Annotated in this window: 207 protein-coding genes, 1 tRNA gene, 1 other RNA gene and 1 pseudogene (1 of these 210 cut by a window edge); 129 read left to right on the top strand and 81 right to left on the bottom strand. The window is 66.6% G+C overall.

Annotation, left to right across the window (positions count from 1 at the left end; all coding sequences use genetic code 11):
* The first annotated feature begins 132 nt into the window (after positions 1–132).
* Entirely contained in the window at positions 133–1,872 is a 1,740-nt protein-coding gene (gene ptsP, locus BLU17_RS01705; protein ID WP_091994177.1) for a phosphoenolpyruvate--protein phosphotransferase, read from the top strand.
* Positions 1,873–1,950: 78 nt separating this feature from the next.
* Here the strand turns inward: ptsP (BLU17_RS01705) and BLU17_RS01700 are convergent, their stop codons facing one another.
* The 3 genes from BLU17_RS01700 to gpmA form a co-directional block, all read right to left on the bottom strand.
* Entirely contained in the window at positions 1,951–2,712 is a 762-nt protein-coding gene (locus BLU17_RS01700; protein ID WP_091993559.1) for a HesA/MoeB/ThiF family protein, read from the bottom strand.
* 183 nt (positions 2,713–2,895) lie between these two features.
* Positions 2,896–4,470, bottom strand: a complete 1,575-nt coding sequence (locus BLU17_RS01695; protein ID WP_091993556.1) for a S41 family peptidase — start codon at positions 4,468–4,470, stop codon at positions 2,896–2,898.
* A 411-nt stretch (positions 4,471–4,881) separates the two neighbouring features.
* Positions 4,882–5,631: a 2,3-diphosphoglycerate-dependent phosphoglycerate mutase gene (gene gpmA / locus BLU17_RS01690; protein ID WP_091993553.1), complete on the bottom strand. Its 750-nt coding sequence runs from the start codon at positions 5,629–5,631 to the stop codon at positions 4,882–4,884.
* Positions 5,632–5,834: 203 nt separating this feature from the next.
* Here gpmA and BLU17_RS01685 point away from each other — a divergent pair, with 203 nt between their 5' ends.
* The 5 genes from BLU17_RS01685 to BLU17_RS01665 all read left to right on the top strand — a co-directional run bounded on the left by BLU17_RS01685 (position 5,835) and on the right by BLU17_RS01665 (position 8,889).
* Positions 5,835–6,260, top strand: coding sequence for a rhodanese-like domain-containing protein (locus tag BLU17_RS01685; RefSeq protein WP_091993550.1), 426 nt, complete (start codon positions 5,835–5,837; stop codon positions 6,258–6,260).
* Complete coding sequence (gene grxC, locus BLU17_RS01680; protein ID WP_042270085.1) at positions 6,257–6,517, top strand: glutaredoxin 3; 261 nt, start codon at positions 6,257–6,259, stop codon at positions 6,515–6,517. Before BLU17_RS01685 ends, grxC begins: the two co-directional genes overlap by 4 nt.
* Positions 6,518–6,773: 256 nt before the next feature.
* The gene (gene secB / locus BLU17_RS01675) at positions 6,774–7,238 is read left to right on the top strand and encodes a protein-export chaperone SecB (protein WP_091993548.1); all 465 of its coding nucleotides are present in this window, start codon (positions 6,774–6,776) and stop codon (positions 7,236–7,238) included.
* A gap of 57 nt (positions 7,239–7,295) precedes the next feature.
* Positions 7,296–8,294, top strand: coding sequence for an NAD(P)H-dependent glycerol-3-phosphate dehydrogenase (locus tag BLU17_RS01670; RefSeq protein ID WP_091993545.1), 999 nt, complete (start codon positions 7,296–7,298; stop codon positions 8,292–8,294).
* A 61-nt stretch (positions 8,295–8,355) separates the two neighbouring features.
* The gene (locus tag BLU17_RS01665) at positions 8,356–8,889 is read left to right on the top strand and encodes an O-acetyl-ADP-ribose deacetylase (RefSeq protein WP_091993542.1); all 534 of its coding nucleotides are present in this window, start codon (positions 8,356–8,358) and stop codon (positions 8,887–8,889) included.
* A 4-nt stretch (positions 8,890–8,893) separates the two neighbouring features.
* On the opposite strand, the gene trmL is transcribed toward BLU17_RS01665, so the two are convergent.
* The gene (gene trmL / locus BLU17_RS01660; RefSeq protein WP_091993540.1) at positions 8,894–9,364 is read right to left on the bottom strand and encodes a tRNA (uridine(34)/cytosine(34)/5-carboxymethylaminomethyluridine(34)-2'-O)-methyltransferase TrmL; all 471 of its coding nucleotides are present in this window, start codon (positions 9,362–9,364) and stop codon (positions 8,894–8,896) included.
* Between the two features lie 40 nt (positions 9,365–9,404).
* Positions 9,405–10,151 carry a ComF family protein gene (locus BLU17_RS01655; protein WP_245746695.1) on the bottom strand — a complete coding sequence of 249 codons (747 nt, stop codon included), beginning with the start codon at positions 10,149–10,151 and terminating at the stop codon, positions 9,405–9,407.
* A gap of 182 nt (positions 10,152–10,333) precedes the next feature.
* On the opposite strand from BLU17_RS01655, the gene BLU17_RS01650 reads away from it, so the two are divergent.
* The 8 genes from BLU17_RS01650 to BLU17_RS01615 all read left to right on the top strand — a co-directional run bounded on the left by BLU17_RS01650 (position 10,334) and on the right by BLU17_RS01615 (position 17,666).
* Positions 10,334–11,317 carry a methyltransferase domain-containing protein gene (locus BLU17_RS01650; RefSeq protein ID WP_091993538.1) on the top strand — a complete coding sequence of 328 codons (984 nt, stop codon included), beginning with the start codon at positions 10,334–10,336 and terminating at the stop codon, positions 11,315–11,317.
* Positions 11,318–11,584: 267 nt separating this feature from the next.
* The gene (locus BLU17_RS01645; protein WP_091993535.1) at positions 11,585–12,061 is read left to right on the top strand and encodes a DUF2244 domain-containing protein; all 477 of its coding nucleotides are present in this window, start codon (positions 11,585–11,587) and stop codon (positions 12,059–12,061) included.
* An 87-nt stretch (positions 12,062–12,148) separates the two neighbouring features.
* Entirely contained in the window at positions 12,149–13,777 is a 1,629-nt protein-coding gene (coxB, locus tag BLU17_RS01640) for a cytochrome c oxidase subunit II (RefSeq protein WP_091993532.1), read from the top strand.
* Between the two features lie 125 nt (positions 13,778–13,902).
* Positions 13,903–15,516, top strand: a complete 1,614-nt coding sequence (ctaD, locus tag BLU17_RS01635) for a cytochrome c oxidase subunit I (protein WP_091993528.1) — start codon at positions 13,903–13,905, stop codon at positions 15,514–15,516.
* 156 nt (positions 15,517–15,672) lie between these two features.
* Positions 15,673–15,813: a cytochrome oxidase small assembly protein gene (locus BLU17_RS01630; RefSeq protein WP_091994173.1), complete on the top strand. Its 141-nt coding sequence runs from the start codon at positions 15,673–15,675 to the stop codon at positions 15,811–15,813.
* 39 nt (positions 15,814–15,852) lie between these two features.
* Entirely contained in the window at positions 15,853–16,431 is a 579-nt protein-coding gene (locus BLU17_RS01625) for a cytochrome c oxidase assembly protein (protein ID WP_091993526.1), read from the top strand.
* A 52-nt stretch (positions 16,432–16,483) separates the two neighbouring features.
* Positions 16,484–16,705 carry a DUF2970 domain-containing protein gene (locus BLU17_RS01620; protein ID WP_091993523.1) on the top strand — a complete coding sequence of 74 codons (222 nt, stop codon included), beginning with the start codon at positions 16,484–16,486 and terminating at the stop codon, positions 16,703–16,705.
* A gap of 103 nt (positions 16,706–16,808) precedes the next feature.
* Positions 16,809–17,666 (top strand): cytochrome c oxidase subunit 3, encoded by an 858-nt coding sequence (locus BLU17_RS01615; protein ID WP_091993520.1) that lies wholly within the window; start codon positions 16,809–16,811, stop codon positions 17,664–17,666.
* A gap of 124 nt (positions 17,667–17,790) precedes the next feature.
* Here BLU17_RS01615 and BLU17_RS01610 read toward each other — a convergent pair whose 3' ends face one another.
* Positions 17,791–18,000, bottom strand: a complete 210-nt coding sequence (locus BLU17_RS01610; RefSeq protein ID WP_091994171.1) for a twin transmembrane helix small protein — start codon at positions 17,998–18,000, stop codon at positions 17,791–17,793.
* 105 nt (positions 18,001–18,105) lie between these two features.
* Between BLU17_RS01610 and BLU17_RS01605 the strand changes: the two genes are divergently transcribed.
* From BLU17_RS01605 to nagE, 11 genes are all read left to right on the top strand, one after another.
* A complete protein-coding gene (locus BLU17_RS01605; RefSeq protein ID WP_091993517.1) occupies positions 18,106–18,876 on the top strand; it encodes an SURF1 family protein in 771 nt (256 codons plus the stop codon).
* 104 nt (positions 18,877–18,980) lie between these two features.
* Positions 18,981–19,634, top strand: a complete 654-nt coding sequence (locus tag BLU17_RS01600; protein ID WP_091993514.1) for an SCO family protein — start codon at positions 18,981–18,983, stop codon at positions 19,632–19,634.
* Between the two features lie 38 nt (positions 19,635–19,672).
* A complete protein-coding gene (locus tag BLU17_RS01595) occupies positions 19,673–20,782 on the top strand; it encodes a COX15/CtaA family protein (protein ID WP_091993511.1) in 1,110 nt (369 codons plus the stop codon).
* A gap of 9 nt (positions 20,783–20,791) precedes the next feature.
* Entirely contained in the window at positions 20,792–21,697 is a 906-nt protein-coding gene (gene cyoE, locus BLU17_RS01590; protein ID WP_091993510.1) for a heme o synthase, read from the top strand.
* Positions 21,698–21,701: 4 nt separating this feature from the next.
* A complete protein-coding gene (locus BLU17_RS01585; protein WP_091993508.1) occupies positions 21,702–22,343 on the top strand; it encodes an SCO family protein in 642 nt (213 codons plus the stop codon).
* Between the two features lie 175 nt (positions 22,344–22,518).
* A complete protein-coding gene (locus BLU17_RS01580; protein WP_091993506.1) occupies positions 22,519–23,331 on the top strand; it encodes a MetQ/NlpA family ABC transporter substrate-binding protein in 813 nt (270 codons plus the stop codon).
* Positions 23,332–23,776: 445 nt separating this feature from the next.
* Positions 23,777–24,511: a GntR family transcriptional regulator gene (locus BLU17_RS01575; RefSeq protein ID WP_091993504.1), complete on the top strand. Its 735-nt coding sequence runs from the start codon at positions 23,777–23,779 to the stop codon at positions 24,509–24,511.
* Between the two features lie 95 nt (positions 24,512–24,606).
* The gene (nagA, locus tag BLU17_RS01570) at positions 24,607–25,710 is read left to right on the top strand and encodes an N-acetylglucosamine-6-phosphate deacetylase (protein ID WP_091993501.1); all 1,104 of its coding nucleotides are present in this window, start codon (positions 24,607–24,609) and stop codon (positions 25,708–25,710) included.
* The gene (locus tag BLU17_RS01565) at positions 25,703–26,710 is read left to right on the top strand and encodes an SIS domain-containing protein (protein ID WP_091993499.1); all 1,008 of its coding nucleotides are present in this window, start codon (positions 25,703–25,705) and stop codon (positions 26,708–26,710) included. Before nagA ends, BLU17_RS01565 begins: the two co-directional genes overlap by 8 nt.
* 39 nt (positions 26,711–26,749) lie before the next feature.
* Positions 26,750–29,332, top strand: coding sequence for a phosphoenolpyruvate--protein phosphotransferase (gene ptsP, locus BLU17_RS01560; RefSeq protein ID WP_245746681.1), 2,583 nt, complete (start codon positions 26,750–26,752; stop codon positions 29,330–29,332).
* A gap of 117 nt (positions 29,333–29,449) precedes the next feature.
* Positions 29,450–31,210, top strand: coding sequence for an N-acetylglucosamine-specific PTS transporter subunit IIBC (nagE, locus tag BLU17_RS01555; RefSeq protein ID WP_091993493.1), 1,761 nt, complete (start codon positions 29,450–29,452; stop codon positions 31,208–31,210).
* Positions 31,211–31,423: 213 nt separating this feature from the next.
* Here nagE and rpoH read toward each other — a convergent pair whose 3' ends face one another.
* Positions 31,424–32,359: an RNA polymerase sigma factor RpoH gene (rpoH, locus tag BLU17_RS01550; protein ID WP_091993491.1), complete on the bottom strand. Its 936-nt coding sequence runs from the start codon at positions 32,357–32,359 to the stop codon at positions 31,424–31,426.
* 533 nt (positions 32,360–32,892) lie between these two features.
* On the opposite strand from rpoH, the gene BLU17_RS01545 reads away from it, so the two are divergent.
* Positions 32,893–33,276 carry a nuclear transport factor 2 family protein gene (locus BLU17_RS01545; protein WP_028201838.1) on the top strand — a complete coding sequence of 128 codons (384 nt, stop codon included), beginning with the start codon at positions 32,893–32,895 and terminating at the stop codon, positions 33,274–33,276.
* A gap of 169 nt (positions 33,277–33,445) precedes the next feature.
* Here BLU17_RS01545 and leuA read toward each other — a convergent pair whose 3' ends face one another.
* On the bottom strand, positions 33,446–35,092 hold the full coding sequence (gene leuA / locus BLU17_RS01540) for a 2-isopropylmalate synthase (protein ID WP_091993488.1): 1,647 nt from the start codon (positions 35,090–35,092) through the stop codon (positions 33,446–33,448).
* Between the two features lie 610 nt (positions 35,093–35,702).
* Positions 35,703–36,668, bottom strand: a complete 966-nt coding sequence (ybiB, locus tag BLU17_RS01530) for a DNA-binding protein YbiB (RefSeq protein ID WP_091993482.1) — start codon at positions 36,666–36,668, stop codon at positions 35,703–35,705.
* 277 nt (positions 36,669–36,945) lie between these two features.
* Here ybiB and BLU17_RS01525 point away from each other — a divergent pair, with 277 nt between their 5' ends.
* Entirely contained in the window at positions 36,946–37,644 is a 699-nt protein-coding gene (locus BLU17_RS01525; protein WP_091993480.1) for a fumarylacetoacetate hydrolase family protein, read from the top strand.
* Between the two features lie 36 nt (positions 37,645–37,680).
* A complete protein-coding gene (maiA, locus tag BLU17_RS01520; protein WP_091993478.1) occupies positions 37,681–38,328 on the top strand; it encodes a maleylacetoacetate isomerase in 648 nt (215 codons plus the stop codon).
* A gap of 88 nt (positions 38,329–38,416) precedes the next feature.
* On the opposite strand, the gene ftsY is transcribed toward maiA, so the two are convergent.
* The gene (gene ftsY / locus BLU17_RS01515; RefSeq protein WP_091993475.1) at positions 38,417–39,538 is read right to left on the bottom strand and encodes a signal recognition particle-docking protein FtsY; all 1,122 of its coding nucleotides are present in this window, start codon (positions 39,536–39,538) and stop codon (positions 38,417–38,419) included.
* A 277-nt stretch (positions 39,539–39,815) separates the two neighbouring features.
* Here ftsY and rsmD point away from each other — a divergent pair, with 277 nt between their 5' ends.
* The 3 genes from rsmD (at position 39,816) to BLU17_RS01500 (ending at position 41,415) form a co-directional block, all read left to right on the top strand.
* Positions 39,816–40,463, top strand: a complete 648-nt coding sequence (rsmD, locus tag BLU17_RS01510) for a 16S rRNA (guanine(966)-N(2))-methyltransferase RsmD (RefSeq protein ID WP_091993472.1) — start codon at positions 39,816–39,818, stop codon at positions 40,461–40,463.
* Between the two features lie 107 nt (positions 40,464–40,570).
* Complete coding sequence (gene coaD / locus BLU17_RS01505) at positions 40,571–41,074, top strand: pantetheine-phosphate adenylyltransferase (RefSeq protein ID WP_091993469.1); 504 nt, start codon at positions 40,571–40,573, stop codon at positions 41,072–41,074.
* Positions 41,075–41,154: 80 nt separating this feature from the next.
* Complete coding sequence (locus tag BLU17_RS01500; protein ID WP_091993466.1) at positions 41,155–41,415, top strand: YfhL family 4Fe-4S dicluster ferredoxin; 261 nt, start codon at positions 41,155–41,157, stop codon at positions 41,413–41,415.
* Between the two features lie 75 nt (positions 41,416–41,490).
* Here BLU17_RS01500 and hisC read toward each other — a convergent pair whose 3' ends face one another.
* The 8 genes from hisC to BLU17_RS01460 form a co-directional block, all read right to left on the bottom strand.
* On the bottom strand, positions 41,491–42,570 hold the full coding sequence (gene hisC, locus BLU17_RS01495; RefSeq protein ID WP_091993463.1) for a histidinol-phosphate transaminase: 1,080 nt from the start codon (positions 42,568–42,570) through the stop codon (positions 41,491–41,493).
* Between the two features lie 57 nt (positions 42,571–42,627).
* Positions 42,628–43,230 (bottom strand): aminoacyl-tRNA hydrolase, encoded by a 603-nt coding sequence (gene pth / locus BLU17_RS01490; RefSeq protein WP_091993461.1) that lies wholly within the window; start codon positions 43,228–43,230, stop codon positions 42,628–42,630.
* A gap of 172 nt (positions 43,231–43,402) precedes the next feature.
* Positions 43,403–44,011 (bottom strand): 50S ribosomal protein L25/general stress protein Ctc, encoded by a 609-nt coding sequence (locus BLU17_RS01485; RefSeq protein ID WP_091993459.1) that lies wholly within the window; start codon positions 44,009–44,011, stop codon positions 43,403–43,405.
* Positions 44,012–44,180: 169 nt separating this feature from the next.
* A complete protein-coding gene (locus tag BLU17_RS01480; RefSeq protein WP_091994169.1) occupies positions 44,181–45,137 on the bottom strand; it encodes a ribose-phosphate pyrophosphokinase in 957 nt (318 codons plus the stop codon).
* Positions 45,138–45,216: 79 nt separating this feature from the next.
* A tRNA-Gln gene (locus BLU17_RS01475) sits at positions 45,217–45,293 on the bottom strand.
* A 52-nt stretch (positions 45,294–45,345) separates the two neighbouring features.
* Positions 45,346–46,254, bottom strand: a complete 909-nt coding sequence (gene ispE, locus BLU17_RS01470) for a 4-(cytidine 5'-diphospho)-2-C-methyl-D-erythritol kinase (RefSeq protein WP_091993456.1) — start codon at positions 46,252–46,254, stop codon at positions 45,346–45,348.
* Positions 46,255–46,341: 87 nt separating this feature from the next.
* A complete protein-coding gene (gene lolB, locus BLU17_RS01465; protein ID WP_091993454.1) occupies positions 46,342–47,004 on the bottom strand; it encodes a lipoprotein insertase outer membrane protein LolB in 663 nt (220 codons plus the stop codon).
* Positions 47,004–48,839 (bottom strand): tetratricopeptide repeat protein, encoded by a 1,836-nt coding sequence (locus tag BLU17_RS01460; RefSeq protein ID WP_091993452.1) that lies wholly within the window; start codon positions 48,837–48,839, stop codon positions 47,004–47,006. Before BLU17_RS01460 ends, lolB begins: the two co-directional genes overlap by 1 nt.
* Before the next feature lie 122 nt (positions 48,840–48,961).
* Here BLU17_RS01460 and mutM point away from each other — a divergent pair, with 122 nt between their 5' ends.
* Both mutM and mutY read left to right on the top strand, forming a co-directional pair.
* Positions 48,962–49,792, top strand: a complete 831-nt coding sequence (mutM, locus tag BLU17_RS01455) for a bifunctional DNA-formamidopyrimidine glycosylase/DNA-(apurinic or apyrimidinic site) lyase (protein WP_091993449.1) — start codon at positions 48,962–48,964, stop codon at positions 49,790–49,792.
* A gap of 15 nt (positions 49,793–49,807) precedes the next feature.
* Positions 49,808–50,941 carry an A/G-specific adenine glycosylase gene (gene mutY, locus BLU17_RS01450; protein ID WP_091993446.1) on the top strand — a complete coding sequence of 378 codons (1,134 nt, stop codon included), beginning with the start codon at positions 49,808–49,810 and terminating at the stop codon, positions 50,939–50,941.
* A gap of 19 nt (positions 50,942–50,960) precedes the next feature.
* Here mutY and BLU17_RS01445 read toward each other — a convergent pair whose 3' ends face one another.
* The 11 genes from BLU17_RS01445 to kdsD all read right to left on the bottom strand — a co-directional run bounded on the left by BLU17_RS01445 (position 50,961) and on the right by kdsD (position 60,540).
* Positions 50,961–51,596, bottom strand: a complete 636-nt coding sequence (locus BLU17_RS01445) for an LON peptidase substrate-binding domain-containing protein (RefSeq protein WP_091993444.1) — start codon at positions 51,594–51,596, stop codon at positions 50,961–50,963.
* Between the two features lie 42 nt (positions 51,597–51,638).
* Positions 51,639–52,532, bottom strand: a complete 894-nt coding sequence (rapZ, locus tag BLU17_RS01440; RefSeq protein WP_091993441.1) for an RNase adapter RapZ — start codon at positions 52,530–52,532, stop codon at positions 51,639–51,641.
* 124 nt (positions 52,533–52,656) lie between these two features.
* Positions 52,657–53,625: an HPr(Ser) kinase/phosphatase gene (gene hprK, locus BLU17_RS01435; RefSeq protein ID WP_028201859.1), complete on the bottom strand. Its 969-nt coding sequence runs from the start codon at positions 53,623–53,625 to the stop codon at positions 52,657–52,659.
* A gap of 160 nt (positions 53,626–53,785) precedes the next feature.
* Positions 53,786–54,241, bottom strand: a complete 456-nt coding sequence (ptsN, locus tag BLU17_RS01430; RefSeq protein WP_028201860.1) for a PTS IIA-like nitrogen regulatory protein PtsN — start codon at positions 54,239–54,241, stop codon at positions 53,786–53,788.
* Positions 54,242–54,576: 335 nt separating this feature from the next.
* Positions 54,577–54,942: a ribosome hibernation-promoting factor, HPF/YfiA family gene (gene hpf, locus BLU17_RS01425; protein ID WP_091993436.1), complete on the bottom strand. Its 366-nt coding sequence runs from the start codon at positions 54,940–54,942 to the stop codon at positions 54,577–54,579.
* A gap of 172 nt (positions 54,943–55,114) precedes the next feature.
* Positions 55,115–56,632, bottom strand: coding sequence for an RNA polymerase factor sigma-54 (locus BLU17_RS01420; protein WP_091993433.1), 1,518 nt, complete (start codon positions 56,630–56,632; stop codon positions 55,115–55,117).
* A gap of 265 nt (positions 56,633–56,897) precedes the next feature.
* The gene (gene lptB / locus BLU17_RS01415; RefSeq protein WP_091993430.1) at positions 56,898–57,689 is read right to left on the bottom strand and encodes an LPS export ABC transporter ATP-binding protein; all 792 of its coding nucleotides are present in this window, start codon (positions 57,687–57,689) and stop codon (positions 56,898–56,900) included.
* On the bottom strand, positions 57,686–58,372 hold the full coding sequence (gene lptA / locus BLU17_RS01410; protein WP_091993428.1) for a lipopolysaccharide transport periplasmic protein LptA: 687 nt from the start codon (positions 58,370–58,372) through the stop codon (positions 57,686–57,688). Before lptA ends, lptB begins: the two co-directional genes overlap by 4 nt.
* A 31-nt stretch (positions 58,373–58,403) precedes the next feature.
* Entirely contained in the window at positions 58,404–59,003 is a 600-nt protein-coding gene (gene lptC / locus BLU17_RS01405; protein ID WP_091993425.1) for an LPS export ABC transporter periplasmic protein LptC, read from the bottom strand.
* Positions 59,000–59,554, bottom strand: a complete 555-nt coding sequence (locus tag BLU17_RS01400; protein WP_091993422.1) for a KdsC family phosphatase — start codon at positions 59,552–59,554, stop codon at positions 59,000–59,002. Before BLU17_RS01400 ends, lptC begins: the two co-directional genes overlap by 4 nt.
* Positions 59,554–60,540 carry an arabinose 5-phosphate isomerase KdsD gene (kdsD, locus tag BLU17_RS01395; RefSeq protein ID WP_091993420.1) on the bottom strand — a complete coding sequence of 329 codons (987 nt, stop codon included), beginning with the start codon at positions 60,538–60,540 and terminating at the stop codon, positions 59,554–59,556. Before kdsD ends, BLU17_RS01400 begins: the two co-directional genes overlap by 1 nt.
* Before the next feature lie 206 nt (positions 60,541–60,746).
* Between kdsD and BLU17_RS01390 the strand changes: the two genes are divergently transcribed.
* The 14 genes and pseudogenes from BLU17_RS01390 to BLU17_RS01330 all read left to right on the top strand — a co-directional run bounded on the left by BLU17_RS01390 (position 60,747) and on the right by BLU17_RS01330 (position 78,170).
* Positions 60,747–62,762 (top strand): monovalent cation:proton antiporter family protein, encoded by a 2,016-nt coding sequence (locus BLU17_RS01390; protein ID WP_091993417.1) that lies wholly within the window; start codon positions 60,747–60,749, stop codon positions 62,760–62,762.
* A gap of 103 nt (positions 62,763–62,865) precedes the next feature.
* The gene (locus BLU17_RS01385; RefSeq protein ID WP_091993414.1) at positions 62,866–63,432 is read left to right on the top strand and encodes an adenine phosphoribosyltransferase; all 567 of its coding nucleotides are present in this window, start codon (positions 62,866–62,868) and stop codon (positions 63,430–63,432) included.
* A 39-nt stretch (positions 63,433–63,471) separates the two neighbouring features.
* Positions 63,472–64,086, top strand: coding sequence for a LysE family translocator (locus BLU17_RS01380; RefSeq protein WP_091993411.1), 615 nt, complete (start codon positions 63,472–63,474; stop codon positions 64,084–64,086).
* 18 nt (positions 64,087–64,104) lie between these two features.
* Positions 64,105–64,962: an NUDIX hydrolase gene (locus BLU17_RS01375; protein WP_091993408.1), complete on the top strand. Its 858-nt coding sequence runs from the start codon at positions 64,105–64,107 to the stop codon at positions 64,960–64,962.
* A gap of 76 nt (positions 64,963–65,038) precedes the next feature.
* Positions 65,039–65,908 carry a formyltetrahydrofolate deformylase gene (gene purU / locus BLU17_RS01370; RefSeq protein WP_091993406.1) on the top strand — a complete coding sequence of 290 codons (870 nt, stop codon included), beginning with the start codon at positions 65,039–65,041 and terminating at the stop codon, positions 65,906–65,908.
* 361 nt (positions 65,909–66,269) lie between these two features.
* Positions 66,270–66,532 (top strand): annotated as a pseudogene (locus BLU17_RS01365) (MFS transporter); the annotation flags it as partial.
* 18 nt (positions 66,533–66,550) lie between these two features.
* Positions 66,551–66,694 (top strand): hypothetical protein, encoded by a 144-nt coding sequence (locus tag BLU17_RS32990; protein ID WP_176928862.1) that lies wholly within the window; start codon positions 66,551–66,553, stop codon positions 66,692–66,694.
* A 66-nt stretch (positions 66,695–66,760) separates the two neighbouring features.
* A complete protein-coding gene (locus BLU17_RS01360; RefSeq protein WP_091993404.1) occupies positions 66,761–68,155 on the top strand; it encodes a NarK family nitrate/nitrite MFS transporter in 1,395 nt (464 codons plus the stop codon).
* Between the two features lie 230 nt (positions 68,156–68,385).
* Entirely contained in the window at positions 68,386–72,180 is a 3,795-nt protein-coding gene (locus BLU17_RS01355) for a nitrate reductase subunit alpha (protein WP_091993402.1), read from the top strand.
* Positions 72,177–73,730 carry a nitrate reductase subunit beta gene (gene narH, locus BLU17_RS01350; RefSeq protein WP_091993399.1) on the top strand — a complete coding sequence of 518 codons (1,554 nt, stop codon included), beginning with the start codon at positions 72,177–72,179 and terminating at the stop codon, positions 73,728–73,730. The genes BLU17_RS01355 and narH overlap by 4 nt, the downstream gene beginning before the upstream one ends.
* A 16-nt stretch (positions 73,731–73,746) precedes the next feature.
* Complete coding sequence (gene narJ / locus BLU17_RS01345; RefSeq protein ID WP_091993397.1) at positions 73,747–74,448, top strand: nitrate reductase molybdenum cofactor assembly chaperone; 702 nt, start codon at positions 73,747–73,749, stop codon at positions 74,446–74,448.
* Positions 74,445–75,128, top strand: coding sequence for a respiratory nitrate reductase subunit gamma (narI, locus tag BLU17_RS01340; protein WP_091993394.1), 684 nt, complete (start codon positions 74,445–74,447; stop codon positions 75,126–75,128). The genes narJ and narI overlap by 4 nt, the downstream gene beginning before the upstream one ends.
* 264 nt (positions 75,129–75,392) lie before the next feature.
* The gene (locus tag BLU17_RS01335; protein ID WP_091993391.1) at positions 75,393–77,429 is read left to right on the top strand and encodes a type IV pili methyl-accepting chemotaxis transducer N-terminal domain-containing protein; all 2,037 of its coding nucleotides are present in this window, start codon (positions 75,393–75,395) and stop codon (positions 77,427–77,429) included.
* A gap of 57 nt (positions 77,430–77,486) precedes the next feature.
* Positions 77,487–78,170, top strand: a complete 684-nt coding sequence (locus BLU17_RS01330; protein ID WP_091993389.1) for a response regulator — start codon at positions 77,487–77,489, stop codon at positions 78,168–78,170.
* Between the two features lie 31 nt (positions 78,171–78,201).
* Here the strand turns inward: BLU17_RS01330 and BLU17_RS01325 are convergent, their stop codons facing one another.
* Together BLU17_RS01325 and uvrA are read right to left on the bottom strand one after the other, a co-directional pair.
* The gene (locus tag BLU17_RS01325; protein ID WP_091993386.1) at positions 78,202–79,287 is read right to left on the bottom strand and encodes an AI-2E family transporter; all 1,086 of its coding nucleotides are present in this window, start codon (positions 79,285–79,287) and stop codon (positions 78,202–78,204) included.
* A 78-nt stretch (positions 79,288–79,365) separates the two neighbouring features.
* Positions 79,366–82,257, bottom strand: a complete 2,892-nt coding sequence (gene uvrA / locus BLU17_RS01320; protein WP_091993383.1) for an excinuclease ABC subunit UvrA — start codon at positions 82,255–82,257, stop codon at positions 79,366–79,368.
* 198 nt (positions 82,258–82,455) lie between these two features.
* On the opposite strand from uvrA, the gene BLU17_RS01315 reads away from it, so the two are divergent.
* From BLU17_RS01315 to BLU17_RS01290, 6 genes are all read left to right on the top strand, one after another.
* The gene (locus tag BLU17_RS01315; protein WP_342713793.1) at positions 82,456–83,649 is read left to right on the top strand and encodes an MFS transporter; all 1,194 of its coding nucleotides are present in this window, start codon (positions 82,456–82,458) and stop codon (positions 83,647–83,649) included.
* Between the two features lie 124 nt (positions 83,650–83,773).
* The gene (locus BLU17_RS01310; RefSeq protein WP_091993377.1) at positions 83,774–84,310 is read left to right on the top strand and encodes a single-stranded DNA-binding protein; all 537 of its coding nucleotides are present in this window, start codon (positions 83,774–83,776) and stop codon (positions 84,308–84,310) included.
* Positions 84,311–84,617: 307 nt separating this feature from the next.
* Positions 84,618–86,285, top strand: coding sequence for a hydroxylamine reductase (gene hcp, locus BLU17_RS01305; protein ID WP_091993374.1), 1,668 nt, complete (start codon positions 84,618–84,620; stop codon positions 86,283–86,285).
* A 17-nt stretch (positions 86,286–86,302) separates the two neighbouring features.
* Positions 86,303–87,325 carry a 2Fe-2S iron-sulfur cluster binding domain-containing protein gene (locus BLU17_RS01300; protein ID WP_091994167.1) on the top strand — a complete coding sequence of 341 codons (1,023 nt, stop codon included), beginning with the start codon at positions 86,303–86,305 and terminating at the stop codon, positions 87,323–87,325.
* A gap of 144 nt (positions 87,326–87,469) precedes the next feature.
* A complete protein-coding gene (locus tag BLU17_RS01295; protein ID WP_091994165.1) occupies positions 87,470–88,138 on the top strand; it encodes a helix-turn-helix transcriptional regulator in 669 nt (222 codons plus the stop codon).
* Entirely contained in the window at positions 88,135–89,106 is a 972-nt protein-coding gene (locus tag BLU17_RS01290) for a threo-3-hydroxy-L-aspartate ammonia-lyase (protein ID WP_091993371.1), read from the top strand. Before BLU17_RS01295 ends, BLU17_RS01290 begins: the two co-directional genes overlap by 4 nt.
* Positions 89,107–89,128: 22 nt before the next feature.
* On the opposite strand, the gene BLU17_RS01285 is transcribed toward BLU17_RS01290, so the two are convergent.
* A complete protein-coding gene (locus tag BLU17_RS01285) occupies positions 89,129–90,013 on the bottom strand; it encodes a LysR family transcriptional regulator (RefSeq protein ID WP_091993368.1) in 885 nt (294 codons plus the stop codon).
* A gap of 125 nt (positions 90,014–90,138) precedes the next feature.
* On the opposite strand from BLU17_RS01285, the gene BLU17_RS01280 reads away from it, so the two are divergent.
* From BLU17_RS01280 to BLU17_RS01255, 6 genes are all read left to right on the top strand, one after another.
* Positions 90,139–91,464, top strand: coding sequence for an MFS transporter (locus BLU17_RS01280; protein WP_091993365.1), 1,326 nt, complete (start codon positions 90,139–90,141; stop codon positions 91,462–91,464).
* 243 nt (positions 91,465–91,707) lie between these two features.
* Positions 91,708–92,349, top strand: a complete 642-nt coding sequence (locus tag BLU17_RS01275) for a response regulator (RefSeq protein ID WP_091993362.1) — start codon at positions 91,708–91,710, stop codon at positions 92,347–92,349.
* 47 nt (positions 92,350–92,396) lie between these two features.
* Positions 92,397–93,149, top strand: a complete 753-nt coding sequence (locus tag BLU17_RS01270) for a response regulator (protein WP_342713792.1) — start codon at positions 92,397–92,399, stop codon at positions 93,147–93,149.
* Positions 93,150–93,190: 41 nt separating this feature from the next.
* Positions 93,191–93,874: a response regulator gene (locus tag BLU17_RS01265; RefSeq protein WP_091993357.1), complete on the top strand. Its 684-nt coding sequence runs from the start codon at positions 93,191–93,193 to the stop codon at positions 93,872–93,874.
* A gap of 271 nt (positions 93,875–94,145) precedes the next feature.
* Positions 94,146–94,880: an aquaporin gene (locus BLU17_RS01260; RefSeq protein ID WP_091993355.1), complete on the top strand. Its 735-nt coding sequence runs from the start codon at positions 94,146–94,148 to the stop codon at positions 94,878–94,880.
* A 27-nt stretch (positions 94,881–94,907) separates the two neighbouring features.
* Positions 94,908–99,473 (top strand): ATP-binding protein, encoded by a 4,566-nt coding sequence (locus tag BLU17_RS01255; RefSeq protein WP_091993353.1) that lies wholly within the window; start codon positions 94,908–94,910, stop codon positions 99,471–99,473.
* A 156-nt stretch (positions 99,474–99,629) separates the two neighbouring features.
* Here the strand turns inward: BLU17_RS01255 and BLU17_RS01250 are convergent, their stop codons facing one another.
* Entirely contained in the window at positions 99,630–100,580 is a 951-nt protein-coding gene (locus tag BLU17_RS01250; protein WP_091993350.1) for a LysR family transcriptional regulator, read from the bottom strand.
* Positions 100,581–101,049: 469 nt separating this feature from the next.
* On the opposite strand from BLU17_RS01250, the gene BLU17_RS01245 reads away from it, so the two are divergent.
* The 3 genes from BLU17_RS01245 to BLU17_RS01235 all read left to right on the top strand — a co-directional run bounded on the left by BLU17_RS01245 (position 101,050) and on the right by BLU17_RS01235 (position 103,968).
* Positions 101,050–102,177 carry a porin gene (locus BLU17_RS01245; RefSeq protein WP_091993348.1) on the top strand — a complete coding sequence of 376 codons (1,128 nt, stop codon included), beginning with the start codon at positions 101,050–101,052 and terminating at the stop codon, positions 102,175–102,177.
* A 258-nt stretch (positions 102,178–102,435) separates the two neighbouring features.
* The gene (locus tag BLU17_RS01240) at positions 102,436–102,870 is read left to right on the top strand and encodes a CHRD domain-containing protein (protein WP_091993345.1); all 435 of its coding nucleotides are present in this window, start codon (positions 102,436–102,438) and stop codon (positions 102,868–102,870) included.
* 129 nt (positions 102,871–102,999) lie between these two features.
* Positions 103,000–103,968 carry an alpha/beta hydrolase gene (locus tag BLU17_RS01235; RefSeq protein ID WP_091993342.1) on the top strand — a complete coding sequence of 323 codons (969 nt, stop codon included), beginning with the start codon at positions 103,000–103,002 and terminating at the stop codon, positions 103,966–103,968.
* On the opposite strand, the gene BLU17_RS01230 is transcribed toward BLU17_RS01235, so the two are convergent.
* Entirely contained in the window at positions 103,938–104,783 is an 846-nt protein-coding gene (locus tag BLU17_RS01230) for an EcsC family protein (RefSeq protein ID WP_091993340.1), read from the bottom strand. The two genes, BLU17_RS01235 and BLU17_RS01230, sit on opposite strands and share 31 nt — an antisense overlap.
* Positions 104,784–104,880: 97 nt before the next feature.
* Between BLU17_RS01230 and BLU17_RS01225 the strand changes: the two genes are divergently transcribed.
* Positions 104,881–106,476, top strand: a complete 1,596-nt coding sequence (locus BLU17_RS01225; RefSeq protein WP_091993336.1) for an MDR family MFS transporter — start codon at positions 104,881–104,883, stop codon at positions 106,474–106,476.
* A gap of 54 nt (positions 106,477–106,530) precedes the next feature.
* Complete coding sequence (locus BLU17_RS01220; protein WP_091993333.1) at positions 106,531–107,004, top strand: MarR family winged helix-turn-helix transcriptional regulator; 474 nt, start codon at positions 106,531–106,533, stop codon at positions 107,002–107,004.
* A 60-nt stretch (positions 107,005–107,064) separates the two neighbouring features.
* Here BLU17_RS01220 and BLU17_RS01215 read toward each other — a convergent pair whose 3' ends face one another.
* Positions 107,065–108,345, bottom strand: a complete 1,281-nt coding sequence (locus BLU17_RS01215; RefSeq protein ID WP_091993331.1) for an amino acid deaminase — start codon at positions 108,343–108,345, stop codon at positions 107,065–107,067.
* Positions 108,346–108,471: 126 nt separating this feature from the next.
* Here BLU17_RS01215 and BLU17_RS01210 point away from each other — a divergent pair, with 126 nt between their 5' ends.
* From BLU17_RS01210 to pyrF, 14 genes are all read left to right on the top strand, one after another.
* Positions 108,472–109,392, top strand: a complete 921-nt coding sequence (locus BLU17_RS01210) for a MurR/RpiR family transcriptional regulator (RefSeq protein ID WP_091993329.1) — start codon at positions 108,472–108,474, stop codon at positions 109,390–109,392.
* 23 nt (positions 109,393–109,415) lie between these two features.
* A complete protein-coding gene (locus BLU17_RS01205; protein WP_091993327.1) occupies positions 109,416–110,897 on the top strand; it encodes an N-acyl-D-amino-acid deacylase family protein in 1,482 nt (493 codons plus the stop codon).
* Positions 110,898–111,078: 181 nt separating this feature from the next.
* Positions 111,079–111,468 carry a RidA family protein gene (locus BLU17_RS01200; RefSeq protein WP_028209375.1) on the top strand — a complete coding sequence of 130 codons (390 nt, stop codon included), beginning with the start codon at positions 111,079–111,081 and terminating at the stop codon, positions 111,466–111,468.
* Positions 111,469–111,942: 474 nt separating this feature from the next.
* Positions 111,943–112,878 (top strand): IclR family transcriptional regulator, encoded by a 936-nt coding sequence (locus tag BLU17_RS01195; protein ID WP_091993324.1) that lies wholly within the window; start codon positions 111,943–111,945, stop codon positions 112,876–112,878.
* Positions 112,875–113,897: a 2-dehydro-3-deoxygalactonokinase gene (locus tag BLU17_RS01190; RefSeq protein WP_091993322.1), complete on the top strand. Its 1,023-nt coding sequence runs from the start codon at positions 112,875–112,877 to the stop codon at positions 113,895–113,897. The genes BLU17_RS01195 and BLU17_RS01190 overlap by 4 nt, the downstream gene beginning before the upstream one ends.
* A gap of 62 nt (positions 113,898–113,959) precedes the next feature.
* Positions 113,960–114,637 (top strand): 2-dehydro-3-deoxy-6-phosphogalactonate aldolase, encoded by a 678-nt coding sequence (locus tag BLU17_RS01185; protein ID WP_091993319.1) that lies wholly within the window; start codon positions 113,960–113,962, stop codon positions 114,635–114,637.
* Positions 114,634–115,413, top strand: coding sequence for an SDR family oxidoreductase (locus tag BLU17_RS01180; RefSeq protein WP_091993316.1), 780 nt, complete (start codon positions 114,634–114,636; stop codon positions 115,411–115,413). Before BLU17_RS01185 ends, BLU17_RS01180 begins: the two co-directional genes overlap by 4 nt.
* 117 nt (positions 115,414–115,530) lie before the next feature.
* Positions 115,531–116,532, top strand: coding sequence for an arabinose ABC transporter substrate-binding protein (locus BLU17_RS01175; RefSeq protein ID WP_091993313.1), 1,002 nt, complete (start codon positions 115,531–115,533; stop codon positions 116,530–116,532).
* Between the two features lie 101 nt (positions 116,533–116,633).
* Entirely contained in the window at positions 116,634–118,145 is a 1,512-nt protein-coding gene (gene araG / locus BLU17_RS01170) for an L-arabinose ABC transporter ATP-binding protein AraG (protein WP_091994163.1), read from the top strand.
* Positions 118,146–118,168: 23 nt separating this feature from the next.
* Complete coding sequence (araH, locus tag BLU17_RS01165; protein ID WP_091993310.1) at positions 118,169–119,197, top strand: L-arabinose ABC transporter permease AraH; 1,029 nt, start codon at positions 118,169–118,171, stop codon at positions 119,195–119,197.
* 36 nt (positions 119,198–119,233) lie between these two features.
* Complete coding sequence (locus BLU17_RS01160) at positions 119,234–120,034, top strand: SDR family NAD(P)-dependent oxidoreductase (protein ID WP_091993307.1); 801 nt, start codon at positions 119,234–119,236, stop codon at positions 120,032–120,034.
* A complete protein-coding gene (locus BLU17_RS01155; protein WP_091993305.1) occupies positions 120,031–120,945 on the top strand; it encodes an SMP-30/gluconolactonase/LRE family protein in 915 nt (304 codons plus the stop codon). The genes BLU17_RS01160 and BLU17_RS01155 overlap by 4 nt, the downstream gene beginning before the upstream one ends.
* Positions 120,946–121,287: 342 nt before the next feature.
* Entirely contained in the window at positions 121,288–122,463 is a 1,176-nt protein-coding gene (locus BLU17_RS01150) for an aldose 1-epimerase (protein ID WP_091993302.1), read from the top strand.
* A gap of 201 nt (positions 122,464–122,664) precedes the next feature.
* Positions 122,665–123,480 carry an orotidine-5'-phosphate decarboxylase gene (gene pyrF / locus BLU17_RS01145; RefSeq protein WP_091993299.1) on the top strand — a complete coding sequence of 272 codons (816 nt, stop codon included), beginning with the start codon at positions 122,665–122,667 and terminating at the stop codon, positions 123,478–123,480.
* A gap of 61 nt (positions 123,481–123,541) precedes the next feature.
* Here pyrF and BLU17_RS01140 read toward each other — a convergent pair whose 3' ends face one another.
* The 4 genes from BLU17_RS01140 to thiL all read right to left on the bottom strand — a co-directional run bounded on the left by BLU17_RS01140 (position 123,542) and on the right by thiL (position 126,266).
* Positions 123,542–124,084, bottom strand: coding sequence for a cupin domain-containing protein (locus BLU17_RS01140; RefSeq protein WP_091993297.1), 543 nt, complete (start codon positions 124,082–124,084; stop codon positions 123,542–123,544).
* A gap of 65 nt (positions 124,085–124,149) precedes the next feature.
* Positions 124,150–124,650, bottom strand: a complete 501-nt coding sequence (locus BLU17_RS01135; protein WP_091993294.1) for a CinA family protein — start codon at positions 124,648–124,650, stop codon at positions 124,150–124,152.
* 43 nt (positions 124,651–124,693) lie between these two features.
* Positions 124,694–125,269, bottom strand: coding sequence for a phosphatidylglycerophosphatase A family protein (locus tag BLU17_RS01130; RefSeq protein ID WP_091993291.1), 576 nt, complete (start codon positions 125,267–125,269; stop codon positions 124,694–124,696).
* Positions 125,259–126,266 carry a thiamine-phosphate kinase gene (gene thiL, locus BLU17_RS01125; RefSeq protein ID WP_091994161.1) on the bottom strand — a complete coding sequence of 336 codons (1,008 nt, stop codon included), beginning with the start codon at positions 126,264–126,266 and terminating at the stop codon, positions 125,259–125,261. Before thiL ends, BLU17_RS01130 begins: the two co-directional genes overlap by 11 nt.
* Before the next feature lie 185 nt (positions 126,267–126,451).
* Between thiL and BLU17_RS01120 the strand changes: the two genes are divergently transcribed.
* The 3 genes from BLU17_RS01120 to BLU17_RS01110 all read left to right on the top strand — a co-directional run bounded on the left by BLU17_RS01120 (position 126,452) and on the right by BLU17_RS01110 (position 130,023).
* On the top strand, positions 126,452–128,746 hold the full coding sequence (locus tag BLU17_RS01120) for an NADP-dependent malic enzyme (protein ID WP_091993287.1): 2,295 nt from the start codon (positions 126,452–126,454) through the stop codon (positions 128,744–128,746).
* 316 nt (positions 128,747–129,062) lie between these two features.
* Positions 129,063–129,458, top strand: coding sequence for a ribonuclease (locus BLU17_RS01115; RefSeq protein ID WP_245746680.1), 396 nt, complete (start codon positions 129,063–129,065; stop codon positions 129,456–129,458).
* Positions 129,459–129,465: 7 nt separating this feature from the next.
* Positions 129,466–130,023, top strand: coding sequence for a barstar family protein (locus BLU17_RS01110; RefSeq protein ID WP_091993283.1), 558 nt, complete (start codon positions 129,466–129,468; stop codon positions 130,021–130,023).
* Positions 130,024–130,117: 94 nt separating this feature from the next.
* Here BLU17_RS01110 and BLU17_RS01105 read toward each other — a convergent pair whose 3' ends face one another.
* The 3 genes from BLU17_RS01105 to speE all read right to left on the bottom strand — a co-directional run bounded on the left by BLU17_RS01105 (position 130,118) and on the right by speE (position 132,258).
* The gene (locus BLU17_RS01105; protein ID WP_091993280.1) at positions 130,118–130,858 is read right to left on the bottom strand and encodes a 16S rRNA (uracil(1498)-N(3))-methyltransferase; all 741 of its coding nucleotides are present in this window, start codon (positions 130,856–130,858) and stop codon (positions 130,118–130,120) included.
* 19 nt (positions 130,859–130,877) lie between these two features.
* On the bottom strand, positions 130,878–131,291 hold the full coding sequence (locus tag BLU17_RS01100) for a VOC family protein (RefSeq protein ID WP_091993277.1): 414 nt from the start codon (positions 131,289–131,291) through the stop codon (positions 130,878–130,880).
* Between the two features lie 103 nt (positions 131,292–131,394).
* A complete protein-coding gene (gene speE / locus BLU17_RS01095; protein WP_091993275.1) occupies positions 131,395–132,258 on the bottom strand; it encodes a polyamine aminopropyltransferase in 864 nt (287 codons plus the stop codon).
* A gap of 353 nt (positions 132,259–132,611) precedes the next feature.
* Between speE and tkt the strand changes: the two genes are divergently transcribed.
* Together tkt and gap are read left to right on the top strand one after the other, a co-directional pair.
* Positions 132,612–134,654: a transketolase gene (tkt, locus tag BLU17_RS01090; RefSeq protein WP_091993272.1), complete on the top strand. Its 2,043-nt coding sequence runs from the start codon at positions 132,612–132,614 to the stop codon at positions 134,652–134,654.
* A 134-nt stretch (positions 134,655–134,788) separates the two neighbouring features.
* On the top strand, positions 134,789–135,799 hold the full coding sequence (gene gap, locus BLU17_RS01085; protein WP_091993270.1) for a type I glyceraldehyde-3-phosphate dehydrogenase: 1,011 nt from the start codon (positions 134,789–134,791) through the stop codon (positions 135,797–135,799).
* A gap of 55 nt (positions 135,800–135,854) precedes the next feature.
* Here the strand turns inward: gap and BLU17_RS01080 are convergent, their stop codons facing one another.
* A complete protein-coding gene (locus BLU17_RS01080; RefSeq protein ID WP_091993267.1) occupies positions 135,855–136,580 on the bottom strand; it encodes a FadR/GntR family transcriptional regulator in 726 nt (241 codons plus the stop codon).
* A 316-nt stretch (positions 136,581–136,896) separates the two neighbouring features.
* Here BLU17_RS01080 and BLU17_RS01075 point away from each other — a divergent pair, with 316 nt between their 5' ends.
* The 3 genes from BLU17_RS01075 (at position 136,897) to BLU17_RS01065 (ending at position 139,868) form a co-directional block, all read left to right on the top strand.
* The gene (locus BLU17_RS01075; RefSeq protein WP_091993264.1) at positions 136,897–138,240 is read left to right on the top strand and encodes a C4-dicarboxylate transporter DctA; all 1,344 of its coding nucleotides are present in this window, start codon (positions 136,897–136,899) and stop codon (positions 138,238–138,240) included.
* A gap of 79 nt (positions 138,241–138,319) precedes the next feature.
* Positions 138,320–139,339, top strand: a complete 1,020-nt coding sequence (alc, locus tag BLU17_RS01070; RefSeq protein WP_091993261.1) for an allantoicase — start codon at positions 138,320–138,322, stop codon at positions 139,337–139,339.
* 13 nt (positions 139,340–139,352) lie between these two features.
* Positions 139,353–139,868, top strand: a complete 516-nt coding sequence (locus tag BLU17_RS01065) for an ureidoglycolate lyase (RefSeq protein WP_091993259.1) — start codon at positions 139,353–139,355, stop codon at positions 139,866–139,868.
* A 107-nt stretch (positions 139,869–139,975) separates the two neighbouring features.
* Here BLU17_RS01065 and fur read toward each other — a convergent pair whose 3' ends face one another.
* Positions 139,976–140,404 (bottom strand): ferric iron uptake transcriptional regulator, encoded by a 429-nt coding sequence (gene fur / locus BLU17_RS01060; protein ID WP_091993256.1) that lies wholly within the window; start codon positions 140,402–140,404, stop codon positions 139,976–139,978.
* A 170-nt stretch (positions 140,405–140,574) separates the two neighbouring features.
* Here fur and BLU17_RS01055 point away from each other — a divergent pair, with 170 nt between their 5' ends.
* The 9 genes from BLU17_RS01055 (at position 140,575) to BLU17_RS01015 (ending at position 150,385) form a co-directional block, all read left to right on the top strand.
* Complete coding sequence (locus tag BLU17_RS01055; protein ID WP_245746679.1) at positions 140,575–141,462, top strand: outer membrane protein assembly factor BamE; 888 nt, start codon at positions 140,575–140,577, stop codon at positions 141,460–141,462.
* 237 nt (positions 141,463–141,699) lie between these two features.
* Positions 141,700–142,497, top strand: coding sequence for a 4-hydroxy-tetrahydrodipicolinate reductase (gene dapB / locus BLU17_RS01050; protein ID WP_091993252.1), 798 nt, complete (start codon positions 141,700–141,702; stop codon positions 142,495–142,497).
* Between the two features lie 70 nt (positions 142,498–142,567).
* Complete coding sequence (locus tag BLU17_RS01045; protein WP_091993250.1) at positions 142,568–143,308, top strand: MotA/TolQ/ExbB proton channel family protein; 741 nt, start codon at positions 142,568–142,570, stop codon at positions 143,306–143,308.
* Positions 143,309–143,320: 12 nt separating this feature from the next.
* Entirely contained in the window at positions 143,321–143,752 is a 432-nt protein-coding gene (locus BLU17_RS01040) for an ExbD/TolR family protein (protein WP_091993248.1), read from the top strand.
* A gap of 142 nt (positions 143,753–143,894) precedes the next feature.
* Positions 143,895–146,489 (top strand): leucine--tRNA ligase, encoded by a 2,595-nt coding sequence (leuS, locus tag BLU17_RS01035; RefSeq protein ID WP_091993246.1) that lies wholly within the window; start codon positions 143,895–143,897, stop codon positions 146,487–146,489.
* A gap of 97 nt (positions 146,490–146,586) precedes the next feature.
* Entirely contained in the window at positions 146,587–147,150 is a 564-nt protein-coding gene (locus BLU17_RS01030) for an LPS-assembly lipoprotein LptE (protein WP_091993244.1), read from the top strand.
* A gap of 43 nt (positions 147,151–147,193) precedes the next feature.
* Positions 147,194–148,384: a DNA polymerase III subunit delta gene (gene holA, locus BLU17_RS01025; RefSeq protein WP_091993241.1), complete on the top strand. Its 1,191-nt coding sequence runs from the start codon at positions 147,194–147,196 to the stop codon at positions 148,382–148,384.
* Positions 148,385–148,615: 231 nt separating this feature from the next.
* Complete coding sequence (locus BLU17_RS01020) at positions 148,616–149,887, top strand: glutamate-5-semialdehyde dehydrogenase (protein ID WP_091993238.1); 1,272 nt, start codon at positions 148,616–148,618, stop codon at positions 149,885–149,887.
* A gap of 75 nt (positions 149,888–149,962) precedes the next feature.
* Entirely contained in the window at positions 149,963–150,385 is a 423-nt protein-coding gene (locus BLU17_RS01015; protein WP_091993236.1) for a CopD family protein, read from the top strand.
* A 165-nt stretch (positions 150,386–150,550) separates the two neighbouring features.
* Here the strand turns inward: BLU17_RS01015 and BLU17_RS01010 are convergent, their stop codons facing one another.
* Positions 150,551–151,408, bottom strand: a complete 858-nt coding sequence (locus tag BLU17_RS01010; RefSeq protein ID WP_091993234.1) for a MurR/RpiR family transcriptional regulator — start codon at positions 151,406–151,408, stop codon at positions 150,551–150,553.
* 288 nt (positions 151,409–151,696) lie between these two features.
* Here BLU17_RS01010 and edd point away from each other — a divergent pair, with 288 nt between their 5' ends.
* From edd to BLU17_RS00990, 4 genes are all read left to right on the top strand, one after another.
* Entirely contained in the window at positions 151,697–153,607 is a 1,911-nt protein-coding gene (gene edd / locus BLU17_RS01005; protein ID WP_091993232.1) for a phosphogluconate dehydratase, read from the top strand.
* A gap of 23 nt (positions 153,608–153,630) precedes the next feature.
* A complete protein-coding gene (eda, locus tag BLU17_RS01000; protein WP_091993230.1) occupies positions 153,631–154,272 on the top strand; it encodes a bifunctional 4-hydroxy-2-oxoglutarate aldolase/2-dehydro-3-deoxy-phosphogluconate aldolase in 642 nt (213 codons plus the stop codon).
* Between the two features lie 273 nt (positions 154,273–154,545).
* On the top strand, positions 154,546–155,907 hold the full coding sequence (locus BLU17_RS00995; protein ID WP_091993227.1) for a GntP family permease: 1,362 nt from the start codon (positions 154,546–154,548) through the stop codon (positions 155,905–155,907).
* Positions 155,908–155,921: 14 nt separating this feature from the next.
* Positions 155,922–156,431: a gluconokinase gene (locus BLU17_RS00990; protein WP_091993224.1), complete on the top strand. Its 510-nt coding sequence runs from the start codon at positions 155,922–155,924 to the stop codon at positions 156,429–156,431.
* A 99-nt stretch (positions 156,432–156,530) separates the two neighbouring features.
* On the opposite strand, the gene purB is transcribed toward BLU17_RS00990, so the two are convergent.
* Positions 156,531–157,919 (bottom strand): adenylosuccinate lyase, encoded by a 1,389-nt coding sequence (gene purB / locus BLU17_RS00985; protein ID WP_176928881.1) that lies wholly within the window; start codon positions 157,917–157,919, stop codon positions 156,531–156,533.
* 357 nt (positions 157,920–158,276) lie between these two features.
* On the opposite strand from purB, the gene BLU17_RS00980 reads away from it, so the two are divergent.
* The 6 genes from BLU17_RS00980 (at position 158,277) to BLU17_RS00955 (ending at position 164,218) form a co-directional block, all read left to right on the top strand.
* On the top strand, positions 158,277–159,227 hold the full coding sequence (locus BLU17_RS00980) for a LysR family transcriptional regulator (protein ID WP_091993222.1): 951 nt from the start codon (positions 158,277–158,279) through the stop codon (positions 159,225–159,227).
* A gap of 322 nt (positions 159,228–159,549) precedes the next feature.
* Entirely contained in the window at positions 159,550–160,836 is a 1,287-nt protein-coding gene (locus BLU17_RS00975; RefSeq protein WP_091993220.1) for a Glu/Leu/Phe/Val family dehydrogenase, read from the top strand.
* A gap of 267 nt (positions 160,837–161,103) precedes the next feature.
* Positions 161,104–161,997: a glutamate/aspartate ABC transporter substrate-binding protein gene (locus tag BLU17_RS00970; protein WP_091993217.1), complete on the top strand. Its 894-nt coding sequence runs from the start codon at positions 161,104–161,106 to the stop codon at positions 161,995–161,997.
* Between the two features lie 81 nt (positions 161,998–162,078).
* A complete protein-coding gene (locus BLU17_RS00965) occupies positions 162,079–162,819 on the top strand; it encodes an amino acid ABC transporter permease (RefSeq protein ID WP_091993214.1) in 741 nt (246 codons plus the stop codon).
* Complete coding sequence (gltK, locus tag BLU17_RS00960) at positions 162,819–163,496, top strand: glutamate/aspartate ABC transporter permease GltK (RefSeq protein ID WP_091993211.1); 678 nt, start codon at positions 162,819–162,821, stop codon at positions 163,494–163,496. Before BLU17_RS00965 ends, gltK begins: the two co-directional genes overlap by 1 nt.
* On the top strand, positions 163,493–164,218 hold the full coding sequence (locus BLU17_RS00955; RefSeq protein WP_091993209.1) for an amino acid ABC transporter ATP-binding protein: 726 nt from the start codon (positions 163,493–163,495) through the stop codon (positions 164,216–164,218). Before gltK ends, BLU17_RS00955 begins: the two co-directional genes overlap by 4 nt.
* Before the next feature lie 117 nt (positions 164,219–164,335).
* On the opposite strand, the gene BLU17_RS00950 is transcribed toward BLU17_RS00955, so the two are convergent.
* A complete protein-coding gene (locus BLU17_RS00950; protein ID WP_091993206.1) occupies positions 164,336–165,247 on the bottom strand; it encodes a class II glutamine amidotransferase in 912 nt (303 codons plus the stop codon).
* A 311-nt stretch (positions 165,248–165,558) separates the two neighbouring features.
* Here BLU17_RS00950 and pyrC point away from each other — a divergent pair, with 311 nt between their 5' ends.
* The 3 genes from pyrC to rnpB all read left to right on the top strand — a co-directional run bounded on the left by pyrC (position 165,559) and on the right by rnpB (position 168,020).
* The gene (pyrC, locus tag BLU17_RS00945; RefSeq protein ID WP_425434054.1) at positions 165,559–166,623 is read left to right on the top strand and encodes a dihydroorotase; all 1,065 of its coding nucleotides are present in this window, start codon (positions 165,559–165,561) and stop codon (positions 166,621–166,623) included.
* 17 nt (positions 166,624–166,640) lie between these two features.
* Positions 166,641–167,543: a DUF3025 domain-containing protein gene (locus tag BLU17_RS00940; RefSeq protein WP_091993202.1), complete on the top strand. Its 903-nt coding sequence runs from the start codon at positions 166,641–166,643 to the stop codon at positions 167,541–167,543.
* A gap of 66 nt (positions 167,544–167,609) precedes the next feature.
* Positions 167,610–168,020, top strand: an RNA gene (gene rnpB, locus BLU17_RS00935) — RNase P RNA component class A.
* 72 nt (positions 168,021–168,092) lie between these two features.
* On the opposite strand, the gene BLU17_RS00930 is transcribed toward rnpB, so the two are convergent.
* Positions 168,093–168,515 (bottom strand): OsmC family protein, encoded by a 423-nt coding sequence (locus tag BLU17_RS00930; protein ID WP_091993199.1) that lies wholly within the window; start codon positions 168,513–168,515, stop codon positions 168,093–168,095.
* 621 nt (positions 168,516–169,136) lie between these two features.
* Between BLU17_RS00930 and rplM the strand changes: the two genes are divergently transcribed.
* From rplM to erpA, 3 genes are all read left to right on the top strand, one after another.
* Positions 169,137–169,565 carry a 50S ribosomal protein L13 gene (rplM, locus tag BLU17_RS00925; RefSeq protein ID WP_027795838.1) on the top strand — a complete coding sequence of 143 codons (429 nt, stop codon included), beginning with the start codon at positions 169,137–169,139 and terminating at the stop codon, positions 169,563–169,565.
* A gap of 11 nt (positions 169,566–169,576) precedes the next feature.
* Positions 169,577–169,969, top strand: a complete 393-nt coding sequence (gene rpsI / locus BLU17_RS00920) for a 30S ribosomal protein S9 (RefSeq protein ID WP_091993197.1) — start codon at positions 169,577–169,579, stop codon at positions 169,967–169,969.
* Positions 169,970–170,190: 221 nt separating this feature from the next.
* On the top strand, positions 170,191–170,556 hold the full coding sequence (gene erpA / locus BLU17_RS00915) for an iron-sulfur cluster insertion protein ErpA (protein ID WP_091993195.1): 366 nt from the start codon (positions 170,191–170,193) through the stop codon (positions 170,554–170,556).
* Between the two features lie 69 nt (positions 170,557–170,625).
* Here the strand turns inward: erpA and BLU17_RS00910 are convergent, their stop codons facing one another.
* Positions 170,626–171,780, bottom strand: coding sequence for an anhydro-N-acetylmuramic acid kinase (locus tag BLU17_RS00910; protein ID WP_281247777.1), 1,155 nt, complete (start codon positions 171,778–171,780; stop codon positions 170,626–170,628).
* A 237-nt stretch (positions 171,781–172,017) separates the two neighbouring features.
* Here BLU17_RS00910 and tyrS point away from each other — a divergent pair, with 237 nt between their 5' ends.
* From tyrS to BLU17_RS00890, 4 genes are all read left to right on the top strand, one after another.
* On the top strand, positions 172,018–173,271 hold the full coding sequence (tyrS, locus tag BLU17_RS00905; protein ID WP_091993193.1) for a tyrosine--tRNA ligase: 1,254 nt from the start codon (positions 172,018–172,020) through the stop codon (positions 173,269–173,271).
* Entirely contained in the window at positions 173,268–173,738 is a 471-nt protein-coding gene (gene dtd / locus BLU17_RS00900; RefSeq protein WP_091993191.1) for a D-aminoacyl-tRNA deacylase, read from the top strand. Before tyrS ends, dtd begins: the two co-directional genes overlap by 4 nt.
* 3 nt (positions 173,739–173,741) lie before the next feature.
* Positions 173,742–174,425, top strand: coding sequence for a histidine phosphatase family protein (locus tag BLU17_RS00895; RefSeq protein WP_091993189.1), 684 nt, complete (start codon positions 173,742–173,744; stop codon positions 174,423–174,425).
* 308 nt (positions 174,426–174,733) lie between these two features.
* The gene (locus BLU17_RS00890) at positions 174,734–175,879 is read left to right on the top strand and encodes a branched-chain amino acid ABC transporter substrate-binding protein (RefSeq protein ID WP_091993187.1); all 1,146 of its coding nucleotides are present in this window, start codon (positions 174,734–174,736) and stop codon (positions 175,877–175,879) included.
* A gap of 84 nt (positions 175,880–175,963) precedes the next feature.
* Here the strand turns inward: BLU17_RS00890 and BLU17_RS00885 are convergent, their stop codons facing one another.
* From BLU17_RS00885 to BLU17_RS00845, 9 genes are all read right to left on the bottom strand, one after another.
* Positions 175,964–176,908, bottom strand: coding sequence for an oxygenase MpaB family protein (locus tag BLU17_RS00885; protein WP_091993185.1), 945 nt, complete (start codon positions 176,906–176,908; stop codon positions 175,964–175,966).
* A gap of 38 nt (positions 176,909–176,946) precedes the next feature.
* Complete coding sequence (gene ruvB, locus BLU17_RS00880; protein WP_091993183.1) at positions 176,947–178,023, bottom strand: Holliday junction branch migration DNA helicase RuvB; 1,077 nt, start codon at positions 178,021–178,023, stop codon at positions 176,947–176,949.
* Positions 178,024–178,135: 112 nt separating this feature from the next.
* Complete coding sequence (gene ruvA / locus BLU17_RS00875) at positions 178,136–178,717, bottom strand: Holliday junction branch migration protein RuvA (protein ID WP_091993181.1); 582 nt, start codon at positions 178,715–178,717, stop codon at positions 178,136–178,138.
* 94 nt (positions 178,718–178,811) lie between these two features.
* Complete coding sequence (gene ruvC, locus BLU17_RS00870) at positions 178,812–179,354, bottom strand: crossover junction endodeoxyribonuclease RuvC (protein ID WP_091993178.1); 543 nt, start codon at positions 179,352–179,354, stop codon at positions 178,812–178,814.
* Between the two features lie 189 nt (positions 179,355–179,543).
* Positions 179,544–181,109 (bottom strand): bifunctional phosphoribosylaminoimidazolecarboxamide formyltransferase/IMP cyclohydrolase, encoded by a 1,566-nt coding sequence (gene purH, locus BLU17_RS00865; protein ID WP_091993176.1) that lies wholly within the window; start codon positions 181,107–181,109, stop codon positions 179,544–179,546.
* Positions 181,110–181,179: 70 nt separating this feature from the next.
* Positions 181,180–181,413, bottom strand: coding sequence for a Fis family transcriptional regulator (locus BLU17_RS00860; protein ID WP_028216158.1), 234 nt, complete (start codon positions 181,411–181,413; stop codon positions 181,180–181,182).
* Positions 181,410–182,483, bottom strand: coding sequence for a tRNA dihydrouridine synthase DusB (gene dusB, locus BLU17_RS00855; RefSeq protein ID WP_091993173.1), 1,074 nt, complete (start codon positions 182,481–182,483; stop codon positions 181,410–181,412). Before dusB ends, BLU17_RS00860 begins: the two co-directional genes overlap by 4 nt.
* A 210-nt stretch (positions 182,484–182,693) precedes the next feature.
* On the bottom strand, positions 182,694–183,971 hold the full coding sequence (locus BLU17_RS00850; RefSeq protein ID WP_091993171.1) for a UbiH/UbiF/VisC/COQ6 family ubiquinone biosynthesis hydroxylase: 1,278 nt from the start codon (positions 183,969–183,971) through the stop codon (positions 182,694–182,696).
* 37 nt (positions 183,972–184,008) lie between these two features.
* Positions 184,009–185,487 carry an aminopeptidase P N-terminal domain-containing protein gene (locus BLU17_RS00845; RefSeq protein ID WP_091993169.1) on the bottom strand — a complete coding sequence of 493 codons (1,479 nt, stop codon included), beginning with the start codon at positions 185,485–185,487 and terminating at the stop codon, positions 184,009–184,011.
* A 209-nt stretch (positions 185,488–185,696) separates the two neighbouring features.
* Here BLU17_RS00845 and BLU17_RS00840 point away from each other — a divergent pair, with 209 nt between their 5' ends.
* Positions 185,697–186,308, top strand: coding sequence for a glutathione S-transferase C-terminal domain-containing protein (locus BLU17_RS00840; protein ID WP_091993167.1), 612 nt, complete (start codon positions 185,697–185,699; stop codon positions 186,306–186,308).
* A 90-nt stretch (positions 186,309–186,398) separates the two neighbouring features.
* Here the strand turns inward: BLU17_RS00840 and BLU17_RS00835 are convergent, their stop codons facing one another.
* The 3 genes from BLU17_RS00835 to BLU17_RS00825 all read right to left on the bottom strand — a co-directional run bounded on the left by BLU17_RS00835 (position 186,399) and on the right by BLU17_RS00825 (position 189,958).
* Positions 186,399–188,006, bottom strand: coding sequence for an FMN-binding glutamate synthase family protein (locus BLU17_RS00835; RefSeq protein ID WP_091993165.1), 1,608 nt, complete (start codon positions 188,004–188,006; stop codon positions 186,399–186,401).
* A 227-nt stretch (positions 188,007–188,233) separates the two neighbouring features.
* Entirely contained in the window at positions 188,234–189,424 is a 1,191-nt protein-coding gene (gene mnmA, locus BLU17_RS00830; RefSeq protein ID WP_245746678.1) for a tRNA 2-thiouridine(34) synthase MnmA, read from the bottom strand.
* A 30-nt stretch (positions 189,425–189,454) separates the two neighbouring features.
* The gene (locus BLU17_RS00825) at positions 189,455–189,958 is read right to left on the bottom strand and encodes an NUDIX hydrolase (protein WP_091994154.1); all 504 of its coding nucleotides are present in this window, start codon (positions 189,956–189,958) and stop codon (positions 189,455–189,457) included.
* Positions 189,959–190,290: 332 nt separating this feature from the next.
* On the opposite strand from BLU17_RS00825, the gene BLU17_RS00820 reads away from it, so the two are divergent.
* Genes BLU17_RS00820 through BLU17_RS00810 form a run of 3 tightly spaced genes read left to right on the top strand, consistent with a single transcriptional unit; the run spans position 190,291 to position 193,244 of the window.
* Positions 190,291–191,442, top strand: a complete 1,152-nt coding sequence (locus BLU17_RS00820; protein WP_091993163.1) for a Re/Si-specific NAD(P)(+) transhydrogenase subunit alpha — start codon at positions 190,291–190,293, stop codon at positions 191,440–191,442.
* 17 nt (positions 191,443–191,459) lie between these two features.
* Positions 191,460–191,789 (top strand): NAD(P) transhydrogenase subunit alpha part 2, encoded by a 330-nt coding sequence (locus BLU17_RS00815; RefSeq protein ID WP_091993160.1) that lies wholly within the window; start codon positions 191,460–191,462, stop codon positions 191,787–191,789.
* Positions 191,790–193,244 (top strand): NAD(P)(+) transhydrogenase (Re/Si-specific) subunit beta, encoded by a 1,455-nt coding sequence (locus BLU17_RS00810; protein WP_091993157.1) that lies wholly within the window; start codon positions 191,790–191,792, stop codon positions 193,242–193,244. It abuts the gene before it with no gap.
* Between the two features lie 73 nt (positions 193,245–193,317).
* Here the strand turns inward: BLU17_RS00810 and BLU17_RS00805 are convergent, their stop codons facing one another.
* The 8 genes from BLU17_RS00805 to BLU17_RS00770 all read right to left on the bottom strand — a co-directional run bounded on the left by BLU17_RS00805 (position 193,318) and on the right by BLU17_RS00770 (position 202,288).
* Positions 193,318–194,004, bottom strand: a complete 687-nt coding sequence (locus BLU17_RS00805; protein WP_091993155.1) for a helix-turn-helix transcriptional regulator — start codon at positions 194,002–194,004, stop codon at positions 193,318–193,320.
* 66 nt (positions 194,005–194,070) lie between these two features.
* Positions 194,071–194,463, bottom strand: a complete 393-nt coding sequence (locus BLU17_RS00800) for a VOC family protein (RefSeq protein ID WP_425434053.1) — start codon at positions 194,461–194,463, stop codon at positions 194,071–194,073.
* 297 nt (positions 194,464–194,760) lie between these two features.
* On the bottom strand, positions 194,761–196,077 hold the full coding sequence (locus BLU17_RS00795; RefSeq protein ID WP_091993150.1) for a THUMP domain-containing class I SAM-dependent RNA methyltransferase: 1,317 nt from the start codon (positions 196,075–196,077) through the stop codon (positions 194,761–194,763).
* A gap of 105 nt (positions 196,078–196,182) precedes the next feature.
* Positions 196,183–198,321: a site-specific recombinase gene (locus BLU17_RS00790; protein WP_091993147.1), complete on the bottom strand. Its 2,139-nt coding sequence runs from the start codon at positions 198,319–198,321 to the stop codon at positions 196,183–196,185.
* A gap of 107 nt (positions 198,322–198,428) precedes the next feature.
* Positions 198,429–199,184, bottom strand: coding sequence for a PqiC family protein (locus BLU17_RS00785; RefSeq protein WP_091993144.1), 756 nt, complete (start codon positions 199,182–199,184; stop codon positions 198,429–198,431).
* Positions 199,181–200,794 carry a PqiB family protein gene (locus tag BLU17_RS00780; RefSeq protein WP_091993142.1) on the bottom strand — a complete coding sequence of 538 codons (1,614 nt, stop codon included), beginning with the start codon at positions 200,792–200,794 and terminating at the stop codon, positions 199,181–199,183. Before BLU17_RS00780 ends, BLU17_RS00785 begins: the two co-directional genes overlap by 4 nt.
* A complete protein-coding gene (locus BLU17_RS00775) occupies positions 200,787–201,455 on the bottom strand; it encodes a paraquat-inducible protein A (RefSeq protein WP_091993140.1) in 669 nt (222 codons plus the stop codon). The genes BLU17_RS00780 and BLU17_RS00775 overlap by 8 nt, the downstream gene beginning before the upstream one ends.
* The gene (locus BLU17_RS00770) at positions 201,452–202,288 is read right to left on the bottom strand and encodes a paraquat-inducible protein A (protein ID WP_091993138.1); all 837 of its coding nucleotides are present in this window, start codon (positions 202,286–202,288) and stop codon (positions 201,452–201,454) included. Before BLU17_RS00770 ends, BLU17_RS00775 begins: the two co-directional genes overlap by 4 nt.
* Positions 202,289–202,636: 348 nt before the next feature.
* On the opposite strand from BLU17_RS00770, the gene BLU17_RS00765 reads away from it, so the two are divergent.
* Positions 202,637–203,236 carry a YceI family protein gene (locus BLU17_RS00765; RefSeq protein WP_091993136.1) on the top strand — a complete coding sequence of 200 codons (600 nt, stop codon included), beginning with the start codon at positions 202,637–202,639 and terminating at the stop codon, positions 203,234–203,236.
* Between the two features lie 36 nt (positions 203,237–203,272).
* Entirely contained in the window at positions 203,273–203,842 is a 570-nt protein-coding gene (locus BLU17_RS00760; protein ID WP_091994151.1) for a YceI family protein, read from the top strand.
* 79 nt (positions 203,843–203,921) lie between these two features.
* Here the strand turns inward: BLU17_RS00760 and secF are convergent, their stop codons facing one another.
* The 5 genes from secF to queA form a co-directional block, all read right to left on the bottom strand.
* Positions 203,922–204,872: a protein translocase subunit SecF gene (gene secF / locus BLU17_RS00755; protein ID WP_091993134.1), complete on the bottom strand. Its 951-nt coding sequence runs from the start codon at positions 204,870–204,872 to the stop codon at positions 203,922–203,924.
* A gap of 15 nt (positions 204,873–204,887) precedes the next feature.
* Entirely contained in the window at positions 204,888–206,933 is a 2,046-nt protein-coding gene (gene secD / locus BLU17_RS00750) for a protein translocase subunit SecD (protein WP_091993133.1), read from the bottom strand.
* 171 nt (positions 206,934–207,104) lie between these two features.
* Positions 207,105–207,434: a preprotein translocase subunit YajC gene (gene yajC / locus BLU17_RS00745; RefSeq protein WP_091993130.1), complete on the bottom strand. Its 330-nt coding sequence runs from the start codon at positions 207,432–207,434 to the stop codon at positions 207,105–207,107.
* Positions 207,435–207,664: 230 nt separating this feature from the next.
* A complete protein-coding gene (gene tgt / locus BLU17_RS00740; protein WP_091993128.1) occupies positions 207,665–208,864 on the bottom strand; it encodes a tRNA guanosine(34) transglycosylase Tgt in 1,200 nt (399 codons plus the stop codon).
* Between the two features lie 79 nt (positions 208,865–208,943).
* Positions 208,944–210,005: a tRNA preQ1(34) S-adenosylmethionine ribosyltransferase-isomerase QueA gene (queA, locus tag BLU17_RS00735; protein WP_091993126.1), complete on the bottom strand. Its 1,062-nt coding sequence runs from the start codon at positions 210,003–210,005 to the stop codon at positions 208,944–208,946.
* A 237-nt stretch (positions 210,006–210,242) separates the two neighbouring features.
* On the opposite strand from queA, the gene recG reads away from it, so the two are divergent.
* The 6 genes from recG to ubiA all read left to right on the top strand — a co-directional run bounded on the left by recG (position 210,243) and on the right by ubiA (position 217,468).
* Entirely contained in the window at positions 210,243–212,543 is a 2,301-nt protein-coding gene (gene recG, locus BLU17_RS00730; RefSeq protein ID WP_091994149.1) for an ATP-dependent DNA helicase RecG, read from the top strand.
* A 147-nt stretch (positions 212,544–212,690) separates the two neighbouring features.
* On the top strand, positions 212,691–213,650 hold the full coding sequence (locus BLU17_RS00725) for a hydrogen peroxide-inducible genes activator (RefSeq protein WP_091993124.1): 960 nt from the start codon (positions 212,691–212,693) through the stop codon (positions 213,648–213,650).
* A 392-nt stretch (positions 213,651–214,042) separates the two neighbouring features.
* Positions 214,043–215,491, top strand: a complete 1,449-nt coding sequence (locus BLU17_RS00720) for a catalase (protein ID WP_091993122.1) — start codon at positions 214,043–214,045, stop codon at positions 215,489–215,491.
* An 87-nt stretch (positions 215,492–215,578) separates the two neighbouring features.
* Complete coding sequence (locus BLU17_RS32145; RefSeq protein WP_143189149.1) at positions 215,579–215,767, top strand: hypothetical protein; 189 nt, start codon at positions 215,579–215,581, stop codon at positions 215,765–215,767.
* Between the two features lie 158 nt (positions 215,768–215,925).
* Positions 215,926–216,414: a Dps family protein gene (locus BLU17_RS00715; RefSeq protein WP_091993121.1), complete on the top strand. Its 489-nt coding sequence runs from the start codon at positions 215,926–215,928 to the stop codon at positions 216,412–216,414.
* A 190-nt stretch (positions 216,415–216,604) separates the two neighbouring features.
* The gene (ubiA, locus tag BLU17_RS00710) at positions 216,605–217,468 is read left to right on the top strand and encodes a 4-hydroxybenzoate octaprenyltransferase (protein WP_091993119.1); all 864 of its coding nucleotides are present in this window, start codon (positions 216,605–216,607) and stop codon (positions 217,466–217,468) included.
* A gap of 124 nt (positions 217,469–217,592) precedes the next feature.
* On the opposite strand, the gene proC is transcribed toward ubiA, so the two are convergent.
* From proC to BLU17_RS00680, 6 genes are all read right to left on the bottom strand, one after another.
* Positions 217,593–218,408, bottom strand: coding sequence for a pyrroline-5-carboxylate reductase (gene proC, locus BLU17_RS00705; RefSeq protein WP_091993118.1), 816 nt, complete (start codon positions 218,406–218,408; stop codon positions 217,593–217,595).
* A gap of 22 nt (positions 218,409–218,430) precedes the next feature.
* On the bottom strand, positions 218,431–219,129 hold the full coding sequence (locus BLU17_RS00700) for a YggS family pyridoxal phosphate-dependent enzyme (RefSeq protein WP_091993116.1): 699 nt from the start codon (positions 219,127–219,129) through the stop codon (positions 218,431–218,433).
* A 174-nt stretch (positions 219,130–219,303) separates the two neighbouring features.
* A complete protein-coding gene (gene glcF / locus BLU17_RS00695; RefSeq protein ID WP_091993114.1) occupies positions 219,304–220,533 on the bottom strand; it encodes a glycolate oxidase subunit GlcF in 1,230 nt (409 codons plus the stop codon).
* Between the two features lie 18 nt (positions 220,534–220,551).
* On the bottom strand, positions 220,552–221,640 hold the full coding sequence (glcE, locus tag BLU17_RS00690) for a glycolate oxidase subunit GlcE (protein ID WP_091993112.1): 1,089 nt from the start codon (positions 221,638–221,640) through the stop codon (positions 220,552–220,554).
* A gap of 114 nt (positions 221,641–221,754) precedes the next feature.
* Entirely contained in the window at positions 221,755–223,245 is a 1,491-nt protein-coding gene (locus tag BLU17_RS00685) for an FAD-linked oxidase C-terminal domain-containing protein (protein ID WP_425434052.1), read from the bottom strand.
* Positions 223,246–223,373: 128 nt separating this feature from the next.
* On the bottom strand, positions 223,374–224,789 hold the full coding sequence (locus BLU17_RS00680; RefSeq protein ID WP_091993108.1) for an FAD-binding oxidoreductase: 1,416 nt from the start codon (positions 224,787–224,789) through the stop codon (positions 223,374–223,376).
* Between the two features lie 189 nt (positions 224,790–224,978).
* Between BLU17_RS00680 and BLU17_RS00675 the strand changes: the two genes are divergently transcribed.
* Complete coding sequence (locus BLU17_RS00675) at positions 224,979–225,563, top strand: cob(I)yrinic acid a,c-diamide adenosyltransferase (RefSeq protein ID WP_091993106.1); 585 nt, start codon at positions 224,979–224,981, stop codon at positions 225,561–225,563.
* A gap of 237 nt (positions 225,564–225,800) precedes the next feature.
* Positions 225,801–227,003, top strand: coding sequence for an NO-inducible flavohemoprotein (hmpA, locus tag BLU17_RS00670; RefSeq protein ID WP_091993104.1), 1,203 nt, complete (start codon positions 225,801–225,803; stop codon positions 227,001–227,003).
* Positions 227,004–227,089: 86 nt separating this feature from the next.
* Here the strand turns inward: hmpA and BLU17_RS00665 are convergent, their stop codons facing one another.
* Positions 227,090–227,156, bottom strand: the end of a protein-coding gene (locus BLU17_RS00665) for a GlxA family transcriptional regulator (RefSeq protein ID WP_091993102.1). Its footprint extends 938 nt past the window's final position; only the last 67 of its 1,005 coding nucleotides appear in the window; its start codon lies beyond the right edge, outside the window — the gene reads right to left on this strand; it ends in the stop codon at positions 227,090–227,092.

Genomic DNA, 227,156 nt, shown 5'->3' with positions numbered 1-227,156 from the left:
AAGGACGCAGTAAGCACCGGCAAGGCTCGTGTAGCCACATTCGGCCGCGGTGGAATCTATAATCATCGCCGGGGTCTGAGAGAGCGCATTGCAGCGGTTTGCCGCAGCATCAAATAACCAGAGGAGGTGCGCGTGCCGTTCACGCTGCATGGAATTCCCGTATCACGCGGTATAGCCATCGGGCGAGCGTATCTGATCGCGCCGGCGGCGCTCGACGTCGACCATTACCTCATCGAGCCCCCGCAGATCGAGGACGAAATCGTGCGCTTTCGCGCGGCGCTCGCTGCCGTCGAGCAGGAACTCGACGCGCTGCGCGCCGACCTCGCCGCCGACGCTCCCTCCGAAATGGGTGCGTTCATTGGCGTCCACCTCATGATCCTGAACGACGTGATGCTCGTGCAGGAGACCATCGACCTCATCCGTACGCGCCGCTTCAACGTGGAGTGGGCGCTTACCGAACAACTCGAGCGGCTCTCGCGCCACTTCGACGACGTAGAAGACGAGTACCTGCGCGAGCGCAAGGCCGACATCGAGCAAGTCGTCGAGCGCGTGCTGAAGGCGCTCGCGGGCACCATGCCCGCCACGCTGCACGGCGGCTGCAACGAGATGATCGTCGTCGCGCACGACATCGCGCCCGCCGACATGCTGCAGTTCAAGGGGCAAACGTTTCAGGGCTTCGTCACCGATCTGGGCGGGCGCACCTCGCACACGGCGATCGTCGCGCGCAGCCTCGGCATTCCCGCGGCCGTGGGCGTGCAGCAGGCGAGCGCGCTGATCCGCCAGGACGATCTCATCATCGTCGACGGCGACCATGGCGTCGTGATCGTCGATCCCGCGCCCATCGTGCTGGAGGAGTACACGTACCGGCAAAGCGAGATGGCGCTCGAGCGGCGCAAGCTGCAGCGCCTGAAGTTCTCGCCTACGCAAACGCTGTGCGGCGCGAAGATCCAGCTCTACGCGAACATCGAGCTGCCCGAAGATGCCCAGGCCGCGCTCGACTCCGGCGCGACGGGCGTGGGCCTCTTTCGCACCGAGTTCCTGTTCATGAACCACAAGGACCAGTTGCCGGAGGAGGAGGAGCAGTTCGCCGCCTATCGTCGCGCGGTCGAACTCATGAACGGGCTGCCCGTGACGATCCGCACGATCGACGTGGGTGCCGACAAGCCGCTCGACGCGATGGGCGGCGGCGATGGTTACGAGACGGCCGCCAACCCCGCGCTCGGCCTGCGCGCGATCCGCTGGAGCCTCTCCGAACCGCAGATGTTCCTCACGCAGTTGCGCGCGATCTTGCGGGCGTCGGCGTTCGGCTCGGTCAAGGTCCTGATCCCGATGCTCGCGCACGCGCAGCAGATCGACCAGACGCTCGACCTGATCCGCCAGGCGAAGCGCCAGCTCGACGACGCGGGTCTCGCCTACGATCCCAACATTCAGGTCGGCGCGATGATCGAGATTCCGGCAGCCGCGCTCGCGCTGCCGATGTTCCTCAAGCGCCTCGACTTCCTCTCGATCGGCACCAACGACCTGATCCAGTACACGCTCGCGATCGACCGCGCCGACAACGCCGTGGCCGATCTCTACGATCCGCTGCATCCGGCCGTGCTGCAACTGATCGCGCATACGCTGCGCGAGGCGAAGCGCGCGGGTGTGCCGGTGTCGGTGTGCGGGGAGATGGCGGGCGACCCGACGTTCACGCGTTTGCTGCTCGGCATGGGCCTCACCGAGTTTTCGATGCATCCGAGCCAGTTGCTCGTGGTGAAGCAGGAGATCCTGCGCTCGCAGTTGAAGATGCTGGAAAGGCCGGTGTCCGAAGTGTTGGCGGCTTACGAGCCGGAGGAACTGCAGGCGGCGCTCAAGCGCGTGACGCAGGCCTGAGTCTCCGCGCGGTACGCTCGCGCGCGGCGCGCGAATGCAAAGAAGCCCCGGCTTGTCCGGGGCTTTTTCCGGCAAGGCTCAGCCGCGCCGATGCCGCTCGCCGCACACCGGGCAATCCGGCTGACGCGCGACGCGCATGGTGTTCCACTCCATGCGCAGCGAGTCGAGCATCATGAGCCGCCCGACGAGCGGCGCTCCGATGCCGCCGATCACGCGCAGCGCCTCGGCCGCCTGCATCGCGCCGACGATGCCCACCGTAGGCGCGAACACCCCCATCGTCGAGCACGCCACTTCCTCGAACGGCTGGTCCTCGGGAAACACGCAGGCGTAGCAGGGCGAGGCGTCGTCGCGGAAGTCGAACGTGCTGATCTGCCCGTCGAAGCGAAGCGCCGCGCCCGAGACGAGCGGCACGCCGTGCGTGACGCACGCGCGGTTGATGGCGTGGCGCGTGGCGAAGTTATCGGTGCAGTCGAGCACGACGGTCGCGCCCGGCACGTGCGCGTCGAGCCAGGCGTCGTCGATGCGCGTTTGCAGCGCGTTCACCTTCACCTCGGGATTGAGCCGCGCGAGGGCGTCGCGGCCCGACTCGACCTTCGCGCGGCCCACCGATGCCGTCTCGTGCAGGATCTGCCGCTGGAGGTTGGTGAGGTCGACGGTGTCGTTGTCGACGAGCGTGAGCGTGCCCACGCCCGAGGCCGCGAGATACATCGCCGCCGGCGAACCGAGGCCGCCCGCGCCCACGACGATCGCGTGCGCGTCGAGGAAGCGCTGCTGTGCCTCGATGCCGATCTCGTCGACGAGGATATGGCGGGAGTAGCGGAGAAGCTGGTCGTCGTTCATCGCGGGGCGCTCGTTGCGTGGCGCTGCGATGGACCTCGAGAGCCCTGATTGATGGCTCTGAACGGGAAAACGCGCGCCGGGAAAATACCGTGTCGTTATTGTAACGACGCCAGCGACGGGAGGAGGGCGTCCTCGCGGGTCCGGCGCGCAAGACGCGCGCGGGCCGCGAGGCGGTACGGCGCGTTACTTCGCGGGAGCCGAGGCCGGCGCGGGGGCCGAACCGCCCGGCACCATGATGAGGGCGCCCGGCTTCACGGCGATCGGCGCCGAAGCCGAGGTGGGCGGCTTTTGCTGCGCGAGGCGGCGCTCCATCGGCGACTTCGATTCGGACACCGGCTTGCCCTGAAGCTTGTTGAGGGCCTGCTGGAGCATGAAATCGTCGGTCGAGCCGAACTCGACCGGCTTGCGGTCGCGATCCTTCTGGCGTTGCTCCGGCGTCTTCTTGTCGTTCTGCTCCTCGAGCTGGCGCAGCATGTCCATGCGCTCCTGCTCGCGCACGTCCTGCTCCTTCTTCTCGTCCGGGTCCTGCGTGTTGGCGAGGTGGTTCTGATAGTCGACCTCGCGTGTGACGAGTGCGTCGTCCGGATCGCCGTCGGCGTACTGGTCGACCGCGATGTCAGGACGGATGCCCTTGTTCTGGATCGAGCGGCCGCTCGGCGTGTAGTAGTACGCCGTGGTGAGACGCAGTGCGGTGTCGGCCGTCATCGGGCGCACCGTCTGCACCGAGCCCTTGCCGAACGTCGTCTTGCCGACGATGAGCGCGCGCTTCTGATCCTGCAGCGCGCCCGCCACGATTTCGGAGGCAGACGCCGAATAGGCGTTGGTCAGCACGACCATCGGCACGGTCTTGAACTCGGCCGCTTCGCCCTTGAGCGGGTCGCCGTCGAACGAGGGCAGACGGTAGTTCTCGAAGGTGTCGCGGTAGACCTGTTTCGAGTCGGGGATCTGGCCGTTCGTCGAGACCACCACCGAATCCGGCGGCAGGAACGCGCCCGCCACGCCCACGGCGCTTTGCAGCAGCCCGCCGCCGTTGTTGCGCAGGTCGAGGATGATGCCCTTGAGATTGGGCTCCTGGCGCGCGATGTCCTGGAGCTTGGCCGCGAGGTCAGGGACCGTGCGCTCCTGGAAGCTCGTGATGCGGATGTACGCGTAACCCGGCTGCAGGATTTTCGACTTCACGCTCTGCACCTTGATGATGGCGCGCGTGATGGTGAGCGGGAAGGTGCGGTCGTCGGTCTTGCGGAAGATCGTGAGCGTGACCTTGGTGCCCGGGTCGCCGCGCATCTGCTTGACGGCCTGGTCGAGCGTCATGCCGCGCACGGGCTTGTCGTTGATGCGCGTGATGAGGTCGCCCGGACGAATGCCGGCGCGGTACGCGGGCGTGTCTTCGATCGGCGAAATGACCTTGATCAGTCCGTCTTCCGACGAAATCTCGATGCCGAGACCCGCGAAGCGACCTTTGGTCTGCTCCTGGAGCTCCTGGTAGTCGGTCTTGTCGAGATACGACGAGTGCGGGTCGAGGCTCGACACCATGCCCTTGATGGCGGCGGTGAGCAGCTTCTTGTCGTCGACCGGCACGACGTACTCATGCTTGATCTGACCGAACACTTCGGCGAAGAGCCGCAGCTGGTCGAGCGGCAGCGGCTCGACGACCGTCTGCTGGGTTTGCTGCGCCGAGGCGGAAATCTGCAGGGTGGCAAATACGCCGGTCGCAAGGCCAGCGGCGATCAGGCCGATGTTTTTCAGGTTCTTTCGCATAGAGATTGTTGCGTGCGGTCGAAAAGGCGCGTGGCAGCGTCTAATGGAAAAGCGACGGACAAGTATAACTGCACACCTGCCGCGGCTGTGTATATGGCGCGAACGATGGGACTAAGACAGCGCGACCGGCGCCGGGTTCGCAAGACATGTGCCGCAAACCCGCGCCTGGCGCGGCGCTGGCGGGAAGCTGGCAGTTCTGCCAGTTGCGTCGCGCGGGAGGCGAACGCGCAGGAAGGGGAGTGTGCAACCGATTGCCGGGACCGCCGCGTGCCCTCGCCGGACCAGGGGATTCGGCGAGAGCGGATATCGCGCAATGGCGCCCGTGAGCCGTTCGGGCGCCGCCGGAGCGGCCAAACCGGAGTGCCCATCCGATGAATGGGCTGACTTCGCCGCCCGGTTGCGCGGGGAAGGTCAACCGGCCTTCTTGCCCTGGTTGGCAACGGCGGCCTGTGCCTTCGCGATGGCCTCGGCGTCGCCCAGATAGTAGTGCGTGATGGGCTTGAGGTTCTCGTCCAGCTCGTAGACGAGCGGCACGCCGTTCGGGATGTTCAGGCCGACGATGTCGTTGTCCGAAATGTTGTCGAGGTATTTCACGAGCGCGCGGATCGAATTGCCGTGCGCGGCGATCAAGACCTTCCTGCCTGCCTTGATGGCCGGTGCAATCGACTCGTTCCAGACCGGCAGCACGCGCGCGACCGTGTCCTTCAGGCACTCGGTGAGCGGCAACTCTTCGCGCGGCACCTTCGCGTAGCGCGGGTCGTTGTACGACGTGCGCGAGTCGGTCGGCTCGAGCGCGGGCGGCGGCGTGTCGTAGCTGCGGCGCCAGACGAGCACCTGGTCGTCACCGAACTTCGCGGCCGTTTCGGCCTTGTTCAGGCCCGAAAGCGCCCCGTAATGACGCTCGTTCAGGCGCCACGAGTGGACCACGGGCAGGTACATCTGGTCCATCTGGTCCTGCACGTGCCAGAGTGTGCGGATCGCGCGCTTGAGCACCGACGTGTAGGCGATGTCGAACGTGTAGCCGGACTCCTTGAGCAGCTGGCCTGCCTGCTGCGCTTCGCGGTTGCCCTGCTCGGTGAGGTCGACGTCCACCCAGCCGGTGAAGCGGTTTTCCTTGTTCCACGTCGATTCGCCGTGGCGGATGAGTACGAGTTTGTACATGAGGATGCCGGTCGGTAGTGAAGAAGCGGTAATCGGGGACGGGCGGCGCGGCGGCAGAGACGATGCGGCGGCCGGTCCCGCGGGCAGCGCGCCCGGGCTGGGGGCGGCAACCCTGCGACAAACGCTTATTTTATAATGCCCGGATTGCCCGAATCCGATTTCGCACGATTTCTTCGACTTTCCCTTTTTCCGGCGGACCCTCCGTGACGTTCTTCACCAACTACATCAATCTTGTACTCATCGCGATCGTCCTCATTTCAGGAGGGTTGCTCCTGTGGCCGTCGCTCAAGCGCGGCGGCCGCGGCGGCGTTTCCACCGCCGAGGCGACGCAGCTCATCAACCGCCGCAACGCGGTGGTGATCGACCTGCGTCCCGCGGGTGAATTCGCGAAGGGCCATCTGCCTTCGGCGCGCCAGATCGAGTTTGGCGAGCTGCAGGCGAAGATCGGCCAGCTCGTGAAGAACAAGAGCAACCCGGTGTTGCTGGTCTGCCAGACGGGCCAGCAGTCGCACAAGGCGCTGCGCCTCGTGAAGGAAGCCGGTTTTGCCGAAGTCCACGTGCTGGACGGCGGCGTGAACGCCTGGCAACAGGCCGGCATGCCGGTCGTGAAACAAGGAGGTTCCAAGTGAGCAAAGTGGTCATGTACAGCACCCAGGTGTGCCCGTATTGCCAGATGGCCGAACGTCTTTTAAAGTCGCGCGGCGTCGAGCACATCGAGAAGGTGCTGATCGACCGGGACCCGGCGCGGCGCGAAGAAATGATGACGCGCACCGGCCGGCGGACCGTGCCGCAGGTTTTCATCGGCGAGACGCACGTGGGCGGTTACGATGACCTCTCCGCGCTCGACCGTGCGGGCGGCCTGATGCCGCTGCTCGAAGCCGCCTGAGCGACCGGGCCGGTTTGCAGCCCGCAGCCGCACGACAGCCGTGCGGCCTCGGTTCGCCTCTGGCGGCCGGACCGGGTTGCCGGACCGGATTGCCAGGCGCGACGCGGCGGCGTGGCGCCGCAGGTTTCGGCCCGCGCAGGCCCGCAAGGCTTGCGCGGGCCTGTTGCCGTTCATTGCCGTAGTACGGTGCATTTTCGAGACTTCGCAATGTCGCGATAATGTGCCGTGATCCATTCAATCAGGGAAGCCATACACCATGTCTGACGAGAACAACCAGCCGTTCTTCAACATCCAGCGCATCTACCTCAAGGACATGTCGCTCGAGCAGCCGAATTCGCCGGCCATCTTCCTTGAGCAGGACATGCCTTCGGTCGAAGTGGAAGTCGACGTCAAGGCCGAGCGCCTCGCCGAATCGGTGTTCGAGATCCTCGTCACCGGCACCGTCACGGCCAAGGTCAAGGACAAGGTGGCGTTCCTGATCGAAGCCAAGCAAGCCGGCATCTTCGACATCCGCAACATTCCCGCCGAGCAGATCGACCCGCTCGTCGGCATTGCCTGCCCGACGATCCTGTTCCCGTATCTGCGCTCGAACATCGCCGACGCGATCACGCGCGCGGGCTTCCCGCCGATCCATCTGGCCGAGATCAACTTCCAGGCGCTCTACGAGCAACGCCTGCAGCAGCTCGCCCAGCAGGACGGCGCGAGCAACGCGACGCATTGATCGCGCGCCTCGTCGTAGATTGATCGTTTCCACGAACTACCGGTGCGGAGTATCGGAATGAACATCGCCGTTCTCGGCGCCGGAGCGTGGGGCACCGCGCTGGCGGGGCATCTCGCCCAGGCGCATCACACCGTGTTGTGGGCGCGCGATGGCGCGCTCGTCGACACCTTGCGCAAGACGCACGAAAATCCCCGCTACCTCGCGGGCATCGCGCTGCCCAGGACGCTCGAATACGAAACGGATCTCGCCGCCGCGCTCGGGCATGCTTCGGGCGAGGCGGATCTCGTCGTGCTCGCCACCCCCGTGGCGGGCCTGCGCGGCATGCTCCGCACGCTACGCGACATGGGCCGCGTGCCCGCGCACTTCGTCTGGCTCTGCAAGGGCTTCGAGGCGCAAACGCAGCTCATGCCGCATCAGGTGGTGCTCGCCGAGCTGCCCGGTCATGCAAGCAATGGCGTGCTTTCGGGGCCCAGCTTCGCGCGTGAAGTGGGCGAGGGCCTGCCCGTCGCGCTGACGGTGGCGAGCGCCTCGGCGGCTTGCCGCGAGCGTGCGCTCGCCGCATTCCATCACCGCGCCATGCGCATCTATACCGGCGACGACGTGGTCGGCGTCGAAGTGGGCGGCGCGGTCAAGAACGTGCTCGCGATCGCGACCGGCATCTCGGACGGACTCGGACTCGGCCTGAACGCACGCGCCGCGCTCATCACGCGCGGCCTTGCGGAGATGACGCGCCTTGGCGTCACGCTCGGCGGCCGCGCCGAAACCTTCACGGGCCTGACCGGCCTCGGCGACCTCATTCTCACGGCCACGGGCGACCTCTCGCGCAACCGCACCGTGGGCAAGCAGCTCGCGAGCGGCCGCACGCTCGACGACATTCTCGGCGCGCTCGGCCACGTCGCTGAAGGCGTGCGCTGCGCGCAGGCCGTGCTGGCGCTTGCGCGCGAACATGGCATCGAGATGCCGATCACCCAGGCGGTATGCGCCGTGCTGTTCGACGGCGTTGCGCCGCGCGACGCCGTGAGCGCGCTGCTCCGGCGCGACGCCAAGGCGGAGTAGGGCGGGTCCGCGCACCGGGCGGTTCCGCTGCGCCGTGCATGAAGCACGCAAGGAGGACCGTATGCTGATCGTCGGAAACTGCAGCATCGAGGCACAGGCCGTCGACATCACCAGGCTTAAGGTCGATGCGATCGTCAATGCCGCGAATTCTTCTCTGCTCGGCGGCGGCGGCGTGGACGGCGCGATTCATCGCGCCGCCGGGCCGGACCTGCTGCGCGAGTGCGAGACCCTTGACGGCTGCGCGACCGGCGACGCCAGAATCACCGGCGGCTATCGCCTTCCCGCGAAGCACGTGATCCATACCGTAGGTCCCGTGTGGCACGGCGGCGGCCATGGCGAGGCGCATCTGCTCGCGTCGTGCTACCGGCGCTCGCTCGACTGCGCGCACGAGGCGGGCGTGACGAGCATCGCATTTCCGGCGATCAGTTGCGGCGTCTACCGTTTTCCCGCCGACGATGCCGTGAAGATCGCGCTCGCAGCCGTGATCGGCGCGTTGCCGGAATGCCCCGCGCTCGAGCGAGTGATCTTCGCGTGCTTCGACGAAGCGATGCTCGCGCGCTACGAGCGCGAACTCGCGTCGCGAAGCACGCCGTAGCGGCTCACTCGCCGCCTTCGAACCCCGCCTGGCGCCACGCTTCGAACACCACCACGGCCACCGTATTCGAGAGATTCAGGCTGCGGTTGCCGGGCCGCATCGGCAGACGCACGCGCTGTGACGTCTCGAACTGGTCGAGCACGGCGTCGGGCAAGCCGCGGGTCTCCGCGCCGAACACGAACCAGTCGCCGGGCATGAACGCGTGCGCATGAAAGCGCCCCGAGCCGCGCGTCGTGAACGCGAACATGCGCGACGGGTCGGGCGCTTCGGTCGCGATGAAGGCATCCCAGTTGCCATGCACGTGCATTTGCGCGTACTCGTGATAATCGAGGCCCGCGCGGCGCATTTTCGCGTTGTCGAGCGGAAAGCCGAGCGGCTCGATCAGATGGAGCCGCGCGCCCGTATTCGCGCACAGGCGGATCACGTTGCCGGTGTTCGGCGGAATTTCGGGTTCGACGAGAACGACGTTGAACATGACGATGAAACTCTCGATGTCTTCAGGGGTGTGAGGGCGGTCAGTCCTTCGGCGTGCGCAGCGCGACGAAGTTGGTCACGCGCCGGGCGCCCGCGGTCTTGAGCGTGCGCGCGAGAGCGTCGAGCGTGGCGCCCGAGGTCATCACGTCGTCGACCACGCCCACATGCTGGCCGTCGAGCGGCCGCGCGAGCGCAAACGCGCGGCCGACGTTGCGGCGGCGCGCCTCGCGATCGAGCTTCGATTGCGGCGCCGTATGCACGATGCGTCGCACGAGCGTGGCGTCGGCCCGCGTGCCCAGTCTTCGCGCGAGCGGCCGCGCGATCTGCCACGCCTGGTTGTAGCCGCGCTCGACGAGACGTTCGCGCGAGAGCGGCACGGGAACCACGATGTCGGGCATGCCTTCGGTGTCGAGCGCGTCTTGCGCGGCCAAAGCGAGGCGCCGCGCGAATTCCTCGCCGAGCGCGAGGCGTGCGCGAAACTTCAGGTTGCGTGCGAGCAGGTCGAGCGGCGCGCGATAGTCGGCGAGCGCGAGGGTGGCGTCGAACGCGGGCGGCGCGTCGAAGCAGGCCTCGCAGCGATAGCGCGCGCGTCCCGCGGCGCGGCGCCTGTGCGCGAGCGGCATGGCGCAGACCGTGCAGCGCAGGCGCGGCTCATTCCAGTACGCGGCGTCGCAGCACACGCAGAGTGAGGCTCGCGACAAATTGCCGCATAATGGGCACAGATTGGGCAGGACGAAGTGAGCGAGCCGAGGCCATGCCGTCCGCGCTTGTCGACAGACGCGCACGATGCCCGCAAGACGGGTGCGGTGCGAATTGTGGTGCGAAGCGGGCGATGCGTCGCGCGACGCATCGCGCGACGCGCGTGGTGAAAGGCGCGGCGGCATTGAAGGACGGCCCCGGCAAGGGCTCGCGTGACTGAAAGGATAGGAGTGAGCGAGTATACTTCGCAGACTTCGCCAATACGACCGACATGTCCCCGTCTTCCGCAAGAACTGGCCGTCCGGGCTATGACACCCGGCACCTGCGGCGCATCTTCGATCGCCGTGCGGCGACTTTCGACGAGGTTGCCTTCCTGCCGCGTGAAATTGCGCAACGCATGCGCGAGCGCCTCGAGTACATCAAGGTGAGCCCCGCCGCCGTGCTCGACATCGGCTGCGGCCCTGGCGACGACCTGCCCGGCTTGCGCGAGCGTTTTCCCGAAGCGCCCGTGTTCGGCGCCGATCTCTCCCACGCCATGTTGCGCCGCGCGCGCGAGCACGACGCGCCCGACACGAGCTGGCGACGCTTTCTGCCGGCATCGATGGGACGCGCGCTCGGTTCGCGCGGCCCGCGTTTTGCACAGGCCGATTTTGCGGAACTGCCGTTCTCGCATGGCGCGTTCGATCTGCTGTGGTCCAATCTCGCGCTGCATTGGCATCCGCGCCCCGATCTCGTGTTCGGCGAGTGGCAACGCGTGCTCAAGGTCAATGGTCTGCTGATGTTCAGCACGCTCGGGCCCGATACGCTCAAGGAACTGCGCGGCGCCTTCGCCGAGGTCGAGGCCGCGCACGGCGTGCCGGCGGGCGCGCACGTCATCGACTTCGTCGACATGCACGATCTCGGCGACATGCTCGTCGAGAACGGCTTCGAGATTCCGGTGATGGACCAGGAAACGCTCACCGTCACCTACAAGACGCCGGAGAAGCTGCTCGCCGACGTGCGCCGCTGGGGCGCGTATCCGTTCGAGCGCGCCGACGGCGAGCCGGCGACTCACGGCGCGCGTCGCCGGCAGCGCGCGCTCGTGGCCGCGCTCGAGGCGCGCCGCTGCACGGACGGACCGCACGCGGGCACGATTCCGCTGACCTTCGAGATCATCTACGGACACGCATGGAAAGCCGTGCCGCGCACGACCGCCGAAGGCCATGGCATCGTGCGCATCGAGGACATCGGACGCGGTCCGGCAAGGAATCGGTAACGCGGTAAGGGGGCTTTCGTTATGCCTGAAATTAGCGCCCGAAAAGCCCCCCGGAAATTTGCGAAAAAATCGCTGGAAGGCCCATCTGGATTGGGTTTTCAGGTGATTGGGCGTTCCTTGTGGGGGCTGGGGATCGCGCCTATAATGCGTCAGTTTGCTGCACGGAAGGGTCCCCAAAATTCATTGTGGCAAGTCCAGATCTCCCCGTAGTTGTGCGAGGCGCGGTGCGGCGATAGTCTGGGGAGGTTGTCGTGGGGGAAGCAAACGATGCAGGCGCCTGAACTGCTGGCGAGTCCGGAGCCGGTCCTGCAGGACTGGACCATGAAGCGCAACTGCTCGGTTTCGCCCCGGCAATTCGTGTTCTTCTATGTTTCGCTGGCGCTGGTTTCCATCGCGATCGCCGTTCTGTTGTTGATCCACGGCGCCTGGCTGGTTTTGCCGTTTACCGGCATCGATCTGTTGGTCGTGGGCGGCGCTTTTGTCATTTACGCGCGCCATGCTGTCGATTACGAACGTATCAGGCTTTATCCGAACCGGCTGGTGATCGAGCAGATGAGCGCCAACGCGCTCACGCAGTTCGAATTCAATCCCCGCTGGGTCCGGGTCGAGCCGGGCGCGACCCCACGCGACCCGGTGCGTCTCGTGTCCCGCGGCCAGGCGGTCGCTGTCGGGTTGCATCTGCCGCAATATCGGCGTGCGCAGTTCGCGCGGGAACTGCGTACCTCGCTTGCGCGCGCGGGTTGATGCGGCGCGTGAGTTTGCCGGCTGGCGGCGTGAGCGTCCCAGGGGGCGCCCTGGTTGCAAAACCTTCCTGCGGGGTCGAGGGTTTGAATGGAAATTATGGGTAAGGAAGCTATGAAAACAATCAAGCGAGCCCTTCATGGGGTGCTGGCGTGCAGCGGATTCCTCGTCGCCGGCGCGGCACTCGCGGTCGGAGACAGCCCTGGCGGTCCCGCGGTCAACGAGGTCAATCTCCAGCCGCCCGTCACGCGCATCGCCGAAGAGCTCTACAGCCTCCATACGATGATGCTGATCCTGTGCACGGTGATTTTCATCGGCGTGTTCGGGGTCATGTTCTATTCGATCTTTGCCCACCGCAAGGCGAAAGGCCATCAGGCGTCCCACTTCCACGAGAGCACGACCGTCGAAATCATCTGGACGGTGGTGCCGTTCGTCATCGTCGTGCTGATGGCGCTGCCCGCAACGAAGGCCGTCGTCGCGATGAAGGACACGTCCAACGCCGATCTCACCGTGAAAGTCACCGGCTATCAGTGGAAATGGGGCTACGACTACGTGAAAGGGCCGGGCGAGGGCATCAGCTTTCTCTCCACGCTCAGCACGCCGCGCTCCGAGGTGAACAACCGCGTGCCGATCACCGACACCTACCTGCAGGAAGTCGACAACCCGCTCGTCGTGCCGGTCAACAAGAAGATCCGCGTCATCACCACGGCCAACGACGTCGTGCACTCGTGGTATGTGCCCGCGTTCGGCGTGAAGCAGGACGCGATTCCCGGCTTCGTGCGCGACACGTGGTTCAAGGCCGACAAGGTCGGCACCTACCGCGGCTTCTGCACGGAGCTGTGCGGCAAGGAGCACGCGTTCATGCCGGTCGTGGTCGAGGTGCTTTCCGACGACGACTATGCGAAGTGGGTGCAGACGCAAAAGGCGAAGATGGCCGCCGCCAGCGACGACCCGAACAAGACTTACACGCTGGCCGAACTGAAAGAGCGCGGCGAGAAGGTCTACATGTCGAACTGCGCCGTGTGCCATCAGCCCACGGGCAAGGGCGCGGGCGCGTTCCCGGCGCTCGACGGCAGCAAGATCGCCAATGGTCCGGTCGCCGAGCACGTGGGCATCGTCCTGCACGGCAAGAACGCCATGCCGTCGTGGGCGCCCACGCTCAACGACGTGGAAATCGCCTCGGTGATCACGTTCGAGCGCAACTCGTGGGGCAACCATACCGGCGACGTGCTGCAGCCGCGCCAGGTGGCCGACGCGCGCAACGGCAAGATGCCCGAGGGCGGCGACCATACCGCCGCGGCCGGCGCGGCCGCAGCAAGCGGTGCCGAACAAGCCGGCGCGGCGAGCGGCGCTCCGGCCGCCAGCGGCGCAGATGAAGCATCGGGCGCGGCGCAGAACACGGCGGCGCTGCCGGCGAACGTCTACTTCGAAGTGGGCAAGAGCACGCTGCCCGCCGACGCGAAGGACGCCATCCAGGCCGCCGCCGACTACGCGAAGGCGCATCCCGACGCGAAATTCACGCTCTCGGGCTTCACCGACGCGAGCGGCAAGGCCGACGCGAACGCCGATCTCGCCAGGCGCCGCGCGCAAGCGGTACGCGACGCGCTGAAGGCGGCGGGCATCGCCGGGGACCGCATCATTCTGAAGAAGCCGGAAACGATCACGGGCGGCGCGAACGCGAAGGAAGCGCGCCGGGTGGAGATCGGCGCGGCGGCCTGAACGGTCCGGCGCGAGCAGCAAGAGGCAAGCAGCTAGAGACGCAGGACGAGCGCTGCGCGAGCACATAACAAGCAGGCAAACGCTGCAGCAAGAGACGCAGGGCAATTCGCTTCAGGAGATTAGTCATGTCGAGCATCGGACACGATGTAGCTGGCGGGCACGGTCACGTGCACGGCGACCACGCGCACGCCACGCCCCACGGCTGGCGGCGCTGGTTGCTGGCGACGAACCATAAGGACATCGGAACGCTGTATCTGATTTTCTCGTTCGTGATGTTCCTTTCGGGCGGCGTCATGGCCCTCGCCATCCGCGCGGAGCTGTTCGAGCCGGGCATGCAGATCATGCGCCCCGAGTTCTTCAACCAGCTCACCACGATGCACGGACTCATCATGGTGTTCGGCGCGATCATGCCGGCCTTCGTCGGCTTCGCGAACTGGATGGTGCCGCTGCAGATCGGCGCCTCGGACATGGCGTTCGCGCGCATGAACAACTTCAGCTTCTGGCTGCTGCCCGCCGCCGCGTGCCTGCTGGTCGGCTCGTTCTTCGTGCCGGGCGGAGCGACCGCCGCGGGCTGGACGCTCTACGCGCCGCTCTCCACGCAGATGGGGCCGGGCATGGACTTCGCGATCTTCGCGGTGCACATCATGGGCGCGTCGTCGATCATGGGCGGCATCAACATCGTCGTGACCATCCTGAACCTGCGCGCGCCGGGCATGACGCTCATGAAGATGCCGATGTTCGTGTGGACGTGGCTCATCACCGCGTACCTGCTGATCGCCGTGATGCCGGTGCTCGCGGGCGCGATTACGATGCTGCTGTTCGACCGCCACTTCGGCACGAGCTTCTTCAACGCGGCGGGCGGCGGCGACCCTGTCATGTACCAGCACATCTTCTGGTTCTTCGGGCACCCCGAGGTCTACATCATGATCCTGCCGGCGTTCGGGATCGTCTCGCAGGTGATTCCGGCGTTCTCGCGCAAGCCGTTGTTCGGCTATAGCTCGATGGTGTACGCCACCGCGTCCATCGCGATCCTTTCGTTCATGGTCTGGGCGCACCACATGTTCGCGACCGGCATGCCGGTCACGGGCCAGTTGTTCTTCATGTACGCGACCATGCTGATCGCCGTGCCGACCGGCGTGAAGGTGTTCAACTGGGTCGCCACGATGTGGCGCGGCTCGCTCAGCTTCGAAACGCCGATGCTGTTCGCGGTGGGTTTCCTGATCGTGTTCACGTTCGGCGGCCTCTCGGGCCTCATGCTCGCGATGGCGCCGCTCGACATCCAGTACCACGGCACCTATTTCGTCGTCGCGCACTTCCATTACGTGCTGGTGGCCGGGTCATTGTTCGCCTTGTTCGCGGGGTGGTATTACTGGTCGCCAAAATGGACCGGCTGGATGTACAACGAAATGCGCGGCAAGATCCACTTCTGGTGCTCGCTCATCTTCTTCAACCTGGCATTCCTGCCGATGCACTTCGTCGGCCTGGCCGGCATGCCGCGTCGCTATGCCGACTATCCGGCCCAGTTCACCGACTGGAACCAGGTCATCACGATCGGCGCATTCGGCTTCGGGCTTTCTCAGGTGTACTTCCTGTTCGCAGTCGCGCTGCCCGCCTATCGCGGCGGCGGCGAACTCGAGAAGGCCGGCGACAAGCCGTGGGACGGCGCAACGGGCCTCGAGTGGACCGTGCCGAGCCCGGCGCCGTTCCACACGTTCGAGAACCCGCCGACGGTCGAGTAAGCCGTCGACACGACGCGCCCGGCTGCGCGCGCAAACGAAACACGCAGCGCGCCGGACGCGCACGAAGTTCGCGGTCTTCATCGACGCACGCACGAGAGGCGATTCACGATGCGCATCACGATGGAAGGAGAAGCCGCGGCCAGCCGCGCTGCAACCATGACCCGGGATCCGCAAAAAAGACGCACGCCCGCCGAAATCCGCGCGGGCAACCTGCGGCTCGGCCTCATTTTGCTGGCCGTAGTAGCCGTGTTTTTCGCGGCCGCCGTCGTCAAGCAGGTGTATTTCCCCGGCTCCTGACGCGAAGGCGTTTGCCGGAAGACCGTTCGAGGAAGTCCGATGTCCACGCAAGCTGGGAATGATCGCGCATTCAACCGGTCGATGCTCATCAAGCTCGTCGTCGTGGCGCTGCTGATGTTCGGCTTCGGCTTCGCGCTCGTGCCGATATACCGCGCGATCTGCCAGGTCACGGGTATCAACAACCTGGTGCAGCGCGACGCCACCGAGCGCGAGGCGCGCAATACGCAGGTGGACATGACGCGCACGGTATCGGTCGAGTTCGACGCGAACGCGCGCGGGCTGCTGGGCTTCAGGCCGGAGCAAACGAGCCTCGACGTGCATCCGGGCGAAGTCATGACAGTGATGTACGACATTTCGAACAACGAAGGACGCGCGATCGACGCGCAGGCCATTCCGAGCTATGCGCCGAAGCAGGCGACGGAATACTTCCGCAAGATCGAGTGCTTCTGCTTCACGCAGCAGGTATTGAAGGCGAACGAGACGAAGCGCATGCCGGTGGTGTTCGTGATCGATCCGAAGCTGCCGAAGGACGTGAAGACGATCACGCTTTCGTACACGTTCTTCGAGCTGAACAAGCCGGCCGTGCCGCCGCCGCCGAAGCAGTCGGCCGGGGCATGAGGGCCGTGCGGCCGGAGCGAAGCGCAGGGACGAAGCCAGGAGGCGACAGACAATGAACGACGAAGGCGGCGGGGACTCCGCGAACAGGAAGAAGGGCGGCGTCCTGCAACTGATGAAGGCGGTGGCATGGTCGTTCCTCGGCGTGCGCAAGCGCGCCGATCTCGAAGCCGATGCCGCGAACCTGCATCCCGCGCAGTTGATTGCCGCGGGGATCATCGGCGCGGTGCTGTTCATCGTCGTGCTGCTGTTGATCGTGCACGCGGTGGTGGGGTGATCTGGCGCGCGGCGTGCCGCGCGCGAAGCGAAGAACAGCGAGGACAGTCTCGAGCACAAGCACCCGGCGGCGTCCGGAGCAACTGGAAATTGGAGAAACAGGCATGAGCGGCCAAAACGATAGCCCGTACTACTTCATACCGCATCCGTCGCGGCATCCGATCAGCGCGTCCATTGGTCTTCTGGTCATGCTCGCGTCGCTCGCGTCGTGGATCAACGGCGAGTCGTGGGCGCCGATCGGCGTGGCCGCCGGTCTGCTGTGGCTGCTCTTCACGCTCTGGCACTGGTTCGGCGACGCCATCGCCGAGTCCGAAGGCGGCATGTACGGCAAGCGCGTCGACGTGTCGTACCGCTGGAGCATGAGCTGGTTCATCTTCTCGGAGGTGATGTTCTTCGGTGCATTTTTCGGCGCGCTCTTCTATGCGCGCGCGATCGCCATGCATCAGCTCGGCAGCCTCGACTACAAGCTGATCTGGCCGGACTTCTCGGCGGTGTGGCCGAACACCGGCCCCGCCGAACTCGTCTCGCACTTCCGCTCGATGACGCCGTGGCCCGTGCCGACCATCAACACGGCGCTGCTGCTCTCGTCGGGCGCGACGCTCACGGTTTCGCACCACGCGCTGCGCGACAACCATCGCACGAAGGCCATTGCGTGGCTCGCCGCGACGATCGTGCTCGGCGTGTGCTTTCTCTTCCTGCAGGCCTTCGAGTACATCCACGCATACAACGAACTGAATCTCACGCTCGCTTCGGGCGTTTATGGCTCGACGTTCTTCCTGCTCACCGGCTTCCACGGTTTCCACGTGTTCCTTGGCGGCACGATGCTCACGGTGGTGATGATCCGGCTCATTCGCGGCCACTTCACCGCCGACCATCACTTCGCGTTCGAAGGCGCCGCGTGGTACTGGCACTTCGTCGACGTGGTTTGGCTTGGCCTCTACGTCGTCGTGTACTGGCTATGACGCGGGGTGCGCCGCGCGCATGCCGCGGCGCATTCGTGGAGAATGAGAAGGCGCCGCCCGACTTCGTCGGCGCGGCGCCTCGTGTTTTCCGGAACGGAGTTTGCGCCCCTGCGCTCAGCCGTAGTCAGCGACCGTAAGGAATCCCGGTGGACTGGATCCATCCCATCCAGTGCGCGAAGAGAATGAAGAGAAAGAGCGAGATGGAAAGGCCGACGCGAGCGGCGAGCGACCAGACCATCCGCTTGGTGCGGCCCCGGTCGTGCATCATGAAGTAGAGCGCGGAGATCATGCTCGCGATGATCAGCGCGAACGCGACGGGGACGAGTATGTGCATGAAGTTCACGGAATTTGGCATGTCTGAAAACGCCTGTCTCATTATCGCACCGCGCTGCGCGGCGCGGGGTTCGATCATCGGTATCGTGCGCATCGGACGTGCCCCATGAAAATCCGGCTCGTTCCCGCACTGCTCATCCTGATCGTCATGGCGGTGACGATCCGGCTCGGTTTCTGGCAGCGCGACCGTGCGCATCAGAAGGAGGCGCTCCAGGCGCAGATCACGCAATACGAATCGTCCGCGCCGCAGCCGGTGGGCGGCGCGCCGCTCGCGCTGAAGGACGTCGAGTTCCATCGCGTGCGCGCGCGCGGCACTTTTCTGCCCGGGCGCGTGGTGTATCTCGACAACCGTCCCTATAACGACCAGCCGGGCTTTTACGTCGTGATGCCGCTTGAACTCGAAGGCGGCGGCTACGTGCTCGTGAATCGCGGATGGCTGCCCCGCAACATCGCCGACCGCGCCGCGATCGCGCCCTACGAAACGCCATCGGGGCCGGTCGAAGTGGAAGGCATCGCGCGCGCGGACGCCTCGCGCGCATTCGAACTCGGTGCCGGGGGCTCTGCAGCGCATCAGAAGATACGGCAGAATCTCGGCGTCGCTTCCTACGCGGCGGCAACCGGGTTGCCGCTGCAGCCGTTCGTGATCCAGCAAACCGGCTTCGTGCCGGCCTTCAAGGACGGGCTCGTGCGCGACTGGCCCGTGCCCGATACCGATGTCGAGCGCAACTACGGCTACATGCTCCAGTGGTGGGGCATGGCTCTCGCGGCCCTCGGGTTTGGCCTTTTCGCCGCTCGCAAGGCTGCGACAAAAGCGCGCACAGAAGGTGGGCCGCAGGAGCGGGCCGAACCCGGCAACGGCAGTACGAAGGATGCCTGACGATCCATCGGACGAATCAGTTTCATCCGGACATCATCCAGACATTGGCGCTGCGCACGCAGTACATGGACAACTGAAAGCGACAGATGTGAGGTTCCACGAGAGTGTCGACGCAATCCCCCCGTTCCGCCCAGGCCGCGCAGCCGGCCGCCACGCATGCCCCCCGCGTCCCGAAGGACTCGCGGCGGCGCGGCCGCTGGACGCTTCTCGTCATCGCGCTCATCTGCGCCGCGCCTATCGCGATTTCGTACTTCACGTACTACGTAATCAAGCCGAAGGGCGGCACGACGAGCTATGGCGCGCTGATCGAGCCGCAGCGGCCGGTTCCCGACGCGCTCATGGTGACGGGCGACGACGGTCATGACGTGCCGCTCGCTTCGCTCAAGGGGCGCTGGCTGATGGTCTCGGTCGATGGCGGCGCCTGCGACGAGGCCTGCGCGACGAAGCTCTACTTCATGCGTCAGGTGCGCGCGACGCAGGGCCCGGAGCGCGAGCGCATCGTCACGGTCTGGCTGCGCACCGACGGCGCGAGCGTGCCCGAAAAGGTGAAGGGCGCCTACGCGGATACGCGCATGCTGCGTGCCGATCCCGTCGCGGTGGCGGCATGGCTGCCCGCCACGGAAACGACGAAGGACACCGATCACATCTACATGGTCGATCCGAACGGCAATCTGATGATGCGATTCCCCGCGAATGCCGATCCGTCGAAAATCAAACAGGACGTCACTAAACTCCTCAAGTGGTCCAGCATCGGTTAAGGTGCGCTGCGCGAATCTGACAGAAAAGAGTAAGAGAGATGTTTATCCTGGAGCTGGGCCTGATCGGCCTGTGCATCGCGTTGCTGCCGCTCTCGTGGGTGTGGGTCAAGGCCGACGACGACAAGTTTCGCAAGCTCGTGTGGCTCACGACGTTCATGACGCTCGACCTCGTGATGTTCGGCGGCTTCACGCGTCTCACCGATTCGGGCCTCGGGTGCCCGGACTGGCCGGGCTGCTACGGCACGTCGTCGCCGTTCATCGCGCATGTACAGATTGCCGCAGCGCACCTCGCCATGCCGAGCGGACCCGTGAGCATGACGAAGGCGTGGATCGAGATGATTCATCGCTATTTCGCAATGGCTATCGGTGTTCTGATCATTGCGCAGATGGCGATTGCCTGGCGCGCGCGCGTCAAGCGTCTGCCGTTGCACGTCTCGCCGTGGTGGCCCACGGCGCTGCTCGGACTGATCGTCGTGCAGGGCGTGTTCGGCGCGTGGACGGTGACGATGAAGCTGCAGCCGATCATCGTGACCACGCACCTCTTGCTCGGCCTCACGCTGCTCGGTTCGCTGGCATGGCTTGCCACGCGCATGACGCCGCTGCCCGCGTTCGAACCCGACGCGGCGCGCTGGCGCGTGGCCGCGATCGCGGCGCTCGTGCTACTCGTCGCGCAGATCGCGCTGGGAGGCTGGGTGAGCACGAACTACGCGGTGCTCGCCTGCACCGACTTCCCGACCTGCAACGGAGCCTGGATTCCGCCGATGGATTTTCATCACGGCTTTCATCTCTGGCGCGCGCTCGGCATGGACGGCAACGGCGACGTTATTACGCAGGACGCGCTCGTCGCGATCCACTGGACGCATCGCACGTTCGCGTTCATTGTGATCGCTTATCTGGTATGGTTCGCCCTCAAGTTGCGGCGCTATGCATCGCTGCGACGCCCTGCAAACTGGGTTCTGATCGTGATCGCGATCCAGTTTTTGACGGGGCTTTCCAACATCGTGCTGCAGTGGCCGCTGCCTGTCGCCGTGGCGCACAACGGTGGCGCGGCGATCCTGCTGCTTTTGGTCGTCGTGCTAAACTTTCGAATTGCTTGTAGCCGCCCCGGCCGCGCCGTTCTCCCTGCGCGCGACACCGCTGCGGTGTGACCCCGCCCTATGGAAAGTACAACGCTCCCTCAATCGCCCGGTAGCCGGATTTCGCAATATCTCGCGCTTACCAAGCCGCGCGTCACGCAACTGGCCGTGTTCTGCGCGGTCATCGGCATGTTTCTCGCCGTACCGGGCATGGTGCCCTGGAAGCAGCTGATCGGCGGCACCGTCGGCATCTGGCTCACGGCTGGCGCGGCCTTTGCGATCAACTGTCTCGTCGAACAGAAGGTGGATGCGCGCATGCGTCGCACTGCCTGGCGTCCTTCGGCGCGCGGCGAGATCACGAGCACGCAGATCCTGATCTTCTCGGCGGCGATCGGCGGCATCGGCATGTGGGTGCTGTACACGTTCGCCAATCCGCTCACCATGTGGCTCACGGTCGCGACCTTCATCGGCTACGCGATCATCTACACGCTGCTGCTCAAGCCTGCTACGCCGCAGAACATCGTGATCGGCGGCGCTTCGGGGGCTATGCCGCCGGCGCTCGGCTGGGCCGCCGTCACCGGTCACGTGCCCGGCGACGCCTGGATTCTCGTGCTCATCATCTTCGTGTGGACGCCGCCGCACTTCTGGTCGCTCGCGCTGTACCGCCGCAAGGACTACGAAAACGCCGGCCTGCCGATGCTGCCCAACACGCACGGCGAAAAGTACACGCGGCTGCACATCCTGCTCTACACCGTGATCCTGTTCGCGGTCACGCTGATGCCGTACATCTCGGGCATGAGCGGTCTGCTCTATCTGGCTGCGGCCGTGCTGCTCGGCGCCGTGTTCCTCGCCTATGCGTGGAAGATCTATCTCGAGTACTCCGACGCGCTCGCACGCAAGACTTTCCGCTATTCGATCGTTTACCTCTCGTTGCTGTTCGTGGCGCTGCTCGTCGATCACTACGTTCATGCGCTCATCGGGGCGTAACGATATGGTCAGCTCCACGTTGGCGCGTGCGGCGCGTGCCACACTCGTTGCGTTTGCGTTTGCCGGCGCGCTTGGCGGGGCGCTGGTTCTGCAGGGCTGCGGCCAGCAGCCGCCGTCGTTCTCCAACCTCGACATCACCGGCAACACGCAGTTCGGCAAGGACTTCGCACTGCCCGACACGAGCGGCAAGACGCGTACGCTCGCCGACTTCAAGGGCAAGGTAGTCGTGCTGTTCTTCGGCTACACGCACTGCCCGGACGTTTGCCCGACCACCATGGCCGAGCTTTCGCAGGCGCTCGAGCAACTCGGGCCCGACGCCGCCAGGCGCGTGCAGGTGCTGTTCGTCACCGTCGATCCCGATCGCGACACCGCGCAGATTCTGGGCCAGTACGTGACCGCGTTCAATCCGACCTTCATCGGGCTGCGTCCCGCCAATGAAGCACAGCTCAAGCAGGTGGCGAAGGACTTCCGCGTGTACTACGCGAAGGTGCCCGGCAACTCGCCGAACAGCTACACGATGGACCACACTGCCGCGAGCTACGTGTTCGACACGACCGGCAAGCTGCGCCTCTTCGCGCGCGACGGGCAGGGCGTCACGCCCTGGCTGCACGATCTGAAGATTCTCCTCGGCTCGAACTCCGACTAAGGCGACACCTTGGCCTTTGCCGCTGCCTGGTATCCGGTGTTTCGCCGGCATACCAGTATGCGAATTCTTTATTTCGCGTGGCCGGTGCCATATGAGACGATTTATATCGTCCAGCAGACGCACACGATGCCGTTTGACCGGAGCCACAACAAAACCACGCAGGAACATTACCTCCATGCAGCGCAGAAATCTGATTAAAGCCCTCCTCGCCGGCGTTGCCGCCACCACGCTCGCAGCCAGCTTCGGCGTCCGCGCCGACGACCAGGTCATCAAGGTCGGTACCGTCTCCGGTCCGGACGCGCAGGTCTGGGCCGTGGTCCAGAAGGTCGCCAGGCGCGAAGGCCTGAACGTCAAGGTCATCGAATTCAACGATTACGTGCAACCGAACGCCGCGCTCGACGCCGGCGATCTCGACGCCAACAGCTTCCAGCACCAACCCTACCTCGACAGCCAGATCAAGCAGCGCGGCTACAAGATCCAGAGTGTGGGTCTCACGTACATCTCGCCGATCGGCGTGTACTCGAAGAAGCTCAAGTCGCTGAACGATCTGCCGCAAGGCGCCAAGGTCGCGGTGCCCAACGATCCCTCGAACGAAAACCGCGCGTTCCTGCTGCTGCAATCGAAGGGTGTGGTCAAGCTGCGCGCGGGCGCGGGCACGAACGGCAGCAACGCCACGCCGCTCGACGTCGCCGCGAACCCGAAGAAGATCAAGTTCGTCGAACTGGACGCCGCGCAACTGCCGCGCTCGCTCGCCGACGTCGACGCCGCCGTCGTCAATACGAACTATGCGCTCGCCGCCGGCCTGCAGCCGACCAGGGACGCGATCGCGCTGGAAGACATTCACAGCCCGTACGCGAACGTGATCGCCGTGCGCACCCAGGACAAGGACAAGCCGTGGGTGAAGAAGCTGGTTGCCGCTTATCAGTCGGAAGACGTGCGCCAGTTCATCAAGAACGAATTCAAGGGCTCGATGGTCCCGTCGTTCTAAACGACATTCGCGTGGCGGCCCGCGTCGGATCGACGCGGGCATCCCCCAACAGCAGGACCCGAACGCCGTGGCGAAAGCCACGGCGTTTTTTTATTGCCCGCGCGGCTTCCCGCCGAAGACGGGTTCCTGGTCCTATGGCGGTCTTACGCTGGTATGCGTCGAACGGTCATTGCAGGCCACATTGGTTCCATTGAGGAGCCCATGAGTCGCACTCAAGGGTAAATCCTGATGCTTGTTCGTCCTTGGCGGAAGGCTTGTAATTTCAAGTAAGCATTTGATTTATATATATATTTTTCGTCTTTGTCACGCCAAATCGGCGCCTGTTGACTGGTATTATTGTGGTTATATAATGGGCTTGCCTTTGAACCGGACCACTTCGCGCCGCCATGCGGCCCGTTCGCCAGTCCGGCCCTCCACGATCTGTCCAACCGCTGGCGCCAAGTCCATGGAAACCCGTTGGTCTGCCCTGATGCCCGATGCGCGCAACGTGACGCCGCTGTATCTGCAGCTTGCGCGCAACCTTGCCACGGCCATTCACTGCGGCGTGTGGTCGGCCGGGGAGGCGCTGCCCTCCGAGCGCACGCTTTCGGACGCCATCGGCGTGTCGCGCATCACGGCGCGCAAGGCGATCGAGCTGCTCGTCGAGCAGGGGCTGATCCGGCGCGCGCGCGGCGCGGGCAGCTTCATCACGCCGCGTGTGGAAGATCCGCTTTCGCGTCTCACCGGCTTCACGAAGAAGATGGAGCAGCGCGGCTTCACGCCCGACTCGGTGTGGCTCGAGCGCGAGGTTCGCCCCGCGCGCCGGGAGGAGATCGTGCAGCTCGGCCTCTCGCCCGGTGCGTCGGTCGCGAGCCTGCGCCGCCTGCGCCGCGCCGACGGCACCGTGATGGCGGTGGAGCACTCGGCGCTGCCAGTTTCGATCGTGCCGGATCCGGAAGCGCTCGACGGCTCGCTTTACGCGTATCTGGAGCAGCGCCGCGTACCCGTGGTGCGCGCCTTGCAACATTTTCGCGCGCTCAACGCGACGAGCGAGATCGCCGCGCTGATGGGCGTCGAGCCGCGCGTGGCGCTGCTCGTCATCACGCGCGTGGGTTTTTCCGCCGATCAGCGCGCCATCGAGCTCACCGACACCTATTGTCGCGACGGCTACTACGACTTCGTTGCGGAGTTGCGCCAGTGAGCGCCGCGCGCGGGAACGGAACGCCGCCGCAGTCTCTCTCATGCACGTCACCGAAAGGTCCCCCGCGCTTTGATGCGCCTAATCGGAAAAATCTCATGCTGAGCGGAAACATACTCACCCCTGAAGGCTGGATCCACGGCTCGCTGTCGTTCGAGAACGGGCGCATCACCGCGATCACGGGCGAGGCCACCGATCCGGCGAAGAACGACGCGCCCTACATCCTGCCGGGCTTCATCGATCTGCACGTGCACGGCGGCGGCGGCGCCGACGTCATGGAAGCCGGCGACGCGATCGAAACCATCGCGCGCACCCACGCGCGCTGCGGCACGACGAGCCTGCTCGCCACCACCATGACCGCTCCGCGCGACGAGCTGATGAGCGTGGTCGCGGGTCTCGGCGATGTGGCGCGCAACCGCACGCCGGGCGGCGCACGCGTGCTGGGCGTGCACCTCGAGGGCCCGTACATCAATCCGGGCAAGCTTGGCGCGCAGCCTGACGCGGCCGTCTCCGCGGCGCTCGACGAAGTGCTCAAGTACCTGTCGATCGCGCCGATTCGCGTGGTGACCGTGGCGCCCGAGATCGCCGGCCATATCGAGATCATCGGCGAGATGGCGGCGCGCGGCGTGCGCGTGCAGCTCGGCCACTCGCTCGCGACCTACGACGAGGCCGTGGCCGCGCTCAAACACGGCGCCCGTGGCTTCACGCACCTCTTCAACGCGATGTCGCCGCTGCATCATCGCAATCCGGGTCTCGTCGGCGCGGCGCTTGCGCATGCCGAGTACGCGGAGATCATCCCCGATCTGCTGCACGTGCATCCCGGCGCGATCCGCGCCGCGCTGCGCGCCATTCCGCGCCTTTACGTGGTGACCGACAGCACCTCGGCCACCGGCATGCCCGACGGCGAATATCGCCTCGGCAGCCAGCACGTGACGAAGTGCCTCGGCGGCGTGCGCCTTGCCGACGGCACGCTCGCGGGCAGCACCCTCACCATGGACCAGGCGCTGCGCAACCTCGTCTCGATCGGCCTGCCGATCGCCGACGTCTCCGCGCGCCTGTCGCGCTATGCCGCCGACTACCTCGGCATCGAAGACCGGGGGCGCCTCGCGCGCGGCGCATGGGCCGATGTCAACGTGTTCGACCGCGAACTGGCGCTCACCGCGACCTATGTCGAAGGAGAATCGATTGTCGAATATGCTTAAGGAAGCGCTGGCATCGGCCGGCGTCGTCGCCGCGCAGCTCGCGGACACCTCGCGCGTCGAGGCGCTCGCCCATGCGCTCGGGGCCGAGCCGCGCCATGTCGCGCTTACCGTCGCGCGCGGCAGCTCGGACCATGCGGCGAGCTACTTCGCCGCGCTCACCATGAGCCGCATCGGCGTGCCCGTGGCCTCGATCCCCATGTCGATCGCGACGCTTCAGCAGGCGCCCTTGCGCGTACGCGGCCAGTTTGCCCTTGCTTTCTCCCAATCAGGCAGGAGTCCTGATCTCGTCGCGACCATCAAGACGCTGCGGGCGGCGGGTGCGCTGACAGCCGCGATGGTCAACGTCGCGGGCTCGCCGCTCGCCGAGGCCGCCGGCCGCGAACTGCCGCTCCTCGCCGGCCCCGAGCTGAGCGTTGCGGCTACCAAGAGCTATATCGCGATGCTGGCGATGTCGGCGCAGCTCGTCGGCTTCTGGCAGCGCGACGCCGCGTTCCTCGACGCCGTGCGCGCGCTGCCCGACGCGCTCGGTCGCGCGGGCACGCTCGACTGGTCGAAAGCCGTCGACGAACTGCGCGACGTCAAACAGATGATCGTCATCGGCCGCGGTCCGGGCCTCGCCATCGCGCAGGAGGCGGCGCTCAAGCTCAAGGAGACCTCCGGTATTCAGGCCGAGGCGTTTTCGAGCGCCGAAGTCCGGCACGGCCCGATGGAGTTGATCGATCGCGACTACCCGCTGCTCGTGTTCGCGCCGCGCGGGCCGGAGCAGGCCGGCCTGATCGACTTCGCCCGCGACATGGAACGGCGTGGTGCGCGCGTGCTGCTCGCCGCGCCCGCCGACGTACCCGGCGCGGCGCTGCCGCTCGCAACGACCGCCGACGCGGCACTCGATCCCATCGCGGCCATTCTTTCGTTCTACGTGATGGCGGCCGGTCTTGCCGCCGCCCGCGGCCGCAATCCCGACGAGCCGCGTTACCTGAACAAAGTCACCGAAACCCACTAGATTGGAAAGCGAATGGAACGCATCGAGGAGTCTAGCCTGATGGATCCGTCAACTCGCACCGAGGGCCATATCGGCGAGGGGCGCATCGTCCTGGTCTCGCCGCTCACCGGGCCGGTCGTGCCGCTCGCGGCGGTGCCCGATCCCGTGTTCTCAGAAGGGCTGTTCGGCGACGGCATCGGGGTCGATCCGCTCGTCGGCCGGCTCGTCGCGCCGTGCGACGGCATGGTCATGCATCTCGCGCGCACCGGCCACGCGGTCACGCTGCAGACGGCCGAAGGCGCACAGGTGCTCGTGCATATCGGCATCGACACCGTCGAGCTGAACGGCAAAGGCTTCGCGCCGAAGGTCGCGCAGGGCGCGCACGTGCGCCGGGGCGACACGCTCATCGAGTTCGATCTCGACGTCGTGGCGTGCAGCGCGCCGAGCCTCGTCTCGGTTGTGGCGATCGCGAATTCGGACGCTTTCGAGGTGATCGAGCGCGCGGGCTCGGGTCACGTCGAGGCGGGCACGACGTCGCTGCTCGTGCTGCGCGCGCGCAACGGGGTGGAAATCGTCCGCGCCGACGACCTGGTCGCGAACGAAGTGCGCCGCAACATCACGCTCAGGCATGCGGGCGGTCTGCACGCACGGCCTGCGGCGCGGGCGCGCGAAGCCGTGCGCGGCATCGATGCGCGCGTCGAGGTGCGTTTCGGCGAACGCAAGTCGGCCATCGAGAGCGTCGTGGGTCTGCTCGGCCTTGGCGCGGGCGAGGGCGCGACCATCGAGCTCGTCGGCATCGGCAGCGAGGCGCAGCGCGCCGTCGACGTCGTAGCCAGCGAACTCCTGCGCGAAGCGCCCGGCGAGGGCGGCGAAGCGCCGGCACGGCAGCAGTCGCCCGCGCCCGTGGTGCAGGCTGCCGCGGCTGCGGTGGCGTCGTCCGCCGAGCCCGGCGTGCTGGCAGGCGTGTGCGCGGCACCGGGCGTCGCGGTCGGCAAGCTGGTGCGCTGGGACGAAGCCGAACTCGCGCCGCCCGAACTCGCGAGCGGCGCATCGGCGGCCGAAAGCCGCCTGCTCGACAAGGCCATCGCGGCCGTGGACGCCGAGCTGGACCAGAGCGTTCGCACGGCTTCCCGGCGCGGCGCGATCGGCGAGGCAGGCATTTTCACGATGCACCGCGTGCTGCTCGAAGACCCGACGCTCGTCGACGCCGCGCGCGACGCGATCAGCCTCGGCAAGAGTGCGGGTTACGCATGGCGCGAAGTGATCCGCGCGCAAATCGCGGTGCTCGGCAAGGTGGACGACCCGCTGCTCGCGGAGCGCGCCGCCGATCTGCGCGACCTCGAAAAGCGCGTGCTGCGCGCACTTGGGCTTTCGAACACGGCCGCGCGCGCGCTGCCCGAAGAAGCCGTGCTCGCCGCCGACGAATTCACGCCTTCCGATCTCGCCTCGCTCGACCGCGCACGCGTCATGGCGCTCGTGATGGCGCGCGGCGGCGCGACCTCGCACGCCGCGATCATCGCGCGCCAGGCTGGCATTCCGGCGATCGTCGCGCTCGGCGACGCGCTCCATGCGGTGCCCGAGGGCACCGAGGTCATCGTCGATGCAGGCGCGGGCCGTTTCGCCTACACGCCGAGCGCGCTCGACGTCGAACGCGCGCGTAGCGAGAAGCAGCGCCTCGCGGGCGTGCGCGAAGCGAACCGCCGCACCTCGCACGAGGCGGCGGCCACGCGCGATGGCCACGCCGTCGAAGTCGCGGCGAACATCGCGACGCTGGAAGATGCCGCCACCGCTGTCGAAAACGGCGCGGACGCCGTGGGGCTCCTGCGCACCGAACTGATGTTCATCCATCGTCAGGCCGCGCCGACGGTGGAAGAACATCGTCAGGGCTACCAGGCAATCGTGGACGCGCTCGCGGGCCGCACGGCGATCATTCGCACGCTCGACGTGGGCGCCGACAAGGAAGTCGACTATCTGACGCTGCCGCCCGAGCCGAATCCGGCGCTCGGTCTGCGCGGCATACGCCTCGCCCAGGTGCGGCCCGACCTGCTCGACGACCAGTTGCGCGGCCTCGTCGCCGTGAAGCCGGCGGACAAGGTGCGCATCCTGCTGCCGATGGTCACCGACGTGGGCGAACTCGTGCGTCTGCGCGAGCGCATCGAGACGTTCGCTCGCGAAGCAGGCCGCGCGGTGCCGGTCGAAGTGGGCGTGATGATCGAAGTGCCGTCGGCCGCGCTGCTCGCCGACCAGCTTGCACGCCACGCCGATTTCCTCTCGATCGGCACCAACGACCTCACGCAGTACACGCTCGCGATGGACCGCTGTCAGCCCGACCTCGCGGCGCAGGCCGACGGCCTGCATCCGGCCGTGCTGCGCCTCGTCGCCGCGACGGTCGAGGGCGCGAGCAGGCACGGCAAATGGGTGGGCGTGTGCGGCGCGCTGGCGGGCGATCCGCTTGCCGTGCCGCTGCTCATCGGCCTCGGCGTGACCGAGCTTTCCGTCGACCCGGTTTCCGTGCCGTCGATCAAGGCGCGCGTGCGCAAGCTCGACTACGGCGAATGCCGCCAGCGTGCGCAGAACGCGCTCGCGCTCGAATCGGCGCAAGCCGTGCGCGCGGCGAGCCGCGCAACCTGGCCGCTCGACTGACCGCTTTCTTCAACACACCCGACCAATCATTTCAACACGCTGGCGCGCGCAGCGATCGTGCGCCGGCCTCTCTCACGAACATACGTCACGCAAGAGACAGGGACTGGAGGCAGTTCAATGGATGGCAATCCGTTTCTCAAGATACAAAGCCTCGGCCGCGCGCTGATGCTCCCGATCGCGGTGCTGCCGGTCGCCGGCATCCTGCTTCGCTTCGGCCAGGCCGACATGCTCAACATCAAGGTCGTCGCCGACGCGGGCGGCGCGATCTTCGACAACCTGCCGTTGCTGTTCGCCATCGGCATCGCCGTGGGGTTTGCGAAGGACAACAACGGCGTCGCGGCGCTCGCGGGCGCGCTCGGCTATCTGGTTCAGACCGCCGTGATGAAGGACATCAACGACAAGCTCAACATGGGCGTGCTGTCGGGCGTGGTGGCCGGTATCGTCGCGGGCATGCTGTACAACCGCTTCAAGGACATCAAGCTGCCCGAGTTCCTCGCGTTCTTCGGCGGCAAACGCTTCGTGCCGATCGTCACCGGGCTCGTATGCGTGGTGCTGGGCGTGGTGTTCGGCTACGTGTGGGCGCCGATCCAGGCCGTCATCGACAGCGCGGGCCACTGGCTCACCACGGCGGGCGCGGTCGGCACCTTCGTGTACGGCTTGCTCAACCGCCTGCTGCTCGTCACGGGTCTGCACCACATTCTCAACTCGCTCGTGTGGTTCGTGTTCGGCACGTTCACGCCGGCGGGCGGCGGCGCGGCCGTGACCGGCGACCTGCATCGCTTCTTCGCGGGCGACCCCACGGCCGGCAGCTTCATGGCCGGCTTCTTCCCGGTGATGATGTTCGGCTTGCCGGCGGCGTGCCTCGCCATGCTCCACGAGGCGCCGAAGGAGCGCCGCGCGATGGTGGCTGGTCTGCTGCTTTCGATGGCGCTCACCTCGTTCCTCACGGGCGTGACCGAGCCGATCGAGTTCACGTTCATGTTCCTCGCTCCCGTGCTCTATGCGATCCACGCGGTGCTCACGGGGCTCTCGCTCGCAATCTGCTCGCTGCTGGGCATCAAGCTCGGCTTCACATTTTCGGCGGGCTTTATCGACTACGTGCTGAATTTCGGGCTCTCCACGCACGGCTGGGAAGCGATTCCGCTCGGCGTGGCCTATGCGGTCGTGTACTACGCGCTGTTCCGCTTCTTCATCCGCCGCTTCAATCTGCCTACGCCGGGCCGCGAGGGTTCGGCCGGCGACACGGCGATCGCCTCGTCGATGTCGGGCGTTGCCGCTCCGGCTGCCTCGCTCTCGCGCGCGGCGCGCTATATCGATGCGCTGGGCGGCGCGGCCAACCTGAAGGTGGTCGATGCCTGCACGACGCGTCTGCGTCTCACGGTGGCCGATCCGGCGCATGTCTCGGAACCGGCATTGAAGGCGATTGGGGCGAGGGGCGTGCTCAAGCGCGGCGGCGAAAGCGTCCAGGTCATCATCGGCCCGGAAGCGGACATCATCGCCGACGAAATCCGCGGCGAGGTCGCGCGCGGCGGCACGGCGGCCGCCAGGGCAACGCCGGCGGCGCAAGCCGCGGTTCACGCCCAGGCGGTACAGGCCACCGCAACCGCCGCTGCGACCGCGAGCATGGACGTCGCGCCAGGCCCGCTCGATCCGAACCCGTCGCGCTGGCTGGCGGTGCTTGGGGGCGCCTCCAACGTCGTTTCGCTCGACGCCGTAGCGGCCACGCGCTTGCGCGTGATCGTGCGCGACCCGGCGGCCGTCGATCGCACGAAGCTCGGCGCGCTCGACGTGGTGTGGGTTTCGGCCGATACGGTGCACATCGTGGTGGGCGACGCGGCGGCGCGTTATGCGCGTGCGCTGACGCTCCAGCCTGCGTGATCGGTTCACTGCAAGCCCATGGAAAACGCCGAGGCACATGCCGCGGCGTTTTTTGGGCAGCGCCCGTCCGCCGCTGACTACGCCGACGCTGCCGCCCAAGGTGCGGCAGCGGCCGGACGGTTGCGCCGCTCTTGTGTCGTGTCGCGGGCAAAAGAGAAAAAGCCCCGGTCTCGCGAACGGGGCTTTCGATGCGGCGAGGAAGCCCGCCGGCGCTTATGCGTAGTCGGCGAGCGCCGTACGCATCTTCTTCATGGCGCTCGCCTCGATCTGGCGAATGCGCTCGGCCGAAACGCCGAACTCGTCGGCCAGTTCGTGCAGCGTCGAGCCGCCCGAGCCGTCGTCGGCGACGTTGAGCCAGCGCGCCTCGATGATGCGGCGGCTGCGCGCGTCGAGCGCTTCCAGCGCGCTCGCGATGCCGTCGGACTGCAGACGGTCGCGCGAACGCGCAGCCAGCACGGCGCTCGGCTCGCTGTGCGAGTCGGCGAGCCAGGCGATCGGGGCGAACGATTCCTCGCCGTCTTCGGTCTGGCCTTCGAGCGCGATGTCGGCGCCCGACAGACGCGTTTCCATCTCCACGACTTCTTCGCGCTTCACGTTCAGTTCCTGCGCGAGACCGTCGATTTCCTCGGGCGTGAACGACTGCAAACCCTGCTTGTGGCTGCGCAGGTTGAAGAACAGTTTGCGCTGCGCCTTGGTCGTGGCGACCTTCACCATGCGCCAGTTGCGCAGGATGTACTCGTGGATTTCCGCCTTGATCCAGTGCATGGCGTACGACACGAGGCGCACGTTCTGCTCGGGGTCGAAACGCTTCACGGCCTTCATCAGGCCGATGTTGCCTTCCTGGATCAGGTCGGCATGCGGCAGGCCGTAGCCGAGATAATTACGCGCGATCGACACCACGAGCCGCAGGTGCGACAGCACCAGCCGGCGCGCGGACTCGAGATTGTTTTGCTCGCGAAACTCGGTCGCGAACTGGCGCTCCTCTTGCGGCGTCAACATCGGGATCCGGTTCACGGCCTGGATGTAGGCGTCGATGTTGCCCAACTGGCCGGGCAGCAGGGAAGCATTCGCGAGCGCCAGTGAACCCCCGGCCTTGGCCGACGACGGGCTCAGCGTATTCGGAAGGGTCATGGTCATTGCGTTGCTCACGTAGCGAACTCCTAAGGAATCTTGCAAAAGTCAGACAGCGACTCCACGGTGGATGTTAGCACTCTGAATCACCGAGTGCTAATCATTAGAGCCTATAGGGACTTCAAGGTTCCGGCGATGCTATCGAAATAGTTGTTTCGATAGATTTCACCGAGGCGCTGACAGCCAGGCGGGACGCGGCTCGCCAGCCGGCGCGGGCTCGCGCGCGGGTGGGCCGAAGAAACACTCTAGAACGTAGAACGGGATGCAGTCCGATGCGACGAAATGGGGTTGGATCTGTGCCGGTCGGCGTTGCGGCGCTGACCGTTACCACCATAAGCAAATGTAGACATCAGATAACGCTGAAAGTGCTGCACTGCGACATCAGGGCGCGGGCGGCCAGGGGATGGCGTGTTGTTTCAATATGGGAACGTCGCTTTTGATCGCAAGTATCCATGCGCCAAATCCTGGTATAAATTTCAGCCAGGCGCATGCAGTAAATCTTTGGCGTGGGTCTGCGTGAGGCGCACGGACCAGCGCAAGGGGCTCGAGCGATGGCGGCAAAACTGATCGATGCGATTCGCGGGCTGGAGCGCGAGCGCTTTCGCGCGATGGTCGACGGCGACGGCACGTCACTGGACCAGTTGCTGTCCGACCATGCGACCTTCGTCCACACGAACGGCAAACGCGAGACCAAGCAGCAGTTCATCGACGCGATCACGGCGGGCCGCCGCCGCTACCGCCAGATCGAGATCCAGTCGCAAGACGTGCTGCACGCGGGGAACGAGGCCTGCGTGGTGTCCGGCCGCGTGCTGATCGAGATGGAGGCGAACAATGGCGCGCTGCTCTTTCCGATCGCGTACACGGCAATCCAGACGCAGGAGGGCGGGCATTGGCGGCTGCTCGCCTGGCAGGCGACGCGTTGCGCGATCGAGTGACGACGACTGGTCGGTCCCCTCGCTGAAGCGCCGCCTCGGCGTTTCAGGCGCACGCCGGCGGCCCGTTTTGCCGCCGGCGCTCAACGGCGCCGCCCCCTGCTTCCCTGCTCAACCGCAAACTTTTTTGCCACGCCTTGCTAGCGCCAGGCGCGGCGTGATGCGCCGGCCGTCAGGCCGCCGCGCGGCGATCGACATGTGGCCAGTCCGCGCGGTTCACCGCGCTCACAACGGCGGCGACGCATGCATGGACCTCGTCTTCGGCTACGCCCACGCCGTGGCGCAGCGGCTGGCCGCCCACGCGCGCGCCGACGAACACGGCTGTACCGCCTTGCGCCGTGCATACGGTCTCTAACGACGTGATTTGGACGCGCTCCCCAGCCACGGCCGCAATCGCGTCGGCCACGGCCTGCGCATGCGCCTCGTCGATGTGGGCAGCGGCCGGCATGGCGACTTCGCGCCCCTCCCAGCGCACGCGGCCCGCGCCGACGTGCGCGGCCGGCGCATGCATCTCGAAGTACTCGCGCGCGAACAGCGCGCAGACGGCCTCGCCGGTGATTTCCTCGCCCGACGCATCGGCGACCGTCTGCACGGCGTGGCTGAATTCGATCTGCACGCGGCGCGGCGGCGTGAAGCCCATGCCGCGCTCGAGCAGATACGTCGCGCCGCCCTTGCCCGACTGGCTGTTCACGCGGATCACCGCGTCGTAGCTGCGGCCGAGGTCGGCGGGATCGATCGGCAGGTAGGGCACTTCCCAGACCGCGTCGGGCCGTTGCTGCGCGAAGCCCTTGCGGATCGCGTCCTGGTGCGAGCCCGAGAACGCCGTGAACACGAGGTCGCCCGCGTACGGGTGGCGCGGATGCACCGGCAACTGGTTGCAGCGCTCAACCATGCGGCGCACGGCGTCGATGTCGGAGAAGTCGAGGCCCGGATCGATGCCCTGCGTGTAGAGGTTCATCGCGAGCGTCACGAGGTCGACGTTGCCGGTGCGCTCGCCGTTGCCGAACAGGCAGCCCTCGATGCGGTCCGCACCCGCGAGCAGCGCCATTTCGGCGGCGGCGACGGCCGTGCCGCGGTCGTTGTGCGGATGTACCGAAAGGACGATGCTGTCGCGGTACGCGAGGTTGCGGTCCATCCACTCGATCTGGTCGGCGTAGACGTTCGGCATCGCGGCTTCGACGGTGGCCGGCAGATTCACGATCATCTTGTGGTCGCGCGTCGGGCGCCAGGTCTGCGCAACGGCGTCGCACACTTCGCGCGCGAACGCGAGTTCGGTCATGCTGAACGTTTCGGGCGAGTACTGGTAGGTCCAGTGCGTGCCGGGGCGCGCGTCGGCGTACTGGCGGATGAGGCGCGTGCCCTCCACCGCGAGCGCCTTCACGTCGTCCTTCGACTGCCCGAACACGATCTTGCGGAACGACGGGCAGATCGCGTTGTAGAGATGCACGATCGCGCGCGGCACGCCGTCGAGCGCCTCGAAGGTGCGCGCGATCAGTTCCTCGCGCGACTGCACGAGCACTTCGATCGTCACGTCGTCGGGAATGCGCTTTTCCTCGATCAGCTTGCGCACGAAATCGAAGTCGGTTTGCGACGCCGACGGAAAACCGACTTCGATTTCCTTGAAGCCGATCGCGACCAGCATCTCGAAGAATTCGGTCTTCTGGTCGATGCTCATCGGCTCGATGAGCGACTGGTTGCCGTCGCGCAGATCGGTGCTCATCCAGACGGGCGCGCGCTCGACGGTGCGGGTGGGCCAGCGGCGGCCGTTGAGACGGACGGCGGGGAAGGGGCGGTACTTCTCGGCGGGATTACGCAACATGGCATGCCTCGTTCGTTTTGTCGTTTGCGAGGATGGTCGTGAGCGGGCGGCTGGCTTGCTGACGACGGGGCACGGTGCGCACGGTTGCAAACGACCGGGTAAAACGAGCCGATGTGACGAACGCGGCGATGGCGGTGACCAGCGCGATTGCGGACGAAAACAACGAAAACGATGCCCATGCAACGTGCATTTTGACCCTCGCGATTCGTCCGAACGGTAAACGGACGAATAGAGACGACAAGTTGTAAGGAAACTGCGGGTTTGGGGTACTGCGAGAACTGCTTTGGGAGGACTGCGTGACCGGGGAAGTGGTCGCGCAGCGCTACGCCAGGCTTACGCTAGACGTAGCGATAGGGCCGCCAGGCGGCCGAAGGTAATTCGGAGGGTGTTCGGGAAGGAACGCATTGGTCGAATGTAAGACACCTCGGCCGCATGTGTCAACAGGGAATTGGGGGCCCCGGCGCGCGTGGAAGAAAGCAAATGCGCTCAGATGCGTGCCGAAGGCGCAGGCGAGCGGGTCGGTAAGCGGGTCGGTAAGCGGCTCGGACGCGGCCTTGTGCGCACGCGTGAAGGCCGCTCGAGACGGCTCGCGCCGCAGCCCGGATCGACCTCAAGCGCGTTTCGCGATCCGCTTGATCGTTTCGACTTGACGCGTGATCGCGTCGGGCACGGGCGCTTCGCCGCGCAGCACGGCTTCGATCCAGGCGGCAGTCGTGGGCGCGTCGCGGCCTTCGGGGAGCGCGACTTCGGGCGCGTCGGGCGTCGAGCGCCCAGGCTCGACCAGCGTTTCGCAGATGCCGTCGTGCAACCAGTCGACCTGCACCTGGCGGCGCGTGTCGGCGACCGCTTCGCCCTCGGTGCCGCGCGCGAGCAGCGCGCCGCCCACGGCTGCGTCGGGGTGCGCCGCGAAGAGGGCGCTCAGGCTGTCCCGGTACGGCGGATGCGTGTAGTTCACGAGCCGCAGGCCCGGTGGCGCGAACGGTTGCAGCAGCTTCACAAGCGTATGCGTGGAGTTGCGCACGCCCATGCGCCGGCGCAGCGAGAGCAGGCGCGCGAGCTTGGGCGCGAGCGTTTCGATCGAGGCGAATGCCACGCGGCGCGTTGCCAGCAGCGCCTCGATGTCAGCGTGGTCGTGCGCTGCGGGATGCTTGAGCGCCGCGAAGATCTCGGCGCTCGTCACGCGACCCGGATCGGCGGTGACGCCGTGCACGAGCGTCGGCACCCCTTCGCGAGCGAGCAGCAGGGCCAGCAGCGGCACGAGATTGGGCTGCTTGCGCGCGCCGTTGTAGCTCGGAATCGACACCGGCCGATAATCGCTGTGCGTCACCTTGAGCGGCGCGAACGAAGCGTGTGCAGCCGCGAGCATCGCGGCAAGCTCGTCCGCGGTTTCGCCTTTGAGGCGGTATGCCAGCAGCACCGCGCCTAGCTCGAGCTCGCGCACACGACCGTCGAGCATGGCGGCGTAAAGCGCGTGCGTGTCCTCCGGCGAGAGCGCGCGTGCGCCATGCGGCCCGCGGCCGATCTCCTTGATGAAGCGGGCGCACGGAAAGGTGTCGGTGGAGTCGGCGGTGGTCATGGGCAAGCGGGGTTCGTTTGGCGGCGAGAGGCGCGGGCGTGCGAGGCAATGACGCTTTCTCCTGCGCGGCGCGCCATCTCGTCTCGTTAGCGGGGATAGGGAAAGTATCGCATGAGCGCCGCCGCGGCCCCAACCGCGCGAGAGCCCTGCCGCGCGCGCCAGCCGTCGCGCGCTACACTCGCGATGGTTCCGACGGCGCAAGCCGTGCCTGCGCAACCTGACAAGCCGATACGCCCGCGTGCCTCGCGCACGCCCCATCACAAAGACGGAGAACTTCATGACTTACGCATTCGAACCGGCGCCGCTCGCATCGGTGCCGGTGGCGGGCAGCGACACGCGCTTCCCGGTGCGACGCATCTATTGCGTTGGCCGCAATTACGAGGCGCATGCGCGCGAGATGGGCCACGATCCGAACCGCGAGCCGCCGTTCTTCTTCTCCAAGCCGGCGGACGCCGTACTCTACGTCGCGCCTGGCACCACCGCTGAATTCCCGTATCCGGCGCAGTCGCAGAACGTGCACTTCGAGATGGAACTGGTCGCGGCGATCGGCAAGGGGGGCAAGGACATCCCCGTCGCCAGCGCGCTCGACCATGTTTTCGGCTATGCGCTCGGCCTCGACATGACGCGTCGCGACTTGCAAGCCGAAGCGAAGAAGCTCGGCCGCCCGTGGGATACGGCCAAGGGCTTCGATCATTCGGCGCCCATCGGCCCGATCCACCCGGTCTCGCAGGTCGGCCAGCTCGCGAAGGGCGCGATCTGGCTCGCCGTGAACGGCGAGCAAAAACAGCGCTCGGACATTTCGCAGATGATCTGGCCGGTTGCCGACACGATCGCGTTCCTTTCGACGCTTTTTGAGCTGAAGGCCGGCGACCTGATCTTCACGGGGACGCCCGAAGGCGTGGGCGCCGTGGCCAAGGGCGATCTGATGACGGGTGGCGTGGAGGGAATCGGCGAGTTCGCCGTGCGCGTCGCCTGAACTGCGTCACGATTCGAAGAGGAGCAAGAGAGGAGCATGAAGCTTTACAGCTATTTCCGCAGTTCGGCGTCGTATCGCGTGCGTGTCGCGCTGAACCTGAAGAACCTGTCATACGAATATGTGCCGGTCCACCTCGTGCGCGACGGCGGCGAGCAGCTCAAGCCCGCCTATCGCCAGGTGAACCCCGATGCGATCGTGCCGGCGTTCGTCGACGACGAAGGGCACACGATCCACCAGTCGCTCGCGATCATCGAGTATCTGGAAGAAACGCACCCCGAGCCGCCGCTTTTGCCGAAGTCGCCCGCCGATCGCGCGCACGTGCGCTCGCTTGCGCTGCAAGTCGCGTGCGAGATTCATCCGGTGAACAACCTGCGCGTGTTGAAGTACCTCAAGCACACGGTCGGTGCGGACGACGCGACAAAGGACGCGTGGTATCGCCACTGGATCGAGGCGGGTTTCGCGACGCTCGAACAGCGTCTCGCCGGCGATGCGCGCACCGGCAAGCTTTGCTACGGGGATACGCCGACCATCGCCGATCTTTGCCTCGTGCCGCAGGTTTTCAACGCGAATCGCTTCAAGATCGACACGGCGTGTTTTCCGACGATTCAGCGTATCAACGACTACGCGCTGACGCTCGATGCGTTCGCGCGCGCGGAGCCGGGTGCGCAGCCAGATTCGGAATAAGCGCCAGTCTCGTTCCAGTCGCATGAAAAAGGCGCCGTTCGCGCGAACGACGCCTTTTTTATATCTAAATCCAGCTAAAAGCGCGGCTTCAGACGCCAAGCAGCGCGTCGGCGAATTCCTCTGCCACGAACGGCTGCAGGTCTTCGACCTTTTCGCCTACGCCGATGAAATACACCGGCACGGGGCGCTGGCGCGCGATTGCGGCGAGAATCCCGCCCTTGGCCGTGCCGTCGAGCTTGGTGACGATGAGGCCGGTGAGGCCGAGCGCGTCGTCGAATGCCTTGACCTGCGCGAGCGCGTTCTGGCCCGTGTTCGCATCGATCACGAGCAGCACTTCGTGCGGTGCGCCGTCGAACGCTTTGCCGATCACGCGCTTGACCTTCTTCAGCTCGTCCATGAGGTGCAGCTGCGTGGGCAGGCGGCCCGCGGTGTCGGCCATCACCACGTCGATTCGGCGCGCCCGCGCGGCGCTCACGGCGTCGAAGATCACCGCGGCCGGGTCGCCGCTTTCCTGCTGCACGACGGTCACGTTGTTGCGCTCGCCCCAAATGGCGAGTTGCTCGCGCGCGGCGGCGCGGAAGGTGTCGCCGGCCGCGAGCAGCACGCTCTGGTCGAAGCGCTGCAGATGCTTGGCGAGCTTGCCGATGCTCGTGGTCTTGCCCGCGCCGTTCACGCCCGCGATCATCATCACGAGCGGCTGTGCGCGCCCAAGCACCAGAGACTTTTCGAGCGGCTTGAGCAACTCGACGAGCAGCGTGCGCAGGGCGGCTTTTACCTGCTGCGCGTCGGTCAGGCGTTCGGCGCGCACTTTCTGGCGCAGCGTTTCCAGCAGATATTCGGTGGCGTCGACGCCCGCGTCCGACATCAACAGCGCGGTTTCGAGCTCTTCGTAGAGATCGTCGTCGATTTTCGCGTTGACGAAGATGCTCTGGATGTTCGAGCTCGTTTTCGAAAGTCCCGACTTCAGGCGCGCGAGCCACGACTGCTTCGCGACGGGTTCGGGCGCGGGCGGCGGGACGATCTCGACTGTTTCGGGTTCGTTGGCGGCAACTTGCGGGGGCTCGACCGGCTTTACCGGAGCGACCGCAGGCGGTGCGGTCACGGCTGGCGGAACGGACGGTGCTGAGGGTGCGGGCGGCGCTTCGGCGGCTTCGGCCTGCGCGTTCTCGGCGTCCTTCGAGCCGCGGAATCGTTTGAAGAAACTGAACATGATCTGGCGTGGGTCAGGCGCGTGGAGGTCGGACCGGGGAGGTCGGCGACGTCGTTGGAGGAAGGTAACGCGCGGAAAACATGGCATTTTATCAGGCGGCTTACGCCGCGTCGTTGCGGCGCCCACGCGGCACGCGCGTGCCCCTGTGGTAACGTGCGCGCATTGGAGGGCGCGATGCGAAGTGCAATGCGAAAGCGCGTTGCGCCCGACAGCCCGTACTCAACTTGCGCAGGCGGCTTCGTCGCCTGCCGTCAAACGCAGCCGTACCACCAGACGCATGACCCGTTCCTCTTCTTCGCGTGGGCAAGGCGCCCGCACCCATCAACCGGATCCGCGTGCGCGTGGAGGCGGGAGCGGCGGCGTACACACGATCCGCATCATTGGCGGCGACTGGAAGCGCACGCCGCTGCCGGTGCTCGATCTGGACGGGCTGCGCCCGACCCCCGACCGCGTGCGCGAGACGCTCTTCAACTGGCTCGGCCAGCGGCTCGATGGTTTGCGCTGTCTCGACCTCTTCGCGGGGAGCGGCGGCCTCGGCTTCGAGGCGGCTTCGCGGGGCGCCGCGCGTGTCGTGATGGTGGAGCGCAGCCCGCGGGCCGCCGCGCAACTCCGGGCCAATCAGGCCCGTCTTGGCGCGCGCATGATCGAAATCGCCGAAGCGGACGCGCTGCGTCTTGCCGCGAATCTCGCGCCGGGCTCGTTCGACGTCGTCTTTCTCGATCCGCCGTTCGGTGACGCCGCGCTGCTCGACCGCTCGCTCGAACTGGCCGCGCCGCTTGTTACTGCGGATGGCTGGCTCTATGTGGAGTCGGGTGTGCAGATCGACCCTGCCACGCGGCCCGCGCTGGCCGGCTGGACCGTGGTGCGCGAAGGCAAGGCAGGTGCGGTCCACTATCATTTGCTGCAGCGCGAAAATGAGGAATAATGCGCGTTCGATAAGAAGCGCCGGACGGCTTGGCCGTCACGCGCGCACGCGTGCATGCGCCGCTGCGGCGTCGTATGCACCCCATTTCTGTTGAGAGGAGAAGCCTCATGGTAGTCGCCGTGTACCCCGGTACCTTCGACCCGCTTACGCGCGGTCACGAAGATCTCGTGCGGCGCGCGTCGAGCATTTTCGACACGCTGGTGGTCGGCGTTGCGGACAGCCGCAACAAGAAGCCGTTCTTCTCGCTCGACGAGCGGCTCGAGATCGCCCACGAGGTGCTCGGCCACTATCCGAACGTCCAGGTCATGAGCTTCAAGGGCCTCCTGAAGGACTTCGTGCGCACCAACAATGCACGGGTGATCGTACGCGGCCTGCGCGCGGTCTCGGATTTCGAGTACGAGTTTCAGATGGCAGGCATGAACCGCTATCTGCTGCCCGACGTCGAAACGATGTTCATGACGCCGTCGGATCAATATCAGTTCATCTCGGGCACGATCGTGCGGGAAATCGCCCAGTTGGGCGGAGATGTCAGCAAGTTTGTATTCCCTTCCGTGGAAAAACGCTTGCAGGACAAGGTGGCGTCGTTAGGCAGCCCGATTGCTAAGGCGTGAACGCGCGGGCAAAGCAGCGTAAACTAATGGGCTAAGCAACGTGAAAGCCGGCCCCCGCGCCGGCAGGAAGTGAGAAAAGCATGGCCCTGATGATTACCGACGAATGCATCAATTGCGACGTCTGCGAGCCCGAGTGTCCGAACGACGCCATTTCGATGGGCCCGGAAATCTACGTGATCGACCCGGACAAATGCACCGAGTGCGTCGGCCATTTCGACGAGCCGCAATGTATCCAGGTGTGTCCGGTGGAGTGCATTCCGAAGAATCCGGAGCGCGTCGAGTCGCATGAGCAGCTGATGCAGAAGTACCATGCGCTGATGGCGGCGAAGCACGACGCCTGATTCACGGGTCTCCGGAACGGAGCCGGCAAAAAAAACGCGCCATATGGGCGCGTTTTTTCTTTGTGCGTCGGCACCTTAGCTCAGGATGCTCCTGAGCGCATCGACGAGCGTATCGCACTCGGCGTCGGTGCCGATCGAGATGCGCAGATGCTCGTTCACGCGGGGCGCGTTGAAATGGCGCACGAAGATCTCCTTTTCCCGCAATCTGGCGGAAATTTCGGCGGCGCCGTGTGCGGGATGCCTGGCGAACACGAAGTTCGCCGCCGAAGGCACCACGTCGAAGCCCAGCGCGGCGAGTGCGGCCGTGAGGCGCTCGCGGCTCGCGATCACACGGGCGCTCATCGTTTTCAGCCACTCCGCGTCTTCGTAGGCGGCCGTCGCAGCGGCTTGCGCGAGGCGGTCGAGCGGGTACGAATTGAAGCTGTCCTTCACGCGGTTGAGCGCATCGATCAGATCGGCGTGCCCGAACGCGAAGCCCACGCGCATGCCCGCGAGCGAACGCGACTTCGAGGTCGTATGCACGACGAGCAGGTTCGGATAGCGGTCGATCAGCGCGACCGCCGATTCGGCGCCGAAGTCCACGTACGCCTCGTCGATCACCACCACCGACTCCGCGTTCGCCGCGACGAGCCGTTCGATCTCTGCGAGCGGCAATGCGTGGCCCGTGGGCGCATTCGGATTCGGGAAAATCACGCCGCCATGCGGGTTGCCCTCCTGCGGAAGATAATCGTCGATGCGAATCGCGAACTGCTCGTCGAGCGGCACCGTGCGGTACTCGACCTCGTAGAGCCGCGCGTAGGTCGGATAGAAGCTGTAGGTGATGTCGGGAAAGAAGATCGGCTTGTCGTGCTTGAGGAGCGCCTGGAACGCGTGCGCGAGCACCTCGTCCGAGCCGTTGCCGACGAACACCTGGTCCGCGCGAATGCCGTGATGTGCTGCCACCGCGGCGCGCAGACGCTTCGCGATCGGGTCGGGATAGCGGCGCAGCGACTCGCCTTGCTCGCCGAGCTCCGCGCGGATCGCTTCGAGCACGCGCGGCGAGGGGGGATACGGGTTCTCGTTGGTATTGAGCTTCACCGGGTGCGCGAGCGCGGGCTGCTCTCCGGGCACGTAGGGCACGAGACGGTGGACGATGTCACTCCAGAAACGACTCAAGACGCTCTCCTTCAAACAATCGATATGACCTGCATTGCGGCCGCTGCCGCGCGGTAATCAGCCGTTGCGATGCAGCTGCATCATCGCGCGTTCGGTCTCGCCCTTCACGAACGTCGGCATGACGGTGAGCGCGCGTTCGATCGACGCGTCGATCACGTCCTGCTCTTCGCGGCGCGGCGGCTTGAGCACGAAGTTTGCGACGTCGGGCTTCGCGCCCGCGCGCGCGCCTTCGGGAATCAGGTCGCGCGGATGGCCGATGCCGATGCGCAGCCGCCAGTATTGCTGCGTCGACAGATGCGCGGAAATGTCCTTCAGGCCGTTGTGGCCGCCACTGCCGCCGCCGAGCTTGAGCTTGACGGTGCCTGGCGGCAGGTCGAGTTCGTCGTGCGCGACGAGGATCTCGTCGGGCAGGATCTTGAAGAAGTTCGCGAGCGCGACGACCGACTGGCCGGAGCGGTTCATGTAGGTCTGCGGTTCGAGCAGATGGACTTCCTCGCCGTAGAGACGCGCCTTCGCATAGTGGCCGTGAAAGCGCCGCTCGTCGCGAAGCGTCGTGCCGGCTTCGCGCGCGAGCTGGTCCACGAGCCAGAAGCCCGCGTTGTGGCGCGTCGCCGTGTATTCGGCGCCCGGATTGCCGAGCCCGACGATCAACCTGATCATGGTGGTGTTCCGCGTGCGGAAATCATGGAATCGCCCGGCGGCCGAGCGGCCGGAGCGTGATCCGCAAGTGTACGAAAAAGTGCGAAAAAAAACCCGCCGGGGCGAACCGCGGCGGGTCACGTCGTCCGTTTCAGGGAAACGGATCGAGAGGATCGGCTCTTCGCCGCTGCGCTTACTCCGCAGCCGGCGCTTCTTCGCCTTCAGCAGCCGCCTGGGCGCCAGCCGGCACAGGTGCCGACGCGACGACCGGGTTTTCCGCTTCCACGTGCGGGACCAGCGTCACGCCGTTCGGCAGCGTGATGTCCTTGGCGTGCAGCGACTGGCCGGCTTCGATCTTGGCGAGGTCGACTTCGAGGAATTCCGGCAGCGCGCCAGGCAGGCACACCACTTCGATTTCGGCGAGGACGTGCGAGATGATTGCGCCACCCAGCTTCACGGCCGGGTTGGTTTCCTGGTTCATGAAGTGCAGGGGCACCTTCGTGTGGATCTTCTTGTTCGGATCCACGCGCTGGAAGTCCACGTGCAGCACGAGCTGACGGAACGGGTGGTATTGCACGTCGCGCAGCAGGACTTGTTGCGACTTGCCGGCCACTTCGAGGTCGAGGATCGACGAGTGGAAGGCTTCCTTCTTCAGGGCGTGCCACAGCGCGTTGTGATCGACTTCGATCAGTTGCGGCTCGGCGCCGACACCGTAAACGATGCCAGGGGTCTTGCCAGCATTGCGCAGGCGGCGGCTCGCACCCGTACCTTGCAGGTTACGCTCGAAAGCGATGACTTTCATTTGATTCTCCAATGCACTGCCCGCGACCAGGCAGTAAAACGGGGCCCGTTTGGCGAACTGCTGCCTTCGAGGCCCCCGGCAATGCAGCGCGAACCTTCGTCCGTTCGCGCCGATTACGTGCAAAAGCGCGGCATCCTTGCGAACGCCGCGCCTTGCGCGTCAATTCTTGTCAGCTATCTGCGAAAAGCGACATCACCGAGTCACCGCGGCGGATACGCGAGAACGTTTCGGCGAGAAGTCCGGCGCTCGTGAGCGAACGGATCTTCGGGCACGAACGCGCTTCGGCGCCCAGCGGAATCGTGTCGGTGACGACCAGTTCGTCGAGCGCCGAAGCGGCGATGCGCTCGCCTGCGCCACCCGAGAGAACCGGGTGCGTGGCGTAAGCGAACACCCGCTTCGCGCCGCGTTCCTTCAGCACCTGCGCTGCCTTGCAGAGCGTGCCGGCCGTGTCGACCATGTCGTCCATGATCACGCAGTTGCGGCCTTCGACTTCACCGATGATGTTCATCACTTCGGCGACGTTCGCCTTCGGACGACGCTTGTCGATGATCGCGAGATCGCAGTTGAGCTGCTTGGCGAGCGCACGGGCGCGCACCACGCCGCCGACGTCCGGCGAAACGACCAGCAGGTTCTCGTAGTTCTGCTTGCGCAGATCGCCGAGCAGCACGGGCGTTGCGTAGATGTTGTCGACGGGAATATCGAAGAAGCCCTGAATCTGGTCGGCGTGCAGATCCATCGTGATGATCCGCTCGACACCGGCGATTTCCAGCATGTTCGCCACGACCTTCGCCGAAATGGCGACGCGCGCCGAACGGGGGCGGCGGTCTTGACGGGCATAGCCGAAGTAGGGGATGGCGGCGGTGATCCGGCCGGCGGATGCGCGCTTGAGCGCATCGACCATGATCATCAGTTCCATCAGGTTGTCGTTGGTCGGCGCGCAGGTCGACTGCAGGACGAAGACGTCCTTGCCGCGCACGTTTTCCTGGATTTCGACCTGGATTTCACCGTCGGAGAAGCGGCTAACCATAGCCTTGCCGAGGGGAATACCGAGGATCTTGACGACTTCCTGTGCAAGCGCGGGATTTGCGTTGCCAGTAAAAACCATCAGGCCGTCATGGCTGCTCATCATGCACCTGCTGCGGACTTGGGGGACGAGAGGAACTACTAAGGCGAATTGCCTGCTAGGGCGAACTGCCTGAAATTATTGGCAGGGGAGGAAGGACTCGAACCCTCGCATGCCGGAATCAAAATCCGGTGCCTTAACCAACTTGGCGACTCCCCTACACTCAACTTTGAGCCTGATTGACCGGGTAGGACCGATCAATCAGACAAAACTATGCCGCGAAAGCGAAGAGTGGATGCGTATCCAGACTCGAGGCTACAGCGCTTCTCCAGTCCGGATGTTCCGCGAGGAGCCGGACTTTCGCCGCTTCTGCCTCGGGCCGGCTGGCGAATGCTGCAAAAACGCTGGCACCCGATCCGGTCATCCGCGCTGGTGCGATGCTGTCAAACCATTCAAGCACCTGCGCTACTTCCGCGTATTTTCCCGCGACAACTGCTTGCATGTCGTTCCGGCCGAAACTGTCTGGCCATCCCTGCTGATTATTATCAGCGTTACCTGCAAGGTGCTGTGCAAGAAAGACTGCTATTGTGCAAGGCTTTGTGTCCCTTGTCAACGATTTTTCCGAAAAAATCTCGGCGGTAGGAACATGAACCCGCGGCGTCACTACCAAAAAATGACGCGGGGGCAATTGTACCGCCTCCAATGCTTCTCCGACACCCTCCGCGAACGCATTTTTCCCGAACACGAAAAAGGGCACATCCGCGCCCAGCTTGAGTGCGAGCGCCTGCAATTCCTCGCGCGGCAAATTGAGTTTCCAGAGGCGGTTGAGCGCGAGCAGCGTCGTGGCCGCGTCCGAGCTGCCGCCGCCGAGGCCTGCGCCCATCGGCAGACGCTTTTCGATGTCGATCTCGACGCCCTCGTTCGTGCCCGTGTGCGCTTTGAGCAGCGTCGCGGCGCGGACCGTGAGGTCGTGTTCGGCGGGAACGCCTTCGACTTCGACGGTGCGCGTGATGCGCCCGTCGCGACGACGCGTGAAATGCAGCGTATCGCCCCAGTCGAGCAACTGGAACACGGTCTGCAGATCGTGGTAGCCATTGGGGCGGCGTCCCGTGATGTGCAGGAAGAGATTGAGTTTCGCGGGCGCGAGGCAGTCGCGCAGCGAGTCCTGGGTTTCGATCATGATGCCTGGAATGATGCCTTGATCCGGGTGGCGCGTGCCCGCCGGTCATGCTGGTAATGGTCGGGTGACGGACCGAAGCCGGTCCGCTTACTGGTCGAGCACGAGCTTGATCTGCAGCGGCGGTTCTTCGCGCGTGAGATTGATGCGCTTCACGCCCGTGGCGGGCGCGTCCGCATAAGCGGCGTAGTCGACGGTCCAACCGTCCTGTTCGATCTGCGAAAGCCGCTGCGGATTCTGCGGATCGGCCGTGGTGCGCGCATGCGACGTGGGCGCAACCGAAGGCTGCAGCCAGTAGCGCAGTCCTTCCACGGGCAGCGCGAAGCCGAGCGCCTGCTGCATGAGCGTGCTGACGTTGTCGGCCGTGAGCGGCTGGCGGTTGGGCAGTTCGAGCGTGGCCTGCGCAGGCGACGAGGTCACGAGCGCGAGCGTTTGCCCGAGGGGATTGAGCAGTTGCAGCGTCACCGTCGAGTCGGTTTCGTGCCAGTCGAAGTTGCCGTATGCGTTGCGCTGCTGGCCGGTCTGATCGACGTACTGCACGGCGAAGCGGCCATGATATGCGCGGTTCGTCTGCGCGCTGAGCGACGTCGTGGCGTTCGAGGTGGACGGCTGGCGCGGCGGCTGCTGGGTCGCGCAGCCAGTGAGCACGACGAGCGCGGCGGCCGCCGCACCGAGCGCCGCACGCCGTGCAAATCCGGCGGCGCGCGTGACGGGAAGAGCCTTGGGGGAAGCTACAGTGAAAAAATCTGCCATCAGAGATCGTTGACCTGGAGGCGCTTGAGCGTCTTCAGGAGCGTGTCGTTGTCGGGTTCGAGCTTGCGCGCTTCGCGCCAGGCAGCGCGTGCGCCGTCCTGGTCGCCGTTCTTCCAGAGCACTTCGCCCAGGTGCGCGCCGATTTCCGCGTTCGGCTGCATGCTGTAGGCCCTGCGTAGCAGCTTGATCGCGTCGGCGTTGTCGCCCAAGCGGTATTTCACCCAGCCCACGCTGTCCATGATGAACGCGTCGTCCGGTGCGAGCGCCGAGGCTTTTTCGACGAGCTTGTCGGCTTCCTGCAGGCGCTGGTTGCGGTCGGCAAGCGAGTAGCCGAGCGCATTGTAGGCCTGCGGATTGTCGGGCTGCGTCTTGATCAGCTTGCGCAGTTGCGCTTCCATGACGTCGTAATGGCCGGTCTTTTCGGCGGCCATCGCGTAGTCATAGGTGAGATCGGGGTCGTCCGGGAAGTCGGTCGTCGCCTTCGCAAGCCGTGCCTCGGCCTCCGGGTAGCGCTTCGCGTCGAACAGGATAGCGGCGTCGGTGCGCGCGATCAGCGCCTGGTCGCGCGGGTCGTCGGCCTGGATGCTCGCGAGCTGGCGGCGCGCGTCGTCGGTCTTGCCTTCCTTGTCGAGGATCTGGGCGCGCGTGATCTGCGCCGGCACGTACTGCTGGCTGTTCGGCTGGATCTTGTCGAGCCACTTCTGCGCGCCGGCGTCGTCCTTCTGCTCGACCGCCAGCTGCGCCAGGTAGATGTAGGCCTGGCCGGGATCGGCGGCCGGATTCTTTTCGGCGATCTGCGCGTATTGCGTCAGATACTTCTGCGCCGCGTCGAACTTTTTCTGCTGCACGCTGATGAGCGCGAGCGCCATGAGCGGCATCAGGTCGTTCGCGTTGTCCTTGTGCAGGATCTCGAACTGCTTTTGCGCGTCGTCGAGCCGGTCGGCGGCGAGATAGGTCTGCGCGAGCGCAAGACGGCCTTCGCGCGACTTCGGATTTTGCTGCACGTACTTCTCGATCGACGCGATGCCTTCGGCGCGCTCTTCCGGTCCCATCTGCGCCAGCATGAGCGCGGCGGGCAGATAGTCGGCCTTGATCGCGAGCGCCTGTTCGAACGACTTGCGCGCGCCGGGCACATCGTCGGCGAGCAGTTGCTGCCGGCCAATTGCGAGCTGCGCCTCGGGACGGTTCATGTCGTCCTTGAGCAGCGCCTTGAGCACGTTCAGCCCGCCCACGCGGTTGGGGCCGCGCGAAAGCAGCAACTGCAGCGAGAGGAGCGCCTGGCCCCGGCTGTCGGCCGGCACGCGCGCCAGTTCGCGCGCGAGCAGCGGCTGGGCGTCGTCGGGCTTGCCGGCGAGCACGAGCAGCGACGCGTCGAGCTGCGCCGCGCGCTCCGAGTCGGGCGCGTACTGCTGCCAGAGCTGCACGGCCGTCAGCGCGTCGGTCGGGCTTTGCGCCGCGAGCGCGATTTCGGTCGCGCGCTGCGCCATGCGCGGGTCGTGCGTGTCGCGCGTCAGCGCGAGATACGTTTGAAAGGCGGGCGCAGGCTGGTCGCGCTGCAGCGCGATTTCGGCAGCGAGCACCTGGAAGACGATCTGGCTCGACAGCGGGACGCCCGGCAGGTCCTTCTTTTCGTCGGGAGAGGCCGGGCCGAAAGCGTCCGGCATGGTGACGGACGTGTCGTCCGTGTCGGGGGACGGATCCTGCGCATACACGCTCGACGTGGTCAACGCCCAGGCCGCGAAAACGGCGGCGCCAACGATGCGGCGCGCGAAAGCGGCAGGCGCACGGGGCGTCGCGGGACGCTTCGCGTACAGCTTAACGAAAGACAGTTCCATGGAATTCCGTCGAATGTTTCGGTCGATTGTAACGCGCTGGCTACAATACGCGCACAACGCGCACACACGTTTATGCAAGTTGCAGACCAACCCGAATCAGCATTCCGATCAGGCCGCGAGACATGCCAGAGTTGCCAGAAGTTGAGGTTACCCGAAGGGGGATCGAACCGTGGGTCGCGGGCCGCCGCGTCGAGCGTGTGGAGGTGCGCAACCCCGCATTGCGCTGGCCCGTGCCCGCCACGCTCGCGCGCACGCTGCGCGGCCGCACGGTTCGTTCCGTCGGGCGCCGCGGCAAATATCTGCTGTTCGAAGTCGACGAAGGCTGGTTCATCGTGCATCTGGGCATGACGGGCACGCTGCGCGTGCTGCGCAATCTGCCGAAGCCGCCCGCGGCGGAAAAGCACGATCATGTCGACTGGTTCTTCGACGACTTTACGCTGCGCTTTCGCGACCCGCGCCGTTTCGGCGCCGTGCTCTGGCATCCGCGCGAGGCCGGCGACGTGCTCGGCCACCCGCTGCTGGCGGGGCTCGGCATCGAACCGTTCGCGCCGGCGTTCGACGGCGCGCTGCTCTTTCGCGAAACGCGCGGCCGCAAGGTCGCCGTCAAGCAGGCGCTGCTCGCGGGCGACATCGTGGTGGGCGTTGGCAATATCTACGCGTCGGAAAGTCTTTTTCGCGCGGGCATCCGGCCGACGACCCCCGCGGGGCGCATTTCGCTCGCGCGATACGAACTCCTCGCGGACGCCGTGCGCGCCGTGCTCGCCTCGGCCATCGAGAAGGGCGGCAGTACGTTGCGCGATTTCGTCGGCAGCAACGGCGAAAGCGGCTACTTTCAGCTCGAATATTTCGTTTATGACCGCGCGGGCCAACCGTGCCGCGTGTGCGGCACGCCGATCAAACAGATCGTGCAGGGCCAGCGCTCCACTTATTTCTGTCCGCGCTGCCAGCGCTGACCAGCAAGCTTCGACATGTACCGAACGTCTTCCACTTCCGCGCCGCTTCCCGTCGACGCGTATCCCGCCGAGCTGCTCACGAACTTCGCGCCGCGCCTGATCGCGTGGCAGCGCGAGCATGGCCGGCATGACCTGCCGTGGCAGAACACGCGCGACCCGTACCGCATCTGGCTCTCGGAAATCATGCTGCAGCAGACCCAGGTCTCGACCGTGATTCCGTACTACGCGCGCTTTCTCGAGCGCTTTCCCACGGTCGAGGCCCTCGCCGCCGCGCCCGACGACGACGTGATGGCGCTGTGGGCCGGCCTCGGCTACTACTCGCGCGCGCGCAACCTGCATCGCTGCGCGCAGGTCGTCGCCGAAGCCCACGGCGGCAAGTTTCCGTCGACGGTCGAGGCGCTGGCTGAACTGCCCGGCATCGGACGCTCGACGGCGGCGGCGATCGCATCGTTCGCATTCGGTGCGCGCGCGACGATTCTCGACGGCAACGTGAAGCGCGTGCTCGCGCGCGTGTTCGGCGTGGAAGGCTTTCCGGGCGAAAAGCGCGTGGAAAACGTCATGTGGACGCTTGCCGGGTCGCTCGTGCCGGCCTCATCGGCAAGCGACGCCGACGTGAGCGCCTACACGCAGGGCTTGATGGATCTCGGCGCGACGCTGTGCGGGCGCGGCAAGCCCGACTGCGAGCGCTGTCCGTTCGCGGCCGACTGCGTGGCCAGGACCACGGGGCGCCAGCGCCAACTGCCCGCCGCGCGGCCGAAGAAGACGGTGCCCACGCGGCGCACCTGGATGCTCGTGCTGCTCGACGGCGACGCAGTCATGCTCGAGAAGCGTCCGCCTTCGGGCATCTGGGGCGGCCTGTGGAGCTTGCCCGAAGCCGCCGACGAAGCGGCGCTCGCCGGGCGCGCGCAGGCATTCGGGGCGAGCCGCGAGCGCACGGCGGCGCGTTCCGCGCTCGCGTCGCTCACGCATACGTTCACGCATTTCAAGCTCGACATCGAACCGCGCGTCGTCGAGATGCCGCGTGCCGCCGCGCCGCTCGAAGCAAGCGACGGACAAACCGCGTGGGTGCCGCTGCGCGAGATCGACGCGTATGGCGTGCCGGCGCCGGTGCGCAAGCTGCTCGACGGATTGCGCGGGCCGCTGATCTAGCCCCGCGTGCGCGCGATCGTCAAAGCAGCTGATGCTGCTGCATGTAGTGATGCACGACGTCGATGCGCGCACCTGCGTCGTTCAGCTCCATGAGCTTCTGGCGCGCGCGTAGCGCGACAGGCAGCACTTCGGCGAGACGGTTCGAGACCCACGAGGGATCGTCGAAGCGGAACGGCTCCGCGAACGGCAGGCTCGACGGGTCGCGTTCGCGAATCGTCGCGATGATCCGTTCGAGCACTTCGGCGCACGCGCCGAACTTCGCGAGATGCTTGCTGCCTTCGAGCGGAATGTCTTCGGGGATCAGTTCGGCCACGCCCACCAGCAGGCCGTCGGCTTGCACGCGATGCGAGAGCAGATGAAAGCGCTGCGTGCCGTGTGCCCGGATGTGCAGCATGCCGACGGTTTCGACGTCGCATTGCTCGATGACGGCGAGGCAGCCGACGGACTCGGGCACCGCGGGCTCGTCGGGTTGCGCGACTTCCGCGCCGCTCTTGAGCAGGCACACGCCGAAAGGCGTGTGCTCGCGCAGGCATTCGCTCGCCATGTCCAGGTATCTCGCTTCGAATATCTTGAGCGGCAGCAGGCCGCCGGGGAAGAGCACCGTATGCAGCGGGAACAGCGGCAAATCGGCAAGCACGGCAGGAGACGAGGACATGGCGCAACGCTTTCGGTTAAGGGCCGCGCGATGCGCGGCCGGTTAGGCGACCAGCCGCGACGATTCTCCGACATCGAGAGGCGCATCGCGGTGACGCACGATAACGTTCGACTCGCCGGCAAAGCGCGTGGCGAGCGTCTGGGCGATGTACACCGAGCGATGCTGGCCGCCGGTGCAGCCAATCGCGATGGTCAGATAGCTGCGGTTGTCGGCGCGAAAATGCGGCAGCCATTTGGCGACGAACGCGTACACATCGTCGATCATTTCGTGGACGGCCGGCTGCGCATTCAGGAAGTCGATCACGGGCTGATCGAGCCCGGTGAGCGGCCGCAGGCGGGCGTCATAATGCGGATTGGGCAGCGTGCGCACGTCGAACACGAGGTCGGCGTCGAGCGGCACGCCGCGCTTGAAGCCGAACGATTCGAACGTGAGCATGAGCGAGCCGCGTTCGCCCTCGACGAACACCTTCACCCACTGGCGAAGCGCGTTCGAACTCAGATTGCTCGTGTCGACCTGATGGCCGAATTCGGCGAGGTTCGAGACGAGTTCGCGCTCGTGCTCGATCGCCTCTTCCAGCGACTTGAGCATGCCGACGTTTGCGTCGTGCGCGGCGGAGCCCGAGAGCGGATGGCGGCGCCGCGTTTCCGAAAAGCGTTGAATGAGCGACTGCGTGCTCGCGTTGAGGAACAGCACGCGCACGTCGTGGCGATGCGCGAGGTCGCGGATCATCTCCGGCATGTCGTCGAACGAGGCGCTCGAGCGCGCGTCGATCGCCACCGCGAGGCGCTCGTAGCCGTCGTCGCTGAGATATTGCGCGAGCTGCGGCAGAAAGCGCGGCGGCAGATTGTCGACGCAAAAATAGCCGACGTCTTCGAGCGCGTTGAGCGCTACTGACTTGCCGGAACCCGAAATGCCGGTGATCAGGATGATACGCATGGGAAAGTCGATTGGCCCGATTGGGTCATCATAGCATCCGATCCGCGCACCCGTACGGGCTCTCCGGGCCGCGGGAACTGGCGTGGAAGGCGCGCGCGGCGTGACCGGCGCGCCTCGCCGGGCGTCAGATCAGCTTGCCGGGGAACTGGCTGTCGGGGTCCTGCATGGCGAGGCGCTGGCGGTCCATGAAGTCGCGCAGCGTGTCGATGCCGCGCAATTGCAGAATCGTGTTGCGCACGGCGGCTTCGACCAGCACGGCGAGGTTGCGGCCCGCGGCCACCTGGATCGTGACCTTGCTGATCGGCAGGCCGAGTACGTCGACGGTCTGGCTTTCCAGCGGCAGGCGCTGGAATTCGCCGTCGGGGCGGCGCACGAGCTGGACGATGAGCTTGAGCTTCATCTTCCGGCGCACGGCCGTTTCGCCGAAGATCGTCTTGATGTCGAGCAGGCCGAGGCCGCGCACTTCGAGCAGGTTCTGCAGAAGCGGCGGGCAGCGGCCTTCGACGAAATCGGGGCCGAGGCGCACGAAGTCCACGGCGTCGTCGGCCACGAGGCCGTGGCCGCGGCTGATGAGTTCGAGGCCCAGTTCGCTCTTGCCGAGGCCGGAGTCGCCCGTGAGCAGCACGCCCATGCCGAGGATGTCGAGGAACACGCCGTGCAGCGTCGCGCGCGGCGCCAGGATACGCGACATGTAGAGGCGCAGGCTGTCGATGACGGTGGCCGCCGACATTGGCGTGGTGAAGAGCGGCGTGGACGAGCGCGTACAGCGCAGGACCAGCTCGGGCGGCGCGGTCATGCCGTCGGCGACGACGAGGAACGGCGGCTCCAGCGCGATCAGCTCGGCCATGTGGCGCGAGCGGTCTTCGTCGGTCTGGCGCTGGTAGTAGTGGATCTCGGCGTCGCCGAGCACCTGGATGCGGTTCGGGTGGATGAGGTTCAGGTGGCCCACGAGGTCGGCGCTCGCCGTGGCCGTGGCGACCGTTTCCGTCGAAAAGCCGCGCTCCCAGCCTTCGTGCCCCGTCAGCCAGCTGAGCTTCAGCGTGGTGGCGTTGTCGTCGAAGATGCTTTGGGCGTTGATGCTGGAAGTGTCCATGAGTCGGTGACTCCGCGAGATGGCTCGCTTAACTGCTGGCTAAATGATGGCCTGCGTGACCCGCGCGAACCTTGCCTGACGGATGCCGGCTGGCGCGTGCCTGCGCCGCGCGAAACGCGGCGGCCCACCCGCAACGAGCAACGACATGCCGCCAGTCACATCAAGGTTGCCACTGTGTGAGCAGGCGATGCAACGTTTCGCGGTCTTCTTCCGTATGAAGCCGCTCACGTGTTTCGCGATCTGACAACAGTTGTGCGATCTCGGACAAAATTTCAAGATGCTGCTGCGTGGCCTGTTCCGGCACGAGCAGGAAGATGAGGAGCGAGACGGGCTGACCATCTGGCGCTTCGAAGGCGATCGGCTCGGCGAGGCGCACGAAAGCTGCCTGCGGCTGCTTCAGGCCCTTGATGCGGCCGTGCGGAATCGCTACGCCTTCTCCAAGCCCCGTGGAGCCGAGGCGCTCGCGAGCGAAAAGATTGTCGGTAACCGTGCTGCGGGCGATGCCGTTCTGGTTTTCGAAGATCAGGCCCGCCTGTTCGAAGACGCGTTTCTTGCTGGTAACGGACAGACCGACGACGACGTTCTCGATGGGAAGTATTTTGGCTAAACGATTCATGTTGGCAGGCGAAAACGTGGCCTGAATGCTCCTCACCCCGACAGCTGTCCGCCTTGGCGGGAAGCTTTGGATCTGGCGACGAAGCCCGGTGCCGGGACCGTGGGGCGTCACACCCCGTATACGACTGGACCATTATAGAACAAGCGTCCACACCGATGGTGCGATGCGCCGCGCATAAGCGCAACCCTTGGTGTCCGGTTGCACCCATGGGTAACCCGCGTTGACGAACACCGGCGTTGCACGCGCTCACGAAAAAGCCGCCCGTCGGGGCGGCTTCGTTTCGGGGGGCGGAGGATGAGCCTGTCGACTCCAGCCCCGGCGCATGGTGCGCATTGTCAGGCGGATCCCTGCGGTGGGGTTTCGTTCACGGGCGCGGGCTGATGCTTGATCGCCTCATGCTGATGCCCCTGCACGCGGTCCTTGTGACGCACGACCTGGCGGTCCAGCTTGTCGACCACGAGATCGATGGCGGCGTACATGTCGCCATTGCAGCTCTCCACAAAAATATCCTTGCCTTTCAGATGAAGGTTCACTTCGACCTTCTGTCTCTTATCCTTTTCCTTATGGTTGTCGACCGAGAGGACCACATTGCCATCGATTACCTGATCGAAATGCCTTAGCACCCTGTCCAGTTTGGTGATCACGTATTCTCGCAACGCTGGCGTTACTTCGAGATGGTGTCCACTGATCTTCAGATTCATCGTGCTTCTCCAGGCTAATGGCCGCGTGACGCGTGAGGGCGGCAATGCCGGTCGACTGTCTGCCTGTGCGCGGCTCCCCGAAAGGCCTGCGACGACGGGCTAGCTCGGCCGGCCATGTCCGCCAACGGGCGCGGCGGCCGGAAAGTGCCTGCTCCGCAAAGGCCGGAACAGGCTAAAGAGACTTGCGCAGATTGACCGCTGGAATCTTCAGTGCCTCGCGATACTTCGCGACGGTGCGCCGCGCGACCACGAAGCCTTGTTCCGCCAGCAGTTCGGCTATGCGGCTGTCCGAAAGAGGGGATTTGGCGTTCTCGGCTCCTATCAGTTGCTTGATGAGGGCGCGGATTGCGGTAGACGATGCAGCGCCACCGGTGTCCGTCGATACATGCGATCCGAAGAAGTACTTAAATTCAAGTGTCCCGAATGGAGTCAGCATGTATTTACCGGTTGTCACACGCGAGACAGTTGATTCGTGTAGGCCCAGCGTATCAGCAATTTCCCTCAAAACCAAGGGGCGCATGGCGATTTCGCCGTGCACGAAAAAGTTCTTCTGACGCTCGACGATAGCCTGTGCGACACGCAGGATCGTCTCGAAACGCTGCTGGATATTCTTGATGAGCCAGCGCGCTTCCTGAAGCTGCTGGCGCAGCGACCCGCTGCCCGGATCGCCGCGGTTGTTGCGCAGAATATTCGCGTACAGATGGTTGATGCGCAGCTTGGGCACCACTTCCGGGTTGAGCTCCGCATGCCAGTTCTGGCCGATCTTTTTCACGATGATGTCCGGCACCACGTAATCGGCTTCGGCCTTGCCATACGATGCGCCCGGAAACGGCTCCAGCGAGCGGATCAACGCATGCGCATCGCGCAGTTCGTCGTCGCCGGTCTTCAGTTGCTTGCGCAACCGTGTGAAGTCGCGCGCGGCGAGCAGTTCGAGGTGATTCGACACGATCTCGAGCGCGAGCGTGCGAGTGGGCGACGAATTGACGCGCAGCAATTGCAGCTTGAGGCATTCGGATGCCGAGCGCGCGCCGACCCCCGCGGGGTCGAAGCTGTGCAGCAAAGCGAGCGCCGCGTTCAGTTCGTCGCTGTCGACACCGAGCTCTTCGGGGATGTCCGCGAGAATTTCCTCGCAGGTCGCGCTCAGATAGCCGTCTTCGTCGAGCGATTCGATGAGGAACGTGATGAGCGCGCGGTCGCGCGGGCTCGCGTTCGTTTCACGCAGTTGCGCCATCAGGTGGTCGCGCAGCGTAGTGGTCGATTCGTGGATCTGCAGCGGGGGCAAATCGTCGTCGTCGGAGGCGTTGCCCGAGCGGCCGTAGTCGTCCAGATTCCATTGGCTCGTGTCGCCGTTCGCGTCGCCGCCAAGTCCGTCGTATTCGTCCACGCCTTGCGGCTCGCTCTCGTTGCTCTCGCCGCTGCCGTTGGATTGCGAGGCAGACGTGTTCGCGCCCTGCATCGGCTCGGCGCCGGAAGACGCGGGCGGCTGTGCGATGAGCGAGCCGTCGGCGGCCACGCGCAGCGGGCTCGCGATCCAGTCGTCCTCGTTCTCGAGCAGCGGGTTCTGCGCGATCGCCGTGGCGACCTCCTGCTGCAGTTCGAGCGTCGACAGCTGCAGCAGCCGGATGGACTGTTGCAGTTGTGGAGTCAGCGCAAGATGCTGCGAGAGGCGGAGTTGGAGACTGGCTTTCATGGCGATGTGCGAATCATTGTAAAGAGTTTGCCACGCGGGCGAAACCACGGGACATTCGCAAAAACGCGCGGATGCCGCGCCGCCGCATGCCCGGAATTTGGTGCGCAAACAGGGGCGCCGCTCGCGCCGCCGTGCACCGTTCGGGGGCCAGGCCGATACAGCGGTGACTACGCGGGAAAACGCCGGAAAACGCGCTGCGGATCGCTCGCGAAACGTGGGCGCCGCAGGCGGCCATGAGGAAGAGGGCGCGAGGCGCGCCCTGGACTTACATGCGGAAGTGCTCGCCGAGATACACGCGGCGCACGCTTTCGTTCTCGATGATGTCGCCGGGCGCGCCGGCCGCGAGCACGGAGCCGTCGCTGATGATGTACGCGTGATCGCAGATGCCGAGCGTTTCGCGCACGTTGTGATCGGTGATCAGCACGCCGATGTTGCGCTGCTTGAGGAACTTCACGATCTTCTGGATTTCGAGCACGGCGATCGGGTCGACACCCGCGAACGGCTCGTCGAGCAGGATGAAGCTCGGGTCGGTGGCGAGCGCGCGCGCGATTTCGACGCGCCGGCGCTCGCCGCCCGAAAGCGAAAGTGCCGGATTCTCGCGCAAATGCGCGATCTGCAGTTCGTCGAGCAGCGCCTCGGCACGCTCGGTTATCACGTTTTTCGACAGACGTTTGCCGTTGCCGTCCACCTGCAGTTCGAGCACCGCGCGGATGTTTTCCTCGACGGTGAGCTTGCGGAACACCGAAGCTTCCTGCGGCAGATACGAAAGGCCGAGCGCCGCGCGCTTGTGGATGGGCAGCAGGCTGATGGACTGGCCGTCGAGGTCGATCTCGCCGGCGTCGAGCGGCACGAGTCCCACGATCATGTAGAACGAGGTGGTCTTGCCGGCGCCATTGGGCCCGAGCAGGCCGACCACTTCGCCGCTCTTCACGTCGAGCGAAACATCCTTGACGACCGTGCGCGAGCCGTAGCGCTTCTTCAGGTTGCGCACGACGAGCGAACTCGTCTTGCCGGCCAGCTGGCGGCCGTGGCTTTGGGGGGCGGTGACGGTGTTCACGGTTGCGGCGCTCCCTGCAGCGTGGTGGACGGGGCAAGCGCGGCCGGATTGCCGGTGAGCGGCTGCGCGCCGCTGTTGCGCGGCGAGAGCATGGCGCGCACGCGGCCCCCGGGGTTGCCGGGACCGGCGACGTCCTTGCCCGACCTTGCCGTGTAGAAGTCGTTCTGGCCGTCGTAGGTGACGACGCTGCCGTGAACCTGATCCATCACGGTCGAGAGACCCTGCAGGCGGCGCACCGTGGCGCGCGTGGTGAGCGTGGTGAGGTCCTGCTTGCCGTCGTAGTCGATGCGCTCTGCCGTGCCGTCGACGTATTCGTCGAGGCCTTCGCGCTTCTGGCGGAAATAGGCGAGCTTGTCGGCGGGCGTGCCCGGCGCGACGGTGCCGGTCGCGAACTGATAGCCCTGCGGGTCCTGCGTGACGACGAGCTTGTCGGCCTTGATGAGGATCGTACCCTTGGTGGCGACCACGTGGCCGGTGAAGACGGTCTGCTGCTTCAGATCGTCATAGGTCATGTTGTCCGCTTCGATGTTGAGCGGCTTGTCCTTGTCGGCGCGCTCGGCGTGGGCCTCGGGCGCGAGGCCGGCGAGCAGCAGCGCGGCGGCGAGCGCCGTCAGCGCCGCGAAGAGGGCGCGGCGGACATCGGGCGAACGGCCGTTCAGGGGACGGGGAAGCGAATCGTTCATGCAATCATGCCTTGCGTGGACGGCCCGGCGTTCAGGACGAGCCGCCGGAGTCAGCCGGGGCGATCGCGCCCCGGACGTTGCCGAAGAGCTGGATGACCCGGGTGACGTTGTTGTAGTTCATGCCGCTGGTGGCCGTCATGACCGACTGGCCGCGACGAAGTTTAACCGGCTTTTCGGTCTGGATCACATCGTCGTTCACGAGCACTTTGAAATGTTCGGAGTCGGCCTGCATGTCCGGATCGCCGGCGCCGGCCGCACGCAGGATGCGCGCGTTGTCGTACAGATTGACGATCGAGGCGTCGGCGTTGACCGTGCCGCGCTCGCCCGTGGCCGTGACGATCGGCTTGCCGGGCTGGAAGGCGCGCACTGCGGGGTTCGCGAGGTCGCTGTTCTCGTCGTCCTCGTAGTGAACCATGTGCGTGGCCGTGAGGCGGTACTGCGTGGCGCCCGACTGGTCGAGCTCCGACACCGAGAAGTTGTCGGCGAAATAGTCGGGCGTATGCGTGAGCGGACGCGGCGCCTCTTCCTTCTCGCGCGGCTGGACGGCTTGCAGCAACCACCACGTGAAGCCGGCGAGCGCGGCTACGCACACGAGCGGCACGAGCGAGGTGAGGCGGAACTTCTGGTTCATCGCGGCATCCCGGCCAGCGGTGCGCAGGCTTGGGCGAGCAGGGCTTCGTAACGATTTTGCGCGCGCAGGATGAGGTCGGTCACTTCGCGCACGGCACCGTGGCCGCCCACCTTGTCGGACACCCAGTGGGCGCGCGAGAGCACATCCGGGTGGGCGTTCGCGGGCGCGGCCGCGAAGCCGCACTGAAGCATCACGCCGAGGTCGGGCCAGTCGTCGCCCATGTAGCCGCATGCTTCGGGCGCGACGCCCGTCTGCGAGAGCAGCTCGGCGAACGCCACGCGCTTGTCCTCGACGCCTTGCCACAAATGCGTGATCCTGAGCTCCTTCGCGCGCACGGCGACGATCCCCGAGCGGCGCCCGGTGATGATGGCCGTATCGATGCCGGCTTCGCGCAGGAGTTTCGCGCCATGGCCGTCGAGCGAGCTGAACGCCTTCATCGTGTCGCCCGCGTCGGTGAACATCAGGCCGCCGTCGGTGAGCACGCCGTCGACGTCGAAGATCATGAGCCGCACGCGTGCGGCGCGCGCGGTTGCGTCGAGTGGGAGAGCCATCAGATCACCTTCTTGGAGAACAGGTCGTGCATGTTGAGCGCGCCGACCAGCGTGCCTTCGGCATCGACGACCAGCATCTGGTTGATGCGATGGCGCTCCATCAGTTCCACAGCTTCGACCGCGAGCTGGTCCGGGCCGATGGTGCGCGGGCCCTTCGTCATGACCCGCTCGATCGGCAGGTCGCGGAAATCGCCGACGCGCTCCAGCACGCGGCGCAGGTCGCCGTCGGTGAAGATGCCTTCCGCGCGGTCGTTCTCGTCGACGATCGCCGTCATGCCCATGCGCTTGGCCGTGAGCTGGAAGAGCGCGTCGCGCACTGTGGCGCCGTGACGCACCTTCGGGATTTCGCTGCCGGTGCGCATTACGTCGCGCACGTAGGTCAGCAGGCGCCGGCCGAGCGCGCCGCCCGGATGCGAGCGCGCGAAGTCGTCGACGCCGAAGCCGCGCGCGTCGAGCACCGCGACCGCGAGCGCGTCGGAGAGGGCGAGCGCCGCCGTGGTGCTCGCGGTGGGCGCGAGATTCAGCGGGCAGGCTTCTTTTTTGACGCCCGCGTCCAGATGCACGTCCGAGAGCTTGCCGAGTGTCGATTGCGGGCGATTGCCCGTTATGCCGATGAGCTTCGCGCCGATGCGCTTGACGAGCGGCAGGATCGCCACGAGTTCTTCGGACTCGCCGGAGTTGGAAAGGCCGATGAAGACGTCGTCGGCGGTGACCATGCCGAGGTCGCCGTGGCTCGCTTCGGCCGGATGCACGAAGAACGCCGGCGTGCCGGTGGAGGCCAGCGTGGCGGCGAGCTTGCGGGCAATGTGACCCGATTTGCCGATGCCGGAAACGACCACGCGCCCGCGGCAACTGAGGATGAGATCGACGGCCGCGACGAAGTTGTCGTCGAGCCGGTCGCGAAGCCCGCGCACGGCGTCGGCTTCGATGTCGAGCACGTCGCGAGCGAGCTTCAGCGCCCGGTCGCCATTGATTTTCGCTATCATCCGCGGAGTATAGCAAAGGCGTCTGCGCGCCGCGCCGACGCCCCCAGCGCGAAAACCTCGTGCGCGAGCCGCCTGGCTCGACCCCGCAGTCCCCCTGCTGTTCTCTGTGGTACTTCCCATGTGGCCGCCTTTGCGTCGATCATTAACCCGGCGCCGGGCAGAATTTGCATCGCCGGTAACGCTGACGAACGAGGACGCTTCACACGATGATCTCCCCGCTGGAAATGACGTTGTTCCTGCTGCTCGCCTCGGTGGTTGGCGTCGTGCTGTTCCGTTTTCTCAATCTGCCGCCGATGCTCGGCTACCTCACGGTCGGCATTCTCGTGGGGCCGCGCGCGCTCGGCATCGTGCCGGACACGCACGGCGCGCAGAACCTGGCCGAGTTCGGCGTCGTGTTCCTGATGTTCTCCATCGGCCTCGAGTTTTCGCTCTCCAAGCTGCGCGCCATGCGCCACGCCGTATTCGGTCTCGGGCTCTCGCAGGTGCTGGGCACGATCGTCGTGGCGCTCCTGCTCGGGCTCGTGCTGGAGCCGTGGGTGCATATCACGTGGCAGGCGTGCGTGGCGCTGGGCGGCGCGCTCGCCATGTCGTCCACGGCCATCGTCAGCAAGATGCTTTCGGAGCGGCTCGAGATCGAGTCCGAACACGGTCGCAATATCCTCGGCGTGCTGCTGTTCCAGGATCTGGCCGTGGTGCCGCTCCTCATCGTGATCGCGGCGTTCGGCGGCTCGTCGGCGTCGCTCGTCGAGTCGCTCGGCACGGCCGCCGTGAAGATCGTGCTCGCGCTCGGCATCCTGCTCATCGTCGGGCAGAAGTTCATGACGCGCTGGTTCAACGTGGTCGCGCGGCGCCGCTCGCAGGAGCTGTTCGTGCTCAACGTGCTGCTCGTCACGCTCGGCGCCGCGTTCATCACCGACAAATTCGGCCTCTCGCTCGCGCTCGGCGCGTTCATCGCGGGCATGCTGATCGCCGAAACGCCGTACCGGCATCAGGTGGAAGAGGACATCAAGCCGTTTCGCGACGTGCTGCTCGGCCTCTTCTTCGTGACCACGGGCATGCTGCTCAACCCGCACGTGATCTGGCAGCATCCGCTGCTCGTGGCGGCGTTCCTCGTCGGGCCGATCGTGCTCAAGGCCGTGATGATCACGGCGCTCGCGCGCCTGTTCGGCGCGTCGCCGGGCGTGGCGATGCGCTCGGGCCTCGGGCTCGCGCAGGCGGGCGAGTTCGGCTTCGTGCTGCTCAATCTCATTCTCGACAAGCATCTCGTCGATCCGACGCTGCTCCAGGTCATCCTCGCCTCGATGCTGCTCTCGATGCTGGCCGCGCCGTTCCTGATCCAGAACGCCGACCGCATCGTGCTGCGCCTTTCTTCGACGGAATGGATGCAGCAGTCGCTGATGATGACGCGCATCGCCACGCAAAGCATCAAGCAGAGCGGCCACGTGATCGTGTGCGGCTATGGCCGGGCGGGGCAGAACCTCGCGCGCATGCTCGAATACGAGGGCCTCTCCTATGTCGCGCTCGACCTCGACCCGGACCGCGTGGCGGCCGCGGCCGCCGCGGGCGAGTCGGTGGTGTTCGGCGATGCGGCGCGGCGCGAGTCGCTCGTCGCGGCGGGCATCCACCGGGCGGCGGCGGTGGCGATCACCTATGCGAATACGCAGTCGGCGTTTCGCGTGCTCCATCACATCCACGAACTGGAGCCGACATTGCCGGTGATCGTGCGCACGGTGGACGACGCCGATCTCGAACGCCTGCTCGCCGCCGGCGCGACCGAGGTGATTCCGGAGATCGTGGAAGGCAGCCTGATGCTCGCCTCGCACATGCTGGTGGTGATGGGCGTGCCGATGCGCCGCGTCGTGCGCCGCGTGGAAGAGCTGCGCGACGAGCGCTACAGCCTGCTGCGCGGCTATTTCCACGGCACCGACGATGCGGGCGAGGACGGTCACGAGCAGGTGCGGCTACAATCCGTACCGGTCGACGAGCGCGCCGACGCCGTGGGCCGCACGCTCGCGGAACTGGGTCTCTACGACCTGGGCGTCGAGGTGACGGCAATCCGCCGCCACGGCATTCGCGGCGTGGAGCCGGACCCGTCGACCAAACTGCGCCAGGCCGACATCGTCGTGCTGCGCGGCTTGCCCGAGCAGCTCGCGCAGGCCGAGGAGCGGCTCTCGCGGCACCGCAAGCCGGGCACCGCCGGCGCGGGCGCGGCAGCGGCCTGAAATGTGCGCAGCGCAGAATCGCCAGACCAGGCTTGCGGGTCGTGCCCCCGTTTAGGCATCCTGCTGTCCGCTATTCCGTATCCCGTCAATACCCGGAGAAATCATGTCCAACGCACCGGCGAACCCGAGCGCCGAAGCCGCCCAGTTCGTGAACAGCCTGATCCGCACGGTGCCCGACTGGCCTCAGCCGGGAGTGCAGTTTCGCGACATCACCCCGCTCATCGGCCACCCCAAAGGGCTGCGCGTGCTGATCGACCTCTTCGTCGAGCGCTACGTGGACGCGAAGCTCGATTACGTGGCGGGCCTCGACGCGCGCGGTTTCATCATCGGGCCGATCGTCGCCTATGAACTGAACGTGGGCTTCATTCCGATCCGCAAGATCGGCAAGCTGCCGTACAGGACCGTTTCCGAGACCTACAAGCTCGAATACGGCGAAGCGACCGTCGAGATCCACGAGGACGCCTGCGGCCAGGGCGACCGCGTGGTGATCGTCGACGACCTGATCGCGACGGGCGGCACCATGATGGCGGGCAAGCTGCTGCTCGAACACCTCGGCGCGAGCGTGGTGGAGGGCGCGGCGATCATCGACCTGCCGGACCTCGGCGGCTCGAAGCTGCTCACCGATGCGGGCCTGCCGCTCTTCACCGTGACCGCTTTCGGCGGTCACTGAACGCCCACGACACGACCCACGCCACGCGAGCGACCCCTCATGCCGAATTTCGCGCTCTTTCTCGCCACCTCCATCGCCATCACCTTCGCGCCCGGCCCCGACAATCTCCAGGTGCTCGCGCGCGGCATCTCGCAGGGCCGCGCCGCCGGCCTCGTCGCCGCGCTGGGCTTCGCAGCGGGCGTGACGTTCCACACCACGCTCGCCGCGCTCGGCGTGGCGGCCGTGCTGCGTTCGTCGCCGCTCGCGTTCCAGATCCTCAAGCTCGCGGGCGCGGCGTATCTCGTGTGGATCGGCGTGAAGGCGTTGCGCAGCCAGGGGCTCGCCACCGCCGGCGACCGGCCGCGCCAGCCGCTCTCCGCGATTTTTCGCCAGAGCGTGCTCGGCAACATCATGAATCCGAAGGTGACGCTCTTCTTCGTCGTGTTCCTGCCGCAGTTCGTGGATGCGCACGGCGCGCAGAGCGTCACGCTGCAGATGCTCGAGCTCGGCCTCGTGTTCATGGCGCAAACGGTCGTGGTGTTCTCGGCGTTCGGGCTATGTGCGGGCACGATCGGCGGCTGGCTGAAGCGTCGGCCGCGCGCGGGCGCGTGGCTCGACCGCCTGGCCGGCCTCACGTTCATCGCCATCGGCATTCGCGTTGCGCTGCGTGACTGATCTATGGAGTCCTGACCGATGACCTTGCCTTGTATTACCGACGCGCGGCGTTTCGATGCCGGCGCGCATCTGCCGTTTCATATCGGCGACGAGCGTGTGGGCTGGATACGCGAGGACGACGTCGCGCTGCTCGCGCGCTGGCCCGACGTGTTCGAGATCGACGGCGACGCCCAGAGCGCGCGCGTAACGCTCGCCCCGCACTTCGACAACGTCACGGCGCGCAGCGCGGCGCTCGGCTCGGTGATCGGCGCGCTGGCGGCAGAAGGCCGCGTTCCGGGCTGGCGCAACGAAACCTACGCGATCCGCAACGCGTTCGACGCGCCGCCGCTCGCCTATATCGAGCGTGCGGCCTCGCGTTTTTTCGGCACGATGACCTACGCGGTGCATCTGAACGGCGTCGTAGAATACGACGATCGCGCGCCGCAACTGTGGATCGCGCGGCGCAGCGACACCAAGGCCACCGACCCGGGCATGCTCGACAACGTCGTGGCGGGCGGCATCGGCTGGGGCTTCGGCATCGAGGCCACGCTCGTGAAGGAATGCTGGGAAGAGGCGGGCATCGCCGAGGAACTGGCGCGCGAGGCGCGCGCGGGCCGTACCGTCCACGTGCTGCAGTCGCTGCCGGAAGGCACGCAGGCCGAGCAGATCTTCGTCTACGATCTCGTGCTGCCTGCCGACTTCGTACCGCACAACCAGGACGGCGAAGTCGGCGAGCACCGCCTCGCGCGCATCGACGAAGCCGCGCGCTGGATCGAGGAAGGCGCGATGACGGTGGACGCGAGCCTCGCGACGCTCGACTGCCTGCTACGCCGCCAATGGATAGACGAAGACGCGTGCGAGGGCATTGCCGCGATCTTCGAGCCGCCGACGCTGTGAAAGGGCGCCGGTTTTTTCCAGCCCAAACCCAGGCCCTTTTAGCAACACCAAAGTATTGACGGGAGTTATCAAGGTCATGTCGACCGATCACAGCTTCATCCTCAAACTGTCGTGCGCCGACCGGCCGGGCATCGTGCATGCCGTGTCGGGCTTTCTGTTCGAGCGCGGCAGCAATATTCTCGACTCGGCCCAGTTCGGCGACAGCCACACGGGCGAGTTCTTCATGCGCGTGCACTTCCAGCAGGTGGGCGGCGACCCGGGCCTCGACGGTCTGCGCAGCGCATTCGAGCCGCTCGCGCAGGAGTTCGGCATGCGCTGGGAGCTGCATGATGCGAACGTGAAGCCGCGCGTGGTCATCATGGTGTCGAAGATCGGCCACTGCCTGAACGACCTGTTGTTCCGCTATCGCACCGGGCAACTGCCTATCGAGATTCCCGCGATCATCTCGAATCACAAGGACTTCTATCAGCTCGCCGCGGGCTACAACATTCCGTTCCATCACTTCCCGCTGCTCGGCGGCACGGACGCGGACAAGGCCGCGCAGGAAGCGCGCGTGCTCGAAGTGGTGAACCGCGAGGGCGCCGATCTCGTGGTGCTCGCGCGCTACATGCAGATCCTCTCGCCGCAGTTGTGCAACGCGCTCGAAGGCCGCGCGATCAACATTCACCATTCCTTCCTGCCGAGCTTCAAGGGCGCGAAGCCTTACTACCAGGCGTTCGACCGCGGCGTGAAGCTAATCGGCGCAACGGCGCACTATGTGACGTCCGATCTCGACGAAGGCCCGATCATCGAGCAGGAAGTCGAGCGCGTGGACCACAACATGACGCCGGAGCAACTCACGGCCATCGGCCGCGACGTGGAATGCGTCACGCTCGCGCGCGCGGTGAAGTGGCACGTCGAGCATCGCATCGTGCTCAACGGACACAAGACCGTGGTCTTCCGCTAATCCGCCTGCGGCATGCGGCATCGCGCCGTAGCGTGTTGCACGACACGCTGCGGCCTTTCGCCATATTCCTGTCGCGCTTCGTTGTTCAGCGGCGCCGTGTGCATGCATGCGGTTTTCCTTCCGTGCCGCCTCGTTCTCCCCGTATTACTCCTTAAGATCTAGCGGCGCATCGTCGCCCACTCCCTGCGGAGAATAGTCCGGACCTTTCGTCTTTCCTACGCTTGTCACGTCAACGAAACGACAAGAGGGAAATTCATGAAAGCCGTCGCATCCCGCCCAGGCGCAAGTCCTGGCCGATGGCCGTGCCTGGCGCGCGCCCGGTTCGAGCACGTTCGCATTCACGATCTGCTTTGCCGTCTGGATGATGTTCGCGATCCTCGGCATTCCGCTCAAGAAACAACTCCATCTCTCCGATACCGGATTCGGCCTCGTCGCCGCGATGCCGGTGCTCACGGGCTCGCTCGCGCGCGTGCCGCTCGGCATCTGGACCGACCGCTTCGGCGGCCGCCTCGTCTTCTTCGTCACCATGCTCGCGACGATCGCGCCGGTCTGGCTCGTCTCGTCTCGGACGCGACGCAACGGTGGCAATTCCTCGTGCCCGGCCTGTTCGTGGACGCGGCCGGCGTACGCACTACCTGTTTCGTGCTGATGTTCGGCGCCACCGTCGTGAGCCTGTTGTTCATGCACTTCTCGTTCCGTTCCGAAGCGTTCGCGCGCGGCAGCGCGAAACTCGCGCGCAAGGCGCACGAGATCGGCGCGCTGGTGGGCAAAACTTCGCAACCCTGACGATTTGTCTGTCCGAATGATTCAACTTTGCGCCGCGCAGGCGGCGCCTACTGTACGAGCCCAATCATGTCCAAATATCTCCTGACCCAGTGGGAGCCTGAAAACGCCAGGTTCTGGCAGGCTTCCGGCGAGCAGATCGCCACCCGCAACCTGTGGATCTCGATTCCCGCGCTGATGCTGGCGTTCGTGGTGTGGTCGCTGTGGAGCGTCACGGTCGTCAATCTCGACAAGGGCGGCTTCCACTTCACGAAGAACGAACTGTTCTGGCTCACGGCGCTGCCCGCGCTCTCGGGCGCCACGCTGCGCATCTTCTATTCGTTCCTCGTGCCGATTTTCGGCGGCCGCCGCTTTACCGCCATCTCCACGGCGAGCCTGCTGGTCCCGGCGCTCGGCATGGGCTTCGCGCTGCGCGACCCGTCCACCTCCTATACGACGCTGCTCGTGCTCGCGCTGCTCTGCGGCCTCGGCGGCGCGAACTTCAGCTCGTCGATGGCGAACATCAGCTTCCTCTTTCCGAAGGCGCGCAAAGGCTTCGCGACCGGCCTCAACGCGGGCATCGGCAACCTCGGCGTCTCGGTCGTGCAGTTCGTCACGCCGATCGTGATCTCGACGGCCGTGTTCGCGGGGCTTCTCGGCGATGGCCAGACTTACGCGAAGAACGGCGTCGAGCACAGCATCTGGCTGCAGAACGCGGGGTTCGTCTGGGTGCCGCTCATTGTCGTCGCGTCGTTCGCGGCGTGGTTCGGCATGAACGACATCGCCGATGCGAAGGCGTCGTTCCGCGAGCAAGCCGTGATCTTCCGCCGCGCGCACAACTGGATCATGTGCTTCCTCTATGTCGGCACGTTCGGTTCGTTCATCGGGTTCTCGGCGGGTCTCGCGCTGCTCACCAAGGCCGAGTTTCCTGCCATCAACCCGACCGCATGGGCTTTCCTCGGGCCGCTCGCCGGCGCACTCACGCGCCCCGTCGGCGGCTGGATCTCGGACAAGCTCGGCGGCGCGCGCGTCACGCTCTGGACCTTCCTCGCGATGATCGCGGCCGTGGCGGGCGTGATCGCCTTCCTGCCGGGCGGCGCCCTGGGCGGGGCCCAGGGCGGTTTCGCGGGCTTCCTCGCGATGTTCGTCGTGCTGTTCGCGCTCACCGGCATCGGCAACGGCTCGACCTTCCGCATGATTCCGGTGATCTTCCTCACGCAACACCAGCGCGCGGCGCAGGGCAAGGGCGGCGACGCTCAGCGAAGCGCGCTCGCCGAAGCGGGCAAGGAATCGGCGGCGGTGCTCGGCTTCGCGGGCGCCATGGGAGCCTACGGCGGATTTTTCATTCCGAAGAGCTTCGGCACCTCGCTCGACATCACCGGCTCGCCCGTCCCGGCGCTCGTTTGCTTCATCGGTTTCTACGTGGTGTGCGCGTTCGTCACGTGGTTCTTCTACGCCCGCCGCAACGCGTCCATGCCTTGCTGAAGCGCGCGAAATGCAGCGGGCGGAAACGCGCCGGACTAGTCCTTTCGGCGTAGCGCAGCGCATCCGGGCTCATCCCGATGCGCCACGCGAACGCTCCCCTTGATGAATGGGCAGGCAAGCGCCTGCCCGCCATACTCGGAACGATACGAGCGCCAGGCGCCACGCGGGCAACGCATGCGGGCGGCGACGGGCGGGATCGATCGAATCCAGCAGCAGTCCCGGAGAACCTGATGAGTCATTTTCTGGACCGGTTGAAGTTCATGTCGCGCGTGAAGTCGACCTTTTCGAATGGTCACGGCGCGGTGGTGAACGAGGACCGCAAGTGGGAAGACGGCTATCGCAGCCGCTGGCAGCACGACAAGATCGTGCGCTCGACCCACGGCGTGAACTGCACGGGCTCGTGCTCGTGGAAGGTCTACGTGAAGAACGGCCTGATTACGTGGGAAACGCAGCAAACCGACTACCCGCGCACGCGCGCCGACTTGCCCAACCACGAACCGCGCGGCTGTCCGCGCGGCGCGTCGTATAGCTGGTACGTGTACTCGGCGCAACGCGTGAAATATCCGATGATCCGCGGCCGCCTGATCGAGATGTGGCGCGAGGCGCGCAAGACGCTCGGCCCGGTCGCGGCGTGGGCCTCCATCGTCGAGGATCCGCGGAAGGCCGCGCACTACAAGCGCGCGCGCGGCCAGGGCGGTTTCGTGCGCGCCGACTGGGGCACGGCCACCGAGATCATCGCGGCGGCGAACGCCTACACCATCGGCAAGTACGGCCCCGACCGCGTGGTGGGCTTCTCGCCCATTCCGGCGATGTCGATGGTGTCGTATGCCGCGGGCGCGCGTTATCTGAGCCTGATCGGCGGGGCGTGCCTGTCGTTCTACGACTGGTATTGCGACCTGCCGCCGTCCTCGCCGCAGGTGTGGGGCGAGCAGACCGACGTGCCCGAATCGGCCGACTGGTACAACTCCACGTACTTGATGGTGTGGGGCTCGAACGTGCCGCAGACGCGCACGCCCGACGCTCACTTCTACACCGAGGTCCGCTACAAGGGCACGAAGACCGTGGCGGTGTCGTCCGACTTCGGCGAGATGGTGAAGTTCGGCGACATCTGGCTCGCGCCGAAGCAGGGCACCGACGCGGCGCTCGCGCTCGCCATGGGCCACGTCGTGCTCAAGGAGTTTCACGCGAACGGCAAATCGGCGTATTTCCGCGACTACGTGAAGCAGTACACCGACATGCCGATGCTCGTCACGCTCGCGAGGCGCGACGGCGCGCTCGTGCCGGACCAGTTTCTGCGCGCCTCGCAGCTCGCCGCGAATCTCGACGAGTCGAACAACCCGCAATGGAAGACGCTCGCCATCGACGCGGCCACGGGCGACATCGTCGCGCCCAACGGCTCGATCGGCTTTCGCTGGGGCGAGGGCGAACACGACGGCGGCAAGAAGGTGGGGCGCTGGAACCTCGAGATGAAGGACGGCGGCAGCGGCCGCAAGATCGATCCGCGCCTCTCGCTCGTCGACCGGCATGACGAAGTGGTCGAGGTGAGCTTCCCGTACTTCGGCGGCGAACATGGCGCGCTGCTCGCGCGGCGCGTGCCCGCGAAGCGCGTGACGCTCGCCGATGGCGCGAGCGTGCTCGTCGCGACCGTCTACGACCTGCAGATGGCCAACTACGGCGTCGATCAGGGCCTGGGCGGCCCGAACGTCGCGTCCTCGCATGACGACGACGTGCCCTGCACGCCCGCCTGGCAGGAGAAGCACACCACGGTGCCGCGCAAGCTCGTGATCCAGGTGGCGCGCGAGTTCGCCGACAACGCCGACCGCACGCGCGGCAAGAGCATGGTGATCCTCGGCGCGGCGCTCAATCACTGGTATCACAACGACATGATCTACCGCGGCATCATCAACCTGTTGATGATGTGCGGCTGTATCGGCCAGAGCGGCGGCGGCTGGGCGCACTACGTGGGCCAGGAAAAGCTGCGTCCGCAGTTCGGCTGGGCGCCGCTCGCGTTCGCGCTCGACTGGTCGCGCCCGCCGCGCCAGATGAACGGCACGTCGTTCTTCTACAACCATACGAGCCAGTGGCGCCACGAGAAGGTGAGCGTCGGCGAAATCCTCGGGCCGGGCGCCGATCGCGCGCGCTACGAGGGCCTTTCCATGCTCGACCTCAACGCGAAGTCCGAGCGCATGGGCTGGCTGCCGTCCGCGCCGCAACTGGGCGCGAATCCGCTCGACGTGGTGGACGCCGCGCAGCGCGCGGGGGTGCCGCCGGTGCAGTACGCGGTCGATCAACTGAAGTCGGGGGCGCTGAACTTCGCCTGCGACGACCCGGACAATCCCGCGAACTTCCCGCGCAACATGTTCGTGTGGCGCTCGAACATCCTCGGCAGCTCGGGCAAGGGCCACGAGTACTTCCTCAAGTACCTGCTCGGCACGCAGAACGCGCTGTTCGGCGACGAAGCCGACGCGATCAAGCCGTCGGAAGTGCACGTGCGCGAAGCGGCCGAAGGCAAGCTCGACCTGCTCGCGGTGCTCGACTTCCGCATGAGCACCACCTGTCTGTACGGCGACATCGTGCTGCCCACGGCCACGTTCTACGAGAAGGACGACCTCAACACGTCGGACATGCACCCGTTCATCCATCCGCTCTCCGAGGCCGTGCAGCCGCTGTGGGAGAGCAAGACGGACTGGGAGATCTACAAGGCGATCGCGAAGACGTTCTCGGAGATCGGCGGGGCGCACCTCGGCAAGCGCACGGACCTCGTCTGCACGCCGCTCATGCACGACACGCCGGGCGAGCTCGGCCAGGCGTTCGAGCCAAAGGACTGGCGGCTTGGCGAATGCGATCTCGTTCCGGGCAAGACGGCGCCGTCGATGACGCTCGTGGAGCGCGACTATCGCGAGATTTACAACAAGTTCACCTCGGTCGGGCCGCTGCTCGACAAGCTCGGCAACGGCGGCAAGGGCATCAACTGGAACACGGTGCACGAGGTGGGCGAGTTCGCGCAGCTCACGGGCATCCAGCAGAACCGCGGCGCGGCCGAAGGGCGCCCGCGTCTGGAGACCGCGATCGACGCCGCGGAGATGATCCTCACCTTCGCGCCGGAAACCAACGGCCACGTGGCCGTGAAGGCCTGGGACGCGCTCTCGAAGATCACGGGCCGCGACCACGCGCATCTGGCCGAGGGCCGCGAGCACGACAAGATCCGCTTTCGCGACGTGCAGGCGCAGCCCCGCAAGATCATTTCGGCGCCCACGTGGTCGGGCCTCGAATCGGAGGAGGTGAGCTACAACGCCGGCTACACGAACGTGCACGAGCTGATTCCATGGCGCACGCTCACGGGCCGCCAGCAGTTCTACCAGGATCACCGCTGGATGCTCGACTTCGGCGAGGGCTTCTGCAACTACAAGCCCGCCATCGACACGAAGACGACATTGCCGATGCTCGGCGCGAAGCCCAACGGCGAGCACGAGCTCGTGTTGAACTGGATCACGCCGCACCAGAAGTGGGGCATTCACTCCACGTACTCGGACAACCTGCGCATGCTCACGCTCTCGCGCGGCGGCCCGCACGTGTGGGTCTCGGAAGCCGAGGCGAAGGAGGCCGGGTTAGTCGACAACGACTGGGTCGAGGTGTTCAACGTGAACGGCACGCTCACCGCGCGCGTCGTGGTGAGCCAGCGCGTGCCGCGCGGCATGTGCCTCATGTACCACGCCCAGGAAAAGATCGTGAACGTGCCCGGCGCGGAAACGAGCGGCATGCGCGGCGGCATTCACAACTCGGTCACGCGCACGGTGCTCAAGCCGACGCACATGATCGGCGGCTATGCGCAACTCGCCTATGGCTTCAACTACTACGGCACGGTCGGCAGCAATCGCGACGAGTTCGTGATCGTGCGCAAGATGAAGAAGGTCGAGTGGCTCGAAGGACCGCTCGACGAACGAGCGGACTCCGCGCGTGTTCTACAAGGGACCGGAGTGCGAGCCGAAGCGGCGATTCCGGTCGGCAAAGGAGCGGCATCATGAAAATCCGCGCCCAGGTGGCGATGGTCCTGAACCTCGACAAGTGCATCGGCTGCCATACGTGCTCGGTCACGTGCAAGAACGTGTGGACTTCGCGCGACGGCGTCGAGTACGCATGGTTCAACAACGTCGAGACGAAGCCCGGCATCGGCTATCCGAAGGAATGGGAGAACCAGGAGAAGTGGAACGGCGGCTGGGTGCGCAACCCCAACGGCAAGATCGAGCCGCGCCAGGGCCCGAAGCTCAAGGTGCTGGCGAACCTGTTCGCGAACCCGAACCTGCCCGGCATCGACGACTACTACGAGCCGTTCACCTACGATTACGAGAATCTGCAGAAGGCGCGGCTGTCGCAGACGCCGCCCACCGCGCGCCCCGTGTCGGTCATCACCGGCAAGAAGATGGACAAGATCCATTGGGGTCCTAACTGGGAAGACGACCTGGGCGGCGAGTTCGCCTCGCGCAGCCGCGACAAGCTGTTCGAGAACGTGCAGAAGGAGATGTACTCGACCTTCGAGAACACCTTCATGATGTACCTGCCGCGCCTGTGCGAGCACTGCCTGAATCCGGCGTGCGTGGCGTCGTGCCCGTCGGGCTCGGTGTACAAGCGCGAAGACGACGGCATCGTGCTCGTCGATCAGGACAAGTGCCGCGGCTGGCGCATGTGCATTTCCGGTTGTCCGTACAAGAAGATGTACTTCAACTGGAAGAGCGGCAAGGCCGAAAAGTGCATCTTCTGCTTTCCGCGCATCGAGGCGGGGCAGCCTACCGTGTGCTCGGAAACGTGCGTGGGCCGCATCCGCTATCTGGGCGTGATGCTCTACGACGCGGATCGCATCAGCGAAGCGGCGTCGGTCGAGTCGACGCAGGACCTGTACCAGTCGCAGCTCGACGTGTTCCTCGATCCGCACGATCCGGCCATCCAGGCCGAGGCGCTCCGCCAGGGCGTGCCGCAAAGCTGGCTCGACGCAGCCGTGCGCTCGCCCGTGTACCGCATGGCGTGCGAGTGGAAGATCGCGTTCCCGCTGCATCCCGAATACCGTACGCTGCCGATGGTCTGGTACGTGCCGCCGCTCTCGCCGATCCAGTCGGCCGCGGACGCGGGCCATATCGGCATGGACGGCGTGATTCCGGACGTGGCGAGCCTGCGCATTCCCATGCGCTATCTCGCCAACCTGCTCACCGCCGGCGACGAAAAGCCCGTGATTTCCGCGCTCAACCGCATGCTGACGATGCGCGCGTACAAGCGCGCCCAGACCGTGGACGGCGTGAACGACAACGCGCTCCTGAAGCGCGCGGGACTCACCGAGGGGCAGGTCGAGGACATGTACCGCATCATGGCGCTCGCGAGCTACGAGGATCGCTTCGTCGTGCCTTCGTCGCACAAGGAGATGGTCGAGGACAGCTTCAACGAGAAGGGCAGTTGCGGCTTCTCGTTCGGCAACGGCTGCTCGGGCGGCGTGTCGGACGGCTCGCTGTTCGGCTCGAAGATCGCGGGCAGCGTGGTGTACGTCGATATGCCGAAGTCGCGCCGCAAGACGCCTTCGGAAGCTTGAGCGGGAGGACTTCACCATGTCGATCTATCCGGTCCTTTCCGCGCTGCTGGACTATCCAGGGCAGCCCTTGCTCGACGCGCTCGAGGACATCGAGGCCGCGATCGAGGCGGCGCCGGGCGGCGCATTCGCCACGCGCGAACTCGCGCCGCTCCTCGGCGCGTTGCGCGAGCGCTCGCTCGTCGAGTCGCAGGAAACCTACGTGGCGACCTTCGACCGCAACCGGCGCCATTCGCTGCATCTGTTCGAGCACGTGCACGGCGAAAGCCGCGCACGCGGCCAGGCGATGGTCGATCTGCTCGCCGAATATCGCAGCCACGGCCTCGACGTCGCGACCAACGAACTGCCCGACTACGTGCCGCTTTTTCTCGAAGTGCTCGGCCTGATCGGCGAGGACGACGCGAGCGCGCTGCTCGGCGAGGCGATTCACGTGCTGGCGGCGCTCGGCAACCAGCTGGCGCGGGACGAAAGCCCCTACGCGGGCATTTTTTCGGTGTTGTGCGAGCTGAGCGACGTCGAGCCGCTGCCGCTCGTGGGCGCGCCCGTGCGCGACATGGACGAGGCGCTCGAGCGCTTCGGCACCGGCGCGGACGGCGTCGAGCCGCTCGTGCATTCGTTCGCCGCGAGCAACGCGCCGCAGGTCGTCCATTTCCACCCGCGAGCGGCGCATGCCGCGGCCGCCGCGACCCCTTCGGCCGCCTGCGCAAAGGAATCGCCATGAACACGTTCAACCAGTTTCTGTTCGGCATCTATCCCTACATCGCCGCCGCCATCTTTCTGTTCGGCAGCCTCGCGCGCTTCGAGCGCGAGCAGTACACGTGGAAGGCGGACAGCTCGCAGTTGCTCTACCGCGGGCATTTGCGGCTCGGCAACATCCTCTTTCACGTCGGCGTTCTCGGGCTTTTCTTCGGCCACCTGTTCGGCCTGCTCACGCCGGTCGCGGTGTGGGACTGGCTGGGCGTGCCGCACGCGGTGAAGCAACTTGTGGCCATGGTGGCGGGCGGCGTGATGGGGTCGATGTGCCTCGTCGGGCTCGCGATCCTGCTGCACAGGCGGCTCTCGAACGCGCGCGTCTCGGCCGTGACGCGCGTGGGCGACAAGGTCCTGCTGGGCTGGCTGCTCGTCACGCTGCTGCTCGGGCTCACGACGATCGGCGAATCGGCCAGTCACATGGACGGCGCCATGATGGTGCGGCTCATGACGTGGGCGCAGCACATCGTCACGTTCCGCGGCGACGCCGCGAGCTACGTGGCCAGCGCGCCGCTCATTTTCCGCATGCACCTCTTCATGGGCATGACGCTCTTCGTGATCTTCCCGTTCACGCGGCTCGTGCATGTGTGGAGCGGATTCGCCTCGGTCACCTATCTCTCGCGGGCCTGGCAGCTCGTTCGCAGCCGCTAGCCTCAAACTTTGCCTCCGGACGGCCGCGTGGGGATCGGTCGTTCTTCACGGGGAGCGAGCCGCGCTCGAACTCCCCGCTTTTTTTGGGGCAGGCGCCTCCCGGGGCGCAACGCCATGCCGGCCGCCCGAGCGGCGGGCGAACTGGTGCATAGTGTCACAGTGGTTTGTCGATACAGCGGCATTTCGCGCCGTTCCCGGCACTCCGTCAGATAATGTCGTATTCAGGCTCCGCCGTTCCGGCGCAGCAGGTTCCCGCTACCGGCCATGACTCCGTCTCCCGACTCTGCCGCAGGTACCGCCGGAAGCGCGGGTGCGCAGGCAGCCGCAACGGCCAGCCCCGCCGTCAGCCTGCCTGCCGACCCGCCTGCCGACCCGCCCAGCGGCGCCCCCGTCGCGCCGTTCCAGCGCCGCCTCTCCACGCGCATCGTCGTGCTTTCGACGGTTGCGCTCGCACTCGTCCTCGCGATGATCAGCGGCACGCTCTGGCTCTCGTGGCAGCTCGAAGGCGGGGGCGCGGCCATCAACGACGCAGGCAGCCTGCGCATGCGCGCGAACGCGGTGGCGATCGCGCTGTGGGAGGCGCGCACCGGCATGCCCGCGCAGGTCGACGCCGAGGTGCGCCAGCTCGACGAAACATTGGGCGAACTGCGCGACGGCGACCCGGCGCGGCCGCTCTTCCTTCCCGCCGACGCCGGCATCCACGCCCAGTTCGAGCGGGTCTCGGCGGCATGGACCGGGGCGCTCAAGCCGGCGGCGCTGCACGACCTCGCCGCCGGCACGGGCGAGCCGTCGTCATATATGGCGCTGCTGCCGGGTTTCGTCGACGAGGCCAACCGGCTCGTCAGCCTGATCGAGCGCGAGAACGCGCGCAAGACCGCGTGGCTGCGCATCTCGCAGGTCGCGCTCGCGGCGGTTTCGTGCGTGGGCACCATGGCGATCGTCTATCTGCTCTACCAGTGGTTCGTGGCGCCCGTGCAGCGTCTTCAGGACGGGCTCGCGCGCATCGAGGCCCGGGAATTCGACACGCGTCTGCCCGTCGACACCTACGACGAGTTCGGCCATCTCGCGCAGGGTTTCAACCGCATGGTCGCCGAATTGCAGGCGCTTTATCAGGACCTCGCCGCACGCGTGGACGCCAAGACTGCGCAGCTGGCGGCGCAAAACCGCGAACTCGCCACGCTCTACGAGATGGCGGCGTTCCTCAACACGCCGGGCGCGACGGAAAGCGTGTGCCGCGATTTCCTGACCCGGGTGATGCGCGAATTCGACGCCGATGGCGGCACCGTGCGCGTCGTCTCGCCGGAGGACGGCAATCTGCACCTGCTGGTGTCGGAAGGCATGCCCGATGCGATCACGCGCGCCGAGCAATGCATGCCGGCGGCGGACTGCACTTGTGGCGGCGCTTCGGCGGAGGAGCCGGTCGTGTTCGCGCTGCGCGGGGCGCGCCAGGACGACGCCACCCTCGCGCAGCGCTGCCGCAAGGCGGGCTTCGTGAGCGTGGTGGTTTCGGCCATCGTCGCGCAAAACGAGACATTCGGCACGTTCTCGCTGCACTTCCGGCGCGAGCGCGAGATTCCGCCGTCCGGCGTCCAGTTGCTCCAGACGCTCGGCCGCCACCTCGGCGTGGCGCTGATGAACCGGCGGCTCGTGGCGCTCGGGCGCCAGCTCGCCGTTTCCGAGGAGCGCAATCTCGTCGCCCAGGGGCTGCACGACAGCATCGCGCAGGGCCTGAGCTTCCTGAAGATGCAGGTGCATCTGCTCGATGGCGCGGCGGCCCGCGGCGACCTCGACGAGGTTCGCGAAATCGTGCCGCTCCTCGCGGGCGGCGTGGAGGAAAGCTACGACGACGTGCGCGAACTGCTGCTGAACTTCCGCACGAAGCTCGGCCCGGGCAAGCTGCGCCTCGCCGTGGAAGATACGGTGGCGCGCTTCAGGCGCCAGTCGGACGCCGAACTGACGCTCGACTATCGCGACGAAGACGGGCCGCCGCTGCCGCCCGACCAGCAGTTGCAGGTACTCTTCGTGCTGCAGGAGGCGCTCTCGAACACGCGCAAGCACGCCGAGGCGCTGCACGTGCATGTGAGCGTCGTGAACGGGCGCGACTTCCGTCTGGCGGTCGAGGACGACGGCTCGGGCTACGATCCCGTCGAGATCGCGTCGCGCGGCGAATCGCACGTGGGCTTTCACATCATGCTCGAGCGGGCGAGACGCCTCGCCGCCGTGCTCACGCTCGACAGCGCGCCGGGCCGCGGCGCGCGCGTCGAGCTCGTGCTGCCGGCCGCGAGCCGCATGGCCGCATGAACGGGGCCGGCGACATGACGATCAGATCAACGGACTTCGCGGCAACGTAACGCTCCCATGACCCTACGCATTCTGCTCATCGACGATCACACGCTCTTTCGCTCGGGCGTGAGCGCGCTCCTGCAGCGCCAGCCCGACCTCGAAGTGGTAGGGGAGGCGTCGGACGGCGTGGAAGGCATCAAGCGCGCGAAGCAGCATCTGCCCGACGTCATCCTGCTCGACCTGAACATGCCGGGCCTGTCGGGGCTCGAAACGCTGCAGCTGCTGGTGGAGGACCTGCCGGACACGGCGATCTTGATGCTCACCGTGTCCGAAGACGCCGACGAGCTCACGGCCGCGATGCGCGCGGGGGCGCGCGGCTTCCTGCTCAAGAGCATCGACGCGGAGGCGCTCGTCGCGGCGATCCGCAAGGCCGCGAGCGGCCAGCCGGTCATCACCGAGCATATGACGGCGAAGCTCGTCGAGCAGATGCGCAAGCCCGCGCAGCCGGCGAGCGCGCCCGGCGCCGCGCGCGCGAGCGCCGAGACGCTCACGGCGCGCGAGCGCGACATCGTGCGCGAGCTGGCGCGCGGCGCGAGCAACAAGGAGATCGCGCGAGCGCTCGACCTGGCCGAAAGCACGGTGAAGATCCACGTGCGCAACATCCTGCGCAAGCTCAATCTGACGAGCCGCGTGCAGGTGGCGATCTACGCGATGGAGCACGAAGGCATGGCGGACGGCGCCGGCGAGCGCGGCCGCTGAGGCCGCGGCTCGCTCGCCGCATGACCGCGGCTCAGACGAGCCGCAGATAGATGAGCTCGCGCTTGATGTACGCGTAGAAAATGGGCGCGGCGACGACGCCCTGGACGCCGAACGCGGCCTCCATCACGAGCATCGCGACGAGCAGTTCCCAGGTGCGCGCCTCGATCTGCCCGCCCACGATGCGTGCGTTCAGGAAGTATTCGAGCTTGTGGATGAGGATCAGGAACGCGAGCGCCGTGACCGCCGCAGGCAGGCTCACGGTGAGCGCGATGGCGACGATCAACGTATTCGAGATGAGGTTGCCGATCACGGGCAGGAGACCCACCACGAAGGTCACCACGACCAGCATCTTCGCGAGCGGCAGCGGCGCGTGAAAGACCGGCAGCACGAGCAGCAGGAACAGGCCGGTGAAGACCGTGTTGATGGCCGAAATCTTCACCTGCGCGAACACGATGCGGCGGAACGCGTCGGCGAAGCGCGTCACGCGCGTGACGAACGCCGTGGACAGCGGCAGCCGCGTGGCGTTCTTCTGCGCGCCGATGGCGATGATCGCGCCGATGATCATGCCGATCACGATATGCCCGAAAATGCGCGCGGCGTTCTTGCCGCCCTGGCCGAGCTGGTTGGCGTGCTCGTGCATGAGCGCGATCGCCTTTAGCTTCATCTGCGCGACGTCCACGGGCAGATAGGCGGCGATGGACTCGGGAATGCGCCCGCGCGCCTGGTCGACGAACGTCATCATCTGCGCCATCACTTTCTGCACGCTCGGCACGTCGTTTTCGAACTGCTCGATGACGCCCACCGTGAGGCCTGTGAGCACGCCCACGATCACGATGGAAACCAGCACCACCGAAAGCCAGCGTGCGCGGCTGCTCGACATGCGCCGTTCGATGAGCGGCGAGATGGTGTGAACGAGCTGAAAGACGAGCATCCCCGCGAGCAGCGCGCCGAGCAGGTTCAGGTGCAGCACCGCCCACAAACCGGCGAGCGCGGCCAGATAGCTGCCGATCTCCACCGCCGAAAGCCTCGGCAGGCTCATGTCGCTCGTGAGCCTGACCGGCCGCGGCCGCAGGTCGCGCACCTGTTTATCTTCGGTCGCTTCGTTGCGCTTGACCATGTTCGGTGTATTCCGTCTCCAGACCTCGGGGACGCAAGCGCGCCCCCAACCCGTTGTTGCTACAGCTTTTTCTACTGCTTACTTTCCCGAGGCCGTGTCGAGCGCGGCAATCTGGCGTTTGAGCAGCGGCGCGAGATAGCGGCCCGTGAAACTCGACTTCGATTTCGCCACCTGTTCGGGCGTCCCCTGGGCCACGATCTGGCCGCCGCCCGCGCCGCCTTCGGGGCCCATGTCCACGATCCAGTCGGCGGTTTTGATGACATCGAGATTATGCTCGATGATGACCACGGTGTTGCCCTGATCGCGAAGCCGGTGGATCACTTCGAGCAAGAGCGCGATGTCGTGGAAGTGCAGACCCGTGGTCGGCTCGTCGAGTATATACAGCGTGCGGCCCGTGTCGCGCTTGGAAAGCTCCAGCGAGAGCTTCACGCGCTGCGCCTCGCCGCCCGAGAGCGTGGTGGCCGACTGGCCGAGGCGGATGTAGCCGAGGCCGACGTCGAGCAGCGTCTTGAGCTTGCGCGCCACCACCGGCACCGCCTTGAAGAATTCGTGGGCGGTTTCGACGGTCATGTCGAGCACTTCGCTGATGTTCCGGCCCTTGTACTGCACCTCCAGCGTCTCGCGGTTGTAGCGCTTGCCGTGGCAGACGTCGCAGGGCACGTAGACGTCCGGCAGGAAGTGCATTTCCACCTTCAGCACGCCGTCGCCCTGGCAGCTTTCGCAGCGGCCGCCCTTCACGTTGAACGAAAAGCGGCCCGGATCGTAGCCGCGCTCCTTGGCGGCCGGGACGCCGGCGAACAGTTCGCGGATCGGCGTGAAAAGGCCCGTATAGGTGGCCGGGTTCGAGCGCGGCGTGCGGCCGATCGGCGACTGGTCGACGTTGATGACCTTGTCGAAGTGCTCGAGCCCCTCGATCGCTTCGAACGGCGCCGGTTCCGCCGACGAGCCGTACAAATGCTGCGCGACCGCGTGGTAGAGCGTGTCGTTGATGAGCGTGGACTTGCCCGAGCCGGAGACGCCCGTCACGCAGGTCAGCAGCCCCACCGGCAGGTCGAGCGTCACGCGCTTGAGATTGTTGCCGTAGGCCTCGACGATGCGCAGGCGCCGCTCGCCGGGCTCGATGCGCTCGTCAGGGTAGTCGATGCGGCGCACGCCCGAGAGATACTGCCCGGTCATCGAGGCCGGATCGTGCTCGACTTCCTGCGGCGTGCCCTGCGAAATCACCATGCCGCCGTGCTCGCCCGCGCCCGGCCCCATGTCGACCACGTAGTCGGCCATGCGGATCATGTCCTCGTCGTGCTCGACCACGATCACCGAGTTGCCGAGGTCGCGCAGGTGCTTGAGCGTGGCGATGAGGCGGTCGTTGTCGCGCTGGTGCAGGCCGATGGACGGCTCGTCGAGCACGTACATCACGCCCGTGAGGCCCGAGCCGATCTGCGAGGCGAGGCGGATGCGCTGCGCCTCGCCGCCCGAAAGCGTTTCGGCGCTGCGCTCGAGCGAGAGATAGTCGAGCCCGACGTTGTTGAGGAACATGAGGCGCGCGACGATCTCCTTGACCACCTTGTCGGCGATTTCGCGCTTCGCGCCTTCGAGGCGCAGCGTCTGGAAATAGCCGAGCGTGTCGCGCAGCGGCCAGCCGCTCACTTCGTAGATGGCGCGCGCGTCCTCGCCCGTGCCGATGCGCACGAAGCGCGCTTCGCGGCGCAGACGCGTGCCTTCGCAGTGCGGGCAAGCCTGATTGTTCTGATATTTCGCCAGTTCTTCGCGCACCGCGGCGGAATCGGTCTCGCGGTAGCGGCGCTCCAGGTTCGGGATGATGCCCTCGAAGACGTGCTCGCGCACCGACGTGCGGCCGCGCTCGTTGATGTACGAGAACGGGATTTCCTGCTTGCCCGAGCCGTAGAGCAGGATCTTGCGCACCTTGTCGGGCAGGTCGTCGAACGCGGTGTCGATGTCGAAGTCGTAGAACGCCGCGAGACTTTGCAGCATCTGGAAGTAGAACTGGTTGCGCCGGTCCCAGCCCTTCACCGCGCCCGCCGCGAGCGAAAGCGACGGATGCGCGACCACGCGCTTCGGATCGAAGAACGTGATCTGGCCGAGGCCGTCGCACTCGGGGCACGCGCCCATCGGATTGTTGAACGAGAAGAGGCGCGGCTCCAGTTCGGGCAGCGAGTACGAGCAGATCGGGCAGGCGAACTTCGAGCTGAAGAGGTGCTCGCGGTTGGTGTCCATTTCGAGCGCGATGGCGCGGCCGTCGGCAAGGCGCAGCGCGGTTTCGAACGACTCCGCGAGGCGCTGCTTCATGTCTGGGCGCACCTTCAGGCGGTCCACCACCACGTCGATGCTGTGGCGCTCGCTCTTCTTGAGCTTCGGCAGCGACTCGACCTCGTAGATCTTCGCTTCGCCCTCGTTGGCGGTGCCGCCGCCCGAGCGCACGCGAAAGCGCACGAAGCCCTGCGCCTGCATGTCGTCGAAGAGCTCGGCGTGCTCGCCCTTGCGGTCGACGACCACGGGCGCGAGGATCATGAGCTTCGTTTCTTCGGGCAGGGCGAGCGCGGCATCCACCATTTGCGAGACGCTTTGCGCCTCCAGCGGGATTTCGTGGTCCGGGCAGTACGGCGTACCCACGCGGGCGTAAAGCAGCCGCAGGTAGTCGTGGATTTCGGTGACGGTGCCGACCGTCGAGCGCGGGTTGTGTGAGGTGGCCTTCTGCTCGATCGAAATGGCCGGCGACAGACCCTCGATCAGGTCGACGTCGGGCTTCTCCATCAGCTGCAGGAACTGGCGCGCGTAGGCCGAGAGGCTCTCCACATAGCGGCGCTGACCTTCCGCGTAGAGCGTGTCGAACGCCAGTGAAGACTTGCCGGAGCCCGAAAGCCCGGTGATCACCACGAGCTTGTGGCGCGGCAGGTCCAGATTGACGTTTTTCAGGTTGTGGGTTCGGGCCCCACGGATACGGATCTGTTCCATGAACCTGCGCGAGAAAGGGAAACCAAACCTGCTACTATAACGACTTTTCCAGACCACCGTTACGGCTTGCTGACGGTCTTCGAAAGGGCCCGGAGCGGCAAGTGCAAGGGCCTCGAAAGAGGCGCGTCAGGGAGCGTCCGGCTACCAACGTGCGGGTAGTTGCGGCCCAGCGCTGCAACCCAAACACACAACGCCCCGATGTCCTCCAATTCACCCGCTACTTCCTCCCGCATGAGCGCGCCCGAACTGCGCGCGACCGTCTCGCTCGCCGCGATCTTCGCGCTGCGCATGCTTGGCCTCTTCATGATCATGCCGGTGTTTTCGGTCTACGCGAAAACCATTCCCGGCGGCGACAACCTGCTGCTGGTCGGCATCGCGCTCGGCGCGTACGGCGTCACGCAGTCGCTCCTGTATATCTTCTACGGCTGGGTCTCCGACATGGTGGGCCGCAAGCCCGTCATCGCCACCGGCCTCGTCATTTTCGCGATCGGCAGCTTCGTCGCGGCGGGCGCGCACGACATGGTGTGGATCATCGTCGGCCGCGTGATTCAGGGCATGGGCGCGGTGTCTTCGGCCGTGCTCGCGTTCATCGCCGACCTGACCGCCGAGGAGCACCGCACCAAGGCGATGGCGATGGTGGGCGGCTCGATCGGCATGTCGTTCGCCGTGGCGATCGTGGGCGCGCCGATCGTGTTCCACTGGGTCGGCATGAACGGGCTGTTCGCGCTCGTCGGCGTGTTCTCGATTCTCGCGGTGGGCGTGGTGCTCTGGGTCGTGCCCGATGCGCCCAGCAAGCCCGTGCACGTGCGTGCGCCGTTCGCCGAGGTGCTGCACAACGTCGAGCTGCTGCGCCTGAACTTCGGCGTGCTCGTGCTGCACGCCACGCAAACGGCGCTCTTTCTTGTCGTGCCGCGGCTGCTCGTCGACGCGGGCCTGCCGGTCGCGTCGCACTGGAAGATCTACCTGCCGGTCATGGGTCTCGCGTTCGTCATGATGGTCCCGGCGATCATCGCCGCGGAGAAGCGGGGCAAGATGAAGGCCGTCGTCGTTTCCGCGATAGGTCTTATCCTGATCGGACAGCTGCTGCTCGGCTCGCTCGCGCATACACTCGTCATTGTGTCGGCCGTGCTGTTCGTGTACTTCCTCGGCTTCAATATTCTGGAAGCGTCGCAGCCTTCGCTCGTTTCGAAGCTCGCGCCGGGCAACCGCAAGGGTGCGGCCACGGGCGTGTACAACACCACGCAGTCGATCGGGCTCGCGCTCGGCGGCGTGGTGGGCGGCTGGCTGCTGAAGCACGACGGCGCGAGCGCCGTGTTTTACGCGTGCTCGGGGCTCGTCCTGTGCTGGCTTATAATCGCGGCCAATATGAAGGCGCCGCCCAGGCGCGCCTGAGTTCGAACCAAGGGTTCACAGCAATGCAATTCGCGGAGGCGGTCCGCTGGCGAAGGCGCAGGAAGCGCTCGCCGGCGCGCACCGCGCGGCCGCTCCTCGCAACGGAATCAAACAGGAGAAATTCATGGCATCCGTGAACAAGGTGATCCTCGTCGGCAACCTCGGCGCCGATCCTGAAGTGCGCTATCTGCCGAGCGGCGACGCCGTGGCGAACATTCGCCTCGCGACGACCGACCGCTACAAGGACAAGGCGTCCGGCGAGTTCAAGGAAATGACCGAATGGCACCGCGTGGCGTTCTTCGGCCGCCTGGCCGAGATCGTCTCGGAGTACCTGAAGAAGGGCTCGTCGGTGTATATCGAGGGCCGCATCCGCACGCGCAAGTGGCAGGCGCAGGACGGCACCGACCGTTACTCGACGGAAATCGTCGCGGACCAGATGCAAATGCTGGGTGGCCGCAGCGGCGGCGCCTCGATGGGCGGCGACATGGGCGACGACGGCGGCTACAGCCGTGAACCGGCCGCGCCGCGCGGCGGCGGTCGTGCCTCGGGTGGCGGGGCTGGCGGCGGCGCGCCGCGTTCGAGCGGGGGCACTGGCGGCAGCCGTTCGAACGCGCCGGCTGGCGGCGGCTTCGACGAAATGGATGACGATATTCCGTTCTAATTCCGACTAACGCAGTTTTTTGTTGGTAGTAGCCCGCCCTCCCATGGAGCGCGGGCTTTTTATTTGCCTCTGCGGCGTGCTGCGTTCCCTGCGGCCTTTTCGCGCACGCCGTCCCTTCTCCCGCTCGAAACGGCATTTTTCCTGATTTTTGTCACGGCAAAACTCCCCTCCGCGCGCCAACATTAAAAAAGATGCATAAATTTTGCATCTTACAAGAGATGCTCGAGCCGGTCTGACGACGTTGCAGGCCGGCGAAGCCCCTCCGCATTGCGCCATCGCCGTCACCCACAAGGAAAAGGAGTAAGCCGTGTTTTGCTATCAATGTGAACAGACTGACCGCACCCAGGCCACACCGGGGTGTGCCTCGGCCAAGGGCAACTGCGGCAAGGACGCCACGACCGCGGATCTGCAGGATCTGCTGATCCACGCGGTCAAGGGCATCGCGCAGTACGGCGCGCTCGCGCGCAGCTTCGGCAGCCCCGATCGCGAGGCCGACCGCTTCATGCTCTACGGAATGTTCACGACGCTCACCAACGTCAACTTCAACGCGAGCCGCTTCGTGGCGATGCTGCGCGAAGCCGCGCAGCATCGCGACCGCCTGAAGTCGGCCTGCGAGGCGCTCGCGCTTGCTCAAGGCGTCGCCGCTGTGGAGCCGGCCGGTCCCGCGCGCTTGCGTCCGGGCAACGACATCGCCGAAATGCAGGCGCAGGCCGCGCTCGTCGGCATCAAGGCCGGACTTCAGGAGGTGGGCGAAGACATCGTGGGCCTGCGCGCGCTCGTGCTCTACGGTCTGAAGGGCGTGTGCGCGTATGCGCATCATGCGCGCGTGCTCGGCTACGAGAGCGAAGAGGTCTACGCGGGCGTGGAGGCCGCGCTCGTGTTCCTCGCGAGCGAGCCCTCACAGGCCGGCGACCTGCTCGAGCACGCCCTTGCGCTCGGCAACCTGAATCTGAAGGTGATGGAGCTGCTCGACGCGGCCAACACAGGCCGCTTCGGCACGCCCGAGCCCACCCCCGTGCGCGTGACGCCGGCCGCAGGCAAGGCGATTCTCGTTTCGGGCCACGATCTCGGCGATCTCGAGGCGCTGCTCGAAGCGACCCAGGGCACTGGCGTGCAGATCTACACGCACGGCGAAATGCTGCCCGCCCATGCGTATCCGAAGCTCAAGGCGTATCCGCATCTGGCTGGCAATTACGGCGGCGCGTGGCAGGACCAGCAAGCCGATTTCGCGAATTTCCCCGGCCCGATCCTGATGACGTCCAACTGCCTGATCGAGCCGCTGCCGCAGTATCGTCAGCGCATTTTCACGACGGGACCGGTGGGCTGGGCCGGCGTGCGCCATCTCGAACATCACGCGTTCGCGCCGGTCGTGCAGGCCGCGCTCGCGCTGCCGGGCTTCCGCGAAACGGCGCCCGAGGAAACCATCACGATCGGCTTCGCGCGCAACACGGTGCTCGGCGTGGCCGACAAGGTGATCGACGCCGTGAAGGCCGGCCAGATCCGCCACTTCTTCCTGATCGGCGGCTGCGACGGCGCGGCGCCCGGCCGCAACTACTACACCGAGTTCGCCCAGGCCGCGCCCGACGACACCGTCGTCATGACGCTCGGCTGCAACAAGTACCGCTTCAACCGTCATACGTTCGGCGACATCGGCGGCATTCCGCGCCTGCTCGATCTCGGCCAGTGCAACGACAGCTACTCGGCGATCCAGATCGCCATCGCGCTCTCGAAGGCCTTCGATTGCGGCGTGAACGACCTGCCGCTCACGCTCGTGGTTTCGTGGTTCGAGCAGAAGGCCGCCGCAGTGCTGCTCACGCTGCTCGCGCTCGGCATCCGCAACATCCATCTCGGACCGACGCTGCCGGCCTTCCTTACGCCGAACGTCCTCGACATCCTCGTCAAGCAGTTCGGCATCCAGCCGATCGGCGAGGCGCAGGCCGACCTCGACGCGGCACTCGCGCGCAAGGCAGCATGAGCGCCGGTGAAAATGCCATGAGTTATCGAATCGAGCTCACCACGCGCGACGGCCAGGCGTTCGGCTTCGCGTGCGAGCCGGGGCAGGACGTGCTGAGCGCGGCGCAGGCGGCGGACATCACGCTGCCGTCGCAGTGCCGGCGCGGCAGTTGCGGCGCGTGCCACGCGAGCGTGACCGAAGGCGCGTACACACTCGGCGAGCACAGCGCGGATGCGCTTCCGCCCGGCGACCCGCGGGCGGTTCTGCTGTGCCGCACGACGCCGTCGGCCGACTTGCGTGTCGCCGCGCCTTACGACCATACGAAGGTGCTGCTCCAGCCGGTGCCTGTGCGCACGGCGCGCATCGCCGCGCTGGAGACGATCGCCGACGACACGCGCCGCCTCGAACTGCAACTCGAACCCGACGATGCCAACGGCAGCGCCGCCGAGTTCGAAGCCGGCCAGTTCGCCGAGCTGGAGTTGCCCGAGGGTGGCGTGCGGCGGCCGTTCTCGCTCGCCAACACGAGCAACTGGGAAGGGCGCCTCGAGTTCCTGATCCGGCTGCGGCCGCAAGGCGAGTTTTCGGCGTATCTGCGCGAGCGCGCGCAGCCAGGCGACGTGCTCACCGTGCACGGTCCGCAAGGCGGCTTCGGGTTGATCGCCGACAGCCTGCGCCCGCGCTGGTTCGTGGCGGGCGGCACGGGCCTCGCTCCCGTGCTCTCGATGCTGCGGCGCATGGGCGAGTTTCAGGAGATGAACGAGGCGCGGCTCTTCTACGGCGTGAATCGCGAGAGCGAGTTTTTCATGCTCGACGAGCTGGCCGACCTGCGGGCGGCGCTGCCGCAATTGCGGGTCGAGCTTTGCGTGCGCGAAGCCGCCGACGGCTGGCCAGGCTCGCATAGCACGCCGGTCGACGCGCTCGCCGCCGCGCTCGCGGCCGGCGGCGCGGCGCCCGATATCTACGTGTGCGGTCCGCCCGCCATGGTGAGCGCCGCGCAGGCGGCGGCCGCGCGGGCGGGCGTGCCGTCGGCGCAGTTCGTCAGCGAGCGCTTCGCGGCCTGAGCGAAGGCGTTTCACCTTGTCGATTTTTCCCCGTGTCTGTTGACCTCGCCTTCGGGCGAGGTTTTTTTTCGCGCATCGGGCAGCCAGGCAAGCGATCCCGAAGCGATTGACATTCAGTCATTAACTGTCAAAATGTCCAATATTATGAAGCCAACCCGAGAAGCCTGTTCCAGCCAACCCGCCGGCGAAAACGAATTGCTCCTGCGCGAGGGGGAGAAGATCGTCGCGGCGCTCGGCCAGACACTCGCGCCGCTCGTGGAGGTGGTGCTGCACGACCTCACGCGGCCCGGGCACTCGGTCGTGGCGATCGCGAACAACCTGTCGGGGCGGCAGATCGGCGACCCGGCCACCGAGATGGGGCTCGCGCGCATCACCGACCGCGGCTTTCCCGAGGTCGTGGCCAACTATCCGAACCGCTTTCCAGACGGGCGTCCAGCCAAAAGCACATCGATCGGGCTGAAGAACAGCGCCGGCGAATATGTCGCGGCACTGTGCCTGAACATGGACGTGTCGCTGCTCGGCGCGGTGACGGCGGGGCTCGGCCAGTTGATCCAGACCGGCACGGCTGCGCCCGTGGCCGAATCGCTCGTGCCGAGCGCGGTCGGCTGCGTGCGCGAGGCGCTCGAACGCTTCGCCGCCACGCGCAACACCACGCCCATCGGCATGACGCTCGCGCAGCGCCGCGAGGCCGTGCGCGAACTTGCGGCGAGCGGCCATCTGAACCTGCGTCATGCGCTCGCCGACGTGGCCGCCACGCTCGGCGTCGCGCGCTCCACCGTGTACACCTACCTGCCACCCGAAGACCGACCATGAGCACCCTGCCTATTACCTTCGAAGACGTCGCCGCCGCCCACGAACGCCTGCGCGGCGTCGCCCATCGCACGCCGGTGCTGACTTCGCGCACCGTGAACGAACGCACGGGCGCGCAGGTGTTTTTCAAATGCGAGAACCTGCAGCGCATGGGCGCATTCAAGTTCCGCGGCGCGTACAACGCGATCGCCCAGTTCACGCCGGACCAGAAGGCGGCCGGCGTGATCACGTTTTCGTCGGGCAACCATGCGCAGGCGATCGCGCTGTCGGCGCGTCTGCTCGGTGTGAAGGCCGTGATCGTGATGCCGCACGACGCGCCCGCCGTGAAGGTGGAGGCAACGCGCGGCTATGGCGGCGAAGTCATCTTCTACGACCGCTACACCGAGGACCGCGAGGCGCTCGGCAAGCGGCTCGCGGCCGAGCGCGGCCTCACGCTGATTCCGCCTTACGACCATCCGCACGTGATGGCGGGCCAAGGCACCGCCGCGAAGGAACTGTTCGAAGAAGCGGGCGAACTCGACACGCTGCTCACGCCGCTCGGCGGTGGCGGCCTGCTCTCGGGCTGCGCGACGGCCGCGCATGCGCTCGCGCCCGCCTGCGCGGTGACAGGCGTCGAGCCCGAGGCCGGCAACGACGGCCAGCGCAGCCTGCAGACCGGCAAGATCGTCCACATCGACACGCCGAAAACGCTCGCGGACGGCGCGCAAACCCAGCATCTCGGCAATTTCACTTTCGAGGTGATCCGCGAGCGCGTGGGCGAGATCGTCACGGTGAGCGATGCAGAACTCGTCGACACGATGAAGTTCTTCGCGAGCCGCATGAAGCTCGTGGTCGAGCCTACGGGCTGTCTCGCGGCCGCTGCGGTACTGCACGGCAAGGTGAACGTGCGCGGCAAGCGCGTGGGCGTGCTCATTTCGGGCGGCAACGTCGACCTGCTGCGCTTCGCGGAACTCGTTCAGGCAGCGGGCTGAGAAGCGCCCGGCACGGGTGCATTCAGCCGAGCAATTCGGCGAGCGCCGCACGTGCGTTCGTCACGTGCTCCGCTTCGCCGGGCCGACCCGGCAGCAGATGAAATTCGGCCGACGGCAAGGCCGGTAAGCCGAATGAGGCGGGGCAGGGCATCAGCCCTTCGCCGATCGCCGATTCGTTCAGGCACGAAATCCCGAGGCCCGCCTTTAGCGCGAGTTGCAGCCCGGCCACGCCCGACGCCGAATGCGATATCAGATACGGCATGCACGCTTCGTCGAGCAGCCTCACCACCCGGCGCTGCAACTGGCAGGTCGAGGGCAGCAGCACGAGCGGCCAGGGCGGCGTGAGCGCGGGCCGCTCGCGCAGCGTTTGCGTCGCCCCTACCCAGACCAGCTTTTCACGCCGGATCGCCGCGCTTGCGGTGCTTTTGCGCGTGCTCCGGCTTTCTTCCACGAGACGCAGCGACAAGCCGATGTCGAAAGCATTCTCGTCGGCGCCGCTGTCGATGACGGCGCTCGGCAGCACGGTGACGTGCAGGCGCAGCCGCGGATGCTGGCTCGCGAAGCGCCGGAGGATTTCGGCGACGTCGTGCGGGCGGTAATAGTCCGTGATCGCGATGCGCACCTCGCCGTCGAGCGTGCGGCCGAGCATGTCGTCGAACGCGGCGTCACAAAGCGCGACGATGCGGCGCGCGTGCTCGAGCAGCTTCGCGCCTGCGGGCGTGGCGGCCATGCCCTGCTTGCTGCGCACGAAAAGCGGCTGGCCGATGCGCGCTTCGAGCTTCTTGAGCTGCTCGCTCACCGACGACTGCGAGAGGAACACGCGTTCCGCCCCAGCCGAGACGCTGCCCGCTTCCGTGACGGCGATAAACATGCGCAACTGCGCGAGATCGAAACCGCGTGCGTTCATGATCCATTCGGTCCGGGTCTTTCATGGTTCGGAAATTCCGAATATCAACATTGGAATTTCCCGCTTTTCCGATAGATGGTGCGCCTCTACGATGCCCTCAGTCAACCGCTTTTTCGGAGGCCATCATGGGACGCAGGACAACGCGCGGCGGTGCGGCGCATCGCTGGAAAGTGCTGGGGGTGGGCGTGGCGGCGAACGCGAGTTTTGCCGCCGCGCTCGGCGGCATTCCCGCCACCGGGGTGCTGATGCGCTCGGACTACCACATCGGCACCGGCGCGCTAGGCGTCGTGCTGGGCATGCTCGGGCTCGGCATCGTGCTGAGCGAGCTTCCATGGGGACTCCTGACGGATCGCTGGGGCGACCGGCGCGTGCTGCTCACGGGTCTCGTCACGACGGCGCTCGCGCTTCTCGCGATGTCGCTATGGGGCGCGCCCACGGGCACGCACGTCCCCGGTCCGACGACGCTCGCGGCGGGCTTGCTCGCGCTCGGCTTGCTTGGCGGCAGCGTGAACGGGTCCAGCGGGCGCGCGGTGATGGCCTGGTTTGACGTCCACGAGCGCGGCCTCGCGATGAGCATCCGGCAAACCGCCGTGCCGGCCGGCGGCGGGCTCGGCGCGCTCGTGCTGCCCGCGCTCGCCGAGCATGTGGGATTCGCGGCCGTGTTCGGCGTGCTGGCCTCGATGTGCCTCGTCTGCGCCGTGCTCACAATCGCCTGGCTGCGCGAGCCCGTGCACGAGAACGAAGCCGCGCACGCACCGCATGCTGCGCAGCAGATGGGCGCGCAGGAGGCGCGCGCGGCCTCGCCGCTGGGCAGCCCGAGCGTCTGGCGCATGGTGATGGGCATCGGCGTGCTGTGCGTTCCCCAGGTGGCGGTGCTTTCGTTCGCCGGCATTTTCCTGCACGACATCGGGCATGCGGGCACTGCGGCTGTCAGTGCGACGCTTACCGCAGTGCAGGGCGGCGCGGCCTTCATGCGCATCTACGGCGGGCGCTGGACCGATCGGCACGGCGAACGGCGCACCTGGCTGCGTGGCTGCGCCGCGCTGACCGTCGCGCTTTTCGCTGGGCTCGCCGTGTTGACCGCCTTCGCGTCGCCGGCGCATGGCGCAAGCGGCGCGCTCATCGTGCTGCTCGCCGCGTTGCTCGGGCTGGGCGGCATCGCCGCTTCGGCCTGGCACGGCGTGGCGTTCACCGAACTCGCGACGCTCGCGGGCCCCGGCCGCGTCGGAACCGCGCTCGCGATGGGAAACACCGGCGCATTTCTCGCTTTCTTCGTCGCGCCTTCGGTGATTCCGCTGCTGTTGTCGTGGTTTGCATGGCCGGCCGTCTGGACGGCAGCGGCGTGTTGCGCGGCGCTGGCGTGGCCCGCTTTCGCGATCCCCCGGGCGCGCAACTGCGCCGGACAACCCGGCGACGGCCGTGAACGGCCCCGGTCGCGCGCCGCAGCCTGATTGCGTCGCGCCTCAGATTCATCTCAACGAGGTACGCGATGGTACGAAATGTTTCTTCAAATGCTCGCTGATTGCGCATAAAGCACATGCAAACGCGAATAAAGAGACATATCGTTTCGGAAATCTCCGATTTCGACCACAGGTTTTCAATGGTCAGATAAATGACTCTGCTGCATCGCCGCTTGCCGGCGCGCCCACCCGGCACGCCGCGCCCTCGCAAAGCCACCTCGAAGGAGATCCAGTGTGAAGCTACGTGTCGTTCTGGCGGACGATCATCCGTTCGTTCTGCTTGGCGTTCGCGCCATGCTCGCCGCTGGAGGCGACATCGAGGTCGTCGGCGAAGCCTGTGGCGCGAGCGAATTGTTCGAAGTGCTCGAAATGGTGACGTGCGACGTCGTGGTAACCGACCTCACCATGCCGGCGGTCTCCGGTGAAGCCGGAGACGGTTTGCGTCTCGTGCGGCGGTTGCGCCGCGAGTGGCCAGGCGTCCGCGTGGTCGTGCTGACGAGCGTTGCGAACGGCGCGGTTCTGCGCGCAGTGGCGCACGCCGGCGTGACCGCCATGCTGCGCAAGAGCGAGCCCATGGACGATCTCGCCGCCATCGTGCGAGGCGCCGCACGGGGGCTTGCCCATGTCAGCCCGGCTATCGAGCGTGAACTCGCGGCCGCCGATAGCGGTTCCGAACTGCACGTGCCGCGCTTGACGCCGCGCGAATCGGAGGTGATCCGCAAGTTGGCCGGCGGCAGTTCGGTTACGGAAATCGCACGCGCGCTCGGCCGCGACGTGCGCACGGTGAGCAGCCAGAAGCGCGAGGCCATGGCGAAGCTCGGCGTGAGCAACGACGCGGGACTCTTCGCCTTTGTCAGGGCGCACGGACTGCTATGAATCGGCCTTCTCTCCCGCCGGCGCGTTGCGCCGCCACAGCAACGCCTTTGCCATCGCTGTTGCCATATGCGCTGGGCAAGCACGACGAGCCGCGCGTCGCCCTGGGCGGCACGGCCGTGGCGGCGGCCCCCGGTACGCCCGATGTGGCCGATGTCGCGGCGCCAGTGCGCGTGATCGTCGCCGACGATCATCCGCTCGTGCTCCATGCGCTGGAAAGCCTTCTCGCGAACTGTCCCAACCTGCATATCGTCGCGCGCGCGCAGAGCGTGGCTGAACTGTTCGAAGTCGCGGCGCAGCACGCCTTCGATCTCGTCTTGATGGACCTGTACATGTCGCTGCCCGGCGAACTGGACGGCCCCGAGGCGATCCGCGCCTTTCGCGGCAAGTTCCCGCACAAGGCTGTGGTCGTGCTCACCATGGAATGCGAAGCCTCGGTGTTGCGCAAGGCCATCGAGCTCGAGGTGGACGCGGTGCTCAGCAAGCGTGACCGCATCGACCTGATCCCGCTTGCAATCGTGTCTGCGATGGCGCGCGAGCATTATGTCGGGCCGGTCGTGCGCGATTTGCTGGCCGAAGCGGCGCGCGCGGAACGGCGCGAAGAGGTCCATCGCGTGCTAACGCGGCGTGAATTCGAGGTGATCACGCACTATGCTGCGGGACTCGGCGTGACGGAAATCGCGGGCCTCCTCGGGCGCAGCGTCAAGACGATCAGCGCGCAGAAATGCGCGGCCATGAAAAAGCTCGCGCTCAACAACGACATCGAGCTCTATCGCATCGCAGTCGAATGCGGCGTGACGTAGAGCGGACAAGCCTGAGTGCGCCTGCGCACGCAAGGTCTCACATGCAAGATATCCGTGCCGTCCGAGACAAGCTTCCTCGCGCGGACAAGCCGCTGCGCGTGATCGTCGCCGACGACCACGCGTGCGTCCGGCTTGGCGTGGCGAACCTGTTGCACGCCACGGCGCGCGCCGTCGTCGTAGGCGAGGCCGGCGACGCGCTCGCGCTCGCGAAGCAACTCGACACGACGGCCTGCGACGTCGTCGTCTCCGATCTCTGCATGCCGGGCCTGGACGGCGAATTCAGTTCGCTCGCCCTGCTGCGGCGCCTCGTGCGGGCCCAGGGCGAGCCGGCGGTCGTCGTCCTGACCATGGTGTCGACGCCGCAAGTCCTCACGGGCTTGCTGCATCAGGGCCTCGACGTGCTCGTCGACAAGCGCGACGTGGTGCACGATCTCCTGCTCGCCGTTGCCGCCGCGCACGCACGCGCGCCATATCTGTCAGGTCACGCGCGCGACTCACTCGAACGGGCCGGCGCCGCCTGCGCGCCCTGCGCGGGCGTGCCGAGCGCGCGCGAATGGGAAGTCTTCCAGCTTTACGTACAGGGCATGTCGGTCCGTCAGATCGCCCATCGGTTTCAGCGCAGCAACAAAACGATCAGCGCCCAGAAGCGCAGCACCATGCGCAAGCTGGGGCTTGTCACCGAGCGCGATGTCGTCGACTTCGCCACGCAGGTGGGGCTCACCTGATTCACTTCGGGACGCGGGCCTCTCGATCTTTTTCCTATGTCTGTCGGAATTTCCCTTGCCTTGTCTGGCGCAACGCCGCGTGCATTTTCGGAGTTGTCCTATCTGATTGTCGGGATCGCCTCCTCATAATTCCAAGCTCGACGCGTGGTCCGTCAGATATTGCCGCCTCGGCAATGCGATCGTTGAGCGGCCACGTCGGAAAAGGTCCAGGAGGCTGTCCGCCAGTCCGACGGCTTTTGTGCGAATTCCTGGCGGACACGGAGGCAGAACGATGAAGCTCGGTAAGCGTTTGGCGGTCGAGGGCGCAGGCACGGCGTGGCTCGTGTTCGCCGGTTGCGCAGCGACGGCGCTGAGCGCGAGTCTTCCCGCGCAGGGCTGCAACATGCTCGAAATGGCTGTGGCGTTCGGCTTCGCACTCACGGTGGCGAACTATGCGGCCGACCGTGCGGCGAGCGCGCACTTCAATCCGGCCGTCACGATCGGCTACGCGGTGTCGCGGCGCTTTCCCGTGCGCGACGTCGGACCGTACATCGTGGCGCAAACCCTCGGTGCCATTCTCGGTGCGGCGTTGCTGGTGCGCGTGGCGAGCGGACGTCCCGGCTTCTCTGTCGCGGTTTCCGATTTCGGCAGCAACGGCTACGACGATCATTCGCCGACCGAATACGCGGTGTCCGCCGTATTCATGCTCGAACTCGCCATGTCATTCGCATTCGTCTACGTGCATTTGCTGATGTCGAGCACGGCGGCGCGGCGCAAGGCGGCGCCGCTCGCCGTAGGGGCGTGTCTTGCCGCCATCTATCTCATTGCCATCCCGGTGAGCAACGGCGGCGCGAACCCGGCGCGTTCGACCGGTCCCGCGCTGTTCGTCGGCGAGTGGGCGCTCGACCAGCTCTGGCTCTTCTGGGCGGCGCCGATCCTCGGGGGCGCCGCGGCCGGCATCGTGTACCGCCTCGTGAGCCGCCAGCATTCGCAGGCCTTATCCGCGCAACTGCGCGATGGCATCTGAACCCCATATGCCATATGGCGCTTGCCGATGAGGTCGATTCTCCGCATCTTCGGTGCGTGGGTGCGCCGCGCAGCAGGGTGGCGGCCGAGCGTGCTCGCGCTCGCCGTGATCTTCGCGCTCGCACGTTCCGAAGTGGTGGCTAGCGCCCCGCCTTCGTGTGAACCGCTCAGCGAGGGCACGGAATATTCCCGGGAGATCGCCACGGCGTTACCGCCCAAGCTCGTCGTGGGCGTCGTGGCAGGGGGGTGGGCGCCGCTCGAAGTCTTCGACGGCGCCACGCTCACTGGCTTCAGCGCGGACTATCTGCGCCTGCTCGCTGGCGCGGGCGTCGAGCTTCAGCCGCGCGTTTTTCCGGACATGCCGGCCTTGCTCGCGGCGGCTTGCGCGGGCGATATCGATGTCGTGATGAGCCTCGCGCGCACGCCGTCGCGCGAGCGCTGTTTCGCCTTCACCGTGCCTTATCTGACGGGCACCACGGCATTCGTCACGCGCGCCGGCTACGAGCCGCTTGCCACGCAGCCCTCGCGTCTCGCACACGCGACGTTCGCGGTCGAACGCGGCTATGCCCTCGAATCCGCATTGCGTGCGCGCTTTCCCTCGGCGCGAATCGATACTTTCCCGAGCACGGACGCCGCCTTGCGCGCTGTCGCCCAGGGCGCGGCCGACGTCTACGCGGGCTTTGCGCCGGTGACGCGCTATCAGATGACGCTCGCAGGATTTCGCGATCTGCGCGTTGCCTTCGAGGAGCGCGGCCGCATGCGCGAGTTGCGTTATGCCGTGCCGGTTTCGAAGCCGGAACTGCGCGACCGGCTCGACCTTCTTCTTGCCGGCGTGCGGCCTGCCGCGGCTGCGGCCGTGAGGGCGCGCTGGCTCGACGGCGGCGAGCGCCAGGACGCGTCGTCGTCTGCGTTCGTTCTGAGCGCCGACGAGCGCGCGTGGCTGCGCGCCCTGTCGCCCGTGAAAGTGGGCTACGACGCCGGATGGTTTCCGTTCAGCTACACGAACGGGGCGCGCGAGGCGTCGGGCATGGCCAGTGACTATCTCGACTATCTGGGCCGCACGCTTGGCATCACGTTCGAACGCGTGCCGATTTCCCCGTGGACGCGCGTCGGGGACGCACTGCGCAGTGGCGAGATAGCGCTCGCCGCGACCTCGGTGAACGACGGCGTGCTCGGCCCCGACGTGCTCTATACGGAGGCGTTCGAGCACTATCCGCTCGTGATGGTAGGGCGTCGCGACGCACCGATGGCGCGCTCGCTCGCCGACTTCGCGGGCCGCCGCATCGTGCTGGCGCCGCACGTTCCGGAACTGCGGAAATTGCTCGGCGCGCGCGACGGCGGCGAGATCGCTGCGCAGGTCGTGCGCGCCGTCAGCCTCGATGCGGGGCTCGCGATGGTCGCGCGCAATGAAGCCGACGTGCTGGTGGGCAACGCAGCCGCCCTGGACGCACCGCTCAGCGGCGCCTATCTCGACACGCTGAAGGTGCTCGGCGCGGCGGGCGTCGACGAATCGGCGGCCTTCGCCGTGCGCTGCGACCTCGCGCCGCTCGCGCAGCTCATCGATCGCGCGCTCGGCGCGATGTCCCCCGTCGAACAGCAGCAGATCCGCAACCGCTGGACCGCGGCCGTTTCCACCCGCGACGGCGGCTGGAGCGTCAACGCGCTGCGGCTCCTGCCGCTTCTCATCGTGTTTGGCGTGCTGCTGCTCGTCACGATGCGCGCCTATGTGCTGCTGCAGCGCGAGATGAAGCGGCGGCGGCGCGCCGAGCAGGTGCTCGCGCGCCAGGTGGAGCTGCAGGACACGATGATGGAGATGATCCCGTATCCGCTCGGCGCGCGGAATCTCGAGGACCGCTACCTGGCGGTCAATCGCGCCTATGAGGAGGCAACCGGCCGGTCGCGCGCCCAGTTGCTCGGGCATACGGGCTCCGCCGTCACGGCATGGGGCCCCGGCGACAGCCGACGCATGGACGAGCTCTACCAGCTCACGATCGTCGAAGGCGAGAGCCAGCGAGTCGAATTGCGCTTCGAGAATGCCGACGGCGGCGTCCGTCACGGCATTTTCTGGACGCGCCTGTGCCGCGACCCGCAGGGCGCGCCGTTCTGCGTGCTCGGCACGATGATCGACGTCACCGACATTCGCCACGCCGAACTGCGCGCACGCGAGTCGGAGCGGCTGCTCTCGGAGGTCACCGGTTCCCTGCCGGCGATCGCCTTTCAGTTGCACCGCGCGCCCGACGGCCGTTACTCGTTTCCGTACATCGGCGGCGACACGGCGCGGCTGCTCGGCGGTGCCGTCGAGGCGCTGCGGCACGCCAGCCCGGTCGATCTTTCGCGAGTGTGGCGGCACGACCGCGCGCGGCTCGCGGCGCGGCTCGAACGTTCGGCGCGCCGCTTCTTGCCGGTGCACGCCGAATTCCGTTTTCACGGCGCGGCGGGCCTCGTCTGGGTGCGAGCGGAATTCGCGCCGCGCCGCGCCGAGGACGGTGGGATCGTCTGGACCGGCTACGCGGTGGACGCCAATGTCGAGCATGCGCGCGCCCAGGAGCTCGAGCACGCGCGCGACATGGCCGAGGCGGCCTCCCGTGCGAAGGACGACTTTCTCGCAATGATGAGCCATGAGATCCGCACGCCGATGAACGGCGTGCTCGGCCTCGTCGAGGTGCTCGAGCGCACGCCGCTCAATCCGGACCAGGCGCAGATGGTCGGCATGGTGCACGAATCGGCGGGCGCGCTGCTGCAGATCCTCGACGACCTGCTCGACTACTCGAAGATCCAGGCTGGCCATCTGGTGATCGAATCGCAACCGTTCGACGTGCGTCAACTCGTGGACAACGCCGTTGGGCTGCTCGCCGCGCGCGCGCACGAGAAGGGGCTGAAGGTGCGCGTGAACGTGGAGCCGGATGTGGCGGCCGTCCTGCGCGGCGACAGCGTGCGGCTGCGGCAGATCCTCTTCAACCTGCTCAGCAACGCCATCAAGTTCACGCTGGAGGGCGAGGTGAGCGTGCACGTTCGCGCCAGCGACCTCGACGGCCGCGCCGATGCGCCGGTGCGCCAGCGGCTTTCCGTTTCGGTGTCCGACACCGGCATCGGTATCGCGCCCGAGGCGCAGGCGCAACTCTTCGAGCCCTTCGTTCAGGCCGAGACATCGACCACGCGGCGCTTCGGCGGCACGGGGCTGGGCCTCACGATCTCGCGCAAGCTCGCGGCGCTGATGGGCGGCGGGCTCGAACTGCAAAGCGAACTCGACCGTGGGACCCGCCTGACGCTGCACTTCGAGTTGCCGGTGGAAGTGCGCAGCGGCGCGGCCGACGGCCTGCGAGGCAAGCGCGCACTCGTCGCGTATGAGGACGCGAACGTCGCCGCCGCGGTGATGCATTTTGGCGCCGCGCTCGGCATGAAGATGCGCCGTGTCGCACCCGCCGATCTCGCGCGCACGGCGAGCGTGGGCGACGCCGACATAGTGTTCGCGTCGCAAGCGCTTGCCGGCGATCCCGGCAAGCTGCCGATGCCTGTCCTCTGCCTGACGGAGAATCCGAAACCGACCGGCTATCGCGTCGCGCAGAGCGGTGTGCGCGTGAGCGTCAACCCGCTGTCCTGGCGCGGCCTGAGCGCCGCCTGCGCGATGGCGTTGGCCGGTCTGCCCGTCACGGCAGCCGGGCCGGCGCGTGCGGCCGTCAATGGGGAGAGCCCGTTCGCCGCTTCGGAGCGCGGGCAGGAACTGGCTGCCGGCCGCCTCGTGCTCGTGGCGGAAGACCATCCGGTGAACCAGGAGCTGATCCGCCATCAGCTCGCGTTGATCGGATTCGCATGCGACGTCGTCGACGACGGCGCTCAGGCGCTCGAAGCGCTGGCCGAGCGCGAATACGGCTGTCTCATTACCGATTGTCATATGCCGAACGTCTCGGGCTACGATCTCGCGCGGCGCGTGCGCGAAACGGAACAGGCCGCTGGCGGCGGCCTCCGTTTGCCGATTATCGGGATCACCGCCAATACGGCGCCCGAGAACCTCACGCGATGCCGCGAGGCCGGCATGGATGACTGCCTCATCAAGCCGACGCGTGTGGCCACGCTGCGCGAGCACCTCGCGCGCTGGGTCGGCACGGCAGTCGTGCGGCGCGCCGTGCTGGACGAAACTGCGGGACCGGGCGCGGGACCAGGCGCGAGTGCCGGGCAAGCGGAGCCAGGCAAGGGTTCCGTGGCGGATGCCGGTTCCGGGACTTCCGCCGACAAGCCGGCGCACGCACGCGCGTTCGAGCCGCTGGATCTCGCGCACATGATCCAGGTCTGGGGCGGCGAGGCGACGGTGAAGACGTTGCTCGACTCGTTCGTTTCGGCGATGCGCGACGACCTCGACGCCTTGCCGCCGCTCCTCGAGCAGGCGGACGTCGAGCGGCTGCGCGGATGGCATCACCGGCTCGTGGGTGCCGTGGGGGTGCTGCAATATCCTGCGCTGCTTGCCGAACTCGAGACATTTCGCCGTCACATGAACGGTCACACGGCGGAGCAGTTGCGCGTGGAGGGCTATGCGCTCATTCGCACCTGCCAGGCGATGCTGGGGGCCATCGAGCAACAGGCAGCGCTGCTCGCGTGAATGGCGCACATCAAGAAAGGGGCGCACAGCGAAAAGCAGGCAAAAAAAACGCGGCCGAAGCCGCGTTCAAGGTTGGAGACCCTTCGATGAAGAGTCACTTCTCGCGGTTTCCAGCTTAGTCGGCACGCGACGAGAAATCGAGATAAATCCGGGCAATTAACTATTACAAGAAGTGCCCGTAATAGCGCTCGCCGATGCGCACGACATGGCGCGCTCGCGAAACCATTCGACGGTGAAGTCCACGAACGATCGCGTTTTTGCCGGCACGTGACGGCGGCCGGGGTACACGAGCGAGAGTTCCTTGTCCGCATCGCGGATGTCCCAGCCGGCGAGCACGCGCAAGAGCGAGCCTTTTGCGAGATCGGCGTCCACCTCGTTTGCGGGCAGGATCGTGATGCCCATGCCCGCGATCGCGGCCTGGCGCAGCATCGCCGAATTGTTCACCGCATAGGCGGGCTCGATCGACACCGGCTCGCGCGCGCCGTCGGGGCGCGCGAAATGCCATTCGTTGCGGTGAACGTCGGCGGAAGGCGCGAGCAGCGCGTGCCGGACGAGATCGGCCGGGCGTTGGGGCGCCGCCTGGCGCGCGAGATAGGCGGGCGAGGCGACGGCGACGGGTGCGACGCTCACGAGCGGACGCCGAATGAGCGTGCCGCCGCTCACCTGGCGCGACGCGACGATGCCCGCGTCGAAACCTTCTTCGATCAGGTCGACGGCGCGGTGCAGCAGCGTGAGCGAGAGCCGGACTTTCGGAAACGCGGCGAGATACTGCTTGAGCATCGGCGTGAGGTCATGCAGCGAAAACGACGCGTGCGCGACGACGCGCAGCGTGCCCGACGGCACGGAAACGCCTTGTGCGATATGCGTTTCGATGCGTTGCAGATCGTCGAGAAGCCGGCGGCAGCCTTCCGCATAGGCAGCGCCTGCCTCGGTGAGCGACGCGGTGCGCGTGTTGCGGTTGATGAGCCGCGTTTCGAGATGTGCTTCGAGCAATGCCACGTAGCGCGTGACCACGGCGTTCGACATGTTCAGGCTCGTCGCCGCGCGGCCGAACGAGCCAAGCTCGGCGACGCTCACGAACACGCGCATGGCCTGAAGCTGGTTCATGTTTTTTGGGGGGGACACGGGACGGACGAGGGCTGCGATGAAAAGGAGGGTAAAGAAAAGGGGAAGAAGCTGATGAGGCGCGCTGGCGCTAGCCGTGACGGATAGTACCGACGCGTGTCGGGCAAGCGGAATGGGAATCGTCCGAATCGAGACGCTATCCAGAATTTATTCCGTTGTTTCATGGCAACGCTTTATTTGGATGCCGAACTAATTGAATCTGTGCGAGAAAAAGCGAGATAGGCCGCGAGCGTTGAGGAACAAGCGTTTGAAGGTGAGCTGCGGGGGAATTCGATTAATTCGAAAAGGCTTTTGCGGAGCTCAAGGATGGCTCGTCCAAAAGCCGCGCCCATAAACTTCGCAATTCAAATCAATGCGGTGATGCGCTCACCGCGCCACGGAATCGCTATGCCGGCGTGAGGCCGGCGACGGCATCCACTTTTGCCGAAAGGCCTTGCATCGAAGGAAGCATATGAAAAAGAACCTGGCTATCGCGGCGGCAGTCGCCGCGACTTTTGCATCGGCGTCGTACGCGCAAAGCAGCGTCACGCTCTACGGTATCGTCGATGCCGGTTTCACGTACACCACGAACGTGAACGACAACGCCAATTATGCTCTGACGAGCGGCAACATTCAGGCGAGCCGTTGGGGCTTGCGCGGCGTCGAGGATCTCGGCGGCGGCCTGAAGACGATTTTTACCCTCGAAAGCGGCTTTGACGTCATGAATGGCCAGCAAAACGGCGGCCTGTTCAATCGTCAGTCGTACGTCGGCCTGACGCAAGAGCAATACGGCACGCTCACGTTCGGCCGCCAGTTCGACTCCATGTTCGATTATGTCGGCCCGCTCACCGCCGTCGGTACCTGGGGCGGCACCTACATGGCGCACATCGTCGACAACGACGACCTGAACGGCACGTTCTCGCTCAACAACGCGGTCAAGTACGCGAGCCCGAATCTCGCCGGCTTCCAGTTCGGCGGCCTCTACGCATTCTCGAACCAGGCCGGCGGCTTCGCCGTCAACCGCGCGTATAGCGCCGGTATGAGCTACGCGTATGCGGGGCTGCGTCTGGGCGCCGCCTACACGCAGATCAATGGCGTGAACGGCAACGGCGGCGGCGCCGTCCAGGGTTCGCCGTTTGCGAACACGTTCGGCGCATTCGGCACGAGTAACCGTCAGCGCAACTGGGGTGCGGGCGCAAGTTATGCCTACGGTCCGATGATCGGCGGCGTCGTATTCACGCAGTCGCGCCTCGACGACCCGGCCGGCAATTCGGTGCGCTACAACAACATCGAAGGCAACTTCCGCTACAACCTGACGCCGGCCCTCGGCATTGGCGCGATGTACACCTACACGAACGTGAACGGCTCGAACTCGGTGCTCTACGCGAACGGCAGCAACTCGGCGCACTGGCACCAGTTCGGGCTGCAAGCCGACTATGCGCTCTCGAAGCGTACCGACGTGTACCTCGAAGGCGTCGGCATGTGGGGCGCGGGCGAGAACGCAGTGGGCATCACGCAGGTGGGCTTCCGGGGCAACGCGAACTTCTCGTCGAGCAAGAACCAGGGGATTGTCACGACGGGTATCCGTCACCGCTTCTAGGAATTCCGGGCGTCGCGGTTCCGGGCGGGATGGTGGCAAACCTCGCCAGCGTCGCGAGCGGGAATGCGTAGCACCGGAAGGTAAGAAGGTAGTACCCGGGTTGAAGGGCGCCGCTTGCGGCGCCTTTTTTTTTATGGCGCGCGTCTTACGTCGCGCTGACACCGGCGTATCGGACGCCCCCGGCCGATTTGCTCTAGCATGTGGTAGCGCGGCTGCGCGCCTTCCGGTGCAGCGCGCCACAACAACAGGAGAAATTGCATGAAAGCGCTTCTTCCGCTGCAGCTCGCTCTCGCCGTGTGTGTCTTTGCCGCCAGCGCCGCATTCGCCGATACCGTCGCACTGAAGGCCGATCTCGAACCGTCCAGCGAAGTGCCGCCGCGCGTGAGTCAGGGCCACGGCCTGCTCAACGCCACGTTCGACACCTCCACGAAGTCGCTGAACTGGACCATCACCTACGAGGGTCTGTCGGGCCCGGCGACGGCCGCTCACTTCCACGGCCCGGCGCCGGTCGGCCAGAACGCGAACGTGCAGGTGCCGATTCCGAAGGGCCAGTTGGCGAGCCCGATCAAGGGTTCCGCCACGCTCAACGAGCAGCAGGTCACCCAGCTAATGGGCGGGCAGTGGTATTTCAACGTTCATACGGCGCAGAACCCGTCAGGCGAGATTCGCGGCCAGGTGCTGCCCGCCAACTGACCAACTAACCGGCGCACGGCGTTTCGCCTCTCGGGGTGTTCTGCGCGCGTCGCTCGTTCCGGCAATCGCGGTCCGGTTGCGGGACGGTATCGATTGATCCCCGGTCGATCGCCGCGGAGGGCTGAGCCGATGAGCTGGCAAAGCAGGCTGATCTGCGGGTTCTTGCGCCGCACTTTCTTGCCACAAACGCGCAAGTCGATCGATGTCGCGCGCGTGCGCATGCTGACGGCAAGGCGCATCTGGACGCCAGGCGTGCCGGGCGGCTGGCGGCTGCGCGAACAGTACGATGCATCCGATGCGCCGTTGCGCGGCGAGTGGCTCATACACGAGCGCTCGCCCGCCAGGTGCACGGTCCTTTACCTGCATGGCGGCGGCTATTACTTTTGCTCGCCGCGCTCGCAGCGCGCGATTTCGTTTGGTCTCGGCGAGCGTGCGGGCGCCGATGTTTTCTCGCTCGACTATCGCCTCGCGCCCGAACATCCGTTTCCCGCGGCGCTCGACGATGCGCTGGCCGCCTATCGGCACTTGCTGGCGAGCGGCACGCGCGCCGACGCCATCGTGTTCGGCGGCGATTCCGCGGGCGGCGGGCTCGCGCTCGCAACGCTCGTCGCGCTGCGCGACGCGGGCGATCCGCTGCCCGCCGGCGCGGTCCTGTTTTCTCCGTGGACCGATCTCGCGGCCACGGGCGCATCGATGCGCGAAAACGACGGGCGCGACCCCATGTTCAGCGGCGAGGTCTTCGCGCGCATCGCGCCGCTCTACCTCGGCACGGCAAGCGCGACCGATCCCTATGCGTCGCCGCTTTATGCCGACTTTCGCGGCCTGCCGCCGTTGAGCCTCTTCGTGGGCAGCACCGAAATGCTGCTCGACGACACGCGTCGTGTAGCCGAGCGCGCGAGCGCCGCCGGCGTGGCGGTGGAGTGCGAGATTGCGCGCGGTCTGCCGCACATCTGGCCGATCTACGCGCCCTTCATGCCCGAAGCGCGCCGCACGCTCGACGCCGCCGCGCGCTTCGTGCGCCGCGTGACCGCCGCGGATGCGCCTAGCGGCGCGCGATCCGGCCCGTCTCAGTCGAGCGAGACGTCGATCGCGTCGTAGGCCTCATGCACGGCGGCTTCGCCGTAGCGGCGCTCGAGGCGGCGCACCGTGAAATGGCCGTGGGCCACCTGCTGGAAATGATCGATGAAGACGGTGTTGACCATCGCGCCGAGCACCGCGCCGATGGCCGGAATCGACTTTGCCGCGACCTGCTCGCTCACCTGCACGGAGAACCGCGCGGCCACCGTCTGCACGAGCTTGAGGAGCGCCGCGGAGCCGTGTGCGGCGAAGCCCTTCGCCGCCATCTCGGACGATGCCTTCGACACCGCGTTCGCGAGCGCCCCCCGCACGATGAAATAGCCGAAGTCGGCTTCGTCGTCGTCAGTCGAGCGTCCCCCCATGCCGAACACCGTCAGGCATTGCAACTGGGTGCCGGCGCTCGCCAGATCTTCGCCTTCGCTGCGCGCGATGTCGCAGATCGAGCGAAACATCAGCGTGGTCGTGACGGGCAGCTCGACCGGCAGCGCGAAAAGGCCGAACGCCCCGCCCGCCGCGCCAGTGGTCGCCACGGCGAACTTGTGCAGCAGATTGCCCGGCTTTGCGCTCGCGCGCGGGCCCGGCTTGCCGAGCGTCTTCAGCGCGAGTCGCAGGCACTGGCGCAGTGCCGTTTGCGTCGCGTCGGTCACCTTCTCGTTTGCGACGCCGGGCAACCGCGCGATCAGCTTCTCCACCGGCGAGCCCACGAGTGCCGCGAGCTTCATGCCGAGCGGCGGCGTTTCGAGCTGGTGCCTCGCGCGCCGCAGCGCGTCCAAATCGGCCTCGGAAAAGGCCGCGGCAGCGCCCTCGCGGGACGCAGACGCTGAAACTGGTTCCATGACACTCCCGGAATTGGCCGCTCGATGCCCCAGTGTAGTGGATCGAGCCATGCTATGATGCCAAATCTTTGACGAGTCAACCGTTGCTGGATCAAAAATGGCCGTTCATACCGCCGCCCACCATTCGAGCGGGCAGGTCCTGCCGTTCCGGGAGTCGCTGCTCGCGATGCTCGGCGTTTCCTTCGTGACGATGCTGGTCGCGCTCGACCAGACCGTCGTGGGCACCGCGCTGCCCACCATCGTCGCCGAATTGCGCGGCTTCGAGCTTTACGCCTGGGTCGCCACGTCCTATCTCCTCACCTCGGTCATCACCGTCCCCATTTTCGGACGGCTCGGCGACTATTACGGGCGCAAGCCGTTCGTGATCGCGTCGATCGTCGTCTTTACCGGCGCTTCCGTGCTGTGCGGCGCGGCCAACAGCATGCTGTTCCTCGTGATCGCGCGCGGGCTGCAGGGGATTGGCGGGGGCATGCTCGTGGGCACGGCGTTCGCCTGCATTCCCGATCTCTTTCCCGACTCCGTCGTGCGCCTGCGCTGGCAGGTGCTGATGAGTTCCGCGTTCGGCATCGCCAACGCGATCGGGCCGTCGCTAGGCGGCTTTCTCACGCAGTACTGCGGCTGGCGCTCGGTGTTCTATGTGAACTTGCCCGTGGGCCTGCTTTCGCTCTTTTTCGTCTGGCGTTATCTGCCGCATCTGCGCCATGTGGCGCACGAAGCGCGCATGCGGCTCGACTGGCCCGGCGCCCTGCTCATCGCGCTCGCGCTCGGCAGCCTGCAGCTTTTCGTGGAGCGCCTGCCGGGGCACGGCCTTACTGCCTCGGCCATCGGCCTGCTCGCGCTCTCGCTCGCCGCCGGCTGGGCGCTGTGGCAGTGGGAGCGGCGCTGCCCGCAGGCGATTTTGCCTGTCGACATGTTCCGCAACACGAGCCTCAATGCGCTTTTCACGCTCGCCGTGCTGGGCGGCTTCACGATGTTTTCGCTGCTGTTCTACGCGCCGCTGCTGTTCCAGGGCGGCTTCGGCATGACGCCGAAGGAAGCGGGCGTCGTCATCACGCCGCTCGTGGTGTTCATCACCATCGGCAGCATTGCGAACGGGCGCATCGTTTCGCGCATCAGCAATCCGAACCTGATGCTCTATATCGGCTTCGCGATGATCGCGGCGGCGTGTTTCGCGGTGTCGCTCGCGACGCGCGGCACGCCGCGCGGTCTGCTCATGGCGCTCATGATCGTGGCGGGCGTCGGTCTCGGCTTCGTGATGCCCAACCTCACCGTGTTCGCGCAGCAGACCGCCGGGCGCGAGCATCTGGGCATCGCCACGGCGTTGCTGCAGTCGCTGCGCATGATCGGCGGCATGATCGGCACGGCGCTCACCGGCACGATGGTCACGCAGCACTATTCGAGCGGCGTGCAACGCGCGCTCGACGCCGATCGCGCCATGCACTGGCTGCCGCAACTCGCCGACCCGCAAATCCTCATCAACCAGGACGCGCAGGCTTCGCTCATCGCCGACCTCGCGCATGCCGGGCACAATGGCGCGCTGCTGCTCGAAGCCGCGCGCGAGGCGCTCGTGGGCGCGATTCACCTCGGCATTGCGGTGGCGGCGGTGATCGCGGCGGTGTCGATCTGGCAGACGCGGCGCGTGCCGCCGGTCAAGCTGCAGCGCAAAGTGGAGCCCGTGATTCACGCGGATTGAGCGCGCCCGCGCGCGGACAATACCTCGGCGAATGCGCCGGCAGGAAAATCAAGCATGGAAATTCAGGATCGCATCGCCATCGTCCAGCAGTTCGGTCGGACCTACCGCGCGTTCATGTCGGCGTTCGAGGCGCAGGTCGGCCATCCGCTGCCGCGCTGGCGCATTCTGCTCGCGCTTTATGAGCAGAACGGCGAGTCGTCGCAAAAGCGGCTCGTCGAGCGGCTGCGCGTGGATCCGGGCGCGCTCACGCGACAGTTGAAGGCGTTGGAAGCGCTTGGCTGGATCGCGCGCCGCGCCGACGAGCGCGACAACCGCATCACCAACGTGACGCTCACCGAAGCGGGCCGAGGCGTCGTCGAAGAAGGACTGCCGCGCCGCAACGCGTTCCTGAACTCGACGATGTCGTTGCCCGACGACGCACTTGCGGCGCTTTCGGGCGCGCTGGGGATGATGGAGGCGCGCATCGGCGAGGCGGCGACGGCGGCGCAGGTCGCGCAGGCGCAGGAGACAGCGCCCGAAGCGGGCTGAAGCCGCTCGATGCGCGCGGCGCCGCCGCCGCGCCTCGTTCGGGAACGACGGACGCCGCGATCAGAAGAACGTCTCGATCACTTCCGTCACGCGATATTTCGCATCGACCATCAGCACCTGGCGCCACTTGTCGAACGTGAGGCAGGGGTGCGAGATGTCGAACGCGATCATGTCGCCGACCTTGATGTCCGCGCCCGCCGGAATCTTCAGGTAGGCGTGCTGATCCATCATCTGGAACACTTCCCAGCCTTCGCCGGAAGCCACGTCGCGCGGCGTGCCGCCGTTCGCGGGACGATAGTGGCGCGAGGGCTCCGGAAAGCCTGCGTCGAATGCGGCGTCGCGCTTGCCGAAGCCGACGATGGCGCGGCCAGGCTCCGGAATCGACTGCACATAGGCCCATAGCTGCAGCGCGGGCAGGAGCGCCACGCCCATCTCGCGCGCCACCGGATTGCGCGTGAGAATCTGCGACTGAGCCTGCTTGTAGACGCCCACGTCGTGCGTCACGTAGCAGCCCGGGCGCAGCACCACGTCGATCGTGCCCGCCTGCGTGGCCGGCGCGAACTCTTGCGCGACGACGTCGTACCAGGCCGAGCCGGCGCCCGAGAGCAGCGCGGGCGTGCGCGCGAAGCGGCCCGCCTCGGCGAGCTCCTGCGTGACGTTCAGCGCGTCGCGCAAGAAGGTGCGCACTTCGCTTTCCTCCTTGAGGATGCCCTCGTAGATTTCCACGCCCGCGAGCTTGAGCGAGTCGGGATAGCGCGCGATGGCCGCGAGCACGGCGTTGCGCGTGTCGGCGTCGCGCACGCCCGTGCGGCCGCGCGGCACGCCCAGTTCCAGCAGCACCTGCAGCGTGCGGCCCGACGCGCGGAAGAACTCGCCGAGCTGCTCCACGCCGTCCACCGAATCGACGAGGCAGAAGAAGTCGAAGGTCGCGTCGCTGAGCAGTTCCGCGATGATCGCCATGTTGCGGCGGCCGACGAGCTGGTTTGCCATCAGCACGCGCGAGATTCCGCCGCGGTAGGCGGCGCGCGTCTGGTGCGCCGTGGCGAGCGTGATGCCCCACGCGCCCGTTTCGATCTGGCGGCGAAAAAGCTGCGGCGCCATCGTCGTCTTGCCGTGCGGCGCGAGCTTCACGCCGTAACGCGTGACGAATTCCTGCATCCACTTGAGGTTGTGTTCGACCCGGTCCGCATAGAGCACCGCCGCGGGCAAGCTCACATCTTCTTCGAGCAGATTCCATTCGAGGCGTCCGGCCTCCCCGAGCGGCACGCTTGAGCCGGGCACGTTGCCGAGGCCCTTGCTGTCCGGGTCGATCGTTGCACTCTGATAGTTTGTAACTCTCATTTCCCTTCGCTCCATACACTGCGTTGCGCCGATCCGGCCGTTCCTCGTGGGACCAGCGTTGACTCGGAGATAGTACACAAAGTAACATCGCTTCGTGAATTGTTATTTATTAACAGGCCCTCTGCGATGAATACCGCCGCCGACCCGGCCCGCTTCGACATCGTCGCGCGCATCGCGCAATGCGTACCGGACCTGCGTCCGGCCGAGCGCGATGTCGCCGCGCTGATTCTCGACGATCTCGCCGCCGCGGCGCGCGCGAGCATCGGCGAGCTCGCGCAGCGCGCGGGCGTGAGCATCGCGTCGGTCACGCGCTTCGCGAAGGCGGTGGGCTGCCACGACGTGCGCGAACTCAAGCTGCGGCTCGCGCAGGCCGCGGCCGTGGGCGAGCGCTTTCTGCGCGTCGCCGCCGCTGGCGCCGGCGAAGGCGACGGCAAGATGCGCTCCGAAGCGCCCGAGCCGCTCGCCACGCGCGTCTACGACGAAATTCACGCCGCGCTCGCGCGCAATCACGAGTTGCTGCGCCAGGCGCCGTTTGCCCAGGCCGCCGCGGTGCTCGGAGCGGCGCGCATGATCTACGTGTTCGGCATGGGCGGCGGCTCGAGCGCGCTCGCCGACGAAATGCGCTTTCGCCTCGTGCGCCTCGGCCGTCCGGTGGCGTCTTACCAGGATAGCCTGTTGCAGCGCATGGTGGCGAGCACGCTTTCGCCCGATTGCGTGGTCGTCGCGCTTTCCGTAACAGGGCGCGTGCCCGAACTGCTCGACGCATGCCGCATCGCACGCGATTACGGCGCGAAGCTCGTCGCGCTCACCGCGCCCGCGTCGCCGCTTGCGGCGCTCGCCGACTGGCTCGTGCCGATCGTCGCGAGCGAGACCGATTTCATCTACAAGCCATCGTCGTCGCGTTACGCGATGATGATGGCGCTCGACGTGCTCGTGACCGAACTGGCGCTCGCGCAACCCGAGGAAAGCCGCGAGCTGCTGCGCCGCATGAAGCACACGCTGGACACGCATCGCGGCGGCGGCGAACGCCAGCCGCTCGGCGATTGAGCGTCACACTGAGGAGAACGCGCATGCATTCGCATCCCGAAGCCGCTGACACGCTGATCGTCGGCGCCATGCTTTACGACGGCACCGGTGCGCCGCCCGTCGAACGCGACGTGGCGCTGCGCGATGCTCGCATCGCCGCGATCGGCAATCTGTCGAACTGGCTCGCGGAACAGGTGATCGAGGCCAACGGGCGCGCGCTTGCGCCGGGTTTCATCGACGTCCACACGCACGACGACACCCATGTGATCCGCGCGCCGCAGATGCTGCCCAAGATCAGCCAGGGCGTGACGACGGTGGTGGTCGGCAACTGCGGGATCAGCGCGTCGCCGGTCACGCTCAAGGGCGATCCGCCCGATCCGATGAACCTGCTCGGCGCGCGCGACGCGTTCGGCTATCCGACCTTTTCCGCCTATGTGGACGCCGTGAACGCGGCTCGGCCTGCCGTGAACGTGGGCGCGCTGATCGGCCATACGGCGCTGCGCAACAATCACATGGACGACCTCAGGCGCGCCGCCACCGGCGACGAGATCGCGGCCATGCGCGCGCAGCTCGAAGACGCGCTCGCGCACGGCGCGCTCGGCCTTTCCACGGGGCTCGCGTACGGTTCGGCATTCGAGGCTTCGACCGAAGAGGTCGCCTCGCTCGCGGAGCCGCTCGCTGCCGCGGGCGCGCTCTACACGACGCACATGCGCACCGAGTTCGACGCGATTCTCGAAGCGATGAACGAGGCGTACCACATCGGCAAGCATGCGCGCGTGCCGGTGGTGATCTCGCATCTGAAATGCGCGGGTCCGTCGAACTGGGGGCGCAGCGCGGAGGTGCTCGCATCGCTCGACAGCGCGCGCAAGTATCAGCCGGTGGGCTGCGACTGCTATCCGTACAGCCGCAGTTCCTCGACGCTGGACCTCAAGCAGGTGACGGGCGATATCGACATCACGATCACGTGGTCCACGCCGCACCCGGAGCAGGCAGGCAAGCTCATCAAGGACATCGCGGCCGAATGGGGCGTCTCGCAGCAGGAGGCGGGCAAGCGCCTGCAGCCGGCGGGCGCGGTGTACCACAACATGTCCGAAGACGACGTGCGGCGCATTCTTTCGCACCCGGCCACGATGGTCGGCTCGGACGGCTTGCCGAACGATCCCCTGCCGCATCCGCGCCTGTGGGGCGCATTCCCGCGCGTGCTCGGCCACTACGCGCGCGACGCCGCCTTGCTGCCGCTCGAAGAGGCGGTGCGCAAGATGACGGGGCTTTCCGCGCGGCGCTTCGGCCTTTCGCAGCGCGGCGAGGTGCATGTGGGCTGGTACGCCGACCTCGTGCTGTTCGACCCCGCCAAAGTGCGCGACGCGGCGACCTTCGACAAGCCGCAGCAGGTGGCCGAAGGTATCGACGCGGTGTGGGTGAACGGCGTGCTCTCGTATCGCGGCGGCCAGCCCACGGGCGAGCGCGCGGGCCGCTTCGTCGCCCGCGGCAAGCGCGAGGCGCAGGCCGGGGCGAGCGCCTTCTAGGGCCTGTTCGCGCCAACAACGGGCCAGCCCGTGGAATGAATTTTTTTAATTTGGGAACGTGCCTGTTATTGGTGTGAACAGGCTCCCAGGCAGTCACCCTCGACGGAATCCACGCAATTTCGACCCCCGGCGCGCATGGCTGCGAAAGCCACGCGCGCCGCACGATCTCAAGGAGCAAACGATGAAACGAATTGGAGCGGAAGGCGGCAAGGGCCAGGGCGGACAGCATCTGCCGTTCGCGCGCGCCGTGCAAGCCGACGGCTGGCTGTACGTCTCGGGCCAGACGCCGATGGAAGGCGGCGAGGTGATCAACGGCGGCATTGTCGAGCAGTCGCACAAGGCCATCCAGAATCTTTTCGCGATCCTGAAAGAAGCGGGCTATGGCGCGGAACACGTGGTGCGCTGCGGCGTGTGGCTCGACGACGCGCGCGACTTCACGTCGTTCAACAAGGTGTTTCGCGAGTATTTCGGCGAGCATCCGCCCGCGCGGGCCTGCGTGCAGTCGAGCATGGTGGTGGACTGCAAGGTCGAGATCGACTGTGTGGCTTACAAGGCGCCGGCCGGGAAGTAAGGGAGCGCCGCAAGCAGGGCCGACGTCTCATGAGGCGTCGATGAAAGCGGCTGCCGAAGTCATCGGCAGCCGTTTCTTTTTGTGCGGCGCCTCTGGTTCCGTCCCTTTAGGCATTTGGCCCGGTCACGTCGTTTCGCCTGATTTCCCAATATATGAGCGACCCAATCACATATTGGAAAACTCGAAAAAACCTGCCTAAAATCCACTCCATCCGACAGGCCGCCGCTCACACATGTGCGGCAAACACCGTCGGCAGACCCAGATAAATCCGGCGCACGCGCAAGACGCGGAGCGAACCGGACCGCAAAGGAGACGTCCGCCATGCTTCAGCCTGCGCATTGCGCGGCCACGCGCCGCCCGCCGCAACACGTCCAACCGGCGCTCGCCGTCCCGGCCCCGGACCGTCTCCCGAAGCAGGGCTTGCGCGCCGTTTGACGGCACGCGCCTCCGACCGTCTCCTTCATCGCACTCGCCATGAACAAAGCGATGTCATCGACCCTCGCCGCGAACCTCCCCGACGAGGCCGTCGCGCCCGCGGCCTCCGCGCAGGCGCAGCCCAAAACCCGCGCCGCCGCCGATGAAATCGGCCTCGCGAGCACGCTGCTCGACGGCTCCATGCAGCAGGCGGGCACCCAGACGCTCCTGCGCGGCCTCGCGATTCTCGAAGCGGCCGCCGCCGGCGTGCGCGATCTGCGCTCGTTCGGCGCCGTGCTCGGCACGACGCGCAGCACCACGCACCGGCTCGTTTCGAGCCTCGTGCAGGCGCGCTACCTTCGTCAGGTGCAAGGCGGCTATCTGCTCGGGCCGAAGCTCATCGAACTCGGCACCATCGCGCTCGAACAGATGCCGCTCACGGCCGTCGCCCGCGCGCATCTGCAGGCGCTCGCCGACGAAACGCTCGACACGATTCACCTTGGCGTGCGCGACGGCGACGACGTGCTCTACATCGACAAGATTCCGGGCCAGCGCGGGCTCGAAATGCGTTCGCGCGTCGGGCACCGCATGCCGCTCGCTTCCACGGGTATCGGCAAGGCCATGATGCTCGACCTCGCGCCGCAAACATGGCGCGAGCTGTTCGACGCGTCGCGCCGCACGCTCGCGGGCGTGAGCTTCCGGCCCGATCACAGTCTCGAACCCGATACCTTCCTCAAGCGCATGGCGACTTACTCCGCGGGCGGGTACACGTTCGATCTGGAGGAGAACGAAATTTCGATCCGCTGCGTGGCGGCGCCGGTGCGCGACGCCTCGGGCGCGATCGTGGCGGCGCTTTCGGTGGCGAGCACGATCCCCTACATGCCGCTCGAACGCATGGACGAACTGATTCCGGTCGTGCAGCGCGAGGCGCGGGCGATTTCGCAGGAACTCGGCTGGCGCGCGCCGCAGCCCGCCGCGCGCAGGATTCGCCGATGACCCCGCGCGAGAAGGATGCAACCGGCGCGCCCGGCGACGGCGCAGCCGCGCTGATCGCGCTCGACTGGGGCACGACCTCGCTGCGCGCGTACCTGTTCGATGCGGCGGGCAAGGTGCTCGACACGCGCGTCTCGACGGCGGGAATCATGAACCTGCCGGTGCCGGCCGAAGAGGGCGGCTTCGACGTCGCCTTCGACGAAGCGTGCGGCCTGTGGCTCGGCGAAGCGCCTTCGCTCCCGGTGCTCGCCGCGGGCATGGTGGGCAGCGCCCAGGGCTGGGTGCAGGCGCCCTACGTCGAAACGCCTGCCAGCGCGCAGGCGCTGGTGGCCGGCATCGTTCGGGTGCGCGCGGCAAGCGGCGCCGACGTGGCCGTCGTGCCCGGCGTGCTCGAACCCGGCGCGCTGCCGAACGTGATGCGCGGCGAGGAAACGCAGATCTTCGGCGCGTTGGGCGCAGCGCGTGACGAGGCCGCGCCGCAGACGTCGCTCATCGGCTTGCCGGGCACGCATGCGAAGTGGGTGGTCGTGGAGGGCGAGCGCATCGCGCGCTTCTACACCTTCATGACCGGCGAGGTCTACGCGGCGCTGTGCGCGCATACGATCCTCGGGCGCACGATGAAGCATCCCGCCGAGCCCGATACGGCCGCGTTCCTGCGCGGCGTAAGCGTGGCGCGCGAGCAGGGTTGTGTGGGCCTGCTCGCCACGGCGTTCAGCACGCGCACGCTCGGCCTCACAGGCCAGCTTGCCGCCGAGGAGCAGCCCGACTATCTGTCGGGCCTCGTGATCGGGCATGAGCTGGCGGGCCTCGAGGCGGCGCTCGCGCGGCGCGACGTGGCGCTCGCCGGCTGCGCGCCGCAACTGATCGGCGCCGAAGCGCTGTGCGAGCGTTACCGTCTCGCGCTTCGCGCGTTCGGCTGCGGCAACGCGCGGCCCGTGCTGCACGCGACGGAACAAGGGCTGTGGCGCATCGCCGTGCAGGCCGGGCTCGTCGTGCCGCGCCAGGACACCCGGCAGGCCTGATCGCCACCGTCGCCGAATGGAACCGACACGAAGCAACAGGAAGCAACAGGAAGCCGATAGATATGGAACCCGAACTGAACCTGCCCGCCCCGTACATGCCGCATGAAGGCTTCGTCACTGCGTTCGGCGAGTGCCGCATGATCGCGATCGTGCGCGGCATCAAGCCCGCCGAGGCCGCCGAGCATGGCCGCGCGCTTTATGAGGCGGGTTTCCGGATCATCGAAGTGCCGCTCAATTCGCCGCAGCCGCTCGACAGCATCGCGGCGCTGCGCGAGGCGCTGCCCGAGGACGCGATGATCGGCGCGGGCACCGTGCTCACGCCCGGGCGCGTGCGCGACGTGAGGAACGCGGGCGGCGAGCTGATCGTGATGCCGCACGCCGACATCGACGTGATCGTCGCCGCGAAGCTGCAGGGACTCGCGTGCGTGCCCGGCGTCGCCACGCCGACCGAGGCGTTCGCGGCGCTCGAGCACGGCGCCGACGCCCTCAAGATGTTCCCTGCCGAGCAGCTAGGCCCGGCCGTGACGAAGGCATGGCGCGCCGTGATTCCGCCGGTGGTGCCGCTCCTGCCCGTGGGCGGCGTGAAGCCCGACAACATGGGGCCGCAACTGGCGGCGGGCGCAAGCGGCTTCGGCCTCGGTTCCGCGCTCTACAAGCCCGGTCAGGACGCGACCGCCACGCGCGCGAACGCGCTCGCCTTCATCGAAGGCTGGAAAGCCACGGCCGGAGCGCAAAAGTGAACCGTCTGACGGGCAAGGTCGCCCTCGTGACCGGCGCCGGACGCGGCATCGGCGCGGCGATCGCGCGGGCGTTCGCCGCCGAGGGCGCGGCCGTCGTGCTCGCCGAGCTCGACGGTGCGGCCGCCGAGGCCACGGCGCGCGAGATTGCGAACGGCGTGCGCGGCGCGCAAACGCTCGCCGTGCAAACCGACGTGACTCAGCCCGCCTCGGTGCGCGCGGCCGTGGAAGCGGCGCAACGCGCGTTCGGGCCCGTCGGCGTGCTCGTGAACAACGCCGGCATCAACGTGTTTGCGGACCCGCTCACGATGACCGACGACGACTGGCGCCGCTGCTTCGCCGTCGACCTGGACGGCGTGTGGAACGGCTGCCGCGCCGTGCTGCCGGACATGGTCCAGCGACGCGCGGGCAGCATCATCAACATCGCTTCGACGCACGCGTTCCAGATCATTCCGGGCTGCTTCCCGTATCCGGTGGCGAAACACGGCGTGATCGGGCTCACGCGCGCGCTCGGCATCGAGTACGCGCCGAACAACGTGCGCGTGAACGCCATCGCGCCTGGCTATATCGAAACGCAGCTCACCCACGACTGGTGGAACGCGCAGCCCGACCCGCAAGCCGCGCGCAAGGCCACGCTCGACTTGCCGCCGATGAAGCGCATCGGGCGCCCCGAGGAAGTCGCGATGACGGCGGTGTTCCTCGCCTCGGACGAGGCGCCGTTCATCAACGCGAGCTGCATCACGATCGACGGAGGCCGCACGGCGCTGCATCACGAATGAGGTGGTGACGAGACTACGCAGGAATCCGCCGAAGCGCTGGCCGCGCGTTTTCGACGGGCAAAAGAAGAGGCGGCCGACACACTTCCCGTGACTGAAGAAGACAGGAGACTGACCAAAATGCAACGACGCATCTTTATGACGCTGTTGGCCGCCGCCACCACCGCCGTGCTGTGCCACGCGCCGGTGACGCAAGCCGCCGACCAGGTGAAGATCGGCTTCCTTGTGAAGCAGCCCGAAGAGCCGTGGTTCCAGGACGAATGGAAGTTCGCGGAAATGGCCGCGAAGGAAAAGGGCTTCACGCTCGTGAAGATCGGCGCGCCCTCGGGCGAGAAGGTGATGAGCGCGATCGACAACCTCGCGGCGCAAAAGGCGCAGGGCTTCATCATCTGCACGCCCGACGTGAAGCTCGGACCGGGCATCGTTGCGAAGGCCAAGGCCGACAACCTCAAGATGATGACGGTGGACGACCGCCTCGTCGACGGCGCGGGCAAGCCGATCGAGGCGGTGCCGCACATGGGCATCTCGGCGTACAACATCGGCAAGCAGGTCGGCGACGGCATTGCCGCCGAGATCAAGAAGCGCGGCTGGGACATGAAGGACGTCGGCGCGATCGACGTGACCTACGAGCAGCTACCGACGGCGCATGACCGCACGAGCGGCGCGACCGACGCGCTCGTGGCCGCGGGCTTCCCGAAAGCGAACGTCATCGCCGCGCCGCAGGCGAAGACCGACACGGAAAACGCCTTCAACGCCGCCAATATCGCGCTCACGAAGAACCCGCAGTTCAAGCACTGGGTGGCTTACGGCCTGAACGACGAAGCCGTGCTCGGCGCCGTGCGCGCAGCGGAAGGCCGCGGCTTCAAGGCGGACAACATGATCGGCATCGGCATCGGCGGCTCGGACTCGGCGCTGAACGAATTCAAGAAGCCGCAGCCGACCGGCTTCTACGGCACCGTCATCATCAGCCCGAAGCGTCACGGCGAAGAAACCTCGGAACTGATGTACACGTGGATCACGCAAGGCAAGGAGCCGCCGAAGCTCACGCTCACGACGGGCATGCTGGCCACGCGCGACAACGTGGAGAACGTGCGTCAGCAGATGGGTCTCGCTTCGAAGTAAGCGCTGGATAGAGGTGGTTTGAGGTGTTTCCCGCCGCGGGCGGCAACAAGGCCGAAGGTGTCGACGGCCGCTCGCGGCGTATCGAACGAGAGGAAACCGAAGTGTCAGCGACACTGCGTTTTGACAATATCGGCAAGGTGTTCCCAGGCGTGCGCGCGCTCGACGGCGTGTCGTTCGACGTGCATGCGGGCGAGGTGCATGGCCTGATGGGCGAGAACGGAGCGGGCAAGTCCACGCTCCTGAAGATACTCGGCGGCGAGTATCAGCCCGACTCGGGCCGCATCCTGGTGGACGGCGACGAGGTGCACTTCTCCGATGCGGCGGCTTCGATCGGCGCGGGCATCGCGGTCATTCATCAGGAACTGCAATACGTGCCCGATCTCACCGTGGCCGAAAACCTGCTGCTCGGCGCGCTGCCCAATACGTTCGGCTGGGTGAAGCGCGGCGAAGCGCGCAAGTTCGTGCGCGAGCGCCTTGCCGCCATGGGCGTGGATCTCGATCCCGCCGCGAAGCTGCGCAAGCTCTCCATCGCACAGCGCCAGATGGTGGAAATCTGCAAGGCGCTCCTGCGCAACGCGCGCGTGATTGCGCTCGACGAGCCCACCAGCTCGCTTTCGCACCGCGAGACCGAGGTGCTGTTCAAGCTCGTGCGCGAACTGCGCGCCGACAATCGCGCGCTCATCTATATCTCGCACCGCATGGACGAGATCTACGAGCTCTGCAACGCCTGCACGATCTTTCGCGACGGCCGCAAGGTCGCCTCGCACGAGAAGCTCGAAACGGTGAAGCGTGAAACGCTCGTGGCCGAAATGGTGGGCCGCGAGATCAGCGACATCTACAACTATTCGCCGCGCGAGCACGGCGGCGTGCGCTTCGCGGCGCGCGGCGTCGAGGGGCATCCGCTCAACGAAGCGGCCAGCTTCGAGGTGAAGGCGGGCGAGATCGTCGGCTTCTTCGGGCTCGTGGGCGCGGGGCGCAGCGAGCTCATGCAACTCGTCTACGGCACGCACAAGCGGCGCGCGGGCGAGATCGAGCTGGACGGCAAGACGATCCGCGTGAAGAGCGCGAGCGACGCGATTCGCCATGGCATCGTGCTGTGCCCCGAGGACCGCAAGGAACAGGGCATCATCGCGATGGCAACGGTCTCGGAAAACATCAACATCAGTTGCCGGCGGCACTTCCTGCGCGCGGGCATGTTCCTCGACCGCAGGAAGGAAGCCGAAACGGCCGATCGCTTCATCAAGCTCCTGAAGATCAAGACGCCGAGCCGGCGCCAGAAAATCCGCTTCCTCTCGGGCGGCAATCAGCAGAAAGCGATTCTTTCGCGCTGGCTTGCGGAGCCCGACCTGAAGGTCGTGATTCTCGACGAGCCGACGCGCGGCATCGACGTCGGGGCGAAGCACGAAATCTACAACGTGATCTACCAGCTCGCCGCGCGCGGCTGTGCGATCGTGATGGTGTCGTCGGAATTGCCGGAAGTGCTCGGCGTGTCGGATCGCATCGTGGTGATGCGCGAAGGGCGTATTTCGGGCGAGTTGCCGCGCAGCGCGGCGAGCGAACACGCGGTGCTCGACCTCGCGCTGCCGCAGGGCGCGCAAGCCAGGGCCGCATGAGTGGACGGGGAGGAGTGACTGAAATGCAAGCAAGAGAAAACCTGGCGGCGGAAGCCGCCAACAGCGCGGCGAAGAGCGTCGCCGACGCCCTGATTCCGAGTCCCACCGACAAGCAGAAGTGGTGGCAACAGATCACCGAGTACAGCCTGATCGTGATCTTCGCGGTCATGTTCATCGTGATGTCGCTCACCGTCGACCACTTCTTCTCGATCGAGAACATGCTCGGCCTCGCGCTGTCGGTTTCGCAGATCGGCATGGTGGCCTGCACGATGATGTTCTGCCTCGCCTCGCGCGACTTCGATCTCTCGGTGGGCTCGACGGTCGCGTTCGCGGGCGTGCTCTGCGCGATGGTGCTCAACGCCACGAACAACACGTTCGTCGCCATCGTCGCGGCCGTGGCGGCGGGCGCCGTCATCGGTTTCGTGAACGGCGCGGTGATCGCCTATCTGCGCATCAACGCGCTGATTACCACGCTCGCCACGATGGAGATCGTGCGCGGCCTCGGCTTCATCGTTTCGCATGGGCAGGCCGTGGGCGTGTCGTCGGATACGTTCATCGCCATGGGCACGGCCTCGTTCTTCGGCGTGCAGCTGCCGATCTGGGTCACGCTCGTGTGCTTCATCGTGTTCGGCGTGATGCTCAACCAGACGGTGTACGGGCGCAACACGCTCGCCATCGGCGGCAATCCGGAGGCGTCGCGCCTCGCCGGCATCAAGGTCGAGCGCACGCGCGTGTGGATCTTCCTGATCCAGGGCGCGGTCACGGCGCTCGCGGGCGTGATTCTCGCCTCGCGCATCACGTCGGGCCAGCCGAACGCGGCCGAAGGCTTCGAGCTGAACGTGATTTCGGCGTGCGTGCTGGGCGGCGTCTCGCTGCTGGGCGGCCGCGCGACGATCTCGGGCGTGGTGATCGGCGTGCTCATCATGGGCACGGTCGAGAACGTCATGAACCTGCTCAACATCGACGCGTTCTACCAATATCTCGTGCGCGGCGCGATCCTGCTCGCGGCTGTGCTGCTCGACCAGTTGAAGAATCGCGGCGCGCGCGATTGAGAACGAAACCGGACGTTTCTTCAGGAGCCCAATACGATGTCGTCTCCCGCTAATGCCGTCGCGCGCCACGCGCACGAAAACTACGCGCGCTATCCGAGCCTTGTCGACTGCGTGGTGCTGATCACCGGCGGCGCGACCGGCATCGGCGCGTCGTTCGTCGAGCACTTCGCCGCGCAGGGCGCGCGCGTGGCGTTCTTCGACATCGACGCGAGCGCGGGCCAGGCGCTCGCCGACGAACTCGGCGATTCGCGCCACAAGCCGCTTTTCGCCGACGTCGATCTCACCGATATCGACGCCCTGCGCGCCGCCATCGCCGACGTGAAGGCGGCGCTCGGCCCGATCGAAGTGCTCGTGAACAACGCCGCGAACGACCGACGTCACACGCTGGCGGAAGTCACGCCGGCGTCGTTCGACGCGGGCATCGCCGTGAACGTGCGGCACCAGCTGTTCGCCGCTCAAGCCGTGGTCGAGGACATGAAGAAGGCCCGCGCGGGCTCGATCATCAACCTCGGCTCGATCAGCTGGATGCTCAAGAACGCGGACTATCCGGTGTACGTAATGAGCAAGTCGGCCGTGCAGGGCTTGACGCGCGGGCTCGCGAAAGACCTCGGGCCATACGGTATCCGCGTGAATTCGCTCGTGCCGGGCTGGGTGATGACCGACAAGCAGCGCCGCCTCTGGCTCACCGACGAAGGACGCGAAAGCATCAAGCGCGGCCAGTGCATCGACGCAGAGCTGCTGCCCGAGGATCTCGCGCGCATGGCGCTCTTTCTCGCGGCCGACGACAGCCGCATGATCACTTCGCAGGACATCGTCGTGGACGGAGGCTGGGCATGAGCGCGAACGAAGGCGCTTCGAACGAAGCCGTGGCCGAGCTGCTCGTGCACTCGAAATGCGCGCTGGGCGAAGGCGCAACGTGGTGCGCGCGCAGCGGCCGGCTCTACTGGGTCGATATTTCGAACCAGCGCCTCGCGCGCTATGACGCGCGCGACGGCAAGCCCATGACCTGGGCGCTGCCCGAGCGCGTTGCGTGTTTCGCGCTGTGCGAGGACGAGCGCACGCTGCTGCTGGGCCTCGCCTCGCGGCTCGCATTCTTCGACCTGGAGACGGGCGCGATCGAAACGATCGTCGAAGTCGAGCAAGGCGTGCCGACACGACTGAACGACGGACGTTGCGACCGCCAGGGCCGGTTCGTGTTCGGCACGAAGTACGAGGCGACACCGAGGCAGGCGATCGGCGGCTTCTATCGGCTCAATCACGATCTCACGCTCGAACGCCTGCCGCTGCCCGCGCCCGCGATCTCGAACAGCATTGCGTTCAGCCCGGACGGATCGACGATGTATTACTGCGACTCGCCCACGCGCGAGATTCGCGCGTGCGACTACGGCGCGGACGGAACGATTGCAAACGAGCGCACGTTCGCGGCGCTCGCCGACGATACCGGCGTGCCGGACGGCTCGACCGTCGATGCCGAAGGCGGCCTCTGGAACGCCCAGTGGGGCGGCGAGCGCGTGGTGCGCTATGGCGCCGATGGCGTGGAAACCGAGCGCGTAAGAATTCCCACAGCGCAGCCAAGCTGCGTTACGCTCGGCGGTGCGCTGCTGGACACGCTTTATGTCACGAGCGCGCGCGAGGACATGGAGGAGGAGGCCTTGGCGCGCGAGCCGCATGCGGGCGGCGTGTTCTCGGTTCGAATCGGCCGCCGGGGCCTTGAAGAGCCGCGGTTTCAGGGGCGCCGGCGCGCTTGAATATGCAGGAGTCCGCTGTATTGACCGCTGTTCGAATGGCACCGGCGCAAATTCGTCCGACGGTTGACGCGGCGAGCCTTTGCGGTTGTCGCGCCATCTTCAGCAGGCAGCGCGCAGCCCAAACGGACGGACAGCCGTTGCAGTTCGGCAACAGATGCAGTCGATCGATAGTGTGCAGTCGGCTTTGCCAGTACCCATAGAAGGGCGAACACAAGAAGCGGCCGAAGGCCCATGCACGAGCTGGCGGACGAGCGAGCGCATGGCGTCGGCAGGCCACCGGTGAGCCGCCGTGCTTTGATCTTTGGGCGGCGGCAATCAAACATGCCTCTCGAGGAGCATCTTATGAGCGTCGCGAATTCCGCTGTGCGTCGACCCACCCGTTCCACCGTCTCTCCCGGCGTGGCGGCTTCGCTGCCGGGCGCCGCCGCTTCGTCCGCATCGCCGGGCTCCCCCGCTGCCGCGCGGCGCGCGCGGCTCGAAGCCGCCACGCATCCGGTGCTGCCGGGGCCGAGCACGTCGGCTGTTGCGATCGGCGCGGCGGGCACCGGCGACGTGGCCTGCGTGACGCTCGCGAACGCGTATCTGAGGCTCGACGTCGCGCCGCAACTTGGCGGCGGCATCACGCGCTTCGACTGGCGCAGCGAGGGCGCGCTCGAACCCGTGTTCCGACGTTGCGAGCGCGTGAGCGCACGCATGGACCCGAACGAACTCGCGTGCTACCCGTTGCTGCCGTACTCGAATCGCATCGGCGCGGGCCGTTTCCACTTCGCCGGACGCGATATCGAAGTGCCGCGTAACCGCGCGAGCGAACCGTTGCCGATTCACGGCGACGGCTGGCTCGCGCCGTGGAGCATCGAAAACGCCGATCGCGAAAACGTGCGCCTCGTATTCGACCACAGCGACGGCGATCCCTATTCGTACCGCGCGGCGCTCACTTATTCGCTGGACGGCGCGACGCTCGCGATCGCGCTCGAAGTGGAGAACACGGGCCGCGATGCGCTGCCGTTCGGACTGGGCGTGCACCCGTTCCTCGCGCGCGACGCGAGCACCGAGCTTTCCGCGCCCGCAAGCGGGCTATGGCTCTCGGGCGAGGACTGGCTGCCCGTGCGCCACGTGCCCGCGCCGCCCGCCTGGCAGTTCGGTGTGGCGTATCCGCTGCCCGAACAGCTCGTGAACCACGCATTCAGCGGCTGGAGCGGGCGCGCCGCCGTGGTGTGGGAGCGCCGCCGCCTCTCGCTCTCGATCTGCGCCAACACCGACTACTACGTGCTCTACACGCCGCCCGGCGCGGACTTCTTCTGCTTCGAGCCTGTCGATCATCCGATCAACGCGGTCAACCTGCGCGGCGGCGGCGACGCGAACGGCATGACCGTCCTCGCGCGCGGCGAGCGGCTCGTGCGGCGTTTCTCGTTCACCGTCGAGCGCATGGACATGCGCGCGGCGGCGAGCCCGCATCGCGCCGGAGCGCGCGGGCGGGCAGGCGCGCGCGGCGGCAAGGGCGCTCGCGCGCGGGCGTAGGGCGCGCCGGCGCTTCGCGCCGGTTTCATCCGCCGGCCGATTCCGGGGGCGCCGCCAGGCGGGGGGCGCACCTCGTGCTGCCGTAATCGCGGCCCGACTCGCGCGGCCCGACCTGCGCGGCCCGACCGTATCCCGCGACCGTATCCCGGGCCGGGTAAAATACGCGCCGTTTCCCACACCGGCTCACCGCGAGTCTCCACCATGACTTCCTTCACCCAGACCCTCGGCGCCGCCTGGCAGCGCACCGGCTCGCTGCTGTGCGTGGGCCTCGACCCCGAGCCGACGAAATTTCCCGCCGCGCTGGCTGGCCGCAGCGACGCGATTTTCGAGTTCTGCCGCGACATCGTCGACGCGACCGCGCCCTACGCATGCTCGTACAAGCCGCAGATCGCCTACTTCGCGGCCCAGCGCGCGGAAGACCAGCTCGAAGCGCTCATCGCGCACATCCACGAAAAGCACCCGGGCCTGCCCGTGATCCTCGACGCCAAGCGCGGCGACATCGGCAGCACCGCCGAACAGTACGCGCGCGAAGCGTTCGAACGCTTCAAGGCCGACGCGGTGACGGTCAATCCGTACATGGGCTTCGATTCTATCGAGCCGTGGCTCGCGCACGCGGGCAAGGGCGTGATCGTGCTGTGCCGCACGTCGAACCCCGGCGGTTCGGACCTGCAGTTCCTGACGGTCGACGGCAAGCCGCTCTACCAGATCGTGGCCTCGCTTGCGGCGCAAAAGTGGAATGCGAGCGGCGAACTCGGCCTCGTCGTGGGCGCGACGTTTCCGAACGAAATCGCCAGCGTCCGGGCGATCGTGGGCGACATGCCGCTGCTGATCCCGGGCATCGGTGCGCAGGGCGGCGACGTCGAAGCCACCGTGAAGGCGGGCCGCACCGCGAACGGCACGGGCATGCTCATCAACTCCTCGCGCGCGATCATCTACGCGAGCAAGGGCGAGGATTACGCGCAGGCGGCCGCAACGGCCGCCAGGGAAACGCGCGAGCGCATCAACCTCTATCGCTGACCGGGCGACGCGTCGTTCCGGCGGCCGGCGCTGCCGCCGCCTGTCGTCGTGGCGGCGCGGCTCAATCCTTTTTGGCGGCCGCCACCGAAGCCGGCTTGCGCAGCAGCTCGATGATCGAGCGATGCAGCGGATACTTTTGCGCGAGCGCCTCGACGTCGGCGATCTCGAACTCGCTGAACTCGAAGCCCGGCGCGACCGTGCAGCCCACCAGCGCATAGGTGGACGGATCGCAGCAGCGCGCCGCGAACCAGTGGCCAGCCGGCACCACGGCCTGGAACACCGTGCCCGGATGATCCAGCGCATGGCCTAGCTTGCGCGTGGACAGCACGCCGCGCTCGTCGATCGAATGGATCTCGATGGGCGAACCCGCGTAGAAGTGCCAGAGCTCGTCGGAGCGAATGCGGTGCCATGCCGAATAGGCGCCGTCGGCGAGCAGGAAATAGATGGCCGTCGAGGCCGCGCGCGTGCCCTCGGTATCCGCGGCGCCGTCGCGGCGCACCAGCTTGTCGGCGCGATAGGTCTCGCTGTAGTAGCCGCCTTCGGGGTGCGGTTCGAGCCCGAATCGGCGGATCAGCTCTTCGACTGCGGTGTTCGCGGTTGCCATGGCGTGCGCCTCCGTACTGGTTTCGGCCGGTCCCGTCCGGCGCTCGAACGGGGCGAGGGCCAGTTTTAGCGTTCCTGTTCGTCGATGAGCGCAAGCAACCCGCGCAGCGCGTGCGCGGCGGCCTGCACGCGGATCTGCTCGCGGTCGCCCTTGAAGACGAGCGTCTCGACGCTTGTATGCAGCCGGTTGCTCCAGCCGAACGACACCATGCCGACCGGTTTCTCCGGCGTGCCGCCGCCCGGACCGGCAACGCCGGTGATGGCCAGCGAAACTTGTGCCCGGCTGTTGCGCAGCGCGCCTTCGGCCATCGCGCGCGCGACGGGCTCGCTCACCGCGCCATGCTTTTCGATGAGCTCGGGCGGCACGCCGATCATCTCGGACTTCGCCTGATTCGAATACGTGACGAAGCCGCGCTCGAACCAGCCGCTGCTGCCCGAAATGTCGGTGATGGCGGTGGCGACCATGCCGCCGGTGCAGGACTCGGCGGTGGCGAGCATGAGCCGCCCGTCGCGCAGCTTGTTGCCGACGCGGATGGCGAGTTGGTGGACGACGGAATCGGTAGGCATTGCGGACAATCCGTTGAAGTGGCGAACTGGCGGCCAGTTGAGGTTAAACCGACATGCGCCAGAGTGCGATGACGAGCAGCGTGAAAAACGCGGCGACCATGTCGTCGAGCATGATGCCGAGGCCGCTTTTGAAGCGCCGGTCGAAATAGCGGATGGGCGGCGGCTTCACCATGTCGAAGAACCGGAAAATGACGAAGGCCCACAGCCGGCCTTCGAAATCGACGGGCGTGATCATGAGCAGCACGAGCCAGAACGCGACGATCTCGTCCCAGACGATGGCCGACGGGTCTTCCACGCGCAGCTTTCTCGCCGTGAACCCGGTGATACCGATACCGGCAAAAAAGCCCACGACGATGAGCAGCCCCCACTCGGTCACGGTGAGGTGGCGGTTGAGGACTTCGAACGCGGCCCACGCGAACAGCGTGCCGGCCGTGCCGGGCGCGAGACGCGAGAGGCCCGAGCCGAAGCCGAGCGAAACGACGTGCAGCGGGTGCGTGAGCATGAACGGCGCGTCGGCGCGGCGCGGGCCGCCCGGCGCGGCCGGACCGGGCGCCGGGCTTGCCGGGTGCCCGGCCGGCGCGAGATTGTCGGCGGGCGAGGGCGTGCGGTCAGTCTGCATGGAAGTGATCGAAACCTTGCAACGTCAGGGTGAGCGGCGTGCCCGCGGCGTCGCGCCAGGCGATCTCGGGGGCCGCTCGCGGCGAAGTGAGGGAATTCATTGTACCGATGCGCGTGACGCGCGCGCCGGCCTGTTGCGCCGCCGCCTCGACCGCCTGGCGTCGAGCCGGCGCCGCGGTGAAGCACAGCTCGTAGTCGTCGCCGCCGGCGAGCGCGCATTGCAGTTGCACGTCGCGCGGCAGGCGCGCGAGCGCGGGCGAGCGCGGCAGCGCGTCCACGTCGATCGTCGCTGCGAGGTTCGAGCGCTGCAGAATGTGGCGCAAGTCGCCGGCAAGGCCGTCCGAGACGTCGAGCGCCGCGTGCGCGACGCCGCGCAGCGCGAGCCCGAGCGCCACGCGCGGCTCCGGGTATTCGAGCGCGCGGCGCAAGTGCGCGGCGTCCTCCCCGCTCATCTGCGTCATCTGCCTGATCGGCCAGTCGCCGCGCATCATGCCGAGGCCCGCGCGCGCATCGCCGGGCGTGCCAGAGATCCAGATGTCGTCGCCGGCCTGCGCGGCGTCGCGCCGAAGTGCCGCGCCTGGAGGTACCGAACCGAATATCGTCAGGCACAGGTTGAGGGGGCCGGCGGTCGTGTCGCCGCCGATCAGCTCGCAGCCGAAGCGGTCGGCCAGCTCGAAGAGGCCCGCGCTGAAGGCGGCGAGCCAGTCCTCTTCGGGCCTGGGAAGCGCGAACGCAAGCGTGAAGCCCAGCGGCTGGGCGCCCATCGCGGCGAGGTCCGACAGATTGACGGCGAGCGCCTTGTGGCCGAGCGCATGCGGATCGATATCGGGGAAAAAGTGGCGGCCTTCCACCAGCATGTCCGTGGAAACGGCCAGCATTTCGCCGGCGGCGGGCGCGATGAGCGCGCAGTCGTCGCCGATGCCGAGCGCGGCGCGGCGCGTGTTCGCGCGCGCGCGCCGTGCGAAATATCGGTCGATCAGGGAGAACTCGGAAAGCATGACGTAAGGTCTATGACGATTGGCGTAGCCGATGCGGCGAAGAGCGCGCAGGCGCGGCATTCCCCTCGTTGCGGTCGCGGCAGCCGCGTCCGCATTGCGAGGAGTGCCGTCGACGATTGGCGCTACAATGCCTTCGAATCAGCGTTCGAGTTGTTATTCTAATCTGCACCAACGCCCCGCCTCTCATGACGAATCCCGCCACGACCAAGCTTCGCGAAGCCGCCCTCGATTATCACGAGTTCCCCACGCCGGGAAAGATCGCGATTGCGCCGACCAAGCAGATGATCAACCAGCGCGATCTCTCGCTCGCGTACTCGCCGGGCGTGGCGTTCGCATGCGAGGCGATCGTCGAGAATCCGCTCAACGCCGCGCGCTTCACGGCGCGCAGCAACCTCGTGGGCGTCGTGTCGAACGGCACGGCGGTACTTGGCCTCGGCAACATCGGGCCGCTCGCCTCGAAGCCCGTGATGGAAGGCAAGGCGGTGCTCTTCAAGAAGTTCGCGGGCATCGACGTGTTCGACATCGAGCTCAACGAAACGGACCCGCACAAGCTCGTCGAGGTGATCGCCGCGCTCGAGCCGACCTTCGGCGGCATCAATCTCGAAGACATCAAGGCGCCGGAGTGCTTCATTGTCGAGCGCGAAGCGCGCAAGCGCATGAAAATTCCGGTCTTCCACGACGACCAGCACGGCACGGCCATCGTGGTGGCGGCCGCGTTCACGAACGGTCTGAAGGTCGTGGGCAAGGACATCAAGGACGTGAAGCTCGTCGCCTCGGGCGCCGGCGCGGCCGCGCTCGCGTGTCTGGACCTGCTCGTCGATCTTGGGCTGCCGCTCGAAAACATCGTCGTGACCGACCTCGCGGGCGTGGTCTACAAGGGCCGCGTCGAGCTGATGGACCCGGTCAAGGAGCGTTTCGCGCGCGAAACCAACGCGCGTACGCTCGGCGAGGTGATCGAAGGCGCGGACATTTTCCTCGGCCTTTCCGCGGGCGGCGTGCTCAAGCAGGACATGGTCAGGCAAATGGCCGCGAAGCCGCTCATTCTCGCGCTCGCGAACCCCACGCCGGAAATCCTGCCGGAACTCGCGCTCGAAGTGCGTCCGGACGCCGTGCTCGCCACGGGCCGCACGGACTACCCGAACCAGGTGAACAACGTCCTCTGCTTCCCGTTTATTTTCCGCGGCGCGCTCGACGTGGGCGCGACCACCATCACGCGCGAGATGGAAATCGCGGCTGTGAACGCGATTGCGGAACTGGCGCGCCAGGAGCAGAGCGATGTCGTGGCCGCGGCCTACGGCATCCAGGATCTGCAATTCGGGGCTGAATACCTGATTCCGAAGCCCTTCGACCCGCGCCTGATCGTGAAGATCGCGCCGGCCGTGGCCCAGGCGGCCGTGGACTCGGGCGTCGCGACCCGTCCGATCGAGGACATGGACGCCTACGAGCAGCATCTCCAGCAGTTCGTCTATCACAGCGGCACGACCATGAAGCCGATCTTCCAGCTCGCGCGCGCCGTGGAGCCGGAGAAAAAGCGCATCGTGTTCGCCGAGGGCGAGGAGGAGCGCATCCTGCGCGCGGTGCAGATCGCGGTCGACGAAAAGCTCGCCAAGCCGATCCTGATCGGCCGTCCGGCGGTGATCGAGCAGCGCATCGCGCGCTATGGCCTGCGTCTCATCGCGGGCCAGGACTACTCGGTCGTCAATACGGACCACGATCCGCGCTACCGCGAATTCTGGCAGAGCTACGCCAAGCTGATGGCGCGCAAGGGCATCACGGCTCAGATGGCGAAGCTCGAAATGCGCCGCCGCACCACGCTGATCGGCTCGATGCTCGTGGAGAAGGGCGAGGCCGACGGCATGATCTGCGGTACCGTCAGCACGACGCACCGCCATCTGCACTTCATCGACCAGGTGATCGGCAAGAAGCCAGGCTGTAACGTCTACGCGGCGATGAACGCGCTTGTGCTGCCGAATCGCCAGATTTTCGTGGTCGACACGCACGTGAACGTCGACCCGACGCCCGAGCAGCTCGCCGAAATCACGATCATGGCCGCGGAGGAAGTGCGCCGCTTCGGTATCGAGCCGAAGATCGCGCTCTGTTCGCACTCGAACTTCGGTTCGAGCAACGCGCCTTCCGCGCAGAAAATGCGCGATTTGCTCGAGATTCTCAAGGAGCGCGCGCCGGACCTCGACGTGGACGGTGAAATGCACGGCGACGTGGCAATCGACGCGAACCTGCGCAAGGAAGTCTTGCCCGAGTCGACGCTCGAAGGCGAGGCGAATCTGCTCGTCATGCCGAACATCGACGCGGCAAATATTTCGTACAATCTGCTCAAGACTGCGGCCGGCAACAATATCGCTATCGGGCCGATCCTGCTGGGCGCGGCCAGGCCCGTGCACGTGCTGACGGCTTCTGCCACGGTGCGCCGCATCGTCAACATGACGGCGCTGCTCGTCGCCGATGTCAACGCGTCGCGTTGAGCGGACTCGTGCAGCGCGCCGCAATGCCGGTGTGACGTTCACCCGAAAAACGGCGCGCTCCCTGGCGAGCGCGCCGTTTTTCATTCAGGTCGGCCTTCGGTTCGGTTTTTAGGCGGCAAAACGGGGTTGTAAAATTTACCCGCTTGACCGTCATCCGAGGTTGAATCCAAATCGCCATCGCCTGGTGAGCGTTGCTTCCAGGCATCATTAGCGATACCCTTACACCTTTCATGGTCGTCGAACGCGTAACCCGAGAAGCGGGAACCAGTTGATGGCGCCTCGTCTAACCCATTGTTTCGGCGGCAGTTTGTCGGGCTTGCGGCGCGCCGCGGCGGTGGCGCTCGTCGCAATCGTCGCAATCGTCGCACTTGCGGCAGGCAGCGGGCAGGCGCGTACGAGCCTGCCGGAAGGGGCGGGTACTTCGGTCGGCAGCATTTCGGTCAACGAATTGCCGCGCGAGGCGGTCAACACGTTGAGCCTGATCGCGGCGGGCGGCCCGTTCCCTTACGAGAAGGACGGCGTCGTATTCGGTAATTTCGAGCGGATATTGCCGCCGCACCGGCGGGGCTACTATCACGAGTACACCGTGCCAACGCGAGGCGCGCACAACCGCGGCGCGAAACGCATCGTATGCGGCGGCCCACGCAAGCAGACCGACAATTGTTACTACTCCGACGACCACTACGCCAGTTTCAGGCGAATTATTGATTGACACCGGGATGAGCGGTATGAGCGATAACGTTTACGCGCACGACCCGCGGGTCGCGAGCGATCTGTTCGCGTCCGGGGAGGGCAACCTGTTCCAGCGCGTCATGCAGTTGAAGCAAGACAGCGAGGCGCGCCAGAGCGAGGCGGCGCTTTCATCGAACGAGGGGGCCATGAGCCTGTTTTCGACCGTGCGGCCGAATATTGTCCAGTCGATCCGGGCGTTTCGCGTTCAGGATCTCGCGGACGAAGCCCAGCGGCTGCAGCAGCATTTCCTCTACGCGTTTTGCGCGAATGCGCAAACCAGGCAGGAAGTGCTCGAAACTATTGCCACATCGTTTCTGTTTCCGAAGCATTTCGGCAAGAACTACGATGGTTTGTACGACTGTCTGACCGATCTCGTGCAGAAGGCCGGCGAGCAGCCGGGTTTCGTGATCGTGCTCGAGGGACTGCCGATCGCACAGAAGTTCGACAAGGACGGCCGCGAGACGCTGCTCGACGTGTTCCGCGAAGCGTCGGAATACTGGGCCGAACGCAAGGTGCCGTTCCGGGTTTTTTATTCGTTCGCCTGACGTTTGCCGGCACCGCGTCGCGCGTATGCGACAGAAAACCGCAAGCCCGCCTTCCGGCGGGCTTTGTCACTTTTACCCGCTGCTTCCGCTACGCTCACCAGCCACCCCAGCGCGCGGCGAGCGCCGCCAGCACGGCGATGCCCGCCGTTTCGGTGCGCAGCACACGCGGCCCAAGCCCCACGGCGATGAAGCCCTGGTCGAGCGCAGCGGCTTCTTCGGACGGCGAGAGCCCGCCTTCCGGCCCGATCAGCACGGTCACTTCTCCCGTGGGCGGCTCGGCCGGAAGTGTCGAGAACGGGACATTTGCGCGCGGCGAGAGCAGCAAGCGCAATTCGCCTTCGCCGGGGCGCCTGGGCAGGGAGCCGAGCCAGGCGACAATTTCGCGTGAGGGCGCGACTTCGGGCAGGCGGTTGCGCCCGCACTGTTCGCATGCGGCCTGCACGATGCGCTGCCAGTGCGCCTGGCGGCGCACGGCACGGTCGCCCGAGAGGCGCACGACGCTGCGCGACGTGGTGAGCGGCGCGAATTTCGTCGCGCCCAGCTCGACGGCCTTTTCGATCAGCCAGTCCATCTTGTCGCTGCCCGCAATACCTTGCGCCAGGGTGAGCCGGTAAGGCGGTTCGGCCTCGGTGTCGCGGTGCTGGCCTACGCGCACCCGCGTGTCGCGGCGCTCCATTTCGAGTATCTCGGCGCCGTATTCGCCGCCAAGGCCGTTGAACAGCGCGATGCTGTCGCCGCGCTGCAGGCGCAGCACCTGGATATGGCGCGTGACCTCTTCGGGAAGGGTGACGACCTCGTCGGATTGCAGTGAACTGCCGACGAAAAAACGGGGCATGGGACTCTTTCTCATTGATTCAGGACAGGTGGCGCGCAAGCGCCCAGCGGTAACCGTCGAGGTCTTCGACCTGCGCGAAACGGTCTCCCCAGAACTGATCCTGCGGCTCGCTCAGCGATTTGGCGCCAGCTTCGATCGCCCGCGCATGAACCGCATCGACATCGTCGACGTACAGATAAAACGATTGCGGCGCGATGGTCTGGGCGCTTTTGGGCGTGCGCGCCGTCGAACCGAAAGCGCCCTCCGGCGCGAACATGACGATCAACTGATCGTGGTAGGTCATCTCCACGTGCATGAGCGCTCCGTCGTCCTCCACGCTATCGCGCACCGCGAAGCCGAAGGCCGCCTCGTAAAAGGCCAGCGCGGCGCGCGCATCGCGCACCGTCAGATACGGTGTCAGCCACGGCACGCCGGCGGGGCGGGGTGGGGTCATCGAGTCTCTCCAGATTCGCGGTTCGGATGAGGCGCCGGGGGCCGCTCGGGGCGTGGGCGCGAAGAAAGCATTCGGGTCCTGCCGTTGTTCGCGCACAGGACCCTTAAAGCTGCAGGAATTCGCCTAGTTTATCGCGGGCGGCGTATGGCGCTTTTAAGAGCGCCGCGTGCAACTGCGCGTCGTAATAGCGCAAACCTTCCAGTTCGCGTTCGGCCGCGCGCGCCTGCAGCGTGGCCGGATCGGCAGCGGCGGGGTCGAGCGCGTCGCTTGCGATCGCCATGAGCCAGAGCGAGCCGTAGAGCGGCACGTAGGCGGCAAGCGGCCGCACCACGACGAAGGCCTTGCGCAGCCCGGCGAGCAGCGCCCCGACGCGTTGCGGGTGATGAAACGGCGAGCCGAGGTGCAGCGTGACGAGCGCGTCGGCGCTCATCACGCGCTTGAGCGCGGCGTAGAACGCCGGCGTGTAGAGTCCGGCGGCCGGCGAATCCGGCGGGGTGAGGTCGAACACCACGAGGTCGAAACGCTCCTGCGCCGAGGCGACGAACGCCGCCGCGTCGCCGATCACGAGCTCCACTCGCGGGTCTTCGAAGGCGTCGCCGCGCACTTCGGGAAGATAGTTGCCCGTCAGGCGTACCACGTCGGGGTCCAGCTCCGCCACGACGATGCGTCCGATGTCCGGATGGCGCAGCAACTGGCGCGCCGCGCCGCCGTCGCCGCCGCCCAGCACGAGCGCCGCGCGTGGCGCAGGGTGCGTGAGCGCGGCCGGGTGCGTCATGCACTCGTGGTAGACGAACTCGTCGCCGGCGGCGGTCATCGGGCGGCCGTCCAGCGTGAAGAGGCAGCCGAGCTGCGGCGTATCCCACACCTCGATGCGCTGCCACGCCGTGTCGGCGGCGGCGAGGCGGCGTGCGCCCGGAAAGCCGTATAGCGCGTCGGGCGCGGGATGAAAAAGGAGCGAATCGGTCACGGAGGTCCTGATGCGTCCTGAGGCGCGGCCCGCGCGCCTGGGCGCACGAAAGCGCATTAAAAAGGGGGGCAACGGCGGCATTATAGGGGGCCGAGGGACCGCAGCGGCCGCAGCAGGCCGGACGCGGCGCACGCCGCATTCCCCGCGCCCCGGAGCCCGGGATACGTCCGGCGATCTGCTAGAATATTGCGCTTTGCAGCCCTTTCCGTATGCTCTGGCCGTTTCGCGTCTCCTGGCGCCGCATGTGCGCCTGAGCGGGCGATTTGCCGAGCTTCCGGACCTCCGCGCTGCTGTGTGCGCCCGCCGTTTACCCCGGCCGCCCACGCCGCTTTTTGCACACTTCCGGACTCGACATGACGACCTCGTCCTCCGCCTCCCCCGCTACCACCCAGCTGATGGCCAACGCCATTCGTGCGCTCGCCATGGACGCCGTTCAGCAGGCGAATTCCGGTCACCCCGGCATGCCCATGGGCATGGCCGAGATCGCCGTCGCGCTGTGGTCGCGCCATCTGCGCCATAACCCGACGAACCCGCACTGGAGCGACCGCGACCGCTTCGTGCTGTCGAACGGCCACGGCTCGATGCTGCTGTATTCGCTGCTGCATCTGACCGGCTACGACCTGCCGCTCGCGGAGCTCAAGAACTTCCGTCAACTGCACTCGAAGACGCCGGGCCACCCCGAATACGGCATCACGCCGGGCGTCGAGACGACCACGGGCCCGCTCGGCCAGGGTCTCGCGAACGCGGTCGGCATGGCGCTGGCCGAGGCGCTGCTCGCGGCCGAGTTCAACAAGGCCGACGCGAAGATCGTCGATCACCACACGTACGTGTTCCTCGGCGACGGCTGCCTGATGGAAGGCATTTCGCACGAAGCCTGCTCGCTCGCCGGCACGCTCAAGCTGAACAAGCTGATCGCGCTCTACGACGACAACGGCATCTCGATCGACGGCGACGTGGTCAACTGGTTCCACGACGACACGCCCAAGCGCTTCGAAGCGTACGGCTGGAACGTGATCCCGCACGTGAACGGCCACGACGTCGACGCCGTCGACGCCGCCATCAAGCAGGCCAAGGCGTCGAACAAGCCCACGCTCATCTGCTGCAAGACGCAGATCGGCCACGGCGCGCCGACCAAGGCTGGCGGCCACGACGTGCACGGCGCGCCGCTCGGCGCCGAGGAAATCGCGAAGTGGCGCGACGCGGTGGGCTGGAAGTGGGAGCCGTTCGTGCTGCCGCAGGAAGTCTACGCGGACTGGGACGCGAAGGAAGCGGGCGCGAAGTTCGAAGCCGCCTGGAACGAGCAGTTCGCGGCCTACCGGTCGAAGTACCCGGCCGAAGCCGCGGAATTCGAGCGCCGCATGGCCGGCAAGCTGCCCGCCGACTGGGCGCAGAAGGCTGCGGCGATCGTCGCGGGCGCCGATTCGCGCAAGGAAACGGTTGCGACGCGCAAGGCTTCGCAGCAGGCCATCGAAGGCCTCGCCGCGGCGCTGCCCGAGCTGCTCGGCGGCTCGGCCGACCTGACCGGCTCGAACCTCACCAACTGGAAGGCTTCGAAGCCCGTGCGCGCCGCTGGCGAAGGCGAGAGCGGCATCCACTGGGGCAATCACGTCAACTACGGCGTGCGCGAATTCGGCATGAGCGCGGCGCTCAACGGCATCACGCTGCACGGCGGCTACAAGGCGTTCGGCGGCACGTTCCTCACATTCTCGGACTACAGCCGCAACGCGCTGCGCGTGGCCGCGCTGATGAAGTGTCCGTCGATTTTCGTGTTCACGCACGACTCGATCGGCCTTGGCGAAGACGGCCCGACGCACCAGTCGATCGAGCAGGTCGCGAGCCTGCGCCTGATCCCGAACATGACGCTCTGGCGTCCCGCCGACACCGTGGAAACCGCGGTGGCGTGGACCCACGCCGTCGAGCATCACGGTCCCTCGTGTCTCGTGTTCAGCCGCCAGAACCTGGCGTTCAACGACCGCACCGACGCGCAGATCGCGAACATCGCCAAGGGCGGTTACGTGCTCAAGGACTGGAACGACGACATCCCGAGCCGCAAGATCATCCTGATCGCCACGGGCTCGGAAGTCGAACTGGCGGTGAAGGCCGTCGAAGCGCTGCAGCGCCAAGGCATCGGCGCCCGCGTGGTGTCCATGCCCGCGACCAACGTGTTCGACCAGCAGGACGCCGAATACAAGGAGCGCGTGCTGCCCAAGGGCGTGCGCCGCGTCGCGATCGAAGCCGGTGTGACCGACTTCTGGCGCAAGTACGTGGGCCTCGAAGGCGGCGTGGTCGGCATCGACACGTTCGGCGAATCGGCTCCGGCTGGCGTGCTGTTCAAGCACTTCGGCTTCACGGTCGAAAACGTCGTCGCGACGGCCAGGGCCGCGCTCGACAACTAAGCATGCGTTACGGGCCCGCCCGGCCGGCAAGATCTGGCGGGCCCGCTGCCTGAGCGTGCCGCCGCGCCGCCCCAGCCGGCAAGACGCCAGCGCAGCACGGGTTTCGGAATTTTTCAGCCATCAGGAGATAAACCATGACCATCCGCGTCGCTATCAACGGCTATGGCCGCATCGGCCGTAACACGCTCCGCGCGTTCTACGAGAACGGCAAGAAGCACGACATCCAGATCGTTGCGATCAACGACCTCGGTGACGCGAAGACCAACGCGCATCTGACGCAATACGACACGGCGCACGGCAAGTTCCCGGGCGAAGTCTCGGTGGACGGCGACTACCTCGTCGTGAACGGCGACAAGATCCGCGTGCTGGCCAACCGCAACCCGGCCGAACTGCCGTGGGGCGAGCTCGGCGTCGACGTCGTGATGGAGTGCACGGGCTTCTTCACGACCAAGGAAAAGGCGAGCGCCCACCTGAAGGGCGGCGCGAAGAAGGTCATCATCTCGGCGCCGGGCGGCAAGGACGTCGACGCGACCGTCGTCTACGGCGTGAACCACAACGTGCTGAAGGCCGAGCACACGGTCATCTCGAACGCCTCGTGCACGACCAACTGCCTCGCGCCGCTCGTCAAGCCGCTGAACGACAAGATCGGCCTCGAAACCGGCCTGATGACCACGATCCACGCGTATACGAACGACCAGGTCCTGACCGACGTTTACCACGAAGACCTGCGCCGCGCGCGTTCGGCCACGCACAGCCAGATCCCGACGAAGACGGGCGCCGCCTCGGCCGTCGGCCTCGTGCTGCCGGAACTGAACGGCAAGCTCGACGGCTACGCCATTCGCGTGCCGACCATCAACGTGTCGATCGTCGACCTGTCGTTCATCGCCAAGCGCGACACGACGGTCGAAGAAGTCAATGCGATCATGAAGGAAGCGTCGGAAGGCGCGCTCAAGGGCATCCTCGGCTACAACGAGGCGCCGCTGGTGTCGGTCGACTTCAACCACAACCCGGCTTCGTCGACGTTCGACGCCACGCTCACGAAGGTCTCGGGCCGTCTCGTGAAGGTGTCGAGCTGGTACGACAACGAGTGGGGCTTCTCGAACCGCATGCTGGACACGGCTGTGGCGTTCGCGAACGCGAAGTAAGCACGCGCGCCTCGCCGCATGAAAAACCGCCCTTCGGGGCGGTTTTTTTTCGTCCTCACTTTTCGATCGCGCTCCGGGGCGTGGCGGCGAACGCCGGCGGCGTCGGGAAATACACGCCGGCGCGCTGCGCGGCATTGGCGATGTGCTGCTCGATCGCCTCGCCGGCCGCCGCCGGGTCGCGCGCCTTGAGCGCCGCCACGATCAGGCCGTGCTCGCGATGCGTAGAAAGTACGCGTTCGCGGCGATAGAACGGCATGCGCTGGCTCTCTTTCATGATGTCGGCGCTGCTGCGCAGAATCGACTCGATCGCCGCATTGCCCGCGAGATTCACGATGCGCATGTGGAAGTCGAAGTCGAGCTGTGCGGCTTCGTCGAGCTCGTCGCAGGCGAGAGCGCCGTGCAGCGCCTCGGTGTTCGCTTCGAGCCACGCGACGTCGGCGTCGCCGATCGCGAGCGCCGCCATGCGCGCGGCGAAGCCTTCGAGCGCGTAGCGCATCTGGTAGGTGTCGGGCAGCGACGACTGATCGGCGAAGCGCCACGGATGCGCGCTCGCGGCCTCGGCGCTCGTCACGTAGACGCCCTTGCCCGCGCGGATCGACAGCATGCCGAGCGCTTCGAGCGTCGAAAGCGCCTCTCGCAGCGACGCGCGGCTGATCGCCAGCTCCTCGGAGAGCTGCCGCTGCGCAGGCAGCAGGCTGCCGACCGGATACAGGCCACCCTCGATCCGTTCGCGAATCGTGGCGATGGCGGCGTCGGTGACGGTGTGCGGAACGTTCTTCATGGCGGGCGCGGGCGGTTCGCGAGGTCTGACCGGTATTGTAGTCCCGCTGCGCGCACTCGCATGGTGCGCCGCGGCAATGCCTGAAGCACCGTGCCATCCGGCCTGCCGTTCCGGCCCGCAAACTGGTCAGACCGCACAAGGGTAAACACCCCGTTTGCCGACCTTGACTCCGGTATATCGGCTTTCTACTATCCGCCATAACAAGTCTGGTCAGACCAGTCAGAACAGTTATCAGCGCCCCTGCTTATCGAATCAACCCGGACGGGGCCGGAGCAAGGCGCCAAAGCGCCCGCTCTGGCCGACAAAGGAGAAAGTCGTGACGAAGTTCTTCAATTCGCTGTTTGGCCGCGTCGTGATTGCCCTCGTGGCGGGCATTGTCGTGGGCGCGGTATTTCCGCATTTCGCGCAGTCGCTGCGGCCCCTCGGCGACGGATTTCTCAAGCTCATCAAGATGGTGATCGGGCCGATCGTCTTCTGCGTGGTCGTGAGCGGCATGGCGCACGCGGGCGATCTGAAGAAGGTGGGCCGCGTCGGTCTGAAATCGGTGATCTACTTCGAGGCGATGACGACCGTCGCGCTAGTGATCGGCGCGGTGCTCGCGTATGTCACGCGTCCCGGCGCGGGCATGAACGTCGATCTGCATTCGCTCGACGCCGCCTCGCTCGCGACTTACACCGAGCACGCCAGGAGCCTGAAGGACACCGCCGCCTTCCTGCTCAAGATCATTCCCGACACCGCCTTCGACGCGTTCGCGAAGGGTGACATCCTGCAGATCCTCGTGTTCTCGGTGCTGTTCGGCAGCGCGCTCTCGCTGCTCGGCCCGAAGGCGCAGCGCGTGAACAGCCTCATCGACGAGCTCGCGCAGGTGTTCTTCCGCGTGATGGGCTTCATCATCAAGCTCGCGCCGCTCGGCGTGCTCGGCGCGATCGCGTTCACGACCGGCACCTACGGCGTCGCTTCGCTCAAGCAGCTCGGCCTGCTCGTGATCGTGTTCTACGCGAGCTGCATCGTGTTCGTGGCCGTCGTGCTCGGCGTCGTGATGCGGCTCGCGGGCTTCAGCGTGTTCAAGCTGATCCGCTATCTGCGCGAAGAGCTTTCGATCGTGCTCGGCACCGCGTCGTCGGACGCCGTGCTGCCGCAAATCATGCGCAAGCTCGAATGGATGGGCGTGAAGGATTCCACCGTCGGCCTCGTGATCCCGACCGGCTACTCGTTCAACCTCGACGGCTTCTCGATCTACCTCACGCTTGCCGTGATCTTCATCGCCCAGGCCACCAACACGCCGCTCTCGATGCACGATCTGATCGTGGTCGTGCTGGTGTCGCTCGTCACCTCGAAGGGCGCGCACGGCATTCCCGGTTCGGCGATCGTGATTCTCGCCGCGACGCTTTCCGCCATTCCCGCGATTCCCGTGCTCGGCCTCGTGCTGATCCTGCCGGTGGACTGGTTCGTCGGCATCGCCCGCGCGCTCACGAACCTGATCGGCAACTGCGTGGCGACGGTGGTGGTCGCAGTGTGGGAGCGCGACATCGACAAGGCGCGCGCGAGGCGCGTGCTCAATCTCGACGAAGGCTTTCTCTACGTGCCCGCCGGCGCGGACGACGCAGACCGCGCGCCCGGCGAAGACGACGCGCTCGGCGGCAAGCCCGCGCACGCCTGAACCGGGGCGCTTCCCGCGCCGCCTCGCTGCGCGCTGCTTTCTTTCGATCAACCGACCCACTCCAGCGAACGACATCACCATGGCCATTCCGACTCTCGACCCGAACGCGCCCGCCTTCACGCGCCGCTACATGAACCTCGCCGATCCGCGCCTCGGCGCTCGCGCGCTCCATGCGAGCGACGAGTTCTTCGCGCCGAAGGAGCGCATGCTCGAACCGCAGCCGGCGGTCTTCATCCCCGGCAAATACGACGACCACGGCAAATGGATGGACGGCTGGGAAACGCGCCGCAAGCGCACGACGGGCCACGACTTCTGCGTGGTGCGCCTCGCGCGCCCGGGTGTGATCCACGGCGTGGATCTCGACACGAGCCATTTCACGGGCAACTTTCCGCCGGCGGCGTCGATCGAGGCGTGTCACGTGCAGACCGGCGACGACGAAGCCCCGGGAGACGACGCGGACTGGCAAACCATCGTCCCCGCGACGACGCTGCAGGGCAACCAGCACCACTACGTCGAAGTGGGCGACGCGCGCGCGTTCACGCATTTGCGCGTGAACCTCTATCCCGACGGCGGCCTCGCGCGCCTGCGCGTGTATGGCCAGCCGCGGCGCGACTGGAGCACGCTCGAGCGCGGCAGTCTCGTCGACCTCGCGGCGATCGAGAACGGCGCCTGGCTCGTCGCGGCCAACAACCAGCACTTCGGGCTCGCCTCGACGCTGCTCATGCCGGGACGCGGCGTGAACATGGGCGACGGCTGGGAAACGCGCCGCCGCCGCGAGCCCGGCAACGACTGGGCGATCGTGGCGCTCGCGCGGCCCGGCATCATCAGGAAGATCGAAGTCGATACGGCGCACTTCAAGGGCAACTATCCGGACCGCTGCTCGCTTCAGGCGGCCAGCGTGGCGGGCGGCACCGACGACTCGCTCGTCACGCAGGCGATGTTCTGGCCGGAGCTGCTCGGCGAGCGGAAGCTCGAAATGGACCGGCAGCACATGTTCGAGCAAGGCCTGGCCGCACCAGGCCTCGTCACGCACGTGCGCTTCAATATCTTTCCCGACGGCGGCGTGTCGCGTCTGCGCCTGTGGGGCGAGCCTGCCTGAACGAGGAGCCGCAATGCAGATCCTGCGCATGGAACCCTTGACGCGCGAGGCGTTCGCGCCGTTCGGCGACGTCATCGAAATCGAAGGCGCGCGCCACTTTCCGATCAACGGCGGCACGACTGAGCGTTTTCACGACCTCGCCGGAATCGACGTGAACGAGGCGGGCGGCCGGCCGATCGTCAGCGTGTTTCGCGCGCAGCCGCGCGCGTGGCCGTTCGAGATCGCGATGATGGAGCGGCACCCGCTCGGCAGCCAGGCGTTCGTGCCGCTCGGCGATGCGTGGTACGCGGTGGTCGTGGCGCCCACGGGCGAATTCGACCCGACGCGGATGCGGGCGTTCCGGGCCGGGCGAGGGCAGGGCGTCAACTACGCCAAAGGCGTCTGGCATCATCCGCTGCTCGTCTTCGAGCGCGTGAGCGACTTCGTGGTGATCGACCGCGGCGGTGGGCAGCCGAACTGCGACGAGATGGTGCTCGATGTGCCCTGGCGGCTCGCGCACGCGGCCGACGCGCCGGCCGCGCTCGCCTGAATGCCGTTCGTGCCGGTTCTTCGCGAATCGGCCCGGCAAACAAAAACGCCACGGCAGCGCTGCCGTGGCGTTTTTGATGCGCGACCCGCTCCGCGCTGTCCGGCCGCTCAGTGCTTGCGGTGCGGACAGTTGTCCTTCGTGCAGACGCCGTACAGCGCGAGCGCGTGCTCCTGAAGCTTGAAGCCGCGTTCGGTGGCGATCATCTGCTGGCGTTTTTCGATCTCGGGGTCGAAGAATTCTTCGACGATGCCGCAGTCGAGGCACACGAGATGGTCATGGTGGCTACCTTCGTTGAGCTCGAACACGGCCTTGCCCGATTCGAAGTTGCTGCGCGTGAGCAGCCCCGCCTGCTCGAATTGCGTGAGGACCCGGTAAACCGTGGCGAGGCCGATGTCGAGCTCCTCGTTCAGCAGGTTGCGATAGACGTCTTCGGCGGTAAGGTGACGCACCGGGCTGTGCTGAAAAATCTCCAGGATCTTGAGGCGAGGCAGTGTCGCCTTGAGGCCGATGTTCTTGAGATCGGTTGGATTGGTCATGACGATAAGTCCCTGGAGTACAATGCTAGGTTCTTATGTTAATGCGTTTTTGCCGTCCCGGGCATTTTCGGCAGAACTTCGAACGAACTTCTACAGAACACGCGCGGCTTCGCGAAAAAGCCCGCACGGTGAGGGAAATGATTCCAGAATTCACAACGATCGGCCGACGCATGAACGGCGGCCGCCTGGCGTGCACCCTGCTGGCTGCGGCCGCGTTCGCGGCGCTCGCCGGTTGTTCCACTTACGACAGCCTGACACAGCGCGTCGCCCAGAGCATCACGCCTTACCGCATTACCATCGTGCAGGGCAACTTTGTCTCGGCGGAAGCCGCCGCGCAAATGCGGGTCGGCATGTCGCGCGCCGAGGTCAAGCAGCTGCTCGGCACGCCGCTTCTCACCGACATGTTCCATGTGAACCGGTGGGACTACATCTTCTACTTCAAGCGCGGCTCGACCGCCGTGGTCCAGCAGCGTGACTTCATCGTGAATTTCGAAGGCGATCGCGTCGCGAGCTGGTCGGGCGGCGAAGACCTGCCCTCGAACCTCGAACTGCTCGCCGAAATCGACGGCGACAAATCGGGCAAGAAGGCGAAGGCCGTTGCTGCCGCGCCGGCTTCGGGCGCTTCGGCGGCCGCGGCTACGCAGGCTTCGAGCGCGACGGGCCCGACCGTCGGCGACACGGTGCGCACGCCGTCGTCGGAACTCGGCGCGGCCACCAATGCGTTGCCGCAGGACGCCAACGCACAGGCCGCCGCCGCCGCGAACCGCGCCACGGAAGCCGTGCAAACGCCGTCGGGTCTCACGCCTTCGGTGCGCGCGGGCAACCCGCAGTCGTCGGCGCTGCCGCAGAACGTCGGCACGATGCCGTCGCAGGTCCAACTGCATCGTCAGCCGCCGCCGCAAATCCAGGGCGTGCCGCCGAGCAATCCGGTCGGCCCGACCGCGGGCGCGCAAGGCACCGGCGACACGAATACGCCGCCCCCGCCGCCCGCACGCGATTCGTCGCTCACGGCGCCGCCCGCGGTGCCGGCTTCGGGTGCCTCGACCCCGAGCAACTGAGCGGCAAATCGGCGGCAACAGGCGGAAAACAAGCGGCAAACAAGCGGCAAACAAGCGGCAAGCCGACGATAAACCGGCGACCGACGGATCGGGCGCACCGCCGCCGCTGTACAACCAGGGCGTGGCGCGCAGGGCGCGCCACGCGTCGAGCCGGCGGCTTCGGGCCGCCGCGTTTTTTTGGTGGCCGCGGGCAGTGACGCCTCGCGCCCCGCCAGCGACACATAGGCAGGAAGACTCATGAAAATCGCAATCGCCGGTGCATCGGGCCGCATGGGCCGCATGCTCATCGAAACCGTCCTGAATTCGCCCGAGGTCACGCTCTCGGGCGCGCTCGCGCGCAAAGGCTCGGCCGCCATTGGTCAGGACGCCGGCGCGTTCCTCGGCAAGGAAACCGGCGTGCGCATCACCGACGACATCGAGCAGGTCTTCGCGCAAAGCGACTGCCTGATCGACTTCACGCGCCCCGAAGGCACGCTCGCGCACCTCGAGGCGGCGCAGCGCCACGGCGTGAAGATGGTGATCGGCACGACCGGCTTCGACGCGCGGCAAAAGGCGCAGCTCGGCGCGGCCGCGCAAAACGTCGGCATCGTATTTGCGGCGAACATGAGCGTGGGCGTGAACGTCACGCTCAAGCTGCTCGAATACGCGGCGCGCTTTTTCGAAACCGGCTACGACATCGAGATCATCGAGGCGCATCATCGCCACAAGGTCGACGCGCCCTCGGGCACCGCGCTTGCGATGGGCGAGGCGGTGGCGCGCGTGCTCGGCCGCAATCTCGACGAATGCGCCGTGTACGGCCGCGAAGGCGTGACGGGCGAGCGCGATCCGTCGACGATCGGGTTTTCGGCGATTCGCGGCGGCGACATCGTCGGCGATCATACGGTGCTGTTCGCGGGTATCGGCGAGCGCATCGAGATCACGCACAAATCCTCGAGCCGCCTCTCGTATGCGCAGGGCAGCGTGCGCGCCGCGCGCTTTCTGCAGGACAAGGCCAACGGCCTGTACGATATGCAGGACGTGCTCGGTCTGCGCTGAGCCGCTGTTTCTGTTTTTCCACCGTCCGGCCCAGCTCACGCGCCGCCGGACAGACAGTGAGCGAGGTCCGATGGCGGCGAGTTCCGGAGTCATTCACTATCTGCAGACCGGCGACGCGGTGACCCACGCGGTGGCGTGGGTGCTGCTCGCCATGTCGGTCGCGAGCTGGTGCTTTCTCATCGTGAAGAGCTGGGTGCTCCTGCGCGCGAAGCGCCAGGGGCCGCGCGCCATCGCGCGCTTCTGGCAGGCGCGCGGCCTCGCGGACGGCGTGGCCGCCATGCGCGGCGTCGATCGCGAGCGCGTGTTCCTGCCGCTCGCGCAGGCCGCGCTCGCCGCCGAGGAAGCCGACGCGCCCGGCATGATGCTCGCGCGCGTGGACCGGGGCGAGCGCGTGCTGCGGGCGCTGCGCGGCGCGCTGCAGGCGTCGCAGCGGCGGCTCGAGTTCGGTCAGGTGCTGCTCGCGTCGGTGGGCAGCACGGCGCCGTTCGTGGGGCTGCTCGGCACCGTCTGGGGCATCTATCATGCGCTCGGCAGCATCGCCGCGAGCGGCCAGGCGATGATCGAAAACGTGGCCGGCCCGGTGGGCGAGGCGCTTATCATGACGGCTTTCGGCCTTGTCGTCGCGATTCCGGCGGTGCTCGCCTATAACGTGCTCGGCCGCCTCGTGCGCCAGCTTTGCGACGATCTCGACGGCTTCGCACACGATCTGCATGCGTATGCCTGCGCGCCCGAAGGCGCGCCGCCGCGCCGCGAAGGCGCGCAGGGCGCGGGTGCGCTGCGCGAACCCGCGGGCGCGCGCGCGGCGTCGTAGGAGGCAACGCAAATGGCTTTCGGCGGACTCGAAAAGAAACGCGATGCGGCGCCGATGTCGGACATCAACATGACGCCGCTCATCGACGTCATGCTCGTGCTGCTCGTCATCTTCATCATCACCGCGCCGCTCTTCACGCATGCGATCCGGCTCGATTTGCCGAAGGTCGCCGCCGAACCCGCGCGGCAGACGGCGCAGACCGTCACGCTCTCCATCGACGCCGCCGGCAAGCTCTACTGGAATGCCGAGCCCGTCACGCTCGACGAGCTGCGCGCGCGTTTCGCGGCGGCTGGCAAAGAGCCCGAAGCGCAGCAGCCCGAACTGCAGCTGCGCGCCGCGCGCGAAACGCGCTACGACGTGATCGCTCAGGTCATGGGCGCCGCGCAGCAGGCCGGGCTCTCGCGCCTCGGCTTCGTGACGGACCCGCCCGCCGGCGCTCGCTGAGCACGCGCCAGTCAACGGTATAATCAACGTTTCCCTTTAAGACGGGCCCAGCGAAACCGCCGCAACCTGCCGGTATCGCGAACGGCCGGCCCGGTGCATCCGGCACCCAATCCGCCCGTTTCCAGCGTTCACCATCCACACCATGCTCGAAAAATACGTTCCCTCCGACGTCGAATCCGCCGCGCAAGGCGATTGGCGCGCCAGCGACGCCTACCGGACGGCCGAGAAGACCGGCAAGCCCAAGTTCTACTGCGTTTCGATGCTGCCGTATCCGTCGGGCAAGCTGCACATGGGCCACGTGCGGAACTATACGATCAACGACGTGATGTACCGCTATCTGCGCATGAACGGCTACAACACGCTGATGCCGATGGGCTGGGACGCGTTCGGTATGCCCGCCGAAAACGCCGCGATGGCCAACGGCGTGCCGCCCGCGAAGTGGACCTACGACAACATCGCGTACATGAAGGGCCAGATGCAGTCGATGGGCCTCGCGATCGACTGGTCGCGCGAAATCGCCACCTGCAAGCCCGACTACTACAAGTGGAACCAGTGGTTCTTCCTGAAGATGCTCGAGAAGGGCATCGCCTACAAGAAGACCGGCACGGTGAACTGGGACCCGGTCGACCAGACCGTGCTCGCCAACGAACAGGTGATCGACGGGCGCGGCTGGCGCTCGGGCGCGCTCGTCGAAAAGCGCGAAATCCCGATGTACTACCTGCGCATCACGCAGTACGCCGACGAACTGCTGAACGACCTCGACGGCCTCGGCTGGCCCGAGCGCGTGAAGATCATGCAGCAGAACTGGATCGGCAAGAGCTTCGGCGTGAACTTCGGCTTCCCGTACGAACTCGACGGCGAGAAGAAGCTCCTGCGCGTGTTCACCACGCGCGCCGACACGATCATGGGCGTGACCTTTGCGGCGATCGCGGCCGAGCATCCGCTCGCCACGCGTCTCGCGCAGGGCAAGCCGGAACTGCAGGCGTTCATCGACGAATGCAAGCGCGGCGGCGTGGCCGAGGCCGACGTCGCGACCATGGAAAAGAAGGGCGTCGCCACGGGCTTCACCGTCACGCACCCGCTCACGCACGAGGAAGTGCCGGTGTGGATCGGCAACTACGTGCTGATGAGCTATGGCGAAGGCGCCGTGATGGGCGTGCCGGGCCACGACGAGCGCGATTTCGCGTTCGCGCAGAAGTACGATCTGCCGATCAGACAGGTGATCGCGGTGGAAGGCGAAACGTACTCGCTCGACGGCTGGCAGGAGTGGTACGGCGACAAGGAACGCGCCGTCTGCGTGAACAGCGGCAAGTACGACGGCCTCGCGTACGCGGCGGCCGTGGACGCCGTGGCGGCCGACCTCAAGGCGCTCGACCTCGGCGACAAGCGGGTCACGTGGCGTCTGCGCGACTGGGGCATCTCGCGCCAGCGCTACTGGGGCACGCCGATCCCGATCATCCACTGCCCGAGCTGCGGCGACGTGCCGGTGCCCGAGGCGGACCTGCCCGTCGTGCTGCCGGAAGACCTCGTGCCGGACGGCACGGGCAACCCGCTCGCGAAGTCCGAGGCGTTCCTGAACTGCAAGTGCCCGAAGTGCGGCGCCGACGCGAAGCGCGAAACCGACACGATGGACACCTTCGTCGACTCGTCGTGGTACTTCTACCGCTACGCCGCGCCCGACGCCAAGCACATGGTCGACGAGCGCACCGACTACTGGATGCCGATGGACCAGTACATCGGCGGCATCGAGCACGCCATTCTTCACCTGTTGTATTCGCGCTTCTGGGCGAAGGTCTCGCGCGACCTCGGCCTCGTGAAGTTCGGCGAGCCCGCGAAGAACCTGCTCACGCAGGGCATGGTGCTCAACGAGACGTTCTATCGCGAGGACGCGACGGGCAAGAAGACCTGGTACAACCCGGCCGACGTGACCGTCGTACACGACGACAAGGGCCGCCCGACCGGCGCGACGCTGAACACGGATGGCCAGGCTGTGGTGCTGGGCGGCGTCGAGAAGATGTCGAAGTCGAAGAACAACGGCGTCGATCCGCAGGTGCTGATCGACCAGTACGGCGCCGATACGGCGCGTCTCTTCACGATGTTCGCGGCGCCGCCCGAGCAGCAGCTCGAATGGTCGGGCGCGGGCGTGGAAGGCGCGAGCCGCTTCCTGCGCCGCGTATGGTCGTTCGGCTACGCGAACGCCGGAGCGATCCGGTCGCGCGCGCCGTTCGACGCGGCGACGCTCGCGGACGTCGAAAAGACGCTGCGCCGCGACGTGTACGGCGTGCTGAAGCAGGCCGACTTCGACTACCAGCGCCTGCAGTACAACACCGTCGTGTCGGCGGCGATGAAGATGCTCAACGCCATCGAAGGTGCGAAGGGCGCCGGCGCCGGCGTGCAGCGCGAAACCTTCGGCGTGCTGCTGCGCGTGCTGTATCCGGTCGTGCCGCACCTCACGTTCCGCCTCTGGCAGGAACTCGGCTACGCCGACGAATACGGCACGCTGCTCGACGCGCCTTGGCCGAAGGTCGACGAAAAGGCGCTGGAGCAGGCCGAGATCGAACTCGTGCTGCAGGTGAACGGCAAGGTGCGCGGCGCGGTGACGGTCGCGAAGGATGCACCGAAGGACGCCATCGAAGCCGCGGCGCTCGCCCACGAAATGTTCGTGAAGTTCGCCGAGGGCCGCGCGCCGAAGAAGATCGTCGTCGTGCCGGGCCGTCTCGTGAACGTCGTCGTCTGAGGCAACCGGGGCAAACAAAGGCCATGCCGGGCGGCCGCGTAACGCTGCGCCGCCCAAGCCGACACTGGCGACTCTGTCGCGAACCCAGGGAGTCCATGTGATTCGCAGATCGTTCCTCAAGTTGTTCCTGCCGCTGGCCGGCAGCGCGCTGGTCCTCTCGGCGTGCGGCTTCCAGCTGCGCGGCCAGCAGGACTTCGCGTTCAAGCGTCTCGCCGTCGTCGGCGCGCCGCCGCCGTTCACCGGTCGCCTCACGCGCATGGTGGAAGGCGGCAGCGATTCGGTGGTGGTCGATTCGGTGGCCAATGCCGACGCCGTGCTGCACGTTTCCGAATCGCGCGGCTTCAGCACGCTCACGCTGAACTCGTTCGGCTCGGTCGAGGAATATCAGGTCAACTATTCGCTCAACTACACGTTGGTGAGCGCGGACGGCACCGTGCTGATCCAGCCGAGCGCGATCTCGCTGAACCGCGCGATGACTTACAGCGACCAGTTCTCGACCGCCAAGACGCAGGAAGCCGAGCTGCTGTTCACCGACATGCAAAACGACGCCGTCGACCAGCTCATGCGGCGCCTCGCGGTGTTGCGAACGCTGCATCCGACGCCCGACCAGGTCGTGCCGGGCGTGGCGCCGCGCGCGCCGCTGCCGCCGCCGCCGCTGTGATGCGCGCGGCTTTTCCCTACTGAGCGACCTTCGACCGAGCGCCATGCAACTGCGACCCGACGCACTCGAACCGCACCTCGCGAAAGGGCTGGCCGGCCTGTACGTCGTCTACGGCGACGAGCACCTGCTGGCCCAGGAGGCGTGCGACCGCATTCGCGCGGCCGCGCGCGCGGCGGGCTTCACCGACCGTTCGGTGTTCACGGTCGAGCGCGGCTTCGACTGGAGTTCGCTGCTCGGCGCGAGCCAGTCGATGTCGCTCTTCGGCGATCGCCAGCTGGTGGAGTTGCGCATTCCTTCGGGCAAGCCCGGCAAGGAGGGCGCGGACGCGCTCAAGACGCTGGCCGCATCGGCGAATCCCGATGTGCTCATGCTCGTCACGCTGCCGCGGCTCGACGCGGCCACGCAGAAGTCGGCCTGGTTCACGGCGTTGGCCGAAGGCGGCGTTGCGCTGAAGGTCGATCCCGTCGAGCGCGCGGCGCTGCCGAACTGGATCGGCCAGCGTCTCGCGCTGCAAGGCCAGCGCGTCGCGCCCGGCGAGGACGGCCGGCGGGCGCTGCAATTCGTCGCGGAGCGCGTGGAAGGCAACCTGCTCGCGGCGCATCAGGAAATCCAGAAGCTTGGGCTGCTGTATCCGCAAGGCGTGCTGAGCTTCGAGCAGATTCACGACGCCGTGCTCAACGTCGCGCGCTACGACGTTTTCAAGCTCAACGAAGCGATGCTGACGGGCGACGTCGGCCGTCTCGCGCGCATGCTCGACGGGTTGCGCGGCGAGGGCGAGGCTTCGGTGCTCGTGCTGTGGGCCGTCGTCGAGGAAATTCGCACGTTGTTGCGCATCAAGCGCGGCACGGCGGCCGGCAAGCCGCTCGCCATGCTGTTGCGCGAGAACCGCGTGTGGGGGCCGCGCGAGCGGCTTGTGGGCCCAGCGCTTTCGCGCTTGAGCGAAGCGACGCTCGAGCGCGGCCTCGCGCTCGCGGCGCGGCTCGACCGGCAGGTGAAGGGGCTTTCCGGACAATCGCGCGCCGACTGGCGCAACGCGCTGCCGCCCGATGCCTGGGACGGCCTGTTCGAACTGGCGATGACGGTTGCCGCGCCCCGCGATGGCGGAACGCCAGCGCGCGTCGCCGGTGCGCGCGGCGCTGCGTTGCCGGCGGGCGGGCGCGGCCCAGCCGCGGCGGCGGCGGCCACTGCAGCAGGCCGACCGCGCACCGCAGGGCCGTCGCGCCGGCCGGGCTGAAGCGTTCCTCGTTCGCCCGAACCGGCTGTCGGCACCTGCTTCCAGCACGTTGGCGCGTCACCTGTTGCGCCCATACGCGTTTTTTCCGGGATCGCGCAGCCGCATTCGCGCGACCGGCAAACCCGGGCCGCAGGCCTTAAAATCGGCCTGAGCCGCCTTGAATCGAACCGCGCGCTTGCGTCCGGTGTCTTGCACCGACCGTGGCTTGCGCGCCGCATCACGACTAACACCATGGATATCGACCAGTACATGACCGACCTCGGCCGGCGCGCCCGCAAGGCTTCGCGCGCGATGGCACGGGCTTCGACCGCCGCGAAGAACGCGGCGCTCGATGCGGTGGCGAAAGCCATCGAGCGCGACGCGCAGCAGCTCAAGGAGGCGAACGCACACGACCTCGCGCGCGCAAAGGACAAGGGCTACGACGCGGCCTTCATCGACCGCCTCACGCTTTCGGACAAGGCGCTCGGGACGATGGTCGAGGGCCTGCGCCAGGTCGCGGCGCTGCCGGACCCGATCGGCGAGATCAGCAACCTCAAGTTCCGCCCGACCGGCATCCAGGTGGGGCAGATGCGCGTGCCGCTCGGCGTGATCGGCATCATCTACGAGTCGCGGCCGAACGTGACGATCGACGCGGCGGCGCTGTGCCTGAAGTCGGGCAACGCCACGATTCTGCGCGGCGGCTCCGAAGCGCTCGAATGCAACACCGCGCTCGCCAGGCTGATCGGCGAGGGGCTCGCGCAGGCGGGCTTGCCGCGGGACGCGGTGCAGGTGGTCGAAACCGCGGACCGCGCGGCGGTGGGCAAGCTCGTCACGATGACGGAGCACGTGGACGTGATCGTGCCGCGCGGCGGCAAGAGTCTGATCGAGCGTCTGATGGCCGAAGCGCGCGTGCCGATGATCAAGCACCTGGACGGCATCTGCCACGTGTACGTGGACGACCGCGCCGACCTCGCGAAGGCGCTCACGGTGTGCGACAACGCCAAGACGCATCGCTACGGCACCTGCAACACGATGGAGACGCTGCTCGTCGCGCGCGGCATCGCGCAGGACGTGCTGCCGCCGCTTGGCCGTCTCTATCGCGAGAAGAACGTGGAGCTGCGCGTGGACGGCGCGGCGCGCACGATCCTCGCGGACGCAGGCGTCGGCCCGCTCGTGGACGCCACCGGGGAAGACTGGCGTACCGAGTACCTCGCCCCCGTGCTGGCGGTGAAGGTGGTCGATACGCTCGACGATGCGATCGACCATATCAACCACTACGGCTCGCACCATACCGACGCGATCGTCACCGAAGACTACGACCGCGCCATGCGCTTTTTGCGCGAAGTGGATTCGGCGAGCGTGATGGTGAACGCCTCGACGCGGTTCGCGGACGGCTTCGAATTCGGCCTCGGCGCGGAGATCGGCATTTCGAACGACAAGCTGCATGCGCGCGGCCCGGTCGGGCTGGAAGGCCTGACCTCGCTGAAGTACGTGGTGCTCGGCCACGGCGAAGGCCGTCAATGATCGCGCGTCGGCGGTGACGGCGCGCGCTGCGGTGCGCCGCCTCGCCGCTCAATCGCTCACGAACAAGAAAAAAGGATGTCGATGCTCTGGGTCAAGACGTTTCACATCGTACTGATCGCCTCGTGGTTCGCGGGCCTGTTCTACCTGCCGCGCATTTTCGTGAATCTCGCGATGGAAACCGAGCCCGCCGCCGTCAAGCGCCTGCTCATCATGGCGCGCAAGCTCTACCGCTTCATGACGATGATCGCCGTGCCCGCGCTGCTGTGCGGGCTGTGGCTGTGGCTCGTGGTGGGCATCGGGCGCGGCCAGGGATGGATCCACGCGAAGGTGGGCGTGGTCGTGCTGCTCATCGTCTATCACGCGTATTGCGGGCGTTTGCTCAAAACCTTCGAGCGCGGCGAGAACCGCCGCTCGGACAAGTGGTATCGCATGTTCAACGAACTGCCGGTGCTGGGCATGCTCGCGGCGGTCGCGCTCGTGGTCATCAAGCCGTTCTGACGCTGCGCGCGCAAGTCCTGCCGCCGCCCGGCAGCGTGCGGTTCTTCCGTTGCGCGCGGGTCATGGTGCTTGCCGGGCCGCGACGTAGCGGCCGAAATGCAAAGCGGACGCCTTCGGGCGTCCGCTTTTTTTGAATGTGCTGCACGCAGCGCGGCGCCAGGCGGTTCAGCCGTTGGCGTCGAGCCTGCGCCGCGCGATGATGTCCTTTGCGTCGGCGAGCTTTTCCGCCAGGGCGGGGCCGCGTTGCAGCGCCACGCCCACGGCGAGGATGTCGCCAATGGCGAGATGCGAGGTTCGCGACGTCATCGGCGAGAAAACGTCGGTGTCTTCGTCGACGTTCGCATGCAGACCCACGCTCGCCAGGCGCGCGAGCGGCGAGGTGCCGTGCGTAATCGCAATGACCTTTGCGCCCCGGTCGAGCGCCGTTTGCGCCGCATCCACGATGTCGCGCGTTCGCCCCGTATTCGAGATGGCCACGACCACGTCGCCGGGCCCGAGCAGCGCCGCCGACATGAGGAACGTGTGCGGATCGGAATACGCGACGCTCGGCATGCCGAGCCGGAAGAACTTGTGCTGCATGTCCTGAGCGGCGATGCCCGACCCGCCCGCGCCATAGAACTCGATGCGCGCGGCGCGCGCGAGCAGCGTGATCGCGGCCGCGAGCGCGTCGGTCGAGAGGTTGTTGCGCACCTGCACGAGTGCGCCGATGGTGCGCTCGAGCACCTTGGCGGCGACGCCGGACACCGGCTCGTCGGGGCTCACGTCGCGGTAGACGGCCGGATGCTCGGTGGGCAAATCGGCGGCGACGGCCTGCGCGAGACGAATCTTGAACTCCCTGAATCCCGAGAAGCCCAGCGCGTGGCAGAAGCGCGCGATCGTCGGCTGGCTCACGCCCGCGCGTTCGGCGACCTCGGTCATCGAAAGATCGAGCACCTCGCGGGGCGCCTCGATCACGTAATCGGCGAGCTTGCGCTCCGAAGGGCGCAATTGCTCGCGCATGGCTTTCATCTGGGACAGCAGCATCAGGAAACTCGCACTATGCTGAAAGATCCGTGGACTATAGCTGATCCGGCATAATGTACAAAAACTACAGGACCGCGGCTGCTACTACCCCGTCTAGGCGCATGATTTCTCGGGAGCCCATGAATAATAAGACCGTGCGTTCGTTTAATGCGGCGCTCCCAGGGGTCTTGCCGGGATTGTCGGTATGTAGTTTTTCTACTAACATCGCCGCATCGCTGACCGGCGCGCCGCAGGGCGCCTGTGATCTGGCCCCGAGCATGCCGCCGAGACAAGAAGGAAGGAGATTCGATGGTTTCCCCGCATTCCCAGTTGATGAAGGTCACGCAGCGCGTGATCGAGCGCAGCAAGCCGACCCGCGAGGCCTATCTCGCGCGCATCGCGGCGGCTCAGGACCGGTTCCCCGCGCGCGGCGCGCTCTCGTGTGCGAATCTCGCGCACGGCTTCGCCGGCCTCGAAGGCCGCGACAAGATCTCGATCAAGACGATCCGCGAGCCGAACATCGGCATCGTCTCGGCGTATAACGAGATGCTCTCGGCGCACGCCCCCTACAAGGATTTCCCCGACATCATCAAAAAGGCGGCCCGCGAAGGCGGCGGCGTCGCGCAGTTCGCGGGCGGCGTGCCGGCGATGTGCGACGGCGTCACGCAGGGCAATGCCGGCATGGAGCTGTCGCTCTTCTCGCGCGAAGTGATCGCGATGAGCACGGCCGTGGCGCTCACGCACAACATGTTCGACGCGGCGCTGTGCCTTGGCGTTTGCGACAAGATCGTGCCGGGCCTGCTGATCGGCGCACTCCAGTTCGGCCATCTGCCGACGGTTTTCGTGCCGGCCGGCCCGATGACGAGCGGCATTTCGAACGACGACAAGGCCAAGGTGCGCCAGCAGTTCGCCACCGGCCAGTGCGATCGCGCGGCGTTGCTCGAATCGGAAGCGGCCGCCTACCACGGGCACGGCACCTGCACGTTCTACGGCACGGCCAACAGCAACCAGATGCTGATGGAGGTCATGGGCCTGCATCTGCCCGGCTCGGCCTTCATTCACCCGCACACGCCGCTGCGCGACGAACTCACCGCCGCGGCGGCGCGCCGCGTGCTCGAACTGACCGCGGAGCGCGGCAACTACACGCCGATCGGCCATGTCGTCGACGAAAAAGCGGTGATCAACGGCATCGTCGCGCTGATGGCGACGGGCGGCTCGACCAATCACACGCTGCACCTCGTCGCGATGGCGCGGGCGGCGGGCATCATCGTCGACTGGAACGACTTCGACGCGCTCTCGGACGCCGTGCCGCTGCTCGCGCGCGTCTATCCGAACGGCAAGGCCGACGTGAACCACTTCCACGCGGCGGGCGGCATCGCGTTTCTCGTGCGCGAACTGCTCGACGGCGGTCTGCTGCACGAAGACGTGAATACCGTCGCGGGTCGCGGGCTGCGCCACTACACCGAAGAGCCCAAGCTCATCGACGGCAAGCTCACGTGGGTGCCGGCCGTCGAGAAGAGCGCGGACACCGCCGTGCTGCGCGCGCTCGCCGAGCCGTTCCAGCCCGACGGCGGCCTGCGACTGATGCAGGGGCGTCTGGGGCGCGGCGTAATCAAGGTTTCCGCCGTGGCGCCGGAGCGACGCAAGGTGCGCGCGCCCGCCATCGTGTTCGATTCGCAGGAAGCGGTGCAGGAAGCGTTCGATCGCGGCGAGCTCGAGCGCGATTTCGTGGCCGTCGTGCGCTTCCAGGGCGCGCGCGCCAACGGCATGCCGGAACTGCACCGTCTCACGCCGCTGCTCGGCGTGTTGCAGGACAAGGGCTTTCACGTGGCGCTCGTCACCGACGGGCGGATGTCGGGCGCGTCGGGCAAGGTGCCCGCGGTCATTCACGTGTCGCCGGAAACGTTGCTGCACGGCCCGCTCGGCAAGGTGCGCAATGGCGATACGATCGTGATCGACGCGGCGGAAGGCGTGCTCGACGTCGAGGTCGACGCCGGCGAGTGGGAGGCGCGCCCGGTCGCGCAGCCGGTTCATCAGGAACTCAACGAAGTGGGCTTCGGCCGCGAGCTGTTCGGCGTGTTCCGCGCCGCCGCCGCGCCGGCGGAACTGGGCGCCACGGTCTTCGGCCCGCTGGTGGGCGAGCAGGGCGCGCCCGCATCCGCCGCGCCGGCCGTAACTGCCGCAACCGGCAATCGCGCAGCAGCCCGCGCCTCGAACTGAATTCATCATCAAGGAGCCTGAACATGGCAAAGAGCACCGTCGCCGATATCGTCCACCTGGGTCCCGTCATTCCGGTACTCGCATTCGACACGCCGGAGCAGGGCGAGCACGTTTCCCGCGCGCTCCACGCGGGCGGCGTGAAAGTGCTGGAGATCACGCTGCGCACGGCGGCCGGCCTCGAAGCGATCGAGCGTGCCGCGAAGATCGCGCCGGACATCGTCGTTGGCGTGGGCACGATCACGAAGCCCGAGCACTGCGCGCTCGCGAAGAAGGCCGGCGCGCAGTTCGGCGTTTCGCCCGGCCTCACGCGCGAGATTCACCAGGCTTCGCTCGACGCGGGCCTGCCGCTGCTGCCGGGCGTGATGACGCCGACCGACATCATCGTCGCGATGGAGCTCGGCTACGAGATCGTCAAGTTCTTCCCGGCTGTGCCGGCGGGCGGCATGGCGATGCTGCACGCGTTCCAGGGTCCGTTCCCGACGCTCAAGTTCTGCCCGACGGGCGGCATCACCGCGGAATCGGCCCCGACTTTCCTCGCGCTGTCCAACGTGGTGTGCGTGGGCGGTTCGTGGCTCACGCCGAAGGCGGCGCTCGCCTCGCAGAACTGGGACGAAGTCACGCGCCTCGCCCGCGCCGCGAGCGAGCTGTCGCGCCCGGTACGCTGATCGCCCCTCGTTGATGTCGATCCCCGCGCCGCATGCTGCGGCGCAACGATGACCGATACGCCGCGCTCCGCACAGCCGGGCGCGCGCCTTGCGCGGCTCGCTCGTCTTTCGAGCACGCCGCACCAAAAGTCGTTATAAGTTCTACAACCCCGGCCCGTCGGCGGCCGGCCCTTTCGTTCCGCGCGTTTTCCACGCATGTCGCGGCCGCCGCGCGCCAACACGCGTCGCCGCATAGGGCGAAAGGACATAAACAACTACCTGGAGATGAGCCTCATGGGAGTGGCCCACGGCAGCATGCTGCTGATTTACGCGCTCGTCGCGATTGCCGCGCTGATCCTGCTGATCACGCGCTTCAAGGTTTATCCGTTTCTCGTCCTCATCATCGTTTCGCTGCTGCTCGGCCTCGCCGTCGGCATGCCGATGGATCAGATCGTCAAGTCGTTCGAAACCGGCAATGGCAACACGCTCGGCCACATCGCTATCGTGGTGGGCCTCGGCACGATGCTCGGCAAGATGATGGCCGAATCGGGCGGCGCCGAGCGCATCGCCACGACGCTCATCCGCTGGTTCGGCGAAAAGAACATTCACTGGGCGATGATGTTCGTTGCGATCATCGTCGGTCTGCCGGTGTTCTTCGAAGTCGGTTTCGTGCTGCTCATCCCGATTGCGTTCAACGTTGCCAAGCGCACGGGCAAGTCGCTGCTGCTGATCGGTTTGCCGATGGTGGCCGGCCTCTCGGTCGTGCACGGGCTGATTCCGCCGCACCCTGCTGCGCTGCTCGCCGTGCAGGCGTATCACGCCGACATCGGCAAGACCATCGCGTACGGCCTGATCGTGGGCGTGCCCACGGCGATCATCGCCGGGCCGCTGTTCGCGTTGTTCATCCACCGCCATGTCAAGCTGCCGGAGAGCAATCCGCTGTCGGACCAGTTCGTGAGCCAGGCCGACCCCAAACCCGATAGCGAGCTGCCGGGCTTCGGCATCACGTTGTTCACGATCCTGCTGCCCGTGATCCTGATGCTGGTCGGCAGTTGGGCCGATCTCGTGTTCGCGCCCAAGACGCTGCCGAACAATCTGTTGCACTTTGTCGGCACCTCCGACGTCGCGCTGCTGATCGCCGTGCTGGTAAGCTTCTGGACCTTCGGCGCGCAACGCGGTTTCACGCGCGAGCAGATCCAGAAGTTCTGCGGCGACTGCCTCGCGCCCATCGCGGGCATCACGCTGATCGTCGGCGCGGGCGGCGGCTTCGGCCGTGTGCTGATGGACAGCGGCGTGTCGAAGCAGATCGTCGAACTGGCGCAGAACGAACATCTGTCGCCGCTGCTGCTGGGCTGGCTCGTCGCCGCGCTCATTCGTCTCGCAACCGGCTCGGCGACGGTCGCCATGACGACGGCCTGCGGCATCGTCGCGCCGATCGCGTCCGCCAGCGCCATGACCGTGAAGCCGGAACTGCTCGTGCTCGCCACGGGTTCGGGCTCGCTGATCTTCTCGCACGTCAACGACGGCGGATTCTGGCTGATCAAGGAGTATTTCGGCATGACCGTGGGTCAGACGTTCAAGACCTGGTCGCTGCTGGAAACGATTATTTCGCTGCTCGGGCTGGGCCTCACGTTCGCCCTCGCAGTGGTGGTGTGATACTGGAGCCGTAGATGATTCTGATTGCAATGGGCGTGTCGGGCGCGGGCAAGACGCGCATCGGCGAGATGCTGGCCGAGCGCCTGCACTGCGCCTTCACCGACGGCGACGCCTTCCACAGCGAAGCCAACAAGAAGAAGATGCACGACGGCATCCCCCTCACCGACGACGACCGCTGGCCGTGGCTGCGCACGATCCGCGCGGCGATCGAGGAAAAGCAGCGCGCGCACGAGACGGCCGTGTTCACGTGCTCGTCGCTCAAGCGCTCGTATCGCGACGTCCTGCGCGGCACTGACCGCGACGTGTGCTTCGTCTATCTGCGCGGCACGTTCGAGGTGCTGCGCGAGCGGCTCGCCACGCGCACGGGCCACTTCTTCGACCCGTCGCTGTTGCAGAGCCAGCTCGAGACGCTCGAAGAGCCGGGCGCCGACGAAGCGATCGTGGTGAGTATCGAACTCACGCCCGGGCAGATCGTCGACGAGGTGATGAGGCAGATGGAGGCGCGCCGCAATCCGGCGCCGTGATTGCGCGTTCTTCGTGTTTTGCTGCCGCGAACGCGGCGGCCGTAAACGAAAAAGCGCCCGATTGAATCGGGCGCTTTTTTTATGGCGTTGCGGCGGCGACTACGAAATCCGCTTCGCCAGTTCCGCCGCCTTGCCGACGTACGACGCGGGCGTCATGTCGAGCAGGCGCCGTTTCGCGTCGTCGGGAATCGCGAGGCCGCTCACGAACGTCTGCAGCGCCTCGCGCGTGATGCCCTTGCCGCGCGTGAGTTCCTTCAGTTGTTCGTACGGATTCTCGATGCCGTAGCGGCGCATGACGGTCTGCACCGGCTCGGCCAGCACTTCCCACGTGGCGTCGAGGTCTTCGTTCAGGCGCTGCGGGTTCACTTCGAGCTTGTCGAGGCCGCGGATCAGCGCGTCGTAGGCGAGCAGCGAATAGCCGAACGCGACGCCGATGTTGCGCAGTACCGTCGAGTCGGTCAGGTCGCGCTGCCAGCGCGAGACCGGCAGCTTCTCGGCGAGGTGGCGCAGCGTGGCGTTCGCGAGGCCGAGATTGCCTTCCGAGTTCTCGAAGTCGATCGGGTTGACCTTGTGCGGCATCGTCGACGAACCGATCTCGCCGGCCTTCGTCTTCTGTTTGAAGTAGCCGAGCGAGATGTAGCCCCAGACGTCGCGGTCGAGGTCGAGCAGGATCGTGTTCGCGCGCGCGACGGCGTCGAACAGTTCGGCCATGTAGTCGTGCGGCTCGATCTGGATCGTGTACGGGTTGAACGTGAGCTTCAGGCGCTGTTCGACGACGTTCTTCGAGAACGCTTCCCAGTCGAATTCCGGATACGCCGAGAGGTGCGCGTTGAAGTTGCCGACCGCGCCGTTCATCTTGCCGAGCAGTTCGACCTTCTCGATGCGCTCGATCGCGCGCGCGAGGCGCGCCGCGACGTTGGCGATTTCCTTGCCGAGCGTGGTCGGGCTCGCGGGCTGGCCGTGCGTGCGCGAGAGCATGGGCTGGTCGGCCTGCGCGTGCGCGAGCTTGACGAGCCGTTGATGCACCGAGCGCAGCGCCGGCAGGATCACGTGCTCGCGCGCGCCCGCGAGCATCAGGCCGTGCGACGTGTTGTTGATGTCTTCCGACGTACACGCGAAATGGATGAACTCGCTCGCGCGCTCCAGTTCCGGCTGGCCCTTCACCGACTCCTTGAGCCAGTATTCGACGGCCTTCACGTCGTGGTTCGTCACGCGCTCGATGTCCTTGATGCGCGCGGCGTCGTGCGCCGTGAAGTTCTCGGCGAGCTTGAGCAGGAACTGCTCCGAGGCTTCCGAGAAGCGCGGCACTTCCGCGAAACCGGCCTGCGAGAGCGCGATCAGCCAGTGGATTTCCACGGTTACGCGGTGGCGCATGAACGCGGCTTCCGAGAGCCAGTCGCGCAGGGCTTCGGTTTTCGAGGCGTAGCGGCCGTCGAGCGGAGAGAGCGCGGTGAGCGCGAAGAGGGTATCGGGACGAGTGTCGGACATGATGGGGACGTAACGCCGGACGTTACGCTCGGTTGGCAGTCGGTTGCGGTCAGCCAGGAGACGGCGGAAACGCAAGATTTTATCACCTCGCCGACAGCCGCCCACGGCGAGCCTGCCTGTGTCGGCGCGAGGGGCGCCGTGCGGTGCTCCGTCGCGATTCCGTCGTGCGTGGCGCGGCGCAGGCTTTCCGCGGTCCGCCCCGGCGACCGGGGCGTCGTGGCGGTCGGCACCCGAAACCGCGCTGGCCACGGCTTCCTTGCGGGACCGCGCGCAAGCGGGGGAAAATCCCGCCGCAGCCGCCCGCCCCGGCTTGCGCGGGCCTAGAATGCGGACTTCTCATCCGCTTCCTGGCTTCGCATGGAACTCAAATGGCTCGAAGATTTCGTTTCGCTTGCGGAGACGCATAGTTTCAGCCGCTCGGCCGAACTGCGCCATGTGACGCAGCCCGCGTTCTCGCGCCGCATCCAGGCGCTCGAGGCGTGGCTCGGCACGGAGCTGATCGATCGATCGGTCTATCCGACCCGCCTCACGGCGGCAGGCCAGGTCTTCTACGAGCAGGCGCTCGCCATGCTCTCGCAGTTCCACGAGGCGCGCACGCTATTGCGCGGTCATACCGCCACGCCCGCCGCGACCATCGAATTCGCGGTGCCGCACACGCTCTCGCTCACCTTGTTTCCGCGCTGGCTGCAGCGCATCGAGGCGAAGCTCGGCCGCATCCACACGCGCCTGCGCGCGCTGAACGTCCACGACGCGGTGCTCTCGCTCGTGGAGGGCGGCTGCGATCTCGTGATGGGTTATCACCACCCGAGCCACCCCGTGACGCTCGACCCCGCGCGCTACGACACGCTCACGCTGGGCATCGAGTCGATCAGCCCGTACTCCGCGCCGCAGCGCGCGGGACGTGCGCGCTACACGCTGCCCGGTACGCCCGACGCGCCCGCGCCCTATCTGTCCTATACGCCGAATGCGTACCTGGGTCGCATGACCGAGGTGATCGTCGCCAATGCGCCGGCGCGGCTCTATCTGGACCGTGTCTACGAGACCGATATGGCCGAAGGCCTCAAGGCGATGACGCTGGCCGGTCACGGCATCGCGTTCCTGCCGCACAGCGCCGTCGAAGACGCCGTCGCCCAGGGCGAACTGATTCGCCTGGACCGCGGCACGCGCGGCGTGCCGGAAGGCCAGTTCACGCTCGACATGGAAATCCGCCTCTACCGCGACAAGCTCGCGACGCAAGGCGACGATGCGCGCCAGGCGCTCCTGCGCGAGCTGTGGGATGCCGTGAGCGCCGAGCTCGCGCAGCGCTAGAGCGCAGCGGCGCAAGGGCAGCCGGCCTGGCCGACGAACTCAGGAAGCGGCATCCATCGAATATCCGTCGACCGCGCTGGCCATGCCGTGCGCGGCATGGCCGTTGCTGTCGCATCGACATCGCCCGGTCGTATTTCGCGCGCAGCGACGATGACATCGCACTCAGGTCGCTGCGGCCGGCAACGCTGAAACACGAGCCCGCGACACGTTTTTTCGATTTCAAAGACGTTATGCACGAAAAGCATAACGGGATGAACAAACGGCATTGGATTTCACGTGGGCGTTTTCTGACAATGGCACCACTTGTTCCATCGGAGCGTTCATGTCATCCCAACCGCAGTCGGTTCCCTCCTATCTCCACGCTGACGACCTCGGCCCCTGGGGCAACTATCTTCGTCAGGTCGATCGCGTCGCGCCGTATCTCGGCTCGCTTTCGCGCTGGCTCGAAACGCTCAAGCGTCCGAAGCGCATCCTGATCGTCGACGTGCCCATCGAGCTCGACAACGGCACCGTCGCACACTTCGAAGGCTATCGTGTCCAGCACAACGTTTCGCGTGGTCCCGGCAAGGGCGGCGTGCGTTATCACCAGGACGTTACGCTCTCCGAAGTAATGGCGCTCTCCGCGTGGATGTCGGTGAAGAACGCTGCGGTGAACGTGCCGTACGGCGGCGCGAAGGGCGGCATCCGCGTCGATCCGCGCGCGCTTTCGCGCGGCGAGCTCGAGCGCGTGACGCGCCGCTACACGAGCGAAATCGGCATCATCATCGGACCGAATACCGACATTCCCGCGCCGGACGTCAACACGAACGAGCAGATCATGGCGTGGATGATGGACACCTACTCGATGAACCAGGGCCAGACGGCCACGGGCGTCGTGACGGGCAAGCCCATCACGCTCGGCGGTTCGCTCGGCCGCCGCGAAGCGACGGGCCGCGGCGTGTTCGTCGTCGGCTGCGAAGCGGCGCGCCGCACCGGCCTTTCGATCGAAGGCGCACGCGTGGCCGTGCAGGGCTTCGGCAACGTGGGCGGCATCGCCGCGCGCCTGTTCCAGGAAGCGGGTGCGAAGGTCGTCGCCGTGCAGGACCATACGGGCTCGCTCTACAAGTCGGGTGGCATCAACGCCGGGGCGCTGCTCGAGCACGTCGCGAAGACGGGCGGCGTGGCGGGCTTCGCGGGCGCCGAAGTGATGGCGAACGACGAGTTCTGGAGCGTCGAAACCGACATCCTGGTTCCGGCCGCGCTGGAAAACCAGATCACCGAAAAGAACGCGGGCAAGATCCGCACGAAGATCATCGTGGAAGGCGCGAACGGCCCGACCACGACGGCAGCCGACGACATCCTGCACGACAAGGGCATTCTCGTGATCCCCGACGTGGTGGCGAATGCGGGCGGCGTGACCGTTTCGTACTTCGAGTGGGTGCAGGACTTCTCGAGCTTCTTCTGGACCGAGAACGAGATTAACGAACGTCTCGAGCGCGTGATGCGCGAAGCGTTCACTGCGGTGTGGCAGGTCTCGAGCGAGCAGAAGGTCTCGATGCGTACCGCGGCGTTCATCGTTGCATGTAAGCGCATTCTGATGGCGCGCGAAATGCGCGGCCTGTACCCCTGATTGCAAACGTGATCGCGTCGCGCGCGAGCGGGTGAGGCGCGCAATGCAATGACGAAATAGCGGCAGTTTTTGCGCCGCACACCAAGGCGCAGCGAAGGCGGACGTCCTCCACGAGGGGGCGTCCGCCTTCGCACGTTCGGGCCCGGGAAAAAGCGGCTCCCGCGCGACCAGCGGCGGCGCGAAAAAGCGTTGTGCCAGGGTCACTCTTCATTCTTTCAGAATAATTACTTTGCTACACTGGCCGCGGTTCTAGCCATGGAGATAAAAATGCCAATCAAAAAGACCGCCGCCGCTCTCGCACTCTTCGGTTTCGTTGCCACCGGCGCTTTCGCGCAGGACTCGGGCACGCTCAAGAAGATCAAGGACACGGGCGTCATCTCGCTCGGCCACCGCGAGTCGTCGATTCCCTTTTCGTACTATGACGACAAGCAGAACGTGATCGGTTATTCGCAGGACTACGCAGAGAAGATCGTCGAGGCAGTCAAGCAGAAGCTGAACATGCCCAACCTGAAGGTCAAGCTCGTTCCCATCACGTCGCAGAACCGCATTCCTCTCGTGCAGAACGGCACGGTCGACATCGAATGCGGCTCGACCACGAACAACGCCGAGCGTCAGCAGCAGGCCGCCTTCTCGAACACGATTTTCGTGATCGGCACGCGCCTCATGACGAAGAAGGATTCGGGCGTCAAGGACTTCGCCGACCTGAAGGGCAAGACCGTCGTGACGACGGCGGGCACGACGTCCGAGCGCCTCCTGCGCAAGATGAACCAGGACAAGAACATGGGCATGAACATCATCAGCGCGAAGGACCATGGCGAGTCGTTCATGACGCTCTCCACGGGCCGCGCGGTGGCGTTCATGATGGACGACGCGCTACTCGCGGGCGAGCGCGCCAAGTCGAACAATCCGGGCGACTTCGTGATCGTGGGCCAGCCGCAGTCGCGCGAGGCATACGGCTGCATGATGCGCAAGAACGACCCCGAGTTCAAGAAGGTCGCCGACGACGCCATCGCCAAAGTGCAGACCTCGAGCGAGGCGACGGCGATCTACAAGAAGTGGTTCGAGTCGCCGATTCCGCCGAAGGGCCTCAACCTGAACTTCCCGATGAGCGACGACATGAAGGCGCTGTTCAAGAACCCGAACGACAAGGCCATCGACTAAAACGGCCTCGCCGGTCGGCTAGCGTTTAGCACGGAACGGAAGAAGCGCTGCTTCTTCCGTTCTTTTTGTTGGAGTCTCTTCATGTCCTACCACTGGAACTGGGGCATCTTGCTCAGCCCGGTCTCGACGGGCGAACCCACCACGTATCTCGGCTGGCTCCTCTCGGGCCTCTGGGTGACCGTCTCGGTGTCGCTGTGCGCGTGGGTGATCGCGCTCGTCGTCGGGTCGTTCTTCGGCGTGCTGCGCACGATGCCGAACAAATTTCTCGCGGGCGCCGGCACGGTTTACGTGGCGATCTTCCGCAATATTCCACTCATCGCGCAGTTCTTCATCTGGTACTTCGTGCTGCCGGAAATCGTGCCGCAGTCGCTCGGCACGGCGTTCAAGCAGTTGCCGCCCGGCGTGCAGTTCTTCTCGGCGTCGGTCGTGTGTCTCGGGCTCTTTACCGCGGCGCGCGTGTGCGAGCAGGTGCGCTCGGGCATCAACGCGCTGCCGCGTGGCCAGCGCGCCGCCGGGCTCGCGATGGGCTTCACGCAGTGGCAGACGTACCGCTACGTGCTGCTGCCCGTCGCGTACCGGATCATCGTGCCGCCGCTCACGTCCGAGTTCCTCAACATCTTCAAGAACTCGGCGGTCGCCTCGACGATCGGCTTGCTCGATCTGTCCGCCCAGGCGCGCCAGCTCGTCGACTACACGGCGCAGACCTATGAGTCGTTCATCGCGGTCACGCTCGCTTACGTGCTGATCAATCTCGTCGTCATGACGCTCATGCGCTGGGTCGAGGCGAAGTCGCGTCTGCCCGGCTACATCGGAGGCAAGTGATGCATCACTTCGACTGGAGCGGCATTCCGGGCGCGCTGCCGACGCTGTGGACGGGCGCGATCGTCACCTTCAAGATCACGTTGTGCGCGATCGTGATCGGCATTCTCTGGGGCACGTTGCTCGCCCTCATGCGGCTCTCGAACGTGAAGCCGCTCGAATGGTTCGCGAAGGGCTACGTCACGGTTTTCCGTTCGATCCCGCTCGTCATGGTCCTGCTGTGGTTCTTCCTGATCGTGCCGCAGGTGCTGCAGAATCTGCTCGGCCTCTCGCCTGACATCGACATTCGCCTGGCCTCCGCAATGGTTGCGTTCTCGCTCTTCGAGGCCGCGTATTATTCGGAGATCATTCGCGCGGGCATTCAGGCGGTGCCGCGCGGGCAGGTGAACGCTTCGTTCGCGCTCGGCATGCGCTACGGCCAGGCCATGCGCTATGTGGTGCTGCCGCAGGCATTCCGCGCAATGGTGCCGCTGCTGCTCACGCAGGCCATCGTGCTCTTTCAGGACACCTCGCTCGTGTACGTGATCAGCCTCGCGGACTTCTTCCGCACGGCCACCAATATCGGCGACCGTGACGGAACGATGGTCGAGATGGTACTGTTCGCGGGCGCGTGTTATTTCGTGATTTGCGTGGTCGCGTCGAGCCTTGTAAAAGGTCTTCAGAAAAAGGTCGCAAGATGATTTCAATCAAGAACGTTTCGAAGTGGTACGGCCAGTTCCAGGTGCTGACCGACTGCACGACGGAAGTGAAGAAGGGCGAGGTCGTGGTGGTGTGCGGGCCCTCGGGCTCGGGCAAATCCACGCTCATCAAGACCGTCAACGGGCTCGAACCGTTCCAGCAGGGCGAAATCCTCGTGAACGGCGAGTCGGTGGGCGACAAGCGCACCAATCTCTCGAAGCTGCGCTCGAAGGTCGGCATGGTGTTCCAGCACTTCGAGCTGTTCCCGCATCTGTCGATCACCGAAAATCTCACGCTCGCGCAGATCAAGGTGCTCGGCCGCGGCAAGGACGAGGCGACGCAAAAGGGCTTGAAGCTGCTCGACCGCGTGGGCCTGCGCGCGCACGCGGACAAGTTTCCGGGGCAGCTTTCGGGCGGCCAGCAGCAGCGCGTGGCGATCGCGCGCGCGTTGTCGATGGATCCGATCGCGATGCTGTTCGACGAGCCGACCTCGGCGCTCGACCCCGAGATGATCAACGAGGTGCTCGACGTGATGGTGGAACTCGCCCAGGAAGGCATGACCATGATGTGCGTGACGCACGAAATGGGCTTCGCGAAGAAGGTCGCGCATCGCGTGATCTTCATGGACCAGGGCGTCATCGTCGAGGACGACAGAAAGGAAGCCTTCTTCGCCAGTCCGAAGTCCGATCGCGCGAAGGACTTTCTCGCGAAGATCTTGCACTGAGGTTGCGGCGCCGCATGCAACGCAGATGCAAAAAAGCCGCGCCCGATGCGCGGCTTTTTCGTTTCGGCCGGCGACGTGCGCGATAACGCGCGCGTTCCACTCGTCCTTCGCTCGCCTTCATTCGCCCCAGGTTTGCAAGGCCGCCACGGCCTCCGCGTCCACCTCGCCTGGTCGCGCCGCCCCACGCGCCGCGCTTGCGGAAGCGTCGAGCGAAGGATTGGCGAGCTTGTCGAGCACCTTCTGCGGCACCGGCACGCTTGTCTGCGCAATCACTTCGCCGTGCTGGAACATCAGCAGGTCGCCGGGCGCGAAGCGCGTCCAGACTTCGTTGTCGGTGAGCGGCGCGGTGGCGATAACGGCCACGCGGTCCTCGGGCGTCGTGTACTTGGCGAAGTCGATGGAAACGTCGGCGTCGACGAGATGCGCGGTCGAGAACGGCCAGCGGCGCACGAGATAGTAGAGGTGCGTCGAGCAGTGCGCGAACAGCGCCTGGCCGTTCGACATCAGGAAATTGAACACGCCGAACTGCGTGATTTCGCGCGTGAGCGACTCAAGCGCGGCGAACAACTCGTCGAGCGGGGGCTGCGCGCCGGGGAACGCCTTGCGCAGGCCCTGCAGCAGCATGCAGAACGCGCGTTCGCTATCGGTCGTACCGACGGGCTGATACACGCCCGATATCACCGGGTTGAAGTCCTGCAGGTCGCCGTTGTGCGCGAAAATCCAGTGCCGGCCCCACAGCTCGCGCTGGAACGGATGACTATTCTCGAGCGCGCAGTTGCCTTGCGTGGCCTTGCGGATGTGCGCGATGGTATTGCGCGACTTGATCGGATAGTGCTTGACCATCTCGGCGATGGGCGAGCGCGCCGAAGCTTCGTTGTCGATGAAGAGGCGGCAGGCCTTGTCCTCGAAGAACGCGATGCCCCAGCCGTCGGCGTGGTGATCGGTGGCGCCGCCGCGCGCCGCGAATCCTGTGAAGGAGAACGTGACGTCCGTTGGCGCGGCGCAGTTCATTCCGAGTAGTTGGCACATGGTGCTGATGGTGCGTGATGCGGCTGAGGCGGCAGACGTGACCGGCCGTCGACCCGGTACAATAATGATTTCCCAAGCATATCACCGGCCTGCGGGGCGCCAATACGAAATTTGTCGGATGCATTGCAGGCCTGTATCGAAGGGCTCGCTGCCGTCGCGAATTGTCGTGCGCACGCGACGGTGCGCTCAGCGCTTGCGCCATTTCGCATCGGCCGGGGCGGCGCTTTTCGCGTGATATGCCCGGAATGCCCGGCTGCTTTCGCGCGAGCGCGCCGCCGTCCGTTCCGCCGTCCATTTTCTAGCCGCGCCAGATTCCTGCCATGAACGCTTCTTCCCCCACGACTCTCACGCTCGCCCGCCCCGACGACTGGCATCTGCACGTGCGCGACGGCGCGATGCTCTCCGCGGTGCTGCCGCATACGGCGCGCCAGTTCGGCCGCGCGATCATCATGCCGAACCTCAAGCCGCCCGTCACGACGACGGAGCAGGCCGCGGCCTATCGCGAGCGCATTCTTGCGGCGCTGCCGGCGGGCTCGACGTTCGAGCCGCTGATGACGCTCTATCTCACCGACAACACGCCGCCCGAGGAAATCCGCCGCGCGAAGGCCAGCGGTTTCGTGCACGGCGTGAAGCTGTATCCGGCGGGCGCGACCACGAACTCGGACGCCGGCGTGACCGATATCCGGAAGTGCGCGAAAACGCTCGAGGCGATGCAGGAAGTGGGCATGCCGCTCCTCGTTCACGGTGAAGTGACGAGCGCCGACATCGACCTGTTCGACCGCGAGAAGGTCTTCATCGACCGCGTGATGATTCCGGCGCGCCGCGACTTTCCGGCGCTCAAGGTGGTGTTCGAGCACATCACGACGAAAGACGCCGTCGACTACATCCGCGCCGATCACGCCGCGCCGGGCCTGCTCGGCGCGACGATCACGGCGCATCACCTGCTCTACAACCGCAACGCGATTTTCCAGGGCGGCATCCGTCCGCACTATTACTGTCTGCCCGTGCTCAAGCGCGAGACGCATCGCGTGGCGCTCGTGGAGGCGGCGACCTCGGGCGATCATCGGTTCTTCCTCGGCACCGACAGCGCGCCGCACCCGAAGGGGCTGAAGGAGCACGCGTGCGGCTGCGCGGGCTGCTACACGGCGCTGCACGCGCTCGAGCTCTACGCCGAAGCCTTCGACAACGCGGGCGCGCTCGACAAGCTCGAGGGCTTCGCGAGCTTCTACGGCGCGGACTTCTACGGCCTGCCGCGCGCGACCGAAACGGTCACGCTGCGCCGCGAGACGTGGACGCTGCCCGCCGAGGTCGTTGCGGGCGACACGCCCGTCGTGCCGCTGCGCGGGGGCGAGTCGATCGCCTGGAAGCTCGTCTGAGCGTGGCGGGGCGGGGGATGGCTGCGGGCGCAACGGGGGCGCCGGTCGTTGCGACCGCATCGGCGCGCGCCGCTCGCCGGACCTCGTCGGGCAGTTTCGCCGACATCGACTGGGCGCGGCCGTGGTTCGCGCAGCACGAGGCGCGCGGCCGCCGCTGGCAGCAGGCCGCGCTGGCAGGATATGCGGCCTGGCTCGGCGAGCTGAACGCCGATGCGCGCGCCGCCGCCCAAAGCACGGGCTGCGGCGAGCCGCTTCGCTTCATCGCGCAGGACGACCTGCCCGAAGGCACGGCCTACGAGGCGCATATCGCCGCGACGGGCTGCGTGCCGACGCGCCACAACCTTCACGACTTCTTCAACGCGCTGGCCTGGTTCGCGTTTCCGCGCATCAAGTCGACGCTGAACGCGCGCCAGGCCGCGGCGCTCGACGTGCTGGGCGTCGGCCCGACGCGCGGCGGCGTGCGCGACGCGCTCACGCTGTTCGACGAGAACGCGGTGTTGTACGCGTCGTCGGACGCGGGGCTCGTCGCGGCGCTGCGCGACTTCGACTGGCGCGCGCTGTTCGTGACGGGGCGCAGCGGCTGGGAAGCGGCCTTCGAGGAAACGATCGGCGAGGCGCGCTGCGAAGTCCGCGTGATCGGGCATGCATTGCTTGAAAAGCTGATCGCGCCCTATACGGCGTGCACGGCGCATGCATGGGTCGTCGAGGTGCCCGACGCGTATTTCACCTGGCCGCGCGCGCTGCGCAACGCCTACCTCGACGAGATCGTGAGCGCGACGCTCGCCGCCGATGCCGTGCTCAACGGACGCAGCTTCGCGCCGTTGCCGGTCCTGGGTATTCCGGGCTGGTGGGCGCAGAACGAGGACCCGGCGTTTTACGACGACGTCACGGTCTTTCGCGGCGGCCGACGCGCCCGCTGAAAGCGCGGCCGTGATCGATCCGGCTCCGGCCGCGGCGCGCCTCGTCGTGCTAAGATCGCGCCTCGCAAAGCAGGCCAGGCAGTCGCGGCCCCGAGGTTTCGGCCAAAGGGGGCGAGGAAAGTCCGGACTCCACAGGGCAGGGTGATGGCTAACGGCCATCCGTGGCGACACGCGGAACAGGGCAACAGAGAACAGACCGCCGATGGCCCGATTTCGGTCGGGATCAGGCAAGGGTGAAACGGTGCGGTAAGAGCGCACCGCGTCTGCGGCGACGCAGACGGCACGGCAACCTCCACCCGGAGCAATTCCAAGTAGGCAGGCGCGCATCTACGGATGCAGGACGGGGCCCCCGTCTCGTCTGCGGGTAGGAAGCTTGAGCGCGTCAGCAATGGCGCGCCTAGAGGAATGGCTGCCACGCGCGGCGCGTTTTCGGACGCGGCGCGTGCACAGAATCCGGCTTATCGGCCTGCTTTGCCGCTCCATTCATGTTGCACAGACGATAAAAAGCCGGCGCGGTTCATCGAACCGCGCCGGCTTTTTTCATTCTCGTCAGGCCGCGACGATCTCGAACGTATGCGTGATCTCGGCGGTCTTGCCGATCATGATCGACGCCGAGCAGTACTTGTCGTGCGACAGGTTGATCGCGCGTTCGACGGTGGTCGGATTCAGGTTCTTGCCGGTCACGGTGAAATGAAAGTGGATCTTCGTGAAGACCTTCGGATCTTCGCTCGCGCGCTCGGCCTTCAGCGTCACGCTGCAGCCGCTCACTTCCTGGCGGCTTTTCTTGAGGATCAGCACCACATCGTAGGCCGTGCAGCCGCCCGTGCCGAGCAGCACCATTTCCATGGGCCGCGGCGCAAGGTTGTGGCCGCCGCCTTCCGGGGCGCCGTCCATGTTGACGAGGTGGCCGCTGCCTGTTTCGGCTGCGAACGCCATGCCGTCGTGGCCCATCCAGCTAACTTTGCATTCCATGCGTGTGCCCCCGCGCAGTTTCTTGATTCAGACGGCATTGTAGCCCGCGACTTACTGGTATGTCCGGGGAGGACATGGCGACGCGCGCCCGACACATTACGGTTGAATGGTGCGGTGCGGCACCTGTCGTGCGCGGCCGATCTCGCTGCGAAATTAGGGATTTTGCTCTAGTCGAAACGCATGATTCACGTGAGCAAATTTCTATGTCAGTGATTATTAAGGACTTTATTGCGCATTCGATGACGTTTTGGCGTTTCGTATTGTGGTTTTCGATTTCGCAATGCAAATGTCCTTGCGTCGCACAAGATCGATCCGTATAATTTTTCACATTGGTTGTCGTGCTTCACGACACCTCAGCATGTCTCCTCCACCCTCCTCCAAAAGGTGGATTAAGCCCGAACAAACGCGTTCGGGCTTTTTTTCGTCCAGCGTCGTCGTTTCGGCCCGTCTAGCGCAAATTTTGACGCGTGGCCAATTTTCCCTTTATAATCCAAGGTTTCCCGCATCCATGCCCGCGGGAAGGCCGGGGTAACCCGGAACAGGGAGAGCCTGCGCCGGCGCCAACGAGCGTCACCTTACAAGCAGGACGAAACAGGGCACAGCATATTTTTTGGATCGATCATGAAGACTTTTTCCGCCAAGGCACATGAAGTGCAGCGCGAATGGTACGTGATTGACGCGACGGATAAGGTTCTCGGCCGTGTCGCCAGCGAAGTGGCACGCCGTCTTCGCGGCAAGCACAAGCCTGAGTTCACCCCGCACGTCGACACGGGTGATTTCATCATCATCATCAACGCCGGCAAGCTGAAGGTCACGGGCAACAAGACGACCGACAAGAAGTACTACCGTCACTCGGGCTACCCGGGCGGTATCTACGAAACGACGTTCGGCAAGATGCAGGAACGCTTCCCGGGCCGCGCGCTCGAGAAGGCCGTGAAGGGCATGCTGCCGAAAGGCCCGCTCGGCTACGCGATGATCAAGAAGCTGAAGGTCTACGCAGACGCAACGCATCCGCACTCGGCGCAACAGCCGAAGGCGCTCGAGATCTAAGGGGAGCCCACATGATCGGTAACTGGAATTACGGTACGGGCCGCCGCAAGAGCGCCGTCGCTCGTGTCTTCATCAAGTCGGGCAAGGGCGATATCGTCGTCAACGGCAAGCCCATCGCCGACTACTTCTCGCGCGAAACGTCGCTCATGATCGTGCGTCAGCCGCTGGAGCTCACGAGCCACGGCACGACGTTCGACATCAAGGTGAACGTGACGGGCGGCGGCGAAACGGGCCAGGCCGGCGCGGTTCGCCACGGCATCACGCGCGCGCTGATCGACTACGACGCGACGCTCAAGCCGGCACTGTCGAACGCTGGCTTCGTCACCCGCGACGCACGTGAAGTGGAACGTAAGAAGGTCGGTTTCCACAAGGCACGCCGCCGCAAGCAGTTCTCGAAGCGTTAATTTCACGTTGGCGCTTTGGCCCGTGCTCCTCGCGGAGTGCGGTGCCGTTGCAAAAGCCGTCCGCGCTTTCCTGCGCCGGGCGGCTTTTTCGTTTTGTCGGCGTATTCCGGGCATGCTGCGCACGCTGCGGCAGTCTGGAGAAACCCTTGATTTTGTGGGCTTAAGCACGATATCAGGAAGAGCCCTACAATAACGGCTAGAAGCTTTTTTGGAGAGTTCGAATGAGCGCTGTCACCGAAACTATCGCGACCGAAATGCCCGATCCCTTCGTTTTCACCGAAGCAGCGGCTGACAAGGTCAAGCAACTGATCGACGAGGAAGGCAACCCGGAACTGAAGCTGCGCGTATTCGTGCAGGGCGGCGGCTGTTCGGGCTTCCAGTATGGATTCACGTTTGACGAGACGATCAACGAAGACGACACCGTGATGAACCGCAACGGCGTCCAGCTCTTGATCGACTCGATGAGCTATCAATATCTCGTCGGCGCCGAGATCGACTACAAGGACGATCTGAACGGCGCGCAGTTCGTCATCAAGAACCCGAACGCGAGCACCACCTGTGGTTGCGGTTCGTCGTTCTCGGTCTGATCGGGCGAGTTGGCTGCAATGAAAAACGGGGCTTCGGCCCCGTTTTTCATGGGTGCGGCGAGCGGGCGCTCAACGCGGATACATCGCTCCCAGCACGCGCTCGCCCGCCGCGCCCGTCACGGCCGCGAGGTTGCCTGGCTCGCGAGCCAGGCAGCGCATCGCGAGCCACGCGAAGGCGAGCGGCTCCACCTGATGCGGCGGCACGCCAAGCACCTCGGTCGTCGCGACCGGCACGCCCGCCACGCCACCCGTTTCGAGCGCCTTCTGCAGCGCTGCCATCAACACAGGATTGCGCGCGCCGCCTCCGCACACGTAGGCGGCGCGGCAATCGCTCGCATGGCGCTCGATCTCGCGCACCACGCTTACCGCGGTCAGCCCGACGAGCGTGGCCTGCACATCCGCAGGCGAGAGCGCTTTGAAGCCCCTGAGCTTTTCGTCGAGCCACTGCCCGTTGAAGAGATCGCGGCCCGTGCTCTTGGGCGGCTGCTGCTCGAAAAACGGCTCGTCGAGCAGGACATTCAGAAGCGGCTGATGCAGATTGCCGCTCGCCGCGAACCTGCCGTTCTCGTCGTAGGGCTTGCCCAGATGCCGTTCGGCCCAGAGGTCGAGCAGCGCGTTGGCCGGGCCGCAGTCGAAGCCGCGCACGGCGCCCGTCGCCGAAAGCACCGTGATGTTGCTGATGCCGCCCAGGTTGCAGACCACGCGCGTTTCCTGGCGCGAGCCGAAGACGGTTGCGTGAAACGCGGGCACGAGCGGCGCGCCCTGGCCGCCCGAGGCGACGTCGCGGCTGCGGAAGTCGGCGATGACGTCGATATGCGTGAGCTCCGCGAGCAGCGCCGGATTCTGGATCTGCACCGTGTAGCCCTTTTCGGGCCGATGCCGCACGGTCTGGCCGTGCGCGCCGATCGCCCGCACGCCGTTGACGGAAAGGTTGCCCGCGCGCAGCAACTCGTGACAGCACACCGCGTAGCGCGCCGCCAGCGCATTGCCGGCGAGCGCTTCGCGTTCGATTTCGTTCTCGCCCGGCTGCTGCAGCGAAAACAGCGCCTCGCGCAGCCCCTGCGCGAACCCGACGAACGCCTCGGCCAGCACCACCGGCCGCTGGCCCGTCTCGAAGCGCACGGCGACGCCGTCCACGCCGTCCATGCTGGTGCCCGACATCAGGCCCAAATACACGCCGTCGGCGGCGTGTGCGCTCTCGTTTCGTGCGTCGCGTGGCGCCACGTTGTGCTCCTCTCTCGAATTCGGATTCCGTGCCCTGCCGGAGATTATCGGGGCAATGCCCTTCAAGCGTAAGCCGAAAGGCGGACGGTTGCGCGCCTTGCCGGGACCCGTGGCGCGGCGGTTCGCGAAGCGGGGCGATGCGAGCGCCGCGCGCGAGACCGGCAAACGTCGGCCAGGCGAGTCGAATCACGTAAAATTGCGTTCTAGCCTCCGACTTAACGACAGAATCGATCGAGCATGAGCACCGAGTCCACTCCCAACAGCGGCGCAAAAGACGCCTTTCCGGTCACCGACGAAGTCCGTCACGCGCTTGCCGTCACGAAGCGCGGCGTCGACGAATTGCTGATCGAAGCAGAATTCGAGCAGAAGCTCGCCCGCAGCGCGGCCACCGGCACGCCGCTGCGCATCAAGCTCGGCCTCGATCCGACCGCGCCCGACATCCACATCGGCCACACGGTCGTGCTCAACAAGATGCGCCAGTTGCAGGATCTCGGCCACACCGTGATCTTCCTGATCGGCGACTTCACTTCGCTGATCGGCGACCCGTCGGGCCGCAACGCCACGCGCCCGCCGCTCACGCGCGAGCAGATCGAATCGAACGCGAAAACGTATTTCGAGCAGGCCGCGCTCGTGCTCGACCGCGAAAAGACCGAGATCCGCTACAACAGCGAATGGTCGATGCCGCTCGGCGCCGACGGCATGATCAAGCTCGCGTCGCGCTACACGGTCGCGCGCATCCTGGAGCGCGAGGACTTCACGAAGCGTTTCCAGAGCGGCGTGCCGATCTCGATCCACGAATTCCTCTACCCGCTCATGCAGGGCTACGACTCGGTCGCGCTGAACGCCGATCTCGAACTCGGCGGCACGGACCAGAAGTTCAACCTGCTGGTGGGCCGCGAGCTGCAGAAGCAGTACGGGCAGGAGCAGCAGTGCATTCTGACGATGCCGCTGCTCGAAGGCCTGGACGGCGTCGAGAAGATGTCGAAGTCGAAGAACAACTACGTCGGCATCAGCGAAAAGCCGAACGACATGTTCGGCAAGCTCATGTCCATTTCCGACGTGCTGATGTGGCGTTACTTCACGCTGCTCTCGTTCCGTCCGATGGCGGAAATCGAGGGCTTCAGGCGCGAAATCGAGGCGGGCCGCAATCCGCGCGATTTCAAGGTGCTGCTCGCGCAGGAGATCGTCGCGCGCTTTCACTCGCAGGCCGACGCCGAACGCGCGCTCGAAGACTTCAACCATCGCGCGAAGGGCGGCGTGCCCGACGACATCGCGTCGGTGACGCTCGCGGGCGCGCCGCTCGCCATCGGCCAGTTGCTCAAGCAGGCGGGCCTCGTGCCGTCCACGAGCGAGGCGCTGCGCAACATCGAGCAGGGCGGCGTGAAGATCGACGGCGCCACCGTGTCCAACAAGGGCCTGAAGGTCGAGGCGGGCGAATTCGTCGTGCAGGTCGGCAAGCGCCGCTTCGCGCGCGTCACGCTCACCGCATGATCGCGCTGATCCAGCGCGTGCGCCGCGCCGACGTGCGCGTGGCGGACGGCGACGGCGAGCGCGTGACCGGCGCGATCGGCCAGGGGTTGCTCGCGCTCGTCTGCGCGGAGCGCGGCGACACCGAAGCCCAGGCCGACAAGCTGCTCGCGAAGCTGCTCGGCTATCGCGTGTTCAGCGACGCGGCGGGCAAGATGAATCTGAGCGTGCAGAACATCGACGGCAACGGCAAGGCCGGCGGCCTGCTGCTCGTCTCGCAGTTCACGCTGGCGGCGGACACCAACAGCGGCCTGCGCCCCAGTTTCACGCCGGCCGCGCCGCCCGACGAAGGGCGGCGTCTGTTCGACTACTTCGTCGCCGCCGCGCGCGCGAAGCATCCCGTGGTCGAGACGGGCGAGTTCGGCGCGGACATGCAGGTGTCGCTCGTCAACGACGGGCCCGTGACGTTCTGGCTCCAGGTGCGCAACTGAATCATGAACACGCAGATCCTCTTCATCCGCCACGGCGAAACGGCCTGGAACCGCATCAAGCGCATTCAGGGGCATATCGACATTCCGCTCGCCGAAAGCGGCATGGCCCAGGCGCAGCAGCTCGGCGCCCGGCTCGCGCAGGAAGCGCAGGCCGGTGCGCGGCTCGACGCGATCTGGTCGAGCGACCTGGTGCGCGCGCAACAGACCGCACAACCCGTCGCCGCGGCGCTCGGCTTGCCGGTGCAACTGGCCGAAGGCCTGCGCGAGCGCAACTACGGCGCGTTCCAGGGCCACGACAGCGACGAGATTTCCGGGCGCTTTCCCGACGAGTACGCGCACTGGCAAACGCGCGACCCCGGTTTCACGCCGCCCGAGGGCGAGTCGCAGCGCGAGTTCTATCATCGGGTGCTGCATGCGCTGGAGCCGATTCTGGCGATGCATCCGGGCGGCCGCATTGCGTGCGTCGCGCACGGCGGCGTGCTCGACTGCGTGTACCGTTTCGCGAATGGCCTCGCGCTCGACGAGCCGCGCGCCTGGCCGCTTCTTAACACGAGCGTGAACGTCGTCGATTTCGAACGCGACGACTATGTGACGCAGGCGCGCGTCGTCGCATGGGGCGACGTGGCGCATCTGGGCGGCGTCAGCGCCGACGACGGTTTCAGGCGTACGCCCCAGCCGCGGTCATAAGCCCCCTCGGCAAGACGCACGGCGCTCTGCCGTGCGTCTTGCCCCTCCGCTGTGCCTTTCTCCGGTATCCGGTCCGCGCGCTCGCTGCGGCCCATCCCTTTTCTTTCCTGCGGCTTGCAGCCTCTTTCCAGAGCCCAACCACGAAATTAAGCGGCCTGCTAACATGGGGCGGCCATGGGCGCGTCGGCCGCCGGGCCATTTGTCCGGCCCGCGTTGACGAGGGACGCGCGCATCGCAAGCATGAGGCGGCGAGCCCAGGGTTGCATACGAACAGGTAGTTCCCAGAAAAGATCGCAGGAGAAAGTTCAATGACGTTCAAGCTTCACAAGCTGCTGCCGGTGAGCGCAGCAGTCGTGGCGTTCGCGGCGCTGTCGGGCAACGCGGCGGCCGATCAGGTCGTCAAGATCGGCCATGTCGGCCCGCTTACGGGCGGCTCGGCTCACCTGGGCAAGGACAACGAAAACGGCGCACGTCTCGCCGTCGAGGAAATCAACGCGAAGGGCCTCACGATCGGCGGCCAGAAGGTCACGCTCGCGCTCGACGCGCAGGATGACGCCGCCGACCCGCGCCAGGCGACCCAGGTCGCGCAGAAGCTCGTCGACGACAAGGTCGTGGCGGTCATCGGCCACCTGAATTCGGGGGCATCGATCCCGGCTTCGAAGATCTACAGCGACGCGGGCATCGTGCAGATCTCGCCGTCGTCGACCAATCCGTCGTACACGCTACAGGGCTTCAAGACCACCTACCGCGTGGTCGCGACCGACGCCCAGCAAGGCCCCGCGCTCGCCGACTACGCGGCGAAGAGCCTGAACGTGAAGACCGTGGCCGTGGTCGACGATTCGACTGCGTATGGTCAGGGTCTTGCGAACGAGTTCGAGAAGACGGCGAAGTCGCTCGGCATCAAGGTGCTCTCGCACGATGCGACGAACGACAAGGCCGTCGATTTCCGCGCCATTCTCACGAAGATCAAGGGCGAAAACCCCGACGCGATCATGTACGGCGGCATGGACGCCACCGGCGGCCCGTTCGCGAAGCAGGCGAGGCAGCTCGGCCTGCGCGCGAAGGTGCTCGCGGGCGACGGCGTCTGTACGGAAAGCCTCGCGCAGCTCGCGGGCGCGGCGACGGACAACGTCGTCTGCTCGCAGGCCGGCATGGCGGTCGAGCGCATGAACGGCGGCGCGGCGTTCGCCGCGAAGTACGAGAAGCGCTTCGGTCATCCGATCGAATTCGACGCGCCGTTCACGTATGACGCGGTGTACATCGTCGTCGACGCGATGAAACGCGCGAATTCCACCGACCACGCGAAGATCCTCGCGCAGATCCCGAGCACGGACTACAAGGGCGTGATCGGCGAGACGGCCTTCGATTCGAAGGGCGACCTCAAGCATGGTGTGATCTCGCTGTACAACTACAAGTCGGGCAAGAAGACGCTTCTCGACGTCGTGAAGATGTAAGCACCGAAGCGCGTCAACGCGCCGAAACGAAACGGCCAACCTGCGCGATGTCAGTTCAGGTTGGCCTTTTTTATGGCGTCGCGCTTATTGCGAGGGCTTTGCCGCCGCGCGCCTGCGCGCGCGTTTGGACACGCCGTTGACGAGCGCCCAGCGCAGCACCGGCGCAACCGTGCGCATGCCCGGCCGCACCATCGCGCGGCGCGCGAAGGCGAATGTGTCGAATCCGAGCATCTGCTGGGCGAACGGCGGCAAGAGGTCGATGCCCGCGTGGCGGATCAGCGCGCCGGCCGGCCGCATCGCCGGGCGTGGCGCGGGTGCGGCCATGAGCACGCGCACGACCTCGAACGTGCGGTCGCTGGCCACGAGCTCGGGTTGCATCGACCGTAGCCAGGCGGCGACTTCGGCGCGCGACCGGGGTACGTTCGTCGCGCCGAGCAGTTCGGCAATGCGGGCGACTTCGGCGTAGTACTGGTCCTGCGCATCGCCCGGCAACGCGGGGTTCACGTAGCGCAAATACGCGGCGAGAAAACTCGAGACTTCGGCTACGTGCACCCACGTGAGCAAGACGGGATCGCTTGCACGATAGGGGCGGCCGTCCGGCGCGGTACCGGTCACGGCGAGATGGATCGTCCTGACGCGCTCGATGAGCGCGAGCGCATCGGCGCGGCTGCCGTAGGTCGTGCCCGCAATGAAGGTCGCTGTGCGGCGCAGCCGCCCGAGTATGTCGGTGCGGAACGTGGAGTGGTCCCAGACACCCGCGAGCGCGAGCGGATGCAGCGCCTGCAGCAGGAGCGCGCTGATGCCGCCCGCCATCATCGCGGCGAAATCGGCGTGGACTTTCCAGCAAACGGCGTCGGGACCGAAGAGGCCCGGGTCGCCCGGCGGCGACGAGTAATCGAGCTTAGGGCCGCTGCCCGTGGTGAGATGCGTGACGCTTTCCGCGAGCGCCATGCGCAGACGCAGCGCGATCTGACCAGCGAGGCCCGTCGGTTCGGGAGCGTCGTGAGGCCGGCCGGCGTGATCGGACATCGTGCTCTCGCTCGCGCTGCGTTCGGGTTTGCCGCGCCTTACGACGCGTCCGGGTTCCACTCGCCGGCTGGCGCTGCGTCGTCGGGCATCGTCAGGCCGAAGTGACGGTAGCTCAACTGCGTGGCGACGCGGCCGCGCGGCGTGCGTTGCAGATAGCCCTGCTGGATCAGATACGGTTCGAGCACGTCCTCGATCGTGTCGCGCTCCTCGCCGATCGCGGCGGCGAGATTGTCGACGCCCACCGGGCCGCCGTCGAACTTGTGCAGAATGGCTTCAAGCAGCTTGCGGTCCATCAGGTCGAAGCCCACGGGATCGACGTCGAGCATGCGCAGCGCGGCGTCGGCCACGCCGGCCGTGATCGCGCCGTCGGCCTTCACCTCGGCATAGTCGCGCACGCGGCGCAGCAGGCGGTTCGCGATACGCGGCGTGCCGCGCGAACGGCGCGCGATTTCGAGCGCGCCGTCAGGATGGATCTGCGCGCCGAGCAGCGAAGCCGAGCGCTGCACGATGCGCGAAAGCTCGCTCGCGTTATAGAACTCGAGGCGCGAGACGATGCCGAAGCGGTCGCGCAGCGGGTTGGTCAGCATGCCCGCGCGCGTGGTCGCGCCGACGAGCGTGAACGGCTGGAGGTCGAGCTTCACGCTGCGCGCGGCCGGCCCTTCGCCGATCATGATGTCGATCTGATAGTCCTCGAGCGCCGGATACAGGATTTCCTCGACGACCGGCGAGAGCCGGTGGATCTCGTCGATGAAGAGCACGTCGTTGGCTTCGAGATTGGTGAGCAGCGCCGCGAGATCGCCTGCGCGCTCGAGCACGGGCCCCGACGTCTGCCGCAGATTGACCCCCATTTCGCGCGCGATGATGTGCGCGAGCGTGGTCTTGCCGAGGCCCGGCGGTCCGAATAGCAGCACGTGGTCGAGCGGTTCGGAGCGGCGCTTCGCGGCCTCGATGAAAATTTCGAGCTGGCCGCGCACTTTTTCCTGGCCGACATATTCGTCGAGCTGGCGCGGGCGCAGCGCGCGCTCGAAGGCTTCCTCGTGAGTCGAGGCTGGCGTGGAGGCGATCACGCGGCCGGCGCCCGCGTGGTTGGCGGCGAGTTTGTCGGTTTCGATCATCCAGCGATTGTACCGCGCGCGTTATGCGCCGGCGGGGCTGCCTCCGGTGCCGCGTTGGTAGCGCAACTAACCGCCGAGTTCACGCCGACTTCGCGCTCCCGCACGATGGCGATCAGCCCTTCGAAAGCGTCTTGAGCGCGAGCTTGATGCCCTCGGATACGCCGGTGCCGGCGGGCACGCTCTTGATCGCGGCGAGCGCTTCCTTCTCCGAATAGCCGAGTGCGAGCAGCGCGTTGAGGATGTCGTTCGCGTGGTCCGACGGCGAAGCGGCGGCCGCCATCGCGCCGAGGTCCGCGCCGAGCTTGCCCTTGAGTTCGAGCAGAAGACGCTCGGCCGTTTTCTTGCCGATGCCGGGCACGCGCGTGAGGCGCGCCGAATCCTGCAGCGTGACCGCCTGCGAGAGATCGTGCACGCTCATGCCCGAGAGCACGGCGAGCGCCATGCGCGCGCCGATGCCGCTGATCTTGAGCAGTTCGCGAAATGTCGCGCGTTCCTGTTGTGTGCCGAAGCCATAGAGCAGATGTGCGTCTTCGCGCACGATCATCTGCGTGAGCAGCACGACTTTTTCGCCTGCGCCGGGCAGGTTGTAGAACGTGCTCATCGGCACGTCGACTTCATAGCCGACGCCGTTGCAGTCGATGAGCAGGTGCGGCGGGTTCTTTTCCAGCAATACGCCGGCAATGCGACCGATCATGGCGGTTTCTGTAACGAGGGAAAGCGCAGAGTGTAGCCGACGGGAGGGTAGCGCGCCGCATGCGGCCGGAAGGTTGGCCGTTCGGCCAGGCACATCAGCCGATCAAGCGGCCGCGCCGCACGCGCATGCCCTTCTTCGCGAGCGCGGGCGCGAGGCCGCCCAGCGTGGCCAGCGCATCGCCGCCGTGGGCATGGCAAATGGCCATGCCGAGAGCGTCGGCGGCGTCGGTGCCGGGCGTGCCCGTGAGGGCGAGCAGGCGCACGACCATCTGCTGCATCTGTTCCTTGGTCGCGCGGCCGTAACCCACCACGGCTTGTTTGAGCTGCAGCGCGGTGTACTCGGCTACCGGTACGCCGCCCGAGACGAGCCCGCAAATGGCCGCGCCGCGCGCCTGGCCGAGCAAGAGCGTCGACTGCGGATTGACGTTGACGAAGACTTTTTCGATTGCGGCCTGGTCGGGCGCGTGCTGGCGGATGAGCGTGGAGACGCCCTCGAAAATCGTGCCGAGACGCGCGGGGAGATCGGCATCGGCGGTGCGGATGACGCCGCTTGCGACATACGTGAGCTGATGACCGTGACGCTCGATCACGCCGAAGCCGGTGACGCGCAAGCCGGGGTCGATGCCGAGAATTCTCATGAAATGCGGGAAAAACCGATGTGCCAGGGAGTGTGCCTGCGATGGTACAACGAACGGCATGGGCACCGCGAGCCTTGCCGGCGACCGGAAACGCCGCGCGCGGCACAAAGAAAAAGCCCGCGGGACAGGCGTCCGGCGGGCTGTGCACAAGCGGCGCGTCACGTGCAGGTCGCGCGCCGCGCGCGAGGATCAGTGACGGAAGTGGCGGACGCCCGTCATCACCATGGCGATGTTGTGCTCGTCGGCGGCGGCGATCACTTCGTTGTCGCGCATCGAGCCGCCCGGCTGGATCACGCAGGTCGCGCCCGCGTCGACCACCACGTCGAGGCCGTCGCGGAACGGGAAGAACGCGTCCGAGGCGACCGCCGTGCCCGCGAGCTTGAGGCCCGCGTTTTCGGCCTTGATGCTGGCGATGCGCGCCGAATCCACGCGGCTCATCTGGCCCGCGCCCACGCCCATCGTCATGCCGTTCGCGCAGAACACGATGGCGTTCGACTTCACGAACTTGGCGACGCGCCACGCGAACAGCAGATCGTCCATTTCCTTCGGCGTCGGGTGGCGCTTCGTCACCACGCGCAGCTCGTGCGGCTGCACGTTCTTCGCGTCGAGCGACTGCACGAGCAGCCCGCCGCCCACGCGCTTGAGGTCGAACGCGTTATGGCCGTCGCCGAGCGCGATTTCGAGCAGACGCACGTTCTGCTTCGCGGCGAACACGGCTTTCGCGGCTTCCGAGAACGACGGCGCGATCAGCACTTCGACGAACTGCTTGCTCACGGCCTGGGCCGCCGCTTCGTCCACCTCGCGGTTGAACGCGATGATGCCGCCGAACGCCGAAGTCGGGTCGGTCTGGAACGCCTTCGAGTACGCTTCGTGCGCGTTCGCGCCGATCGCCACGCCGCACGGATTCGCGTGCTTGATGATTACGCAGGCGGGCGCGTCGAACGTCTTCACGCATTCCCACGCGGCGTCCGAGTCGGCGATGTTGTTGTACGAGAGTTCCTTGCCCTGCAGCTGCCGGTAGTTCGCGAGCGCGCCGGCCGGCGTCGAAAGGTCGCGGTAGAACGCGGCGCTCTGGTGCGGGTTCTCGCCGTAGCGCAGGTCCTGGACCTTGTCGAACGCGAGGTTCAGCACGGCCGGGTAAGTGTTGCGCGACTTGTGATCGAGCGCTTCGGTCAGGCTCGTGAGGTAGTTCGTGATCGCGCCGTCGTACTGCGCCGTGTGCGCGAACACCTTGGTCGCGAGGCGGAAGTTCGTGGCGTAGCTCACGCTGTTGCCGTTCGCGCGCATTTCCTCGAGCACCTTGGCGTAATCGGCCGGATCGACCACCACGGTCACGTCGCGATGGTTCTTCGCCGCCGAGCGCAGCATGGTCGGGCCGCCGATGTCGATGTTCTCGATCGCGTCTTCGAGCGTGCACTCTTCCTTCGCGACGGTCTGGACGAACGGATAAAGGTTCACGACGAGCAGGTCGATCGTCGGGATGTCGTGCTTTTCGAGCGCGGCCATGTGCTCGGGCAGGTCGCGGCGCGCGAGGATGCCGCCGTGCACCTTCGGGTGCAGCGTTTTCACGCGCCCATCGAGCATTTCCGGGAAGCCGGTGTAGTCGGCCACTTCGGTGACGGGAAGGCCCGCGTCCGCGAGCAGTTTCGCGGTGCCGCCGGTCGAGAGGATCTTGACGCCGAGGTCCGACAGCGATTTCGCGAAGTCGACGATGCCGGCCTTATCGGAAACGGAGATGAGCGCTTGCCTGATCATGATGGATAACGAGATAGATTGCCGAGAGATCGAGGAGTCCGCGCCGAAAGCCCAGGGAAACGCAGCGGCGTTACAGCAGGCCGTGCTGCTGGAGCTTCTTGCGCAGCGTGTTGCGGTTGATGCCGAGATACTCGGCGGCCAGCGACTGATTGCCGCCTGCCTGCTCGAGCACCACCTCGAGCATCGGTTTTTCGACGCACGCCATCACCATTTCGTAGACGTCGTGCGGATTGCTGCCGTCGAGGTCCTGGAAATAAATGCCCAGGCTCTCGCGGACGGATTGTTCGATGTTGTGCTTGCTCATGCTGCCAGTCGATCGGTTGATTCGCCGCCGTCGTTGCCTTCATCGCTGCCGTTGCTCTCGTCGACGTAGACGAGACGCTCGGAACGCGCCTTCTGCTCGTCGAAGAACTGGTTGACGGCGACGAGCTGTTCGCGCGTGGTGTCCAGCGTATTCATGCGATGCCGGAACGTATTGGCGCCGCAAAGGCCGCGAGTGTACCAGCCGATATGCTTGCGCGCAGTACGCACGCCGGTAAATTCCCCATAAAACGCGTAGTGGTCCTCCAGATGCTCGTTCATGATCGACTGGATTTCGTCCACGCGCGGCGGCGGCAGCAGTTCGCCCGTCGCGAGGAAATGCCCGATTTCGCGAAAGAGCCACGGGCGCCCCTGCGCCGCGCGGCCGATCATGATGGCGTCGGCACCCGTGACGGCCAGCACCTCGCGCGCCTTTCGCGGCGACGCGATGTCGCCGTTCGCGACCACCGGAATGCGCGCGGCGGCCTTCACCGCGGCAATCGTTTCGTACTCCGCTTCACCGTGATAGAGGTCGGCGCGCGTGCGGCCGTGCACGGTGAGCATGGCGATGCCGCAGTCCTCGGCAATGCGCGCGATGGCGAGCGCGTTGCGGTTGTCGCGGTCCCAGCCCGTGCGGATCTTGAGCGTGACGGGCACGGCGTCGGGCCCCGTGCCCACGGCGTCGACCACGGCTTTCACGATGCGCGCGACGAGCGGTTCGTTTTGCAAAAGCGCCGAGCCGGCAGCGACGTTGCAGACCTTCTTGGCCGGGCAGCCCATGTTGATGTCGATGATCTGCGCGCCGTTGGCGACGTTGTAGCGAGCGGCTTCGGCCATCATGGCCGGGTCGGCGCCGGCGATCTGCACGGAAATGGGCTCGACTTCGCCCGCGTGATTGGCGCGGCGCATGGTCTTTTCGCTCTTCCAGAGCTGCGCGTTGGACGCGACCATTTCGGACACCGCATAGCCTGCGCCGAGCCGCTTGCACAACTGGCGGAACGGCCGGTCCGTCACGCCCGCCATGGGAGCGACGAACAGGTTGTTACGCAGGATGTGACGGCCGATTGTGAACATGACGCGCGGGCGAAGCCGGTGCCGCGACCCGGATGGCGATTCCGGCTGGCGCGGCGGGCGGCGTGAAGGTGAAAAAAGGGGGAAACGACTATTTTAGCGTAAGCGGGGTGCGAGGTCGCGGCGCACGGACCCTGGGATCTGTTTCACGGCCGAATGCGCGGCGCACGGCAGCGTCCTGGCGAAATGCGATTCGACCCCGCGATCGACAACTCAACTGCGCTGCCCAAACATCATCTGCCGGGCCAGCGCCGTCTTCACGGGCGGCGCGAATTCGAGCGCGGTGAGCGCGAGCCCGCGCAGCGCGGCGAGCGGTCCGAAATCGATGGTGAACAGGCGCGCGAGCGTATCGGTCGCGCCGATCGTCATGCGCCGGTCGAACGCGCGGCGTCCCGCGAATTCGGCGAGCGCGCGCGGGGTGGCGCCGTGCTGCGCGAAGGAGTCGGCGAGGGCATGGGCGTCGCGCAGGCCGAGATTGAGGCCCTGGCCCGCCACGGGGTGCAGCGTCTGCGCCGCGTTGCCCACCGCCGCGATGCGGCCGTGGCCGCAGACGAGTGCGTCGAGCGCGTTCAGGCCCAGCGGGAACGCGGCGCGAGCGTGAATCTGCGTGAAGCGGCCCATGCGCGCGCCGAACGCCATGCCGAGTTCGGCGAGGAAATCCGCATCGTCGAGTTGTGCGCGGCGCCCGGCTTCGGCAGGGGCGCAGCACCACACCAGCGCGTAATCCGCGCCGCGCACGCCGCCCATCGGCAGCAGGGCGATCGGGCCTTCGTTCGTGAAGCGCTCCCACGCCACGTGAGGCCGCGGCGCGGAGAGCGTCACCACGCCGACCAGCGCGGTCTGTCCATAGTCGCGCGTACGTTTGGCTTCGTGGCGCGGGTGAACGGCCTGCGTTCCGGCTTCTTCGGATTCGTCTTGCGCGCTGCGCGGCGGCGCGCGATAAAGGCCGCCTTCGGCGTTCACGAGGATACGCGTGCGCAAGCGGCGCTCGACGCCCGCGCTCATCACCGGCAGCGTGACGCCGCCATGTTCGACGACCGGATCATGCGCCTGCGTATGATGCAGCCAGTGCACGCGCGTGCCGCGCACGGCCTGCGCGAGCGCCTGCACGATCGCGCCGTAGCGCGCGACATAGCCGAGCGCCGGCAGCCCGTAATCGCGCCGGTCGATCAGCGTGCGCCCGAAATGGCCGCGCTGCGAAACGTGAATGCGCTCGATGGGCGTCGCGTCGTTCGGCCATGCGAGCGTTTCGAGCAGCGTGCGGCTGCCCTGCGAGACGGCGATCGCGCGCGGGTCGCCGGCGCTGTCATCGGGCTCGCGCGCATCGATGAGCGCAATCGAGAGCCCTTGCGTGGCGCTGCGCCGCGCGAGCCAGCCCGCGAGCGCGAGGCCGACCGGTCCCGCGCCGACGATCGTCACGTCGTAATCGAAATGGGCGTGCGGATCTGCGCCCGTGGAGGCTTCGTTCGCGCTGCCGGAAACTGCGTTCATGTGGTTTGCTTCGTTTCGTCTGGAGTCGTTGCGCGCATCAGGCGCGGCGCTGGGCGTCCTGCATCAGCGCTTCGATTTCGTCGGCCGCCACGGGCACGTCGCGCGTGATGAGCTCGCAGCCGGTTTCGGTGACGATCGCGTCGTCCTCGATGCGGATGCCGATGTCCCAGTAGCGCTCCGGCACGTCTGCGGCCGCGCGGATGTAGAGGCCCGGCTCGACCGTGAGCGTCATGCCTGGGCGCAGCGTGCGCCAGGGCGGCGCCGCGTCGGCCTTCCCCGCGCTTTTTTCTCCGCCGCGCTCGCGGTAATCGCCCGCGTCGTGCACGTCCATGCCGAGCCAGTGCCCGGTGCGATGCATGTAAAAACGCGCGTAGGCGCGCTCGGCGATCACGTCGTCGACGCGCGCGAAGCGCTGCCGGTCGATGACGCCGGTATCGAGGAGACCCTGCGCGAGCACGCGCACGGCGGCTTCGTGCGGTGCCTCGAAGTTCACGCCGGCGCGCGTGGCGTCGATGGCGGCCTGCTGCGCGGCGAGCACGATGTCGTAAAGCTCGCGCTGCGCGCTCGTGAAGCGGCCGCTGGCCGGAAAGGTGCGCGTGATGTCCGAGGCATAGCCGTTCAGCTCGCACGCGGCGTCGATGAGAATGAGGTCGCCTTCGCGCGCCACGGCGTTGCCCGCCGGATAGTGCAGCACACAGGCGTTCGCGCCCGCCGCGACGATGGAGCCATAGGCCGGCGCCTGCGCGCCGTGCTTGCGGAAGGTGTAGAGCAGCTCGGCCTCGATTTCGTACTCGCGCATGCCGGGGCGGCACGTCTGCATCGCGCGCACGTGCGCGAGCGCCGAGATTTTCGCGGCGCGGCGCATCGTGTCCAGTTCGTGCGCGTCCTTGACGATGCGCATGTCGTCGAGCAGCGGCAGCAGGTCGTATGCGGCGGCCGGCGCGGTGACGCCGCTGCGCGCCTGCGCGCGCACTGCGTCTATCCAGCGCTTCACCTGGGCGTCGAAGCGCCCGGAGCCTGCGAGTGCATAGTGCAGCGCGGGGCGGTTCGCGATGATCTGGGGAACGCGCGTGTCGAGTTCGTCGACGGGAAAGGCGGCGTCGAAGCCGAACGCCTCGCGCGCGGCGTCGGGACCGAAGCGAAAGCCTTCCCACGTTTCGCGCTCGACGTTCTTCGCGCGGCAGAACAGGACCGCGGCGGGCTGGTTCTCGCCGGCGTTCGCGTCGAGCACGAGCAGCGCCTCGGGCTCCGTGAAGCCGGTGAGGTAGTAAAAGTAGCTGTCGTGCCGATATGGGTAGTCGGCGTCGCGATTGCGCAGCGCCTCGGGCGCGGTCGGCACGAGCGCGACACCGCCGCCTTGTGCGCGCAGCGCGGCGAGCACACGCTCGCGGCGCGCGCGATAGAGGGCCGCGCCGCCGTCGGGACCGTATTGCGCGACGGGCAACTCGGGCGCGTCGGCGGCGGGTTGGGCTTCGCGCGAGGCGGCCTGGGCGCTTTGCTTGATGGTCGAGTCCATCTTGAGATTGTAGCGCCTGACTACTAACTACTAGCGGCCTGGCAGCGGGCGCGCCCGCCGCCCGTTGCCGCCAGGGCGCCCCGATGCCGGAGGCTGTTGTCTTTCGCCTACATTACGCGTAGGAAAAATCCCGCAGCGCAACAGGAGGTGCGTCAGAAAAGCGCGAATCCAACGTATACTTCGGCCGGATTCCAGAAAAGGCAGGTGCGATGAAACTTATCGGTTCGCTCGGCAGCCCGTATGTCCGCAAAGCGCGGATCACGCTCGCCGAAAAGAAAATCGACTACAAGCTGGTGCTCGAAAACGTGTGGGGCGCCGAGACGGCGATCCACGATTTCAACCCCCTCGGCAAGGTCCCGTGCCTCGTGATGGACGACGGCGAGGCCGTGTTCGACTCGCGTGTGATCTGCGAGTACGTCGACATGCTCTCGCCAGTGGCCAAGCTCATTCCGCCCGCCGGCCGCGAGCGCATTGAAGTGCGTTGCTGGGAAGCGCTCGCCGACGGCATGCTCGACGCCACCGTGCTGATCCGCCTCGAAGGCACGCAGCGCACGCCAGAGCAGCGCAACGAGGCGTGGGTGCAGCGCCAGGAGCGCAAGATCCACGCAGGCCTCGACGCGATGGCGAAGGGCCTCGACGGCAACCCGTGGTGCGCGGGCAACCGCTACACGCTCGCGGACATCGCCGTGGGCTGCGCGCTCGGCTATCTCGACTTCCGCATGCCGGAGCTGAACTGGCGCGAGGCGCATCCGAATCTCGCGCGTCACTTCGAAAAGCTCTCGCAGCGCCAGTCGTTCATCGACACGGTGCCGCAAGGCTGACGCGCATTTGATGCGTTTCCCGCCGGGCGCGCGCGAGGCGCGTCCGGCGCCGCCGCCGCACATCGTGTGTGCGGCGCGTTTTGCCATTGTTCAGACGATCTTTTCCTCGGCCGGCGCGAACGAATCGCTGCGCGCGGCCGGCCACCACTTCTCGTAAAGCTGATAGCGATAGCGCCCTTCGAGCAGGTCGCCGGGCTTCAGATACCGGAGCAGTTCCGACATCAGCTTCACTTCGTACGACGATACGCGCCGCACGATGTGATGCGCGCGCAGATCCGAGGGGCTCGAGAGACCGGCGGCCTGGATCAGTTCCTGCAGCGCGTGCAGCGTGTTGTGGTGGAAGTTGTAGACGCGCTCGCCCTTGTCGGGCACGTTCAGCGCGCGCTGGCGCACGGGGTCTTGCGTGGCGACGCCGGTCGGGCAGCGGTCCGAGTGGCACTTCTGCGCCTGGATGCAGCCGACGGCGAACATGAAGCCGCGCGCCGAGTTGACCCAGTCCGCGCCGATCGCGAGCGTGCGCGCGATGTCGAACGCGGTGATGATCTTGCCGCTCGCGCCGACCTTGATCTTCTCGCGCAAGCCGATGCCCACGAGCGTGTTGTGCACGAGCAGCAGCCCCTCCTGCAGCGGCGTGCCGATGTGATCGGTGAATTCGAGCGGCGCCGCGCCCGTGCCGCCTTCGGCGCCGTCCACGACGATGAAGTCCGGCAGGATGCCCGTTTCGAGCATCGCCTTGGCAATGCCGAAGAATTCCCACGGATGGCCGATGCACAGCTTGAAGCCCGTGGGCTTGCCACCCGAGAGCTTGCGCAGGCGCTCGATGAATTCGAGCAGGCCGCGCGGCGTGGAGAATTCCGAGTGGCGCGCCGGCGAAACGCAATCCTTGCCGATCGGAATGCCGCGCGTCTCGGCGATCTCGGGCGTGACCTTCGCCGCGAGCAGCATGCCGCCGTGGCCGGGCTTCGCACCTTGCGAGAGCTTCACTTCGATCATCTTCACCTGCGGCTCGTTCGCGAGGCGCCGGAATTTTTCGGCGCTGAAGGTGCCGTCTTCGTTGCGGCAGCCGAAGTAGCCCGAAGCGATTTCCCAGATGATGTCGCCGCCGTTCTCGCGGTGATACTTCGAGAGCGAGCCTTCGCCCGTGTCGTGCGCGAAACCGCCTTTTTTCGCGCCCATGTTGAGCGCGCGGATGGCGTTCGCGGAAAGCGCGCCGAAGCTCATCGCGGAAACGTTGAAGATCGACATCGAATACGGCTGCGCGCGATTCGCGCCCACGAGCACGCGGAAGTCGCTGCCTTCGAGCTTCGTGGGCGCGAGCGAATGGCTAATCCATTCGTGGCCCACGGCCTTCACGTCGAGTTCGGTGCCGTACGGGCGGCTGTCGACGGCGTTCTTCGCGCGCTGGTAGACGAGGCTGCGCTGGGCGAGCGAGAACGGCTTTTCGTCGGTGTCGTCCTCGACGAAATACTGGCGGATCTCGGGCCGCACGAACTCGAACAGAAAGCGCAGATGGCCCCAGATCGGGTAGTTGCGCAGGATCGCGTGGCGCTGCTGCACCATGTCGTAGATGCCGAGCGCGACGAGCAGCGCGGGCACGATCACGCAATACCACGACAAATGCTGGAGCGCCGCGGCGGCGACGCAGGCCGCGAGCAGCAGCACGGCGCCCCACATGGCGAGATAACGTCGGGAAAACATTGGGGGGAACTCCTCGAACTTGACTTGATGCGCGCGCCTGCTCCGCTCTCGTCGAGCGGGCGGCGCGCGTCGGCCGCGCCCTTGTCCGGCGCGGCTGCCGGAATGATGCCGCAAGTTCGTGAATCCGGCCGGGAAGCGGACAAGCGGACCGGCGGCATGCGATAAAAAAAAACGGCGCCGTACGCGCCGCGTTCTCTCTCCTTACGTTTGCCCTGCCGTCGCCGCCTTTATGCCGCGGTGACTGGCGAAGGCTTCTTGCGCGGCACGCGTTTCCGTTTCTTCGGCGCTTCGGGCGGCGGCACCGCCGGCACGTGCGGCGCGAGCGTCGTCACCGCTTCGATGATGCCGCCGCCAAGGCACACGTCGCCGTCATAGAGCACCGCCGACTGGCCCGGCGTCACGGCCCATTGCGCGTCGGGAAAACGCAGCGTGAACTGACCCGCGCCGAACGCGTCGGCCGCATGGAACGAGCAGGGCGCGTCAGCCTGGCGATAGCGCGTTTTCGCGCCGCACGCGTGATCTTCGGCGGGCGGCTCGCCCGCGACCCAGCTCACGTTGCCCGCGCGCAGCTCGTGCGCGAGCAGCCACGGATGATCGTGGCCCTGCACGACGTAGAGCGTGTTCGACGCCATATCCTTGCCCGCGACGAACCACGGATCGCCGCTGCCGTCCTTGCTGCCGCCAAGGCCGATGCCCTTGCGTTGCCCGAACGTGTAGAACGCGAGGCCGATGTGCTCGCCCACGACCTTGCCGTCGGGCGTCATCATCGGGCCGGGTTTCGTCGGCAGATAACGGTTGAGGAAGTCGCGGAACGGCCGCTCGCCGATGAAGCAGATTCCTGTGGAATCCTTCTTTTTCGCGTTCGGCAGGCCGATTTTTTCGGCGATCTCGCGCACCTTCGTCTTGGGTATTTCGCCGAGCGGGAACATCGTTTTCGAAAGCTGCGCCTGGTTCAGGCGATGCAGGAAGTACGACTGATCTTTCGTGTGGTCGAACGCCTTGAGAAGTTCGAAGCGTCCCTCGCGCTCGCGCACGCGTGCGTAGTGGCCCGTGGCGATCGTTTCTGCGCCCAGCGACATGGCGTGGTCGAGGAAGGCCTTGAACTTGATCTCGGCGTTGCAGAGCACGTCCGGGTTCGGCGTGCGGCCCGCGGAATACTCGCGCAGGAACTCCGCGAACACGCGGTCCTTGTACTCGGCGGCGAAGTTCACGGCCTCGACGTCGATGCCGATCAGGTCGGCGACCGACACCACGTCGATCCAGTCCTGGCGCGTCGAGCAGTACTCGCCGTCGTCGTCGTCTTCCCAGTTCTTCATGAAGAGACCGACGACGTCGAATCCCTGTTCCTTGAGCAGCCATGCGGTGACCGACGAATCGACGCCGCCCGACATGCCCACCACGACCTTGCGTTTGCTCATTGCTTTGCTGCCTTGTTCAGCCTGCTTCGTTCAACGCCTGGGCGCCGCGTTTGTCCCGGATCGGGGGGCCGTCGCATGCGTCTGGACGAAGTCCAGCGGCACGCGCTTGCCCGCGAGGTAATCGTCGACGCACCGCATCACGAGCGGCGTGCGATGGCGCTCGCTCGCCGCGCGCAGCTCGTCCGCGCTCATCCAGAGCGTGCGGACGATGTCCGGATCGAGCGCGCGGCTTTCCGGCTCGCTCGCGACGCTGCCGCAGTACGTGAAGCGCAGATACGTCGCGCCGCTCTCGCCCGGCCCGCCGAAATGCGTCATGTACACGCCGACCAGCGCTTCGGGCGTGAACGCGTGCGCGGTTTCCTCCAGCGTTTCGCGCACCACGGCCTCGTGCAGTGTCTCGCCCGCTTCCAGATGCCCGGCGGGCTGGTTCAGACGCAGGCCCGCCGCCGTATGCTCCTCGACGAGCAGAAAACGCCCGTCGCGCTCGACGATCGCGGCCACGGTCACGTGGGGTGCCCAGGTTTCCTCGTTCATGGGGCGGTATTTTACCGGGACGCCGCGAAGGCTGCCCGGGGCCGGATCGGCGGCCAGGCGGGCCATGCGGAGCGCAAGACCGGGTCGCCTGATACTCCAGACCGTCCGGTCGGACGGCGCGGCGTGTTGTGTGCATCGCACAAAAGCGGGCAATTCCTGCTACAAAGCTGCCGCCGCTTTCGGTTAAAGTGGTGCGTCGTTTTTGCCGTTGCACTGGATGCCGGCGTTTTAAAAATGCGCTTCAAAAGCGCATGTCCAGGTCACATGCCGGCGTCCCTCCGCTCGATTCGAGCCAGAACAGCTAGAACAAGTTGGTCGAGGAGGAAACAACGATGCATATCGGAGTGCCTGCAGAGACGCGGGCGAACGAAACCCGCGTGGCCGCGACGCCGGAGACAGTCAGGAAGTACGTCGCCCAGGGCCACACGGTGACGATCCAGGCCGGCGCGGGCGCCGGCGCGAGCTATCCCGACGAGGCATACGCGGCCGTAGGCGCGCAGGTCGCCGACGCGGCTTCCGCCTTCGGCGCGGACCTCGTGCTCAAGGTCCAGTCGCCCACGGTGAGCGAGCTGCCGTTCATGAAGCGCGGCGCGGTGCTCGTCGGCATGCTCGATCCCTTTAATGCGGAGAACGCCGCGAAGCTGGCCGAAGCGGGCGTGACGGCCTTCGCGCTCGAAGCCGCGCCGCGCGCCACGCGCGCGCAGAGCCTCGACGTACTTTCCTCCCAGGCCAACATCGCCGGGTACAAGGCGGTGCTCGTGGCCTCGAACCTCTATCCCCGCTTCATGCCGATGCTGATGACCGCCGCCGGCACGGTGAAGGCCGCGCGCGTGCTCGTGCTGGGCGCGGGCGTGGCGGGCCTGCAGGCCATCGCCACGGCGCGGCGACTCGGCGCGGTGATCGAAGCGTCGGACGTACGCCCGGCCGTCAAGGAGCAGATCGAGTCGCTCGGCGGCAAATTCCTCGAAGTGCCCTACGAAACCGATGAGGAGCGCGAAGCGGCCGTCGGCGTGGGCGGCTATGCGCGGCCGATGCCGCCTTCGTGGCTCGCGCGCCAGGCGGCGCTGGTTCACGAGCGCGCGAGGCAGGCCGACATCGTCATCTCGACCGCGCTGATTCCGGGCCGCGATGCGCCCACGCTGCTGCCCTCGGAAACGGTGCAGGCGATGAAGCCGGGCTCCGTGGTGATCGACCTCGCGGCGGGACGCGGTCCCGTCGCCGATCAGGCCACGGGCCGGCGCGGCGGCAACTGCCCGCTCACCGAAGCCGACAAGGTCGTGACGCACCACGGCGTGCAGATCTGCGGATACACGAACCTGGCCTCGATGGTCGCCGCCGACGCCTCCGCGCTCTACGCGCGCAACCTGCTCGACTTCCTGAAGCTCATCGTCACGAAGGAAGGCACGCTCAACATCGATCTCGCGGACGACATCGTCGCGGCCACGCTGCTGGCCCGCGACGGCCAGGTCACGCGCAAGGCCTGACGAGGAGGAGACCCGCAATGGAAGTCATCAACCATACCGTCATCAACCTGATCATCTTCGTGCTGGCCGTGTATGTGGGCTATCACGTGGTCTGGAACGTCACGCCCGCGCTGCACACGCCGCTCATGGCCGTGACCAATGCGATCTCGGCGATCGTGATCGTCGGCGCGATGCTCGCCACGGGCCTGACCGTGGGCGGCGCGGGCAAGTTCTTCGGCACCTTCGCCGTGCTGCTCGCGGCCGTGAACGTGTTCGGCGGGTTTCTCGTCACGCGGCGAATGCTGGAGATGTTCCGCAAGAAGGAACCGAAGAAACTCCCTGCGTCCGGCAGCAAGGAGGGCGCATAAATGAGCATGAACGTCGTTACGCTGCTTTATCTGGTGGCGTCGGTCTGCTTCATCCAGGCGCTCAAGGGCTTGTCGAATCCGAAGAGCGCGCGCGCCGGCAACGTGTTCGGCATGGTCGGCATGGCCATCGCCATTCTCACCACCCTCGCGTTGATCGTGAAGGAGTCGGCACAGTTCGGCTCGAATCTCGGGCTCGGGCTTGCGCTGCTGTTCGCGGCGCTCGTGGTGGGCGGGGGGCTCGGCGCGTATGTCGCGGCGCGCGTCGAGATGACGAAGATGCCCGAGCTCGTCGCGGCCATGCACTCGCTGATCGGTCTCGCGGCGGTGTGCATCGCCTATGCGGTCGTGTCGGAGCCTGCCGCGTTCGGGCTCGTGGCCGAAGATGCGCCGTATCCGGGCTTCCTGCCGTACGGCAACCGCATCGAGCTTTTCATCGGCACGTTCGTCGGCGCGATCACGTTTTCGGGGTCGGTGATCGCTTTCGGCAAGCTCTCCGGCAAGTACAGGTTCAGGCTGTTCCAGGGCGCGCCCGTCGTTTATCCGGGCCAGCATCTCATCAACCTGATGCTTGCGCTCGGCATGATCGGCTTCGGCATCCTGTTCTTCCTCACGCAGTCGTGGCTGCCGTTCATCATCATGACGCTGATCGCGTTCGCGCTGGGCGTGCTCATCATCATCCCGATCGGCGGCGCGGACATGCCCGTGGTTGTCTCGATGCTGAACTCGTACTCGGGCTGGGCGGCGGCCGGCATCGGCTTCTCGCTGAACAACGCCATGCTCATCATCGCGGGCTCGCTCGTGGGCTCGTCGGGCGCGATCCTCTCGTACATCATGTGCCACGCGATGAACCGCTCGTTCTTCAACGTGCTGCTGGGCGGCTTCGGCGGCGAGGCGGGTGGGGCGGCGGCGGGCGGCGCGCAGGAGCAGCGTCCGGTGAAGTCGGGTTCCGCCGACGACGCGGCGTTCATGCTCGGCAATGCGGAAAGCGTGGTGATCGTGCCGGGCTACGGCCTCGCCGTGGCGCGCGCGCAGCATGCGCTGAAGGAGCTCACCGACAAGCTCGTCGAAAAGGGCGTGGACGTGCGCTACGCGATCCATCCGGTGGCGGGCCGCATGCCGGGCCACATGAACGTGCTGCTCGCCGAAGCCGAAGTGCCCTACGACCTCGTGTTCGAGATGGAGGACATCAACAACGAGTTCGGCCGGACCGACGTGGTGCTCGTGCTCGGCGCGAACGACGTGGTGAACCCGGCGGCGAAGAACGATCCGAAGTCGCCGATCGCGGGCATGCCGATCATCGAGGCGTACAAGGCGCGCACGATCATCGTGAACAAGCGCTCGATGGCGGCCGGTTACGCGGGCCTCGACAACGAGCTCTTCTACATGGACAAGACGATGATGGTGTTCGGCGACGCGAAGAAGGTGATCGAGGAGATGGTGAAGGCCGTGGATTGAGCGCGAAGCGCGAGAGATACACGCAAAAGGCGCGCAGCGATGCGCGCTTTTTTTGGGCGAGCGCTTTTGGCGCTCATGGCGAAGGCGCATTCACGCGACGCAGGTAGTCGGCGAGACGCCGCCCGCTCACGTCGGGAAACGGCTCGAGCACCTCCACGTTCTCCATGCGCGCGATGTTGAAATTGCGGAAGTCCTCGCGCATTTCGCACCAGGCGCCCACGGTCCATTGCGCGCCCCAGTAGACGAGCCCGAGCGGCCAGATGCGCCGCTGCGTATGGGCGCCGATGCGGTCGCAGTACGCAAAGCGCACGACGAGCCGCGTATCGACGGCGCGGTGCAGCGCGTCGAGCTTGTCCGAAAACGTGTGATCCATGTGATACGCGGGCGCGAACACGGCGAGCCGCTCCATCACCGCGCGCTTTTCCGCGGGCAAGGCCGCGGCGATCTTCGCGAGCGCCCCGCGCGCGCCGCTCGCCAGCGCGGCGCCGCCCCACGATTCGGCCATGCGCGCGCCCACGGCGAGCGCGGTGAGCTCGTCGGCGCTGAAGGTGAGCGGCGGCAGGCTCGCCGTGCGCGCGAGCCGGTAGCCGATGCCCGCTTCGCCTTCGATCGGCACGCCCGAAAGCTGCAGGTCGCGCACGTCGCGATAGACCGTGCGCGGGGAGACTTCGAGCCAGTCGGCCAGTTGCTGCGCCGTGGTGAGACGCCGGCCGCGCAGCAGTTCGGCGATGCGAAAGAGGCGGTCGGCGCGGCGGGTCATGGGAGGGCGGGCGCGATGATGAGGATAACCACGGATGATAGCGCCGCCCGCATGCCGCCCCCCCGCCTAGCCGAGCTTGGGCGCGTGCAGGCCGACGCGGTTGCCCTCGGTGTCGATGAAAAAGCCGATGTAGCCATAGTGGTTCGGCAGCTCGACCGCCGGCCCCTGTTGCCTGCCGCCCGCCTTTTCCACGCGGTCGAGCACGGCCGTGACCGAAGGCTGCGCGTTCAGATAGACGAGCACGCCTTTCGGGTCGGGCTTGGCGTCGTGCGGATTGAACACGATGCAGCCGCCGGTTTCGGTTTCGGTGTGCGCGAAGAGCGCCATCGGCACGCCGCCGACCACCTCGCGCTGCAGCGAGGTATCGAGGGCTGTTTCGTAAAAGCGGGCGGCGCGCTCCAGGTCGTGCGCGGGAATTTCGAACCACGAGATCACACGGGACAGATCGGTAGACACAATGCGCTCCTCGAAGGCAACGGCGGACGGTGAATGGCGGCAGCCGGGCGGCTGCCGCCTCGCCGGATGGCGTAGAGGCAGTGTGCCGGGGGGCTGCTGACAGCGTGCTGTCAGTAGCCTTGGCGCGCCGATCCTGGGGGAGCCCGCTGGGCGGTTCGAATTTTTTGGCGGGAGCGCGCGTGGGCAGACGTCGCGCGCCGACGGGCAAGAAGCGGGGGGACCGCAGAGGACGAGGACTATCCACTACGGTGGATAGCCGCGGGCGGCGCGCGCGCCGCCCGCGGCGTTGTCATGCGAACGTCAGTTCGCGTCGGCTCCGCGCTCGGGGGTGTTCGCACCGCCGCCGGCCGGACGCTGCCGCACGCTGCCCGCGATCAGGTCGAAGCGGAACAGACGGCATTCGAGCGCGCCATTGTAGAGCGGTGTCTTGGCCGCTTCGCGCAGGCGCAACTGGCCCGGCAGCTTGCGGTCGGAGGTGAGGAAGAAAGCGCGCCAGCCCGTGAAGCGCTGTTTGAGCGCGTCGCCGAGCGCCTGGAAGAACTCGGCATCGGGTGCGTCGTCTTTGGCGCGGCGGAAGCCCTCGTCGTCATCGCCGCGCAGTTCGCGCGCCGTGGGGCGCGCCTCGCCGCGCGCGTTGCGCCCGCGTACCTCGATACGCTCGCCATACGGCGGGTTCGCCACGAGAATGCCCGGCGCGTCCGAGGGCGGCGTCATGTTGCGCGCGTCGAGCTGCTTGAGCGGCACGTTGCCGAAGCCCGCGCGCTTGAAGTTCGCGCGCGCCTTCTCGAGCATGACGTCGGAGATGTCGCTGCCGAAGATCAGAAGGTCGCGCGAGCCGCCCTGCGCGGTGTTGCGCGCCGTGTTGGCCTCGCTCTTCAGGTACCGCCAGGCGGCCATGTCGGCTTGCTTGAGCGACTCGAAGCCGAACCGGCGATCGAGCCCCGGCGCGATGTCGAGCGCGACCTGAGCCGCTTCCGCGAGGAACGTGCCGCTGCCGCACATCGGATCGTAGAGCGGCGTGCCGGCAGTCCAGCCCGTGAGGCGCAGGATGCCTGCGGCGAGATTCTCGCGCAGCGGGGCCGCGCCCTTGTCCAGACGCCAGCCGCGCTTGAAGAGCGGCTCGCCGGAGGTGTCGAGATAGAGCGTGCACTCGTTCGCGGTGAGGAAGGCGAAGACGCGCACGTCCGGATATGCGGTGTCGATGCTCGGGCGCGCGCCCGCCTTGTCGCGCATGCGGTCGCAGATCGCATCCTTCACGCGCAGCGTGGCGAATTCGAGGCTGCGCAACGGCGACTTGATCGCGGTAATGTCGACGCGCAGCGTCTCGTTCGGCGTGAACCACTGGTCCCAGCGCTGCTCGCGCGCGAGCGCGTAGATATCCTGTTCGCTGCGGTACGGGCGCTGGGCGATCTTCAGGAGCACGCGGCTCGCAATGCGCGAATGCAGGTTCGCGGCCATGCCGCCGGCCCAGTTGCCGCGGAAATGCACGCCGCCGGGCACCTCGGCGCCGACCTGGAGCGCGCCGGGCGGCAGGCGCCGTTGCGCGGTTTCGGCCAGTTCGGCGGCGAGCGCGGCTTCGAGGCCGCGCGGGCAGGGGGCAAAGAAATCGAAAGACATGAAGGAGGATGGGACGCTGCGGGGAAGGCGCTATTGTACGCGGGTTGCGCGGGCGCCCAGGACGAGCGCGCTGGGCGGCGCTGCCGGGCGCTCCTCGGCGGCGCGTCAGTGGCTGCTTTCTGCTTCTGTCGCCGTCTGTCCCTTGCGCATCGGCCACACCAGATCGATCGGCCGGCGCACGATGCGCCGCCAGACCACGCGCATGAGCGGCTGCACGTCCTTGCGCCGCAGGTCGCGCGAGCGCAGCGCCATCTGCAGCGCGAGCGCGAAGCTCACCGCGACGTTGAGCACGGCCATGCTGGCGACGCCCGCCACCGCCCACCAGAGTTCGCCCGAGCGCAGCGTGTCAGCGCCGAGCACGCCGAGCGCCACGCCGATCGAACCGGCCGAGAGCGTCACGTGGCGCACCTCGAAATGGAACGTGATCGCCGAAACCAGGGCGGGCACGACGCCCAGCATCATGCCGAGCACGATGTTGCCCCACACGCCCGCCGCGTTCGTCCGGCAAAAGTGCGCGAGCCGAGCCGCGCCCGCGACGCCGAGCGTCATGCGCAGCCGCCGGTTCCAGGCGAGCGCGTCTTCCACGCGGTGCAGCACGAACCAGTTGTCGGCCCAGCCGGCGACGAGGCTGGAAAGCCACAGCAGCACGCCGGTGAGCGCCGCGTAGAACGGCGTGGGCCCGGCGAGCGAGAACGATTGCAGCGTCGCGTGCGCCTTGAAGGGCGAGATCAGGTTCGCGTGAAAGACCCACCCGCACAGCAGTTGCACGGCCAGACACGCCGGAAACACGAGCAGCACGTTGCCCGCTACCGCCGCCGCCTGGGTGCGCATGAGCGCCACCACGGTCGAGGCGAAGCGCGCGCGTCCCGGCGCCTCGGTCGCGCCGTCGAGTTCGCGCGCGAGCGTGGGCGCGGTCATCGCGGGCTGCTTGGTCGCGAGCGAGAGGTGGCAGAAGTGCATGACGAGGAAGCTCAGCGCATAGTTGATCCCCGCGAAGACCCCCTCGATCATCGACGGCAGGTGCGCGCCCGTGATGCCGAACTTCACGTACACCGTCACCGCCGTCACGAGGCCGCCGCCCGCGGCCATGCGCAGCATCGTGAGGTACTCGGCGCGGTCGCGCGCGATGTAGTGTTCGCCCGTGTCGGCGGAAAGCTCGACCACCTTGCGCGAGAGCAGCGCGAAGTTGCTGCGCAGCAGGTGCGCGATGCTCTGGCTCTGCTGGTTCGCTTCGACGAGGTCCGCGACGAGGCGCGCCTGCATCGGGGCGTCGCCGGCGGCCATCCAGGCGTCGAGCAGACGCTCCGCGCGCACGATGCGCATGCGCATGCGCTCGACCTGGAACACCGTGTCCACGCGCACGCCGTTGCGGTAGAGGTGAGCGAACACGTCGTCGGTGGCTTTGCGGCAGTCGTCGAGCAGCAGGCGCAGCCATGTCACCTCGGGCAGCAGGCGCGCCGCGTCGCCCGTGTCGCGCGCGTTCTCGACCGCGAGCATCGCGCGCGTGAGGCGATAGAACGGCAGCCGTTCGACGGCCACGTGCGCGTCGTCGCTCGAGAGGCGGCTTCGCACGGTCGGCGAGAGGCCCGTCGAGCTGATCTGGCAGGTGAGGTTGTGCAGCGCGGTCAGCAAGTCGAGCGAGAACTCGCCGGGGTGCGGCCCTAGCCCCTGCCCCGGCGAGGCCGCCGCGTCCGCTCCGGCGATCAGCGCCCGCAGCCGCGCAAGCAGATCGGGGGGCAGCGTGGCGATCCATTCGGGATCGTGCGTCGCGGGGAACATCAGCGTGACGAGCGCCGCGAGATCGCGCCGGTTGGGCGCCGGCGGGATCATCAGCGCCTGCAGGCGGCCCACGAGTGCGCCGAGGAGGCCCGAATGCACCGGCATGCCGGCGTCGCAGAGCAGCGAGATGCCGTCGCTCTCGCGCAGCAGCTTGCGCAGCATCGCGCCGACGTTGTCCTTCCAGGCGGGGTTGCGCTCGAGCACGTGCAGCAGGTAGCGCACGCGCGCGTGCTCGGGCGGCGCGCGGTGCGGCGGGGCGCCGGCGGCTGCGGCGCGGGACGTCCCGCCTTCGGCGCTGTCGAGATGGCCGCGGCGATGGATCCAGTGCGCGAGCTCGATCAGCCATTCGCTGCGCTCCGCGTAGGGGGCGTCGGCGTCGGCGAGCGCGAGCAGCGCGTCGAGCTGGTGCCCGGCGTTGCGCGACGCGCGCCATTTTTTCCAGAGTGTCTTGAGAGAGCGGAACATAAGCGTGGGTCAGGACGGCGGCCCGGGACGGCACGTGCTGCCCCGGTCTGGCCTTGGCGCGGCCCGGCGATGCGACGTTGCCGGTCGCGCAAGGGGGTGTGGGCGGCTCAGCCGCCGGCGGATTGCGGCGCGGTGGCGGAGCCCGGGCCGGCGGCCGCGGCGGGCGCCATTTGCGGGCAGGCGATGCTCGCCACCGGCTGTGCGATGGCGGCGGACTTCTTGCCGCTCGCCGGCGTGCTCGCGCGCGGTGCGGCCGCGAGCGCGCGCACGCCGCTCGCGATCGACTGCGAGAGCGCCTCGATCGCGCGGCGGTGGCCGACCACGAGCGCGTCGTAGCCGTCGCCGACGGGCTCGTTGAGCACGCTGCGGCAGGTCATGACGGTTTGCGTGTCGAGCGAGCGCACGCTCCATACGGCGTCGACGAGCGCATGCGAGCCCGGCCACGACTCGAAGCGCTGCACGTTCACGCTCACGCGGTACACGGGTACGCCGGCCGGATGCGGCGAGCCGTACACGTCGATGGTGCCGAGCTGCTGCGTGAGGTCGCCCGAAAGCGCGCGGCGGATCTCGTCGCCGGGCATCGAGGCCCAGCGCTCCTGCTCGAGCACGCGCACCCGGTTGGCGTCGGTCTGCACGACGAGCTGCGCCTTCGCGACCTGCGGCGGCACATCCACGGGCGCCAGTTCGACCAGCCACCGGGCGTTGCCCGCGCTCGGCGCGGCGGTCGCGCGCGCCGTGTCGTCGGTCGGGCTGAGCGTGTAGAAGCGGCTGGCGGGCGAGGCGCAGCCCGCGAGCGCGGCTGCCACCGTCAGCGCGCCCAGCGCGCCGAACGTGGCAAGGGCGGGGACGCGTCGGAACGTCATGGCTTGTCTCCAGATTTGCCGCGCAGCAGCGATTCGGGATGGCGCTCCAGATAGTCGGAGAGCGAATTGAGCGATTGCAGCGTGCGCGTGAGTTCCTGCATCGCCTGATGCACGTCGGACTGCAGCGGCGAATCCTGCTGCAGCGTGGACTGCGCGGCGCTGAAGGTCTTCTGCGCTTCGTCGAGCGTGCCGCGCATCTGCGGCAGGATCTGGTCGTTCACCTGGGCGAACAGCTGGTTGGCGGTCTTGAGCGACTCGTTCAGGTTGTTGCCGATCTTGTCGAACGGGATCTGGTCGAGCTTCTTCGCGATGTCCGCCACCTGAAGCTGCAGCTCTTCCAGCGAGTTCGGCACGGTGGGCAGCTCGAGCGGGTCGCGGTTGAGGTCGATCCCCGCGGGCCCGGCCTTGGGGAAGATGTCGAGCGCGACGTAAAGCTGGCCCGTGATGAGGTTGCCGGTGCGCAACTGGCCGCGCAGCCCGCGCGCCACGAGCCGCTTGATCAGCTCCCGGCTTTGCGGCGTATGCGGCGCGGGAGGTTCTCCGCGGATGCGGCGCGACAGGCGCAGCGGATAGAGATCGATCGTCACGGGCATCGTGAAGTTGTGCTGCTTCGGGTCGTACTCGATGCCGATGTCGGTCACCTGGCCGAGCACGATGCCGCGGAAGTCGACCGGCGCGCCCACCGAAAGGCCGCGCAGCGACTGATTGAAGTACATGACCACGCGCTGCGGCGCGCCGTCCGGCTCGCGCATCGCCTCGGATTCGTCGGAGGCGAGCGCGAACGTGGCGTTGTCGGGCGCTTGCGGGCCCATGGACTGGCCCGCGGGGGCCTGGAACGCGAGGCCGCCCACGACGATCGTGGCGAGCGACTGCGTGTTGACCTTGATGCCGCTCGAGTCGAGCTGCACGTTCACGCCGCTCGCGTGCCACCAGCGCGTGTTGGTGCCGACGTACTGGTCGAACGGCGCGCTCACGAACACCTGCACCGTCACGCCGGTGCCGTCCTTGTCGAGCGAGTAGCCCGTCACCTGGCCCACCTGGATGCGCCGGAAGAAAATCGGCGTGCCGATGTCGAGCGAGCCGAGCGTCCCGCTGTGCAGCGTATAGCGGTGGCCTTTCTCGTCGATGGTCACGGCCGGCGGGGCCTCGAGCCCGACAAAGTCGCTTTCCGATTCCTGCGAGCGGCCGGCATCCGCGCCGATGTACGAACCGGAGAGCAGCGTGGTGAGCCCCGAAACGCCGCTTGCGCCCACGCGCGGGCGCACGACCCAGAAGCGGCTGTCCTTCACGGCGAATCGTTCGCCGTCCTTGGTGAGCTCGACCGTGACGATCACGTGCGAAAGGTTGGGCGAGAGCTTGATCGCGCGCACCGAGCCGATGTCGACGTCCTTGTACTTGACCTTGGTCTTGCCCGGCTCGAGGCCCTCGGCGCTCGAGAAGCTGATCGTGATGGTCGGGCCGCGCATGGCGACCGACTTCACGACGAGCGCCACGCCGATCAGCGCGGCGACGATCGGCACGATCCACACGAGCGAAGGCAGCCAGCGCCTCGGCTTGACGATCTCCGGCTCGGGCAGATTGGGCGGGGTCGGTCCTTCCGGACTATTCATGAGCGTGATCCTGAGAGTGTTGCGCAGGTTTGTGTCTGTCTTCGTCCACCGGGTCCCAGATGAGGCGCGGATCGAACTGCATCGAGGCGATCATCGTCAGGATCACGACCGAGCCGAACGCGATCGCGCCGGGGCCCGCCGTGATGACCGCAAGCGACTGGAAGCGTACCAGCGCGACGGTTAGCGTGACGACGAACACGTCCAGCATCGACCAGCGCCCGATGAATTCGACGAGCCGGAAGAGCTTCGTGCGTTCGACGGGGCGCCATGTCGAGCGGCGCTGCGAGGTGAACGCGAGCAGCGCGAGCACCGAGAGCTTGAGCATCGGCACGAGAATGCTCGCGATGAAGACGATGACGGCGAGCGGCCAGTCGCCCGAGGTCCAGAAGTAGACCACGCCGCTCATGATGGTGTCGTCCTCGTCGCCGACGAGCGAGGCCGTGTGCATGACGGGCAGCAGATTGGCGGGGATGTAGAGCAGCGCCGCGGCGATGAGGAGCGCCCACGTGCGCATGATGCTGTCGGGGTTGCGCTCGTGCATGGGCGAGCCGCAGCGCCCGCAGCGCGGGTGCAGGCCCGTGCGCGGACGCACGTGCGGCTGCACGTGTCCGCAGGCGTGACAGGCGATATAGCCGGCGTCGGCGGCGGTCTGGTATTTCATCGGGGCGCCTTGAGGAGCGGGTTGCCGCGCGGCGTTGCCGGGTCTTGCGCGTTCGCGCCCGCGTCGCGGATTTCGGACCCGGCCAGCGGGTGAGCCGATACCGGCGACGGCGAGCCCGGCGATTGCGGCGATTGCGGCGATTGCGGCGATTGTGGCGATTTCGGGCCGCCGGAATCCCCCCCTGCGCCATCCTGGCCGGCGCCGCCTTCGCGGGCCGCGCGCGCGGCGTCGCGCAGGCCGTCGGCGATGTCCCAGAGCGTGCGCGCATCGAAGGTGACGACGACGGTGAACATCAGCGTGAGCGCGCCGAAGGCGAAGAGCGCGGTTTCGGGAATCACGCGCGCGAGGCTCACCATCTTCACGATCGTGATGAGCACGCCCAGCATGAACACTTCGAGCATGCCCCAGGGCCGCACGAACTGGATGGCACGCAGCACGAGGTCGAACCCCGGCGGAATGAAGCCGCGCCGCACCGGCAGCAGCACGTAGAGCAGCGCCACCATCTCCGTGAGCGGAAAGAGGATGGTCGCGCAGAACACCATCACCGCGACGATCTCCATGTCTTCGTACCACAGCACGACGAGCGCGCCGAACAGGCTCGATTCCGTGGTGATGCCGTTCGCGTCGAGCTCGATGATCGGAAACGACTGGGCGATGATGAACGTGAAGAGCGCGGCGACCGTGATGGCGCAGATGCGGTCGAGCTGGGACGCGGCGCTGCTGTAGAGCGTCGCGCCGCAGCGCGAGCAGCGCGCCGTCTGGCGGCCGAGCAGCCGCGGTTTGCGGTAGAGCGCGTCGCAATCGTGACACGCGATCAGTTTGTCCTGGGCCATGCGGGCAGATGACGCAAAACGACGTGAACGGAAAACGTGCGGCGCTGGCGCGCCTGCCGCAAGATGCGGGGCTGCGCCTTGCGCCATGTTACCAAACGGCCCGGCGGCGTGACGGAACGGGCCAGGAGGCGCCGCGAGGGCGCGCGCGTCGCACGACGAACGGGCTGCGAGTGTGCCACGTTTGCGCAAATCGTGAATGCGAGCGCGGCAGCGGCCCGGCCCTTGCCGCCGGATGTTTGCTGTCGCCCGTTTTGGATTATCTTTCGGGGCATGGGAGCCGGAGGGCCGTGAAACGCGGCCGCGGCGAATCTGCGCAGCGACGAACTACGAAACCAGAGCGAGACGATCATGAAAGCATTGTCGGTGCGGGTCCGTTTTTATCGACGGCGCGCGGCCGTCGGGGCTGCGGCTCTCTGGACTGCCGGGGCCGCGGCGCTGCTGGCGGGCGGCGCCGCCCACGCGCAGCTCGACGCGGCGAAGAGCACGATCGTCGCCATTTCCCGCCAGATGAACGTGCCGGTGCAGGGCAGCTTCACGAAGTTCGGCGCGCAGATCGACTTCGATCCGGCGAAGCCGGCGGCCGGCAGCGCGCGGATCACGGTCGACACGACGAGCTACGATCTGGGCGACGCAACCTACAATGACTCGGTGCGCGGGCCCGAGTGGTTCGATGCGAAGGCGTTTCCCCAGGCGGCCTTCGCCTCGACCTCGATCGTGCCGACCGCGCCGAACCAGTACCGCGTGAACGGCAACCTGACGATCAAGGGGCATACCGAGAGCGTGGCGGTGCCTGTCGTGCTCACGCAGCAGGGCGCGACGCAGACCTTCGACGGCACGCTCCCCATTCACCGCCTCGTCTTCAATATCGGCACCGGCGAATGGAAGGACACCTCGATCGTGGCCGACGAAGTGCTGATCAAATTTCACATCGTCGTCGCGCACAAGTAGATCGACGGCTTTCAGGAGACGCCCTTGAACAAGTTCGTGTTGATGGCCGCAGGATCCGTCGCGGTGTCGTTGGCCGTCCATCTGGCGCATGCCGCCGATACTTACCAGCTCGATCCGAACCACACCTTTCCGAGCTTCGAGGCCGACCATTTCGGCGGCCTTTCCACGTGGCGCGGCAAGTTCACGAAGACCACGGGCACGGTCACGCTCGACCGGGCGGCGAAGACCGGCAAGGTGGACGTGACGATCGACCCGGCCTCCGTGCAGACCGGCAATCCGCAGCTCGACAAGCATCTTCTCGGCGACGAGTTCTTCGACGTCGCGAAATACCCCACGGCCGCCTACAAGGGCACGCGCATCGTCTTCGACGGCGACACGCCCAAAGAGGTCATCGGCGACTTCACGCTGCGCGGCGTGACGCGGCCGCTCAAGCTCGAGATCGAGTCGTTCAGATGCATGCAGCACCCGATGCTCAAGCGCGAGGTGTGCGGCGTGGAAGCCGAGGCCGAATTCAACCGCGACGACTTCGGCATGGACATGGGCAAGAAGTACGGCTTCAAGATGAAGACCACGCTGCACATTCAGGCCGAAGGCATCAAGCAGTAGCGACGGCGCGGCGAAAGCCGTTGCGCGCGCAAAAAAAAGCCGGTTCGCGAGAACCGGCTTTTTTTGTTCGAGAAGGCGCTTACACCTGCGCGCCCGCGTTCGGATCGTTCGGATCGAACTTTTCCTTCTTGTCCTTCACGAGATCCTCGCGCTTCACGCCGAGCCACATCGCGAGCGCCGCCGCGACGAACACCGACGAATAGATGCCGAAGAGGATACCCACCGTCAGCGCCAGCGCGAAGTAGTGCAGCGTCGGGCCGCCGAAGACGAACATCGAAAGCACCATCATTTGCGTGCAGCCGTGGGTAATGATGGTCCGCGACATGGTGCTCGTGATCGCGTGGTTGATGACTTCGGTGACGCTCATCTTGCGCTCGCGGCGGAAGGTCTCGCGGATCCGGTCGAAGATAACCACGGATTCGTTCACCGAGTAGCCGAGCACGGCGAGCACCGCCGCCAGCACCGAAAGCGAGAACTCCCACTGGAAGAACGCGAAGAAGCCGAGGATGATCACGACGTCGTGCAGGTTCGCGATCACGCCGGCCACCGCGTACTTCCATTCGAAGCGGAACGACAGATAGATGACGATGCCCGCCACCACGCAGGCGAGCGCGAGCAGGCCGTCGGTGGCGAGTTCCTTGCCGACCTGCGGGCCGACGAACTCCACGCGCTGCAACTGCACCTGCGGGTTGGCCGTCTTGAGCGTGGACATCACCTGGTCGCTTTGCTGCGCCGAGGAGAGGCCGGTTTTGAGCGGCAGGCGGATCAGCACGTCGCGCGAGGTGCCGAAGTTCTGCACCTGGGCGTCGCCGTAGCCCATCTTCGCGAGCGAGTCGCGGACCGGTTCGAGCGGCACCGCCTGCGGATACTGCACTTCGATGACCGTGCCGCCCGTGAACTCGATCGACAGATGCAAGCCACGGTGAAAGAGAAAGAACACCGCCGCCACGAAGGTGATGAACGAGATCGCGTTGAAGATCAACGCGTGCTTCATGAAGGGGATGTCTTTGCGGATGCGGAAAAATTCCATTTTCTTGACTCCGTATCAGCGGGACGAGCCGGTGTTGTTGCCGGAGCCGTTCGAGGCGTTGCGTCGGCGCACGACCGGCTTGGCGCGCGCGGCGCCCTTGGCGCCGGCCTTCGCCGGTTCGCGCTTCGACGCGCCGGCGACGGCGCGGCCTGTGTCGGTGCCCGCGTCGGCGCCGGCAAGGGCGGGCGCGCCCGTTTCCGGCTCCGGACGCCACACCTGGCCCACCGCGAGCGACTTGAGCTTCTTCTTGCCGCCGTACCAGAGGTTCACGAGACCGCGCGAGAAGAAGACGGCCGAGAACATCGACGTGAGAATGCCGATACAGTGCACGATCGCGAAGCCGCGCACCGGGCCCGAGCCGAACGCGAGCAGCGCGAGACCGGCGATGAGCGTGGTCACGTTCGAGTCGAGAATGGTCGCCCAGGCGTGCGCATAGCCGTTCTGGATGGCCAGTTGGGGCGGCGCGCCGTGGCGCAGCTCTTCGCGCACGCGCTCGTTGATGAGCACGTTCGCGTCGATCGCCATGCCGAGCGCCAGCGCGATGGCCGCGATGCCGGGCAGCGTGAGCGTGGCCTGCAGCATCGAGAGCACCGCCACGAGCAGCAGCAGGTTCACCGAGAGGCCGATCATCGAGATCATGCCGAACAGCATGTAGTACGCGATCATGAACACGGCGATCGCGGCGAAACCGTAGATCACCGAGTCGAAACCCTTGCGGATGTTGTCCGCGCCAAGGCTCGGGCCGACCGTGCGTTCCTCGATGATCTCCATCGGCGCGGCGAGCGAGCCCGCGCGCAGCAGCAGCGCGAGGTCGGCGGCGGCCTGCGGCGTGGGCTGGCCCGTGATCTGGAAGCGGTCGCCGAGTTCCGACTGGATGGTCGCCACCGTCAGCACTTCGCCCTTGCCCTTCTCGAACAGCACCATCGCCATCGGCTTGCCGATGTTGTCGCGCGAGACGGCGCGCACCGCGCGGCCGCCCGCCGAATCGAGACGGATGTTGACCGACGGACGCTGATGCTCGTCGAAGCCCGCCGAGGCGTCGATGATGCGGTCGCCCGTGAAGATCACCTGCTTGCGCAGCAGCACCGGCGCGGCGTTGCCTTGCGTGAAGAGCTCGTCGCCCGGCGGCACCGGCGCGTTCGGGTCCGGATGCAGACCCATCGGGTCGGCGAGGCGCGCTTCGAGCGTCGCCGTGCGGCCGATGATGTCCTTCGCCTTCGCGGTGTCCTGCACGCCCGGCAGCTCGACCACGATGCGGTCGTCGCCTTGCTGCTGGATCACGGGCTCGGCCACGCCGAGCTCGTTCACGCGATTGTGCAGCGTCTGGATGTTCTGCTTGAGCGCGGCTTGCTGCACCGCCGTTTTCACGGCCGGCGCAAACGTGCCGACGAGCTGCACGCCGCCTTCAGGATTGTTTTGCGTGGCCCACTGCAGCTCGGTGATGCCGCCCGAGCCCGCGAGGACCTTGCGCGCCTGCTCGGCCACGCCGGCGTCGGCGAAGTTGACGACCACCGACTGGTCGACGCGGTTCACGCCGCCGTCGCGGATGTTCTTGTCGCGCAGGAGCGTGCGCACGTCGGACGCGTCGGAGTCGAGCTTCTTGTTGAGCGCGCCGTTCATGTCGACCTGAAGCAGGAAGTGCACGCCGCCGCGCAGGTCGAGGCCGAGGTACATCGGCAGCGCGTGCAGCGACGTGAGCCAGCGCGGCGAGGCGCTCTGCAGGTTCAGCGCGACGATGTACTGCGGATCGTTCAGGTCGGCGTTCAGCGCCTTGTTGAGCGCGTCTTTCAGGCGCAGCTGCGTGTCCGTGTCGGCGACGCGCACGCGGATGTTCGCGTTCATCGACGAGTTGTCGAACGTGACGTCGGTCGCCTTGATGCCGGCCGCCGCCAGCGCGGCTTCGACCTGCGCGAGCGTGCCCGAATCGAGCCTGACGGTGGCTTTGCCGCTCGACACCTGGACCGCGGGCGCTTCGCCGAAGAAATTGGGCAATGTGTACACGAGGCCGATGACGAGCGCCACCAGCATCACGACATATTTCCAGAGGGGATAACGGTTCATTGGTTGACCCAACGGGGGAGGGGAATGGCCTCCGCGATGCGCGCGCGTCCGGCCGGGCCTGCGTGACGTTCCTGCATTGACGCTCTTTGGTCAGGGGCTGGCGAGGGCGGGCCGGATGCGCGAGGCCGTTCGTTCGGAGGCAACGGCCTGGAGGGTTCGCTTGGCGAAGCCTTACAGCGACTTGATCGTGCCCTTCGGCAGGATGGTCGAGACCGACGACTTCTGCACGGTGATTTCCGTGCCATCGGCGATTTCGACGCCCACGTAGGCTTCGCTGACCTTCGTCACCTTGCCGACGATGCCGCCGCTCGTGATCACTTCGTCGCCCTTGGCCATGGCCGCGAGCATGTTGCGATGTTCCTTCTGACGCTTCATCTGCGGGCGGATCATGATGAAGTAAAGCACGGCGAACATCAGGATGAGCGGCAGGAAGCTCATGAGGCTCGATTCGGCACCGCCTGCTGCACCGCCTTGCGCGAAGGCATTGGAAATGAACGACACGTTGGTCTCTCCGGGTTATACGATCAAAAAGCGAGCCGGTTATTCTACCACCGGCATTCTCCGCGACGATGACGCAAAATAGGCTTTCCTATCAAGCGCTTATGTCGAATCGCGCCCCGCGCGGCGTGCGCGCGCGAAAACCGGGGGCGGCTCGACGGGACGCTGCGCGGAAGGTGCGCCAGGTTTGCACCGTCGTCGCGAAAGGCGATTGTAAAGTCTCGCGGGCGGCTTCAGTCGACGCCGCGTGCGCGCTGCCCGGCGAATCGCTGGCGGAATGCCGCGAACGTCTTCGTCTCGATGGCCGCGCGGATCTCGCTCATCAGCTCGAGGTAGTAGTGCAGGTTGTGGATCGTGTTGAGCTGCGCGCCGAGGATCTCGCCCACGCGGTGCAGGTGATGCAGGTAGCCACGCGTGAAGTTGCGGCAGGTGTAGCAGCCGCACTGTTCGTCGAGCGGGCGCAGCGAGTTGCGGTGCACGGCGTTGCGGATCTTGATGTCGCCGAAGCGCGTGAAGATCCAGCCGTTGCGCGCGTTGCGCGTCGGCATCACGCAGTCGAACATGTCCACGCCCGCGGCCACGCCCGCCACGAGATCCTCGGGCGTGCCGACGCCCATCAGGTAATGCGGCTTGTCGGCGGGCAGCTTCGGCGCGATGTGTTCGAGCACGCGCATCATGTCTTCCTTCGGCTCGCCCACCGAAAGCCCGCCGATCGCGTAGCCGTGGAACGGCATCTGCGAAAGGCCCGCGAGCGACTCGTCGCGCAGGTCCTCGAACATGCCGCCCTGTACGATGCCGAACAGCGCGTTCGGATTGCTCAAGGCGTTGAATTCGTCGATCGAGCGCTGCGCCCAGCGCATCGACATGCGCATGGAGTCGGCGGCTTCCTTGTGCGTCGTCGGCACGCCGTTGGTGGCGTAGGGCGTGCACTCGTCGAACTGCATGACGATGTCGGAATCGAGCACCTTCTGGATCTGCATCGACACTTCGGGCGAGAGGAACAGCTTGTCACCGTTCACGGGCGAGGCGAAGCGCACGCCGTCCTCCGAAATCTTGCGCAGGTCGCCGAGCGAGAACACCTGGAAGCCGCCCGAGTCGGTGAGGATCGGCCGGTTCCAGCCCATGAAGCGGTGCAGCCCGCCGTGCGCCTCGATCGTTTCGAGCCCCGGGCGCAGCCACAGGTGGAACGTGTTGCCGAGGATGATCTGCGCGTGCATCTCTTCGAGTTCGCGCGGCTGCGTGGCCTTCACGGTGCCGTAGGTGCCCACGGGCATGAAGATCGGCGTTTCGACCACGCCGTGGTTGAGCGTGACGCGCCCGCGCCGCGCGAGGCCGTCGGTGCCGAGCAGCTCGAATTTCAGGCCATTTTGCGGGCGCTCGCCCAGATAGGCGCCGTGTTCGGCGCGTGCGTTGGTTTGATGACCGTCGGTCATGCGTAGGCTCCTGTGCCACCGGAAGACAGTCCGGCGCAGATGATGATGGGGATGGAGGGAAAACGTGTGTGGGTGCTTCTTACGCGTCGGGCGCGTCGCCGGTCCGCGTCAGCAGCATCGCGTCGCCGTAGCTGAAGAAGCGATACCGCTCGGCAATCGCGTGGCGATACGCGGCGCGAATCGTCTCGATGCCCGCGAACGCCGAGACGAGCATCAAAAGCGTCGACTTCGGCAGGTGGAAGTTCGTGACTAGCCGGTCGACCACGCGGAACCGGTAGCCCGGCGTGATGAAGATGTCGGTTTCCGCCTGGGTGGCCGCGAGCGGGCGGCCCGCGCGTTCGGCGTCGCGCGCGGCGGCTTCGAGCGCACGCATCGAGGTCGTGCCCACCGCGATCACGCGCCCGCCGCGCGCGCGCGTGGCCGCGATCTTGTCGACGAGCGACTGCGGCAGTTGATACCACTCGCTATGCATCTTGTGCTCGGCGATGTTCTCCACGCGCACCGGCTGGAACGTGCCCGCGCCGACGTGCAGCGTGAGCGTCGCGCGCTCGACGCCCTGCGCGTCGAGTCGCGCGAGCAGGGCGTCGTCGAAATGCAGGCCCGCCGTGGGCGCGGCCACCGCGCCCGGGTTCTGCGCGAACACGGTTTGATAGCGCGTTTCGTCGCTCGCGTCGGCGTCGTGCGTGATGTAGGGCGGCAGCGGCAGACGGCCGTGCCGCTCGATGAGCGTGAGGCAGTCGTCGGGGAAATGCAGCGTGTAGAACGGCTCGACGCGCTCGCCCACGGTGACGTCGAACGCGTCGGCGAGGCGCAGCACGGTGCCTGCGCCGGGGCTCTTGCTCGCGCGGATCTGCGCGAGCGCCGTGCGCGCGCCGGTCAGGCGCTCGACAAGCACCTCGATCTTGCCGCCGCTGGCCTTCTGGCCGAAGAAGCGCGCCTTCAGCACCTTGGTATCGTTGAAGACGAGCAGGTCGCCGGGCGCCACGCGCGCGGGCAGCTCGGAGAAGCGGCGGTCGACGAGGCGCGCGGGCTGCGCCGTACCGTCGACCTCCAGCAGACGGCTCGCGCTGCGCTCGGGCAGGGCGGTCTGGGCGATCAGTTCCTCGGGGAGGTCGAAATCGAAATCGGAAAGCTTGAACATGCGGCCTGATGAAATGGAAATGCGCCGGAGGCCCGGCGCGCGGCGGCTTCGTGGAGCCGGACCGTGGAACGGTTGCACCCCAAAAGCGGCTGCGATGCCCGCCCGCGCATGGCGGGCAAGCTATGATTGCGGGACATGCACGTTGGCGATGCGCGCGGCATGCCCGACGGCGGACGCAGTCGCGCCCTATGCGCCGCGCCATGCCGGAAAGCCGATATTGTACTTGCGAAGCTGCCCATGCCCCCTTCCGTTAGCCGATTGATGCCCGAACCCGATTCCGCGAGCGAAGCGCGCGACGATGCGGGCACGCCCGAGGCCGGCGCCGGAGCGCGGCAGCCGGAGGCGGCTGCACAGGCCGCGTCGCCGGCGCGCAAGCGCGCGAGCAGGAAGTCCGCGGACAAGGCTGCCGATCAATCGACGGCCAGGGAGAAGCCCAAACTCGCCAGGACCGCCGACCGCCTCGCCAAGCTCGGCCTCACGCGCGACATCGACCTCGTGCTGCACCTGCCGATGCGCTACGAGGACGAAACCACGCTCACGCCCATCGGCGAATTGCTGCCAGGCGGCGTCGCCCAAACCGAAGGCGTGGTGTTCGACAACGAGGTCGCGTACCGGCCGCGTCGTCAACTGGTGGTGAAGCTGCGCGACCCGGATCAGGCGGGCGGCGGCGAACTGCACCTGCGCTTCCTGAACTTCTACGGCTCGCAGGTCGCGCAGATGGCGATCGGCAAGCGTCTGCGCGTGCGCGGCGACGTGCGCGGTGGCTTCTTTGGCCTGGAGATGGTGCACCCGGCGGTGAAGGTCGTGGAAGGCGGCGCGCCGCTGCCGCAGGCGCTCACGCCGGTCTATCCGTCCACGGCGGGCGTGAGCCAGGCGTATCTGCGCAAGGCGATCGACAACGCGCTGGCCCGCGCCTCGCTGCCCGAGTTGCTGCCGGAAGCCGTGGCGCGCAAGTTCATGGCGCCGCTCGATTTGCCGCCGCTGATGGACGCGGTGAAGACGCTGCACCATCCGCCAGTGAATGCCGACGAGCACGAACTCATCGACGGCACGCATCCCGCCTGGACGCGCATCAAGTTCGAGGAGCTGCTCGCGCAACAACTGTCCCTCAAGCGCGCACATGAGGAGCGGCGCACGCGCGCGGCGCCCGCGATGGCGCGCCACGTCGCGGGCCGCAAGAGCGACGAGACGCTGCTCGCGCGCCTGCGCGGCGCGCTCCCGTTCACGCTGACAGGCGCGCAGGAGCGCGTGATCGGCGAAATCGCTCACGACCTCGAACAGCCGCACCCGATGCAGCGCCTCCTGCAAGGCGACGTCGGCAGCGGCAAGACCGTGGTGGCGGCGCTCGCCGCCGCGCAGGCCATCGACGCCGGCTACCAGGCGGCGCTCATGGCGCCCACCGAAATTCTCGCGGAACAGCATGCGCGCAAGCTGCGCGGCTGGCTCGAACCGCTCGGCGTGCAGGTCGCGTGGCTTGCGGGCAGCCTCAAGGCGAAGGAAAAGCGCGCGGCGCTCGAAGCGGCGGCGCTCGGCACGGCGCAGCTCGTGATCGGCACGCACGCGATCATTCAGGACGCCGTGGAATTCGCCCGCCTCGGCCTCGTGATCGTCGACGAACAGCATCGCTTCGGCGTCGAGCAGCGGCTCGCGCTGCGCGCCAAGGCGCAGAACGCGCGTTCGCCGGCGCAGTCGCCCGACGCCGCGGCGCGCGAGTTCCAGCCGCATCAACTGATGATGTCGGCCACACCGATCCCGCGCACGCTCGCCATGACGTATTACGCGGACCTCGACGTCTCCACCATCGACGAACTGCCGCCCGGCCGCACGCCGATCCTCACCAAGCTCGTTTCCGACGCGCGGCGCGAGGAAGTGATCGCGCGCGTGCGTGCGGCGGCGCTCACGGGTCGTCAGGTGTACTGGGTATGTCCGCTCATCGAGGAAAGCGAGACGCTGCAATTGCAAACGGCTGTCGAGACCTACGAAACGCTCGTTGCCGCGCTGCCCGAGCTCGCCGTGGGACTCGTGCATGGCCGCCTTGCATCGGCGGACAAGGCTGCGGTGATGGACGCGTTCTCGCGCAACGAAGTGCAGTTGCTGGTAGCGACAACGGTGATCGAAGTGGGCGTGGACGTGCCCAACGCCTCGCTGATGGTGATCGAGCACGCGGAGCGTTTCGGCCTCGCGCAGCTTCACCAGTTGCGCGGGCGCGTGGGGCGGGGCAGCGCGGCCTCGGTGTGCGTGCTGCTCTACACGGGGCCGCTGTCGCAAACCGGCCGCGCGCGCCTGCAAACCATGCGCGAGACCACCGACGGCTTCGAGATCGCGCGCCGGGACCTCGAAATCCGCGGTCCCGGCGAGTTTCTCGGGGCGCGTCAATCTGGCGCGGCGATGCTGCGCTTCGCGAGCCTCGAAAACGACGAATGGCTGATCGAGCCTGCGCGGGGCGCAGCCGAGCGCCTGCTGCACGAGTTTCCGCACGTCGTCGCGCAGCATCTGAATCGCTGGCTCGGCGCCCGCGAGCAGTATCTGAAGGCGTAAGCCGACCAGTTCGGGGAACCTGCGCGCGCCCGCGCCGTCCGACTCTTTCGTGATCCCGCCCCGCATAGGGGCGTTGATTATTGGCGAATCGCCGCCATAGGTGTATAAGTACAAACTATTGATTCACCTTTCTTGATTGGTCCCCCAATGACGCTCACTGAATTGAAATACATTGTCGCAGTCGCCCGCGAGCGCCACTTCGGAAGGGCCGCGGAAGCCTGCTTCGTGAGCCAGCCCACGCTTTCGGTCGCGATCAAGAAGCTCGAAGACGAACTGAACGTGCAGATTTTCGAGCGCGGCACGAGCGAGGTGAGCGTGACGCCCATCGGTGAGCAGATCGTGACGCAGGCGCAGCGCGTGCTCGAGCAGACGCTCGCCATCAAGGAAATCGCCAAGCAGGGCAAGGACCCGCTCGTGGGGCCGCTGCGCCTCGGCGTGATCTACACGATCGGGCCGTATTTGCTGCCCACGCTCGTCAAGCAGATGATCAAGCGCGTGCCGCAAATGCCGCTCATGCTGCAGGAGAACTACACGCTCAAGCTGATCGAGCTGCTCAAGCAAGGCGAGATCGACGTGGCGATCATGGCGTTGCCGTTCCCGGAAACCGGCCTCACGATGCGGCCGCTCTATGATGAGCCGTTCGTCGTGGCGCTGCCCTCGGGCCACGCGTGGGAGAAGCGCGCAAAGATCGACCCGGACGACCTCAAGCAGGAAACCATGCTGCTGCTGGGCAGTGGCCATTGCTTCCGCGACCATGTGCTGGGCGTGTGCCCGGAACTCATGCGCTTCTCGCAGAACGCCGACGGCATCCAGAAAACCTTCGAAGGGTCGTCGCTGGAGACCATCCGCCATATGGTCGCGAGCGGCGTGGGCATCACCGTGCTGCCGCGCATGTCGGTGACCGAGGTGAAGCCGCACGCGGGCGGCGTCGATTCGGGGCTGCTTTCGTACGTGCCGTTCGACGAGCCGGTGCCCGATCGCCGCGTGGTGCTCGCGTGGCGCAAGAGCTTCACGCGCATGCCCGCGATCGAGGCGATCGTCGATGCGATTCACGCCTGCGATCTGCCCGGCGTGAAGAAGATCGAGGCGCCTGCCGAGGCGGCCTGACGTATTGCGCCGTGCCTCGCGTCGCGCGTGGTGAGTACGCGCGGCGCGCATCTCCCTTCGCCCGGCGTTCGCCTGCGCTTGCCTGTTTTCAATTTAGATTGCGTCCCCAATAATCTGCGCCTATTTGATAGATTAAATAAATCAAATTATCTATATCAATAGTCAATGATAAAGTTTCTTCCAACCGTACCCAACCGGAAACCCCTGGAGGAAGCGATGCAAACCAACGTCCCGACCACCCCCGCGCCCACCGCACCTGCCCGCGCCGTTTCGGGTCTTCGCAGTGTGGCGTTTTCGCTGCTCGTCGATCGCGCGCTGTCTGCCTGACGGCCAGCCGTCTCGCCGCAAGGTTCACCGCATTTCCGAATTCACCAGCACACAAGGAATCCAGCATGACCGACCGCACTCTCACTTCGGCAGCCGGCGCGCCCGTCGTCGATAACCAGAACTCGCTCACCGCCGGCCCGCGCGGCCCCGTGATGCTGCAGGACGTGTGGCTCCTCGAAAAGCTCGCGCACTTCGACCGCGAAGTGATTCCCGAGCGCCGCGTGCACGCGAAGGGCTCGGGCGCGTTCGGCACGCTCGAGGTCACGCACGACATTTCGCGGTTCACGAAGGCCAAGGTGTTCGGCGAGGTCGGCAAGCGAACGCCGCTCTTCATCCGCTTCTCGACCGTGGCGGGCGAACGTGGCGCCGCCGACGCCGAGCGCGACGTGCGCGGCTTTTCGATCAAGTTCTACACGGAAGAGGGCAACTGGGACGTCGTGGGCAACAACACGCCGGTGTTCTTCATTCGCGATCCGCTCAAGTTCCCCGACTTCATCCACACGCAAAAGCGCGATCCGCGCACGAACATGCGCAGCAACGTGGCGGCGTGGGACTTCTGGTCGCGCCATCCGGAATCGCTTCATCAGGTGACGATCCTCATGAGCGATCGCGGCATTCCGAAGAACTATCGCCAGCAGCACGGCTTCGGTTCGCACACGTTCTCGTTCATCAACGCGAACGGCGAGCGCTTCTACGTGAAGTTCCACTTCAAGTCCGCCCAGGGCGTGGAGAACTACAGCGACGCCGACGCGGCGCAGGTGATCGCTCAGGACCGCGAATCGGCGCAGCGCGATCTGTATGACGAGATCGAGAAGGGCAATTTCCCGAAGTGGCATTTCCGCATTCAGGTGATGCCCGAGGCCGATGCCGCCAAGGTGCCGTACAACCCCTTCGACATCACGAAGGTCTGGCCGCACAAGGATTACCCGTTGATCGACGTGGGCACGATCGAGTTGAATCGCAATCCGGAGAACTATTTCGCCGATGTCGAGCAGGCCGCTTTCTCGCCTGCGAACGTGGTGCCGGGCATCGGTTTCTCGCCGGATCGTCTGTTGCAGGGGCGCCTGTTCTCGTATGGCGATACGCAGCGCTATCGCCTGGGCGTCAACCATCACCAGATTCCGGTGAACGCGCCGCGCTGCCCGTTCCATTCGTTCCATCGCGACGGCGCGATGCGCACCGACGGCAACCTCGGCGGCAACGCGAACTACGAGCCGAGCCGCTTCGGCGACTTCGCGCAGCGTCGGCAGGCCGGCGAGCCGCCGCTCGCGGCCGGCGCGGTCGATCACTACGATCACCGCGAGGACGACGATTACTACAGCCAGCCGGGCGCGTTGTTCCGGTTGTTCAACGCGGGCCAGCGCGAGCGGCTCTTCGCGAACATCGCGCGGCATATCGCGGGCGTGCCCGCGGAAATCGTGGAGCGCCAGATCGGGCACTTCCGCCGCGCCGATCCGGCGTATGCGCAAGGCGTGAGCGACGCGATCGCGAAGCTCGCGGAGCAGGCGAAGTAAGGACGTGGGCGCGGCGTGTTGTCACAACGCGCCCGGATGGCGGTCCGCGCCCGAAGCAGGACCAAAGGTGACGCCAGGAGCACGATCATGACCCGAACGATGACGATGACCCTCAAGACCATGGGCGCAGGCGAGGCGCGTGGCGAAGCCGCCGCCATGGTTCGCACGCGCGCGCAAGGCACGCAGCTCGTTCGGCGCGCGGTGGGATTCGCGGTCGTGGCGAGCGGTTTGGTGGCGCTCGCCGTGCAAGGCCTCGCGCATTTCGCGGGACACTGAAAGCGGGCGGCGCAGTAGGGCCGGATGAGCCGGCTTGTCGGGATTTCCAGGCTACACTGACAGACGATCGAGCGTTCGCGCACGGGCGCCGAACGGCGCGCGCGGCGCAAGCCGGATCGTTACGCACGCGTAGTCTCACTGCTAGAAAAGGAGTCGTCATGGCCAAAAAAGCAACCGTACAGCACGTGAATATCGGCATCAGCGACAAGGATCGCAAGAAGATCGCAGAAGGGCTCTCGCGCCTGCTCGCGGACACCTACACGCTGTATCTGAAGACGCACAACTTCCACTGGAACGTCACGGGGCCGATGTTCAACACGCTCCATCTGATGTTCGAGGGGCAATACAACGAACTCGCGCTGGCCGTCGACGCGATCGCCGAACGCATCCGCGCGCTGGGCGTCCACGCGCCGGGCAGCTACAAGGAATTCGCGAAGCTCTCGTCGATTCCCGAAGCCGACGGCGTGCCAGCCGCGGAAGACATGATCCGCCAGCTGGTGGAAGGTCAGGAAGCGGTGGTGCGCACGGCGCGCGCGATCTTCCCTGCGACGGAAGCGGCCAACGACGAGCCGACCGCCGACCTGCTCACGCAACGCATGCAGACGCACGAAAAGACCGCGTGGATGCTGCGCTCGCTGCTGGCTTGATACGAACGCGGCGCGCCTGCGCCTTGCCGCGAGCGCGATGAACGCGATGAAAGGCCCGCCGGTGTCCGGCGGGCCTTCGTCTTTACGGCGTGCGCCGTGCTGCTCGCGGGGACGGATATGCGGGCGCGGCCGGAGGCGGCGAGGCGGCGCCCTGGCCTACAATAGCGGCATCGTTTTTCCTGCACCGATCATGTTCGCCCGTCTCCCGCTCTATCTGCGGCTAGTCCGCATGGACAAGCCGATCGGCAGCCTGCTGCTGCTCTGGCCGACGCTCAACGCGCTGTGGATCGCCTCGGACGGCCATCCGCCGGTCTCGCTGCTGGTCATCTTCACCATCGGCACGGTGCTGATGCGCTCAGCGGGCTGCGCCATCAACGACTACGCCGACCGCGACTTCGACCGCCACGTGAAGCGCACGGCCGAGCGTCCCATCACCTCGGGTCGCATCCGCGCCTGGGAAGCGGTTGCGATCGCTGCCGGTCTCGCGCTCGTCTCGTTTCTCTTGATCCTGCCGCTCAACACGCTCACGAAGCAGCTCTCGGTCGTGGCGCTGTTCGTAGCGGCTTCGTACCCGTTCACGAAGCGCTTTTTTGCGATTCCTCAGGCCTACCTGGGCATCGCATTCGGTTTCGGCATTCCGATGGCGTTCGCCGCCGTGCAGGACCACGTGCCGCTGCTCGCGTGGGTCATGCTGGTCGCTAACGTGTTCTGGTCGGTGGCGTACGACACCGAGTACGCGATGGTCGATCGCGACGACGACATCAAGATCGGCATTCGAACCTCGGCGCTCACCTTCGGCCGCTACGACGTACTCGCGATCATGCTCTGCTATGCGGCTACGCTCGGCATCTATGTGTGGGTGGGCGTGACGCTAGGTTTCGGCTGGCTTTACTGGCTCGGCTGGGCGGCCGCGGCGGGCTGCGCGATTTACCACTACACGCTTATCAAGGGCCGCGAGCGCATGCCATGTTTCGCGGCTTTCCGCCATAACAACTGGCTGGGCGGCGTGCTCTTCGTGGGGATCGCGGCGCACTACGCCGTATCGGGCCTCTAAGGGCATTCGCGCTTCTTCTTCGAGGCCCGAGATGAAAAAACGCCGGCTGCATAACGTACCCGGCGTTTTTTTCATGGCTGGCTGGCGCTCGCGGCGACGAACGAGCCGCCGCGCATAAGCCGCCTTACTGCTTGCCGAACTCTTCGCCCATTTCCTTCGCGCGTGCATCTGCCGCCAGTGCGCCCTTGACAATGGCGGCCTTCACGCCCGAGGCGTCGAACGACGCCAGCGCCGCGGCCGTCGTGCCACCCTTCGAGGTCACGCGCTCGCGCAGCACGGCGGGCGGCTCGTCCGATTGCAACGCTAGCTGCGCCGCGCCCGCGAACGTGGCGATGGCTAGCGCGCGGCCTTGCTGCTCGTCCATGCCGAGCTGGCGCGCGGCTTCTTCGAGCGCTTCGATGAAGTAGAACACATAGGCTGGCCCGCTGCCCGAGATGCCCGTGACGGCGTCGATCTTCGCTTCGTCGTCGAACCAGACCGTTTGACCCACGGCGCCGAGCACGTCGGACGCGAGCTGGCGACCCGCCGCGTCCACGCCGCCGCTCGCGACGAGACCGGTCGCGCCCATGCCGATCAGCGCAGGCGTGTTCGGCATCGTGCGCACGATGCGTGCGTGACCGTTCAGCCAGCGCGACAGGTCGTCGATGCGAATGCCGGCCATGATGCTGATGACGACCTGATGGACGCCGAGATGTGGCGCGATGCCTTCGGCGACAGCCTTGGCGATTTGCGGTTTCACCGCGATCAGCACCGCGTCGTACGACGCGAGCGCGCCGTCCGCGGCGGCGCCGGTGCACACGCCGAACTGCTCGGCGCTGCGCTTGCGGGCGTCCTCGTTCGGATCGATTGCGTAGAGGTTATCGGCGGGAACGCCCTTGCGGATCAGGCCGCCGATGAGTGCGGCGGCCATGTTGCCGCCGCCGATGAATGCGATTTTCATGGTGCTGGGAAGAGTTCGTGGATCAGTGAGAGTAGTTGCGCGCGCCGAAAATCGCGGTGCCGACGCGCACGATCGTCGCGCCTTCGAGCACCGCGGCTTCGAGGTCGGCCGACATGCCCATGGAGAGCGTGTCGAGCGCGAGGCCTTGCGCGCGAAGCGCGTCGAACAGCTCGCGTAATTGCCGGTGCGGCGCGCGCTGCGCCTCGAGCGTGGATTCCGGTTCCGGGATCGACATGAGCCCGCGCAGCCGCAGATTGGGCAGGGCGGCGATCTGCCCCGCGACCTGCCGCGCTTCTTGCGGGGCGACGCCGCTCTTGCTGGCCTCGCCGCTGACGTTGACCTGCAGGCAGACGTTGAGCGGCGCCATGCCGGCCGGACGCTGCGCCGAAAGGCGCTCGGCAATCTTCAGACGGTCGACCGAATGGACCCAGTCGAAACGCTCGGCGACGGGGCGCGTCTTGTTCGACTGGAGCGGCCCGATGAAATGCCATTCGAGATTCGCGCGCAGGTCGGCGAGCGCTTCGATCTTGTCCACGGCTTCCTGCACGTAGTTTTCGCCGAACGCGCGCTGGCCGGCGGCGTAAGCGGCGCGCACGTCCTGCGCGGGAAACGTTTTGGAAACCGCGAGCAGCTCCACGCTTTGCGGGTCGCGGCCGGCATTGCGGGCGGCGGCCGCGATGCGCTCGCGGACAGCTTCGAGATTGTGGGAGAGATCGGTCATCGTGCTTGAGCGGGCGTGCGAATTTGCCCGCGCCGCCTTTGGGTCCAAAACGAATCAGAACGACGGCCATTATACGGACTGCGCACGAGGCGAAAACACTGGCCGGAAAGCCTATGCCGAATGGCCGACTGTTTGCGCGCCTGGCGTTTCGTTACGCTGGCTCCGTTCCCGACATCAGTTCGCCGCCAGCATATGTTCGACCAGCTCAATCCAGTGCGTGACCGGAATTGCCGTGCCGCTTTGCAGGTGCGTGATGCAGCCTATGTTGGCCGAGACGATCAGTTGCGGCTCGAGCGCCTGCAGCCGGTCCACCTTCTGGTTGCGCAGCGTGTACGAAAGGCGCGGCTGCACGATCGAGTAGGTACCGGCCGAGCCGCAGCAAAGATGGCTGTCGGCGGGCAGGCGCACGTCGAGCCCGAGCGCCGTGAGCAGCTTTTCCACGCCGCCGCGCAATTGCTGGCCGTGCTGCAATGTGCAGGGCGGATGCCAGGCGACCGTCTTGATCCCGCGCCGCCGCGTGGCCGCCACGAGTTGCTCTTCGAAGGCCGGGAGCAGTTCGGAAAGATCGCGCGTGAGTTCGACCACGCGGCGCGCTTTCTCCACATAAGCCGGATCGTCGCGCAGCAGATGTGCATATTCCTTCACCGTCGCGCCGCAGCCGGAGGCATTCATCACGATCGCTTCCACGCCCTGCTCGATGTACGGCCACCAGGCGTCGATGTTCGCGCGCACGTCGCCGAGCGCGTCGTCGGCATAGCCCATATGGAGGCGGATCGCGCCGCAGCAGCCCGATTGCGATGCCACGATCGTTTCGATGCCGAGCGCGTCCAGCACGCGCGCGGTGGCGATGTTGATGTTGGGCATCATCGAAGGCTGCACGCAGCCTTGCAGCATCAGCATCTTGCGGGCGTGCTTCGCGGTGGGCCACGCAAGCGGCCGCTGGCGCACCGGCACCTTGTCGCGCAGCCGCCTGGGCAAGAGTGGCCGCACCTGCTGGCCGAGGCGCATGGCCGGCGTGAAGAGCGCGCGGCGCGGCAGCAGCCCTGCCAGCAGGCGGCGCATGAGGCGCTGGCGCAGCGGCCGCCGCACCATCTGTTCGGCATGCTTGCGGCCTACTTCAACGAGGCGCCCGTACTGCACGCCCGAGGGGCAGGTGGTTTCGCAACTGCGGCAGGTGAGGCAGCGGTCGAGGTGCGTGAGCGTGCTCTTCGTGACCGGCGCGCCTTCCGCCATCTGCTTCATGAGATAGATGCGCCCGCGCGGCCCGTCCAGTTCGTCGCCGAGCAGTTGATAGGTCGGGCAGGTCGCGGTGCAGAAGCCGCAATGCACGCACTTGCGCAGGATCGCGTCGGCTTCTTCGCCGTCGGGAGTGTTGCGAATGAAGTCCGCGAGGTTCGTCTGCATCGCCGCGTATGGGTGTCGTCAAAAGTCGGAGTACAGCCGGCCGCGATTGAAGATGCGGGCCGGATCGAAGGCGGCCTTCAGGCCGCGATGGATCTTCATGAGCGGCACGGGCAAGGGCGTGAATACGCCCGCGCTGCGGTCATAGTCGCGACCGGTGCGGAACATCGTGGCATGGCCGCCCGCCTGCTTCGCGCTGATGCGGACCGTTTGAGCGTCGGTTTCGGTGATCCACCATCGTTGCGCGCCGCCCCATTCCATGAGTTGCGCGCCGGGCAGTTGCAAGGGTTCCGCGATCGAGGGCAGCGAGAGGCGCCAGAGCGCCGTGCTGGGCATGATCGACGCGAAGAACGGATCGGTCTGTTCCCGAAGGCCAGCCCAGAAGCGCTCGGCTTCCACGGCGTCCACCACCTCGCCCCCCAGGCTCGCGCGCGCCGTCTTCACGGCCGCTTCCGCGCCCGCAAGGCGTACCGCGAGCGTGCCGTTGCGCCAGGCGCTCGCCGTCATCGGCAGCGGGCGGCCGCCCCATTCGTTGAGCTTGCGCACGGCGTCGGTGCCGTTCATGTCGAACCTCAGCGTGGTTTCGGCCTGCGGCGCGGGCAGCACTTTCACGGAAAGTTCCAGCATCAGGCCGAGCGTGCCGAGCGATCCCGCCATGAGGCGCGAGACATCGTAACCCGCCACGTTCTTCACGACCTGGCCGCCGAAATGCAACACCTCGCCGCGGCCATTCATGAGCACGGCGCCCAGGACGAAGTCGCGCGGCGCGCCTGCGCTCGCGCGCCGCGGCCCCGCGATGCCCGCCGCGATGCAGCCGCCCAGCGTCGCCTGCGCGCCGAAGTGCGGCGGCTCGAACGCGAGCATCTGCCCGTGCGCGGCGAGCGCCGCCTCGATTTCCGCGAGCGGCGTGCCGGCGCGCGCCGTGATCACGAGCTCTGCCGGGTCATACGAAATGATGCCGCGATGCGCGCGCGTGTCGAGAATCTCGCCTTCGAGCGACTGGCCGTACCAGTCCTTGGTGCCCCCGCCGCGGATGCGCAGCGCCCGGCCATCGGCGCTCGCCGCGCGGATGCGCTCGGACCAGTCCGAGACGATGTCGTCCTCTTCCATGTCGTGATGGTCGCGTTCGTTCGCTATGTGGTTCGTTCGATTGTACTGGGCGAACCTCTTCTGACAACCCGGAGCGGACCCGCATGCGGGTCACACGCAATGCATGGACGAACGTCAGAAGCGCGGCAACTCCGGGTGCGGCAGCAAATTCCCGCGCACGTGCATGCGGCCGTACTCGGCGCAGCGCGCGCGCGTGGGAATGCCCTTGTCAGGGTTGAGCAGCCCGGCCGGATCGAACGCGTGCTTCACGGCGTGAAACGCATCGCGCTCTTCAGGCGAAAACTGCACGCACATCGAGTTGATCTTCTCGATGCCCACGCCGTGCTCGCCCGTCACGGTTCCGCCCAGTTCGACGCAGGTTTCGAGAATGTCCGAACCGAAGGCCTCGGCGCGGTGCCATTCGTCGAGGTCGTTGCCGTTGAAGAGGATAAGCGGATGCATGTTGCCGTCGCCGGCGTGGAACACATTGATGCAGCGCAGCCCGTACTGCTTTTCCATTTCGTGGATGCGCGCGAGCAGCGGGCCGATCGCGCGGCGTGGCACCGTGCCGTCCATGCAGTAGTAGTCGGGCGAGATGCGGCCTGCCGCGGGAAATGCGTTCTTGCGACCCGACCAGAAGCGCAGGCGCTCCTCTTCCGTGCGCGAGATCTGAATGCGCGTGGCGCCATGCTCACGCAGCACGGCGGTCGTGCGCCCGATCTCGTCGGCGACTTCTTCGGGCGTGCCGTCGGCTTCGCACAGCAGGATCGCGGCGGCGTCGAGGTCGTAGCCTGCGTTCACGAACTCCTCCACGGCGCGCGTGGCCGGCTTGTCCATCATCTCGAGGCCGGCCGGAATGATGCCCGAGGCGATGATGCCCGCCACCGCGTCGCCACCTTTCACGACGTCGTCGAAGCTCGCCATGATGACCTGCGCCGTTTGCGGTCGCGGAATCAGCTTGACGGTGACTTCGGTCACGATGGCGAACATGCCTTCGCTGCCGATCATCACGGCGAGCAGATCGAGGCCCGGTGCGTCGGGTGCGAGCGAGCCGAACTCGACGATCTCGCCATCCATCGTCACCGCGCGCACGCGCAGCACGTTATGCACGGTGAGGCCGTATTTGAGGCAATGTACGCCGCCCGAATTCTCCGAAACGTTGCCGCCTATCGTGCAGGCGATCTGCGAGGAAGGATCGGGCGCGTAGTAAAGGCCGAAGGGCGCCGCTGCCTCGGAAACGGCGAGATTGCGCACGCCGGGCTGCACGGTGGCCGTGCGCGCATAGGGATCGACTTCGAGAATGCGCTTGAAGCGCGCGAGCGAAAGCACAATGCCGTGGCGGATCGGCATGGCTCCGCCCGAGAGCCCGGTGCCTGCGCCTCGGGGGACGATCGGCACGTCGAGGCGCAGGCAGATCTGCACGATGCGCTGCACCTGCGACTCGGTTTCCGGGAGCGCCACGGCGAGCGGCAGCCGCCGGTAGGCCGCGAGTCCGTCACACTCGTAGGCAACGGTGTCCTCCTCGCGATGCAGCAGGCAATGCGCTGGCAGCACGGCCATCAACGCCTGGACAACTTCGCGCTGGCGTTGCTCGAGCGCTTCCGGGCTCAGGTCTGGCAACTTCATCTCGGGTGCGTTCATCTCTCCTCCTGCTTTCGTGCGCATGTCTGCGCTTGTGTCTGCGCTCGCCGGTTATGCCGCAGGCCGCATCGGGCGCGCCCGGCGGGCGCGCCGTGGCGCGAACGCGCAGGCCGCTACGCCGCCCAGTTGAAGATCTTGCCCGGGTTCATCAGGTTCTGCGGATCGAGTGCACGCTTGAGGGCGCGCATCGTATCGATGGTGTCTGCGCCGTGCTCTTCCACGAGGAAATCCATCTTGTGCAGGCCCACGCCGTGTTCGCCCGTGCAGGTGCCGTCCATTGCGATCGCGCGTTGCACGATGCGGTGGTTCAGGCGCTCGGCTTCATCGATTTCCTCGGGCTTGTCCGGGTCGATCAGGATCGCCACGTGGAAGTTGCCGTCACCTACGTGGCCGACGATCGGGCAAGGCAGCGGCGAGGCCTTGAGATCGTTTTCGGTCTCCACCACGCATTCGGCGAGGCGCGAGATCGGCACGCACACGTCGGTCGTCACGGCGCGGCAGCCCGGCTTTAGCTGCAGCATCGCGAAGTACGCGCTGTGGCGCGCGTTCCACAGGCGGCTGCGGTCCTCGGCGCGCGTGGCCCATTCAAAGCCTTCTCCGCCGTGCTGCGCGGCAAGCTCCTGTACGAGCTGTGCCTGCTCCTCGACACCGGCCGCGGTGCCATGGAATTCGAAGAAGAGCGTGTGCTTTTCGCGCAGCGTGAGGTTCGAATGCTTGTTGATTGCGCGCACGGCGAGCGAGTCGATGAATTCCACGCGCGCAATCGGCACGCCGATCTGGATCGTTTCGATGACCGTGCGCACGGCGTCGGCCATCGAGGGAAACGCGCACACCGCCGCGGAGACGGCCTCGGGCTGCGGGTAGAGCCGTACCGTGATCTCGGTGATCACGCCCAGCGTGCCTTCCGAGCCCACGAAAAGACGCGTGAGGTCGTAGCCGGCCGACGACTTGCGCGCCCGCGTGCCGGTTTTGACGACGCGGCCATCGGCCAGCACGGCGGTCAGACTGAGCACGTTCTCGCGCATCGTGCCGTAGCGCACGGCATTCGTGCCGGAGGCGCGGGTGGCCGTCATGCCGCCAATGCTCGCGTCGGCGCCCGGGTCGATCGGAAAGAAAAGGCCCGTGTCGCGCAGCGCTTCGTTGAGCTGCTTGCGGGAAATGCCCGGCTCCACCGTTACGGTGAGGTCTTCGGCGTTGATCGAGAGCACGCGGTTCATCTGCGAGAGATCGATCGAGACGCCGCCCTGCACGGCCAGCAAGTGACCTTCGAGTGACGAGCCGTTGCCGTAAGGAATGATCGGCACGCCATGACGGGCGCACAGCTTGACGATAGTCTGGACTTCCGCGGTGCTGTGTGCGAAAACGACGGCGTCGGGCAATTGCGGGTCGAAAGGCGACTCGTCGCGGCCATGATGGGCGCGCACGGCTTCGGACACGGAGAGGCGTTCGCCGAAGGCGCTGCGCAGTTGATCGAGGAGTTCGGCGGGGAACGGGCGGCGAGCGAGCGCCGGCGGCGCGGGATGATTCACGCGGGGTCTCCTTCGTATGGATGTGTTCTGGCTCGGATCATTTTACGCTGAACGTTCGCGCGGCAGAGGTGCGTCCCGCATGCTGCGGTGCACGAAACCTATAATGGCCGCCGCGTCCGCGACACGCACAGCCGATGGGCGCTCGCAATGCACGGCTTGTGCGGATTCACAGCCTCGGAGGGGCACATCATGGGCAATCGCCTGAGCAAGATCGCAACACGCACCGGGGACGACGGCACGACGGGCCTCGGCGACGGCAGCCGCGTGCGCAAGGACGACGCGCGCATTGCCGCGATCGGCGACGTCGACGAACTGAACTCGCAGATCGGCGTGCTGTTGTGCGAGTCGCTTCCCGACGACGTGCGCGACGTGCTCGTCGCGATCCAGCACGATTTGTTCGATCTCGGCGGCGAACTGTGCATACCGGGTCACACGCTCGTCGCTGATGAGCACCTCGCGCGGCTCGATGCCTGGCTCGCGCACTACAACGCCACGCTGCCGCCACTCAAGGAATTCATCTTGCCGGGAGGGTCGCGCGCGGCGGCGCTGGCCCATGTTTGCCGTACGGTGTGCCGGCGCGCAGAGCGGGTGGTCGTCGCGCTCGGCGCGCCGGATTCCGGAGCGCCGCTCGCCGATGCGCCGCGCCGTTACGTGAACCGTCTCTCCGATCTGCTCTTCGTACTCGCCCGCGTGTTGAACCGGGCGGCGGGAGGCAGCGACGTGCTTTGGCGGCACGACCGCGGCGCAGGCAAAAGCGGAGGCCAGGGCGCATAAAAAGGAGGTGGCGACGCATCTGCCGTCTGCCCGGCGCTAACGTCGGGGAGCCGTATCGCCACGAAATAGTCTGTTTCCTGCAACGCAAAAAATCCGCGCGGGCCTGTGAAGGGACCCACGGCCAATGGCTCGTGGGCGCCGCCACCGGGAAAATGCTGGGGTGCGACAAAATGCCTGGGTCGGGCTGTCTCTTTAAAGATGTATCTTTTGCGCATCTTTACCAAGGAGAAGCCACAAATGACTGCGCTCACCGCCGACCAGATGGCCCGCGTCAAGGCCACCGCGCCCGTTTTCGCCGAGCACGGCGCCACGATCACCAAGCATTTCTATAAGCGGATGTTCGCTGCTCATCCCGAGCTCAAGAACATCTTCAACCAGACGCACCAGCAAAGCGGCAGCCAGCCCGAAACCCTCGCGCGTGCGGTCTACGCCTACGCGGCGAACATCGACAACCTGGGGGCGCTCGGCGGCGCGGTCACGCACATCGCGCACAAGCACGCAAGCCTGAACATCCGTCCGGAGCACTATCCGATCGTCGGCCGCCATCTGCTTGGCGCAGTCGTCGACGTGCTCGGCGACGCCGTGGACCAACCCACGCTCGAAGCCTGGACCGTGGCGTACGAGCAGCTCGCGAACATCATGATCGGCACCGAAGCGAAGCTTTACGAGGCTGCGTCGTGGAGCGGCTTCCGTCCGTTCAAGGTCGTGCGCAAGCAAGTCGAAAGCGACGAGATCACGTCGTTCTATCTCGCGCCGGCCGACGGCGCGTCGGCCGGCGGTTTCGAGCCGGGCCAGTACGTGAGCGTGACGCGCTTCGTCGACACGCTCGGCGTGGACCAGCCCCGCCAGTACAGCCTCTCCAACGCGCCCCACGGCAAGTGGCTGCGCATCTCGGTGAAGCGCGAGCCGGGCCGCGGCGACGCGCAGCCGGGCCACGTCTCGAACATCATGCACGACGGCGTGGAAGAAGGCGCGGTCGTGCACGTGAGCGCGCCGATGGGCGAATTCACGCTCGATCGCAAGAAGTCGACGCCGGTCGTGCTGATGAGCGGCGGCGTCGGCATCACGCCGATGAAGTCGATGCTCGCCACGCTGCTCGCCGAGCGCAGCGAGCGCAAGGTGACGTTCGTGCACGCCTGCCGCAACACGAAAGTGCACGCGTTCCGCGAATTCCTGGGCAACGCCGTCGCCGGCCATCCGAACGTCAAGCGCGCGGTGTTTTACGAAGAAGTGGGCGCGAACGACCGCCAGGGTGTGGACTACGACTTCGAAGGCCGCATCGATATCGGCCGCATCGAGCAGGACGTGCTGCTGCCCGAAGCCGATTACTACCTCTGCGGACCGGTCGCGTTCATGCGCGAGCAGCGCGAAGCGCTGCTCGCGCGTGGCATCGACGCCTCGCGCATCCATACCGAAATCTTCGGCTCCGGCATGCTGTAACCGACGAAGCCGTTCGGGCCCGATGACGACGGCGCCGCGCGGGAGCGCGGCGTCCTGCGTTTACCGCGGCACTTCGCGAGCCAGCGTCACTCGCCCGACGCCCGCCGGTTCACCGCGCGATACCCCGAGGGCGAAATCGAAAGCCGTCGCCGG

The sequence above is a fragment of the Paraburkholderia lycopersici genome (genome assembly GCF_900096975.1).
GTDB classification, from domain to species: domain Bacteria; phylum Pseudomonadota; class Gammaproteobacteria; order Burkholderiales; family Burkholderiaceae; genus Paraburkholderia; species Paraburkholderia lycopersici.
The sequence above is the reverse complement of the archived record's forward strand: the minus strand, read 5'-3'. Positions and strand labels throughout refer to the sequence as shown.

Bases quoted from the DNA above. Each gene is read 5' to 3' on its own strand.
- BLU17_RS01700 (WP_091993559.1), bottom strand. From the start codon at position 2,712: ATGAACGACGACCAGCTTCTCCGCTACTCCCGCCATATCCTCGTCGAC.
- BLU17_RS01695 (WP_091993556.1), bottom strand. From the start codon at position 4,470: ATGCGAAAGAACCTGAAAAACATCGGCCTGATCGCCGCTGGCCTTGCG.
- gpmA (WP_091993553.1), bottom strand. From the start codon at position 5,631: ATGTACAAACTCGTACTCATCCGCCACGGCGAATCGACGTGGAACAAG.
- secB (WP_091993548.1), top strand. From the start codon at position 6,774: ATGTCTGACGAGAACAACCAGCCGTTCTTCAACATCCAGCGCATCTAC.
- BLU17_RS01670 (WP_091993545.1), top strand. From the start codon at position 7,296: ATGAACATCGCCGTTCTCGGCGCCGGAGCGTGGGGCACCGCGCTGGCG.
- BLU17_RS01665 (WP_091993542.1), top strand. From the start codon at position 8,356: ATGCTGATCGTCGGAAACTGCAGCATCGAGGCACAGGCCGTCGACATC.
- trmL (WP_091993540.1), bottom strand. From the start codon at position 9,364: ATGTTCAACGTCGTTCTCGTCGAACCCGAAATTCCGCCGAACACCGGC.
- BLU17_RS01650 (WP_091993538.1), top strand. From the start codon at position 10,334: ATGTCCCCGTCTTCCGCAAGAACTGGCCGTCCGGGCTATGACACCCGG.
- BLU17_RS01645 (WP_091993535.1), top strand. From the start codon at position 11,585: ATGCAGGCGCCTGAACTGCTGGCGAGTCCGGAGCCGGTCCTGCAGGAC.
- coxB (WP_091993532.1), top strand. From the start codon at position 12,149: ATGGAAATTATGGGTAAGGAAGCTATGAAAACAATCAAGCGAGCCCTT.
- ctaD (WP_091993528.1), top strand. From the start codon at position 13,903: ATGTCGAGCATCGGACACGATGTAGCTGGCGGGCACGGTCACGTGCAC.
- BLU17_RS01630 (WP_091994173.1), top strand. From the start codon at position 15,673: ATGACCCGGGATCCGCAAAAAAGACGCACGCCCGCCGAAATCCGCGCG.
- BLU17_RS01625 (WP_091993526.1), top strand. From the start codon at position 15,853: ATGTCCACGCAAGCTGGGAATGATCGCGCATTCAACCGGTCGATGCTC.
- BLU17_RS01620 (WP_091993523.1), top strand. From the start codon at position 16,484: ATGAACGACGAAGGCGGCGGGGACTCCGCGAACAGGAAGAAGGGCGGC.
- BLU17_RS01615 (WP_091993520.1), top strand. From the start codon at position 16,809: ATGAGCGGCCAAAACGATAGCCCGTACTACTTCATACCGCATCCGTCG.
- BLU17_RS01610 (WP_091994171.1), bottom strand. From the start codon at position 18,000: ATGCACATACTCGTCCCCGTCGCGTTCGCGCTGATCATCGCGAGCATG.
- BLU17_RS01605 (WP_091993517.1), top strand. From the start codon at position 18,106: ATGAAAATCCGGCTCGTTCCCGCACTGCTCATCCTGATCGTCATGGCG.
- BLU17_RS01595 (WP_091993511.1), top strand. From the start codon at position 19,673: ATGTTTATCCTGGAGCTGGGCCTGATCGGCCTGTGCATCGCGTTGCTG.
- cyoE (WP_091993510.1), top strand. From the start codon at position 20,792: ATGGAAAGTACAACGCTCCCTCAATCGCCCGGTAGCCGGATTTCGCAA.
- BLU17_RS01585 (WP_091993508.1), top strand. From the start codon at position 21,702: ATGGTCAGCTCCACGTTGGCGCGTGCGGCGCGTGCCACACTCGTTGCG.
- BLU17_RS01580 (WP_091993506.1), top strand. From the start codon at position 22,519: ATGCAGCGCAGAAATCTGATTAAAGCCCTCCTCGCCGGCGTTGCCGCC.
- BLU17_RS01575 (WP_091993504.1), top strand. From the start codon at position 23,777: ATGGAAACCCGTTGGTCTGCCCTGATGCCCGATGCGCGCAACGTGACG.
- nagA (WP_091993501.1), top strand. From the start codon at position 24,607: ATGCTGAGCGGAAACATACTCACCCCTGAAGGCTGGATCCACGGCTCG.
- BLU17_RS01565 (WP_091993499.1), top strand. From the start codon at position 25,703: ATGCTTAAGGAAGCGCTGGCATCGGCCGGCGTCGTCGCCGCGCAGCTC.
- ptsP (WP_245746681.1), top strand. From the start codon at position 26,750: ATGGATCCGTCAACTCGCACCGAGGGCCATATCGGCGAGGGGCGCATC.
- nagE (WP_091993493.1), top strand. From the start codon at position 29,450: ATGGATGGCAATCCGTTTCTCAAGATACAAAGCCTCGGCCGCGCGCTG.
- BLU17_RS01545 (WP_028201838.1), top strand. From the start codon at position 32,893: ATGGCGGCAAAACTGATCGATGCGATTCGCGGGCTGGAGCGCGAGCGC.
- leuA (WP_091993488.1), bottom strand. From the start codon at position 35,092: ATGTTGCGTAATCCCGCCGAGAAGTACCGCCCCTTCCCCGCCGTCCGT.
- ybiB (WP_091993482.1), bottom strand. From the start codon at position 36,668: ATGACCACCGCCGACTCCACCGACACCTTTCCGTGCGCCCGCTTCATC.
- BLU17_RS01525 (WP_091993480.1), top strand. From the start codon at position 36,946: ATGACTTACGCATTCGAACCGGCGCCGCTCGCATCGGTGCCGGTGGCG.
- maiA (WP_091993478.1), top strand. From the start codon at position 37,681: ATGAAGCTTTACAGCTATTTCCGCAGTTCGGCGTCGTATCGCGTGCGT.
- ftsY (WP_091993475.1), bottom strand. From the start codon at position 39,538: ATGTTCAGTTTCTTCAAACGATTCCGCGGCTCGAAGGACGCCGAGAAC.
- rsmD (WP_091993472.1), top strand. From the start codon at position 39,816: ATGACCCGTTCCTCTTCTTCGCGTGGGCAAGGCGCCCGCACCCATCAA.
- coaD (WP_091993469.1), top strand. From the start codon at position 40,571: ATGGTAGTCGCCGTGTACCCCGGTACCTTCGACCCGCTTACGCGCGGT.
- BLU17_RS01500 (WP_091993466.1), top strand. From the start codon at position 41,155: ATGGCCCTGATGATTACCGACGAATGCATCAATTGCGACGTCTGCGAG.
- pth (WP_091993461.1), bottom strand. From the start codon at position 43,230: ATGATCAGGTTGATCGTCGGGCTCGGCAATCCGGGCGCCGAATACACG.
- BLU17_RS01485 (WP_091993459.1), bottom strand. From the start codon at position 44,011: ATGAAAGTCATCGCTTTCGAGCGTAACCTGCAAGGTACGGGTGCGAGC.
- BLU17_RS01480 (WP_091994169.1), bottom strand. From the start codon at position 45,137: ATGAGCAGCCATGACGGCCTGATGGTTTTTACTGGCAACGCAAATCCC.
- ispE (WP_091993456.1), bottom strand. From the start codon at position 46,254: ATGATCGAAACCCAGGACTCGCTGCGCGACTGCCTCGCGCCCGCGAAA.
- lolB (WP_091993454.1), bottom strand. From the start codon at position 47,004: ATGGCAGATTTTTTCACTGTAGCTTCCCCCAAGGCTCTTCCCGTCACG.
- BLU17_RS01460 (WP_091993452.1), bottom strand. From the start codon at position 48,839: ATGGAACTGTCTTTCGTTAAGCTGTACGCGAAGCGTCCCGCGACGCCC.
- mutM (WP_091993449.1), top strand. From the start codon at position 48,962: ATGCCAGAGTTGCCAGAAGTTGAGGTTACCCGAAGGGGGATCGAACCG.
- mutY (WP_091993446.1), top strand. From the start codon at position 49,808: ATGTACCGAACGTCTTCCACTTCCGCGCCGCTTCCCGTCGACGCGTAT.
- BLU17_RS01445 (WP_091993444.1), bottom strand. From the start codon at position 51,596: ATGTCCTCGTCTCCTGCCGTGCTTGCCGATTTGCCGCTGTTCCCGCTG.
- rapZ (WP_091993441.1), bottom strand. From the start codon at position 52,532: ATGCGTATCATCCTGATCACCGGCATTTCGGGTTCCGGCAAGTCAGTA.
- hprK (WP_028201859.1), bottom strand. From the start codon at position 53,625: ATGGACACTTCCAGCATCAACGCCCAAAGCATCTTCGACGACAACGCC.
- ptsN (WP_028201860.1), bottom strand. From the start codon at position 54,241: ATGAATCGTTTAGCCAAAATACTTCCCATCGAGAACGTCGTCGTCGGT.
- hpf (WP_091993436.1), bottom strand. From the start codon at position 54,942: ATGAATCTGAAGATCAGTGGACACCATCTCGAAGTAACGCCAGCGTTG.
- BLU17_RS01420 (WP_091993433.1), bottom strand. From the start codon at position 56,632: ATGAAAGCCAGTCTCCAACTCCGCCTCTCGCAGCATCTTGCGCTGACT.
- lptA (WP_091993428.1), bottom strand. From the start codon at position 58,372: ATGAACGATTCGCTTCCCCGTCCCCTGAACGGCCGTTCGCCCGATGTC.
- lptC (WP_091993425.1), bottom strand. From the start codon at position 59,003: ATGAACCAGAAGTTCCGCCTCACCTCGCTCGTGCCGCTCGTGTGCGTA.
- BLU17_RS01400 (WP_091993422.1), bottom strand. From the start codon at position 59,554: ATGGCTCTCCCACTCGACGCAACCGCGCGCGCCGCACGCGTGCGGCTC.
- kdsD (WP_091993420.1), bottom strand. From the start codon at position 60,540: ATGATAGCGAAAATCAATGGCGACCGGGCGCTGAAGCTCGCTCGCGAC.
- BLU17_RS01390 (WP_091993417.1), top strand. From the start codon at position 60,747: ATGATCTCCCCGCTGGAAATGACGTTGTTCCTGCTGCTCGCCTCGGTG.
- BLU17_RS01385 (WP_091993414.1), top strand. From the start codon at position 62,866: ATGTCCAACGCACCGGCGAACCCGAGCGCCGAAGCCGCCCAGTTCGTG.
- BLU17_RS01380 (WP_091993411.1), top strand. From the start codon at position 63,472: ATGCCGAATTTCGCGCTCTTTCTCGCCACCTCCATCGCCATCACCTTC.
- BLU17_RS01375 (WP_091993408.1), top strand. From the start codon at position 64,105: ATGACCTTGCCTTGTATTACCGACGCGCGGCGTTTCGATGCCGGCGCG.
- purU (WP_091993406.1), top strand. From the start codon at position 65,039: ATGTCGACCGATCACAGCTTCATCCTCAAACTGTCGTGCGCCGACCGG.
- BLU17_RS01360 (WP_091993404.1), top strand. From the start codon at position 66,761: ATGTCCAAATATCTCCTGACCCAGTGGGAGCCTGAAAACGCCAGGTTC.
- BLU17_RS01355 (WP_091993402.1), top strand. From the start codon at position 68,386: ATGAGTCATTTTCTGGACCGGTTGAAGTTCATGTCGCGCGTGAAGTCG.
- narH (WP_091993399.1), top strand. From the start codon at position 72,177: ATGAAAATCCGCGCCCAGGTGGCGATGGTCCTGAACCTCGACAAGTGC.
- narJ (WP_091993397.1), top strand. From the start codon at position 73,747: ATGTCGATCTATCCGGTCCTTTCCGCGCTGCTGGACTATCCAGGGCAG.
- narI (WP_091993394.1), top strand. From the start codon at position 74,445: ATGAACACGTTCAACCAGTTTCTGTTCGGCATCTATCCCTACATCGCC.
- BLU17_RS01335 (WP_091993391.1), top strand. From the start codon at position 75,393: ATGACTCCGTCTCCCGACTCTGCCGCAGGTACCGCCGGAAGCGCGGGT.
- BLU17_RS01330 (WP_091993389.1), top strand. From the start codon at position 77,487: ATGACCCTACGCATTCTGCTCATCGACGATCACACGCTCTTTCGCTCG.
- BLU17_RS01325 (WP_091993386.1), bottom strand. From the start codon at position 79,287: ATGGTCAAGCGCAACGAAGCGACCGAAGATAAACAGGTGCGCGACCTG.
- uvrA (WP_091993383.1), bottom strand. From the start codon at position 82,257: ATGGAACAGATCCGTATCCGTGGGGCCCGAACCCACAACCTGAAAAAC.
- BLU17_RS01315 (WP_342713793.1), top strand. From the start codon at position 82,456: ATGTCCTCCAATTCACCCGCTACTTCCTCCCGCATGAGCGCGCCCGAA.
- BLU17_RS01310 (WP_091993377.1), top strand. From the start codon at position 83,774: ATGGCATCCGTGAACAAGGTGATCCTCGTCGGCAACCTCGGCGCCGAT.
- BLU17_RS01300 (WP_091994167.1), top strand. From the start codon at position 86,303: ATGAGTTATCGAATCGAGCTCACCACGCGCGACGGCCAGGCGTTCGGC.
- BLU17_RS01295 (WP_091994165.1), top strand. From the start codon at position 87,470: ATGAAGCCAACCCGAGAAGCCTGTTCCAGCCAACCCGCCGGCGAAAAC.
- BLU17_RS01290 (WP_091993371.1), top strand. From the start codon at position 88,135: ATGAGCACCCTGCCTATTACCTTCGAAGACGTCGCCGCCGCCCACGAA.
- BLU17_RS01285 (WP_091993368.1), bottom strand. From the start codon at position 90,013: ATGAACGCACGCGGTTTCGATCTCGCGCAGTTGCGCATGTTTATCGCC.
- BLU17_RS01280 (WP_091993365.1), top strand. From the start codon at position 90,139: ATGGGACGCAGGACAACGCGCGGCGGTGCGGCGCATCGCTGGAAAGTG.
- BLU17_RS01265 (WP_091993357.1), top strand. From the start codon at position 93,191: ATGCAAGATATCCGTGCCGTCCGAGACAAGCTTCCTCGCGCGGACAAG.
- BLU17_RS01260 (WP_091993355.1), top strand. From the start codon at position 94,146: ATGAAGCTCGGTAAGCGTTTGGCGGTCGAGGGCGCAGGCACGGCGTGG.
- BLU17_RS01255 (WP_091993353.1), top strand. From the start codon at position 94,908: ATGAGGTCGATTCTCCGCATCTTCGGTGCGTGGGTGCGCCGCGCAGCA.
- BLU17_RS01250 (WP_091993350.1), bottom strand. From the start codon at position 100,580: ATGAACCAGCTTCAGGCCATGCGCGTGTTCGTGAGCGTCGCCGAGCTT.
- BLU17_RS01245 (WP_091993348.1), top strand. From the start codon at position 101,050: ATGAAAAAGAACCTGGCTATCGCGGCGGCAGTCGCCGCGACTTTTGCA.
- BLU17_RS01240 (WP_091993345.1), top strand. From the start codon at position 102,436: ATGAAAGCGCTTCTTCCGCTGCAGCTCGCTCTCGCCGTGTGTGTCTTT.
- BLU17_RS01235 (WP_091993342.1), top strand. From the start codon at position 103,000: ATGAGCTGGCAAAGCAGGCTGATCTGCGGGTTCTTGCGCCGCACTTTC.
- BLU17_RS01230 (WP_091993340.1), bottom strand. From the start codon at position 104,783: ATGGAACCAGTTTCAGCGTCTGCGTCCCGCGAGGGCGCTGCCGCGGCC.
- BLU17_RS01225 (WP_091993336.1), top strand. From the start codon at position 104,881: ATGGCCGTTCATACCGCCGCCCACCATTCGAGCGGGCAGGTCCTGCCG.
- BLU17_RS01220 (WP_091993333.1), top strand. From the start codon at position 106,531: ATGGAAATTCAGGATCGCATCGCCATCGTCCAGCAGTTCGGTCGGACC.
- BLU17_RS01215 (WP_091993331.1), bottom strand. From the start codon at position 108,345: ATGAGAGTTACAAACTATCAGAGTGCAACGATCGACCCGGACAGCAAG.
- BLU17_RS01210 (WP_091993329.1), top strand. From the start codon at position 108,472: ATGAATACCGCCGCCGACCCGGCCCGCTTCGACATCGTCGCGCGCATC.
- BLU17_RS01205 (WP_091993327.1), top strand. From the start codon at position 109,416: ATGCATTCGCATCCCGAAGCCGCTGACACGCTGATCGTCGGCGCCATG.
- BLU17_RS01200 (WP_028209375.1), top strand. From the start codon at position 111,079: ATGAAACGAATTGGAGCGGAAGGCGGCAAGGGCCAGGGCGGACAGCAT.
- BLU17_RS01195 (WP_091993324.1), top strand. From the start codon at position 111,943: ATGAACAAAGCGATGTCATCGACCCTCGCCGCGAACCTCCCCGACGAG.
- BLU17_RS01190 (WP_091993322.1), top strand. From the start codon at position 112,875: ATGACCCCGCGCGAGAAGGATGCAACCGGCGCGCCCGGCGACGGCGCA.
- BLU17_RS01185 (WP_091993319.1), top strand. From the start codon at position 113,960: ATGGAACCCGAACTGAACCTGCCCGCCCCGTACATGCCGCATGAAGGC.
- BLU17_RS01175 (WP_091993313.1), top strand. From the start codon at position 115,531: ATGCAACGACGCATCTTTATGACGCTGTTGGCCGCCGCCACCACCGCC.
- araH (WP_091993310.1), top strand. From the start codon at position 118,169: ATGCAAGCAAGAGAAAACCTGGCGGCGGAAGCCGCCAACAGCGCGGCG.
- BLU17_RS01160 (WP_091993307.1), top strand. From the start codon at position 119,234: ATGTCGTCTCCCGCTAATGCCGTCGCGCGCCACGCGCACGAAAACTAC.
- BLU17_RS01155 (WP_091993305.1), top strand. From the start codon at position 120,031: ATGAGCGCGAACGAAGGCGCTTCGAACGAAGCCGTGGCCGAGCTGCTC.
- BLU17_RS01150 (WP_091993302.1), top strand. From the start codon at position 121,288: ATGAGCGTCGCGAATTCCGCTGTGCGTCGACCCACCCGTTCCACCGTC.
- pyrF (WP_091993299.1), top strand. From the start codon at position 122,665: ATGACTTCCTTCACCCAGACCCTCGGCGCCGCCTGGCAGCGCACCGGC.
- BLU17_RS01140 (WP_091993297.1), bottom strand. From the start codon at position 124,084: ATGGCAACCGCGAACACCGCAGTCGAAGAGCTGATCCGCCGATTCGGG.
- BLU17_RS01135 (WP_091993294.1), bottom strand. From the start codon at position 124,650: ATGCCTACCGATTCCGTCGTCCACCAACTCGCCATCCGCGTCGGCAAC.
- BLU17_RS01130 (WP_091993291.1), bottom strand. From the start codon at position 125,269: ATGCAGACTGACCGCACGCCCTCGCCCGCCGACAATCTCGCGCCGGCC.
- thiL (WP_091994161.1), bottom strand. From the start codon at position 126,266: ATGCTTTCCGAGTTCTCCCTGATCGACCGATATTTCGCACGGCGCGCG.
- BLU17_RS01120 (WP_091993287.1), top strand. From the start codon at position 126,452: ATGACGAATCCCGCCACGACCAAGCTTCGCGAAGCCGCCCTCGATTAT.
- BLU17_RS01110 (WP_091993283.1), top strand. From the start codon at position 129,466: ATGAGCGGTATGAGCGATAACGTTTACGCGCACGACCCGCGGGTCGCG.
- BLU17_RS01105 (WP_091993280.1), bottom strand. From the start codon at position 130,858: ATGCCCCGTTTTTTCGTCGGCAGTTCACTGCAATCCGACGAGGTCGTC.
- BLU17_RS01100 (WP_091993277.1), bottom strand. From the start codon at position 131,291: ATGACCCCACCCCGCCCCGCCGGCGTGCCGTGGCTGACACCGTATCTG.
- tkt (WP_091993272.1), top strand. From the start codon at position 132,612: ATGACGACCTCGTCCTCCGCCTCCCCCGCTACCACCCAGCTGATGGCC.
- gap (WP_091993270.1), top strand. From the start codon at position 134,789: ATGACCATCCGCGTCGCTATCAACGGCTATGGCCGCATCGGCCGTAAC.
- BLU17_RS01080 (WP_091993267.1), bottom strand. From the start codon at position 136,580: ATGAAGAACGTTCCGCACACCGTCACCGACGCCGCCATCGCCACGATT.
- alc (WP_091993261.1), top strand. From the start codon at position 138,320: ATGGCCATTCCGACTCTCGACCCGAACGCGCCCGCCTTCACGCGCCGC.
- BLU17_RS01065 (WP_091993259.1), top strand. From the start codon at position 139,353: ATGCAGATCCTGCGCATGGAACCCTTGACGCGCGAGGCGTTCGCGCCG.
- fur (WP_091993256.1), bottom strand. From the start codon at position 140,404: ATGACCAATCCAACCGATCTCAAGAACATCGGCCTCAAGGCGACACTG.
- BLU17_RS01055 (WP_245746679.1), top strand. From the start codon at position 140,575: ATGAACGGCGGCCGCCTGGCGTGCACCCTGCTGGCTGCGGCCGCGTTC.
- dapB (WP_091993252.1), top strand. From the start codon at position 141,700: ATGAAAATCGCAATCGCCGGTGCATCGGGCCGCATGGGCCGCATGCTC.
- BLU17_RS01045 (WP_091993250.1), top strand. From the start codon at position 142,568: ATGGCGGCGAGTTCCGGAGTCATTCACTATCTGCAGACCGGCGACGCG.
- BLU17_RS01040 (WP_091993248.1), top strand. From the start codon at position 143,321: ATGGCTTTCGGCGGACTCGAAAAGAAACGCGATGCGGCGCCGATGTCG.
- leuS (WP_091993246.1), top strand. From the start codon at position 143,895: ATGCTCGAAAAATACGTTCCCTCCGACGTCGAATCCGCCGCGCAAGGC.
- holA (WP_091993241.1), top strand. From the start codon at position 147,194: ATGCAACTGCGACCCGACGCACTCGAACCGCACCTCGCGAAAGGGCTG.
- BLU17_RS01020 (WP_091993238.1), top strand. From the start codon at position 148,616: ATGGATATCGACCAGTACATGACCGACCTCGGCCGGCGCGCCCGCAAG.
- BLU17_RS01015 (WP_091993236.1), top strand. From the start codon at position 149,963: ATGTCGATGCTCTGGGTCAAGACGTTTCACATCGTACTGATCGCCTCG.
- BLU17_RS01010 (WP_091993234.1), bottom strand. From the start codon at position 151,408: ATGCTGCTGTCCCAGATGAAAGCCATGCGCGAGCAATTGCGCCCTTCG.
- edd (WP_091993232.1), top strand. From the start codon at position 151,697: ATGGTTTCCCCGCATTCCCAGTTGATGAAGGTCACGCAGCGCGTGATC.
- eda (WP_091993230.1), top strand. From the start codon at position 153,631: ATGGCAAAGAGCACCGTCGCCGATATCGTCCACCTGGGTCCCGTCATT.
- BLU17_RS00995 (WP_091993227.1), top strand. From the start codon at position 154,546: ATGGGAGTGGCCCACGGCAGCATGCTGCTGATTTACGCGCTCGTCGCG.
- BLU17_RS00990 (WP_091993224.1), top strand. From the start codon at position 155,922: ATGATTCTGATTGCAATGGGCGTGTCGGGCGCGGGCAAGACGCGCATC.
- purB (WP_176928881.1), bottom strand. From the start codon at position 157,919: ATGTCCGACACTCGTCCCGATACCCTCTTCGCGCTCACCGCGCTCTCT.
- BLU17_RS00980 (WP_091993222.1), top strand. From the start codon at position 158,277: ATGGAACTCAAATGGCTCGAAGATTTCGTTTCGCTTGCGGAGACGCAT.
- BLU17_RS00975 (WP_091993220.1), top strand. From the start codon at position 159,550: ATGTCATCCCAACCGCAGTCGGTTCCCTCCTATCTCCACGCTGACGAC.
- BLU17_RS00970 (WP_091993217.1), top strand. From the start codon at position 161,104: ATGCCAATCAAAAAGACCGCCGCCGCTCTCGCACTCTTCGGTTTCGTT.
- BLU17_RS00965 (WP_091993214.1), top strand. From the start codon at position 162,079: ATGTCCTACCACTGGAACTGGGGCATCTTGCTCAGCCCGGTCTCGACG.
- gltK (WP_091993211.1), top strand. From the start codon at position 162,819: ATGCATCACTTCGACTGGAGCGGCATTCCGGGCGCGCTGCCGACGCTG.
- BLU17_RS00955 (WP_091993209.1), top strand. From the start codon at position 163,493: ATGATTTCAATCAAGAACGTTTCGAAGTGGTACGGCCAGTTCCAGGTG.
- BLU17_RS00950 (WP_091993206.1), bottom strand. From the start codon at position 165,247: ATGTGCCAACTACTCGGAATGAACTGCGCCGCGCCAACGGACGTCACG.
- BLU17_RS00940 (WP_091993202.1), top strand. From the start codon at position 166,641: ATGGCTGCGGGCGCAACGGGGGCGCCGGTCGTTGCGACCGCATCGGCG.
- BLU17_RS00930 (WP_091993199.1), bottom strand. From the start codon at position 168,515: ATGGAATGCAAAGTTAGCTGGATGGGCCACGACGGCATGGCGTTCGCA.
- rplM (WP_027795838.1), top strand. From the start codon at position 169,137: ATGAAGACTTTTTCCGCCAAGGCACATGAAGTGCAGCGCGAATGGTAC.
- rpsI (WP_091993197.1), top strand. From the start codon at position 169,577: ATGATCGGTAACTGGAATTACGGTACGGGCCGCCGCAAGAGCGCCGTC.
- erpA (WP_091993195.1), top strand. From the start codon at position 170,191: ATGAGCGCTGTCACCGAAACTATCGCGACCGAAATGCCCGATCCCTTC.
- tyrS (WP_091993193.1), top strand. From the start codon at position 172,018: ATGAGCACCGAGTCCACTCCCAACAGCGGCGCAAAAGACGCCTTTCCG.
- dtd (WP_091993191.1), top strand. From the start codon at position 173,268: ATGATCGCGCTGATCCAGCGCGTGCGCCGCGCCGACGTGCGCGTGGCG.
- BLU17_RS00895 (WP_091993189.1), top strand. From the start codon at position 173,742: ATGAACACGCAGATCCTCTTCATCCGCCACGGCGAAACGGCCTGGAAC.
- BLU17_RS00890 (WP_091993187.1), top strand. From the start codon at position 174,734: ATGACGTTCAAGCTTCACAAGCTGCTGCCGGTGAGCGCAGCAGTCGTG.
- BLU17_RS00885 (WP_091993185.1), bottom strand. From the start codon at position 176,908: ATGTCCGATCACGCCGGCCGGCCTCACGACGCTCCCGAACCGACGGGC.
- ruvB (WP_091993183.1), bottom strand. From the start codon at position 178,023: ATGATCGAAACCGACAAACTCGCCGCCAACCACGCGGGCGCCGGCCGC.
- ruvA (WP_091993181.1), bottom strand. From the start codon at position 178,717: ATGATCGGTCGCATTGCCGGCGTATTGCTGGAAAAGAACCCGCCGCAC.
- ruvC (WP_091993178.1), bottom strand. From the start codon at position 179,354: ATGAGAATTCTCGGCATCGACCCCGGCTTGCGCGTCACCGGCTTCGGC.
- purH (WP_091993176.1), bottom strand. From the start codon at position 181,109: ATGATCAGGCAAGCGCTCATCTCCGTTTCCGATAAGGCCGGCATCGTC.
- BLU17_RS00860 (WP_028216158.1), bottom strand. From the start codon at position 181,413: ATGAGCAAGCACAACATCGAACAATCCGTCCGCGAGAGCCTGGGCATT.
- dusB (WP_091993173.1), bottom strand. From the start codon at position 182,483: ATGTTCACAATCGGCCGTCACATCCTGCGTAACAACCTGTTCGTCGCT.
- BLU17_RS00850 (WP_091993171.1), bottom strand. From the start codon at position 183,971: ATGAACGCAGTTTCCGGCAGCGCGAACGAAGCCTCCACGGGCGCAGAT.
- BLU17_RS00845 (WP_091993169.1), bottom strand. From the start codon at position 185,487: ATGGACTCGACCATCAAGCAAAGCGCCCAGGCCGCCTCGCGCGAAGCC.
- BLU17_RS00840 (WP_091993167.1), top strand. From the start codon at position 185,697: ATGAAACTTATCGGTTCGCTCGGCAGCCCGTATGTCCGCAAAGCGCGG.
- BLU17_RS00835 (WP_091993165.1), bottom strand. From the start codon at position 188,006: ATGTTTTCCCGACGTTATCTCGCCATGTGGGGCGCCGTGCTGCTGCTC.
- mnmA (WP_245746678.1), bottom strand. From the start codon at position 189,424: ATGAGCAAACGCAAGGTCGTGGTGGGCATGTCGGGCGGCGTCGATTCG.
- BLU17_RS00825 (WP_091994154.1), bottom strand. From the start codon at position 189,958: ATGAACGAGGAAACCTGGGCACCCCACGTGACCGTGGCCGCGATCGTC.
- BLU17_RS00820 (WP_091993163.1), top strand. From the start codon at position 190,291: ATGCATATCGGAGTGCCTGCAGAGACGCGGGCGAACGAAACCCGCGTG.
- BLU17_RS00815 (WP_091993160.1), top strand. From the start codon at position 191,460: ATGGAAGTCATCAACCATACCGTCATCAACCTGATCATCTTCGTGCTG.
- BLU17_RS00810 (WP_091993157.1), top strand. From the start codon at position 191,790: ATGAGCATGAACGTCGTTACGCTGCTTTATCTGGTGGCGTCGGTCTGC.
- BLU17_RS00805 (WP_091993155.1), bottom strand. From the start codon at position 194,004: ATGACCCGCCGCGCCGACCGCCTCTTTCGCATCGCCGAACTGCTGCGC.
- BLU17_RS00795 (WP_091993150.1), bottom strand. From the start codon at position 196,077: ATGTCTTTCGATTTCTTTGCCCCCTGCCCGCGCGGCCTCGAAGCCGCG.
- BLU17_RS00790 (WP_091993147.1), bottom strand. From the start codon at position 198,321: ATGTTCCGCTCTCTCAAGACACTCTGGAAAAAATGGCGCGCGTCGCGC.
- BLU17_RS00785 (WP_091993144.1), bottom strand. From the start codon at position 199,184: ATGACGTTCCGACGCGTCCCCGCCCTTGCCACGTTCGGCGCGCTGGGC.
- BLU17_RS00780 (WP_091993142.1), bottom strand. From the start codon at position 200,794: ATGAATAGTCCGGAAGGACCGACCCCGCCCAATCTGCCCGAGCCGGAG.
- BLU17_RS00775 (WP_091993140.1), bottom strand. From the start codon at position 201,455: ATGAAATACCAGACCGCCGCCGACGCCGGCTATATCGCCTGTCACGCC.
- BLU17_RS00770 (WP_091993138.1), bottom strand. From the start codon at position 202,288: ATGGCCCAGGACAAACTGATCGCGTGTCACGATTGCGACGCGCTCTAC.
- BLU17_RS00765 (WP_091993136.1), top strand. From the start codon at position 202,637: ATGAAAGCATTGTCGGTGCGGGTCCGTTTTTATCGACGGCGCGCGGCC.
- secF (WP_091993134.1), bottom strand. From the start codon at position 204,872: ATGGAATTTTTCCGCATCCGCAAAGACATCCCCTTCATGAAGCACGCG.
- secD (WP_091993133.1), bottom strand. From the start codon at position 206,933: ATGAACCGTTATCCCCTCTGGAAATATGTCGTGATGCTGGTGGCGCTC.
- tgt (WP_091993128.1), bottom strand. From the start codon at position 208,864: ATGACCGACGGTCATCAAACCAACGCACGCGCCGAACACGGCGCCTAT.
- queA (WP_091993126.1), bottom strand. From the start codon at position 210,005: ATGTTCAAGCTTTCCGATTTCGATTTCGACCTCCCCGAGGAACTGATC.
- recG (WP_091994149.1), top strand. From the start codon at position 210,243: ATGCCCCCTTCCGTTAGCCGATTGATGCCCGAACCCGATTCCGCGAGC.
- BLU17_RS00725 (WP_091993124.1), top strand. From the start codon at position 212,691: ATGACGCTCACTGAATTGAAATACATTGTCGCAGTCGCCCGCGAGCGC.
- BLU17_RS00720 (WP_091993122.1), top strand. From the start codon at position 214,043: ATGACCGACCGCACTCTCACTTCGGCAGCCGGCGCGCCCGTCGTCGAT.
- BLU17_RS32145 (WP_143189149.1), top strand. From the start codon at position 215,579: ATGACCCGAACGATGACGATGACCCTCAAGACCATGGGCGCAGGCGAG.
- BLU17_RS00715 (WP_091993121.1), top strand. From the start codon at position 215,926: ATGGCCAAAAAAGCAACCGTACAGCACGTGAATATCGGCATCAGCGAC.
- ubiA (WP_091993119.1), top strand. From the start codon at position 216,605: ATGTTCGCCCGTCTCCCGCTCTATCTGCGGCTAGTCCGCATGGACAAG.
- proC (WP_091993118.1), bottom strand. From the start codon at position 218,408: ATGAAAATCGCATTCATCGGCGGCGGCAACATGGCCGCCGCACTCATC.
- BLU17_RS00700 (WP_091993116.1), bottom strand. From the start codon at position 219,129: ATGACCGATCTCTCCCACAATCTCGAAGCTGTCCGCGAGCGCATCGCG.
- glcF (WP_091993114.1), bottom strand. From the start codon at position 220,533: ATGCAGACGAACCTCGCGGACTTCATTCGCAACACTCCCGACGGCGAA.
- glcE (WP_091993112.1), bottom strand. From the start codon at position 221,640: ATGGAAGAGGACGACATCGTCTCGGACTGGTCCGAGCGCATCCGCGCG.
- BLU17_RS00685 (WP_425434052.1), bottom strand. From the start codon at position 223,245: ATGAAGTTGCCAGACCTGAGCCCGGAAGCGCTCGAGCAACGCCAGCGC.
- BLU17_RS00675 (WP_091993106.1), top strand. From the start codon at position 224,979: ATGGGCAATCGCCTGAGCAAGATCGCAACACGCACCGGGGACGACGGC.
- hmpA (WP_091993104.1), top strand. From the start codon at position 225,801: ATGACTGCGCTCACCGCCGACCAGATGGCCCGCGTCAAGGCCACCGCG.